The organism is Paraburkholderia sp. UCT70, assembly GCF_050434085.1.
Classification (GTDB): Bacteria; Pseudomonadota; Gammaproteobacteria; order Burkholderiales; family Burkholderiaceae; genus Paraburkholderia; species Paraburkholderia tuberum.
This window is the reverse complement of the sequence record NZ_JBNPVZ010000003.1, coordinates 1,263,377-1,494,062: the sequence shown is the minus strand read 5'-3', so window position 1 is coordinate 1,494,062 and position 230,686 is coordinate 1,263,377. Positions and strand designations below refer to the sequence as shown.

Sequence of the window (230,686 nt, the reverse complement as noted above, 5' to 3'; positions counted from 1 at the left end):
TCTAACAGGTTGGAGGTGAAACTCATGGTCAGACGATTGGCGATATTCGCTCTCGGGGCGGACATCGCAGGTAACTTTAGATAGCCCCACGGTAGACATTCGCCCACGGACCGGCCCGCTTTATTGCTGCGTCTGCAGCATCGAGGCAGGAAGAGGCATCGAACCACACGTATTGTGCGCCTCCAGTATTGGACCGATGGAGAGGACAATGACTCTGATCAGATGGACGCTGACGATTGGCCTGGTATGCGGATGCGGCCTGGCCGGTACGGGCAATGCAGCAACAAACGACCGGCTTTTAAAGCTACTGCAATTGCAAACCCTGAATCGTCTAGCATCGGAGAGCGCGCCGACGAAGAAGAACGCTTCGGGCGACAACAGTGCGCGCCAGGATCGTGGGGCAAACCGTCCGGGAGCCCAGTCACAGCCAGACAATCGAGGCGCGCCCGGCAACGTGCCGACGCGAACGCCATAACTTGCGATTAAACGTCAGACCCGGGACGGCTGGTCGCGACGCGCAGTTGTGGCTTGCAGGGTGATCCGCGATCGCCGTGGGGCGCCGTGGTGCCGGTTCGGGAATGGATCGGCCGGGTACACGGCTTGCTGTTTGTGCAAGGAGCTATCCCCGTCCCATCGCGAATGTTCATACAGTGCGGCCTGGCGTGAACGGCGGAAGCCTGAGGCTGTCGCGTTGCAATTCGTTCGCGTTACTGTGAATTTCCAAAAGGCAGCGGTTGGCTGCCAAGAATGTACGTTAGAGATGCTGTGCGTTTCCCCGTAGATCACGGATGCTTCCACGGTCGAATCTTATGGAAATCTGAAGAACGACAAATACTACCTGGGAAAACGATAAGGATCACTGTTTAACGAAATACCTAAGCTATAGCGGCGTCCATTATTTCTTTCGGCACGCGCTCGAGGTAGGTCTATTCCGACGACGATGAGGGGAGGTGTACGATGCCGAGACACATGTGGACGAATGCATTGGCGACATCTGCGGCTATCGCGATTGCAGGTTGTGGTGGTGGAGATCATCTCGACGTTAGCGGGCCGCATCATGTAGCGGACATCGCCGTCCCAAACATCACGGCAGGCGTCAACTTCTCATTCGATATCGGTATCGTTTCGGGTAGCCGATACTTTTTCACCGACAGGAATAACGCATCTCTGGATGAAATCGACATAGCGTCGAAGAGCTTCGTCAAGACCATCCAGGGAAGCGGTCCTCTCGCGTTCACGGGGCTTGGCCCCGGGCCGAATTCGCAGGCCGGTCCGGACGGCGCGACCCCTGTCGGCAACCTCATCTACGTGGGCGACGTGAACTCGGTGAAGGTGGTCGATCCCGCTGCTGGCGTCGTGACAAGCAAAATCACGGTCAGCACGACGGGCGTGCGCGCAGACGAAGGGTGTCTGGATCCCACACACGGCATCTTTATGATCTCGAGCCCCGAAGAGACGCCCCCGTTCGCCACATTCATCAACACGGCCACGCAGACCGTCGTCGCCAAAGTGACGTTCACCGACAGCGCAGGCAAGCCCACCGCGGGCCTCGAAGCCTGCCGGTACGATGCCGCCAGCGACAACTTCTATGTGAACGTCGACGGAAGCACGGCGAATCCTCATGGCGAACTAGTGAAATTGCCAGGGGCGTCCATTCGCGCGATACCGAACGCCGGCACGCAGAACTACACGACCCTTGCGGGCGTCGCGATGTACCCCGAAGGCAATTGCGATCCTACTGGGCTGGCACTCGGACCGGGAAACGATATCGCGGTTGGTTGCAGGGAAGGGACGACTGGCGCGCCCTTGCTCATACAGATTCTTGACCGTTCGAACGGCGCGCTTCTGGCGTCCCTGAACGCGGGCGGCGGCGATCAACTCGAATATGATCCGTCCACCAATCGCTATTACAACGCGGCGAGCCGTTGGACGTCTTCTGGCAATGCGTCGACGAACGGCGCCTGCTCGACGGCATCGCCATGCACACCCGTGTTGACTATCGTCGACGCCAGCAACCGCAGTGTCGTTACCCGCCTGAACACGGGGAATAACGCACATTCGGTTGCGATCGACCCCGGCGACCGGGCTCATCTTCGTTCCATACTCTTCGGCGACATCGCCGGCGGGGTGTCCGATTTGCGCGGCAAACGGGTTCGTCAACGGCGGGGTGTCGGTATTCGCCGCTAAGTGATCCGCAGATCCGCGTCGACCAGGACGCCACCGCGCGAAGCGTAACGACGCGAGGAATCAGGCGGGTTCGCTTGCCCTGAGAAGTTCGATTGCCCACTCGACGAATACGGACGATCGTATGACCTTGCACGAGGTCGGCGGGCTCGCGCGGCAGGCCGTGGCGCTGGATGTAGGCGGGCGACGCGCAGGTCAAGCGCGGCAGCGTACCGGCCGAGCGCGTGATCAGCGAGTCGCTGAGTAACGGCTCGAGACGCAGCACACAGTCGAGGTTCTCGGCAATCAAATCGACCGACCGGTTACCGACGCTCAACTCGACCTGGATGTCGGGATAACGCGCAAAAAAGTCTGGCATGGCCGGGACGAAAAATTAGGGTGAAGCTGCCCGGCTCCTCGCCGCGCCCGAATCCTCGAAGACCTCGAAGAGACCGAGACGGCAATTGCTGCGCGAAGCGCGACGCCGACTGGGACGCTGCGAATCAGCGTTCCCATTGCGCTCGGACGCCGGGCAGGTGCGGCCGCTTATCGAATCCTTTTTGGCCAGAGACGCCCCTCCTAGAAACTGATTGTCTCCTTCTCCGAGGACACGACCGAACAATGGCGTCTACGCCGAGCTCCTGGTTCGAAAGCACGCGGCATAGCCGAAGAAAGACTTTCCATATTCGTTTCTCTTGGTTCCGCCGCTTTTCAACGCCCTATAGATTGTGCGCTCAAGCATTCCAATAACTTACACACGCTCAACATGTTCAACCGACGTTTGATAGCCTTGGCCGCACTCCCATTCGTCCTGGATGCCTGCGGAGGAAGCAGTATTGCGGATAGCCCAAACCCTTTGGCGAGCACGGATCAGTTGGCAGCCGAAAAACTTGCAATCACTGTTGTTCAGTCGCCCGCTGTGATTGCGGCGAAAGCCACGCTTTAAGCAAAGTGGCTAGCGGCTGCGCAAACAACCGGTGGCGTACCGGATGAGGCGTTGGCAAATCTCGATGAGGCTGTAGATGAGAGTGTGTTCGCCTTCGCGCTATCGCTTGCTTCGGGCAATGCCAACGACCCGAAGGTGGTTTCGTTTCTAGCAGCCCCGCACAACTGGTACGGAATGAGCGTGCCCGGATCGCGGACAACATTTGATAACCCGGACACCCTATACCGCAGCATCCCGGTTGACCCTGCGTCGAGCTACGTCATCACCGGAAAAGTGCACGGGCAAAAGCCTGTCGATTTCAATTTCAGCCTCTATAGCAGCACCAACGCAACGCTCTCCAACCTCGCCGGCGATCAGCTCGGCACCAACGCGGACGGCAGTTTCTTCATTAACGCTAACTCGTCGCCAACCGGAGGCGGCAACCAGATCCAGCTCGTCTCGGGAGCCGCGTCTATCTTCGTGCGCGATACGATCAACGAATGGGGAGTCCAACAGTTCAACAGTCTGGCGATAAAGCGGACCCCGTCCGCCTCGACGCAATCCCAAACTGCTGACGCGCTCGCCACGACCCTGGCAGCGACACTACAAACTTCGGCTGCGGCTGCGCCCTTTATTGCCTACAACACCCTTGCGTACGCTCAGCCTGCCAATACGCTCCCCGCGCCATCGCTTGGCGGCACCGGGGGGCGCCTCGCCAACCAGGCGGCGTCATATGCTGCATTCCAGCTTGCCGATGACGAAGCGCTTGTTCTCAACGTCAACCTCGGCGGGGCAAAATACTTCATCGCGCCGGCCTATGGACGGTGGACGATCACGACCGACTACATCAACCACACTCAGACGTTGAACAACACCCAAGCGGTACCCAATCCGGATGGCACGTACAAGTTCGTGATATCCCCCAAAGACCCTGGCGTCTACAACTGGGTCGACACTGCAGGTCTGCACCAGGGCTTCCTCAACCCGCGCTGGCAGGGACTACCCGCGACACCCGCTTCGCAGGGACCATCGGCATCAGCCCAGCTTGTGAAGCTCAGTGACGTTCGGACTATTCTCCCCGCGACGACAAAGTACGTTACTGCGGCGGAACGACAAGCACAGTTGGCTGCGCGTGCTGCGAGCTACGCGTCGCGATACGCACCCTGAGCTTTTCTCGTCGACGTAAATGAATGCCTGACGGCGATGCTGGAACTCGCCGTCGGTTACATATCGCGTGCTGCCGATGGCAGCCTGGCGAGGTTGAAGCTGCGCACCGAAGCGCATGAGTCGGTTGCCGGCCAGAACCGTCGATCGGCTGACGGGCCTGGCGGATTCAACCGGTCGATGCAACACAATGAACGTCGCATGAGCGGCGGGACTGTTGCAAATGAAACAGAGGCGCCGGATCTATTACAGCGAAAGCCAGAAGGCATTGATGTGGGAACGCTGGCGCAAAGGCGAGTCGTTGCAGCACATCGCCCAGCTATTTGACCGCAATCACTCGTCAGTACAGGGAATTCTGGCGCAAACTGGAGGAATCCAGCCTGCACCCCGCCAGCGATCCAGGCTGGCGCTGACGCTTGCCGAACGCGAGGAGATTTCGCGAGGCCTCGTCGCGGGTGATTCGATTCAGTCAGTCGCCCGGCGACTGTCGCGATCACCGTCCACGGTCTGTCGCGAGATCAAGCGCAACAGTGGGCAGGGCGGCTATCGGGCCAGCCACGCCGACCAGCTGGCATGGGATCGGTCGCTGCGCCCGAAAGTCTGCAAACTGGTCGAGCACCGGACGCTGGCCCATATCGTGGCCAACAAGCTCCAGTTGCAGTGGTCGCCCCAGCAGATTGCTGGATGGCTCAAACGAGCCTGGCGGGGCAACGAGGACTACCGCGTGTCACACGAGACCATCTACCGCAGTCTTTTCATTCAGGCACGGGGTGCACTGAAGAAAGAACTGCTGGAGCATCTACGGCGCACCCGGGCCATGCGTCGCTCGCGCCATCACACGCAGAAAACGGACGACCACGGCAGAATCCGCGAAGCGGTATCAATCAGTGAACGCCTCGCCACCGTGGAAGATCGCGCGGTGCCGGGACACTGGGAAGGCGATCTCCTGTGTGGCAGTGGCGGTAGCCAGATTGCAACGCTTGTCGAGCGTCAGACGCGCTATGTGATGCTGGTGAAGATCGCCAGCAAGGACAGCGAAACAGTAGTCAATGCGCTCATCAGACATGCTGGAAAGCTGCCGAAGGAACTGTATAAATCGCTTACGTAGGATCGGGGATCAGAGATGGCGAACCATAAACGGTTCACCATTGCCACCGACATTGCCGTGTACTTCTGCGATCCGAAACACCCCTGGCACCGGGGCTCGAATGAAAACACCAATGGCCTGTTAAGACAATACTTCCCGAAAGGCATCGATCTGTCGGTCTACTCACAGGCCAAACTCAACGCCGTGGCTCGAAGGCTGAACGAGCGTCCACGAAAGACCCTGGATTACGAAACGCCGGCTGAACGGTTCCATCGAACTATTGCATCGACCGGTTGAATCCGCCGGGTGAATCGGACGTCTGAACGGCCGAACGATCATGTGGGCGAGTGACGCTTCCTGGCCGGGTACGGACGAACCCAATCGCCCCCGTCGGCGATCAAGTGACGCCAGTGCACCGTTGCCGAGCGGCCCGGTCAACGTAATTGTGCGGCGCGCTGACCGTGCCTTCGCAACCTATACGGAAGGGCGTAACCTCGTATGAACGGAGGAAGCCGCGCTATGCCGAGCGACGAGCGCAGATCTTCGTCGCTACGTAGCAACCTTCCCTTAAGGCTTAAAATGCGGAAGAGGTCGTCATGCCTGATACCGAGGTGTACAGATTTCAATACGCGCGTCGACAGGGACTGCAGCGTACCTATGATGTAGTTCTGAATATTTGTCGGCTCGAATCCGGCGTATGTTCTTACGCGGCATGGGTCCATTTCGCCGGCGCATTCAAAGGGAACGGACTGGTTTTCCCACTGATCGCAAAAACTACGGAGGAAGCGGCGGTTGAAGCGCGAGGACGGATTGAAAACGACATCGAAGACCTCGCCGGCATCGCTGAATAACATCGCATTTGTTGTCTGGAGTTGGCCATGGAAGAGCAACAGGTGCACCGAGGCTACATCATCACGGTCAGCGCGCGAGAGGACTGCGACGGCGGGTCGACCGTTACGTTGCCGATCGACGCGCAGCTACTCATCATTACCGTCAAACTCGCCACAACGCCGGCCGCAAGCATCGCATCAAGGCGGCGCTTCATTGCAGCGCACCCCAGCGTGCCGTGGCCGGTTCCGCCGAGGCCCATTTCCAGTCATCGCCATCACGGCACACCGCAGCGATGTAGAACGAACTGGTCGCGGGCTGATCCTTCTTCGCATCGGTATCGACGGAAAAGACAATCTCCTTGCAGTCGAGCATACCGGTACTAATCTCCCGGCTCACAGTCACGCGGCCTTTTTCGTCTGGCTCGATCGGTACGCTGTGCCTGGTGAACCAGGGTGCCACGGCGCCGACCGCGAGCGGTCCCGCCGCGGCCGCAATCTGCGCCTGCGTATACGCGTGCATCACGCGTTCCGAGTACTGCACGCCGGCTCGGGCAGCGGCCACTGCGCCGAGGCCGATGCCGGTGGCAACGGCCGCGTTGTTGGTCACCGTGCCGGCGATGGCCGCCCCGGCGATACCGGCACCCGCAGTGGCGCCTTCACTGTAAAGTGAACTGCAGCCAGTCAGACTCGTACTGACGGCTGCCAACGCGAGATAGGTCGCCAGCGCGACAACGTTCAGGCAATGCCGCCGAATCGCGCTCTGCATGATCCTTTTCCTCGCTCCGGATGGCTTGTCTCGATCGATGCAGTAGCCGATTGCGCGAAAGCTGGCAGACGCATCGCGAGAGCGGCGCATTCCACATTTTGACGCGAGTGGATTGGTGAAACCAGCGAAATTCGCAGGAGCGGCGCGCAGCGGTGATTTGCGGGATGGCGCGCGATGCCTGCTGGCTCACACCGCCTGACTGACCAAGCTCGATGTCCCTTTCCAGGGCGACAATCAAGATTGTCGAGTCCTCAGGCACAGCCGGTGCGTGCTGTCTGTCGAATCTCATTGAGGGTGCGCCACTTGATGAACACCATCCGGTATTTGCTGCCCCTCCCCTTGCGCGAAACAACGCCACCGGGAACTGGATCACTGCGACGCGTTCTTTTATTTGCGCCGACTGACTTTCAAGCAAGGCAACGCGCGCCTGGTCGATACGTTCCATAAGGTCGAGTTCCGGCCGGTTGACCGAAAGGGTGGACCGAAGATCGCGTATGTCGCGGCATCATCGCCGTGATCGATTCGATCGCTAAAACCACGTTGACACCCTGTCAGCGACGTCCCGGCCGTTGTATGCTTAGCCCGAATAGGAGGGGCCATGACTCAAAAGGCGCGAGAGCTTTACAGGAGCGCGAACGGAGACCGTTGGTCGCTCGTCCACGAATACGACTCTGGCCGGGTTTTCGTCCGACATGAGCCCAACTTCTCGTCAGGTGGCCGGCCGTCCGACATCTCAATTGGCGACTTCCTTGTTCGAGATGGCAAAGGGCCGGAGCATGCCGAACTGCTGCGCCTGATCGGGACATTGGTGGAGACGCCAGCCGATAACTAGCGCTTACCGAGGACGAGGCGCTCTCGAATGGCGATTCGCGGCGCATGCGTCAAGAAGTCGTCCATTAGGCAGTCTTCAGATCATGAGATAACCTCTGTGCGGAAGCTAACGCCGAATCTATGAACGTGGTTGCACGCCTCCCGCCATAGTCCAGCGCTTCACGCAGACATGAACGCCACCGGCTCCTGGAAGCTTGCGATGGTGTCTGCCCGCAGCGCCTCCGTTTGAATGGACCATCCCACTGTGCAACGGCGTTCTGCTCCGTTAAACGACGCACTCTCGACTTCGGCCACCGTGAGCAAAATGCCGAATCCGCATACGGCAAACAGAAGCAAAGCGGGTCAGCATAGTCTTCCTCTCTTGTGCACCAGTTGTAGAAACGCTGCCGAAACGGCCATTCCCGAAGCGCACATTGGCGCAGCGAGGAGCCCTCGCGCCTCACCTCCTTGGCGTCCCTGTCGTAGCGCATGCCCTGAAAGGTGGCCTGCCTTAGCTCACTCGCGCGCGCCCACTCGGGAAACGCCACCTCCGCGACCACCATATGGGCCGTCTGCGGGCTCGCGCGACGGCGGACGCGTCTCGGAAAGTCCGGGCGCCGGTGATCAGCAGCCTTTAACTGCATGAGTGAGGCGACAACTAGCTTGACGCTTGACGCGCCGCAACGCGACGAACACGATTGGCGCTCGAATGTCCGTTGCCAAGACGCAGCCGTTCGCGCAGCCGACGTTCGAATGTCCGCTGGAATGCGAGGACCAATGACTGGGCGGCCTCAAATCTGAAGTGCAACACCTGTTTCGTATAAGGTGTTGCGATGCACGAAAGAACTCAGTATCAACAACTTCAGCCTGAAGAGCGCCTGATCATTGCAAGTCTGCATCTGCAGGGTTCGAGTATCCGGGCCATGGCCCGGATACTCGGTCGCTCGCCAGCCACCGTTAGCCGTGAACTGGCGCGAAACAGCTTGCCTGCTGGCTACGCGTCCGTGTCGGCTGAAGCGCTCAGTGCCGCACGCCGCAGCGCGGGTCGCCGCCCCCCAAAGCTTTGCCTGCAAAGCGTCTGCTGGCGCATCGTTCTCACTCTGCTCGAGTGGAAATGGTCACCTCAGCAGATATCGGGCACACTGAAGCGTATGTATCCGACCGACCCGACCCAGCAGGTTTCGCACGAAACCATCTACACGGCTATCTACGCCCAGCCGCGCGGCGAACTGCGCCGTCAGCTCATTGCGTGCTTGCGCCATGGCCACAGCACGCGCATGCCGCGTACACGGGGCACAGACCGGCGCGGACAGATTCCCGACATGGTCAGTATTCATGTGCGGCCGCCCGAAATCGAAGACCGACTGCTGCCTGGGCACTGGGAAGGCGACTTCATCAAGGGTGCCGGCAACCAGTCCTCGGTAGGCGTGCTGGTCGAACGGACCAGCCGTCTGGTGCTGCTTGCCAGGATGGAAGATGCCACCGCCGCTTCAGCGCTGGCCGGCTTCTCCGCCAAACTCAATTCGATTGTCGCGCCATTACGGCAGAGCTTCACCTACGACCAGGGCAAAGAAATGTCGCGGCATCAAGAACTCACCGCCGCAACCGGCGTGAAGGTGTACTTCTGCGACCCGCACAGTCCCTGGCAACGCGGCACTTGCGAAAACACCAACGGGCTGCTGCGCCAGTATCTGCCCAAAGGCACGGACCTTTCGGTCTACAGTCAGGACGAACTTGACGCTATCGCCGACAGTCTGAACAGCCGACCTCGTGCAACTCATGCCTTCCATTCGCCGTTCGAGGTCTTCGCCGCGACCCTTGCTTCAGCAAGTCAACCTCAAGGCTCTAAACATTAAACCCGCTGTTGCGCTTCACTCTTGAAACCGCCCTGCATATGTCCGACAGTATGGGTTCAGTATCCAACCGCGTAAGCCGACGGTCGGATGCACTCGGTCGGGCAGTGGCTGCTTTGCGGCCTCGTAGCCCACCGAGTGCATCCGGCCATGTTGCGTCATTCGCGCGCACCGTTTCCGAGCGGCGAATCTCAAAGATTTAGCCAGCGAAATGGCGCTCTAAAAAGTCTGTAGTTGCTAGACCACTTTCTATAGGCCGGAATACCGGGTAGCAATTACCGCGATGAGAAGAAAACTTATCTTAGGAAACCGATCTTCTGGCATGTTTTCACATACCACAAAGGCTATGCATCCCGTTGAAAATGTCGGCGCAGCGCCGCCAGGGTTCTGTCGCGCTAAGCGGGTGGGATAGAATTGGGAGGCCAGAAATTAGCGAATGTATAGAGATGACGAGTCCAACGAGACGCCGCGCAAGACACTGCCTTCGGGCCTGGCCAGGGTGCTCAAGCGCCTGCATTATCCACTGGACGTGATTTTGCTGTGCGTACGGTGGTACGTGGTGTATTCGCTGAGCCTGCGTGATCTCGAAGAAATGATGGCGGAACGCGGTTTTGAGGTGGATCGTTCGACGGTGCACCGATGGGTGATCAAGCTCGTTCCCGTGTTCGAGAAGGCGTTTCACAAGCACAAGCGGCCGGTAGGCATGAGCTGGTGCGTTGATGAGACCTATGTCAAGGTCAGGGGCGACGCTTGAGGCGATCAACGCCGAACGCGAGAGCCCGATCAAGATCCGCCAGCCAAAGTATCTGAACAACATTGTCGAGCAGGACCACAGGGCCATCAAACGCATCATCAGGCCGATGCTGGGTTTCAAGGATTTCCGGTGTGCCCGCATCATCCTGTCCGGCATCGACGTGGTCCACATGATCAGGAAAGGGCAGGTGATAACGGCGGAAGGAACCCATCCGGGCGTCGCCGAGCAATTCTATTCCCTGGTTATCTAAGGTGTCCTTGTCATATCACCTTCCATCGTCATTCCCTCCGCAATGCGCCACGGGCGACCTTGTTGCGAATATCCCCATCCAGACGGGCACGCAGGATATGCAGTTCGGCCTCGCTCATGGTGCCCTTCAATCCGAGCAACAGCCGGTCGTTAAAGAGCCGTTGTATGTCCAGACGATGCTGACCACCGGGATATCGATGTTTGGGAAGATATCGGTCGGCGTGCGCAGTATCGCAAGCGGGCCGACGATAAGGATCAGTACGGCGAGGACCACGAAGGTATATGGGCGGCGCAGCGCGAGCCGGACAATCCACATGACGGGTTCCTGAAATGAGGCCATGAAGTCACGGCGTTGCTGCGCTGTCAGAGCGCGTGACGCGGGCTTCTCGACTCAGGAGTGTGATGTTGGAGCCCTTACGGGGCGCGGTCGGGCTGGATTACCGTTCCGTTACCTGGGCGTTGATGCGAACGTGCGGTGACGTGACGTTTCACGAGGCAATGCCTGGATAACAAAAAGGTAATCTGCGGGTCAGTGCTCCGAAAGGTGAAATGACGAGAATGGGAAGCGTGGTTCAGGCCACTCACTTCTTGCCACTACCCGGAGAGACATCATGAAACTGCTTACCGCGATTGCCGTTGCTGCACTTAGCTTGCCGTTCGGCGCAAACGCTTTTGCTCAAACCACGTCGTCGGGATTGACACGCGCCGAAGTCATTGCGCAGTTGAAGCAGGCACAGGCCGAAGGGCTGGTGCCGACGTCCAAAAGCGACTATCCGCCGACGGCCGCAGAGATCGCGCGCAATCGGGAGATCTATGCGATCCAGCATGGCACACACGGTACTGAGGCAATTCGCACGGCGGGCATGCCGGCGGCGCACCCGGCGTCGGAATAAAGTTGAGAATGGGGTCGCCGGGTGCGAGCCCTCTTGATGCGCGAAAACCTCATGTGACCTCTTGCGGCTGCTTCGGCAATTGCCTCTGTGTCACTAAAGTCGGTCTTGTTCGATTTGCGAAATGGTGCGGCAAACTGCGCCGGAGCGAGCCGTACTTCGTGACCGAGCATTTGCGGTTTGGTCGCCAGAAACTGCGTCCCGGCGCACGATTCCATCGCGATCAGGCAGTGCTCCTGCTGCACGACATAATCCAGAATTGCCTCGCGGTAGTCATCACGGCGGCAGTAGTAACGAGAGGAATGACGACAGCCCTATAGTAGAAGCCTGGTCAATGACCGAGGTGCTTGTTGAAGAACTCGGTAATTTCACCAAACGCTTCTTTTGTCTCGGGTATGCGGTCATCCATTTGGTACTGCGCGTGCGACATGCCGTCAAAGACCTCGAGTTGTGCATCGATACCCGCCTCCCGAAGCTTCCGATGCACGCGAATGGTGTTGCTGAGCAGCAGGTCCCGGGTTCCCGTGGTCAGGATAGCCGGCGGAAAACCGTGCATGTCTCCGTAGACTGGTGAGAGCAGTGGGTCTTTGAGATCATGGCCGTGCGCATAGACTACGGCCGCGGCATCGCAGAATCCATCGCGTGACACCAGGACGTTGTCGACCTTTTCATTGGTGTAGAACGAATCGCCAGTCTTCGTGAGGTCCGACATCGGCGTACCTGGCGCGATCGCGCCGGGCATTTGCAGGCCTTCCTGTTTCGCGCGCAGCATCAGCTCCAGCACCAAAGCACCACCCGCCGAGGTCCCAAAAACGCCCACGTTCTTCGCATCGTTCGCCCGCAGTACCGCCTTGTAGACCGTCTCGACATCGTCAAGCGCAGCGGGGAAGTAACCCTCAGGCGGCATTCGGTAGTCGACAGAAATCACCTTGTAATGCCCCAGGCCCGCCATGATGACGGCTTCGTTCGTGCCCGCCTCGCCCGGGTAAAGCTCATAGCAGCCGCCATGAATGTGAATTAGCACCTTGTCGTGGTGATCGGGCGGAATAACATCGGGCGTGACGACGTACACCCTCACACCGTTGATTGTATTGGGCAGCACCGTCACACCGAGGCGTTCGCGCATGGCCGGTTGGGTTTGCATGACCTTGGCAGCCTGCGCGTTGGCAGCCACTCTCCATTGCTCGCCCGTGGTCCACAATACATTCCATGCTGGGTTATAGGGCGCCGCGATGAGCTTTTGCAATTCGGGGCTAACATCTGCCGGCATTGGCAGGACCGTTGCGGGCACCTGCCGCGGGGCAAGCGCGTCGTCTCCGGCGAGCGCAACGCCCGAAACACCCACGAATGCAGCGCACGCGAGTACAAACAACTTCGTGAATTTCATGGATGACTTCCGTTTGCTTGCTTAAAGCGCGAGTTCATAAACGATCTCGAATGGTTTCAGGGCGCGAATCCGTCCGAATTCCTGATCGTCACCGACGCTCATGGTGTGATCTTTTTGTGCTCGATGTCCGCGTGGAAATATCACACCGTCAAGCCGCTTTCGTCAGCGTTGTGTTCGGCTCGGCGCGATCGGCACGGTCACCCCCAAAAAAAGCCCGCCAGAATGGGCGGGCCAACTGATTCTCGGAGAACGCTTCTCGGTGACAGGGACTACCGGCAACGTTATCAAGCGTCTCGCGCTCGAATAACGCAGTTGAGGTAGCTTGTCACCCCTTCAATACTCGGCTCTCTCCCGGGGAAGCGAATGTTCCGCTCCCACGAATCGGGCCTCAACGATACAAATATCAGTCACCGCCGGTTGAGAAACACGCCTGCCTGCCGCACGCGAATCGCCGCAAGCCCGGCGTTCCTCAACCGTTCGATCAGGCCTTAGAAGCGGGTGCGCAGACCAGCGCCCACGACCACCTGGTTCTTCGTTGCCGCAATCCCGCCGACATAGGAGCTTGCGCCTTCAAATGCAGTCAAGCTCGAATTACCCGGTGCCGCCGAGTTCAGACCGCCGCTCAGGTGTGACCAGTTGGCGACTGCGTACACGTCCGTGCGGTTCGACAGGGCGTAATCCGACAACAGGCTGAGCTGGTTCCACTTCGGCGATGCCGCGTTCCCAGCATTGTCGAACTTGCCATCGGTGAAAGTGTAAGCTGCGCCCAGGGTCAATGCCGAGGTCAGGCTGTAATGCGCGTTCACTTCATAGTTCGTGAAATGAACATAAGCGGCGTTTGCAGCCGTCAACGTACCGCCGCCGGGGAAAGCGGTTGCGTTGTTCAGCTTGGTGTCCGTAATCACAAAACCAACTTTGGCCGGGCCGAACGCGTAGTTCAAGCCGCCACCGAAGGTACGCTGACGCCCTGCGGTGAAGTTCTGGTCACCGGTGCCGCTGCCGTTGGCGCTGTTATCAACTGCGCCACTGTTGTTGAGGCTGCTGATGTTGTTGTTGATCTGCGTGTAACCCAACGTCGCAAGAATCGGCCCGTTGTTGTACATGGCACCAAAACTGTACGCACGGTTGTTCGCGAAGCCGCCGGCCTGGTTCGAGAGGCCATACAAGGCGCCGACGGTCAGGCCATAGTAATTCGGGCTCTGGTATTTCACCGCGTTGTTGACGCGGAACGTTCCGAGCATGTTGTCGTTGTCCATCACGTGCGCGAAGGTATTGCCACCTGCGCCGTTGAAGTTTTCCATCGATACATGGCTGACCCAGTCGTACATGAATTCGTTCTGACGACCCATGGTCAGGGTGCCGAACTGGCTGCTCGACAGGCCGACATAGGCGCTTCGGCCGAATTCGCGGCCACCCTGGCCAAGCTTGCCGTTGCTCAGCGTGAAGCCGTTTTCCAGCACGAACAGTGCCTTCAGGCCACCACCCAGATCTTCGGCGCCTCTCAGGCCCCAACGATTGCTTTGCATCATGGCGTCGGTCAACTTGACATTGCTGTGACCGCCGGTGTTGTTGCTATAACTAATGCCTTCATCCAGCAGGCCGTACAGGGTCACGCTGCTTTGCGCATATGCTGCGGTCGTGCCGAGTGCAGCAAGCAGCGTGGCGGACAATGCTTTGTACTTCATCAAGACTCTCCATAACTGAGTACTCCTCGCAAACAGGGCAGCGTTTGCGGGAGACGAAAGTCTAGCCTTGTATACATGGTGAATTTCTTGAAATATGGACACTGTGTGTTTTATACAAATATGTCAAACATGTAATTTTCACGTCACGGAGCTAACACCAGGAGTGGTGTGTGTACGGCTTGATAAGTAGGATCTTCACGCGGCGAATTTGACGAGCCCCGTGATCGTCCTTAACCGGCTCGCCGTCCCTGAAGGCAATGCCTTTCAGCAACCGCTTGAACTTTCTGGTGAGCGCGCACCGTGAATTGAAAGATCGCGCCGCGAGGCTCGTTCGCGTTCGCCCACAATTGGCCGCCGTGTGCCTCGACGATCGAACGGCAGATCGACAGCCCCATGCCCAAACCGGTGGGCTTCGTTGTGTAGAACGAGGCGAAAACATGCTCGGGGGTGCTGTCCGGGGCAAAGCCCGGCCCCGAATCGCGCACGGTCACAAGTACGCAGTCAGCGTGGGCGTTTCCCGTGCTGATCAGTACTTCCCGCGCGCCATCGCTGACGTCGCTCATGGCCTCGATTGCGTTGATGACCAGGTTCAGGAGGACCTGTTGCAATTCGACACGGTCTCCTTCGATGAAGGGCAAGCCGTCTGCAAGTCGCGTCTTCACCGAGGCGCCGTGCTTCACGATTTCGCCACGGGTGAGCTCGATCACCTCGCGAATCGCCTCGTTGATATCCACCGTTTCCTTGCGTGGTGGCGCCTTCCTGATCAGTTGACGGATCCGTCCGATCACGTCCCCCGCGCGATTACCGTCGTTGACGATACGGCGGAGCGCCTGCCGCACCTCCTCGACGTCAGGCGGCTGGGCGTCCAGCCAGCGCAGCGCGGCTGCGGCGTTGGTGACCGTCGCGGCGATCGGCTGGTTGACCTCATGCGCGATTGAGGACGCGAGCTGGCCCATGGTGGCTACGCGGTTCGCATGCGCCAGTTCCATCTGCACTTCACGATAGCGCCGCTCGCTCTCGCGGACTTTTCCCTCCGCCTGCTTGAGCTCGGTCAGATCGAGCACGAAAGCGACACCCGCGCTCCCGCCTTCCTCGAAGACCGCTGCCCCGGTCAGCACAGGCACACGCCTGCCGTCCTTGCGGAAATACTCTTTCTCGAACGGTTTTAGGGTCCCGGTATTCTTAAGTTCGGCCAGGGCATGTGCGGAGCGGTCGCGTGATTCCGGAGTTGTCAGCTCCGTCCACCGCACGCGACCCGCGACGAGATCTTCACGGTCGTATCCCACGATTCGTAGAAACGCGTCATTGGCCTCGAGAATTGCACCTTCATTGTTCCGGATCACGATCCCGATGATGTTGGCGTCGACCAAACGCCGGATCTGAGCCTCGCGCTCCGCGAGGTCGCGGTATAAGCGGGCATTTTCCAGCGCGATCGCCGCCTGCGAGGCGAGCAGCTTCAACACGGCGATGCGGGCCGGTGCGAAGACGTGGGTCATCAGATTGTTTTCGAGGTAAAGCGCGCCGGTTAGCCTGGCCTGATTCATCAGCGGCAGGCAGAGAATCGAACGGGCACGATGCTGATGGACGTAGGGGTCCGTCGCAAACGGGGGCTGGGCCGCAGCATCGTTGAGAATGACGCTCTCCCGGGTGCGTAGCACATGGTAGAGGACCGACTCCGGCAGCACCGCCGCAGTCACCGGCTTCTCGCGCAGCTGCACCTGGGTCGTGTCGCCGCCGGTCGTCGCCTCTGCTGCTATCCGTTGTTCGCCGCCGTCTGGAAGAATCAACAGACCCCGCTCGGCACCGGCCTGTTCAATCGCCGTGCGCATGAGCGTATCGATCAGCTTGTCGAGGACGATGTCGCCCGAGACGGCCTGCGATACCTTGATCACGGTCGCGAGATCGAGATGTTCGACCGGCGCGCCGATTGTGCTCGTCAGGCGGGGCGAGGGCTCTTCCACGCCAAGGTGCGGATACTTCTCCTCAAGTTGCCGCGCCTTCCCGTTGGCTCCCCAACGCAGGTAGCAGGAGTGAGCCTGCCGCAAATACAGGCGCCGAAACTGTTCGAAGCCGCGCGCGGCGTAAAAGCGTGCGGCCACTTCGTACGCGATCGCCTCGTTCTGGACGAAGCCATTGTCGCGCGCCGCGCGGATCGCCTGTTCGTAGAGGCGCATCGCGTCGGCATCGCGGCCTTCAAGGCGAGCGATCTCCGCACCGACCAGCGCCGCGCGGTCCTCGAAATTCTCCGGACAGTTGTCCGCCCAGGCCCGGAGCTGGTGATGGTGCGCAACGACAACGTCCAGGTGCTGCTGTCGCGCGCCGGCCGGTTCGCGCTCGCAACAGGCGGCATGGGCCAGCGCACAGTAAAAGCGATGATCCGCGGCTGTGAACAGCAATCGCAAGATGCCCGGATGGACCTGTTCCGCTCTGGACGCCGCCTGGATGGCAGCGGCAAAGTTGCCAGCATGGAAGTGGGCCTGCAGCTTTCGGGTATGGTAAAGGCAATCGATCCACGCGAACTGCGGGTCACTAGCCAGACGCGTCTCGATCTGGACTTCGTCGAACTGTTCGTCATTGAAAGAGCCGAATGTCGACGTCAAGCCGCGCAGCATCCGGACCAGCCCGAGGTACGATGCGATGAGCTCGACGTGGTGCCCCAATTGCATCTTTTGTGCAAATGCGAGACCGCCCTCGGCTTCGAGTTGGACCTCGATGAGAGGGGTGCCCGCTGCGAGTAGATTGTCGATCAGGTAGAGACCCCTGTACCACCCCATGAACAGCAGATCGCCGCTCCTGCTCGCGATCTCGAACCCACGGCGCAGCAGATCGCGTGCAGTCCCGACCTGCCTTGCGAATGGAATCAGGTGACTTCCCGCGGCCATATAGGTCCGGGCCTGAAAGCGCGTGAATCCGCGTCGCTCTGCCAGTTCGCAGCCGAGTTGCCCTAAGCGATAGGCCGACTCGTGGTCGCCGAAGTGCGCGCTGGCGACGCAGCCAAACCATGCGTAGGTCGCGCACGAAGCGTCGCTGTTGCCCCGCTCCAGGCTGAGATTGACCGCCCAGCACATGGCGAGGGGATAGAGATTCTTTTCCGTATGGAATGCAGGCGACACGAGCTTGGTCAGGACCTCCATCGTTGCCAGAGATGCTGGATCGGCCATCAACGGCAGTTCGATCAGATCCTCGATGCTGCGGCGCCCGAGCTGGGACCAGAACCGCTCGTATTCGCGTCGCACGTCCTCCTCTGTCGGCTGCGGCGACCAGTCGACCCCCAAATGCCGGAGATAGTCGAGGCCAACGGCAACGGCGCGGCCGCTCTGACCAAGCGCCGTGTAGAGGTCCAGAAGCAGGCAGGCAACCGACGCACGCTCGATGGTCGTTGCAGCCCGAGGCGAAAGCGCGTTCAACCGGTCTTCTGCGACTGTCCGGGCACCGCTGAGGAACTCGCATTCGGCCCGGTTCAGCTCCAGCGCAAACATCAGCTCGTGCCGGCGCTCCCAGCTATCCGTCAACCAACAGCGCCGCACCGGCATTGAGATAGGTGAGCGCCGAGGCGTAGGCGGTGGCCCCCTTGGCGCGCTTGCCCGCGATCAGGTTGAGCTCGGCGAGCTGGTCCCGCTCCTCTTGTTCGGTGATCAGCGCGGCGCCGCGGTTGAGCTGATTGACTATCTCGAAGATCGCCTCTTCCCGTTTCTCGGTGGGCGTCTGCGTCACCAGCAGCCTTCCGATCCGGAGATGGGCTTCAGCCCGCAACGTTTGCGGGATCAGTGAATAGGCGGCCTCCTGCACCCGGTCGTGGATGAATCTGTAAGAGCCTTCCAGACGCTCGACCAGTTCCTGCTGCACCGCCGGCCATAGCGCCGCGTTGACCTGCATCTTCGAGGCGCCGAGAACGATTGAAAGCATCGCGCTCGCGGCCACGTTGCCAAGGCAGGCGAGCTGCTGCAACGCCTGCTGCGCTCCGACCGGCAGGCGGATCAACCTGCCGGCCATGAGGTCCACCACATTCTCGGTATAACCCTTGGCGTGGATGCGATCGAAATCCCAGCACCAGCACGCCGCGTCATAGTCGAAGGCGAGTAGTGCCTCTTCGGCAAGCAAGTAAAGAAACTGAATCACGAAGAACGGATTGCCAGCGGTCTTCTCATGCACCAGCTGCGCGAGCGCCGCGGCATGCTTCGACTTGCAGTGAAGGGCATCCGCAATCAATTTCTCTATGTGCTCGTGGGCGAGCGGTACGAGCCTGATTTCCGCGATCGTGGCGCCTGTGTTCCTGATGGCCTGAAGTTTGACCATTAGCGGATGCGTGGCATCGACTTCGTTGTCCCGGTAAGCGCCGATCAGCATCAGGTATCGCAGTTCCGAGCGGGTGAGCAGATCCTCGAGCAGATCAAGCGTCGCCGCGTCGAGCCACTGCAGATCATCGAGAAACAGCGCGAGCGGATGTTCCGGGCGGGCAAACACGCCGATGAAGCGCTGGAACACCAGCTGGAATCGGCTTTGCGCCTGCTGCGGGTCGAGCTCCGGGACCACGATCGGCTCACCGATGATGAGCTTCAGTTCGGGGATGAGATCGGTCATGAGCCGTGCATTCGGGCCCAGCGCCTCCAGAAACGCGCCGCGCCAGCTCGCCAGTTCGGTGTCGCTCTTGCCGAGAAGCGGCCTCACCAGACTTTGAAAAGCCTGCGCCAGCGTCGAATAGGGAATGTCGCGTTTGTACTGGTCGAACTTGCCGGAGGCGAACAGCCCCCGCGGCGGCACCAGCACCTTGTGCAGTTCATTGACGACCGAGGACTTGCCGATGCCGGAATAGCCGGAGACCAGCAACAGTTCGGGCGTGCCGCGTTTGACGACCCGATCGAACGCGGCAACCAGGGTGTCGATCTCGCGCTCCCGTCCGTACAGCTTCTCGGGAATCAGCAGCCGGTCGGGGGTGTCGTGTTCGCCCAGCGGGAAGTCGTCGAGCTGGCCATCGCGCTCCCAACTGGCGAGGCAGCGTCGCAGATCCCGCTCGACGCCGACCGCGGTCTGATAGCGCTGCTCGGCGGTCTTGGCGAGCAGCTTCATGACGATCCGGGAGAGCGCAGCGGGGACCGTCTCCAACCGCTCGCCAGGCGGCACCGGCTTTCTGGCGATATGGCAGTGCACCCATTCCATCGGGTCGGCGGCCGTAAACGGCAGCTCGCCGGTGAGCATCTGATAGAGCGTGACGCCGAGCGAATAGAGGTCGCTGCGCGAATCGATCGAGCGATTCATCCGGCCGGTCTGCTCGGGCGCCATGTAGGCGAGCGTGCCGGCGATGGTCTCGGGCGGCTCGGGCGCCCGCCGTTCGCGCGGCAGCCGCGAGGCGATGCCGAATCCCGTGAGCCGCACCTGTCCATCCGCGCCGTTCACCAGGATATGGGCGGGCTTGAGATCCTTGTGGACAAGCCCGCGCTGGTGCAGCTTGCCCAGCGCCGCGGCGATGCCGACGGCGAGGCGCAACACGCTGCCCGCCTCCATGGGCGCGCCGAGCAGCCGCCCGAGCGGCTCACCGCCAGGATCCTCGAGCACCAGTAGCGTGCGGCCCTCTTCGCGAACCAGTTCCAATGGCCGCACCGCCCACGCGCCATCGAGTTCGTCTTTCAGTGCGAATTCATGAGCGAGACGATCGAGGCTGGCCGGTGGCGGAGGTTCGGCGGCGGGCCGCACCATCAGGACGTTGTCGCCGCCGACATCGCCCGGGCGCCGCCCTCTACAGAAGACGCGCTCGCCATCGTCCCACAAGATCTGGAGTCGGTTACTCATCGGGGCCGGAACCATGCATAGGAGGGTTACTTACCTGCCGCACTCTGCCGCGGGACTGCCGCCTGTCCCGTAAAGAAGACGGCAGCTTTCGTCCGCCTCATCCTGGCCGGGCATGTCGCCGAGCGTTGCGTGAGCGACCGTCAACACTTGCGCAGTGGTGCTAGCGCGCGGCGCCTTCATATGCATGCCGTGAAACGCGATCTCCGCAGCCACCAGCGCCAGGATCGCCATTGCCACTGTTGCGTGCCGGCGATGCCGATGCGTAATGAGGTTCGCGACAGGGGACGACTAACTTCGTTAAATTGCTGCATAGGGTAAGCACTCCGTTGCCGGCACGACAGCCAGGCCACGGAAGGTAAAGGGACGAATACCCCGGTTTCGGCGGTCTCGCTTGGGCTGTCGAAGGTCAGGCTGACCGTGGCGTGAGCACTGCTGTCGCAAGTGTCGTGGCCATACTCATGGCCGCTCCCTACTTCAATATGTACAGTATAGTCAAAATGACTTTATTGTACAAATGTTCGGTGTCCCTTAGAATCGGGGAACGATCTGTTGAGTGGTTCGCGGAGACGATGAAGAGTTCAGGCGAAAAGACAGGAATGGCGCCGGCGCAATTGGCCAGGCGAGCGCAGATTGGGCGCGAGCGTCGTGCCCGTACGCGGGCTTTGCTAATTGACGCCGGAATCAGGGTTCTCGCTGAAAAGGGCCCGGACAACGCGAGCATCGACGACTTCATGGCGAAGGCGGGGCTCGCGAAGGGCACCTTTTATAACCACTTTCAAACGCGCGAGGACATGTTGACGGCGGTCGCGACAGACCTGGCTGAGGAGCTCAATTTGCATATTGTCGAATTGACGGCCGCAATGCCCGATCCCGCGCAACGAATGGCATGCGCCGTTCGCTACTTCGTTCAGCGGGCAGCCAACGATGCAATCTGGGGATGGGTGGTCCTGCGCATCGGTCTCGGAGCCGGTCCTCTCGGGGACAGCATGGCGCGGGAATTGACCCGCGACGTTCGGGGGGGCGTAAAGTCGAAGCGGTTCTTGATCGATGCCGAACAGGTCGGCGCCGACGTCGTGCTGGGCTCGGGCTTGATGGGCATCCGGTCAGTATTGCTGGGGAAGGCAGGTCCTAAGCATGCGTCTGCGCTCGCGGCTTCCATTCTAAGAGCGCTGGGTGTGCCCGCAAGCGAGGCGGCGAAAATTGCGGCCATGAAGTTGCCCGCTCTCGATCCTTCAAAGTTACGTCGCCTTTCCTGAAGGCAACCTGCGTATTGAGTTTCTGGCGCCAGCGGCTTTTAGATAACGGGGATGGCAGCCGAGCCGGGGCGCTCGTACTCATACATGGGTATGATTTTCGTCCGCCGGTTTGTGCTCTACGCTTGGCTCCAATAGCGCATACGGGGGAGCCTGCATGTCCGCGCTCTGTCCGTTGCGCCCCATTTCCCGAGGATAGGGGTAGAGGTGAGCCAGTTACGTGTCCCTCGGATTGCTTCCATTGTCGACGACGACGAGGCGGTCCGCCTTGCCACCGCGAGTCTGATTCGTTCGCTAGGCTGGGACACGCGCGTCTTCGCGTCGGCTGAGGAGTTTTTGGCGTCCGCGAGCGTCGCAGAGACGGCATGTCTGATTTCCGACGTGATCATGTCGGGCATGTCCGGCGTCGATCTGCACGATCGCCTGCTGGAACTCGGGTGCGCTCCGCCCACCATCCTGATGACAGCCTTTCCGACCGCTGTCCTGCAGGCGAAAATCCAGGCAAAAATCGAGGCGACCAGTGTGCTGGCGTTCCTCGAGAAGCCCGTCGACACCGCCGCCCTGGCACAGTGCCTGACTCTCGCGTCCGGCGGGTCATAGCGTGTCAAGCGCTCGGGAGTGCACGGAGCAGCGAGTTGAATCATCTCAAATGAGAATGTACAGAGCAGAAGCGGGGCGGACAGCGCCCACACCGTCACGGAAGGCTCAGGATCAGGATCACTTCAGGTGATGCGGCTCGATCCCGAGGGCTTCCGCCTTTCGCACGAGATCTGCAACGGAACGCGCTGCCATTTTTTTCATCGCCTGTCCACGATGGATCTTCACGGTCATTTCGCTAAGATTCATCTCCGAGGCGATCTGTTTGTTCATCAGGCCGGCCACCACGAATCCCATTACCTCTCGCTCCCGCGATGTCAATGAGCCGTAGCAGGCCCGAAGCGCCGCGATGGATTGTTCGGCCGCGCGGCGCGCCGCATCGCGCGTCAACGCATTCGAGACTGAGTCGAGCATGTCCTGATCGCGAAAGGGCTTGGAAAAAAAGTCGAGCGCTCCCGCTTTCATGGCCTTGACGGACATTGCCACGTCGCCATGGCCTGTCATGAACAGAATCGGCATTTGCAGGCCGCTCTTCGCGACTTCTTCCTGAAACGTGAGGCCGCTTTCGCCGCGCAACCTGACGTCGAGAATCAGGCAACTGGGCGCGTCGTACTTCTCGAAGGCGAGAAACTCGTGCGACGATCCGAAAGTCTCGACGCGTAGCCCGACTGAGCGGAGCAGGGCGCCCAGCGCGAGCCGAACGGTCTCGTCATCGTCGACCACATAAACCACAGATGGCTTGCTGCCGCCGGCGCTGCGGGTCGACGTCGAATGCGACTCCAAAATCATCTCTTCCCCTTCCCAATCGACAAAGTGCGCGGTGACGTTGGACATCGCGTGAGCGGAAGCGCGCCGAGCGAAGACATGAACCACTTTCGGTAAATCGGCGCGTCCTGGAACGCACAGTACCGCACTCCGTTGTTTTTGGCGAGCTATACGCAGGTATGAGTTCTCACGTCTATGCGGCAGCGGCGCCAACCGTTCGTAGAATGGGTTTCCCAGTCAGGCGCGCCGTAACAGCGTTGATTTTCGCAATCTGTGGATGGTCGATTATTGAAGCGCCGTTTGAGTGCAGCGCATCGAGCGACGATACCTGGCTGTTGGCTCTTGTCGTGGCGAAACTGATCATCATCGCCGCGGGCGTTGCGGCCATTGCGGACGTTCGTTTCGCCCGCGGAATATTCGCCTTTATCTGCGGCACGAGCGTATTGGGCATCGCACCCGAACTCCCGTTTGAGTTCAAGCACTCCGTCGCGATTTCGCTGTTGTCGCTGATCGAATGCACCGGCAAGACTGCTTTCGTTATCGTGTTCTGCACTGGGCCGATGCGCGAACGCAAGTTATCCGTGTCATGTCGTCCTCGGTGCGCAGTATTGGCAGGCGCACGGAAACAACCTCGCGACTCGCAGGGCTAATGGGATGCAATCTCGACGAATGAAGCACTCGAGAGTGCCGATCTGCTAGGCGTCGATGCGGGATACGGGCTGGGCAGGTGCATCGACGCCGGCTCGAGCGCCGTTCAGGTTGAGGAAATAGAGACACCAAGCAAGTGGCCGGCGCCGAACGTAAATCCTGCGGCCAGAAGACCGATGAGCACCTGACGGAGACACGAAAAAAGGGCGCTACGTCCGTTAAAAAGTGACGTGAATACGCCGATGGAAGCCAAAGCCAAAGCGCTTAGCACGATGCACTGAACGATTGCGCTGAAGCCGTGAGTCCACAAGAACGGCATCGTTGGAAAGATAGCCCCGACCGAGAAGAGACCGAAGGACACCCCCGCTGCCGACCACGGATTACCGCCGAGATCCGCCGGGTCCAGACCTAGCTCCTCACGTGTCAATGTATCAAGCGCATGATCTTTGTCACGCATCATTTTTGTGATGCGACACGCTTTGCCTCATCCGCATCGAAACCTTTAGCGCGGTAAATGAGCACGAGCTCGTGCTCTTCCGCCTCAGGCGTTGTCTCGAGTTCCTCGGCCTCCCTGGCAATCTGGTTGCTAGCCAGTTCACGCGCGTTGATCACGGACAGCCATTCACCAAGCGCCATCGAGCACGCTCCGGCGATCAACCCGGCCAGCGCCGTAAAGAGGATCGTCCTATTGCCGGTTCCCGCACCAGCCATGCCCATAATGAGGCAGAAATTGGAAACCAGTCCGTCGTTCGCACCCAGTACGGCGGCGCGCAGATCGTTGCCCGACGATACGCCCTTGTGCCAGGGTTCTGCCGCTGCGATGCGTGCCCCTTGCGACATTTTCGGGTCGACACCGCTGGCGAGCTGCTGAACGACGGCCGCGTGGCGATGTTCGTCGGCCGACATGCTGCCAGCGTCTGGCTGGCCCCGGTACTTGTCGCGATCCGCATACTCGGCAGCAGCTAATGTGGGCAGCACGAAACCTGCGCCAATCAGCCGTACGAGCGCTTTCGTCAGGCGCGTTTTTACAGCAAGACCGGTCCCGTGATAACGGTCGCCATTGACCTTCAGCTTGTCGGCCCAAACCTGTGCGTGCTCACGCTCCGATTTTGCCAGCTCGCCGTAGATCTCTTTTCGCGTATGGTTGTCCTCAACCTTCGCCAGGGTCTCGTACAACTCAGCGCTATGAAGTTCGTCGGATAGGTTCGCGCGATATCGTTTCAATTCGTGTTTTGATGCCATGACATGTCCTTGAGCTCTGGCGGTCACTCGCGCGACGGCCGCCGGGGCGCGAGTTGAGGGGAATCGATGTAGACGGCGAGGATCATCGCGGATGCATTCGACGGCCTGCGGCGGCCTCGACCCGGTCGATAGATCGCATCGGTGCTTTGTATCGGCAAGCCACTCAGCGCGCAGACTCCCACCCGCCTCGCAACCCTCTTTTGCCACGTCTGATATCCATAATTGCAGCTCGTCGGGTCGCACCATGACAGCACCACCGATACGGCGCTCGGCCGATCGAGAATCTCGATCGTGGCATTGAGCCCGCAACCGACCTCCAGAGCAGGGGCCCGGGAGGGACCCGGACTGGACCGCGCGGGCTGCGCGGCCTCGTTACGATCGCCACTGCAAGCACCGAGCGAACAGGTAATGTGCAGCCAGCGCGACGCGTATTCGTTCGCCGGCGTGGCGACGTACCGCGAGCCAGACAAAGACGGATTACGGCCGCGTGCGAGTACCGACGGAGCAGCATCGGGGCGCGACGATACATACGTGTGTTTGCTCATTGCATTCTCCATCGGACTGGAAAAAGCCGCAAAAAAATTGGCGACGCCAGTACCCGCTTCGCTGTCACCGGAAAGATGCACGCTATCTCGGAAGGGCTTCAGGGCCGGCTGGATGTGGACTGACCCGATTGACTGTTACTGAAGACAAACGCGGCTCAACGCCACTGTTCTTCGATAGGCGTTTTTGTTGAGCCAAGAGACGAATCTGTACCCGTCGTAGGCGTTGCTGCCGACAGAAATCCAGGTGTGCAGGGCGTTCGACATGGCTGGCTCCAGAATGAAAGACCGCGCGGTTTATGGAATCAAGATAGGCGGGCGATTTCAAAAAAAATTCTACGAACGGTTGGCACGGTCCTCCGCGAGCGGTAGGGATCTCATACATTTGTATAAAGGACGATCTGTATGGGATCGATAGTGCGCATCCGGTTAGTGGTGGTCGTAAAGATTGAACTTCCCCGACCTGGCCAGCTGCTTTATCTTGCCCATGAATGATGCTTTCGGCGTTTTCTTGCATTCTTCAACGACTAAGGCGACAGGACGTGCGGTGTCCATTACGAGCTCATCCGTTTCTTTCACACCGAGCCGGTCGACGCCGGCGGCCCAAAAAACCAATGCGGGCTTGTAATTGTCGTCCAGCGCCACGAAGTCTTCGCATTTCATTCTGCCTGGTTGCACTTTCGTGACTGATTTCGCAAGCGCGATAGGTGATAGACCTAAGCCCATCATGAACGCTCCAATCAGGATTATTTTCATCATGTCTTTCTTCAGAGTCGAGTGATAAGGAAGGGAAAACGGCTGAGCAAGGAGAACGGCGTCAGTTGCAGACGTCGTGCAAATGCATCACCGCGAAATCAGATTAGACGTGCAAGACGAACAAGACAATTCCACGAACGGCAGGGATTGCCCCTCCTTATGAACGACTGCCTTGTACCTGCGTATGACGGGTTGATGGTAACTACTTGCGGGACACCTGCTAAGGCAGATCCTTCCCGTCACCACATCGATGATATACACACGTATAAGAGCACTATGCTCACGAAGCACACTGCCGCAACCGTTCGTGGAATGGTCTTCGTGGGACTGTGGGCTTATTCTGATTTCGTCGAGGTTGTGTTATCACAGTGATCCCCGCCGGTTCCATGCGCCTCAAGTGGGCAAATGGAACCACCTTTCGAGCCGGCTCAGGCCGGCTCTTTTTTTCACCGCGAAACCGGTGAGTGGCGGCAAGGATCTGCCAACGGCGCATCGACAAGGACGCGCTCGGTGTTTTCGCGTCGTGGTGGCGGACGTCCCGGTGCTGAGCTGATAGCGGCCGCCCGAGGTCTACCTCGTCCGTTGCCGTCCAATGTCCCTGATGGCGCACAATGATGGATTGGCGCGATGGCTATACGCTTCTTTACCCTTTTCGACTAACGTGAAAGCTAAATTTATCAGGCATTGGTTGCAGGATCCTATGTCTGTCGGCGCTATTGCTCCGTCTTCCCGATATCTCGCCGCTGCCATGGCTGAAGGGGCGGAGGATTTTGACGCAATTGTCGAAGTGGGTGGGGGAACAGGCGCCATCACCCAGGCACTCGCGAATCGTAATCCAGAGGCGCGTCTGGTTGTATTCGAACTGTCGGAGCAACTCGCTGACGGCCTGCATGCGCGGTTTCCTCATGCTCAGGTGGTCGCCGGCGCATTCCACGAAAATGTCTCCGTGCTGCACGACCTTCCTCCGAAAACGGTAGTCGTGTCGGGCTTGCCCTTCAGGTCATTACCGGCCAGGATTGTGCGCCCAACAGTGGAAGCACTTGCTGACGTTTTGCGTGCAGACAAGGCCCGCCGCCTCGTCCAGTTCTCATACCGGCTGCGCGCTCCATTTGCGGCGCCTGCGGATTTTGTCTGGCGTCGGGTTTGCACTGTCTGGCGAAACGCCCCGCCTGCCAACGTGTGGGAACTCCAGGGCAAACCGGTTTCAGCCTGATGCGATACTGAGGGGCAACAGTTCAAGTTTCGGCGAACGCCTCGGCGCGCATCGCGGACGCGGCGGAACTCTCTCCAACGCGACGTCCGTCCATTAGTGCATCGCGGCTGCGACGAGAAGACGGAATGGGAGCGCGGTCAGCATTGCAGCGGCAAACCCTACGCACCAGAGAATGACAAACCACATCATTCGGGTTCCGTATAGACGGCTCCGATGTTCAGTTTTTTCTGGCATCACATTCTCCGTTTATAAGATCATTAGTCATGCGTCGCGCGGTGAACTTTGCCGCGGTATACCCAGTAGCCAGCGGTCGTGTAAGCAAGAATGATGGGAATGGTGATCGCCGCACCTATCAGCGTAAAGGTCAGGCTTGAACGAGGTGCCGCGCCTTCCCAGAGCGTCATCGAGTTCGGGATGGCGAACGGCCAGATGCTCACAAGCAAAACCAGTCTTGAGGGACAACGTGGCCATTCTCAACGGTAATCCCTTGCGGGGTCTGCATCCAGCTGTTTGAAGCCAGAATCCAGAAGGTGGAGGTCAGTGTGCCGACTGCCAGCATCAGTGTCGCGAAGAAATGCGGCCCCTTTCCGACTTTCTCCGATCCGAACAATGCGATGCCCAGGAATCTTTCCTCAAGGAAAAAGGGCAGTCATGACTTCATAGGTCAACAAGGGTCCGATACCAGGGCCTGCGAACTTGGAAAAGCCTGCCCAGTTGGTTCCAAATTCGTACGCCATCAGGACGCCGGAGACAACGCCCATGCCAAATCCAACTGCGAAAATCCTCGACCAGTACTGGCATAGATCTTTGTAATGCTGCTTACCGGTTCTCAGCCAGGCGAACTCGAGCACTGCGAGGAAGCTTGCAAGGCCAATGCTGAGCGCTGGAAAGATGATGTGAAAGGAGACAGTGAAAGCGAACTGCAGTCTGGAAAGGTCCAACGCACTCGGGTCCATACACATCGCCTCGCAAGGAACGCGCCGTCGTCGCCGTGACGGGGCGGTGACTTGAGAATGGACCAGGTCTCAGCAGGCAGTCCGATGATTTGCCGCCGTGTGGTCCTCGCCAAGGCGCCCGTCAGCATTGTGCGAGAGGCATACGCTGTTGGAACCTCAGTGGGCAGCCCTTCTTTTCCTGACGATGACAAAAGCCAGGATCAGGAACACGATGACCACCCCTGCCGCGATGCCGATGCGGGAGAGCGCAAGAAGCGCAGACGTGGGCCCGCCGCGGCGCACTTCGGCAACGTCCTGGGCGGTGATAGAGGTGTTTGCTCGCCCGTAGTGCGTAAGGACATAGTTACCCGCAAGGGCGATCTCTTCATCGCTCAGTGCGGTGACGTCCGTTGGCTTGCCTCCGAACCCGGGCATGTATGCCTGTTCTTTGAACGTCGTACGATCCACACCGTAAAGGATCGTGGCGATAAGGTTGTTGGCATTCACCGATCCTGTTGCCGAGTTGTGAAACAGACTGGGATAGTAGCCATCCTTGCTGCCTTGACCTTGGGCCGAATGACAGGAAGCGCAATTGCCTTGAAATAATTCCGCGCCCGTAGGATGGGCATCGTTGTCGGACCGGATCCCATCCGTACCGCGCAAGGTGGCGAGCTCAGACGACATTTTTCCCGCGGTAAAGCGGGGCGCACTGTCTCGTGAATCATGAATCGGAGCGATACCCTTCACATAAGTCGCAATGGCGTCCACATCCGCCGCCGAGAGGTACTGGAAGCTGTGCTCGACCGCTTCACCCATATCTCCCGCAGCCTGTGCCTTACCGCGCAGCCGCCCGGTGCGCAGGTACTCCACAAGTTCTTCCCTGGTCCAACTGCCAATACCGCTTGCTGTGTCCGACGTGATGTTCGGCGCATACCAGGTTCCGACTTGCCCACCGGAGAGCTCCAGTCCGGCTTCTTCCTGCATCATGAAACCGCGCGGAGTGTGGCAAACGCTGCAGTGCGCGGCGCCCTGTACCAGATACCTGCCTCGGTTCCATTCCGCGGATTGGTGGGGATCTGTCTGATAGGTATCCTTGTTCAGGAACAGCAGGTTCCACACTTTCAACGACGCGCGTATGTTCATTGGGAACGGCAGCTTTGTGTCCGGCGCCCGTACGTCCACGGCCGTCACGCCGAACCTGAAATACGTGTAGAGCGCGTGCACGTCGTCATCGGTGAGGATCGAATACGACGTGTAGGGCATCGCGGGGTAGAGGTTTGCGCCATCTGCCCGGATCCCGTGCCGGATAGCTTGGGAGAACTGCTCTTCGGTATAGCGGCCAATGCCGAATTCGTTTGACGGCGTGATGTTGGTCGAGTAGATCGTGCCGAGCGGCGAAACAAGAGGAAGCCCGCCTGCAAAAGGCTTGCCCTGCGCGGTGGTGTGGCACGCCGCGCAGTCCGAAGCTTTGGCGACATACTCACCGCGTTTGATCAACGCAGCGGTCTCGGGGGGGCCATCAGCGGCGTAGGAAGAAGCATCCGCCATGCAGCCGGCAAATAGGACCAACACGCGGCATAAACGATGACTGAAATTGCGCATGATTAGCCGTGCTTGAGTTGATCAACAATACTGTCGGCCGCCTTCAGTGCCAAGGCCGCCATGGTGATGGTGCTATTTCCGCTGCCTCCAGTGGTCATCGCCGCGCCGCCCGGCAAGAACAGGTTATGGTGGTCATGAGAACGACAGTCGATATCCACCACCGACGTAGCGGGATCGGCCCCCATGATGCAGCCGCCCATGATGTGATCGCTGTTGAGAAACTCAGTGGAGAGCTGGAAGTCAGTGGCGCCAAGTTCGGCGGCCAGGCGCCTGAGCAGCGGCACGGTATATACGTTCGCGCTGCGACGCACATAGTCCCCGACGTCGTTGTAGATGTTTGGCTTATTGATGCCAAGCCAGTCTTTCTTGCTCGACAAGGTCACGCGGTTTTGTGCCTGTGGGAGCGGCTCATGTTCGATGGTCAACCTTGCGGTGCAGGCGGAGAGCCGTCGAATTTCGGCATCGAGGGCCTTGCCGACCAGCCCTTTCTTCAATGCAGCGGCGCCGCCAATGCCGCTGCGGGCGAAATTCTCCATGCGTATCATCGCGCCGCTGTAGCGGCTGCGGAAGTCGCCTTGCGATGTGTTCATGATGCTGCTGTTCTGGACCGGTCCAACCCCTGTCCACAGTGGTTCCGCAAGCGTCACTTCCGCGATCAGCTTGGGCTGATCCATCATGTTGCGACCCACCTGATCGGAGCTGTTGGCAACTCCGTTGGGGTTATGCTCGTCCTTCGAAAGCAGTAGAAGTTTCGGCGTCTCTATGCTGTTGCATGCGATCACAAAGACTCTGGCAGTGACTCTGTGCGAAGTCTTGTCCGGATCAAAATAGTGGACCGCCTGAACCGAATGCTTCGCGTCGGTCTCGATCCGGTAGACCACTGCATTGGCCAGAATCCTGCCGCCTTTCGCCTCTATTTTCGGCAAGGCCGATGCCGCATCGTACTTGGCCGCAATGGGGCAAACAGGAAAGCAGTTATTGTTGCCGCAACACGGTGGCCGTCCGTGGTATGAAACGCCGCTATTGCGCGCTTGAGGCGCGGGGAGGTTCTTCAGTCCGAGTCTGGCAGCGGCTTCTGTAAAACGCTGCTCTCCAGGTCCAAAGGGTAGCGGACCCATTGGATAAGGCCTGGAGCGTATCGGTGGCCATTGCAGCGCGGGGTCAGCCGGACCGCAGACGCCCATCGCGTATTCCGCGCGCGTGTAGTAGGGTTCGAGTACGTGGTAGTCAAAAGCCCAGTCACGTCCAACCCCGTACAGGGTATTCAGGCGGAAGTCGTCCGGTACCATGCGCCAGCAAATACCTGCCCAGTGCCAGGTGGCCCCTCCTGCATAGCGGACATAGCCTTGGCGGAAGGCCCGGGCATCCGGACCTTCCAGTTGGAGATATTCGGCCGCCTCTGCGTCGGTGGCCGATTCCAGATGGGGGGCCCACGGTTTCGGTGGGTAGGGGGCGTCGAAGTTGAGCCGAAGACTGGGCGGCAGATTGCGGTAGTTTTCCACGATTCGCCAGCGGTCAACCCGCGGGCCTGCTTCGAGCATTAGCACGGACAGGCCTGCGTCCAACATGCGTTCCGCGACCAGGCAACCCACCACACCCGTTCCCACCACAACGACGTCCGCGCTGTATTCATTTGCCATCTGGAAGCTCCTCTGGTTTTCGAATAACGCGCATTTAGAATTTCGGCATGTCGCTCAATGGGGGCGCAATTGCATTCCAACCGTTCGGCCCCGATTTCGCGTAGGTCGGAATAGTCATGACGTCGACCGTCGGCTGGTACATCAGCGCGAATTCGTACGCGAAGACTTCCGCGCCTGGAGCGTCGGTGAGTACACCCATGTACCACGCGCTGATGATCGAAAGAGCGGTCTCCTTCAAAGGGCCTTGCGGGATATCGGGGAAAAAGTCTTCGACGACGCGCGCCCTTTTCTTTCTTGCAATGGCGAGCAACTCGATGATGTGATCAGGAAGCGACGGAGTCGCCGCGGTCATGGCGATAGCGAGTCTCTTTCCGATACCTCTATCGAGTTGGTGCGGAATCAGCAGCGACGAGATATCCATGAATCGCGCAAGAGGTTCGCGCGCCAAAGTGACATTCGACGAGGTAGCCGATAGTGTCGGGAAGGCTGCCAACGAGCCCATAAGCAGTACGCCGCCCACGACTATCCTGCGTCGACAAAGACTGAATTCCATAGGGGCGTCGTCACGATAGTGATCAGGCATATGCTCCCACCATTATTAGCTGATACGGCTTGTCGGTTCTCAACGAGAAACCCAGTCTGAAGGTTATGCCTGCAAGATAAGCACGGCCATTCTACGAACGGACTGGACTTTTCCTGCTTGGGAATAGGTGTCCTATACCCGCGTATGATCGGCGGACGGTCGACGGCCACCGGAACCTTGTCGCGCTTGCTTCCAACACAACTGCGAGGTGTCCAAACCTGTCGGACCGTGCGTGTCGGATCAACTCCGGGCCGACGGCGAACACACGAAGGCGATGAGCTTGCTCACAACCAGTAGCGTGGCTTGCGCCCGGAGCGCTTCGCGCTTCCCATGCCGTGGTTCAGCTGCCGCACAAGCGCCTCCGGCGCCTGTTGCCGGCCGCCAATCACGTAAATAATGGCTTTGCCCATGCGCCGCTTCAGTGCGTCACCCGTTGGCCTTGGCAGATGATCCGCCTTGGGATCGATCCCTCGCGCCGCTAGATTCGTTCGAATGGCAAGAAAGGCGGACGCCGCAAAGAAGACCATTCTACGAACGGTTGCCGCAGTCCTCCGGGACCGCCGCGTTCTCATACGTGTGTATATCCCGAAGAGTCCAGCAACCGACTGGTCGTGGTTTGCTGCATGTTCCGAGAGCTGTTTTCCGTCACGCCGCCATACGCAGGTATAAGACAGCCGTTCCTCTATAGGCGCGGTCTATGTCGTTCGTAGGATGGTGTTGTTTGTCTCGCCCATCTAACCTGATCTTCAGCCGGGGCATTTGCGCGATGCATGTCGTCAAACGCAAACGCACCCTTCTGTCATCAATGGAGCGCTCATGTCGGAACCCTATAAAGTTGCTGTACTGATTGGCAGTCTTCGCCAGAAGTCCCTCAATCGCATGCTGGCCAACTCACTCGCGCAGATTGCACCGCCAAGGTTGTCGCTGCACATCGTGGAGATAGGCGCGCTGTCTTTATACAACCAGGACCTCGAGGACGACACGCCGGCAGCCTGGAAAGCTGTCAGAAACGACGTCTCAGCGATGGATGCGGTTCTGTTCGTTACCCCGGAATACAACCGCTCCATTCCAGCCGTGCTCAAGAATGCTGTCGATGTTCTCTCCCGGCCTCACGGAGCAAGCGCATTGTTAGGGAAACCTGCGGCCGTTGTCACCTCGTCGCAGGGAGCAATGGGCGGGTGCGGTGCGAACCATCACCTTCGGCAGTCGTTGGTTTGTATTGGCGTGAACGTGATGTCCACGCCTGAAGCATACGTAGGCGGCATGGCTAGTCTGTTTGACGAGCAAGGCGTCTTGACCAATTCCGGAACCAGTCGGTTTCTGGAGGAATTCATGGCCGCATTCTCGCGATGGATCGAGCGGTTTGCGAAGGGCTAGTCTTTACAGGAAGCACGCGCGAACGTGAATACGCGGTCTGGCGGTGACGTCAGTCGCAATCGGTCGCCTCTACTATGCCGGGGTTTAGCGCCGCGATGCGTTGCAGTCGTGCTCACGCTTTGCATCAGCGCGTGCGATCCTGTCGGCCGGATGATGAACGGGTAGTGTCCGTCCAGCTGATCAGACAGCTCGACCGCACCCGACGCCGCTTCGAGGACCCGCTCGCGTGGCAGGCGTACCGTGTGAGCCATGCAGATGCCGGGCACCGTTCCCAGCAACGTATAGGCTGCATCGCGCGTCGTGTGCGCGATACGTTCCGGCTGGTTCAGCACCTGGCAACGTGTGCCGCTGAATAGCGACGCAATTTGTGCAAGAACGCCGGCGTTTTCATCGGATGCGCACGCGGCCACGAAGATAACGTCATGTTCTGGCAGACTGATGTGCTGCTGTGGACGGGCGTCGACATACACGACGTCTATCTGCAGGTCGGCGTTCTCAAGCAGGCATTCGAAAGGCGTGTTCGCCATCAGATCGCCGGGAGCCTTGAGCACTAGTACCTTGACTGAACGCCCAGTTGTTTGGGCGTTCTTCAATCGATAGTGCCTGCACATCTGGATCGCCTGCGCCTGGACGGCGATCGCGGCTTCCTTCTGGTACTTCAATTGCAGTACGAGCGACAGATCGAGGAGCGCGTAGGGGTCGTCGCGGTGTGTGACGTGCTCGAGCAGGCCTTTGCCCGAACGGTGTCAGATCGTTTCCAGCCGTTGCCGCCCTGAGCAATACGGCCAGTCCCAACGGCTGATGCGTTGATGGATGCGTGGCATCATTGGTCAGATCCGTCTGAACAGTATTCATGGATGGAGCACTTCGATGGAATGATGCCCGCGCTGAACGGCCGCGTTTGCCGGCATTGTTTTTTCGTGACGCTCAGTCGCGCCGTTGCCCATGCATGCCCGCGCGGATACGAAGGGTCATTGGCGTTTCGCCGAGATAGCCGACCTGTTCGTCGAGCCATCCTTCTGGCGTCGACGCGATCGGCGTTGCGCTTGTTGTCGGCCGCCACAATGCCGACCTCGGCTTCTTGATCCACGCGGCGACGGTCATCGACAGCGAAGCTTCAATAGAAGTCTTCAGGATTAGGGAATGTCTATCGTCTGAGTGATGCTTGCATGAGATCTTGCCGTGGCGACCCTGTCGAAAACGTGGCGGGGAAATTACCGTCTTGTCATTTTGACTGCTCGCCGCGATGCGCATTTTTAGCGCCTCTGTGTCCTTCGCTGGCATCGTTCACGACCTCCAGCAACATTACCGGATCGTAATCACCCGCCCGGGTGCTTGACGGTATCATTTGATGGTCAACGCAAGCGGAGCAACCGATGCGAATCCTGGTGATCGAGGACGAGCCAAAAACAGCGGCCTATCTGAAGAAAGGTCTGGAGGAATCCGGCTACGCGGTCGACGTCGCGAACGATGGCCCGCAAGGGCTGATCCTCGCCCAGGAAGAAGAATACGACGTGATCGTGCTCGACGTGATGCTGCCCGGCATGGACGGCTGGACCGTCGTCAGGACGTTGCGCAGCACGCGCGCCACGCCGGTGCTGTTCCTCACCGCGCGCGACGAGATCGACGACCGCGTGCGCGGCCTGGAGCTCGGCGCGGACGATTACCTCGTCAAACCTTTTGCGTTCGTCGAACTGCTGGCGCGCGTGCGGACGCTGGCGCGCCGCGGGCCGCCGCGCGAAAGCGAACTGATCAAGGTGGGCGACCTGGAGATGGATGTGTACCGCCGCCGCGTCAAGCGGGGCGGCACGCGCATCGATCTCACGCCACGTGAATTCTCGCTGCTGCAACTGCTCGCGCGCCGTCAGGGAGAAGTGCTGAGCCGCACGCAGATCGCGTCGTACGTGTGGGACATGAATTTCGACAGCGACACCAATGTGGTCGAGGTGGCGATTCGCCGGCTGCGCACCAAGATCGACGACAACTTTCCCATCAAGCTGATTCACACGGTGCGCGGCGTCGGCTATGTGCTCGAACTGAAGGACACTGCCTGATGCGCGTGCGCTCGCTTGCCGCGACGCTCGCGCTTGCCTTCGGCGCCACGACGCTGGCGGTTTTCGTGCTGGTCGGCAGCTTTCTGTATCTCGCGCTCGAAAAGCAGATCAAGGCGCAGGACAATCTCGACATCGTGCTTGCCGCGCGCCACGCACGGCGGCTTGCCGAGGAGCTGGAGACGTCGAAGGGCATTCGCGAGCATGGCGACCGTTTGATCAGCATCGTGCTCGGCAATCAGGCCATGTCGATGGAAGTGTTCGATCCCGATGGCAACCGGGCAGTCGAACACAACATCGCCGGGACTTTTGCCGTGCCCAATGTCGCGAGCGGCGCGGCGACGCTCGCCGCATTGCCGCCGCTCGCGCGCGTTGCGGCTTCGGCGCGTATCACCGAGGCCGATATCGGCGAGTGGACCGGCCGCAACGGCGCGCCGATTCGCGGCATTCTCACCGACGCGCGTCTACGCGACGGCGAAACGGCGAGCGTGCTGGTGGCGCGCAATATGAGCGACCGCTGGCTGCTGCTGGACCGTTACCGCGACAGGCTTCACCTGGCGGGCGTAGCCGGCGTGATGCTGGCGATGCTGCTCGGTTATCTGCTGATCCGCGCCGTGCTGCGGCCGTTGCGCGATATCGCGGCTAGCGCGAGCCTGGTCACGGTGAATCGCCTCAATACGCGGATCGGGGTGGCGCGTGTGCCGAGCGAACTCGAGACGCTGGTGGCGTCGCTGAACGCCATGCTCGAGCGCGTCGATCACGGGTTTCAGCGTCTGTCGCGTTTCACCGCCGACCTCGCGCACGACATGCGCACGCCGCTCAGCAACATGCGCGGCGCCGCCGAAGTGGCGCTCGCCCGGCCGCGTTCCGTCGATGAATACGAGTCGCTGCTCGCCTCGAATCTGGAAGAGTGCGACCGGCTGTCGAGAATGATCGAGAACGTGCTGTTTCTGGCGCGCGCGGAACATCCGCAGTTCGTCAAGCACATGCGTGAGTTCGATGCGGCGCAAGAGTTGAGCCATATCGCCGAGTACTTCGAAGGGATTGCCGAAGAGGCGCTCGTGCGTGTGCGTGTCAGCGGCACTGCCAGCTTGACGGCGGATCTCGAACTGTTTCGCCGCGCCGTCAGTAATCTGCTCGCGAATGCGATCCGCTATACGCCGCAAGGCGGCGAGATCGTGCTGGACGCGAGCGCATCGGCCGACGCGGTGCGCGTGACCGTGTCGAATGAAGGGCAGCCTATTGCCGCCGAACATCTGGAGCGGATTTTCGACCGCTTCTATCGCATCGATCCGTCACGCAGTTCGCTGCCGTCATCGGGCTTGTCGCGAGGCTCGACGGGATCGACGGGGCTCGGGCTTGCGATCGTGCGCACGATCATGGAGTTGCACGGCGGCTCGGTGCATGCGCAGAGCGATGCACGGAGTACGCGCTTTGTGCTGAGGTTCCCGCGCGCCAGGTGAAGGCGTACAACCGGTTACACAGACCCCGCCGCGCTCTTGCTTTCGCCACCCCACGTCCCACCCAGCGCTTTCAGCAACAACACACTCGATTCCAACTGTCGCGCGGCAATCTGATCCGCGATTCGCTGGTTCGTCAGCGCAATCGTCTGCGCGGTCACCACGTCGAGGTAGCTGACCGCGCCCGCCTTGAAGCGGTTCGTCGTGAGCCGCAAGGAGAGATCCGCGGCCGTGGTGGCGCGCTGCTGACTGGCGGCTTCGTCGGCGAGGGAATGCAAGGCGGACAGGTTGTCCTCGACCTGCTGGAATGCCACCAGCACCGACTGACGATAGTCCGCGACCGCGCCGTCGTATTGCGCCGTGGCGCCCTGCAACCCGGCTTCGCGCCTGCCGCCGTCGAACAGCGTGCCGGCCAGTTGCGAACCGAGCGACCAGAACAGACTCGGCGCGCTCAGCCACGGCGCGAAAAACGTGCTTTCGAGGCCGGCGCTCGCGGACAGCACCAGATCCGGAAAAAACGCCGCGTGCGCCACGCCGATCTGTGCATTCGCGGACGCCACGCGCCGTTCGGCGGCGGCGATATCCGGGCGCCGCTCCAGCAGTTGCGACGGCAAGCCGACCGGAATCGCGGGCGGTGTGACAGCCGAGCCGTTCGGTGGCAGCGTGAAGCTCGAAGCCGGCTCGCCGGTCAGCGTGGCAATCGCGTGCTGCAGTTGTGCGCGCGTCACGTCGATGTCGGTGTCCTGCGTGCGCGTCGCTTCGAGTTGCGTCGTGGCCTGGGCGACCGCGGACGCATCGATCGCACCGTTTTTCAGTTGCTGCAGCAGCAGTTTCAACGCGGCCGCGTAGGCGCTCACGCTGTCGTCGAGCAGCTTCTTCTGCGTGTCGAGCGAGCGCAGGGAGAAATAGTCGGCGGCGAGATCCGCGCTCATCGACAGGCGCACGCCTTCGAGGTCGGCTGCGCTCGCCTGGGCGTCGGCCTGCGCGCCGTTCACGCTATCGCGCACGCGTCCGAACAGATCCGGCTCCCAGCTCGCCGACACGCCCGCCGAATAGTCCGGCACGGTCTTGCCCGCGAGCGATTTGCCTTCGACATTCTGTGAGGTCCGCGAGCGATCCTGCGCGACACCAGCGGTAATCGTCGGGAAAAAGCCGGCGCGCTGATAGTCCACCATCGACCGCGCCTGCTGGACCTGCGCGACCGCCTTGCGCACGGTCTGGTTCGACACGTCGATACGCGCTTCGAGTTGATTCAGCACCGGATCGTTGAAGATCGTCCACCATGGGCCGCGTGGCGTGGTGTCGGCTGGTGCAGCCTGCGTCCAGCCGGGTGCGGTGCCCGCATAGTGCGCGGGAATCCCGGCGCTCGGGCGCTGATAGGAGGGCAAGGTCGAGCACGCGCTGAGCAGCGCGCCGATCATCCCGGCCACGAGCGTGCGGCGCAGCACCGGCCGTGAAAGAGACAGGGAAACCATCGGCAAATCCTTTCTGTGACGGTGCGCCTAGCCAGGCATGGCCGGCGCGATCTGCACGATCTGGCCGGTGTTCAGCGAATCGCCGGGGTTGTCGATCACGCGGTCGGTGGCGGCGAGGCCTGTGGTGATTTCCACGTGCGTGCCGAAATCGCGGCCGATATGCACGGTCTTGAGCAGCGCCCGGCCGTTGCTATCGACCACGGCGACCGTCACGCCGTCCGGCCGGAACAGCAAGGCGCTGACCGGCAGGTCGAGCGCCGGCGTGGTCGATCGCAACTGCAGATGCACCTGCGTGTAAGCGCCGGGCATCAGCGCGCCATCCTTGTTATCGACGTCGATCTCGACGCGCAGCGTGCGGCTCGACGGATCGATCGAATCGGTGCTGCGCGCCACCTTCGCGGCGATACGACGGCCCGGATACTGCTGGGCGGTGAGATACACGCCGGTCGCCGGCGTGACGTAGGGCGCGTCGTTCTGCGGCACATCGACGAAGACACGTAGCACGCCGGTCTGCTGGATGTGGAACAGCTCGCCCGACATGCCCGCGGTGCCCGGCGTGCCGCCCGCCGTGACCAGTGCGCCGACGTCGACGTTGCGCGCAGTGATCACGCCGTCGAACGGCGCGGTGATCTTCTCGTATGAGACAAGCTCGGCCAGATGCGCGACGTTCGCCTGCGTCGACGCGAGCATCGCGCGGCGCGCTTCCATGTCGCTGACCTTGGTGTCGACTTCCTGCTGCGCGACCGATTGTGTCTTCAGCATCTCCTGCCAGCGCTGCGCGGTGGTCTTCGCGTAGTCGAAATTGGCCTGCGCGGTGGCTTCGTCGGCACGGGCCTGGCGCAGTTGCGCGTCGAGCTCGGGGGCTTCGATGGTCGCGAGCGTCTGACCGCTTTTCACCTGTGTACCGATGTCGGTGTTCCAGTGCGCGAGGTAGCCGCTCGTGCGCGCGTAGATCGATGCTTCCGCGAACGGCGTAACCGCGCCGGGCAGCAGCAGTTCGTGGACGGCCGGCGCGGCGCGCGGCGCGACGACCGACACGCTGAGCATGCTTTGCGCCTGCGTCTGTTGCGTCAGCGCGGCACTGGCGTGCAGACGCGGCACGATGCCGACGATCAGCAACGCCGCGGCAAGTCCGGTCAACGCAAGCGGCCAGAGGCGGCGGCGCGCGTTCATGCTGGCGGCCGCTGCCGGCGTGGCGCCGGCATGCCGGGTTTCCCTGGCGCTATGCAAACGCGCGGTGTCGGCGGTCTCGGCGGTCCCGGCGGACGCTTTGGACCGCTCGCCAAGCTCGGGCGGAAGGGATGAATCGTTCATGGGCAAGGTCTCGTCGGAATCAATGAGTGCGGGCGGGAACGCCGGATTCTTGCGTGTCGGTGCGTGCCGCGCGGCGTTTGTCGAGCCACGCATGCACCATCCCGTAGACGACCGGGACGAACAGTAGTGTCGACACCGTGCCGAGCGCGAGGCCGCCGATCACGGCGCGTCCGAGCGGCGCGTTCTGTTCGCCACCATCGCCGAGGCCGAGCGCCATCGGTAGCATCCCGATCAGCATGGCGAGCGCGGTCATCAGCACTGGACGGAAGCGGCTGAAACCGGCTTCGAGCGCGGCCCGCAGCGGCGGCTTGCCGCCGTGGTGAAATTCGCGCGCGGTGTTGATCACCAGAATGCTGTTGGCCGTGGCGATGCCGATGCACAGGATGGTGCCGGTGAGCGCCGGCACGCTCAGGCGAGTGCCGGTGCTGAACAGCATCCATGCGATGCCCGCGAGCGAGCCCGGCAAGCCGCTGATGATGATGAACGGGTCGAGCCACGACTGGAAATTGACGACCATCAGCAGGTAGACCAGGGCGATCGCAAACACGAGGCCACTCGCAAGACCGCTGAACGAGTCGTGCATTGCCTGCACCTGGCCGCGCATGACGATCGACGCGCCAGGCGGCAATTGCGGCCGGATCTGATCGACGAGCCGGGTCACGTCTGCTGCTACGCCGCCGAGGTCGCGTCCTTGCGCCGACGCGAAAATGTCGAGCACCGGCTGCACGTTGTAGTGCGAGACGACGGCTTGCTGGGTGACGCGTGTCAGTGTGCTCAATGCGCCGAGCAGGTTTTGCGGCGCCGGACCGCCCGTGTTTGCGGCCGTGGTCATCACGCCGGACCCGGTGCCTCCGGTTTGCGCGACCGGAATATTGGCGAGCGCCTGCAACGAGTTGATGTCGTACTGCGGCATCATCGCCATCAGCGGATAGCTCACGCCGTTGTGCGGATCGAGCCAGAAATTCGGCGTGGTCTGCGAACTGCCGGACAGCGCGATCAGCAGGTTCTGCGACACGTCGCGTTGCAGCAGGCCGGCCTGAATCGCCCGCGTGCGGTCCACATTGACGTTGATCGCAGGGGCATCGCCGGGCTGCTGGATACGCGCATCGACGAGACCGCGCACGCCGCGCAGTTGCGCGAGCAGGCGGTTCGCCACGGCGCGGTTGGCGTCGAGCTTGTTGCCGACGATCTGGATATCGATCGGCGCGGGCAGCCCGAAGTTGAGAATCTGGCTGACGATGTCGGCGGGCAGAAAGGCGAACGTGACGCCGGGGAAATCCCTGGCGAGCGTCGTGCGCAGTCTCGCCACATATTGAGCGGTCGGTTTGTGCTTCGCCGCGAGGGTGATCATCACGTCGGCGTCTTCCGGGCCGATCGGGTCCGATGAGTCGTAGGTCAGATTGATCCCGCTCACCGGCACGCCGATATTGTCGAGCATCGCCGAGAGTTCCTGCTTCGGAATCATGCTGCGCACACGGGCTTCGACTTCGTCGGTGAGGCGCGCGGTGTCTTCGATACGCGTGCCGGTCGGCGCACGCAGATGCAGGCGGATCTCGCCAGTATCGACGGCGGGGAAGAAGTCGCGGCCCGCAAACGGCACCAGTGCGAGCGAGCCGATGCAAAACAGCAGGAAGATCGCGATGAACCGCCGCGGACTCGCTATCGCCGCGCCGAGCACGCCGCGATAGCGTTCGCGCAGCCGCTCGAAGCGATGTTCGAAGGCGGCCTGAAAGCGGATCAGGCGCGCAATCGGTCCATTGCCCGCCACCAGCGCGTTGCTGCGTGCGCGCATCAGGTACATCGCGAGCGTCGGCACCAGGGTGCGCGAGAAAAAGTACGACGCGATCATGGCGAACACCACCGCCTCGGCGAGCGGCACGAACAGATAGCGCGCCACGCCTGAGAGCAGGAACATCGGCACGAACACGATGCAGATCGACAGCGTCGATACGAACGTCGGCACGGCGATTTCGCCGGAACCGTTCAGGATCGCGTCGTGCAGCGGCTCGCCGTTCTCCAGATGATGCGTGATGTTTTCGATGGCGACCGTGGCGTCGTCGACGAGAATCCCGACGGCGAGCGCGAGGCCGCCAAGCGTCATGATGTTGATGGTCTGGCCAAGCGCGGACAGCGCGATCAGCGAGGTCAGCACCGCGAGCGGAATCGACACCGCGATGATCAGCGTGGCGCGCCAGCTGCCGAGAAAGAGCAGGATCATCAAGGCGGTGAGGGCGGCGGCGATCAGCGCTTCGCGCGCCACGCCCACGACGGCCGACTTCACGAACACCGATTGATCCGACAGTGCGGTGACGTGCAGCGCGCTCGGCAAGCCGGCCACGATATGCGGCAGCATCGCCTTGACCTGCTGGATGATGGTGAGCGTCGACGCGCTGCCGGACTTTTCGATGGTAAGAAGCGCGGCGCGTTTGCCGTCGCTGCGCACGATGTTGGTTTGCGGCGCGTAGCCATCGCGCACATGGGCGACGTCGCGCACATACACCACGCCGCCCGCCACCGTCTTGATGGGCAGATCGTTGAGCGCGGCTACGGTGTCCGTGCTGCCGTTCATCTGCACGTTGTATTCCTTCGTGCCGATCTTCGCGGTGCCGCCCGGCAGGATCAGGTTCTGCGCGTTGACGGCATTGACCACGTCGAGCGGCGCGAGGCCTTTGGCCTGCAATGCGCGCGGGTCGATATCGACCATGATCTGCCGGACCTTGCCGCCGAACGGCAGCGGCACCGACGCGCCTTGTACCGTCGCCAGCTGCGTGCGGATCTGGCTGTTGCCGAGGTCGTAGAGTTGCTGTTCGGAGAGCGTGTCGCTGGAGAGGCCGAGTTGCAGGATCGGCACCGTCGAGGCGTTATAGGTAATGATGTTGGGCGGCAGCGTGCCGGGCGGCAGCACGCGCAGGATCGATGCGGAGTTCGACGCTGCCTCGGCGATCGCGCGATTGATGTCCGCGCCCGGATGGAAGAAGATCTTCACCACCGAGACGCCGTTCAGCGATTGCGACTCGATATGCTCGATGTCGTCGACGTCCGAGCTCAGCGCGCGCTCGTAATTCGAAGTGATGCGATTGGCCATGTCCTGGGCGGAAAAGCCGTTGTACGTCCAGACGATGCTGACCACCGGGATATCGATGTTCGGGAAGATATCGGTCGGCGTGCGCAGTATCGCAAGCGGGCCGACGATAAGGATCAGCACGGCGAGGACCACGAAGGTATAAGGGCGGCGCAGCGCGAGCCGGACAATCCACATGACGGGTTCCTGAAATGAGGCCATGAAGGCACGGCGTCCCTGCGCTGTCAGAGCGCGTGACGCGGGCTTCTCGACTCAGGAGTGTGATGGTGGAGCCCTTACGGGGCGCGGTCGGCTAGATTACCGTTCCGTTATCTGGGCATCGATTCGAGCTTGCGGTGACGTGAGGACTCACGCGCGATCTATCGATCGTGGCCGGCCTCGCGTCTCTCGAGACGGTTCAGGAAGACACCGGCGATCCGACCACCCATGGCAAGCGCGCTGCCAACGCGTTCGGCTATTCCAGGCGCGTTTCCGAGCCGGACTCCGCGTCCCGGTTCGAAGGCGCGCGATCGGTACGCTTTTCGCCGAGATCGAACTGCCGTCGCGCCGATTCCATTTCCGTCATATGCGCTTCCACCCAGTCCCAGATCCCACAGATCTTGTCGAGCAGACTGCGTCCTAGCGGCGTCAACTGATAGTCGACACGAGGCGGTATCACAGGATGCACATAGCGCGTGACGAGACCGTCGCGCTCGAGTTGCCGCAAGGTCTTCGTGAGCATCTTCTGACTGACGCCCCCCACCTCGTCGCGTAGTCGCGAGAAACGCATCTCGCCATGGGTGCCCAGCGCGTCGATCACGAGGATCGTCCACTTGTCGGCGATCTGCTCGATGACGTTGCGCGCGAGGTCATCGGTTTTCTTCTGTGGGTTCTCGGCGGCGTGAGGGCCGTCGTAGCAATTTGTTTCCATGGGGAAAGTATGGAACCTTCAGGTGCCTTCTTGTGATCGCCGGATGCGGCTGAAATAATCGACTCGCCTGCCCGTCCTTTGGGCACGTCGCATTTTCTCAACCCGCATTCGACATGGATGCGGCGCTTTAACGAGAGAGCATCGCATGACTATTGAAACAATTGAAATTGAGGGTTTATCGACACCCGTATCGCGTATCGGCCTGGGCACGTGGGCGATCGGCGGATGGATGTGGGGCGGCACGGATGAGAAGGACTCGATCGCGGTGATCCGCCGGGCGCTCGACAGCGGCGTGAACCTTATCGACACGGCGCCGGCGTACGGCTTCGGCACGTCGGAGGAAATCGTCGGCAAAGCGCTGGCCGATGGATATCGCCATAAGGCAGTCATCGCGACTAAAGTCGCTCTCGAATGGCAGGACGGCAAGGTATTTCGCAATGCTTCGCCGGAGCGCATTCGTCATGAAGTAGAGGATACACTTCGGCGCTTGCGGACAGATTACATCGATCTGTACCAGGTTCACTGGCCCGATCCGCTCGTGCCAATCGAAGAGACGGCCGCGGTGCTGGACGACCTGCGCAAGGAAGGCAAGGTTCGCGCGCTCGGCGTCAGCAATTTCTCTGCGGCGCAAATGGACGCGTTCCGCCGCGTAGCGCCGCTGTCCACCACGCAGCCGCCTTATAACCTGTTTGAACGCGACATCGACCGCGACGTGCTGCCTTATGTGAAACAGCATGGGCTGGTTGCACTCGCCTATGGCGCACTGTGCCGCGGATTGCTGGCAGGGCGCATCGGCGCCGAGACGCGTTTCGAGGGCGACGATCTGCGTCAACATGACCCGAAGTTCAGTGCGCCGCGTCGTCAGCAGTATGTCGACGCTGTGAAAGCACTGAACGTCTTCGCGCGCGATAACTTCGACAAGTCGGTGCTTGCGCTTGCGGTGCGCTGGGTGCTGGACCGCGGCCCGACGATCGCCCTGTGGGGTGCGCGCCGTCCGTCGCAACTGGACGGACTCGAAGCCGCGTTCGGCTGGCGACTCGACGACAAGGCCTTCGCGCAAATCGACGCGATCGTCTCGCAATTCGTCAAGGACCCGATAGGTCCGGAGTTTATGGCACCGCCGCAACGTGTTCTGGTGTCGTGAAAGGAGTGTATTGAACATGCGAACCAATCGACGAACTTTCATTGTGCATACCGTTGGCGCCGCGGCGCTGGCAATGACCGGCGGCACGGCGTGGGCCGCGCCCACGCAGCTTCAGGAAAGCGATCCGGCCGCGCAGGCGCTCGGCTACCGGACCGACGCATCGCGCGTCGATCACGCGAAATATCCGCGCTTCAGCGCCAACCAGCGCTGCTCGAATTGCCAGTTCTATCAGGGCAAGCCAGCCGACACGAGCGCGCTTTGCGCGCTGTTCGGTGCGAAACAGGTGAGCGGCGCGGGATGGTGCAACGCCTATCACGCGAGAGCCTGATAGGCTCGTGCGGGCAAAGCGATACGGCGCATGACGACTTCGTGCCGTTCGCGTCGACTACGAGGAATCAGTTGATGGAACTCATTGTGAACGGCGTGCATCACAACGTCGATGCGGACGCGAATATGCCGCTGCTGTGGGCTGTCCGCGATCTGCTGGGGCTGCACGGTACCAAGTTCGGTTGCGGGGTCGGTGCGTGCGGCGCATGCACGGTCCATCTGGACGGTGTCGCTGTGCGTTCGTGTGTGACCGCACTGGCGGATGTTCAGGGCAAGCCCATAACGACCATCGAGGGACTCGGCAAAGGGGGCGATCACCCGGTGCAGCGCGCGTGGAAAGCCGCCAATGTGCCGCAGTGCGGTTACTGCCAGCCGGGACAGATCATGCAGGCCGCGTCGCTGCTCAAGCAGACGCCGAAGCCGAGTGACGAGCAGATCGTCGAAGCGATGTCCGGCAATGTTTGCCGCTGTGGCACCTATCAACGCATCAAGGCCGCTATCAAGGCCGCAGCGTCGGAGGCGTGATGGGCGAAATCGTCAATCTGAGCCGGCGCGGGGTGTTGAGAGGGACCTTGGCGGGTGGGGTTGTACTGGGCTTGCAGATCGGCGGCGCGGGTACCGCGCTCGCGGCGAGCGTGCTGTCATCCGCGAATGGCGCTAAAGCGGCTTTCGCACCGAACGTGTACGTCTCGGTCGCGCCGTCCGGCGAGATCATTCTGGTCGTGCATCGTTCGGAGATGGGGACCGGTATCCGCACCAGTCTCGCGATGATTCTTGCCGACGAGCTCGATGCCGACTGGAACGCCGTCAAGGTCGTGCAGGCGCAAGGCGATGCGAAGTATGGCGACCAGAATACCGATGGCTCGCGCAGCATCCGCCAGTTCTTCCAGCCATTGCGCGAAGCAGGTGGCACGGCCCGGCAGATGCTCGTGGCGGCGGCCGCCGTGCAATGGCGCGTGGCGCCGGCGACCTGCCACACTGAGCCGGGTCATGTCGTGCATGCGGCGAGCGGGCGGCGCGTGGCCTACGGCGCGCTCGCAACGGCGGCGGCGCGTCAGCCGGTGCCGGGCCGTGACACGCTGCATCTGAAAGACGAGGGTACCTGGCGGTATATCGGCAAGTCGCTGCCGATCGTCGATCTCGACGACATCGTCCACGGCCGGGCGACGTACGGTATCGATGTCGTGTTGCCCCGAATGACGTACGCGTCGATCGAACGGTCGCCGGTCTATGGCGCGACGCTCAAGAGCGTCGATTCGACCGACACGATGAAAGTGCCCGGCGTGCTGCATGTGGTGCGCATTCCCGCTGCGCCGTTGCCCGCCGGTTTCCAGCCGCTGGGCGGCATCGCGGTGGTGGCAACCAGCACTTGGGCCGCGATGCAAGGGCGGCGGAAATTGAGGCTCGACTGGGACCTTGGGCCGAATGCATCGTATGACAGTCAGGCTTATCGCAAGGCGCTCGAGGACACCGCGCGACAGCCGGGCAAAATCGTTCGCAACAACGGCGACACAGCGGCTGCGCTGAAGAGCGCTGCCCACCATATCTCGGCGGACTACTACGTGCCGCACCTGGCGCATGCGGCGATGGAGCCGCTCGCCGCGACCGCGTCCTATGCGAACGGTGCGGTTGAAGTATGGACCGCGACGCAGAATCCGCAGCAGGCTCGCACGACCGTGGCACAGGTGCTCGGGGTGCAGGAGCCGGCCGTGACGATCAATGTCACGTTATTGGGCGGCGGCTTCGGCCGAAAGTCCAAGCCTGACTACGTGGCCGAGGCGGCGTTCCTGTCACGCGAGGTCGGCGCGCCCGTGAAGCTCACGTGGACTCGCGAAGACGATGTGCACAACGACTATTTCCATGCGGTGTGCGCCCAGCACATGGAAGGCGGGCTCGATGCGCAAGGCAAGACGGTCGCGTGGTTGCACCGCACGGTGTTTCCGTCGATCAGTTCGACATTCAAGGCCGATGTCCGCTATGGAGCGGCGGGGGAATTGGGGCAGGGCGTGACCGATATGCCCTACGACATCGCCAACGTGCGGTGTGAGAACGGCGCCGCCTCCGCGCACACGCGCATCGGCTGGTATCGATCGGTGTACAACATTCCCCACGGCTTCGCGTTAGGGTCGTTCGTCGATGAGCTTGCCGCGGCCGCGCGGCAGGATCCGGTGCAGCACCTGCTCACGCTGCTCGGCACGCCGCGGCATGTCGATCTGCATGCACTAGGCGTCGATTACCCGAACTACGGCGCGTCGATCGACGAGTATCCGATCGACACCGCCCGCTATGCGGCCGTGGTTCGCGCGGTCGCCGTGCGCTCCGGGTGGTCGACCGCATTGCCGGCGCGGCATGGGCGCGGGATTGCCGTACATCGGAGCTTCCTGAGCTATGTGGCCGCGGTCGCGCATGTGCAGGTGGCCGACGATGGTTCGGTGCGTGTGACACGCGTCGATCTGGCCGTCGACTGCGGGCGCATCGTCAATCCCGATCGGGTTGTTGCGCAGTTCGAGGGCGCGGTGGTGATGGCGCTCGGCAACACGTTATACAGTGAACTCACTTTCCGGAACGGCGCGTCGGAGCAATCGAACTTCACGGACTACCAGGTCGCCCGTATCGATTCCGTTCCCGAGACACACGTGTATATCGTGCCGAGCGATGCACCGCCTGGCGGCGTTGGCGAGCCGGGCGTGCCGCCGACTTCAGCGGCCATCTGCAACGCGATCTTCAACGCGACCGGCCAGCGGATTCGTGCGTTACCGGTGGATACGTCGCTGCTGAAACGGACGTAGCGGCAAAATGCAACGGAGTTCGAGCGGCTGCCTACCGTGAGAATGAAATCAGCGTTAAACGATAGAGCTGTCGCGTCAACGGAACGCTGTGCGCGGGCGGCGGTGTTCAGTGCACTTCGGTGCGCGCCAGTTCTTTCGAAATCGTTCTGCGAACCCGCCGTTGGGTCACCTGCCGCCTGGCAATGACGCAACGGCCGCCGGCTTGCCGTAAAGCCACCCTTGCGCAAGTTCGATGCCGCAGTTCTGCAATGCGTCGTGCTGGGCTGCCGTTTCGACACCTTCAGCAAGCACCTTGCAGCCGAGCTTACAGAGCTGTTCAGCCGACGCGCGAATAGCGGCTGCAAAGGGCGCACCCTTATCGGCATTCCGGATCACGGTAATGCACAGTTTGACGATTGCTGGCTTCAACAGACGGACGGTATCGAGGTCTGCGAACCCGCAGCCCGTGTCGTCCAGGGCCAAGCCAATGCCGATGGTACGCAGGCGTTCGACCGCGTCTCGCAAACCCTCGGCTTCGTTGAGCGGCAAGTGCTCGGTGAGTTCGAACATGACTTCCTGCCGGCCTGCCAACGGCAGTTTTTCCGCAGCAAGGGCCAAGGCATCCGGGCCCAGATTGATGGTCAAAAACTTCCCGGGCGGCAGCTTGCCTTTGGTGCGCTCGAGAGCCAATTCGGCACACAATAATTCCATCTCCACGGCACAGCCGGCCCCATGCGCCGCGTCGAACAGCACGTCCGGGCGTTCAAATGGCGTCCGTTGCGGACCTCTGGAAAGGGCTTCAAAACCCGTCACTGCACCGTCTTTAATGCGCACTATCGGCTGCAACACGGTCTGTATGGAGCGTTCGCGCAGAATTGCTCTCACTCTGGTCGATGAGTTGTCCCGGTCCTTATGTTGATGTTTCGGTTGGGACCTCGATCGATCTTTCGTCCATTGAAACCAACCTGTTTTGGCATCTCCTGAGACTGCTTCGGAAGGCAAAACGAACACCGACAGATCGCAGTTGATCCGGGCGCCTGTCCCGCCGCCAAAAAAATAGCAAGTAGCCGCTCGCGAATCAGATGACGCCCTGCCTTTTCTATGGCCTGCGCCGCTTCGCTGGCATCACGCGGCAAGCCTCCCGACAGCACGCGGAAACACGCAGAGCAATGTCCGTCGACATCAGAACGATATTGGTCAACTACCTGATGTTGAGCCAGCAACCGCTTTAGCAAAGCCGTTGCTTCCTCGCCGAACTGAGTGAGAGCCTGTTGAGTCGATTCCTCGCCGAATATGTGGGTCAGACGCGTGATATCTGCAATCCTGATGCTGACTACGGCCGTGATTTCCATCATTGAAGACAACCCCGTTGTATTCCTTCTTGCTTACGCGCGTCGAATAATCCACATAGACCTCTGAGCGACGTATCAACATACCGGCTCCTGCATGTCGCAAATCAGTCGGCAACATGACATTCGTGTCATCCAGACCCGCAGCGCGATTTTCCGCGCTTAGCAGCGGCAGCGAATTCAATTGGTGAGATCTGCGCAAAATCGGAAGACGTGCTAACGTCTGCGTCTTCAATAAAGGAAAGATCATGAACGTTACGCAAACCGCCGCAAGCGTGGCCATGCAAGTGATGCAGCAGTCCTCGCAGGGCGTTGCCGCGCATACGCCGCAAAGCGGCGCCCTGGCTCTCGTCGAAGCGGAAGCTGCGAGCGCGCCGCCTGTCAGTGCAAACGGCATGGTTGGAAGCATCATCAATACTTTCGCGTGAACGCAGAGCTGCGTAGCGCCTTACTGCGTAGCGCCGACCTGGCGCAGCGCATCGGCTGCGGCGGTATTGTGTTGCGAGATGGCCATTTGCAGCGCGGTGCCGCCGCGTGCGTCGACATGATTGACGTTCGCTCCGTGCGCCACCAGCACCGAGAGCATATCGAGCCGGCCGAACAGCGCAGCAAACGATAGCGCCGTTTCCCCTGCGTTGTTGGTTTGATCGATAGGGCAGCGTGCCCCGAGCAATATTTGCGCAATGTTCGTTTCGCCCTTGAACAGTGCGCCCATCAACGCGGTATTGCCGTGCTTGTCGGCGGCGCATGCGTTGGCGTGTGCGGCAAGAAGCGCCCTTAGCGTGTCCGGGTGATTATCGTAGGCGCTAAGAATGAGCGCGGTATATCCCTGAGGCGTTGCGGTTTCGATCGGATAGTGTGCGTCGATCAGCAATTGGACGATATCGGTTCGCCCTTCGCGCGCCGCCGCGAACCAGTCATCGGTGTATGCTCGCGTGTCAACCGTGCCGGAATACGTTGCTGGCCGATAAACGTGCTCCGCACAACTCGCGCTCACAAGTGCGGCTATCGCTGCCACGGCTGCGTTTCGAACTACTCGCCGCGCAGTAGAGAAACCTCGCATGACGTTCTCCGTCGGAAATCGTATTCAGGCAGATGGGGCCTGCTTGCGCAGGCTCCGTCTGGGTTGCCTACTGGCTTCAGTTATCGCCAAGGTGCGACGCCATATCCTGCACACGTGAGAGATCCGCGTGCGTGGCGCGTGCGAGGCGGGTACCGTAATCGGAATCAGCCTTGTAGAAGTACGACAGCATCGTGTACTTGTTCGCGTCGTTTGTTACACGGCCCAGATCGCCCGACAATGCCGTGACCAGATCCGCCTTGTTGGCTTCAGACAGCGTCCGGTAGAACTCGCCAGCCTGACGGAAGTCGAGCGTCTTGTGGATCGCCATCTGCTGCGTCGTTCCGCTGAGCGGCGTCTGCACGGACTTGTATTTGGCCTGCTGCGAGATCTCCGCGATGCTGGAGGGCTCGTAGTTCACCTCAGCCTTGCGATCGCCGGAATTCATCAAGCCATCCTGGTTATTGTTGTACACAGGCACAACAGGACGGTTGATCGGCAAATCGTTGTAGTTCGGTCCCAGGCGATACATCTGCGTGTCGGCGTACGCGAACAGACGACCCTGCAGCATCCGGTCCTCCGAAGGCTCGATGCCCGGCACGAGGCGGGACGGCGCGAATGCCGACTCTTCAGTGGACTGGAAGTAGTTATCCGGAACCCGGTTGAGCGTCATCGTCCCGACCTTCTGCTCAGGGATCGACGACGGCCACACCTTCGTGTCGTCAAGCGGATCGAAGTCGAACTTGTTCAGATCTTTCGGCGAAAGGATCTGAATGTACAGATCCCATTGCGGATATGAATGGGCCTTGACCGAGTTGTACAGGTCGTCGGTCATCAGATTCCAGTCGGCACCGATCGAATGAGGAATATCCTGCGGACGGATGCCCTCGATGCCCTGACGGCTCTTCCAGTGAAATTTTACGTAGTGAACTTCGCCTTTGGCATTGACGAACTTGAACGCATGCACGCCGTAGCCATCCATGTGGCGGTATGAGTCAGGCATTCCCTCGTCGGTGTAGAGGTGCGTCAGCATGCTGGTCGCTTCCGGCGTATGGGCGAAGAAGTCGAAGGCCAGATTCGGATCCTGCACGCCCGTCACGGCGGACGGCTTGTTTGCGTGCACGAAGTCCGGGAACTTGATGGCGTCCCGGATGAAGAAGATCGGCCAGTTGATGCCGACGACGTCCCAGTTGCCTTGCTGCGTATAGAACTTCACGGCAAAGCCGCGCGGGTCGCGCGCCTGCTCAGGCGATCCACGGTAGCCCATCACGGTCGAGAAGCGCACGAAGACCGGGGTCTTCGTGCCAGGCGTGAACACTTTGGCGGTGGTCAACGCGCTGATATCGGCGCTCGGCGCGAACTCGCCAAAGATACCCGTGCCGCGCGCATGGACGACGCGCTCCGGGATGCGCTCCCGGTCGAAGCGCTGCAGCTTCTCGATCAGATGCGAGTCCTGCAGCAGTACCGGACCTTCAGGACCGGCGGTCTGGGAGTTCTGGTTGTCGCCGACCGGCGAGCCACTATCGCGCGTCATATCTTCAGCGTACACGGGTTGCGCGGTGACGATTGCGGAGGCGATGGAAAGAATGCTTGCTGCGATTTGTGTCGTGCGTAATTTCACGTTGTGATCCCAGTTCAGGTCAGGAGGAAACCAGGCACATCCTATGATTGGGCTTTTCATAGCGCCAATCTATTTTCTCTATGCCTGCAATAGGAGGTCGGTTTCTTTCAAGACTAAAAAAGGATGATAAAAATGAAAGCAGCCAAGATTAAAATTATGTGGTATAGCTCAATTGGAATTAACAAGGAGTACTGCAAAAAGGCATGACAAAGAGCGGGTTGCAGGATCTCCAGGAAGGGAGCCTGAGCAAGTTCTCGACACTGCTCTTCTTCGAAAACAGTCCGTAAATAGTGGGCTAAAGTTCGGCGATAGATTGCGCAAGGCGGGACTGGATCGTCACGTTCGCCCGCAAAGAATGCGTCGTGAACGTCCAAAAATTGGAAAACTGTCTTGCTGAAATTGGCAGTAGAGCCCACTGCTCTAATTGGTAAAGTATCTTAAGCTAATGCGCTTGATCGGTAGAAGTTAGCTTGTGATTTTGTCAATTTTTATTGCCGTGGAAAAATCCATTGACTGAATTGACATGAATAAAGATTCAATGTCAAAGAGCCGGATCGGTAATGCGTCGGTCAGTATTCAGCCATGAGTCGTGGGTGAATCCTTACCTGTGGCTTCCTCCGTGGAAGCCTTCGCTGCGAAAACCCGCGTCTTCTCGAATGCAGCCGCGCGCGTCTCACCGGTCGGCGATCCCATCGCCTCCGGAAAGCGCCGGGCTGACATGGTCTGGGCTCGTCGCGGATGGTGTGCGGCCAAGGAACCCAAGCACCATGATCGCGGAGGCGAGCGTGATGGCCACCAGCATATGGAGCAGTACCCGGAACGCGCCGTCGTACGCATGCACGAGTACGGTCGGCCCGAGTGTGTGGAGAAGCACCGCAGCGTGTGCCAGATCGCCGGTGGCCACGCGCTGGGCGGCTTCTGTGACGGCACGAGCCGACGCGCCGGGAGATCCCGCGAGTGCGTCGGCTAGTCGCAAGCGTGTGAGCACCGCCAATATCGCGCTAGCCACCGCGAGGGTCATGCCTTCGCCCGCCACGCGCGTCGTGCTGAAGATGCCCGTCGCCATGCCGGCGCGTTCCTTTGGAACAACGCTGACTGACAAGCCGTCCATCAGTCCCCACGGCAGCCCCGCACCGACACCGATCACGAACAGCGGAATCGCAAGGACAGTGGCTGACGCATCAAGTCCGATCCCACTGAACCAGAGCATGCCGATGGCCGCAATGACGAGGCCGATCGCCGAGATGACGCCGGCCGACATCCAGCGCGTGAGATGCGCAGCGGTGAGCGGCACGATCAGCATCGGCGCCGAAAGCGAAACCATCATCAAGCCCGCGCCGATCGCGGTATGTCCTTCGATGCCGATGAATCGCGTCGGCAAGACAAGCAGCAACGTGACGTAGCAGAATGCGGTCGCAAGCGGGAGTACCTGCACACCGACGAAGCGCGGATAGCGAAACAACGACAGGTCGAGCATAGGCCGGGTAACACGACCTTCGATCCAGACGAAGGCGATCGCCATGACCGCGGCACCCACGAACAGTGCAACGATGAGGGGACTGGTCCAGCCGCTCTCCGGCCCTTGCAGCAGGCCGAAGGTGAACAGGGTCAGTGCCGCGGTAAAGCTGATGGCGCCAGGCCAATCGAGACCCTGCGCGTGCGGATCATAGGATTCCCTCAGCTTTGGAACGCCGAGCGCAAAGCCCGTCAAGCCGATAGCCGCATCCGCCAGGAAGAACGAGCGCCAGCCGAATGTTTGCGTAAGAAACCCGGCGAGAAGCGGACCCAGCGCCAGGCCCACGCCGAAGGTCGTGCCGAGCATGCTGAACGCGCGAGCGCGGCCATGCCCGTCGAACTCCTGGGCAAGCGCTGCCGATGATCCGGCCAGCACCAACGCGGCCGCAATGCCCTGCAGCGCGCGCAGAAAGTCGACCCACACGAGGCTCGGCGCGGCCGAGATCCCGAGTGATGTCGCTGCAAAGAGCGCTACCCCGACGGCGAATACACGTTTTCGTCCGAGCAGATCCGCGAGCGCTCCGGCGACCATCAGACTGCTGCCGAAGCTCAGCATGAACGCGTTCAGGATCCAGTTGATTGCCACTGGACTGCCTCCCAGCGCGGTGCCGATAGTCGGCGCCGACACCGCCGCACCGCCGAAATTCAGCGGCAGCACTAGTACAACATCCCTGAAATAGATTGAATAATCAACTGCCCCGGTTATCATGTCTGAATGAGCCGAGGCCGCCATGCAACGCCAGTGAAGCTGGCGAATAAAGAACGACAGGAACTGCTATCGCTGATTGAGCGGAAGACGGCTACGCAGCGAGATGTGATGCGGGCGCGTATCGGGTTGTGGGCCCACGAGGGTCACTCCAATACGGTGATTGCGCGGGAACTGGGTGTCTCGGTGCAAACGGTCTGCCTGTGGCGCAAGCGCATTGCGCGGCAAGGTGTCCAGGGTATTCGCGAGGGCGAGCGCAGTGGCCGTCCGCCACGCATCACGCACGAAGCGCGACTGCAGTTGATTGCGCTGGCGTGTGAAGCGCAGGAGCCTGAGGGACGGGTCACGCCGACACTCGACGAGATTGCGGCGCGTGCCGTGGAGCGCGGCGTCGTCGGGCAGATCAGCCGCAGTCACGTGCAGCGCATTCTGCAGGCCGGCGACGTACGCCCGCACCGGGTCCGGCAATGGCTGCACAGTCCAGACCCGGCCTTTCGCGAGAAGGTCAACGTGATTTGCAAGCTGTACCGCAAGGCGCCGCGAAACGCGGTCGTGCTCAGCATCGACGAGAAGACCGGCATTCAGGCCATTGAGCGCAAGCACCCGGGACGGGCACCCGCGCCAGGACGGCTGCGTCGCCGTGAATTCGAATATATCCGTCACGGCACCCAGGCGTTGATTGCTGCGCTCGATGTGCATACCGGAAAGGTGTTGGCAGAGTGCCGCGAGCGGCGCACCCAGGACGATCTGGTAGCCTTCATGGAACGCGTGGCGGCCGCGTACCCAGACAAACAGGTGCACGTGGTTTGGGACAATCTGAACACGCATCGCGCGCAGGCCGTCTGGCAGGCGTTCAATGCGCGGCATGGCAAGCGGTTTCACTTCCACTTCACGCCGTTGCACGCAAGCTGGGTCAATCAGATCGAACTCTGGTTTGCCCGTTATACGCGCCGGGTGCTGCGCCATGCCAGCCACACCAGCACCGCGCACCTGCGCGAGCGCACCGGGCAGTTCGTCGGCGAGCACAATCAGGCCGCACGCCCCTTCAAATGGAGTTTCCGGGGCTATCCGCTGCAAAGCGGTGCATCGTAATCGAGGAACGCAGATGCCAGCTGTACCTGCCAAACACCACGCTGCTGAACTGCAGCGTCGACTGCGCAGCCTGCTCGGTCATGAGCAGATCGTCACGCAAGCCTACGGGCGCCACTTGCTGATCAAACGTCTGGACGATGACGAGCCAACCGTCGTGGCGCGCCTCACCGAGCTCGGCCGCAATCGATATGGCGCCGCCTTTCGTAGCCATAGTGGGCGTTGGGAACCGCTGCCGGGCACGGGTTCGCTCGACGAAATGGCCGATGTGGTCGTCACGCTCCTACAGCCTTATTTGCAGCCTGATAATTATTAAACGTATTTAAAGGATGTTGTACTAGTACCGCGATACAAACGCCCGCGAGAATCAGCGCCTGTTGCGAGGCGCTGCGAGCGACTGAGCTGTCCGCTACTGGCGCCGCGTGGGGCGAGGCGGCTTGCGAAGTCGTTAATGGCGTACCCGGGTTATTCTGCACGGACTCTCTCTCTCTCTCTCTCTCTCTCTCTCTGTTTAATTTGGGCCAGTCGCCATTAACGCGCTCGATACAATTTCCGCACTACCGCGATGCGGCTCCGGTATGGCCGCTAACCTCGCAGCCGGCGTCCGGTTCGAGGCCGATAAAGTACAGCACGGAGATCAGTATCAGCACCGCGACAAGCAGAAACGCGACCCGGAAATCAGCAAGCGAAAGCTGCGCGTGGCCGCCATGTATCAGGACTGCAGCATGCAGCGCGATCGCACCGAATGCGATGCCGAGACCGATGGTCATCTGCTGGACCATGCTGAAAAACGTGCTCGCCGAACTCATCCGCGCCGGCGGTACGTCCGCGAATGCGAGCGTGTTGATGCTGGTGAACTGCATCGATCGGCATAGCCCGCCGACCAGCAGCACCAGCATGATCAGCGCGCGCGGCGTGTCCGGCGAGAGCAGGGCGCACAGCGCGATGGTGACGGCAGTGAGCAGGCCATTGACGATCATTACCTTGCGGAAACCAAAGCGCTTGAGGATGGGCGTGGTGACGGTCTTCATAGCCAGATTGCCGGCCGCGTAAGCGAGCACCAGCAGACCGGCGGCGAACGCGTTGAGCCCAAAACCGAGCTGGAAGAACAGCGGCAACAGGAAGGGCGAAACGCTGACCGAGACCACATACAACGAACCGCCATCGAGGGTTGCGCGAAAGGTCGGGATTCGCCACGGCGCGAGATCGATCAGCGGGTGTTCGGCACGCCGGAAATGCCGTACCGCGAAGGCAGCGGCGAGCACGCCACCGGTCAGCGCCGCGGCCGCGATGTGCCAGTCGCCATGCAGTTGCCCGACGAGTTCCATGCCGTACATGAGGCAGGTTAGCGCGACTCCGCCAAGCACGAATCCGGGCACATCGAACGGACGACGGCTGGATTCGCGGTGGTTCGGAATAAACGTGGCGGTCAGCGCCAGGCCCAGCAGGCCGATCGGTACGTTCAGCAGAAAGATCCAGCGCCAGCTGAAATAGGTCGAGATAAAGCCGCCCAACGCTGGACCCAGCACCGGTGCGGCCAACCCGGGCCAGGTAATGTAGGCGATCGAGCGCATCAGGTGACGCTTCTCCGTGCTGCGCAGCACTGCAAGCCGGCCGACCGGCACCATCATTGCGCCGCCGAGTCCCTGCAGGATCCGCGCGGCCGTGAATTCGACGAGACCGTTGCTGAGCCCGCAAAGTATCGACGCGCCGGTGAACACGACGATGGCGCTACCGAACACTGAGCGTTGCCCAAAGCGATCCGCCACCCAGCCGCTGATCGGGATGAAAACCGCGAGCGCGAGCAGGTAGGCGGTCATGCCGATACTCAGCCTCACGGGCGTGACGCCGAACGTGGCGGCCATGTGGGGCAGCGCTGTCGCAATCACCGTAGCGTCGAGGTTCTCCATGAAATAGGCACTGGCGACGATCAACGCGATGATGACCGATTGACGGCTTGACAAAGACATGAGCGGAGAACCGAAACGGGTTGAGTGAAAGACCCGCAAACGCCCTGGCGCGGGAAGTGCCAATGCCGGCAGTCATAGATGAGGCGCTCGCTTCGCGATGGCACTGAGATAGTGCACGGCTAAAACCGGGAGCATGGCGACACCGGTTCATGTCTGCGGACGATGTACTCTATCAAATCATAAGTCGTCATGCGAAGACATATTTGAAAAACAAACAAACCTCATAGTGGCACCAAAGAACGCACGGCCTGCACCATGAACCGACCACGATCCTCTCAATTTGAACTTTAGTCGTCAATTGACGATTTAATTTATCGGCGATATCCTCGTTTCCGAAGCGATGGCTGAAGCGGTAGCTATCCCACCGGGTGAACAGCGCCGCGCACGCGGCTGGAGCGAATCATGAGCAGCGTCAAGCGAATCGGGAATGGCCGTCGTCGAGTGCCTCGGTTATCGGCGGGCGGGGGCTGTCGCGGCTTGCTTGTCTTCGCCCGGGATCGCAGCCTGAGTGCACAGGCGCAACGCGCATGAAACCCACCGCATTTTCGTATCACCGGCCGAGCACGCTTGACGACGCGCTGTCGCTTCTTGCTCTTCACGGTTTTGACGCCAAGCTGATCGCCGGAGGACAAAGCCTCGCGCCGATGATGAATATGCGCTTCGCGCAACCGGCGCATCTGATCGATCTGAATGCGCTGCCTCAACTCAAGGGCGTCACGCTTGAACCCGATACGCTGGCGATCGGCGCAATGACGCGCCATCACGAGCTGGCCACCAGCAGCACGGTACGCGCGGCTTGCCCGCTACTGGCTGAAGCGGCGGCGACGATCGGACATTACGCGATCCGACAGCGCGGGACGCTCGGCGGCAGTCTCGCGCACGCGGACCCCGCGGCCCAATTGCCGCTCATTGCGAGCACGCTAGACGCTCGCATCGAGATTGTCGGGCCGGCCGGCAGCCGGCAGGTGTCGGCGGCACAGTTTCTGATCGCGGTGATGACCACCGATCTGGCGGTCGACGAAATTATTCGCACGGTGCGCTTTCCGACGGCGTTGCCCGGTGAGCGGCATGCCTTCGAAGCATTTAGCCGACGGCACGGCGATTTCGCGATCGCGGCTTGCGCTGTCACCGCGGTGCTCGCGGGCGACAGGTTCGCCTCGTTGCGGATCGGCGTAGGCGGCGTGGCAGATGTGCCGCTGGTGCTTGACGACCTCGCCGCGGGATTCGTCGGCGAAACGGCCGATCCACCGAGCGTCGGCACGATTGCCCAGGCAGTCGCAAACGCCGTCGAGGTGCACGATCAGCCAGGCATCAGCGCCGCGTATCGGCGCGATCTCGTCAAGGCGCTCATCGCGCGAGCATTGCAGCGGATAACCGCTGGCGTTACGCAACCCGATTAGGCCGTTCATGGAAAAGACAGCAATTTATCTGAGTGTGAACGGTGCGCGCCATGAAGTGCATTGCGAGCCTCGCAAGCTATTGTCCGATGTGCTGCGCGAAGATTGCCGGCTGACGGGCACGCATGTCGGATGCGAACACGGTGTGTGCGGCGCATGCACCGTGTTGATCGATGGCCGCCCGGCACGCTCATGTCTGGCTTACGCCGTGCAAATGGATGAAGCGCAGATCACGACCATCGAGGCGGTCGCGCAAGACGGTCGTCTATCGCCGCTCCAGCAGGCGCTGCATGAGTGCCACGGTCTGCAGTGCGGCTTCTGCACGCCCGGCATCGTCATGACATTTGAAGCCTACCTGCGCGAGAACCCGTGGCCATCCGAGGCCCAGGTGCGCGAGGTGCTGTCGGGCAATCTGTGCCGCTGCACCGGATATCAGAACATCGTGCGGGCGATCCTGCTCGCGGCCGAGCGGATGCGCGCGGAGACGGTCGATGTCTGAGCAGACGTTTCGTTACCTCAACAGAGCGACGCCTCGCACCGAAGACAATCGGCTGCTGACCGGCCACGGACGGTATCTCGACGACATCGAGATACCCGGTGCCCTTCACGTGTGCTTTGTTCGCTCGCCGCACGCGCATGCGCGGATCGTCTCCATCGATATTCACGGCGCCGCCGCGATGCCCGGCGTCGTATCCGTCATCACGGGCGTGGATCTCGCGCAGTGGACGACGCCGTTCCGTGTCGCACCACCCGTCGAAGGACTGAAGCCCGTCGAATTTGCGACGATGCCAGTGGACACAGTGCGTTTTCAGGGTGATCTGGTGGCTTGCGTCGTCGCGACGGACCGGTACCTCGCTGAAGACGCCGCCGAACAGGTGCTCGTGGAGTTCGAACCGCTGCCCGTGGTGACAGAGATGTGGCAGGCGCTGGACCCCAACGCCGCGCAAGTCGATCCGGCCGTGCCAGGCAACCTGGTCTCGCACCAGACCTACGTGCATGGCGATCATAAGCGCGCCAACAGCCGGGCCTTCCGGATAGTCGAGGCGACCTTCCAGCAGCAGCGCCAGACCCATGTGCCGATCGAAACCCGCGGCTGTGCAGCGGTCTGGGACGCCGGACGGGACCACCTGACGTTCCATATCGGAACGCAGGTGCCCCATCCTTTGCGCACTCAACTGGCGCAGCGCCTCAAGCTCGACGAGTCCCAGGTGACCGTGATTTCGCCCGATGTCGGCGGAGCGTTCGGACAGAAAATCGCCTTGTACCGCGAAGAGTTGACCGTTGCTGCGCTGGCTCGCCATTTGAAGCGGCCCGTGCGCTGGCGTGAGGATCGGCTCGAGAACCTGACGGCCGCCGCCAATTCGCGTGAGGACTTCTGCCGCACCCGCGCAGCGGTCGACGAGCGCGGCAGGCTGCTCGCTCTCGAACTCGAACTGCGCGAAGACTTTGGCGCCTATTGCTTCTTTCCTGCCAACTATCTGGCGCGCGTCGTTGCGATGGTCCTGAGCGGACCGTACCGGCTGCAGGACTATGCGTTCGATGTGAAGGTCGTGCTCAGCCATAAATGTGGCAATGCACCGATGCGCGCGCCGATGTCCATCACCAGTTGGGTGATGGACGGCACGCTGGATGCAATCGCGCGGGAACTGGCACTCGACCCGGTCGAGGTACGCCGTCGCAACCTGCTGAGTCCGGCAGAACTGCCGTACCGCACTGCTACGGGAGAATGTCTGGACGACATCACGCCGACCCAGACGTTCGAGGCCTTGCTGTCGGCGCTCGACTACGCGGGCTTTCGCGAGCGCCAGCAGGCGGCGCGCGCAACTGGCCATTACCTGGGGCTTGGCCTGTGCAACGTGGTGGAACCGACCACGTATGGTTCGCGCTTCTATAAGGCCGCGGGAATTCCCGGTTCGGGGCACGAGGCAAGCTGGATCCGTATCGAACCAGGCGGTGTCGTGAACGCGTCGGTCGGTCTAGGGCCCAGCGGCCAGGGCCACGAAAGCGCGATGGCCAATGCGGTGGCGGAGGGCCTTGGCGTGCCGCCGTCGAGCGTGCGCATTCATATGGGCCACACCGATATCGCACCATACGGTATGGGCAGTCGTGGCGCCCGCAGCGGCACGGCAGGCGGCGGCGCGCTTTACCTGTGCGCACTCGACGCACGCCGCAAGGTGCTCGCGATCGCCGCCGGTTGCCTTGGTTTGCCTGACGGGCAGTCGCTGCGCCTGATCGACGCGAGAATCGAGCGTCGTCGCGCGGATGAGTGGATCGACACGGGTTTGACGCTCGCCGACGTGGCCCGCCGTGCGTATCTGGATCCCACCGCGTTGCCGCAAGGTTTGACGCCGGGCCTCGAATTTCACCTGACTTACGACCCTCCGGCCATGACCTATTCGAATGCGGCTCATGGATGCGAGATCGAGGTGGACGTCTTGACCGGCGCAATTCGCATCGCGCGTTACGTCATCGCGGAAGACTGCGGCACGCTGCTCAATCCCACCGTGGTGGAAGGGCAGCAGCATGGCGCCGTGGCGATGGGACTGTCGGGCGCGCTGTTCGAGCATATGCGTTACGACGACTCAGGACAGAACGTGACCGGCTCTCTCGCCGACTACCTGATCGCCACTTCGACTGAACTGCCCAACCTCGAGATCATCCCGCTGCATACGCCCGGCAAGTCGACGGCGGCCGGCATCAAGGGGATGGCCGAAGGCGGGGTGATGGGAGCGATCGGCGCATTGACCAACGCGGTCAACGACGCGCTTGCGCCATTTGGCGTCGTCGCCGACCGTCATCCACTGACTCCCATGCTATTGCGCGACTTGCTGCGCGACAAACTCTGAACGGACCAACCATCATGAATCAATCCACAGGCAAACCCGCGATTGGCTTTATCGGCCTTGGCATCATGGGTTGCTCGATGGCCTCGCGGCTCGCCGCCGCCGGCTATCCGCTGCATGTCTATAACCGTACGCGTGCGAAGACTGAGCCGCTCATCGAAGCCGGCGCGAGCTGGCAAGCGACGCCGCGGGCGCTCGCCGAAGTAGCGGACGTCGTGTTCACGATTGTCGGCACACCCGAGGACGTCCGCGCACTCTATCTGGGCGACGACGGTCTGATCGTGCATGCGCGGCGCGATGCGGTGCTGGTCGACATGACGACGTCGAGTCCAAAACTGGCCGAAGAGTTGGCCGCGCACGCCGCTGAGCGCGGGGTGCACATGCTGGATGCGCCGGTATCGGGCGGCGACATCGGTGCGCGCGAAGGGCGCCTGTCGATCATGGTCGGCGGCGCAAGCGCTGTGCTCGCACGCGTGGAACCGATGTTGCGCTGCCTCGGCACCAACATCGTGCTGCAAGGCGGCCCGGGTGCGGGTCAGCATACGAAGCTGTGCAATCAGATCGTCATTGCGTCGACGATGATGGGCGTGTGCGAAGGGCTCGCCTATGCGCGCAGCGCCGGCCTCGATGCCGACACCGTATTGAGCGCGATTGGCGGGGGCGCGGCGGGTGGATTCCAGCTGAACAACCTGGGGCCGCGCATTGCCAAGGGCGATTTTGCACCCGGTTTCTTCATCGAGCATTTCATCAAGGACATGCGGATTGCGCACGAGGAAGCAGGGTGCATGGGACGTGAATTGCCGGGTCTGGAACTGGTGCGCGTGATGTATCACGAGATGGCCGAGCGGGGCTACGCGCGCAACGGCACGCAGGCGCTATTCAAACTCTACGAGCGCTGAGCCGCGGCGATGAAACTGACAGATCAAACCATCCTGCCCGTGCCCCCTGAAGCCGCATGGCGTGCATTGAACGACCCCGTCGTACTCGAAGCATGTCTGCCCGGCTGCAAAGCGCTGAAGAGGCTTGACGACCTGCATTTCGAATCGACCGTGCAGATTCGCGTCGGCCCGATGTCGGCGACCTTCAAAAGCAACGTCGAATTGTCGGATCTCGATCCGCCCCGTGCCTATACGATTGCCGGTATGGGCAGTGCGGGTGCGCTGGGTTTTGCCAAAGTCACGGCGCGCCTGCAACTTGAAGCGCAGGGCGATACGACCGTGCTGGCGTACGACGCTGACGTCGAAATTGGCGGGAAGCTGATGAGCGTGGGCTCGCGCCTGATCCAGTCCGCCGCGAGCAAGAATCTCGACGAGTTCTTTAGCGCGCTGAAGGCGCACGTCGAAAGCCACGCGGTCTGACGGCGCCGTGCTGTGACAGAGTACCGATCGAAACAGAGGGAATCATGCTGGTAGAAATGCGTACGTATCAGATAACGGCAGGAAAGGCAGGCGAGTTCCTGGACATCTACGAGCGCGAAGGGCTCGGCATCATCAGTCAGTACGCCCGCCTCAAGGGTTGCTGGACGAAGGACTCGGGCACGTTGAACTCGATCGTGTTCTGCTGGGGCTACGAGGACTACGCGCATCGGGCCGCGCAGCGCGCGAAACTCGCAGCCGATCCACGCTGGCAAGCTTTCACGCCGCGCATCCTGCCGTATCTCGTCCATCAGGAGTCCGTGTTTCTGTCGCCAGTGCCTTTTTGCCCAATGGACTGAGATGAGTGACGAATTTCCCGGCCGCGCGACCTATCGAGCACGTGCGGTTTGGCGGTCTGCTTGTGAGGTGGCGAGCCGACTTTTTTATGACGAATCAGAAAGGACTATTGATGACACACTTTACTTTCACTCCCGGAGCCGTCGCTGTCGTGACAGGCGGCGCTGCCGGCATTGGACTCGCTGCTGCGAAGCGGTTCGCGCAGCTTGGGCTTCGCGTGTGCATTGCGGATCTGGGTGAGGACCGCCTGGCGCACGCGAAGCAGGCGATTGCCAGCGTGGCTGCTGAAGGCGCGAAGGATGTACTGGCCGTCGAGACGGACGTCAGCCGCATCGAAGACCTGGTCCGGCTCGAAGCGGCGGTTCGGGATCGCTTCGGCGGCACGGATATCCTCATGAACAATGCGGGGATTCAACCGGGTAGCGCCATGTTCGGCGCGGCCGCTAACTGGGAGCGGGTGCTCGACGTCAACCTGTGGGGTGTCATCCGTGGAACTCAGACCTTCGTGCCCGCGATGATCGCGCGCGGACGCCCGGGCCTCGTCATTAACACCGGTTCGAAGCAGGGCATCACGACACCGCCCGGCGACCCGGCTTATAACGTCTCCAAGGCCGGCCTGAAGGCGTTTACCGAAGCGCTGCAGCACGAGTTGCGCAATACGCCAGGCTGCCGGATCAGCGCGCATTTGCTGATCCCAGGCTTTGTGTTCACGGAGCTTGCCGCTCGAGGTCGTACCGAGAAGCCGGCCGCTGCCTGGACGCCCGAGCAGACTGTCGATTTCATGCTTGAGCGACTGGATGCGAGCGATTTCTACATTCTGTGCCCCGACAACGATGTGCCTCGCTCCCTCGACGAGCGACGCATCCTTTGGGCTGCGGGAGACATTGTGGAGAATCGCCCGGCGCTGTCGCGCTGGCATCCGGATTACGCGCAGGCGTTCGCAGCGTATATCCGGAAGAACGACTGACTTGCCCGCCCCGCAAATCGTAAGTGGAAGATGGGAAATGGTAGAGATTCCAAGGTGGCGACAGAGCGAAACCTATCCCGATCCGTCGGTGGAGGTCCTCGATCCGCGCTTTCTGAAATATCGCATTACCAATGCCGCAGTGGAGCGCCTTGCGACTGGAATGCGCTTTGGTGAAGGGCCCGTGTGGTTCGGCGACGGTCGCTACCTTCTATGGAGCGATATTCCGAACAACCGCATCATGCGATGGGATGAAGAAACCGGTGCGGTTGCGGTGTTTCGCAGGCCGTCAGGTTTCGCCAACGGCAACACGCGTGACCGCCAGGGGCGGTTGATCACCTGCGAGCATGGCAACCGCCGGGTGACGCGCACCGAGTACAACGGCATCCTGACCATTCTCATGGACCGTTTCGACGGCAAGCGGCTCAACTCGCCCAATGACGTCGTCGTCAAGAGCGACGACAGCATCTGGTTCACTGACCCGACCTTTGGAATTCTGAGTGATTACGGGGGTGTCAGGGGGGAGGCCGAAGTGCCAACCCAGGTCTACCGCCTGGACCCGCGCTCCGGCGAAGCAGAGATCGTCGTTGGCGACATCGCCAATCCGAACGGCCTTTGTTTTTCACCGGATGAAAGCCGCCTCTACATTGTCGAGTCCGGATCCACGCCAAGACGCATCCGGGCGTACGACGTCGAGGATGGCCGACGCCTCGTCAACGGCCGCATCTTTGTCGACGGCGGCGAGCACGGCGCGCCGGATGGCTTCCGCTGCGACACCGACGGCAACCTGTGGGCCGGCTGGGGTACAGGACCGACGTTGAACGGCGTGATGGTGTTCGCACCGGACGGCGAGGCCATCGGCCGCATCGCGCTGCCTGAACGCTGTGCGAACCTGTGCTTTGGCGGCGCTGCGCACAACCGCCTGTTCATGGCCGCCGGCCAGTCGCTCTACGCGCTTTACGTGGATGCCAAGGCGGCCGCCCCAACATGAGCCAGTGTTGAGGCAGCCAGCTTCAGCATTGCGACTGCCCTCGATGCTCATCGACGACGAATGGCGTCCACTTGCGATGCCCGTGACCACCTCGTCAATCAAGAATCTGTTCGATCTGCCGCCCCATTACAACGTCTACTCGGCGCTCGATTGAAACGCTCGGTGTTTGTTGTCGGTCGCTGTCATGGTCTTGTCATTCCGGTCGGGTGAAATGAATTCGCAGTCGTGCATGGTAGAGCACGGGCCGTGATGAACCCATTACGGTCGTGCTCGCGGAATCGGCCGGTTGGATCTTTCCCTAAACATCTAGACGTTTAGACGAAGGCACCACTAGCCAGCGCTTTCTGGGCCGGCAGGAAACGCCCATGAAGCACGAGCGCCGAGATCGCAAACGCAACAGCACGACTCATCGCTTCGAATCACAACTAACGCTGCGTCGTACAGCAGCACGCTAAAGCGGACACACGTACGGAGCATGTCGATGCTGATCAGGAACGCTCGCGTCGTCACGCGAGACGAGGAATTTACGGGAACCTTGCGGATTGAAAACGGCGTCATTGTCGACCTTGAACGGGGCACGACGTCGGCGGCCGAAGCCGAAGACTGGAACGGTGACTATCTGTTGCCGGGCTTGGTCGAACTACACACAGACAATCTGGAGAAGCATCTGGCGCCGCGGCCGGGCGTGAGATGGAATATCGACGCGGCGTTTGTGATTCATGACGCACAGGTGGCCGCGGCGGGCATCACAACCGTATTCGATTCGCTCAGGATCGGCGCGCGTTCGGACGTCGACATGCACAGCCGGGATCTTCAGACGCAGTGCGTGGAGGCACTCGCGCGCCTGTCCGCGTGCGAGTTGCTGCGTGCCGAGCATTTCCTCCACCTGCGCTGCGAAATCGCCGCCCCCGACGTCGTGAATGTATTCGATTCACTGTGCACGCATCCATTGCTGCGGCTCGCTTCAGTGATGGATCACACGCCGGGCCAGCGCCAATGGCACGATCGGGATCAATGGCGTCGCTGGCAGGAACGGCACGGCAAATTGACCGACGAACACTTCGCCGCAGTGATTGCTGAGCTTTCAGACGGACAGGAACGTTTCGCCGACCGGCACCGTCGCGAGATCGTTGCGCGCTGCATGGAGCTCGGCGTGCCGGTGGCGAGCCACGACGACACCGTAATCGAGCATGTTGAACAGGCAGCGGCCGAAGGCATCGTCCTGGCGGAATTCCCAACCACCCGCATCGCCGCGCAAGCCGCACGCGAACACGGCATCGCAACGATTATGGGCGCGCCCAACGTCGTAAGAGGCGGATCGCACTCGGGCAACGTCTCGGCAATCGAACTTGCGGAAGCCGGACTGCTCGACATCCTGTCATCGGACTACGTGCCCTCGAGCCTGTTGACCGCCGCCTTCGAACTGGTCGGCAAGGCCGGCTGGACGCTGCCGCGCGCGATGGCAACGGTATCCGCGGAACCCGCGCGCGCAGTGGGGTTGGACGACCGCGGCGCCATCGCCCCCGGTTTGCGTGCCGACTTTGTGCGCGTGCGGATGCACGATGCGCTGCCTGTGCCTCGCGCGACATATCGGGCAGGCGAGCGCGTTGTCTGATGCCCGGAACAAAGCAATCCGTTGTTGAGTCGCCTGGTCTGTACGAAACATAAATTGAGGAAGATATGAAGGTCTCCAAAATTTTATCTGCCGCGGCTCTGGCCGTGAGTTTTGTCTCCGTTACGGCACATGCAGCTGGTACGTGTCCGAACAATGGCGTGGTTCGCTTTGGTGTCGAACCATACGAATCGGCCCAGCGCATGCTGCCGGTCTATACGGATCTCGCCAAGATGATTGGCGACAAGCTCGGCTGCACGGTGCAACTCTACGTCGCGACCAGCTATAACGCCGAGATCGAGGCAATGCGCAACAACAAGCTCGAATTCGGCGAATTCGGTCCCCTCGGCTACGTGCTCGCGCACCAGGTCGCGCACGCTGAAGCCGTCGCCACGTTCGCCGGCGAGCAGGGCAAGCCGGCCACTTACTACGCCTCCATCGTCACGTGGCCCGGCTCGGGCATCAAGACGCTGGGCGACACCAAGGGTCGCTCGTTCGCTTACGCCGATCCGGCGTCGACGTCCGGCCATCTGTTTCCCGCCTTCGGTCTGAGCAAGAACGGCATCGATCCGGACAAGGGCGTAAAAGCGGTCTACGCGGGCAGCCACACGGCGTCGTTCGAGGCGCTGCGCAACCACAAGGTCGAAGCGGGGGAGCTGAACAGCGAAGAAATCGCCAGCGCCAAGCTGCACAACGAATTCGATCCTGCGGCTTACGTGACGCTGTGGCGATCGGAACCGATTCCGCTCGACCCGCTGGCCGTGCGCGGCGACTTGCCGGCGGATTTCAAGGCCCGTCTGGCCAGTGTGCTGAGTTCGCTGGATCTACGCCAATTGCCGGAAGCCGATCAGAAGTTCCTGGCATCGAACCAGAATCCGGAGCTGAAGACGGTGCCGCAAACGGACACCGCTTATAACCAGATCCGCGATCTGGTTTCGACTCTTCACATCGACCTGGCAAAACTGTGAGCACTCTGTCCAGCACCTCGGGTGGCGTCCCGATAGATTCGGCGAGCCGGTTTTCAGCCGGCGCGTCGAGCCTACCCGGGACAGCACTGCATATGACGCGTGGGCCCGGCGTAAAGCTGGCTGTCCGTGATCTGACGATGCGTTACGCAAATGGCCACACTGCGCTGCGCGGCATGAATGTGTCGGTCCACGCCGGTGAGCTGGTCGTGGTGCTGGGCAGCAATGGCAGCGGCAAGTCGACCTTCATGAAGTGCGTGGTCGGGCTGAATCGGCCGACCGCCGGGTCGGTCGAGGTGGCTGGGCGCGATCTCGCCGCACTGTCCGGCAAAGCTTTGCGTGAGGCGCGTCTGCCGCTTGCGTTGATCTCGCAGAACGCCAATCTCGTGAAGCGGCGCAGCGTGCTGGCGAACGTCTGCTGCGGCGCGCTCGGCCGACACCGGACGCTGTCAACCGCGCTGGGCCAGGTGCCTCGCGAGGAGATCGATCCGGCGCTGTCCTATCTGGACGAGGTCGGCTTGCTGCATCTGGCGCGCCAGCGCGCCGGCACGCTTTCGGGCGGACAGGCGCAGCGCGTGGCGGTGGCCCGTGCGCTGGCCCAACGTCCTCACGTCTTGCTCGCCGACGAGCCGGTCGCCAGTCTGGACCCCGAAGCGGCTGACGAAGTCATGCGGCTGCTGCGCCGCCTCGCCGACGACGACGGTCTCGCGGTGGTGTGCGTACTGCACCAGCCCGAACTGGCGACGCGATATGCCGACCGACTGATCGGTCTGCGCGGCGGCCTGCTTGAATTCGATCGGACGGCGTCGGCCGTCTCCCGTCAACAGATCGCGAGCCTTTATTTGGCCGAGGCGTCATGAGCAAGGTTCTTGAAATGCGCGCATCGACGGGCTCGTCGGGTGGCCGGACCATCTGGTCGGTGTGTGCCGCCGTCGTGCTGTTCGCGCTGTTTGTGCAGGCGTGGATCGTCGTCCAGGCCCGTCCGCAGGATCTGGTTACCGGTGCCCACGGTATGGTCGACATTATTTCGCGCGCCGTGCCGCCGGCGTTCGATCAGTTCGTCCCGAACTTGTGGCCGGTTCTCGAAACGATTGACCTGGCGATTTTCGGCACGGTGTTCGGGGTGCTGCTCGCCTTTCCGCTGTCGATTCTGGCGGCCGCGAATGTCACACCGGCGCTGCCCCTGTACTACGCCGCGCGCGCGCTGATCGGCGTCACCCGGGCAGTGCCCGATCTGGTCTGGGCACTGTTGTTCGTCACGGCGGTCGGGCTGGGGCCGTTTCCGGGCGCACTTGCGCTTGCGGTCCATTCGGTCGGCATGCTTGGGCGGCTGTTCGCGGAAGTAATCGAAGACATGGATATGGGCCCCGTCGAAGCGTTGACGCTGACCGGTGCAGGGCGCCTGCAGGTGTTAAGCCATGCTGTCGTGCCGGGCGTGTTGCCCTCGCTGCTCGGCATTGGGCTGTTCCGCTTCGACGAAAACCTGCGCTCGTCGCTCGTGCTCGGCTTTGTCGGAGCAGGCGGAATCGGCTTCCAGTTGCTGACCGCAATGAACCTGTTCCAGTACCAGACGGTGTCGTTCCTGTTGATCGCCACCTTCGTCCTGGTCGTCTGTGCCGAACGCGTCTCCACTTACCTGCGCAGCCGTGTCACCTGAACGCGGGCCGCTCACCTGCGTCGGCGTCGCTCTTCATGCCCTGACGCGATCGTCACGGGAAGTGCGCAGCCGGCGGCCCAAGGCTCTCCTCATCATTGAAGCACGAGAATCGATATGTTGATCAATCATGGCGTCGGCGTCGATCCGTGGGCGCTCGGTCGCGTTCTGTCGGAGCATCCGGAAATCCATCCAACGGCGGTAGTTCGCGCCAGCGACTTTGGCCGTTACACCTATCTCGGTCCGCGCAGCCATGTCGCCGAATCCGTCATCGGCGACTACGGCTATGCGATGGGTGACAATCAGATCGCCCACGCACTCATTGGCAAGTTCGCCAATATCGCCACCGGCGTACGCATCAACCCGCCCAATCATCCTTCGTGGCGTGCGACCCACCATCACTTTACCTATCGCTCCCGATCGTACGGATTGTCTCTCGACGACGACGCTGACATCTTCCAGTGGCGGGCGCAGGAGCCAGTCGAGGTGGGTCACGACGTGTGGCTCGGCCACGATGCCATCATCATGCCCGGCGTGACGATCGGCACTGGCGCCGCGGTCGGCTCAGGAGCCGTTGTGACCAAGGACGTACCGCCGTTCGCCATCGTCGTCGGGGTGCCGGCGCGGGTGCTGCGTTTTCGCGTCGACGCGCGCACCTCGGAGCGCATGCAGCAGATAGCCTGGTGGGACTGGAGCGCCGAGCGCATTGACGCGGCATTGGCTGATTTTCGTGGGCTCACGGCGGCCGAGTTCGTGGAGAAGTACGACGGGTAAAAGTGCATGAATGGCCAAGCGGCCGTTTCTCCGCGACGGGCGGAGCCTTGCACGCCCCTAATGGTGCGTTGACCAGACGAGGGTGCCAACTGTCCTCGCTTCAATCACCTGGTCTCGACGTGCCCGTCTCTATGGATGTGTCACGTGGAATTCCTAGGTTAGATCCTTCAAATTAACGGAACAGTCTCATATGGAATTTCGCCAACTTGGCCGCTGCGGCCTCAAGGTTTCGACGCTGACGCTTGGGACGATGCTGTTCGGCGATCCGACCGACGAAGCAACCGCGGCACGCATCGTCGACCAGGCGCATGAACAAGGCGTCAACTCGATCGATACCGCCGACGTCTACGCTGGTGGTGAATCGGAGCGTGTCGTCGGGCGTTGCATTGCCGCCCGGCGCGATCGCTGGGTGCTGGCGACCAAATTTGCCAGTCCATTCGGCGATGGTGACGTTAATGCGCGCGGCGCGTCGCGCAAACACATGGTGCGAGCCGTTGAGGCCAGCCTCAAGCGCCTGAAGACGGACTATATCGATCTGCTTTACCTCCACGCTGAAGATCACGACACGCCGGTCGATGAAACGGTGCGCGCGCTAAATGATCTGGTCCAGGCCGGCAAATTGCGCTACTACGGCCTGTCGAACCATCGCGCATGGAAGATCGCCGAATTCAGTCATACCGCCCAGGCACTGGGTCTCGCTGCCCCGGTAGCCAGTCAGCCGCTCTACAACCTCGCGAATCGGCAGGCCGAGGCCGAGCAGCTGACAGCCGCGCACCGTTATGGCCTCGGCGTGATTTCGTACAGCCCGCTCGCCCGTGGCGTGCTGACCGGCAAGTATGAATTGGGCGTAACGCCCCCGGCGGATACGCGGGCAGGGCGCGGCGACCGCCGCTTGCAGCAGGCCGAATGGCGGCCCGAGTCATTGGAGCTGGCACGGCGCGTTCGCGAGCATGCAGAGGCGCGTGGATTGAGTGCGGGGCAATTCGCCCTCGCGTGGGTGCTCAACAGTAGCTATATCAGTTCGACCATCGCCGGACCACGCACCGTGGCGCAATGGGACGATTATCTACCGGCCCTGAGCTATCGCCTGAGCGCCGAAGACGAAGACTTCGTCGACTCGCTCGTCACGACGGGTCACCCTTCGACGCCCGGGTTCAATGATCCCAAGCATCTTTTCTTTGGGCGGATTCCCCGTCACGGTTCGTAAGCCGGACACGCGCAGGAGAATCTCCAGAGTCGCGGCATTCCGAAGCGGTTCCGCCACATCGGACTGCTACGCGTGCTATCGACAGCGCGCGCAACCGGGTCACCCTCCCGGTTGCGCCCTGTGCAGGCCTTCAATTTGCGCCGTGCGCCATCGTTGTCGCGACGAGTGCCGGCGTAGCAGCCACTTGGGCGAGTTCATCGCTCGACCATCCGCCGCCCAGTGCATGCAGCAGTTGCACGTTGGCACTTAGCTGGCGTGTCTGGATATCGAGCACGCTGCGTCGTGCTTCGAGTGCGACGGTCTGCGCCTGCACGACATCGAGATAACCTACAGTGCCTTGGCGATATTGGCGCAGCGCCAGATCGACCGAGTATTGCGCGGCATTCGCGGCATCCTTTTGCTCGCCAAGCGCGGTGCCGAGATACGACAGCAGCGAAAGGTTGTCCTCGACCTGCTGGAATGCCGACAGAACCACGCTGCGGTAGCGGTCTCCGGCTTCCTCGGTTGCCGCCTTCGCGGCGTCGAGCTGCGCACGACGGTAACCGCCGTCGAAGACGTATTGCACGAGCTGCGGGCCAATCGCCCAGAATAGATTGGGCGCGCTAACCAGTCCCAGCATAGGCGGCGCTTTGCACACCACCCTGCAAGCTCAGCGTGATGTCCGGGAAATAGGCCGCGCGCGCGACACCAATCTTTGCGTTGGCCTCGGCAACCCGGCGTTCCGCTGCTGCGACGTCGGGGCGACGTTGCAGCAGCGTCGAGGGCAGGCCGGTCGGAATCGCCGGCAACGCGATGGCGGCAGTCTGCTGCGGCAGGCTGAATTCGGACGCGGAAGTGCCGACCAGCACGGCAATCGCGTGTTCGATGAGCGCTCGTTGCGCGAGATTCTGCGACAACTGGGACTTCGCCGACGACAATTGCGTTTGAGCCCGCGAAACGTCGAGGCCCGCCACGATGCCGCTGTCATGCAGCGTCTGCGTGAGTTGCAGCGCTTTCGCATACGCCATGACCGTCTCGTTCAGCAGCTCGGTCTGCTGGTCGAGGCCCCGCAAACTGATGTAATTGTCCGCGAGTGCCACTTGCAGGCTCAGTTTCACCGAAGCCAGATCGGCTTTAGTCGCCTGAGCCTCATCCTTGCCGGCCACCACGGAGTCACGCACGCGACCCCACAGGTCGAGGTCGTAATTGACTTCGGCGCCGAGCGTGACGGAGTTGTAGTCGTTCGGGCCGCCCACGCGCAACGGCCGGTTGTCGGACTGGCGAACGCGCTGCGGCACCGCGCTTGCGCTGATGGTCGGATACAGTCCCGACGCGACCTGCGCGACGAAAGCCTGCGCTTGCGCATAGTGCGCGTAGGCGGCGCGCAGATCGGTGTTGTTGGCCAGCAGACGCGCTTCGAGATCGTCGAGTTGCGCGTCGCCATATATTTTCCACCAGCCGTTGCGATCTATCCGGTCGGCAGGCTGAGCGGCGGTCCAGGGACCAACGGTTTTGTATTGCGCCGCTATCGGCACCGAAGGCACCTGATATTGCGGCGCGAGCGAGCAGGCGGAGAGCGCCAGGACGCCCGTTAAAAGCGCGACCCGTCCAGGCTTAACCATGTGCGGCCGCCTTCCTGTCAGTGGCCGGCGCAACCTGCACGCTGTCGCCGTCGGCGAGTCCATCTGGCGGCGTATCGATCACGCGATCGCTGGCGGCGAGTCCCGAGCCGATCTCCACCGAGTCGCCCAGATCGCGGTCGATCTTCACCTGCTTGAACAGTACGTGGCCGTTCGCACCGAGCGTGGCGACCACGACGCCGCGGCTATCGAACACGAGCGCGCTAGCCGGCACCCGAAGTGAATCGGCGGACGCGGGCAACGTGAATTTCAGGCTGGCGAAACCGCCCGGCAGCAGCTTGCCGTTGGCATTGTCGACCAGCAACTGCACGAGCGTCGTCCCCGAACTCGAATTGACGGAGTCTGCCGCTGCAATCACGCGCGCGGTGAACTGCTGGTCGGCGTACTCGGGAACGGTCAAGGTCGCGGTCGTGCCATCGTGGATCGCCGGAGCGTAGTTCTGCGGTACCTGAACATACACACGCAACTGCTTGACCTCGGAGACCGCGAACAGCTCCTGGCCGACGCCGCCGCTACCGGCGTTCACCAGCGCGCCAACGTCGGTGTCGCGCGCGGTCACCACGCCGTCGAACGGCGCGACGATCCGCGCGAAGGCCTTTGTCGCGACGAGGCGATCGACGTTGGCCTTCGCGGCCGCCACGATCGCCTCCTTCGCGGTGTAATCAGCCGTGCGTTGGTCGACGTCCTGCTGGGCCACGGAATCGGTGCCTCTTAGCGCCTCCCAGCGCTTCGCCGTCGTACCCGCTACGACGGCATTCGCCTGCGCACTCTGCAGATCGGCGCGTGCCTGAAGGAGCTGCTGATCAAGCTCGGGTGTTTCGATTTCGGCGAGCACCTGACCCGCCTTGACCGGCGCGCCAATATCGACGTTCCATGATTTCAGGTAGCCGCTGACCTGCGCGAAAATCGGCGCCCGTGTAAACGCTTCGAGCCGGCCGGGCAGTTGCAGTGAAGGGCCGTTGGGATCGCGCATGGGCTGGATCAGATTGACTGTCGGTACGGCCTGAGCCTCCGTCCAGGTTTTCAGCTTGCGGGCGTCGACAGCCCGCAGCGCGACACCGCCAACGACGATGCCTAAGGCGATCAGCAGGCCGATCACGCCCGCGATCCGGAGCGGACGGCGCGGCGGCGTGTGAGTGGGAAAAGTGGATTCAGACGACATAGGTAGGAGCTCCCGGGACGGATGCTGGGGTCGCCGCGCGCCCGGGGCGCGCGTGAACGATACAGAAGATGACGGGGACCAGGAACAGCGAAGCCGTGGTGGCAAACATCAAACCGCCGATCACGGCGCGGCCGAGCGGCGCGTTTTGCTCACCGCCTTCGCCGAGGGCGAGTGCCATCGGCGCCATGCCGATGATCATGGACAGCGCGGTCATGAGCACCGGGCGAAAGCGCGTAAAGCCCGCTTCGAGTGCCGCCTTGAACGGATCGCCATGGACGGCAAGACGTTCGCGGCAGAAGCTGACGACCAGAATCGAATTGGCGGTCGCCACCCCCATGCACATGATCGCGCCAGTGAGTGCGGGTACGGAGAGCGTCGTGTGCGTCGCGAACAGCATCCAGACGATGCCCGCCAACGCCGCCGGCAATGCGCTCACAATCACGAACGGATCGGCCCACGACTGGAAATTGACGACGATCAGCAGATAGATCAGCACCACTGCGCCAAGCAGGCCGAACGACATGCCGGCAAAGGCGCTGTTCATCGTCTGCACCTGACCCAGCAGCGCGACGCTCGAGCCCTTCGGCAAGGTGCTGGCGTTCTGGTGCACGATGCGCTGGATATCGGCCGACACCGCGCCGAGATCGCGGTCCTGGGTGGTCGCGAAGATCTCGACCATGGGCTGGATGTTGTATTGGCTGACGACTTCGTTGCTGGTGGAGCGCTCGACCGTTGCCAGACCGCCGAGGATCTGGGCGGTGCCTCCGCCGCTGGCGGTGATCGGCAGATTTTGCAATGCTGCCAGTGAATCGAGACTGTATTGCGGCGTTTGCATCACGATCGGATACGACACGCCGTTCGCATTGTTCAGCCAGTACGTGGGCGCCACCTGGCTCGAACCCGCGAGGTTCACCACCATGCTGTTGGTCACGTCGCGCTCGGTGATGCCGAGCAGCTGTGCACGCGTGCGGTCGACATCGACGTTGAAGGTGGGATTGCCGTGCGACTGCGCGATCCGTGCATCGACCACGCCGGGCACGTCGCGGACCGCGCGCAGCAGACGGTCTGCATACGCGTAGTCGGCGTTCAGGTTGTTGCCGCGGATCTGCAGGTCGATCGGCGCCGGCGAGCCGAAGTTAAGGATCTGGCCGATGATATCCGCCGGTGGGAAAGAGAACGTGACCCCCGGGAATTCCCGCGGCAATCTTTCACGCATCATGCGGACATACTCGTCGGTCGGACGATGCCCTTCGTTCAGCGCAATCTGGATGTCGCCGTCCTGCGAACCGACCGTCCCGGTGTTGTTGTACGCGGTATTGATGCCGCTGACCGGCAGACCCATATTGTCGACCACCGTGCCGAGATCGGACGGCGGGATGATCTGGCGGATCGCGCCTTCGACATTCGCGAATATCTGCGCGGTCTTTTCGACGCGAACCCCGACTGGTGCGCGCACATGCATCAGGATCTGCCCGGCATCGACCGCCGGGAAGAAGTCGCGGCCGAGCAAGGGCGCGAGGGCGAACGAAAGCGCGACGAAGCCGAGGAAGCAACTGACGAACGGACGCCGATGGTTCAGCGCGAGTTCGAGTAACCCGCGATACACGCCACGCACCTTTTCAAAGCGCGCTTCGAAGCCGCGCTGGAAGCGTCCGAGCGGACCCGGACGCTGCGCCTCATCGGCATGCTCACCCTGCGCATGCGGTTTCAGCAGGTATTTGGCCATTGTCGGCACGAGGGTTCTCGAGAGGATGAACGACGAGATCATCGCGAAAATGACGGCCTCCGCCATCGGCACGAACAGGAAGCGCGCCACGCCGTTCAGGAAGAACATCGGCACGAACACGATGCAGATGCACAGCAGGGAAACGAACGCGGGCGTGACGATCTGCGCGGCGCCATCGAGGATAGCGGTCTCCACCTCCTTGCCGTGCTCGAGGTGCCAGTTGATGTTCTCGATCGTCACGGTCGCATCATCGACAAGAATCCCCACCGCTAACGCGAGACCGCCGAGCGTCATGATGTTCAAGGTTTCGCCTAGTGCGGAGAGCGTGGCGATCGAGCCGAGAATGGCCAGTGGGATCGAGGTTGCGATGATGATCGTCGAACGCCAGCTGCCGAGGAACAGCAGAATCATCAGGCTGGTGAGCACGGCCGCGATCACGCCTTCACGTGCCACACCGGTGATGGCTGCGCGCACGAAGATCGACTGGTCGCCGATCGGTTCGACATTCAGGTTATCGGGCCACGACGCTTTCCCGTTGGCGATTTGCTGCTTGATGCCGGAGATGATCCCTAGCGTCGAAACCGAGCCGTTCTTGAGTACCGACATCAGCACCGAGCGCCGGCCGTTCACATGGACGATATTGGTTTGCGGCGGACTGCCGTCGCGAACATTCGCAATGTCACGAATAGTGACCGTCGTGCCATTGGTGGCCTTGACCGGTAGATCGCCCAGGGCCTTGATTTCCGAGGGCGCATTGTTGAGTTGCAGCGTGTATTCGTAGTCGCCGATCTTTTCCGTGCCGACCGGCGTGATCAGGTTCTGACCCGCCAGCGCATTGGCGACGTCCTGCGCGGACAAACCGCGCGCCTGCAGTGCCGCAGGATCAATGTCGATCTGCACCTGGCGCGTCTTGCCGCCGAACGGGTAGGGAACCGACGCACCGGCGACAGTCGTTAGCATGGGACGCACCGCATTCAGACCGAGGTCGCCCAGCCTCTGCTCGGACAGCCCCTTGCCCGATAGCGCCAACTGGATGATCGGCACGGTGGACGCGTTGTAATTGAGGATCAGCGGCGGCGTAGTGCCCGCGGGCAACTGCCGCAACTGAGTTTGCGCGACCGCGGTTACTTGCGCGTTCGCCGTGCTGATATTCACGCCCGGCTGGAAGAAGATCTTGATGATCCCGAAACCGGCGACCGATTCCGCCTCGATGTGTTCGACATCGTTCACGGTGGTAGTCAGCGTGCGTTCGAATGGCGACGTGATCCGGCCGACCATCTGATCGGGCGGCAGCCCCGTGTATTGCCACACCACGCTGATCACCGGGATTCTGATATCGGGGAAAATGTCGGTGGGCGTCTTCATTGCCGACAGTGGCCCGATGATGAGGATGAAGATTGCCAGGACGACGAAAGTGTAGGGTCGTCGGAGCGCGATACGAACTAGACCGAGCATGAGAATTCCAGGGCTTGGGGGAAACGCAACAGCATCTTGCAGAGATCTGGCACAGGAAGATGTTCGCAACGAGGATGATTGCTTTGTGACCTATGTCGGGTGTTCCCAAACGCAACCAAAGTGCGAATGTACACAACGCTCTGGATTCCTGCAGACCGAGAAATAGCATCCCGGCAACGTTTGAATGCCAGGCGAGTCAATTTCTTTCTGCCTGCGCATATCGGGAAAACCTTGTCCATGCTGGATGCAATGATGCTCGGCAAGATTCAGACGAAGGCGAACTAGCGTAATTTCCAGCGAAGATTAAAGCGTTAGAGATTTTTATTACCAATTGTTTGAGAGGCCATCAAGGGTGCTCGTGCCTCCTTTCAGACGGCATTCAAAGGGTTGACTCCATTCTGAAGACGAGGTCTTCGCGTTATTACGCGCATCGTTCAGAATGATCGTCACTTACCTCCCGTGAAGATCGGCTTAAGGGGAGAGTCAAGCGACAATTCACGAATGACATGCGCATGAAGGTGTGAAGAGGAATGCTGACAGCGTGCCTTCAAAGCGTTGAGCCGCGGCAACGCGGGGTTCAAATCGGGCTTCGCTAAGGCCGTGACAAAACAGACGAGCGCGGTGCGTCCAACGACCGCTGGCAGCCGTTGCGCAAGTCACGCGATGCGGCCCCGGACCCGGGGCCGGATTCAGTGCCGATCGACACCATCAGTGACCAAAGTAGATTGAGTGAGTCCCTGCGGTCGTCGACGGCGCACCCGACTGCGAGGAGCCGTTCATCGACACTCCGCCGACTGCCGTGCTGCTCGGCGTCGTGGCATCCTGCGCATGAATACGTGCCTCCGCAGCCTGAACATCGGTGGGATAGTGCAAATCGTTGAGGCCCGGGCGATACCCGGCCTGTTCCATTTGCACCAGGTCGGCGCGCACTTCGGCACGCGTCAGCGGGGCAGTGGATTCCTGTGCAAAAGAGACCGCGGGGACGACGAGTGCGTTGGCAACCAACGCTGCATAGATCAGAGTCTTCATGGTGAATTACCTGTAAAGTTAAATATAGTCAGCTTCACACGCGATGAACGGAGCCTCGGGTGTCGCCGCGCCACCGCTGCAAGGGTGAGTAAACCTGTATTTTCCGCAGATGGCGTGACGCGAGGCTGACCTCTGCATTACGCCGCTGTCATGTTCAGATAGGCAGGAGCGCATGCGGCGATCGGCGCCAAAACAGGAAAGGAGAAATACCCAGATGATCCATGTCATTGCCACAATCACCGCCCAGCCCGGTCAACGCGAAGCCGTGTTGGCACTTTTCAACCAGAACCGTCCAGCGGTGTTGGCCGAAGAGGGGTGCATCAGCTACGAGGCCGTCATCGACGTACCGGAGTTCGGGACGCCTCAGACACCGCTCGGCAAAGATACGTTCGCTGTCATCGAGCGCTGGCAGAGCGCTGAAGCGTTGAGGGCGCATGGGGCCTCGACGCATATGGCCGAATATGGACGCAATACGCGCCCGTTGCTCGTGAGCCGCGTCATCAACGTGCTTCAGGCTTGCTAAAGAGAGCGTTCCTGGCGGCCCGCCATCGGCAGCGGGACTGCCGCCCACGCCCGGGGTGTATACTTTTATGAAAACATAAATCGTCATCTGATGACATCAGCGATAATCCGACAGCGCAGGGAGTTATGAAGAACAAAGGGACTATCGAGAAGCCGAACCGTGGAACCGGCGCCGAGCGCGTCGCGGTCAAGCGGCCGATGAAAAAAGCGCCGCAGCGTTTGCCGCGCGCGGAGCGTCAGGCGCGCGTGCTGGAGAAGGCCGCGGAGTATTTCGCGGAGCATGGTCTGGGCGCGCAGACCCGCTCCATCGCGGAAGCCTGCGGCGTATCGCAACGCTTGTTATATAGCCTGTTCCCGAGCAAGGCCGCTTTGATTGACGAAGTCTACAAGCGGGAAGTCGTCGGAATCTTCGACGCAATCTGGTTTGTTCAGTTGCAAGACCGAAGTGTGCCGATTGAAAGCCGACTCAACCGCTTTTACCGCGAATACTATGACACACTCCTGACGCGCCGCTGGCTGAGGCTTTTCCTTTACTCGTCGCTCGAGGGCCTGCACACGGCGCCGGCCTATACGAACGCGATCGTCAGCCATGCGCTCGAAATCATCGTCACTGAGACCGCGCATGAACTGGGTCTACGCATGCCTGTCGACCCGGCTCAACTGGGCGAAGTGGGGTGGTTGTTACATGGCGCCGTGTCTCATCTGGCGATTCGCCGCCGCATCTATTCGAACGAAAACAGCACGCCCGCCGAAGCGGTGATTGCCATGCACGTGCGCGCCTTCCTGACGAGCCTGCCGAGCCTGCTGCCTGCGCTATAACGCATTGCGAGTCGGCGCAGTGCGGTTCGCCGGTGTTATCGCTGCGACCGTCTGGGTCGTCTCCAGCGCAAATCGTCAAGCGACGATATAATCCTGCGAAATTGGGCTGCATTGCCGCGCAGGCGCCCTGGGGGCTGCTCATTGTGTCCGCGCCGTCTCCCGTTCGAGCTGTGTTTGGCTTGCGCATGGCGGCTGCGTCATAACCGTTCGCAATCGTCGCCATGAGGCAAACCAATTTCCCGAACGGCCTGCGCCTCGGCACAATGCCATCGCGCATCCTGGTGGCGTTTCGGGCGATATGTCAGGCCGCGAGTCATCGCACGCTGTCCGCGGCCGCCGTCTTTGAAACAGCCGAGACACGCGCAACAAATAATGCATCTCTCACGAAAAAGGTGAATCCATGAGGACTACGGCGGTTTTGCGTGTCCGCACCCAGTTGGTTGCCGGCTTCGGCATCGTCCTCTTCGCCCTCGTTGCGCTGACGGTCATCGCCATCACACGCGTCGAGTCCGTGCGGCAACGACTCGATCAGATCATCGACGTGAACGGCGTCAAAGAACGGTACGCTATCAACTTTCGCGGTAGCGTCCATGACCGGTCAATCGCCGTGCGCGATGTCACTCTCGTATCGCATGATGAGCTGCCGGCCGTCGTCGCGCATATCCGGCAACTCGCGGCGGATTATGACGAGGCGGCAAAGCCGCTTGCCGCCGTCTACGCGCAGCGCACCGACATCAGCCCAGCCGAGCGCGTTATCTATTCGCGCGTGATCGATGCGGGCAACAAGGCCACGCCGTTTATCGATGAGGTGATTGCACGGCAAATCTCCGGCGACACCGAAGGGGCGCGCACCGTGCTGCTTCAGCAAGCGCGCCCCGCGCTGGTCGAGTGGCTCGCGGCAATCAACCAGTTGATCGACTTTCAGGAAGCGCTGAACCGGCAGGGCGGTGCCGAGGCACGCCAGATAAGCGTCGATTTCCGCTGGATGATGCTTGCGCTAACCGGACTTGCGTGCGTGATCGGTGTTGGCGTTGCGGTGCTTGTCGTGCGCAACATTGGCCGGTCGCTCGGCGCGGAGCCGCGTGAGCTGATCGCGTTCGCCGATGCGATCCGGCGCGGCGATCTTTCCCAGCGCGGCGGGTTGCGCACCGGCGATACGGGTAGCGTGATGGCGACTGTCGTGCGGATGAGAGAAGCGCTCGCGGACATCGTGGGACAGGTGCGCGATGGCGCCGATGCAGTCGCCGGCATGAGTCACGCGATTGCCGCCGGCAATGCCGATCTTGGCGCGCGCACCGAGCTCCAGGCCAGCGCGCTCGAGCAGGCCACCGGCGCGCTCAAGGAGTTCGATGCTAGCGTGGCCACCAACACTGCGAACGCAGGACACGCGGACGAGCTTGCCAGGCACGCCTCGGAAACGGCTGGGCAAGGCGGCGTGGCGGTCGGCCGGGTGGTGGAGACGATGCATGGGATAAGGGCGTCGTCGGCGCGCATCGCGGAGATCATCTCGGTCATCGACGGGATCGCGTTCCAGACCAACATCCTCGCGCTGAATGCGGCGGTCGAGGCCGCGCGTGCCGGTAGCCAGGGACGCGGTTTTGCCGTGGTGGCCGGCGAGGTCAGGCTGCTCGCGCAACGTAGCGCAGAAGCGGCGAAGGAGGTCCGGCAACTGATCGTGGCGAGCGACGCTCGCGTGAAAGACGGCGCCACCCAGGTTGATGCCGCGGGCTCGACGATCTCCGCGGTCGTTGATTCGTCGGCGCGCGTCACGGGCATCATGAGCGAAATCCACGACGCGTGTCAGCAACAGACGCTTCATATCGGCGAAGTCCGGGAGATGATCGCGAGCCTGGAGCATGGCACGCAACAGAATGTTGCGCTGGTCCAGCAATCGGGTGCTGCCGCGGACGCTTTGAACAGGCAAGCGCAGACTCTGCTTAGCGCGGTCAATCTATTTTCCGTCGATGCCGAGCGCGGTTCGGAGCTGAAATCGGTGGGCCCACAGCAGCGCGATGCAACTGCGCGCAACCCGGCGCTTTCGCTCACCAGCAGCTACTCGTGAGCGCAGGGCGGCATAGCACGATTTTCAATTCAATCCAGGTCGTCCGCGCTGCAGGCGCGATGCGCCCGCCACTCTGAGGAGCAGCACATGATCGATTTGCGCAGCGATACCGTGACCCGTCCGGACCAGCCGATGCTCGCCGCGATGTCAACCGCCGAGTTGGGCGACGATGTGTGGGGCGACGATCCGACTGTCCTGCGTCTGCAGGCTGTGATCGCCGAACGTGCCGGCAAGCAAGCCGGCCTGTTCTTTCCGACTGGAACGCAATGCAATCTTGCGGCCTTGATGGCGCATTGCGCGCGTGGCGACGAATACATCGTCGGCCAACTGGCGCACACCTATAAATACGAAGGCGGCGGCGCGGCGGTGCTCGGCAGCATTCAGCCGCAGCCGCTGGAAAATGCCGTGGACGGCACCTTGCCGCTCGATAAGGTTGCGGCCGCCATCAAGCCGATCGATGATCATTTCGCACGCACGCGTCTGTTCGCGCTCGAGAACACGATTGGAGGCAAAGTACTGCCCGCGGACTATGTGGCGCGTGCGGTCGAATTGGTTCGTCAGCGCGGACTCGCGACGCACCTCGACGGGGCACGCCTGTTCAACGCCGCGGTGGCTTCGGGCCAATCGCTGGCGGCGCTGTGCGCGCCCTTCGATTCGGTGTCGATCTGCTTCTCCAAAGGACTGGGCGCGCCGGTCGGCTCGGTGCTGCTCGGCAGCCAGGCGCTGATCGGCGCCGCGCATCGCTGGCGCAAAGTGCTGGGCGGCGGCATGCGGCAGTCGGGCGTGCTGGCGGCGGCGTGTCTGTACGCGCTGGATCACAACGTCGAGCGGCTCGCGGACGATCACGCCAACGCCCAACTTCTTGCCGACGGTCTCGCGCGGATCGATCAGGTGACGGTACAGTCACACGCGACCAACATGGTGTTCGCGCAGTTTCCGCAAGAACATTGCGCTCCGCTCGAAGCGTGGCTCAAGGAACGGGGCATTCTCACGCAGATGCTGTACGCGTCCCGTTTTGCGACACATAAGGACGTCTCGCGCGCGGACGTCGATACGTTTCTGTCCGCTGTAAAGGCGTATTTCGCTCGCGGCTGATGTTTGCGCGATGCCGGATTTTTCATTGCGTGTTGACATGGCGCGTTCGGGTCGGACAATAATCTCAGCCCCGATACTCGCCAACTCAGGTTCCAAGCGTGAACGACGTCACCGGCATTTCCCCCTCGCGGGCTGATCATGTCTATGTCAGCGTACGCGAGGATATCTTCGATATGCGCCTGCTGCCCGGCGACCGCGTGACGGAAGGCAGCATCGCCGAGCGCTTCGGTGTGTCCCGCACGCCCGCGCGCGAGGCCTTGCAGCGCCTGCAAAGCGACGGCCTGATGCGCGGTTATGTGCGCGGCGGCTGGGAAGTCGTGCCGGTCGATTTCAAGCGCTTCGAAGACCTCTACGAAATGCGCAAGCTGATTGAAACCTTTGCGGTCGCGAAGCTTGCGGGTGCCGAAGGAGAGCTCTCCGAAGGCGTCGCACGGATGCTCGGTCAGCTCGAACAAATCTGGAAGATTCCACCTGCTCATCGTCGGCGTGACGGCCGCGAGATGGTCGCGCTCGACGAAGCATTTCATCACGCTCTCGTGCAGGCCGCCGATAACGCCGAGTTGACCAATGCGATGCAGCGCGTGACCGATCGGATCCGGGTCGTGCGGCGGCTCGATCTCGTGTATGGCGACTGCATCGACGAAACCTACGACGAACATGTGGCGATCCTCGATGCGATCCGTCGTCGCGAAACGGATCGTAGCGTTGCGTTGATCGCACGCCATATCGAGGGTAGCCGCGCTGAAGTGCGCACCTTGACCAAGGAGCGCCTGCAACGCGCACGCACTGCAATGGGGCCGAATGCGGTCCCCTATGCACCACCCAGGTTGCGCGGCACCAAGTAGCGACATCGCCGTGAGCACCGGGTCGCGCGAAACCCTGCTGTGGCGCGCATGAGCCGTCGCCCCGCGTGCTGGCATGCTTCTCGCATAAGTGACGGGTATGTATACAAGCAAAAGCCCCGTCAGGTATGTCATCTAGTTTTCTGAATCCAACCCGCGGCGCGCGCGGGATGGCCGTCGCGCCAAACGCGCTCGCGGCGCAGAGCGCGTTGGCCATCTTGCGGGACGGCGGCAACGCCGTCGAAGCCATGATTGCCGCTGCCGCGACTATCGCAGTCGTCTATCCGCACATGAACAGCATTGGCGGCGACGGCTTCTGGCTGATCTCGCGCCCCGGCGCGGAGCCGGTGGGCATCGAGGCCTGCGGCGCGGCCGCGCTCGCTGCGACGATCGACGCGTACCGCTCCCGCGGATATACGACGATCCCGACGCGCGGCCCGCTGGCCGCGAATACCGTCGCGGGCACCGTGTCCGGGTGGCAGCTCGCACACCGCTGGTCGAGGGACGCGCTCGGCGGCAAGCTGCCCGTCAAGCGTCTGCTCGAAGACGCCATTCACTACGCGAAGTCCGGCGTACCCGTCACGCGCAGCCAGGCTCAATGTGTCGACAGCCGGCGCGCGGAACTGAGCCCGATCGCCGGTTTCGCGGACACCTTTCTGCTTGACGGCCGCGCGCCGGCAGCGGGCGAGCGCTTCGTCGCGCCGCGTCTCGCCGCAACCTTGGAGCGCCTTGCCGAAGCAGGTCTCGACGACTTCTATCGCGGCGATCTCGCGCGCAGCATCGCGAGCGATCTTCAGTCCGCCGGCTCGCTGCTTGCACTTGCCGATCTCGAACGGCACGAGGCGCGCTGGCGCAAGCCGCTCGCACTGCAGCACTCGCTCGGCACGATCTACAACATGCCGCCGCCGACACAGGGTCTCGTGTCGCTGCTGATTCTCGGCATTCTCGACCGCGTGCTGACGAAGGACATGGATCCGCTCGGGCCCGAGTTCGTCCACGCGTGCGTCGAGGCAACCAAGCTGGCTTTCGCGATTCGCGACGCGCACGTCACCGATCCCGATCACATGACGGTCGATCCCGCCACGCTGCTCGAACCGGCCGCGCTCGACGCGATGGCCGCGCGCGTCTCGCCGACGCGAGCCGCGCTCTGGCCGGCCGGTCGCGGACCGGGCGACACCGTATGGCTAGGCGTGACGGATAGCGAAGGGGTGGCGGTCAGCTTCATCCAGAGCATTTATCACGAGTTCGGCAGCGGCATCGTCCTGCCGGGCTCCGGCATCAACTGGCAGAACCGCGGCTGCAGTTTTTCGCTCGACGAGCACGCGCTCAATCCGCTGATGCCGCGGCGCAGGCCATTTCATACCCTCAATCCGGCGCTGGCGCGCTTTGCCGACGGCCGCACGATGGTGTACGGCAACATGGGCGGAGACGGACAACCCCAATCGCAAAGCGCCGTGTTTTCACGCATCGCGAGTTTCGGCTGGAATCCGCAGGCGGCGATCGACGCGCCTCGCTGGCTGCTCGGCCGTACATGGGGCCAATCGACCGACACGCTCAAGCTCGAACCACGCTTCGCCGCACACACGGCAGCAACGCTCAGTGCGTTCGGGCACGAGGTCGAGATGATGGCGCCTTACGACGAAGCGATGGGGCATGCCGGCGCAATCGTCCGGCATCCTGATGGATTAATCGAAGCGGGCTACGATCCGCGCAGTGACGGGGTCGCTGCGGGCTGGTAGACACCGCGCGCTTTTACCCAAACGACTTGCAGTTCCGGCCGTTCAGGCCCGGAGGACTGCGCACGTCTCGCGCATGCCGGCTGGCATGCGCTCAGGAATCGGAGAACACCATGAGTACACGCTTGCAACCGATGTCGCCGCGTATCGAGAATGTCTCGACGCTCGCCACGCATAACCGCTGGATTCAACTCGGGCTGGGTCTCGTCTGCATGATGGCGATCTCGAGTCCGCAATACGTCTGGACGTTGATGACCAAACCGCTCGCCGCGAAACTGGGCATCGCATTGCCTGAACTGCAGGTGACGTTCTCGCTGCTGATCATTTTGCAGACGTTCTTTTCGCCGTTTCAAGGCAAGCTGATCGACCGCTTCGGTCCGCGCACGCTGATTTCGGTCGGCACGGCGATGTCCGGCCTGAGCTGGGTGTTCGCATCGCAGGCGCAGAGTGCGCCGATGCTCTATCTGACCTATGGCGTGATCGGCGGCCTTGGCACGGGCATCGTGTATGTCGGCGTCGTCGGGCTGATGGTGCGCTGGTTCCCCGCGCAGCGCGGCTTCGCGGCGGGCGCCGTCGCCGCCGGCTACGGCATGGGCGCGATCGTCACGACGTTTCCGATCGCGGCGTCGTTGCAGGCGCGCGGTGTCGACGCGACGCTGTGGATGTTCGGCATCGCGTTCGCGGTGGTAGGGCTGCTCGCATCGCAGGGCTTGCGTGTGCCGCCCGCGCATGATGCCGCCGGCGCGAATGTGAATGACGCCGGTTCGCCGGTGGCGAATCTGCGCCCGTCACAGACGCTCAGGACGCCGATCTTCTGGCTGATGTTCGCCATGATGGCGATGATGTCGACCTCCGGTCTAATGGTCACGTCGCAAATGGCCACCTTCGCCGCCGATTTCGGCGTGACCAAAGTGCTCGTGTTCGGCATGGCGGCGCTTCCGCTTGCGTTGACGATCGACCGCTTCACGAACGGGCTCACGCGGCCGCTGTTCGGCTGGGTGTCCGACAAAGTCGGCCGCGAAAACACGATGTTCTTTGCGTTCGCCCTGGAAGGCGTCGCCATGGCGCTGTGGCTGTTCACGCGTGACAACGCGGTGCTGTTCGTGTTGCTCTCGGGCGTGGTGTTCTTCGGCTGGGGCGAAATCTTCTCGCTGTTCCCGGCGACGCTGACGGACACGTTCGGCACGCGGCATGCCACGGAAAACTATGGCTGGCTCTACATTTCGCAGGGCATCGGCTCGATCCTGGGCGGCCCGCTGGCGGCGTTGATGCACCAGCACGCGGGTAGCTGGCTGCCGGTGTTCGGCGCGGCAATCACGCTTGACATCGTTACCGCATTGCTCGCGATTGCAGTGCTCAAGCCGATGCGCCGCCGTTTTCTTGCCGCACCACGCGGCGTTTGACGGCAACTGGCCGCTCGTTCGTTGTACGGCTAATTGCCAGGTGGCGCGCCTCTTTCATGGGCGTGCCGCGCAATTGGCCGCTCCGAAATGACTGAAACGTCATCCAGGAGCCATGTCGTGTTAACGACCGAATTCCGATAATGACAACCGGGATCATTCCAGTCCACTCGAGACTGACTCGGCGAGCAAACAGCAATTGATGCTGTACGCGAAGAGCAATTGGTGTTGTTGGCTCGAGTCTCCATGCTGGGCGGCTCGCGGCATGATTGTCGCCGGATATGCGCCCGGATCGCCGCCGTGATAGTCTCGACCTCACGTATTCAATCTTCACGCCGTCCCGGACCAACATGCACACACGGTGGACCACCGACGACATTGCACCGCAGACCGGCAAGCGAGTACTCATCACGGGAGCGAATAGCGGTATCGGCTATCACGCCGCATTGACGCTGGTGCGCAAAGGGGCACAGGTCATCCTGGCATGCCGCGATAAACGACGCGCAGAAAAAGCTCTCGCCCGTCTGAAAGCCGAAGTTCCCGGAGCACGCGCGGAACTGGCGATTCTCGATCTCGCTTGCCTCGCGTCCGTCCGCTCGTTCGCACAGAAAGAACTCGCGGAGCAACGCCGCATTGATATTCTGGTGAACAATGCCGGCGTCATGGCGCCGCCGAAACGTCTTGAGACCACCGACGGCTTCGAGTTGCAGTTCGGCACCAATATGCTTGGCCATTACGCACTCACGGCGCTGCTCATGCCCGCTCTTGAACTTGCCGCGGGTGAATCGCCTGACCGACCACGCATCGTGACGATTGCTTCCATCGCGCACAAGCAGGGGAGAATTGATTTCGACGATCTGCAGTCGGAGAACCATTATTCGCCGATGCAGTCATATCGCCAGTCGAAGCTGGCGAATTTGATGTTCGCCTTTGAGCTCGACCGTCGACTGCGCGCGGCGAATTCCCGAGTCATGTCTGTAGCCGCCCACCCCGGGGTCGCGAACACCAATCTGTTTCGTTCCGGCGATCGTTCCGCGCTCTCACGTGCTGCTCGCAGCCTCGCTGGCCGCGTTATCAGCGTCGCGCTGAACAGCGAATCCGCCGGCGCGCTGCCGACGCTCTACGCGGCGACGTCGCCTCACGTCGATGACGGCGGCTATTACGGGCCGCAAGGTTTGCTCGAGGCACGCGGGCGCAGGATCGGCGAAGCGAGTGTCGCGAGGCAGGCCATGGATGAATTGACCGCCCAGCGTTTGTGGCAGGTATGCGAATCGCTCACGCAGATTCGCTTTCATCTGCAGTCCGAGCGGACCGCGTGAGTTGGACGCACGATTCCGCCGGATCTTTTTTCGAATCGCGCTAATTGAACGACAGGTTGCAGCACCATGCGAATACTCATTATCGAGGACGAGCCGAAAATGGCTTCCTATCTCCGCAAGGGGCTCATGGAAGCGAGCTTCCAGGCGGATACCGCCCTTGATGGCAAGGAGGGCCTCTTCCTTGCGCTTAGTGAAGACTACGATCTGATTCTGCTTGACGTGATGCTGCCCGAACTCGACGGGCTCGAAGTCCTCAAGCGCATACGGGAGAAAAAACATACGCCGGTACTGCTGTTGACGGCTCGCGACACGGTCCAGGACAAAGTCGTCGGGCTTGAGTCCGGTGCGGACGACTACCTGTCCAAACCGTTCGCCTACGCCGAATTGCTGGCCCGGGTCCGTGCGCTGCTGCGAAGGCCGGCGCAGTCGTTGGTCACTATTTTGTGTGTGTCCGACATGGAGATCGATCTGGTCAGGCGGCGCGTGCGGCGCGGCAATGTGCGCATCGAATTGACGGCTCAGGAGTTTGCACTGTTGAAGTTGCTCGCCGAGCGCCAGGGCGAAGTGCTGACCCGGGCTTTCGTGACTTCCCACGTGTGGGATATCAACTTCGACAGCGACACCAATATCGTGGACGTCGCGGTCAAGCGTCTGCGCACGAAGATCGACAGCCCGTTCGAAAATAAGCTGCTGCATACGGTTCGCGGCATGGGCTACGTGCTGGAGGACAGGGCATGATTGGGGCCGGCGCGCCGTATTCACTGCTGAAGCGGCTCGCGCTCGCGTTTTCGATTCTTGCCATCCTGGTCCTTTCGCTCGCCGGTGGCCTTCTCTACCATACGCTCTCACTGGAACTGCGACGCCGCGACGACAGCGAAATTGCCGAGAAGCTTCAGGAGTTCATGGAGCAGGCTCGCACACTGGGCAGCGCGGTATCGGTCGCGCAAAACGGTGCGATATTTAAGGAGGCGCTGCTTTCACATCCCGCGGTGTCTTTCGCGATATCCGGCGGGGGTGGTGAACTGTTGGTGTACACCGGGGGACGCGGGCAGCGTCTGGCATCCGGGCTGGGCAAAGACGCCGAGTCTGGTCCGTTCACCTGCAATCCGCCGGTCGTCGGGCCTGCCCGCTGCGTTGTGGGGCGAGAAAAGCTGTCGTCCGGGGAAACGATCCAGATCGTTCTCGCGCACGCGGCTCATGTACGGCGCTCGGTGCTGCGCGCTTTTCAGGAGGACCTATTGCTCGTGCTCGTCGGCGGTTCGCTGCTGATGGGCTCACTCGGTTATGCGATCGCGAAACGGGGTCTCGCGCCTGTGAAAACGATCGGTGCTCGCATTTCCAGCATCGAGGCACACAATCTGGACAATCGTTTGCAGATCGGCGGCGGCCCCGTCGAGCTTCACGACATAGCTGTCCCGGTCAATCGCATGCTCGACCGGCTCGAGCGCGCCTTCACGCGCCTCTCGCAGTTCTCGTCGGATTTGGCGCACGACATGCGCACGCCGCTCGCGAATATCATCAGTTCCTCGCAAATCACGCTGTCCAGGCCGCGCACGATTGATGAGTACGAGACGCTCATCGATTCGAATATCGAGGAGTGCGAGCGACTGCAGCGCATGATCGAGACCATGCTGTTTCTCGCGAGGGCGGATCATGCCAGACAGCAACTCAAGCTAGGGTCGCTCGACTGTCAAAGCGAATTCGCCAAACTCACCGCATTTTTCGATGCCGTCGCGGAGAATAAGAGCATTCGGTTCTTCATCGATGGGCCCGTGCAAGTGCGAGCCGATCCGACGCTGTTCAGGCGTGCTGTCAGCAATCTGCTATCCAATGCACTGGAGCATGCCGGGGCCGCGTCCGAAGTCGCGCTACGAGCGTTCCGCTCGGGAGAGTATGTGGCCGTGCAGGTCATGAATAACGGTGAGAGCATTCCGCCCGAACATATCGATAAAATCTTCGAACGCTTTTATCGCGTCAATGCTGCCCGTGAGGGATCGGCGAAGAATACCGGCCTCGGTCTTGCGATCGTCAAAGCGATCATGGAATCGCACCGAGGCAAGGTCGAAGTGCTGAGCCGCGCAGGCAGCACGGTGTTCACGCTGTATTTTCCGGCTCTCGTCTAAAGCGCGGCGCGCCGCAGCCCGTTCTCCTCTTCTACCTCGCGCACGTCCCCAGCCTCAATGTCAAAAATGACATTTAGCCGCCATGTGTGTATCAGCCGCAGATTTCGATAATCGACACCAGGCGATCGAGGACGTGAAGTCCTCGCTCTTCGAGCGTGTCAGGTCAATTCGATTCTGCGAGGGACTCATTGAAAACCAAGTACCAGAGACGCCTGTATGCGTCCATCGCCGGGGCCGGCTTGATCGTTCTGTGCGGCGCCTTCGCGATTCATTCGCGGACCACGCAGGCAGCGGCCGAACCCGTAGCGGCCGAATCTGCCACGTCAGCGGCAGCGAGCAGTACGCCTACCGTTTCCGGCGCCGTCGACCTGGCGCCCGAGGCGCTCTCGAACCTGCATCTGCAGATCGCCGACGCGGCGCTTCGCCCGGGCGTGCGGACTATCACCGCGCCGGGCGTGATCGCCTTCAACGGCAAACAGCTGGCACAACTGAGTTCCCCATCCAGAGGCCGGATCGAGGCCGTCGACGTCGCGGTGGGCGACCACGTGCGTGCGGGGCAGCGACTTGCCGTGCTCGACGAGTTCGACCTCTCCGATGTGCGCAGCCAGCTCGCCAGCGCGCAAGCCGCGCTCGCCGATGCGACGGCCGCAGCCGACGCGGCACACGCCGCACTCGCGCGCGGCACTGAGTTGGTCGACGCCGGCGGCATTGCGCAAAGCGAACTCGAGCGCCGTCGCGCGATGGCGGCCAATGCCGATGCCACGCTGCGCTCACGGCAAGCGGATCTGCAGAAATGGCGCGGCATGACACAACGATTGATGCCGATCGATGCCGCCGCGAAGGCAAACGGCGACATGCGCACCCTTGCCGCATTGAGTCCGCGCGACTCGCTCGGCGCCGTGGTCGCGCCCTTCGATGGTGTCGTCACGGCTGTGAGTACGGCCGCCGGCAACATCGTCGATACGTCGCAGTCGCTCGTCACGGTGACGGATCTGTCGACCGTGTGGCTGCAAGTCAGCGTGCCGGAACGCGACGCCGCTGCCGTGCACGCGGGTCAGACAGTCGCGGTGAACGTCGATGCCTATCCGAATCAGCCGTTCAACGGACGCGTCATCGACGTCGCCGATCAGGCCGATCCGAATACGGGCACGGTCACGGTGCGTTGCCAGGTGCCGAACCCCGGCGGGCTGCTGCGCGCCAACCTGTTCGCCACGGCAAACATCGCGGCGCCGCTCGGCCACGATTCCGTGCTGGTGCCCGATTCCGCATTACAGGACGTGAACGGGCGGACGGTCGTATTCGTGCCTGCGGGTCAGGGTCACTTCCTGCCGCGCACGGTCCATACCGGCGTGGCCGAGAGCGGCATGACGGAGATCGTGAGCGGGGTCACGGCCGGAACGCCGGTGGTCGCCGACGGCAGCTACTGGCTGAAGGCCGCGCTGATGCAAACCACCATTCCCGACGAAGGCTGAACCGCGAGCGCAGGCCATGATTACGAAGATTGTCGATGCGGCGCTGAAGAATCGCGCCATGGTACTGATCCTGGTCGCCGTACTGATCGCCTTTGGGCTCGTCAGCATGCAGCGACTGCCATTCGATGCGCAGCCCGATATCTCGCCGGTCCAGGTGCTCGTGACGACGCAAGCGCCGGGGCTCGCTCCGGTCGATATCGAACGCTCGATTACCGCGCCCGTCGAACTCGCCCTGCAAGGGTTGCCCGGCATGCAGGCGCTGCGCTCCATTTCCCGCTATGGCCTGTCGGTCATCTACGTGCGCTTTGCCGACGGCTCGAACATCTATCAGGATCGCAATCTGATCGGCGAGCGCCTGCAGACGGTGCAGCTTCCGCCCGGAACAAATCCGCCTCAGATGGGACCGCTGTCGGATGGCCTGAGCGAGATCTATCAATTTCAGGTGCGTGGCCACGGGCAATCCCTGATGACGCTGCGAACGCTGCTCGACTGGCAGATCGCGCCGAAATTCCGCGAAGTGCCGGGCGTGGTCGACGTCAACGTCAACGGCGGCGAACTGAAGACCTACGAAGTGCAGGTGGCGGACGACGCGCTCACGCGCTACGGCCTTTCGACCGCCGACATCTTCAATGCCGTGCAGATGAACAACGGCGCAACCGGCGGCGCGACCATCGAGCACAACGGCGGGGAGGCCATCATTCGCGGCGAAGGGCTGCTTCGCAACGCGACCGACATCGGCAACATCGTGTTGCGCACCGAGCCGGATGGCACGCCGCTTTATGTTCGCAATGTTGCGCGCGTCGTCGAGGCGCCGATGCCCCGGCTGGGCGCAGTCACGCGCGACGGCCAAGGCGAAGCCGTTGTCGGCGTCGTTCTGATGGGACTCGGGCAAAACACGCGTATCGTCGCGCAGCGGGTTCAGGACGCCGTCAAGGAAATCAACACGACGCTGCCGCCCGGCGTCGAAATCGCACCGTACTACAACCGCGCCGACCTGATGAACCGCGTGCTGCATACGGTTGCTCACAACATGGTCGAAGGCGCCGTGCTCGTGATTGCCGTGCTGCTGCTGTTGCTCGGCAATGTGCGCGCCGGCCTGATCGTCGCGCTGGCGATTCCTTTGTCGATGCTGGCCGCGGCGATCGCCATGTACAGCGCGGGCATGTCCGGCAATCTCATGAGCCTGGGTGCCATCGATTTCGGGCTGCTCGTCGACGGCGCGGTGGTCATGATCGAGAACATCGTACGGCGGCGCGCGGAAGCACCGGCGCGGCCCATGCAGGCGGTCGTGCTCGAGGCATCCCGGGAAGTGGCGCGGCCCGTCACGTTTGCGGTCCTGATCATTACCGCCGTCTATCTGCCGATTCTCAGCCTCCAGGGCGTCGAGGGAAAGATGTTCCGCCCGATGGCGTTGACGGTCGTGTTCGCGCTCCTCGCGTCGCTCGTGATCACGTTGACCGTGATGCCCGTTCTCGCGAGCTTTCTGCTGCGCGGCAAGGTGGCCGAACGCGAGAGCCGCATCATCGATTGGATGCGGCGGCGCTACGAGCCGGTGCTCACGCGCGCGGCGCATCGTCCCGCGCTGACTATCGGGCTTGCCGTGCTGCTGCTCGCGCTCGCGGGCGTTCTCGGCTCGCGCCTTGGTGCGGAATTCCTGCCGCGTCTGGAAGAAGGGGCGCTCACGGTCACGACCACGAAGCTGCCGGGCATTTCCGTGCCGTCGGCGGTCGAGTCACAGACGATGGTCGAGCGAACGCTGAAGCGCTTTCCCGAAGTTCAGTCGGCGGTCACGCTCGGGGGCAGTTCCGAGATTCCCACCGATCCGATGGGTGTCGAGCAAAGCGACACCTTCATCATGCTCAAGCCGCAATCGGAGTGGAAGACCGCGCAAACTCAGGAGGGACTGGTCGAAGCGTATTCGGATGCGCTCAATCGCGCGGTTCCCGGCCTCACGCTCGATTGGGCCCAGCCGATCCAGATGCGCATGGACGACATGCTGGCGGGCGTGCAGGCGGATGTAGCCGTGATGATTCACGGCAACGACCTCGACGCGTTGCACGATACCGCGCAGCGTATCGCGAGCGTGATCGCTCGCGTGCCGGGAGCCGCCGACGTGCAAGCGCAACAGACGGTCGGCCAGCCGTACTTGCGCATCATCGTCAACCGGGATGCGGTGGCGCGCTATGGCCTCAATGCGAGCCAGGTGCTCGACGTGGTGCAGGCGCTCGGAGGCCGTACCGTTGGCTCGATGTCGAATAACGATGGCCGCTTCGACATACGCGTTCGTCTGACGCCGCAAGACCGCACTGATGTGGCGCGAATCGGCGCGCTACGCGTGAGCAACGGCGCGGGCAAGGCCGTGCCGCTCGCCGAAGTCGCCGACATCCGGATGGAGCCCGGTCCTTCGACGATCGAGCGCGAACAGGGGCAGCGCGTGATCATGGTGCAGGCCAACGTGCGCGGCCGCGATCTCGCCGGATTCGTGCTCGCTGCGCAACATGCCGTGGCCACGCAGGTCAAGCTTCCGCCCGGGTACAGCCTGTCCTGGAACGGCAGCTTCAAGAATTTGCAGGAGGCGATGTCGCGGCTCTACGTGGTCGTGCCCGTCGCCCTGGCGGTGATCTTCGTCCTGCTTTATCTGATGTTCGACAGCGTGAGCCTGGCGGCACTCATCTTCTTCAACGTGCCGTTTGCGGCAATCGGCGGGATCCTGGCGCTCTGGACACGCGGCCTGCCGTTCAGCATTTCGGCCGCCGTCGGCTTCATCGCGCTGTTCGGCATTGCGGTGTTGAACGGGGTCGTGCTGGTCAGCTACATCGTCGAGAAGCGGGCGAGCGGCCTTGGCGCTCTCGAGGCGGCGCGGCAGGCTGCCTTGACACGGCTGCGTCCCGTGCTGATGACGGCGACTGTCGCGAGTCTGGGCTTCCTGCCTATGGCCTTTTCCACGAGTTCCGGCGCGGAAGTTCAACGGCCGCTCGCCACGGTGGTGATCGGTGGACTGGTGTCGGCCACGCTGCTGACCTTGCTGGTGCTGCCGTCCCTGTACCCGTGGTTCGACCGCCGCAAGCGCACGATGCCGCAAGAGCAGACCGTACCGGAATACGCAGAATGACACAGGGTGCTACTCACATGATCACCTTCAAACGTTCGTCCAGCCTGTTGATACCGTTGCTGCTCGCGGGTTGCGCGGTCGGTCCCAACTTCACGCAGCCTGCCGCACCGGCTGGAGCCGGCTATACGCAAGCGCCGTTGCCTTCGAGGACCGCGGCGGCGGCCGGCGCGGGTGGGCCGACGCAGGACTTCGTCGTCGGCGGCGATATACCCGGGCAATGGTGGACGCTGTTCCAGTCCCCGCAGCTGAACCAGCTGATCGATCGCGCGTTCAGGCGCAGCCCGACGATCGACGCCGCACACGCTGCGCTCACTAGCGCGCGCGAAAACATGCTGGCGCAGGAGGGGTCGTTCTTCCCCAGCATCGGTCTCGATGCGTCGGGCAGCAGGAACGGGACGCCGACTGCGAGCCTCGCACCGGTCGCGGCGAACAACCAGCGCATCTATTCACTCTACACGGGCGAGCTGACCGTTTCATATTCGCTCGACGCATTCGGCTTGAATCGCCGGACCGTCGAATCGGCGGCCGCGCAAGCCGAGAATCAGCGCTTCGAACTCGAAGCGGCCTATCTGACGTTGAGCAGCAACGTGGTGCTCGCGGCGATCGACGAAGCGGCCTTGCGCGGTCAGATTGCCGCGCAAGAGGAGATGATCAAGGCCGATACCGAACTCGCGGACATCGTCCGCCGCGAATACACGCTCGGCGAGGCCGCACAGGCCGATCTGTTGCAACAGCAGGCTGTGCTCGCCCAGGCGCAAGCGGCGTTGCCGCCGCTCGAAAAGCAACGGGCGCTGCAGCGCGATGCGCTGACTGCTCTGGTGGGAGGCTTTCCGAATGAAGACCTGGCGGTGCACTTCGATCTGGCGGACCTGCACCTGCCCGACAATCTTCCGGTGAGCTTGCCGTCCAGGCTCGTCGAGCAACGCCCGGATATTCGCGCCGCTGCCGCTGCTTTGCACGCGGCCTCCGCGCAAGTCGGCGTCGCCATCGCCAACCGGCTGCCGCAGATCTCACTGAGCGCCGCACTGGGCACCTCACCGAATGCTCTCGCCAACGCGTTCACGCCGTACAACCAGTTCTTCAACGTGGTCGGCAAGGTCGCGCAGCCCATCTTCCAGGGCGGGGCGCTGCTGCACCGCCAGCGCGCCGCTCAGGCGGTCTACGAGCAGGCCGGGGCTCAGTACCGCCTGACGGTCATCAACGCGTTCCAGAACGTTGCCGATGTCTTGCAGAGTGTGCAAGCCGATGCGAAGACGCTGGAAGCGTCCGTGGCCGCCGAACAGGCTGCATCGCGCAGCCTCGATATCGCTCGCCGGAAGCTGCAGACGGGGGAGATCGCTTACCTGTCCGTGCTGACGGCACAGCAAAGCTATGAAACGGCGCACGTCGCCGCGATCCAGGCGAGAGCTGCGAGGCTCGCGGACACGGCGGCGCTCTTTCAGGCCGTCGGCGGCGGTTGGTGGAACAGGTCGGACGCGCTGGTCTCGAGCGCGGCGCTAAAAGAAGCTCATTGAGTCGGACCACGCGACACATTCCTCATGATACGAACTCTCATTGGCCTGATCTTCGTCGCTCTGCTGAACGGCTGCGCCTATTCGTCGGCACAGGCTCACCGTGCGCCGCTTGCGCAAACTGCGACAACCCGGACTGTCGACTATGCGGGCCTGCCCTGCGGGAATCAGTATGTGCACGTCAAATCGCCGGCGTGCTACTTCCCGCGCGAAGCGCAAATACCTGCCACCACGCTGCAGGCGGGGACGGCGTCATCGCATTGAGTACGACGCATTGCGCCCGGCAGTCGAAGCGTCCAGCTTGCCGGGTGCGCTGCCAACTCGACTGGCCGTGCGACAGCATCGACCCGCTCGCGGCGCTGATGAACTGCTTCGCGCCCGTGCAAGCATTTGGGCGCGCTGGAACAAGTCCACGGAATTTCGTTCACCTACCCTTGGTCTCGTGCGATGCAACGAGGCTTACATAGGGTGGGCCTTTGACATCTGCCGTTCAGGAGTGTGGGGATGAACACAAGTATTGTCGGTCATGGACGTGGCATGCCGCGCGCAGGCGGTTTTGGCCGCCGCTGGCGCGAGCTGCTTCTCGGCGCTGCCAGTCTGCTGGCGCTGCTGATGTCGGGTCACGCTCAAGCCGCCGCGCCGGTGCCCGCCGAGTGCGCCGCGTTGCAGGCGAAATACCCGCAATTCAAGGGCAAGACGCTGATCAACGCGATCAACCCGCACACGCCGGGTTACGAAGCGCTGGACCCGAACGATCCGACGAAATACATCGGCTTCGACATCGATCTCGGCGAGGCGATCGGCAATTGCCTCGGCTTCAAGATGGCGTACAAGCCTGTCGCGTTCTCGGCGCTGCTGGCGACGCTGCAAAGCGGTCAGGCCGACATCGTGATCTCCGATATCTATGCGACCGAGGAGCGCGCGAAGGCGGCGGACTTCATCACCTATTCGAAAGTGTTCGACGGCGTGCTGGTTGCGAAGGGCAATCCGAAGAAAATCAGCGGCATCAACCAGACGATGTGCGGCACGACCGCTGCGGAGAACACCGGTTACGTCGAAGTGCCGCTGATCCAGAAGCTCGCACCGGCTTGCAAGGCGGCGAACAAGCCGGAAGCCGCCGTGCAGCTGTACGACAACAACGCGAACGCAATCCAGGCGATTCTCTCAGGCCGCGCCGATACGTACATCAACGACGTCAATACGGTGGACCAGGCGGTCAAGGCGTATCCGGGCCAGCTCGAAAAGGCCAATGCGGTGACACTGCCGTATTCGATCGGTATCGGCGTACCCAAAACGAATCCGACAATGCGCGCGGCGGTAATGGCGGCGCTCGTCGCCATCCAGAAGTCCGGCACCCAGACCGAGCTGCTGAAGAAGTGGTCGCTTGGTGCTGAAAATCTCGAAACTCCCAAGCTGATTGCCTCGAACTGATGAATTTGTTCCTGCACTATGTCGGCCTGCCGTATCTGTTAAGCGGCATCGGCTTCACCATCGCAGTCACGCTCCTCGGGCTGGCAGGCGGTCTGATCGTAGGACTGATGCTCGCGAGCATGCAATTGAGCAAGGTGGGGCCGCTTGCCGCCATTGCACGCGGCTACACGGTGATTTTTCGCGGAACGCCGCTGATCCTGCAACTCGTGTTCGCATACGACGCGCTGCCGCACATCGGTTTGAAGCTGAGCGCGATGGGCGCCGCGGGTCTCGCGCTTGCGGCGAACGAGGGGCCGTTCATCGCGGAAATCCTGCGCTCCGGGGTGCTCGGCGTGGACCGTGGGCAAGTTCTTGCGGCGCAGGCGCTCGGCATGACGCCGACCGTGTTGCTGCGCCGTGTGATCGCGCCGCAGGCGATCCGCACCATGGTGCCGGCGCTCGGCAACGAATCGGTCAGCGCGTTGAAGAACTCGTCGCTGGCCTCCGTGATCGCGGTCGACGAACTGACCTTGCGCAGCACGCAACTCGCGTCGTCGACGTTTGATTTCTTCTCGATCTTCTTTGCGTCCGGGCTGATGTATCTCGTGCTGACCGGCTTGATTGCCGCGATCCAGCTATTCGCCGAAACCGCGCTCGATCTCGATCGCAGTCCGTCCGGACGCTTTGCGCGACTGCTGCCGTGGCGCCGGGCCGCGCTCGCCGCGGAGCCCTCCGCCGCAAGCGCGACGCTATCCGTCGGTGCGCAGCTCGACGCCCCGCCCCTGCCGGTTGCGCGCAAGGCCCATGCGGAGCGCGCAAGCCGCTACGAGCTATTGCAGACGCAGAAAGCGGCGGTGCAGGTGAAAGGGCTGAGCAAGCGTTACGGCAAGCAGACGGTGCTCGACGGCTTCGACCTCACTGTCCGCTTCGGCGAGGTCATTGCGCTGCTCGGGCCGAGCGGATCGGGCAAAAGCACGTTGCTGCGCTGTATCAATCACCTGGAGCAGTGGGATGCCGGCGAAATCCGGATCGGCGGCAAGCGCATCGGTTTTCGGGTCGACGGTCAGCCAATGACACAGGGCGACCTCGCCAACGAGCGAGCGAGTGCCGGCGTCGGTATGGTGTTCCAGCATTTCAATCTATTCAGCCATCTGACGGCGTGCGAGAACATCGCCGGGCCGCTGCGCTGGGTGCACGGGATGCCACCGGCCGACGCCGAGCGCCGCGCGCGCGAACTGCTCGAACGCGTCGGCCTCAGTCATCGCGCGGATGCGTTGCCGCGACATCTGTCGGGCGGCCAGCAGCAGCGCGTCGCGATTGCCCGCGCGCTGGCGCCGAATCCTCGCGTGCTGCTGCTCGACGAACCGACCTCCGCGCTCGACCCCGAACTCGTCGGCGAGGTACTCGACGTGATTCAGCGGCTCGTGGACGAAGGCGGCCTGACCATGATCATCTCCACGCACCAGTTGCGCTTTGCCGATCAGGTCGCCGATCGCGTCGTGTTCATGAGCGGCGGCGCGGTGGTCGAGCAGGGACCCACGCATGAAGTGCTCACCCAGCCGCGCCATCCATTGACAGCTCGATTCCTGAGCGTGATGGGCGCGGACGACCGGCTCGAAGTCGCGTCTTGACGGCGCGCGCCATTCAGCATCGCCCGGCCGTTCGTGCCGGGCGTCTTACAAGGTTCGAACAGACATGAAGCACCATACACTCCCGGTTTCGCCTGAAACGGTTCATTGGGGTTACTTCAGCAAGCAGGTCGCGCCCGCGTTGACGCTGCGTTCCGGCGACCGGGTCACCATCGAGACGCTGACCCACCATGCGAACGATGACCACGAACGGATGGTCGCGGGCGACCCAGGCGCCGAAAGCATCTTCCACTGGACTCGCGAGCACAAGGCCATGCCGCGCCGGGGCGCGGGGCCAACCGATGGACCGTTTACGCTCGGCTCGGGCGAAGGTGTCGGCGTGCATCTGCTGACCGGGCCGGTCGCGATTGAAGGGGCCGAGCCGGGTGACGTGCTCGAAGTGCGAATCCTCGACGTGCGCCCGCGGCCGAGCTGCAATGCGTGCTATCGCGGCCGTTGTTTCGGTTCGAATGTCGCCGCATCGTGGGGCTTTCATTACCACGATCTCATCGAGGAGCCGAAGCCCCGTGAAGTCGTGACGATCTTCGAGCTCGATACCTCGGGCGAGCCATTTGCGCGTGCGGTCTACAACTACGTGTGGACGCCGCAAACCGACCCGGACGGCGTGGTCCACGCGATGATCGATTACCCGGGCGTCAAGGTCGACCCTACGCTGGTGAACAAACGCGAGAACATCCTGCCGAACGTGAAGGTGCCGGCCAGGCTGCATTTCGGCACGATGGGGCTCGCGCCGGCGGAACTCGACTATGTCAGCTCGATTCCGCCCAGCTACACCGGCGGCAATATCGACGATTGGCGCGTCGGAAAAGGTGCGCGGATGTATTACCCGGTCGCGATCGAAGGCGCATTCTTTTCTGTCGGCGATCCTCATGCGGCGCAGGGTGACAGTGAACTTGGCGGTACGGCGATCGAAACCTCGCTCACCGGCGACTTCGAGTTCGTGCTGCACAAGAAGAATGACCTCGGCGGCACGATTCTCGAAGGCCTCACGCACCCGATGCTGGAAACCGACGATCAATGGTCGGTGTACGGATTCACTTTCGCCAACTACCTGGCGGAACTCGGCCCGGCCGGACAGACCGAGGTGGCACAGCACGCGAGCCTCGACAAGGCAATGCGCGACGCGTTCCGCAAGCTGCGCCGTTTCCTGATGACCGTGCACAGGCTAAGCGAGGATGAGGCCATTGCGCTGATGTCGGTCGCCGCGGATTTCGGCGTCACACAAGTGGTCGACGGCAATTGGGGTGTGCATGGATCAATTCGCAAGAACGTCTTTGTCGGCGGCGCTGGCCGCTGAGAGGTCCCGCTCGGGCCGCAAGGATTCGCCGCGCGTGTGCGCGGGCGTCCCGGATGCGTCAGGTCGGTGCACAGGGGCGTTGCTGGTGCCTGCGCGCGCAATCGTCGTGTCGGGCGTGCACCGGCGTTCGGGGCGCCGCGCCCTTGCGATGCCCCCGACCCGAGTTGGTGCGGTTATTGCTTTTTTGGGCGGCCCGTACCGCTCGTCGAATCTGTCCTCGGGTAGCGGGCATTGGGCTCGTGCGACGGGCGTCTGTTCTGGAGTCAACGTTGGATTTGCTGCGCTTTACTACCGAGTCCTATTCGGAGGCCGAACGGCTTCGCGCGTGGCTTAAAGCGCTTGACACGATGGGGTGGCGTAGCGGTGCGATTGCTTCTGTGCGGGCGTTGCGTGGCACGATCGTCACGCAGCGGTCGCCCGGCGGTTTCGATCTAGGCCTGCTGGCGTCGGTGGCGCAGACGCTCGAACCAAATGCTGCCGGTGGCGACGGCGTGCTGATTGTGCTGCACCTTGACGGTGTGGCGACGCTGCAGGCCAACAGCGGACGTCAGCCTCTGGCAGTGAACGACCTGGTCTTTCTGCCGTCGGGCGAAGGCGCCTCGCTGCTCTTCGCGACCGATTTCCGCGCTTTTGTCGCGCGTGTACCGCGCTCGGCGATCAGGGGGCGGCTGTTTGCATCGTCGATGAACGCCGGCCGGATCGCCGGAGATGTCGGTGTCGGGCATGTGTTTTCCGGTTTTCTTGCGTCGCTTGCGGAAGGCGTGGAGACGTTGTCCGCCAACGACCTGCGTCCGCTTGAGCTCGCACTGGTCGAGTTTCTGGTGGCGATTCTGTCCGTGCAACAGCGCGAAACGCCGATTAGCGGACTGACATCGTCACAGGCGGCCATCTTCTCGCGCGTGTGCCGCAGTATCGATGCGCAACTGGGCGACCCCAACATCAGTCTCACGCGTCTCGCCGCAGAGGAGCGCGTCTCGCAGCGCTACCTTCAAAAGCTGTTCGAAACTGCCGGCCAGAGCTTCTCCACGTATTTGCGGCTCAGCCGCCTTGAACGCTGCAGGGCCGAACTCGTCGATCCGCTCCACGAAAAGACGTCGATTTCGGATATCTGTTTTCGTTGGGGCTTCAACGATCCTGCGCATTTCAGCCGTGCGTTTCGCGAGCAGTACAAGACGTCGCCGCGCGCCTTCCGTCATGAAGCGAGCCTCGATTTGGCCCGACATGTGGTGCAGCGCATTTCGCGCGGATTGCCGCTCAACACGGATGCGCTGCTGGTTCCCGCGCAAACCGCGGCGCGGGACGCAACGCTCGACGCTGCCGGTGCGATCGTAGCCAGTCGCCCTGTCGACACGCGAACCGGCTCGAGGCAGGCAATCAGCAGCCGGTCCGGCAAGCCGCGCCACCATCTGTTGCGTGCAACGGCCAACACGGTACATTGGGGCTATTTCTCACACGACCTGAAGCCGGTGCTCGAAGTCGACAGCGGCGATAGCGTGACGATCGAGACACTGACGCAGCATGCGTCGGACGACTGGGCGCGTATGGTGGCCGGCGATCCAGGCGCTGAAAGCGTGTTCCACTGGACCGCCGAGCGCAAAAACGTGAACCGGCGCGGCGCCGGACCGATCGACGCATCGATCTACGGTCGAGGCGCAGGCGAAGGGTTTGGGGTGCATATCTGCACCGGCCCGATTGCGGTACGTGGCGCCGAGCCGGGCGACATATTGGAAGTCAGGATCCTCGAGGTGCATCCGCGGCGCTGCGCGAATCCGCAATTCAGCGGGCGGGCGTTCGGCAGCAATGCGGCCGCGTGGTGGGGTTTCCATTACCGTGAATTGTTGACCGAGCCTAAACCGCGCGAAGTCGTCACGATTTACGAACTCGACGCAGAGCCCCGGCCGGACCAGGGCACGCCCTTTGCGCGCGCGGTCTACAACTACCGCTGGACGCCGCAATGCGATCCGTTCGGTGTCGTGCATCCGACCATCGACTATCCGGGCGTTCCGGTCGATCATTCCACCGTTGAGGAAAATTATGGAATTCTCAATGGTGTCAAGATTCCGGTGCGCCCGCATTTCGGTCTGATCGCGGTCGCGCCGCAACAGGACGGTCTCATTGACTCGATTCCGCCGTCCGCGTTCGGCGGCAACCTGGACAACTGGCGCGTCGCACAGGGTGCGAGCGTCTATCTGCCGGTGGGTGTTCCCGGCGCATTGCTGTCGGTCGGGGATCCGCACGCATCGCAGGGCGATTCCGAGCTATGTGGGACGGCGATCGAATGCTCGCTGACGGGCGAGTTCCAACTGGTGTTGCACAAGAGAGCAACTCTGGCCGGCCAACCGTATGCGGATCTCACGTATCCGCTCGTCGAAACCGCCGACGAGTGGGTGCTGCATGGATTCAGTCATGCCAACTATCTGGCTGAATTCGGCACGCACGCGCAGAGCAAGGTCTACGAGAAGTCGACGCTGGATCTCGCGATGCGTGACGCGTTCATCAAGACACGCCGCTTTCTGATGACGACCAAGGGCCTTACCGAAGACGAAGCAATCTCGTTGATGTCGGTCGCAGTCGACTTTGGTGTGACACGGGTCGTCGACGGCAACTGGGGCGTGCACGCGATCATCCGCAAGGCCTTGTTCGCCGAATAAATCATCTTGTCGTGCGTGCCCGATCGGTCTGCCGAAGCGGTGCCCGCACGATGCTTTCCTTGTTTCCACGGAGTTGTCGCAGATGGATGTATCTACAAAATTCTGGATGGTCGAGGGCGGCCCGACACCGGTAGGCCCTTTCTCCCATGCAACCGAGCACGACGGCTGGGTGTTTCTCACCGGCCAGATGCCGACGTCGCCGGAGGACGACAACGCACCGCTTCCCGAAGGCGTGGCCGCCCAGACGACACGAGTGATGGACAATCTGATACTGGTGTTGAAAGGGATGGGTCTGGGCCTCGAACATGTCCTTTCGGCGCGGATTTTCCTGACCGAATTCAAACGGGATTACGCGACGATGAACGCGGTCTATGCAGCTTATTTTCCGGCCGGGAGATTGCCGGCGCGGACCTGTATCGGCGTAACCGGATTGGCGCGTGACGCGCTCGTCGAAATTGACTTCATTGCTCGCAGGCCGGGTTGAACAGCGACTCGATGCAGCCGTTATACCTGGTAGTCAATGTGCCCATGCTACCGAGCCGTCTCGACGGTCACCTCGCCGTGCAACAGGAATGAGGTCATCTCAGGTGCGTCGCGACGGGCATCGGTCACGAGCGTCCACTCGCGTTCGAGCGGTGTCCAGTGTTGCTGGCTTGCGCGGTCCAGTTTGTGCGAGGTGACCAGCACGAAAAGTTGGGCAGCCTGCCTGATGACGCATTCCTTAAGGTAGGCCTGCTCCGCTGACGCCTCGCAGAGGCCTCGGTCAGCCACCACGCCGTCCGCGCCGAGAAATGCCTTGTCGACCGACAGGCGGCTCAAGGCAAGCTGCGCAAGCGGGCCAAGCGTGCTCATGCTGGTGGGACGCAGATCGCCGCCGATCAGCGTGACGGGCACTTCGCTCGCAGCGAGCGTGTTGACGGCCAACAGATTGTTGGTCACAACGCGAACCTCGCGACGGCCGGCGAGCAAACGTGCCATTGCCGCGGTGGTGGTGCCGCCGTCGAGAAAGATGGCGTCGCCATCCTGCACATGGCTCACGGCCACGCGCGCGATGGCCTCCTTTTGCTCGCGAAAACTCTCGCGGCGGCTATCGAGCGATTCCTCGGGTTCGTGAATACCGAGCGAAGCGGCCGCGCCTCCGTAGGTGCGCACGATGCGCCGTTCGTCGGCGAGCGCGCGCAGGTCGCGGCGGACCGTCGCCTCGGACATGCCGAAGTGCTCGCACAACGCGCTGACATCGGTCATGCCGGAGAGGACGGCCTGCAGCATTGCCTCGCGGCGGTTCGTAACTTTCATGGTGATGATTTGCCTGGGTGGTGCGCCGTGTAAAGGCGTCGAATCGCGTAAGTGTAATCAAACGGGCTGGCGGGGCAATGGGGCGGGGGCAGGCAGGTGTGCGCCGCGCGAATGTGCCCCGCCCGCGGCTGCAGGCCTGCCGCGTCAAATTGACTGAATTGATTGAATCGATCAATTCAGCCGGGAAGCCGATCGCCCCATCATTTTCAAAATGCCGGCTGCAAAAAGGGCTATTCGAGAAATATTTGCGCGAAGCGGAGGGCGGGCGTACACTCATAAATGATTGAATCGATCATTAAAGTGATCATATCGATCACAAACAACCGTGAGACAACTATGGCCCAACTACCCATCAAGCGCGCAATCGAACGCGTACCCGGCGGAATGATGATCGTCCCGCTCCTGCTCGGCGCAGTCATCGCCACCTTTCTGCCGGGCATGCCGAAATTCTTCGGCTCCTTCACGAATGCGCTGTTTACGGGTGCGTTGCCTATCCTTGCTGTGTTCTACGTGTGCATGGGTTCGTCCATCGATATCAAGGCGACGCCCTATCTGCTGAAGAAGGGCGGCGCGCTGTTTGCCGCGAAGGTGGGGACGGCGATTGTCGTCGGTTTCGTGCTGGGCCATTTTCTTGGCGAGATGCCCGTCTCCTCCGGACTGTTCGCCGGCATGTCGACGCTCGCGGTGGTCGCCGCGATGAACGACACCAACGGCGGCCTCTACATGGCGTTGATGGGGCAATATGGCAAATCTGAAGACGTCGGCGCGTACACGATCATGTCGCTCGAATCCGGCCCGTTCCTCACCATGGTCACGCTCGGCGTGGCCGGGCTTTCGGCGTTTCCCTGGCAGACGCTGGTCGGCAGCGTCCTGCCGCTGGCGGCCGGCATGCTGCTGGGCAATCTCGACCGGGAAATGCGCGCCTTTCTTGGCCGCGCCGTGCCGGTCATGATTCCGTTCTTCGCGTTGGCGCTCGGTGCGAGCCTCGACCTGCACAAGGTATGGCAAGCGGGCCTGCTGGGCATCGGCCTCGGCATTGCCGTGGTGATCGTCACGGGCATTCCCCTTTACCTGACCGATCGGCTGACGGGCGGCACGGGTGTCGCTGGGGTGGCGGCCGCCAACACGGCGGGCAACGGCGCGGCGGTGCCGGCGCTGATCGCCGCGGCCAATCCGGTCTACGCTGAAGCCGCCAAAAGCGCGACGCTGCTGGTTGCCGCGTGCGTGGTCGTGACGGCCATCGTCTCGCCCATACTCACCGCGGCTGTCGCAAAGCGTGTCGCCACGCGCACGGAAGCGAGAGACTCGACCGTTGGAGCGACACGTTGAGCATGACTAAACTTGTAATCGTCGCCGACGACCTGTCCGGCGCCGCCGATTGCGCGATTGCCTTTGCCGCCGCTGGTCTGCGCACGGCGGTGAGCCTCACGGCGGCGCAGGCGACGCTGCACGCCGAAGTGATCGCGGTGGATACTGACACGCGCCGTATGTCGCCCGCTGACGCGGCACGTTGCACGGGCGCGGCGTGGCAGGTATACGGCGCGCCGGCCTGCCGGTTGTACAAAAAAATCGATTCCACCTTGCGCGGCAACTGGGCCGCCGAAGTCGCCGGCTTGCAGCCGCTCGCGGGGCTCGCCATTGTCGCGCCGGCTTACCCGGCAACCGGGCGTACTGTGTGTGACGGCCGGGTCTTCGTGCACGGCATTCCGCTCGAAGAGACCGAAACCTGGCAGCTCGAACACGCTGAACGTTCTGCCGATCTCGCGACGATGCTGGAGTCCGCGGGCCTCACCACGGCGCTGTTGAGGGTCGCGGCACTGCGCGGCGATCGGCAGGCATTGCGCGAGACCATCGGCACAATGATGCGCGGCGGCACGCAGGCGCTGGTCGTCGATGCGCAAACCGATGCGGACCTCAGGGCGCTCGCCGAGGCCACGGCGTCGCTGGACGGCGCGTTCTTCTGGGTCGGCTCCGGCGGACTGGCTCGCGAGCTGGCTTTGGTGAGCGGCCAGTCCGCGCCCGCGCCGGACCAAAACGCGGCGCCGTCGCAGATGTACCGGCAGGACGGCGCGGTGCTGATTCTGGTCGGCAGCCTCTCGGCGGTCTCGGAGCAGCAATGCGCGATGCTGCGCGAGCGTGCGGGCATCGCCGAGATCGTGGTGCCGCCCGTCTTGCTGCGAGACGCCGAGCAGCATCCGCAATGGCCGGGCTGGCAGGCCCGCGTGGCCGCTCACCTTGGCGAACGCACCGATCTGCTGCTGCGAATCGGGCGCGACGAAGCGTTCAATCCGGCCGAAGGTGCGCATCTGTCGAAGGCGCTGGCGGCGCTCGTTGCGCCATCGTTTGCGCATCTCAGCGGACTGATCGCCACCGGCGGCGAAACTGCGCGCGCGATGCTGAGCGCGGTCGGTATCGCCAGTTTGCAATTACTGTCGGAGATCGAGCCAGGCGTCGCGGTAGCGCGTCCGCATGGCCGCGAGCACCTCAGGATTGTCACCAAGGCTGGCGCATTCGGCAGCGCGCATGCGCTGTACGGCGCTTACCTTCATCTGAGGAGCGCGACCGACTCCGCGCGCGGCGGGCCAGAAGTCAGCAGCCCGGCCGGCCCCTCCACACCCTCAACGGCTAGCAACACGAGCCCACGGAATTCAGCCAAAACACTATGAGCAACTACCTTCCTGTCATCGGCATCACGATGGGCGACGCAGCCGGCGTGGGTCCCGAGATCGTGGTCAAGAGCCTGACGCACGAGTCGGTCTATCAGCAGTGCCGCCCGCTTGTCATCGGCGATGCGGCACGCCTCGAACGCGCGAATGAGATTCTCGGCGGTAGCGCCACGGTGCGTCGTATCGAGAACGCGTCGGAGGCCCGCTATGAGTCGGGGACCATCGAGTGTATCGACCTCGCGCTGATTCCCGTCGACCTGCCATTTGGCAAGCTGTCGGCACTCGCAGGCGACGCCGCCTACCGCTACATTGCGCGCGCGGTCGAGCTGGCAAAAGCCGGCGAGATCGACGCGATCTGCACGGCGCCCTTGAACAAGGAGGCGCTTCACGCAGGCGGTCACAAGTATCCTGGCCACACCGAGATGCTCGCATATCTCACCGGCATCGACGAAGTCTCGATGATGCTCGTCGCGCCTAAATTGCGCGTGATTCACGTGACCACGCACATTGGCATCATCGATGCGATTCGCAAGATCGAGCCGGGCCTCGTGCAGCGCACGATCGAACGCGGTCACGCGACGCTCGTGAAGGCCGGCATCGCCAATCCGCGCATCGCCGTGTGCGGCATCAATCCGCATGCGGGCGAGAACGGCCTGTTCGGTTACGGCGAGGAAGAAGAAAAGATCGTTCCCGCGGTGCAGCGTCTTCGCGAGCGAGGCTGGGACATTGAAGGTCCGTTGCCTGCCGACACGCTTTTCTTCCGCGCCGGACGCGGCGATTTCGACCTGGTGGTCGCGATGTATCACGATCAGGGTCACGGTCCGGTCAAAGTTCTTGGGCTGGAGGCGGGCGTCAATGTGACGGTCGGTCTGGATGTGATCCGCACCTCGGTCGATCACGGCACGGCGTTCGACATCGCCGGCAAGGGCATTGCCGATGAGCGCAGTCTCCTCGAAGCCTTGCGTCAGGGCGCCGAGCTCGCCACGCGGCGAGCCTGAAGCGCGGCGATGGGAGCACCTTTGCGCAGAACCGCGGACTTTCACCAGAAGCTGCTGGAGGCCGGCGTCGCGCTGTTTGCCGAAACCGGTTATCACGGCACCGGCGTGAAGGACATCGTTGCGCGCGCCGGCGTGCCCAAGGGTTCGTTCTACAACTACTTCGACAGCAAGGAAGCGTTTGGCGCGGCGATCCTGCGTCACTACGCGGACGAGCAGGCGGCAGAGTGGCAGCAGTATTCGATCGAAGTGGATGCGCCTGATCCGCTGCTCGCGCTACGCGGCATGTACGAGCGCATGGTGGCCGACTACGAGGCTTGTGAAGATCGTTGCGGATGCCTGTTAGGCAATTTTGCCGGCGAGATCGCGCAGTCGAGCGATCTGTGCCGTCGTGCGGCGCGCCTGACGGTCGACGAATGGCGCATGCGTTGTGCGGAGTACCTGCGCCGAGGACAGGAGTTCGGTTCGGTGCGCCGCGATCTTCCGGCTGAAGCAATGGCAGACCTTTTCTGGAACATGTGGGAAGGCAGCCTGTTGCGGATGAAGCTGGAGGACTCGGTCGAACCTTTGAAGGCCTGTGTGCATTCGATGTTCGATCTGTTTTTCAAGTCCCGGCAATAACAGTAAGCGAGGTCGGCGCGCCGGGCGGCGCGCAGTCGCTCTGCGGTGCGCGGTTTGTCCGCAGTTGAGACGACCGGTCATATCAATGCAGGAAAGCAAGGTCCCCATGCAAAACTTCATCTTCCACAATCCAACTCGCATTCTGTTCGGCGAAGGCCAGATCGCCGCACTCGACACCGAGGTCCCGACCAACGCGCGCGTGATGATCACGTGCGGCGGCGGCAGCATCAAGAGCAATGGCGTGCTCGCGCAAGTACAGGCAGCGCTCGGCGAGCGCCCCTATTTCGTGTTCAGCGGCATCGAGCCCAATCCCACCTATGAAACCTTGATGCAGGCGGTCGAGTTGGCACGTGAGCGCGACCTCGACTTTCTGCTCGCAGTCGGCGGCGGCTCGGTGATCGACGGCACGAAGTTCATCGCGGCCGCACTGAAGTTCGACGGCGAGCCGTGGGACATCCTCGCGAAACAGGTTGAAGTGCGCGACGCGATGCCGTTCGGCAGTGTGTTGACGTTGCCGGCCACGGGTTCCGAAATGAACAACGGCGGCGTGATCAGCCATCGCGCGAAAGGCGACAAGCTGCCGTTTCGCAGCGATGCAACCTATCCGCGATTTTCCGTGCTCGATCCGGTCACGACCTACTCGCTGCCGCCGCGGCAGATCGCCAACGGCGTCGTCGACGCATTCGTTCATGTCGTCGAGCAGTACCTGACCTACCCGGTCGATGCGAAAGTGCAGGACCGCTTTGCTGAAGGGCTGTTGATCACGTTGACCGAAGTGGGCCCGCAGGCGCTTGCCGAGCCGCACAACTATGCCGTGCGCGCCAACCTCATGTGGACCGCGACGCTCGCGCTCAACGGCCTGATCGGCGCAGGCGTGCCGCAGGACTGGGCGACTCACATGCTCGGCCACGAAATCACCGCGCTGCATGGGCTCGACCATGCGCAGACGCTCGCGATTGTGCTGCCGGCCATGCTGAGCGTGCGACGGCAACAGAAGCACGCCAAGCTGCTGCAATACGCGGAGCGCGTCTGGAACATTACCGAGGGTAGCGAGGACGAGCGCATCAGCGCGGCGATCACGGCAACCCGCGTGTTCTTCGAGCGCATGTCGCTCGGGACCCGGTTGCGCGACTATCAGATTGACGGCAGCTCCATCGGCACGTTGATCAATAAACTTGAAGAGCACGGGATGACGGCGTTGGGCGAGCACGGCAACGTGACGCTCGAAGTCAGCCGCCAGGTCTATCAACTTGCAGTCTGAGCGATCCCGTATCCGCTTGGCTGTTCAACTGGATTATCGCCATGAAGATTGGATTCGTAGGTCTTGGCTCGATGGGCGCCGCAATTGCGATGAACCTGATCGAGTCGGGGCATGAGGTGCATGTTTTCAACCGCACTGCCGCGAGGGCGGAGCCTTTGCGCGCCGCTGGCGCACGGGTCGCCGCAAGCCCGGCGCACGCCGCGGCGTCGGCTGACGTCGTGTTCACGATGGTCGCCGACGATGCCGCGCATGCCGCCGTCACGTTCGGCGAGGCCGGTATTGCTAACGCGCTGCGACCGGGCGCGCTGCATATCTCGATGAGCACGATTAGCGTGGCGGCCGCGCAGGATCACGCGGCGCGCTACCGCGAAGCGGAACTCCCTTTCGTGTCCGCGCCGGTATTCGGCCGGCCCGACGCCGCGGCGGCGCGCAAGCTCTTCATCATGGCCGCGGGCGAGGACGCGCATCTCACCGTCGCGGTCCCGCTTCTCGAGCAACTCGGACAGTCGGTCGGCATCGTCGGCACGGATCCTTCGCAGGCGAACCTTGTGAAGCTGATCGGCAATTTCATGCTGTCCGCGATCATCGAGACTTTGGGCGAGGCCTGTGCGGTGGCCGGCAAGGCTGGCATCGACCCGATGCGCCTCGTCGAATTGCTGACGAGCGCGAACTTCAACGCGCCGCCGTACAAGATCTACGGTCCGTTGATCGCGTCCCAGCAGTTCCAGCCGCCGGGTTTTTCGTTGCCGCTCGGCCAGAAGGACAACCGGCTGATGCTGGCGGCCGCCGAGGCGCTGGGTGTGCCGTTGCCGCTGGCGAGCCTCGTGCGTGACCGCTTCCTGACCTTGCGTTCGCAAGGGATGGGCGCCGCGCACGACTGGTCGGCGGTAGCGTTGTGTGCGTTGTCCGATGCGGGCATGAGCAAGCCGGTCCACTTTCCGACCTAGCCGCCTCGCGACTGATTCGGCGGTCTTCACGCTGAGCCACACGATGACGAGCGCTGCCGCGGCCAGCCGCGGCCGCAGTAAGCCGTCCAGGGGCTACCATCCGAATCTGGCTCTGGTGCAAATAGGTGGTGTAGACAAGATTTTCGTATAGAAAGGATACCTCATGAAACAGACAGGACGGCCTTCCAGAGTGCGGGTGCAGCGGTATCTTTGAGGCCGAGCTTCCCAAGACTGAATTGGCCTTTGCGAATACGGTGTACCAACTCAATACCTGAGAGAGTGATCGCTGCGTTCCTGAAACGTTTGAAGCCGAGCATGACTTTCGTCCGGGACTTGACACGAGGGTCCGATGCTCGAAATATCTCAATAATTCGGTCGAGCAGGACCACCGCAACCAGCGAACACACAGAATGATCACATCGCGGTCAAAGTGACGGCCTGCGAACAGTTCGTCAAGGCTCTTCGGCTTGCTCATCGTCGGCTCTCAATTCGTTCAGCCCGATACCTTGACCGATTTGCCCCCGCGCTGTTTGCACCAGAGCCCTTTTTCGGATGAAAGGCGCGTGGAGCGTGGGTTCCGGCAGCCGCACGCGGGCAGGAACTCAAAGAACATCTCTCTATTTAAGCAAGCGATCTTTAGGTCGAACGCCCTTTCGATGCGTCCGCAACAGAAAGGAGCACAGAAGCCGCCCTCCGACAGGGATACAGCATCAAGAAGTGGCTGATGTTACCTTTTCAGGCCGGTTTGGTAATGAAGAACGGCTTATACCGACCTATTATGTGCGCTAATTTGCCGCTCCCCCGGGCAGCCGATACGGGGGATTCTTTTCTGGAGCAGTGATGTACGCAGACAGTATTGATAAGTTCTCGAAAGCCGGTGCGTATAAAGTGTCGGTCGTTCTCCGCTCGCCGCTCACTTTCCTTATCGGCGCGGCAATGGCTGGCGCCTATATCGGGTTCGGCGACATTCTTATGTTTTCAGTTGGCTCGCATGTCGATCCAGCTTATGTGCACCTCATCATGGGGGGGGTTTTCGCGTGTGCCCTCACCATCGTGGTATTCGCTGGCTCCGATCTGTTCACCGGCACGGCGATGTATATGCCTCTTGCTGTATTTCGGGGTGAGACCGGCGTGGGTGGCATGCTCCTAGTGTGGGTGACATGCTGGATCGGCAACCTGATCGGCGCTGTCGTGCTCGCGGTGATACTGCACGCAGCCGGGGGGGGAGTACTGCTAACCGACGGTTCAGAGATTTTCTTCAAGACGGTCGAGACGAAGATGGCGACGCCTGGGGTCCCGCTGTTCGCGAAGGGCCTCCTGTGCAACTGGCTTGTCTGCCTGGCGATCTGGATGGCAGCTCGAACGAACAATGACGGTGCAAAGCTGGGACTGATCTTTTGGCCCGTGTTTGCGTTTGTTGCCTGCGGCTTCGAGCACAGCGTCGCAAACATGTTCGTGTTCGCGCTTGCACTAATCGGCCAGCACCCGACCAACATCACGTTTGCCGGTGCTTTGCATAACGAACTTTTTGTCACGCTAGGCAATCTGGCCGGTGGTGGAATCTTCGTCGGCCTTGGCTATTGGCTGCAAGAGAGCGGTCTTGGTCATCGTTCGAAAGCCCGCGCAGCCGTGTCCGCGAGCGGCGTTCGCACGAACTAACGCGGCGATTTTTCTCGGGACTTCGCTTTGCCCCGCAGATGTCCGCGGCGACAATTCGGTGCCGACAGAACCAGCGAGCGGTCCGCCTCCGGAAAGCGATTCGCAAAGGCGGCGGCAATCACGCGAACTGCCGACAATGGTAGCGATGCCGATGTCCAGTGCCCACATGAGGTCCGTGAGCGCGTCGGCATAGCCCTCAATCCCCGGTGTCGCAACCCGCAATGGTGCGCTCTGACCGTAACCCGGGGCGACCCACGCCACGACCCGAAAGCTCTCTTGGAGACCGGCCGGCTGGGCGCGATACCCCGCGGAACTCGAACCGATACCGTGAAGAAGAAGTGCGGCGCGTCTCCCAGACACGGCGCCCCGCTATTGACCGTTCTTGTTTCGGAGCAACGGCTCGGCATCCGTATTGTCCAGTTCTGTGCTGCCGCTGTGATATCGGGCGATTCGCTTTGAGCCTGGCAGTAGCGATGGCGACGGCGAGTACCGCTGCGATCGTCAGCAAGTCGGCCGATAGCGCCGCGGCAACCGCTTGCGTGCGTGTATGGAAGGCGGACGCCGCGACCTGCAGCGCGGTGTCGGCAACGATCGAAATGAGCGTTCCCCAGATAAAACAGGTCAGCCCCTGGCGACCGACCGTGACCACTGGCGGTAGCGCCGCGGCCAGCCGGTCGATCCAACCGAGCCGGCTCAACTGGGCGACCAGCCAGGCGATCGAGACGAAGCTGACAACTCTCAGGGAACTCAGGTGCTGTTTCAAATAGCCGGGTTCCGGCTGGTTGTCAATCAGCAACCTGTAAGTGGCAAAAGCCAGCGCGACGACAAGCGCGATCCAGGTCAGCCGCAGTCCGGCGCGCGAAGCCTGGAACACGGCGGACACCGGATGCAGTCGGCATAGCATGCCAAGCACAAACATCAACTGCCACGCGAACGGATCGAATGACCAGCCGATCGGGTCGGCGCTCGGCAGCAGATGCGCAAGCGAAGGTGCGCACAGCCACAACGCCAGGCTCGCCAGCAACGCGGTGGCCGGCTGGCGGCGAACGACCGGCGCGACCAGCGGCACACACAGCGCGAACCCGATATACATCGGCAGCACCGCAGCCAGATCAGGCTGGCGCCGTAGCGTGGCGATATCGAGTAGCGTTTGGAGCGGCCGGACCAAAAACAGTGGCGCATCGGTGTAGGTCAGTACGGCGGTGTGAATGTGCAACGCGATCATTGCCAGGCCGCACAGCAGCATCAGAGCGGCCGTCAGGAGATAGCCACGATAGATTTCCCAACTGCGTTTTAGAAAGCGGCGCTGCGCCTGCGCTGCGCCACCGCGCGCTGTCATCGCGCAATAAGCGGCGGCGCTCGCATAGCCGCCGAGAAAGACGAAGACTTCGGCCCCGTCGCAAAATGCATAGGTATGCAGTGTCAGATGCGAGAGAGCGCTGTGCGAGACGTGGTCGAGTGTAATCACGATCAACGCCAGGCCGCGCAGGAAATCGACGCTCGTTGAACGAGTGGAATCTCGACTCACGGTGGTTTTGTCGCAGTAAGGAATGCGGGGCGAAGGAGATCGATATGCACAGTACTGCTTATATTGCGAGGTCGTAAAATGGGCCGGCGGTGGACAGATGGGTCCGGCGAGCACACTTCATCTGTCCCTTGCCGATCATGTGCGTTACTTCGATGCCGCCAAGCAGGATCCGTGCGCAGCGGAATGTCTTGAATCCCAGCATGGATCGCGTGCGTCGCCTGATCGCCCGACGGTCCTGTTCGACGAGGTTGTCGAGGTATTTGGACTGGCAGATCTTGACGTATCACACGCACGGGCCTTGTCGACGGCGCGGTACAGATATTTCCATTGGCCCTTGACCTTGATGTAGGTTTCATCGACACGTCAGCTCTTGCCGACGGGAAGCTGCGATGGCGAAACGACTTCTCCACGGCACCGGCAACAGTTTTATCGCCCAGCGGTGCGCGGTGCGAATGATGCACCGAGATTCCACGCTCAGCCATCATTTCAGGATTACATCCAACCGATAGTGAAGGCGTTTGAGCAACTTGCTACGCCGGCGTTTGGCGACTTCATCGTCGGTTACATCGTTCGTTTCAAGGACGCTCACCATCGCAGATCGTCTTACTGCGACAGAGCCCGACCCTGTGCGTCGGGATAGGGTCCCAGTAACGACAGGTCAGGCGCCCCAAGGCGATCATGGGCCGTCTGTAGCTGATGCCAGTATGGATAGAGCAGGGGCGGCGCGCTCACCGTGTCGAGCCGCTCGCGCTGCTGGGCGGTCAACGTAAGATTCGCGGCGCCGAGGTTGTCGCGAAGTTGTGCTTCGTTACGTCCACCGATAATGACCGAGGTGACGGCGGGGCGTCCGAGCGTCCACGCAAGCGCGACCTGCGCGGCCGAGACATCGTGCTCGCCGGCAATCTCGACCAGTGTGTCGACAATCGACCACAGGCGCTCCGCGTCGCGGATCGGCGGCTCGGTCCAGCCGGCGAGCTGGCGCGTTCCCTCGGGCGACGTGTCGCGGCGGTGCTTGCCGGACAGCAGGCCACCTGCGAGCGGGCTCCAGACAAGAATGCCGAGCCCTTGATCGAGCGCGATCGGCGCGAGTTCGTATTCCGCTTCGCGTGCTTCGAGCGTGTAGTGAATCTGTTGGCTCACAAAACGCGGCAGACGATCGCGTTCGCTCACGTGCAACGCCTTCATCAAATGCCAGCCGGAGTAGTTCGAGCAACCGACATACCGGATCTTGCCGTGCCGAACCAGCAGATCGAGCGCTTCAAGCGTTTCTTCCAGCGGCGTGAGTCCGTCCCATTCGTGCACCTGATAGAGGTCGATCACGTCGGTCTTGAGGCGCCGCAGGCTCGCTTCGCAGGCCTCTATCAGATGATGCCGCGACAGACCCCGATCGTTCGGTCCGTCGCCCATCGGGAAGCGGGCCTTCGTGGCGATCAGCACGCCGCCTTTGCGTTTGCCGCCGAGCGCTTCGCCGACGATTTCCTCCGACGCGCCATTGGAATAGACATCTGCCGTATCGATCAGGTTGACGCCCGCGTCGATGCACATGTCGATCTGCCGGCGCGCATCGTCGAGGCCAACCTCGCCGACGCTCGCGAATTTGCCCTTGCCCCCCATCGTCATCGTGCCTAGCGTGATGGTGGACACCTTCAGGCCCGAACGGCCCAGTTGACGGTATTCCATGATGAAACAATCTCCATAAATGTTGCCCGGAATCCACGGCCGCGGTGCGGTCGTTAAGTCCCCACTGCGCGAGCACTTCGTGCCCGGTGGTCCTCTGACGCTCCGGAGCATCCGACAATATCGAAGATCGACTTAACATTCCAATAGAAAGATATGATCCAATTGTGCGGTTTTCGTGATTAATCGTCTGTGGTGAGAAGGGTGCTAACGTGGACTTGAAGCAGCTCGAACATTTCGTAGCGGTCGCAGAAGAGCGGCATTTCACGCGCGCGGCGCGTCGACTTAACCTCGTTCAGTCCGGCTTGTCGGCATCGATCCGCTTACTGGAGGACGAGCTGGGCGGACCGTTGTTCATCCGCAGCACGCGGCGAGTCGACTTCACGCCTGCCGGCGAAGTGCTGTTCACGCAAGCGCGGCGGGTGCTCGCGGCCGCGCGCGACGCGCGCCACGCCGTGACGCAAGTGCATGGGCTCGCACGCGGCCGGCTCAGCATTGGCGCCATTCACGGTCTCGCGCCTTATGTCGATCTGCCTGCTACCTTGGGACGGTTTCGGGCCGCGTTCGGCGGGATCGATATCCACCTGACACTCGATGGCTCGCGCGCGTTGATCGACGAGGTGCGGGAAGGACGTCTTGACCTCGCTTTTACCCAGCCCTCGGATTCGCCAGCGGACGGTCTCGGATCGCAAATGTTCGCGTGTGAGGGAATGGTCGTCGTCTGCGCGACGCATCATCGACTGGCGGGGGCTAACGGGCTAAAGCTCGCGGATCTTTGCGAAGAAACGTTCGCCGATCTGCGTCCAGAATGGAGCGTGCGACGGCTCGTCGATCGAAGCTTTGCCGCCGCGGGGCTGCAGCGCCAGATCAGCTTCGAGGTCAACGACATGCCGATGTTGCTTGAATTGGCGGCGCAGGGGCTTGCGATAACGATCGTGCCGGAATCTGTCGCCTCCGCCAGGGTGCGCGACACGCGTGGCGCGCCGATCGCCACGGCGACTCTGCGCGAAGCCGAGGAGCCGTGCTGGGAACTCGCGGCTGTTTTCAAGGGCAGCGCCGCAGAACCACTCGTGCCCGTCGCCCGTGCTTTTCTGGATTTGCTCAAATTACCCGCAGTGGCGACCTGACACTCCACTGCATCAGGGCAATTATTGGGAATGTTCGCAAGCAAAGCCAGGCAGCAACACCGTATCGGGCGAGGCGCAAGGCTTCGATGTGATGGGTTCGAAGGCGGTCCAGGATCGCATCGATCAAGCCGAGATTTAATCGGCTGCTCGTCGTATCGTAGCGAATCAGTTCGTCGGCCAACGCGAGATAGGCGGGGCGTTCGTTAGTATCCAGTGCTGGCTTATCAAACATGACGTGCGCCCTCGGGCTCTCCTGGCAACATCGAGCGATTGTCGGCGGACGAAATTCACAACATGCACGTGGTATTCGAGTCCAGCGGCGGGGAAGAAGGCCGTGGCCAAAGCGGGCGGGGCGAACCGATGCGTGGAGCGCACTATCAATCGTTCGGCGCGGAGCTACATTAAGAACTCCGACGCAGACCGGCAAACTTACGCTCGCAACTCGCGCCTGCCACATCGCACATCAGCGAGCTAGCTTCGCCGCACAGGTTTTCCAGTCCGCATGCAGCGTCTGGGCCCGCGCGTACACCTTTTCCATTTCGGCGCGCAGCGGCGCGACCGATTCATCGGCGAGATCAAACTCGGCGCTGAGCGCCCCGTAGGCTGCGCTGATTTCACGCAAAAGCGCCGGCTCGTCGACGCGGGTGAGCCTTCCGTTGCGCAATACGGCGTCGCTTGCGACGAAGACGCTGTCGATCGACGCGCCACGTTCGGCGTAGACCAATTGGCGCACCGGGTCCGTCAGCGGCGTGAAGCTGATCGTATCGGTGCGATACGCCACCAGGTCGGCACGATAACCCGGCGCAATCGCGCCGAGCTGGCCGCCGAGTCCGAGCGCGCTCGCTCCGCCCACCGTGCCCGCGCGCAGCGCTTCGGATGCCGATAACCAGCGCGAATGGTCGTTGCCGCGTATCTTCGAAAGCGCTGCGGCGCTGCCCAGCACGTTGAGCATATTGCCGGTGACGGTCGACGCGCAGCCGTCGGAACCCAGGCTCACGTTGACGCCTGCGTCGAGCAGCGCGCGCACCGGTTGCACGCCCGAGCCGAGCATCAGGTTGCTCCACGGGTTGCGCTGCACGCTGGCGCCCGGCTGAGCGAGGCACTCGATCTCGGCATCCGAGAGCCACACCGCGTGAATCAGCGAGGTGCCGGCCGCAGAAAGCCGAGTTCGACGAGACGCATCACCATGGGTTTGCCGTAAAAGGCCTGCGCCGTGACCACCTGCAGCCATGTTTCCTGCACATGGATAATCACCGGCAGCGCATGCGCATCGGCAAACGCGCGGCAACGCGCAAGATATTCAGGCGTGCAGCGCTGCGGCGCCGAAGGCGAAATCGCAATGCCAACCCGGTTGTGGTGCGGATGGTGTTGTGCGAGTCGGGTTTCCAGCAGAGCAAAGAACGCGTGTCGACGTCCGGGAAGTTGTCGACGATCGCACGGTCCATCATCGAAAAGCCGACCAACGCGCGAATGCCCGCGTCTTCATAGGCCTGGAAAATCGCTTCGACGGTGGCGGGGTCGATCGACTGGCCGAGGCTTACGTCATCCACCAGTGTGGTCGCGCCGCTGCGCAGCGCCTCGAGCGCGCCCACCATTGTGCGCAGATAGGCCTGGCGCGGCGTGAGCCTGGCCGGACGAGGCGCGCGGACATAGTGCATCCACAGTTCGAGCGGCAGGTTTTCGAGCCGTCCTTTATGAAAATGCTCGTGCGAATGCTGGTGGCCGTTCACGAGCCCCGGCACCAGCAGGCAGCCGTCGAGCGGCACGCGCTCGCCGTCGGTGGCGCTGCCGCCGGCCACGACCGCTGCGATCCGCTCGCCTTCAATCACAACGTCGACGGGACGCGGGACGTAACGCTGCTCGGCGCCGAGCACAGCCTTCACGTTGGAGAGCATCTTGCGCACGTTTTTCACCTGATTGGACAAAGACTCGTTGCAGCGGTTAGCGAAACTGCCGGGACAGTCCGGCGAGCCGCTCCATCAACAACATCGAAATCAAGGTCACGACGATCAGCACACCCGAGGCTGCGGCCACCCGCACGTCCAGGCTGTCCTCGATGATGTGCCACAGATGGATCGGCAACACTTCGGAGCGCGCATCGGAAAGGAACAGCGACAGCGCGACGTTATCGAACGAACTCATGAACGCGATGAATGCGCCCGACGCGATGCCGGGCACGAGCACCGGCAATACGACGAGCCGGAACGTGAACCAGCCGCTCGCCCCGAGGCACCTGGAGCTGGCGATCGAGGAAGAGCCGGGATTGGGCAATGGAGGTCTCGGGAGGCTTGCTGCCTGTTACCTGGATTCGCTTGCGACGCTCGAAATCCCTGCCATCGGGTACGGCATCCGCTATGAGTTCGGCATCTTCCACCAGGATATCCGTGACGGTTCACAAGTCGAGTTGACTGACAAGTGGCTCCACTGGGGAAATCCATGGGAATTCGTTCGCCCGGACGTGAGCTTCTATGTTGCCTTTGGCGGGCACACCAAAAACGAGATCGACGCGCAGGGCCGTTTTGTCGTTCGGTGGATACCGGCGCATCAGGTCAAAGGCGTGGCCTGCGACATGCCCATACTAGGTGACCGGGTCAACACGTGTAACGCGTTGCGTCTGTGGAAGAGCGAGGCGGTCGAATCATTCGACCTGCAGGATTTCAACGCCGGCGACTACTATGAGGCGGTACAGGAGAAGGTGATCTCCGAGACGCTCTCAAAGGTGCTGTATCCCAACGATGAGCCCGAGGCCGGCAAGCGATTGCGCCTGGCCCAGCAATATTTCTTCGTATCCTGCTCGCTGCAGGACATGCTGCGCCTGCTTGACCGCAGGCGGGAACCGGTGGAGCACTTCGCGAACATGTTCACCGCGCAGTTGAACGACACCCACCCGTCCATCGCGGTAGCCGAACTGATGCGCCTGCTGGTGGACGAACGTCTCGTGCCATGGGACGAGGCGTGGGACATCACCCGCCGCACGTTCGCCTATACCAATCACACACTGCTACCTGAGGCACTTGAGACGTGGGGAGTACCACTGTTTCAAAGCCTGCTGCCGCGGCCGCTCGAGATCATCTACGAGATCAACCGCCGGTTCCTCGACGAGGTTCGGCAAAGGCATCCCGGTGACGATGCCCGCGGCGCGCGAATGTCGCTGATCGACGAGAGAGGGGAGAAGAGGGTCCGCATGGCCCATCTGTCGACGATCGGCAGCCATGCTGTCAATAGTGTGGGCGAGCTTGCAGAGCGCGATTCGTCCGCGATTGCAACAGGAGTTGTAGGCGACCTCGATCTGTGCGTAGCCGGAACAGCGCAGCAAGTGTCCCCCCAGCGCCGCGCTGCGGCACAGTTCGATGGCCGACATGACCTTCAGCTGCCCCAGGCTCAGCGACACCGTGCGTCGCCATACTGGCCCTGGGCGCGGAAGATGTCCGCGACCTCCAGCATGGGGTACTACACTGCGCCCACGTTACTCGGAGGGCGGACGCTCCGGCGGACTGGTAACTTCGCGCAGCAGGTCGGTGGCCACCTGCACGTACTTGAAATGTGCTGCAGCGCATTTCATCTACCTGCACGGAGATGATGTCAAGGGGGCACGACAGATGGCTGGCATTCGGCACCAGAAAAAGAGGTTGCGGACGTTCGAGGGGCGAAGTCCACAGACGGATCATCGGCCAAACCCGCCATTCGGGTAACCATAAACTTGACGCGCGTGAGTGGCAGCTTACGCGAGGACCGTATGATCTGATCGCCGTTGCCCCACCTCCGACACTCGAGAGAATCGACAACTCGATGACGCAGAGCAGCCTTTGAGCGACCGCTTACAGGTGTCGGCATTGTCGTTGGCCCAACGCAGTCTGATCTATGACGCGCGCCAAAGCGTGTGACGGAACCCATTGGCCTCCCTGTGCAATGAATCGGGAAGTCGCGTCGACGACCGTTTGATAGATGTCTTCATCGAATACGTCAAAGACAGGTGCGACGACCGACTCCGCGAGGGCAAATTGCTGCTTTTCGAATCTGCTCGCGTCGATGCGACCTTCCGCATCGAAAGTGAGCATGGAAAACGTGCTCCGAACGACGCGCACCGGGTTTCTGGCCACGAGTTCGACTACGACGCTGGCCATTCGCGCTCGTTGCCCCGCAAAAACGGGCAGACTGTGGCTTGCCGGATCTCGCAGCATCCTGTTGAACCTGGTGCCTGAGAGCCGCGAGAGGGTATCGTCGCGAGCGATCACAAACGTTCGGCAAGAAAATCCCATGGTTCTGCCCCTTGCATTAACGGTGATGCTCACCACGCCCGGCGAGATTCCGCAACGCGCATCCGAGCAGGCTATTCGCCGCTGTACCTTACACCGCGCGCGTGACCAGGCTTCGGGGCGTCCCGGTCGATGCCCGGCTCCGGAGGTTCAAGGAGCAGCGTTGAACGTCCGCAGGTCCAACAGGACACTCTGCCATTTGGTCGTTTGTAACAAGCGCAACTGATTTTCGGCGGGCGGGTGGGAGCGCCATCGGCATCCCATCTCGTATGAGTCAGGTTTTGGTACCCTTTCATCGTGAGCCCTGTTTCCCTAGCCGGATTCGAAAATTCACGGGGACCGCCGTGAAGGTTGAAGGTCGGTCAGCCGGTGGCAGAGCGGGGGCGAGCTTCCGTGAGTTGATACGTAGCAATCAGGTTGTCCTACAGCAGATGAAAAGACAGTTCACAAGACATGCTCAACGCAGCGACCAGGCATACCCCGGACGCTTGGCCCACCCCACAATCCCGGCGAACCAGGCGCAGACGGAACTTCGCCCAGTTCGCACTGGGCCGGCGGGCCTGCCGGTTGTTTCCGAGGCCGCTTTCCGTGAAAACAGGCCGCTTCAGCGCTTGTTGCAACAGTGCCATGAGGACGGGCGTTTTTGACTGCTTCCGACATTCTCGCGCCACACCTGACGCCCGGTGGTCACCTGCTTGCAGTTCCAGAGGACGACGCGCCACTATTGGCGGATGAAATACGACCGCGGCTAGGCAGTTCTTTTGCGCTTGGCGCAGGACATGGCCTGCTGCATCTGGGAACGGCGGAAATCGGCCGCGTTTTGCCGCCCGCCTGGGCCTGGTGGCGAGATTTTGCCGCGCGCTATGTCGCCGCCTTGTGCGCCACACCCGAGGGCGGCGAGATTGCGGTCGTCACGCCCGCTGCCAAGGACTTCGATGCCCTGATTGCCGATGCGCCGCCGATGACGGGCGGGGAGTATCTAACGCCAGATGTGCTAACCACGCTGTGGGGCGAGATCGATACAGCCTTGCACCAGGAACTGGCGACCGCAATGGTCTCGCTTCAGGATTTCCTCAAGTTGCGCCACCCGGCCTGGAATCTGGTCGGCCGTGTGCATTTCAACCTCGCTGAGAACCGCAAGGACACGGAGTCACCGTTCGCCTTCCTTGCGACTTACACCTCGCGCCTGTCGGCCCATGGCAAAGCGCAACACCAGCCACTGTCGCAAGCCCTGGCGGAATTTTCGGGAGCCAGGAGCAAGGCGCAGCTCCTGTCATTACTGCTGCCGGTGCAGCGCGCCGCGGAACACTGTGATTGGCTTCGCGAAATGGTGGATACCGGCGAGATATACCATCCGCTGCGCTGGACGCCGCTTGACGCCCATCGCTTTCTCTCGGACCTGTCCCAACTGGAGGCCGCCGGGATTGTCGTACGCACGCCAAGCGTCTGGCAGGCGGGCCGCCCTGTTCGCCCCGTTGTGAAAGCCAGCGTCGGAGCAAGACCGCCTTCGCTCCTGGGCAAGGATGCGTTGCTCGATTTCAGCATGGAGGTCTCCCTCGACGGCGAGCGTCTCAGCGCCTCCGAGGTCAGGGATCTGCTCAAAGGCGCCGATGGCTTGCAACTCATCCGTGGTCGCTGGGTCGAGGTGGACAAGAAAAAGCTCAGTCGGCTCCTGAAGCGATTCGAGGCCATGGAAAAGGCGGCACAAACCGGTCTGCCTTTTAATGAGGCCCTACGCCTTCTGGCGGGTGTTTCGCTCGACGATAACGCCGACCCCGCTGACCTCGACTGGTCGCAGCTTGTTGCAGGGCCCTGGCTGGCCGACATGCTGCAGGAATTGCGTCAGCCGGAGGGGTTGGCGCAGATCAGTCCGGGACCGGAACTCAAGGCGAACCTGCGGCCCTACCAACGGGCCGGCGTGCGGTGGTTGTACCTGCTCACCCGGCTCGGACTGGGCGCTTGCCTGGCGGACGATATGGGCCTGGGCAAGACCATGCAGGTACTCTCGCTGCTGCTCGTGCTGAAGCGTGAAAGCACCGAGGTGCGGCCCAGCTTGCTGGTCGCCCCCGCATCGCTGCTGGCCAACTGGGCGGCAGAGGCCGAGCGCTTCGCCCCGGGCTTGCGCCTGCTGATCGCCCATCCGTCGGTCATGCCGGCGGCCGATTTGCGTGCGCTCGACGCCGCGCGGCTTGCGGACATCGATCTCGTCATCACCAGTTTTGGCTCGCTGCTTCGCCAGCCGGTACTGGGGACCATCCAATGGCGCCTTGCCATCGTTGATGAAGCACAGGCGATCAAGAATCCGGGCGCCAAGCAAACGCGACAGGTCAAGCAACTCCAGGCGCAATCGCGCATCGCGCTGACTGGCACCCCCGTGGAAAACCGCCTGTCGGACCTGTGGTCCATTTTCGATTTTACCCACCCCGGTTTGCTGGGCTCGGACAAGGTCTTTGCCAAATTTACCAGGCGGCTGGCGAAGGCCGAGCACTTCGGCCCGCTGCGAACGCTCGTACGGCCCTACATCCTGCGCCGCCTGAAGACCGACAAACGGGTAATCGACGACCTTCCGGACAAGACCGAGCTCAAGGCCTGGTGCCACCTGAGCCCGACCCAGGCGGCGCTTTACCAGCGTGCGGTGAAGGATCTGGCCGCCGCGCTTGAGGACGCCGAAGGCATCGGTCGCAAAGGTGTGGTGCTGAGCTTCCTCATGCGCTTCAAACAGATATGCAACCATCCGTCGCAGTGGTTGGGTGACGCGGCCTGGAAGGCGGAAGACAGCGGCAAGTTCGCCCGCCTGCGCCAACTGGCCGAAGTCATTGCCGCCAAGCAGGAAAAGGTGCTGGTATTCACCCAGTTCCGCGAGACCACTGAGCCGCTGGCGGCATTTCTGGGTTCGATCTTTGGCCGCGAAGGTCTGGTGCTCCATGGCGGCACCCCCGTGGCCCGGCGCCGGGAGCTGGTCAAGCGATTCCAGGACGATGAGTTGACGCCCTTCTTCGTGCTCTCGCTCAAGGCCGGTGGGGCGGGGTTGAATCTCACCGCTGCTTCGCATGTGATCCACTACGACCGCTGGTGGAACCCGGCCGTGGAAAATCAGGCGACTGACCGTGCGTTTCGTATCGGCCAGCAGAGGAACGTCCTGGTGCATAAGTTTATCTGCCGTGGCACGATCGAGGACCGTATCGACCAGTTGATCGAAGTGAAGCAGCAATTGGTGAAGGATGTGCTGGAGGGCGGCGCGGAACTGCTGCTCACCGAGATGAGCGATCGTGAATTGCTCGATCTCGTGAAGCTCGACGTTTATGCCGCGCAAGAAAACTGATCGTCAGGAGAGAGGAAGCGCAATGGGTTACGGTTACGGGGGATGGAAGCCCTATGTCTCGGTCGCCGAGCGCAGAAAAAAGGCTGAACGGGCCGCCGCGAAGGCTAGGAAGGCTGGTGCGGTCCTGTCGCCAATCGCGTCGTATCGAGGCGCCATCGCCAGGACCTTCTGGGGCAAGGCCTGGTGTGACAATCTGGAAGGCTATAGCGACTATGCCAACCGCCTGCCGCGCGGCCGTACCTATGTGCGCAACGGTTCCGTGATTGACCTCCAGATTACGGCAGGCGAAGTGCGAGCGCAGGTAATGGGTTCGAGCCTCTACACGGTCGGCGTGAGCGTGAGGGCGTGTCCGGCAAAGCAATGGCGAACAATTGGTGCCGACTGCTCGGGGTCGATCGATTCGATGGTAGAACTGCTGCAGGGCAAATTCTCGACTGCCGTGATGGAGCGCATCTGCAAACCCGGAACGGGTCTTTTCCCAGTGCCGAAGGAAATCAGGTTCAATTGCAGTTGCCCGGACTGGGCGTCGATGTGCAAGCACGTAGCTGCCGTACTCTACGGCGTCGGCGCGCGGCTCGACCAACAGCCGGAATTGCTCTTCGCCTTGCGCCGCGTCAATGCCAATGATCTCGTCAGGCAGGCCGGCGCTGGCCTGCCCAAATCCACAAAACGACCCGCTACCAGCAAGGTGCTCGACGACGCGCTGGTGGCCGATGTGTTTGGCATCGAGATGGCCGACGCCTACTCACCGCCGAAGCCTGTTGCCGGACGTAACAAGCCACCGGCAGGTAAGGTGACAGCAAGGAAGGCGACCAGGTCGGCTGTCTCGACAACCCGCAAGCCACCGGCGAACGCAAAGACCGCGGAGGACAATAAATCGATAACAAAGAAGTTACCAGTCAAGCCATCCGCTGGGCCACGTAAATCAACATCGGGCAACATCGTTGCAGGTAAAGCAAACGTGGCGAACTCGCCTGCAACCCCGAAAGAGGCTGCAACAAGGAAACGCGCCATTACTAGACCGGTGAAAGGTACGTCCCGCTAAACTCGGATTCCATCTCGCATGGCTACGCGCGAAGCGATTGACGTCGATGAATGAAATTCTTTTCATCGATGCATCTAGGACTGCGCATCGTCATCGCGTCAGCTGACCTGATCTCATAACTCGTTAGACGCCCAATAGCCGAATCCGACCATCATAGTTCATCTGGATGAGCACCTCTCGCATGGCCTTGACCTCTCGCTCGTCGACCTTTCGAATATCCAGATCATAGTTCCGCAGGCTGGTTGTCAGGCGCACTACGGCTGATTTTCTGTCAAGGTGGAGTTCCTCCAGCAATTCCTCCTCGTCTTCCACGTACCGTTCAAACGAAACTGTCACCCCTCGCTCCCAATCTCCCAGCAGGTGTTCGTATTTCGGCGTGCGCAGAAGGGTAAGGCTTTCGATCTCAGTCGCATCCGCGGGGGCGATGACCGCAAAGGACACAATCAAGTCGTCCCCGTACTCAGTCGAGATAAACGCGACAGTTTCCATAATCTTCGGTCCATGATTTCCGCAGTCACAACGCACAATCATCGCGCCGCGATGATCTTTTTCCGACGAGGAGGTCAAGCACCAGCAACGATAGCATGGCGCATGACAGCGGGCGGCCGTCTGACTCGATCGCCCCAGCTTCTTTGAGTTACCTCGGATTGACCGGCGCCCACCCCTCATCTGGGGCAGTAACCGGCCAGTAGGTGTCACTCAGACCGGACCTGCGGCCATCCCTTCTCACTCCGACATGGAACGGTCGCCGGGAATGCTCATTTGCACCCTTGATCCCGGCCGGCCAATCCCCTTAGCTGCTCGAAGGCGACGTGTGCCCGAGCACAGCGGCCAACATCAGCACAGCGACCATTGCAAGCGCTTCCACGGCCAGCAGCCGGTTGAAGCCTCGCTGTGCACGGCGAAAGGCTGCGATGTCGCCAGTCACCGCCGACTCCAGGCGTGGCAGATAGATCATCCGGTTGTGGCCCCCCAGCAGCACCGCCAGCGTGACGAACACGAGTTTGAGCGTCAGCATCTGGCCATACAGCACGCTAAACAACGGCGCGCCGAGGTGAGCCGTATTCCGCATCGCGTTATAGATGCCCGGTCACGATCACCACACCGAGCGCGACGGTCGCCAAGGCGTTGTCACATTACCGATCACCCGGCGAATCATGGGCAGGTGAGTCAATCACTCAGAAGACTGCAGACGGATTCTGGGCAGTCTCGGTGAATTCGCGCCATGCGACAAACCGCGCGGCGAGCCGCTTGCGATAAAACGAAGCGCGCAGCAAATGACGCTTGAGCGCAAAGTGTTGCCGGATTGGTCCGAAGCACGAGAGGAAGACCTGCGTGCGTTCGGGTAGCCGGAACCCTCTCATGCGTCGCTCGCGTTCGCGCGTCGGCTGATGGCTGTTCTCTGCACGGTTGTTGACGCGGGCAGCCGCCTTGACTGAAGTTGACGCAGAGAAACGGACATCTATCCTTTGGAGAAGGAGGTGCCGATTATGGGCAAGCATCGTACCCCGTACCCGGCGGAATTTCGGGCGCAAATAGTCGAGTTGGTGAAGGCCGGACGCAGGCCGGAGGAACTGGAAAAGGAGTTCGAGCCGACCGCACAGACCATCTACAACTGGGTAGCGCAGGCTGATCGCGACACAGGCGTGCGGCATGATGGTCTGACCACAGCCGAACGGCAGGAGCTCGCACGGTTGCGTCGTGAAGTCCGGCAACTGAAGATGGAGCGCGACATCCTCTCTCACGCGGCAGCCTGGTTCGCGAGGGAGACGGGATCCATTCCACCGAAGGGCGGTACGGGTTCATGAAAGCGAACCGGGCCCGCTGGCCCATTGCGATGATGGCGCGGCTGCTCGGCGTCTCGACGAGCGGCTATTACACGTGGCTGGTGCGTGAGCCCGCGATGCACACACGCAGCGATGCGCAACTGCTCTCGCGCATCCGCACGCTACATGCGAGCTCGCGCGGCACGTATGGGGCACCGCGTATCCATGCGCAGCTCGCGCGCGAAGGCGTACACGTGGGGCGCAAGCGGGTGGCGCGCCTCATGCGTATGGCGGGTCTGTGCGGGGCAAGCCGGCGGCGCTGGCCGCGCACCACACGGCCACGCGCAGGCGCCCGGCGTGCGCCTGATCTGGTGCGCCGGCACTTCAGTGCCGACGCGACAAACGTGCTGTGGGTCGCAGATGCGACCTATGTACCCACGGGCGAAGGATTCCTCTATCTGGCGGTCGTGCTGGATGTGTTCAGCCGTCGCATCATCGGCTGGGCGATGTCCAGCCATCTGGATACCGAACTGATGTTACGCGCGCTGGACATGGCGTTGCAGCAACGACGCCATGACGGTGTGATTCTACATTCCGATCAAGGCTGTCAATACACGTCCATTGCCTTTGGACGGCGCTGCCACGAAGCAGGCGTACAGCCGTCGATGGGCACGGCCGGCGATGCCTATGACAACGCGATGTGCGAGTCGTTCTTCGGCACACTCGAAGCCGAACTGCTCTGTCGCGAACACTTCGCGACTCACGAACAGGCACGGCGGCGTCTGTTCTCGTTTCTGGAGAGCTGGTACAACATACGCCGCCTGCACAGCAGCATCGGCTACTGTTCGCCGCTCGAGGTCGAAAACCTGCATGCGCAAGGTCAAAGCTTATCGACGCGCGGGTTGTCCACCGCCAGGCAGCGTCGTGGTCGTGACAGGCGACCCGCCGCCCGACCGTGGACAACCCGCATTTCAACCTTATCGGGAGGTGCCACACCGAATTAAAACTCAACTGCAAATCTATCCGTCGAACCGGGTCAACCTCAGACGAACACATGCTTTATGTTCGCGAGTTCCGGGATTTCGGCCTTTTCCGCAGGGTAGCTGCGCAACTGGTCGGTGACGATTTTCTTCGGCACCTTGTGACAGGCCGCCAGTACGCGTTTGAAGAAGCGTTTGGCCGCAGCCTTGTCGCGGCGCTTTTGCAGGAGGATGTCGAGTTCGATGCCGTGCTGGTCGACCGCGCGCGACAGCACATAAGGCTCGCCGCGTAATGTCACGAACACCTCGTCAAGATGCCAGGTGCTGCCCGGCTGGCGCCGCGCAGCCTTGACACGATGTGCGAAGCCGGCGCCGAACTTATCGGCCCACCTGCGGATCGATTCATGGCTGACGACCACGCCACGCTCGAACAGCAATTCCTCGATGTCGCGCAGGCTGAGCTGGAAGCGAAAGTACCACCGAACGGCGTGGCTGATGATTGACACCTGGAACCGGTGACCGTGATAGATGCTATGGGAGGGCTGCGGAAGTAGGCCCGCTGGAGTAAAAACGGGATTCGTGTCACGGATCGGCGTAATCGAGCCGGTGATGATCGGCATAATGAGGCCACCAGAAGTGGCCCCGAAACGCGATTTCGAAGGGACTCAAGAATGCGGTTTTTTGCCAGATTTTGCAACGGCGTTTTCGCTGTTTTCAGGCATTGGTTTGGGCTTGCGGAAGCTGTCGCCTTCGATCACCACGCGATAGGCGCCGTGGCGTAGCCGGTCAAGCGTGGCGGCGCCGAGGATACGGTTGTCGGGGAACGCGTCGCCCCATTCGCTGAAGTCGAGATTTGAAGTCAAGACTGACGCCGCGCGCTCGTACCTGGCGGCAATCAGATCGTGGAAGTCTTCGTCGTGGGGCGGATGCAGGGGTTTGAGCGCGAAGTCATCGACGATCAGCAGCGGCACGCGCACGAACTGCTGGAACTTGCGTTCGTACAGGCCGGTAGCGCGCGCGGCGTGCAACTTCTTGAGCAGGTCAGTCTGCGTGATGAACAGCACGTCGCGCCCCTGGCGGGCCGCGCAGTGGCCCAGGGCCTGAGCCAGATGCGACTTGCCGACGCCCGTTTGGCCGACCATCAGAATGCAGACCTTCTCGTCGATGTAGCGGCCCGTGGCCAGATCGTGAATGTGCGCCCGATTGAGCTTGGGCAGCAGGTCAAAGTTGAAGCTCTCGAGCGTCTTGCCCAGCGCGAAGCCGGCGCGGGCGAGCCGCGCGCCGAGTTTCTTCTGGTCGCGCCGCGCAACCTCGTCGTGCAACAGCATGGCGAGGAATTCGGTGTAGGCAAGCTGCCCGTCGATGGCCTGCCGGTTGCGCTGTTCGAGCGAGTCGAGGATGCCCGAGAGGCGCAGTTGCTTGAGGATGGAATTCAGTTCTGGACTCGGATTCATGATGTTCAATGCAGCAGGATAGATTGGAGGTCGCGGCCGAAGCGGCCGCCGTTCAGATAGGTGTCGGCGGGTGCCGGCGTTTGCGCCGGGGCCGCCGCAGGCTGGCTGTCCAGCCCCTTGTCGAGAATGGTCTTGATGGTGCGGTACTTCGGGCTGGCGAACGTGAGCGCGCGTTCGCAGGCGGCATTCAGTCGTGCATCGCCGTACTTCTCGCGCATACGCACGATGCCCTGCGCGCCGCGCAGGTTCACGAGCACCGTATCGTTGAACAGCGCGAGAATCACCGCGTGGCAGGCTGGCCCGATCTCCTTTGCCCGGGCCAGACACCACTGCGGGTCGTGCTCAAGCCAGGCCTGTGCTTCAGGTGGCTGGTGGTCCCGTACCGTCGAGCGATCGCCGGGCTTGCGCTTGCGCACGTGTGTTGCGACGAGTTCATGCCGGTGGAACACCTGCACCACTGTGTCGGTCGCCTTCAGCCACAATTGCTTGCCCACCAGCGTGAACGGCACGGAGTACAACACCTTCCTGTAGACGACGTGTCCGTCCGTATGCACCTTGACCTCGCTCCACACGGCGAGCACCGGCGGCACATCGGGCAGCGGCGTGAGCAGCGGGCGCTCGATCGTAAATCGCGTCAATGGCTGTTCACGTGTCGTGCCGTGATCGCGCACACCGGCCTGCTGCATCACCCAGTCGCGCAACTGCCGGTTGGCATCGGCGAGATCGCGGAACTCGCGCAGCGGCACGAAGGATCGTTTGACGTATTTGACGCCCGATTCAACGATTCCCTTTTTTTGCGGGTCACGTGGCGGACATGCGTCGATCCGGAAACCGTATGCTTCGGCAGCCGAAGCATACGAGCGCTGCACCTCGGGATCGTACGTGCAGGCCTTGATGATCGCGCACTTCGCGTTGTCGATGATGACGCGGCCTGGACAACCACCGAACCATTCGAACGCACGCCGGTGGCAGGCCAGCCATGTCTCGACCGTCTGGTCCAGTACGATCTCGGCGTACTGATGCCGCGACCAGCACAGGGTCATGACGAAGAACCACGTCTTGAGCGGGATGCCGGACTCGTGCGTGAGCGCTGGCCCCGAGCCGAAGTCCACCTGCACGGCGTCAGCTGGCGCCCACTCAAGAATCGTCGTTGCGGTGACGCCGCGCTCGGCCTTCAAGTGCAGCAGGAAGCGGCGCACTGCCGAATAGCTGCCGGTGTAACCGTGGTTGCGTTGCAGCGCACTGAAGATCGTAGTGCCTTGTACGTCGGCGTCGAACCAGCCGCGCAACAGATCGCGAAACGGCTCGAGTGTGGAGATGCGGCTACGCGGCACCTTCGGGTCACGGCCGAAGATGCCCGCGAGCTCGGCATCGTCTGGCAAGGGCCTGCCCGGGTCGAGCCAGCCGTGGGTGAGCGCGACCTGCCGTACGGTCTTCAGCTTGCTGCGCCCCATCAGGCGCGCGCCGGCAATGTCGCGGTCGGAATCGCCCTGACGCATACGCGCCAGAACCTGTCGATACTCAAACACTTCGAACCTCCTGTTACTCATCGGCCCTCCGGGCAAAGAATCCGAAGGTACCGGGTTACGGAAATTCGAAATGCGTTTCGGGCTGCAGCCCGACATAACAACGAGCCGGTCAAGTGGCCCGATTACGCCGATCCTGAGGTGGCTCCTATACGCCGATCATCGAGTGGCTCCAATACGCCGATCCTGCACTGGCTCGATTACGGCGATCATCTGGTGGCTCGATTACGCCGATCCCGAAATGGCCTCATTACGCCGATCCGTGACAATTCATACTCGTTTTCTCCAAAGGAGCACGCAAAATGGATGCGCCTGACACAGCCCTTCGAGGGCAGAATACGACGGTAGTTGGCCGGCTGTACATGGCTTTTGAACTGGGCGATAAGAGCTGGAAGCTCTCACTGGGTGATGGCCACCGCGCGCCGAGCCGGTGTACGGTCGCCGCAGGTGATACCTCGGCGGTCCTCACCGCCATCGCGAACGCCAGGGTGCGTTGCCACCTCAGCGCCGGCGCACCCGTCTACAGCTGTTATGAGGCTGGCCGTGACGGCTTCTGGCTGCACCGCTGGCTGGCTCAGCAGGGTATTGCCAATCTCGTGGTGGATTCGGCCAGTATCGAGGTGAACCGGCGCTCCCGTCGCGCGAAGACGGACCGCCTTGACAGCGACAAGCTCCTCTCGATGCTTATGCGTTATTACGCGGGCGAGCACCGGCTATGGGCCGTCGCGCGCATCCCGACGCCTGAGCAGGAAGACGACCGGCGCCTGCACCGGGAACTGGAGCGCCTGCGGCAGGAGCGTACCGCACACACCAACCGGATCCGCTCCTTGCTCGTGCTGCACAACCTTCGGGTCAGGTATGTCGGTGGCCGGATCTGGACTCACTGGTGGGCCCAGCAGCGCGAGCAACTGCCGCCCGGCCTGCGCGCCGAGATTGAACGCGAATGTGAGCGGCTCGCGCTTGTGCGCAAACAGATAAGCCTGCTGGAAGCACTGCAGGACCAGCAGGTGCGCAGCGGCTCGCACCCCGGCATGGCGTTGCTGGCACAGCTTGCGGGCATCGGCACAGGCAGCGCCTGGACCCTGATGAGGGAACTGTTTAGCTGGCGGCAGTTTCACAACCGTCGGGAAGTGGCCGGCTGCCTGGGCCTGACGCCCACGCCATATGCCAGCGGCACCAGTCAGGTCGAACTGGGTATCAGCAAGGCGGGCAACAAGCGATGCCGGTGGTTGATGGTCGAGCTCGCATGGAGCTGGTTACGCTTCCAGCCCAACAGCCAGCTTAGCCGCTGGTTCAACCAGCGGTTTGCCGGCACCGGCAAGCGACTGCGGCGCATCGGTATCGTGGCGCTCGCACGCCGTCTGGCGATTGCCCTGTGGCGCTATCTGGAACACGGTGAAATTCCCGACGGTGCGATACTCAAGCCACGTGATGTCAACATGGCGAACGCCTGAACGGCACAGGATGGCAGGCGGTGTTCAACGGTCAACGCGCCCGTAAATCGCTCGGGCTACCCATGCGGGTAGCCGTTTGGATTAGATGGGGCGCGTCGGTAACAGAGTGATCCAGCGCTTTGCGCATGCGGCATGAGGTGACCGGCCTGGTTGGCCGGCACGGATAGAAGATCGACCCGGCACTGGCCGGGTCCCCCAAGACACTCTGACCTGAATGACATGACATCGACATGTTAACTTGCAAAAGGGTATATGCCATCAGCCCAGCCTCTGTGCTCTCCGGTTATCTACTGGCCGGCCTGCGTCTGGTCGTAGCAGGCGACCCCGCAGGCCGGCCAGTAGATAACCGGCAGTCCCAGGAGATTTCCTTCACATAACAGAATTTTTCCATTCAGCAGGGCTTGACTTTCAATACCTCATAGAAGAGCGATTTCGTCTTCTTCATCACGACGTCTTAGCGACCGGCCCCGCGAACGTGACAACGCCGGGTGGCCGAGTACCAGCTGCTTCGGCAGGTGCCAGAATCATGGGGAACGAAGCTGCCGTCAATCGACCAGATTGAAGCCGAGCTTCGGCCAGATCTGCACTACGACGCGTAGCAGACACTGCCGATGGACGAGCCCATGCGAAAGCCAGGACGGTTAGCGTCACGCGTTACGCGATCCAGCTACCTGATGTATTTCTCCGCCCCTCATCAGGCGCCGCGCGATGTCGGCCGTTTGCAGCGTTGCGCGTTCGGTCGGTGAATGGGCCGCGAGATAGCGGGCGACCGCAATGAGAACGTGCCGTCCCTCGGCAGTATTGCCGCATGCAGCAAACTGGCGGACGCCGGCCTCCAGCATCTGATAGGCATGAAAGCCCGCATCTTCGCGCAGTACCGCAACCGCAAGTGTGGCGATCAGTGCCTGGGGCGGATGGCCACGCGTGAGATGGCGCGCCACGAGCCTTGCCGCAAGATCGACCTGTCGCTGCCGGTCGAAGGCGTCGAGCAGGGCGGTCCGGATCGTCTCCTCATCGGCAGGAAGGTCGTCGAGCGGATCGTTGCCGTCGCCCGGGATTCGGGCCGGTGGCACATTCAGATACCGCGCAAGGTAGAGCGCCATGGCGGCGTGCAAGATGCCGCGAGCGGGCGCGGCGTCACTGTCGATACCCGCGGTCCCAATGCGCCTGAGCATCTGGTGGAGCGCGTTGGCATGGGTAAAAACGTGATGCGCGGTCTCCCAGTCGGCGTGCTCGTTGGCATCGCCGAAGCGGGCCATGCGAAGCGCCGCTCCATACGCGAGGGATTGTCCCAGGTCAGCCGGAGCGGCGCCTGCGAGAATCGCCGCCTTCAGCGCGTCAATAATCTTCGCCGGATCGTCTCCAAGCAGTTCCCGGGCGAGCGCGGCGTGCTGCGACCAGCCTTGCAGAGCGCGCCCGGCAGCGAAAAGGCGTGACATCTGGCTGGCTGCTTCGTCGCACAGCGCGACAAGATCAGCGGGCTGGCGCCAGGCGGTCGACTCCTCGGCGCCACGGGCGCTCACCATCTGGGCGACAACAGTGGGCAGCAAGGCTGACGCGTGCTGCCAGCCGATCAGGTCGAGGCACTCGAACGCCTTGTTGATGAAGTCGAGCAGATGACCGGTGTCGGCAAAAGCCCGCTCGGTCCCGGCGGACAGCAGGGCATCGGCGAGCACGGCCGGTGAAAGACCGGCGGCAATCGCCGTCAACAGCGTGCGCTCGGCCGCCTCGCGATGGCGCACGCTGGTCCAGAGGCGCTGCCAGCGCCTGAGCACGGCGAGCTCCGGCCGACTTCCCAGTGGTGCGCGCTCCCGCCGCGGTGCTTCGCCGTTGCAGTCCGCCGCCACATGACGCGCGCCGTGAAATAGGGCGAGATAGGCATCGTCCGCTGGCAGTACGGACAACAGGTTGGCGAGCGTCGTCAATATCGTGAGACCGACGCCCCAGCCATCACGGTTCTGCGCGCCGAACAGCGCGACCTGTCGCACAATATCGGCCACGGGGACGCCGGCCGCGAGCTGACCCTGCACGGCTTTGGCGATGACTAGTCCGAGCTCGTGTGCGAGCCCGTCCGCAAGTCGCTGATGCCAGTGCGTTGCAGGATCGGAGTATCCAAACGTGGTCGCCACCCAAACGTCGCCATTGCGGACCTCGACCGCGCAGGCCGGTACGTCGTCTGCCCAGAGGTCGAACGTGCAGCCGCTTTCCAGATCGAAGCGGGCGTGGTGCCAGTGACAGGTCAGGATGCCGTCTTCAACAGTGCCCCGCTCGAGTGGGAAGCCCATATGGGGGCAACGATTGTCGATGGCGAAGACGCGCCCGCGCTCATGGATAACGAGGATGGGACCATGGCTGCCCTGCACAATGCGCCGCCCCTTCGCTCGCAGCTCTTCAAGGCTTCCCGCGAGCACGAATCCGTCATCGGGTGCATCCATATTCGGCCTCCGGCATTCCTCCTTGCACGGGCGTCACAGGTACGTGCGCTCGCGTGCAAACACAAGCATACTCCGGGCAAACGCCGAGACGTGCGTGAGACCGGAATGCGAACGCTCCGTTTCCAGAGCCGGAGCGAATGTAAGCTTATCGAGTACCGCGATACTGGCTTGAGTGCCTGGCGGCCAGCCGTTGGGTAGGGCGCGCGTCAACGGAAATCCCATTATTGGAGATTGGACAATGCTTGCCGTCCAGTAATTGCAGCCAAAGGAGTGCCGATGACCGATGTCACGTGTGCCCAGTGCGGAGCAGCCACGTCACCGCACGACGTTGTCAGCGTCGCGTCACCGGATGGCACCTTCCGGTTGCTCTGCAGCCGCTGTTTCAACACCGAAATGGCCCGTCTTGCGGATGTCGACGCATTCGAACATCCGGAATTCACGCCCGTGCGCCTGCCCGATGCAGATGGTGTCGCTCACGAGTTTCATTTCCGCAGCCTGCTATTCGGCGATCGGCTTTCACTGGAGGCGTTCGAACTGGCTTGCGGTGACGAAGACTGCGGGGGCTTCCGCTTCCAGCTTTTGGGCGATCCGCGGACGGACCCGTTCGCGCTGTTGGGCCACCTGGTGCAGAAGTGCTGGGAGTTAAATTGTCATTCGCTACTCTGTTCGCCACCGCGTCCGATCAAACATTTTTGCTATTCGGCCATAACTGACGTTGGACCGGGCCGGGTTCTATGTTAGCTATGCGGCGGCTTGCCGACGTTGGCGGCATCGAGCAGAGGGCCGATAGCTTCCTGCATCGGAAACTCACACTTTCGACCCAGTTCGGTCGGTCAACTTTCTACAAACCAGCCATTCAATTGCCGTAGCGAGAATCGTCGAATAGTGGGCACTCCAGATTGAGCCGGAAGGTAGTCGCTCAATGGACCCCTCGCCGGGGATCTCATTGGAGCGATCACGCTCCGATGCCCGATGATGCTCAAATGCTGACGCACTGCCGGGAAGGGGCCTATCGCGACACAAGGGCCAGCTTGACCCCGACTGCGACGAACGCCGCGGCGAAGCTCCGGCGCATCCACTTGAGAACTCGCGGTCGCGAAAGGATTCGGTCACGAACACTCGCCGCAAATACTCCATATGCCCCGAATACGACGAACGTCATCGTCATGAAGACGAGCGACAATTCCAGCATACGAAACCCGGGCCGGGTTTCGCCGCGATCAATGAATTGCGGCAGAAACGCAAAGAAGAAGATCGACAATTTTGGGTTGAGTATATTTGCCAGGATCGCGTGCGAGATCACTGCCCCATCAGAGTGCTCGGGGTCGTGCAACTCGATCTTCAATGGTCCATCTTCCTCGAGCGTCTTCCACGCCATATAGAGTAGGTACCCTACGCCCGCATACCTGATCGCTTCGAACGCGACGGCGCTCGCATGCAGGAGCGCAGCCAGACCGGTGATCGCCACCGCCATATGGGGCAGGATGCCCAGTGTGCAGCCCAATGCTGCGACAACCGAAGCACGCGCCCCACGCGACAAACCTGCGGCCAGAGTAATGAGAGTACCTGTTCCGGGCGAAGCTACGATGATCAGCGAAGTGAGCAGAAATCCGACGTTCATCCCGCACGCAGCTCCAACACAGATGCAGAAGGCCAAAGCTCAGAGACCGTCGCTCGAAGCGTCAAGATTAGCCGCGCGACGTCTGCGTGTGCGGTTTCGTGCGTGGCTTCGGCAATGACGAGCGCAGTCATGGTCCTTTCTCTCACCGCCGAAAAGCCGCTCTGACGGTTCGTCCATCGCCGCGCGTGGGCGCGATGACTATCGTCGGCGAAGATAACCTCGCCCACGTCCGGATACTCCAAATCACCCGCGAACGTCTCAAACGTCTCCGTACCTAGCGCGGGTCGCACCTGAAGATCGCCAGTCACCCTGTCGAGGTCTATGGCAGCTATCGGAATGGCGAAAGCCATCGACATGGCGTTGCACAGGTCGACCAGCGGATGAACCGAGGGCAGGTCTCCCGTTTGACGCAACCGGCGAAGCAGCGCCTCCGAGGCGCAGCGATATTGCGTTGGCTTCAGGCCCATCTTTGCGAAAGTTCGCCGCCACGCCCGGATTTCCGGCAAATCGCTTTCCATTGCAGGCGCAATGCGCTGCCTGGCGAGGGTGACGAGTTCAGTGACCGGATTTGATATTGGCGCGACAGGCCCCAACTCGTCCAGAAGAAGCAAGCCTGTTGCAAGTTCCGGGAAGTCGCGATGAATAGAAGGTGCATAGGAGAACTGCAAGATCGTACCTCGCGTCAGGAAAAGAGATTCTGTCTCGATTCTCAGCCTCCGTTTTCCGATCGTCTTGAATGAAATTGCACGCCTGCGCGGTCAGCCAACCACCTTCGCGTACGCACCCGGCGTCACGCCCAAACTGCGGACAAACAACCTCGTCATGTGACTTTGATCGGAGAAACCGCTCTGCGCGGCCGCATCGGCGAGCCGCGTGCCGCAACGGATCAGTTGCCGCGCTCGATGAATGCGGCGCTGCAGGATGTAGGCATGGGGCGTGAGGCCGGTCGCTCTCGCGAAACTTCGCAGAAACTGATAGCGGCTCAACCCGGCTTCGTCTGCCAGTGCGGTGAGCGTCAGAATCGCCAGGGGATCGTCATCGATCAAGGCACGCGCTGAAGCGATTCCAATCGGAACGGATCGCTGCCTGGGGGATCCGGGCTGCAGCAAGCTACCCAGCACGAGTAGCAAGGTCTCGTCCGCCTTGAGTCCGTGCGGGTCTACAATGCTGCTGGTCATTGCCCGGAAGAGCTGATCAAATTGGCCTGCAATGCGCTTGTCGCTGACTTTGGGTTGAGTGAACTCGCAAGCCATTCCTCCCCGTCCTTCGGTGATGTCAATGGCTAGTTCAGCAACGATCGGAGGGTCCAGGTACAGCATTCGCCATGAGCGCCCGCCGTCGCCGATCGGTGCCCCGTCATGCACTTCACCAGGGTTGACAGTGATCACGTCGCCCGCACCGGCTTCGACGAGACCACGGCCGCTCGCCGATTTCTGCGCGCCGCGCTCGATCAGACCCACACCGAATTGCTCATGGGTATGGCGCCCAAAGACGAGTGTCGTGTTCGCCTCCACGGCTTCGATGCCGCTTCGCCGGCAGTTCGACAGTCTGAATCCAGTGCCTTTCATTTCTTTCATGTCCTCCGGGGTGCCTATCGATTAAATGGTTCACATAGCCGTCGCTCGGACCGGACGCCGAAGCAGTAACCCACAATCAGCATGCGGATCATGAACTCAGGGTCGATCGATGGACGACCCATTGAGCTATAGAACGGTGCGAGGTGCTGGCGCAGATCTCGAAGGTCAAGGAAGCGATCGATGCCTCTCAACAGGTGCGATTGCGGGACGTGGTCGTCGAGGTTGAAAGAGTAGAAGAGCTTGTCCTGTCCGCTATCCAGTCGACCCATCATGACGATTCACCCCCGTCGCTTGATGTTTCCCAGGATACCCAACATTTCGCCTCTACAGCGACTTTTTCAACAGAATCGGCCGGTTGTACGCATTCAGCCCCCTTCATCGGAAGCCGCCGGCTCGGTCGATCTGCGAGAGCTGCAGGCGTTTCAGTTCATCTGCTGGCTGGCGTGGGGGCCGAGCATTCCGATTTGCACGCGCTCGCGGTGGCGAGGAAAAGTCGGGTTTCAGTTCGGTTACGGCGACGAGAATGACTCGATTCCGTTGTTCAAGTCAGAAAATGACGACGGCTCGTGGGCCGTTCAATATCTGAATCGGTCCGTCAACAAGCACTCGGAGAACGGTGCCAGCCCGCTGGCGTTCCAGGCCTCGGTGACCGGGCAGTTGCGGTGGGACTCGCACGACGCGATCCTGCCCGATGCCCAGCGTCACCATTCGAATGCCGACGGCAAGCGCGGGCGGCTGCTGCTCGAATGCCTGCATGGGCCCGTCCAGCCGCGACCGGACGGCGTGGCATCGACTCACCGCTATTTCTCGGCCTACGTGTGGGTCCTGTTCGTGATCTGCGACAAAAAAGGTGACGCGGTCTGGCCGCGCGCCCCGAGGGCGAGCCCGGTCCACGCGGGGAGCGAGGCGCAGGTTTGGCGTGGGCTGCTGCCGTTCTTCGGGCATGCGAATAGCGACAACGGCGACAACTACCCGCTACTCAAGAAACAGGTCGCAAGAAAGGCGCTGGCCGTGTCGCCGACGTTTGCGGCGACAAGCGGTGGGACGCCGTTGCGCTGAAGCGGCGTTCCTGGTGACTGTTGAACGTGCTCAGTTCGCGAATACGCACGGCGACGAAACCTCGCCGCTACTGACATTTATGACAGCGCGTCCGCTCCGTCTACCGCGACCGACTTGCGCCGGTAGCCCGTGGTCGCGAGCAGCAGGCTGCGCGTGTATTCGTGCTCGACCTGCTGCGCGCGAATGGATGCGATATCGCGTTGCTCGACAATCTCACCATTACGCATGACCGCGACGCGCGAGCAGAGAAAGCCCACCACCGCCAGATTGTGGCTCACCAGCATCATTGTCAAATTGCGTTCGCGATGAAGCCGTCGCAGCAGGTTGAGGAGTTTCGGCCTGCACGGACACATCGAGCGCGGACGTCGGCTCATCGAGCAGCAGCACGCGCGGTTCGACAATCAGCGCCCGTGCAATCGCGACGCGCTGCCGCTGCCCCCCCGACAACTGATGCGGATAGCGGAAACGATACGACGGACCCAAGCCGACTTCGCGCAGCGCATCGACAATGCGTTCTTCCTGCCCGCCGATGCCGTTGATGGTCAGCGGCTCGCGCAAGGTCTGATCGATCGTGAAGCGCGGATGCAGCGAGCCGTACGGGTCCTGAAACACCATCTGCACGTCGCGTCGGAAGGAGCGGTCGAGTTTTTCTCCCAGCACGTGCGAACCGATTTTCATACGGCCGCCGGCGACGGGCGCGAGACCGGTCAACGCGCGCAGGATCGTCGACTTGCCGGAACCGGATTCGCCGACCAGCCCGAACACCTCACCTTCGCCGACATGAAAGCTCGCTTCGCGCACTGCGTCGAAGTGACCGGTCCTGGTTTTAAAGCGTACCGTCAAAGCGTCGACATCGATCATGCTGATTCTCCTGCCGGTTGTGTGAGCCATGCCGCGTCCCGCTTCAGCACGGGCAGTTGCTCGGGCGGATCGATAAGCGGTGGATTCGCCGCGAGCAGGGCACGCGTATAGGGATGCTCGGCGTGGACGAGATCGCGCGCCGCGCAGGTTTCCACGACACGTCCCGCGAACATCACGACGACGCGGTCGCAGAACGACATGACGAGGGGCAGGTCGTGGCTGATAAAAATAAGGCCGGTGTCATGCTTTTCGATCATCTCGTCGAGAATCCCGAGCACCTGCATCGAGACGAGCACGTCGAGCGCGCTGGTGGGTTCATCGGCGATCAGCAGACGCGGCCCGGACGACACCATCATGGCGATCATCACGCGCTGCCCCATGCCACCCGACAACTCGTGCGGGTAGGAATCGGCGACACGCTCCGGATTGCGGATATGCACCGCTGCCAGCGCCTCGATGATCTTCTCGCGTATCTCGCGGCGGCCGAACTTCGGTCCGTGCAGTTCGAACGCTTCGCGCATTTGCTGCGCGACGGTCATCACCGGGTTCAGTGAGTATTTCGGATCTTGCAGGATCATGCCCATCTGCTGGCCGCACAGTTGCCGGCGCTTGCGCACCGGCATGGCAAGCAGATCCTGACCGTCGAACTTCATCGCCTTCGCATGACATTGCGCCTCGGGCGGCAGCAGGCCGAGCAGCGCACGCCCGGTCAGCGACTTGCCGGAACCGGATTCGCCGACGATGCCAAGCCGCTCGCCGCGCTGCAGCGTCAGCGAAAGGCCACGCACCGCCTCGGTCAATTCGCCGCCATGACCGCGAAAGCCGATTCGCAGGTCGTCGATTTCACACAAAGGATGGGCCATATAGACTGGCATGTCAGCCTCCATGGCGTGGATCGAAGACGTCCCGCAGACCGTCGCCGAGCAGGTTGAAGGCGAGACTCACCAGCAGAATGGCGAAGCCGGGAATAGTGGCCACCCACCACGAATCGAGCAGCACGTTGCGGCCCGACGCGACCATGAAACCCCACTCGGGGCTGGGCGGTTGCGCGCCGAGGCCAAGGAACCCGAGGCCCGCGACAGTGAGAATGATGCCGGCCATATCGAGGGTCGCGCGCACGATCACCGACGACGAGCAGAGCGGCATGATATAGAGCAGGAGGATGCGCTTCCGCGAGGCGCCCTGCAAGCGCGCGACGTGAATGAAATCGGCTTGCACGAGCCGCAGCGTTTCCGCCCGCGCGAGGCGGGCATAGGCCGGCCACGCCGTAATCGAAATGGCGATCACCGCGTTGATCACACCGGGCCCCAGCGCGGCCGCGAAAGCGAGCGCGAGCACGATCTTCGGAAAGGCGAGCGCCACGTCGGTGATCCGCATCAGCACGTTGTCCACCCAGCCGCCGAAGAAGCCGGCGGTGGTGCCGATCAAAAGCCCCACCGGAACCACGATCACCACGACGAGAATCGCAATCGAGAGCGTGAGGCGTGAGCCGTAGATCAGACGCGAGAGGATGTCCCGGCCAAGCTGGTCGGTGCCGCACCAGTGCGATGGCGAACCCGGCGGCAGCAGGCGGTCGGAGAGGACTTGCTGCAGCGGATCGTGCGGTGCGATCAGCGGCCCGATCGCCGCGATGATGATCAGCAAGGCCAGAATCACGAGGCCGAAGGACGACAGCGGATTGCCCGCGAAGCGTCGCCAGCGCCGGTAAGCGAGGCCGAGCGCGGCCTGCATGCGTGACGCGGGCGTGTCGCTCAGCAGCCAGTCTTTCCATCGTCGGGGCGCGGCATTCATCGGCCAGTCCTGTGTTTGCATAGATTCATCGGTAGGGGGAAGCACGAAAGAGACCTCTGCAGTGTCAGCGGGCGCGTGGATCGAACACGCGATAGAGCGCGTCGGTCAACAGGTTGAGCGCGATGAACGTGACGCCGATCACGAGCGTGCTGCCGAGCACGGCGTTCATATCGGCGTTCAGGAGGGCGCCCGTCAGATACGAACCGATACCGGGCCAGGCGAAGACGATTTCGGTCAGCACCGAGCCTTCGAGCAGATAGCTGTACGTGAGTGCGATCACGGTCAGAAGCGGCACGGCGATATTGCCGAACGCGTGGCGCCAGATCACCCGGCGCTCGGGCAAGCCTTTCGCGCGCGCCGTGGTGATGTACTCCTGGCTGAGTTGATCGAGCATGAACGAACGCGTCATGCGGCTCAGATAGGCGACCGAGTAGTAGCCGAGAATGGCCGCGGGCAGCGAGATATGCGAGAACGCATTGAAGAACACGTCCCATTCGCCGGCGATGAGCGAGTCGATCAGCAGGCTGCCCGTGCGCGTATCGACCATGCCGTCGAATACCGGATCGACGCGTCCCGGCCCCGCCACCCAATGCAGCTTCGCGTAGAACAGCAGGAGGCCCATCAGCCCGAGCCAGAACACCGGGACCGAACTGCCGACGAGGCCGACGAAGCGCGCGACGTGATCGATCCAACGGTTGTGGCGCACGGCGGCGATCACGCCCAGCGGCACGCCGATCAGCACGCCGATGATGGTCGACAGGGTTGCGAGTTCGAGCGTCGCGGGAAACACCCGCTGGATGTCTTCGATCACAGGATGCGCGGTCAGCAGCGACATGCCGAAATTGCCATGCAGCACATCGCGCACATAGATCAGGAACTGCACTGCGAGCGGCGCGTCGAGCCCGAGTTGAAGACGCGCCGCCGCGTAGGCTGCGGCTGACGCGCGATCGCCGAGAATCGCCAGCACCGGATCGATCGGTATTTTGCGGCCGATCACGAACGTGACCGCCAGCAACCCGGCGAAGGTGATCACGAGCGTGATGATCCAGCGCACGAGGCGCAAGGTCCAGCGCACGCTGGGGCTTTCAACCGAAAGCGCGCGCATGCGCTCGAAAGTCGTGAGGGGAGTGGACATGGTGAGTTCCTCGGTCGAAGGCGAAGCCCGGACAGTCTCGCCTTCGCCGCAAACGTTACTGCTTCTTCAGATCACGATACGACACGAGGTCGTTGATCGGACCCACCTCGAGACCCGTCACGCCCGGTCGCGCGGCCACCTGCGAGACCTGCTGGAACATGATCACGAAGGGGGAGTTCGCGAGCACCTGCTTCTGCATGGTCTGGTACAGCTCGGCGCGCTTCGCTGACGACGATTCGGCGAGCGCTGCGTTGGTTTCCTTCGTCAGGCCGGGGATGTCCCATGAATTGCGCCACGCGAGCATCTTATAGGCCGACTTGTCGGAATTGTCGGGATTCCAGGTGAATCCTTGGGCATTGCTGTGCGGGTCGATGTAATCGGCCGACCATTCGCCGATATAAATGTCGTGCGAGCGCGAGCGGTACTTAGCGAGCGTCTGCTTGTTGTCGCCGGGGATGATCTGAACCTTGATGCCGCCCTGGGCAAGATTGGCCTGCACTGCCTCGGCGATTTCGCTGTAGGGGTAGCCGTTACGCACGTCCATCGTCACGGAAAAGCCGTTCGGAAGCCCGGCTTTTGCCAGCAGTGCCTTGGCCTTGGCGACGTTCTGCTGGTAGGGGTCGGTGTTCAGCGCGCCGAGGAAACCTTCGGGGAGGAAGGTTTCGTGCACCTTGTAGGTGGTTTTCGCGACGTTGCTCTGAATACCGTTGTAGTCGATCAGCCACTTCATCGCTTGCTGGACTTCCGGTTTGGCCAGATTCGGATTCTTGACGTTCAGGCCGAGGTACAGAAGCGTCGCTTGCGGCACCGCGCTCACATGCGCCTTGCCGGACTTCGTCAGGGCGACGAGATCATCCGGACTCAGGTTGCGCGCCACATCGACGTCGCCGTTCTCGAGCAGCAGGCGCTGGCTCGATGCTTCCGGCACGTGACGCAACACGATACGCTTCATCGCGAGCGGTAAGCGATAACCGTCGAAGCGCTGCAGTACGATGCTGTCGTTGGCGGTCCATTTGACGAGCTTGTAGGCGCCGGAGCCGGCCTCGTTGGTGCGCAGCCAGTCGTTGCCGAAATCATTGCCTTTCTGGTGCGTGAGCAGCAACTGCTTGTCCACCACCGATGCAGGCCACGCGCCGAGTACGTTCAGGACGAACGTCGGCGCGTATTTCTGGTCAGTCGTCACACTGACGGTTGTGTCGTCAACCTTGTTCACGTTGGCCAGCACGTTGTCTTTGGTCAAACCGATGCCTTGCAGCACGGCCGCCGCGCCTTTGTCGAGCAGGACGGTGCGCTGGATCGACCACGCGACGTCGTCGGCGCTCAACGGGTTGCCCGAGTGGAACTTGAGACCCGGACGGATCTTGAACGTGAAGGTCAGGCCGTCGGGGCTCACGGTCCATGATTGCGCGACATCGCCGTTGAATTTCGACGGGTCTTTCAGATCGACCCGCACCAGCCGGTCATAGGTATTCGCCACATATTCTTCCGGCACCAGTTCGTAGACTTCGCCCGGATCGAGCGTGGTGAATTCGTCGAGGAACGTGGCCATGACGAACATGTCTTTCGGCGTCGCCGCCGCAGCGGGGCCGGCGGCTGTGAACGACAAGGTCAAGGCGGAGGCGATCGCCGCCGCCGTCAGTGCATTGCGCAATACCAGTTTCATTGCCGCTCCATAAGGAATGGGATAGAGCCTGTCAGGGAACAACGGATGGAGAAATCGAACGCCACTACATGAGACGCAACGGACCGCTTTCGCTGTTATCGATCAACGGCAGCGCGCGGGAGGCAGGCAACTCGTAATGCCACCATTCGCTCTTGATGTGGATGAAGCCGGCGGCGTGCATGATGCCGAGCAGTAACAGGCGGTTGCGCTGCACATGCGCGGGCAGGCCGGTATGGAAGTGTTCGGACTCGATCGTCATGGCGTCGAAGCCCGTGCCCATGTCGAGTTCGTTGCCGTCGGCGTCGAGCAGCGTCAGATCGATCGCCGTGCCGCGGCTATGGTTCGAACCACGGCCAAGCTCAGCGATGTAGGTGGGGTCGGGCAGAAAATCCCACAGCACCTGTTGCGCCTGGGGCGGACGGTACGCATCGAAAATCCGCACGGTCAGGCCGGCGTTGCGGGCAATCTCCACTGCCTTGCGCAAAGCGGCTTCGGCGGGTTCGAGCAGCAGGCAGTGAGCTTCCTTGTAGATGGGCTTGCCTGTCAGGTTGCGCTCGGTGGCATAGATGAGGTCGATGTCCACGCCATGCGTGGCGGCGGTGATTTCGATGAGTCGCGGTTGTGTCATGGCGGGCGCGTTGAGATGCCGGATGTGAGAGGTTTAGAGATCGAACTGGTTGAATTCGCCTTGCAGCTCGCGATTGCGTGCGACGCGTTCGTCGATCGTGGACCCCAGTTGTGCAACGATCGCGGTAATCAGCAGGTTGAACAGACAGCTGAGTGGCGCCAGCGAGTCCCAGAACTGGCCGACATCGGTTTTGACCTGCAACAGGTCGCAATCGAATTCACGAGCCCACGGGCAATAGATGTCGGTGACCAGTGAAAACGGCACGCCACGATGCGCCGCGGCTTCACAGTAGCGGCGCGCGATCATCGAGTAGGCGCGCGTGTCGGTAATGACGAGGTACGGTGCGGCAAACTCCGAGTTCAGCGAATCGACGTATGAGCCGGACATCCCGTCGGAGTAGAACACGCGCGCACGGATGTATTCGAGGTAGCTGTAGAACGCGTTGCTGATGCCGCGCGTCGACTGGATGCCGAGGATATACACGGCGTCCGCATAGGAGATGCGCTCCGCGATGCGGGCGAACATGGGCGATAGCGCCAACTGGTACACATGCTGGATCGCGTCGATTTCGAGTTGCAGCGAGCGGGTCAGGGCGCCGGTTTGGACGTTTTCGCCGTGGTGCGGGGTGTTGGCGAACTGCCCGAACACACGCCGGTATTCGTCGAGCCGGTCGGTAATCATCCACGGGCGCCCCTGCGCGCCGCGCAGTTCGCGCTTGAGGTCGTCGAGATTGCGATAGCCGACGCTGCGCAGGAAACGCCCCACGGAAATTCCGCTGGTGGCCGTTTGCTGCGCAATCTGATCAGCCGTTTCGAGGCCTAGTCGCTCGAGATTCGCCAGCATATAACTGGCAATGCGCTGGGACGTGGGAGTGAGGTCGGCAAAGTGGGCCTCGACGGTCTGTGCGAAAGCGGTCGGCATGTCAGCGCGTGTGGATTTAGTTAGTTACCTGTCATTTATTTCGTCAATGACATACATCTAACAAAGCCAATAAAGTCAGCGCCAGCTTAAAAAGTCAATTGGATGCCGCTGTCCGATAGTTTTGGGCGCGACTTCCGCTCACGGTGCTCCGCGCGCTGGTTTGATGCCGCTATTCGATGCAGTTCGCAAACACGCATACGCCAAGATTGCGCTGCCAGTGCGCGGTGGCTTCGTCGGCCGTCGTGGCCTGCGCTTGCGGCGGCAGCGGTTCCGCCGATGGGACGTCGAGCTTGCGATTCATCTTTGGGAGTTTCCAGGTTGACTAGAAGCCGGTCGAGCTATCGAAAGCATCGTAACGGCGTGCGGTGCCATCAGGCAGTCAACCCGTCATCCTGGTATCGCTAATACCTCCTCCATAACTAATGGCCCGCGCGCGACGTACTGTGCGACGTCTGCGGCGCGGCCGCCGTCGATGCCGCCGCATCCGATACCCCGACCGCACCGCCCGGCAGATCGGCCCGCTTCGTCGAACTCACCGCATCCGGATAGAGTTGCATCAGCACGCGCAGCACGCCATTGGTCCAGCCGAAACCGTCCTGTAACGGATACTCGCCGCCGCCCGCGGACTTGTCGCTCGCGTCGCCGCCGAAGCGGGTGTTTATTGCCCCCATTTCTTTAAAAGCGCTAGCGACTAGCGCTCTGGACGGGGTCGCCGGGTGTGCCGATCTGCTTCCAGCGAAATCGCGCATTCGGATGAAGCAGCCGAACGGTGTGTGAGCCTTGCATTACTCAATAGTGACAATTCTTTGTCCGCCAGATCGTAGTCCCTAGCGGACATTTCTTGCGCTTGATTTTTGATGGCCTAGGAGTAACCTCACGTTATGCTAATAGCAATATTTCCAAGAGGTGGCTACATGAATAACGCACACAACGTTATCGGTGCTTCTCGGCTCGTTGCAGCTTTGATCCTCGCCGGCATGGCGGCCTCGGGCGCACAAGCGCAAAGTTCGAACGCGGCACCGGCTGCGGCATCTGCGCCGGGTCTTGCAACAGCCGCTCAGGCGTCGTCAAACGCACTGAACCCATTCCCTCATGGCAGGCACCCGTCTGGCGTCGGACCGAAAGTGCCGCCAGCCTTCGCCCTCGATGGATCGGACGTAGACAAACAGAACGGCGGAGACAAGATCAATCCGAATAATTTCCGCGACGATACCGGGCCGGCGGTGGATACGCCGTACCAAGCTCCCGAACCAGCGACTAAAGCTACATTGAGCCGGACACCAGGGGCCGTCGCCGCGCCAACCTTTACGACGACCGACTGGCCGACGTTTGGCATGAACAGGCAGCGGACTGGGTATAACTCAGTCGAGACGGTGCTCACCCCGACCAACGTGACGGAGAGGACGTTGAAACTGCACTGGGAGTCACCTCCCCTGGACGGTGCCATCCTGACTCAGCCGGTACTGGCTACCGGGGTGATAATCAACGGGATGCCGACCGATATCGTCTATGTTGCGACAGAGGGGAACACTACATGGGCACTGAATGCCGCGAACGGGGCGGTCATTTGGAAAAGCGCCCCTATCCCTCAAGCTATCTTGACGTCGAACTGCACCGGGCTGTTCCAAGGCAAGATCGGGGTGCAGGGCACGCCCGTCATCGACCATGCCAACAACCGGATTTTCGTTGTGAGCGGGCGAGGCTACCTGCATGCGTACAACCTCCAGACCGGCGTGGATCTCCCGGGCTTCAACCTGCCACTTCTAGACGCAGCCAACGCTTCTCCAAGAACGATGGTCTATGGCGGCTTGACGCTCAGTCCCGATAGTTCGTCGATATACGTGGCGACAGCCGGCGACCCCTGCGATACGGAGCCGTACCATGGACAGGTCGTCCGCGCGTCCACCACCAACCCAGCTGCGATTCTGGCACGCTGGTACCCAGACGGCGCAAGCGGGCCAGACGGGGGCGGTATATGGGGTGCGGGAGGCGTATCGATTCCGCCTGATGGGACGGTCGTCTATGCACTCACGGGCAACGCATTCGCCAATCCGGAAAATGCCGCGTTCGCGGAGCACGTCGTGAAGCTCACGCCGGACAAGCTGGCGGTAGCCGCGTCGAACTCGCCGCTTTCTCCGCCCAGCACGGACTCCGACTTCGGCGCTACAGCATTGCTCTTCCAGCGTCCCACCTGCCCGACGATGCTCGCGGCCTACAACAAGTCCGGCAACCTCTTCATTTATAACCGAGCCACTATTCAGCAGCAGGGCCCCATTGAAAAGTTGACGATTTCCCTCAGTTCAGTCGAGGGCAGCAACATAGGCCTTCCTGTATTCGACCCGGTGCTAAATCGGCTTTACGTCGTGTCCCCTAGCGGTTCGGGGAGCAACAACTTATACCAACATGGGGTCATTGCACTGTCGATCGACAGCAACTGTACTGTGAACCCCAAACCCGTGTGGCAGGCGCAAGTCGGCTTGAACAGATCCTCGTTCAACCCGGCTATCCCGCCCGTCGCCGCAAATGGTGTGGTGTATTACGCAGACGGTTTGGGCAACGACTTTTACGCATTGGATGCAGCGACCGGGACCGTACTCTTCCACCGCCAATACACGCCAGTTCAAACCGGCGAGGGTAACTTCGCGTCGCCGATGGTCGTGAACGGGCAAGTCTTCGTCGCTGGTAGCGACCACGTGGTTCATGCCTATGGCCTCTGACTGCTAAATTCGTTAGGAATACGGTACCTTTTTCGCAAGAGTAACCACTCTGCCCTTATTGCGCGCAGTGATTCGCAGTATCGCGCCGCTGCGCGCGTCCTGCGGACACATCGCAATTCGATGTCGTCGACGCAGGCATTGCCGCGAGCGCTTCACGACATCGCGAATCTTTTTTAATAGTTGATAGCAGCGCGTTCCTTCGCGCTCGGGTCCTTTATTCACAGTGCCCTGACATCGAGTTCGACGAGCCTATCGTCTTAGCTCACTTTGTGGCTGCCATGAAAATGGAAGAAATATTTCGATGTACCAATAACAGCGTCGCAGATTTGACTGCACTCCTTAAAAATCAGATTGAAAAGATAATTTCTCCAACCGATACCGGTGGGACCAGCACGTTCGTTCCCCAGCCGACAGAAGGGATCAAGCTACTGAATTTCGTTTATCGAGAGCCCACGCTGGAAAACGTCAAACGCATGATGAATGTGTTTGTTTATGATCCTTCGGCACTGACCGATGACCTGCTGCAACAGCGTGTCAATAACTTGCAAGCCAACAAGCACCACGTCGAAAACTGGGTGGCGAGTATGGCAGCAAACCCCAGGCAGTTCACAGACTACCAACTGCGATTGTCGGAGATCAAGGCGCCGACACTGATCGTCTGGGGTAGAGAAGATCGATTTTTGCCCTTTGACATCGGGTTGCGTCTGCTATCCGGATTGCAGGAGGGGTCGCCGGCCCGAAGCGTGGGTAGCATCACGGGTAGGAGGCGGTCGGGAACGGTTGAGGTGGCACATGGCGACGCTTTCCGGGCGGCAGTCGGCGTTTGCTGCCATCCGCCATGATGGTTTGGCGGATTTTAGCGCACTGAAATGTCCGATAATTCATAAAACGTCCTCCCCGCAGTTGATTGGCTTAGAACAGCGACGCGCTATGGAATACGGCTTCACTTCATCTTCGCTTGTACTATGATGAACCGGTGTGTTCCGTCCTGTCTCTTGAGTAGTCGCGATCGGTGCTGCGACCGGAGGCGCGGTTATTAGCATCGGCACCGTTGGTGTTGGCATATTCGTGATGCACGTGATGCCAGGTTCGGTGCCTTCCGATATTCGCATGTATGTTCCTTGGGCAATGTGCTCGTCGCTACCTACGAAGGAGTAGCATGACTGCATCCGGTTCTAACGTGGCATCGAGGCGAGTCGCCATTCTGGTCCTGCTCTGTCGCGACTACGCAGCGCTCGAACTCACCCTCGCCAGTCACATGGCGTACCGGCCAACAGGCGTCGAGTTCATCCTGCTTCAGAACTGCCGGGGCGGCTATGACGCGGAGCGCACGCTTGCCGTCGCGCGGCGCTACGCAAGACTTTTTCCGGGCATCGTTCGGGTCGTCGACGACATTCCGCCTGGCCCACCCTATCGCACGATCAAAAAACTACTCTCGCAACCGGCGCTCGCCGAAATCGACTTGATCTGCAAGGTGGACGACGACGCGTTCCCGATCGCCGGCGACTGGCTCGACAAGATGCTCGCCACGTACGACGCGGCGGAAAATGAAAGCGCGAACGAGCTTGCCTACGTCACCCCGCTGATCAACAACAACAACTGGGGCTTCCCTGAGGTGATGCGTGTGATGAACCTGGAGCGCGAGTACTTCACGAGCCAGGCGCATCCCCATTTCGTCGGAGCCGACGGGGACAAGCGCTTTCCGATGCGAATCATCCCTGCGGAGCAGATCGAGATCGGCACCAATGGCACGATATGGGGCTATCCGCACATCGCGCGCTGGCTGCATGAACGGACCACGCTTCAGCCTGATGCTTTCATCGCTGCCACGCGGGACCTCGAACCTTGCGAAGTGCCGTCAGAATCGCGCTATTCGATCGGCTGCATTCTTTTTCGCAAGCGGTTATGGGACATGATCGACGACGGTGGGCAAGACGACGAGCACATGATGCATGTCTACTGTGCGCGGAACCGGTTGCGAATCGTCTGTGCGCGCAGCGTGCCATTCGTGCACATCGCGTACTTCTCCCAGCGCGAGGAGAACCGCGATATCGTCGATGCCGCTCGCGCGCTTTACGACGCGAGGCTTGGCCATCCCTTCCCGATTGCACTCTACGCGGACCGTGAACGCGATATCGAAGCACGGCTGCGCTGGCTCGAAGATCACCCGCCGCAGGCCACCAAGGGGACGCTTGAAGCGTCGAAGCGTGTGAGCCGCGCGATCTATCGGCGAGTGCGCGCGCTGTTGAAAAACGGTCGCCGAGCGTGGTATGTCGTGACTGGCAAGCGCGATGCGACGAGCGGCCGACGCTCTCCGTCGCCATGACGATGCGCAAGATCCATCCCCGGATCTTCTATTGCTTCGTGAGAAGCCTCGATAGCCGCTGACCCTGCGAAATGCGCCATCTGGCACATAACGCAGAGCGCGCTGCTATCTATCGAATCGAGTGCGCACTGCGCTTGTTCATGGCGGTGACTCTGGTGCCGTCAACTATCCGAAACGATCACGAATACACGAGGATTACGGAGTTCAAGTACCTCACCGGGCAGCAGCATCAGGGAACCTCGATCGTCAGGGAGTATCCGCGAGCCGAAGGCGAGTCGTACTATCCGATTCCACTCTGGCGGCTCAGGCGGTCAAGGTTTTCGACGATCAGCGTATCGCCGGGTACGACGTCACCGGCCTTGATACGCTCGATGAACGCGCCGAGCGCGCCGCCTTTCTTTACGTGCTCGCCCTTGTGAGCGGACTTGCCGCGGTCCTCCATGCGTAAAGAGCGATCGAGTATCAGGCCGTGCTGCTTGGCCCACGCTTCCGCGTAGGCATCCTGCCGCGCGATCGAGCTACCGTCTGCCTGCTGTGAACTCGAAAAACGGGCGCATGTATAGATTCGTGGCGTGTTGCTTATCGCGCTTTGCGCTTTCGTTGACATGGTTCATCTATCCTGTGGCGTATTAGGGTCTGTTTACATATGGAACGCACGTGCGTTGCCGCGAGAAGGGCCGCTCGCAAGGACTGCGACGCCGCGAATACTCGACGTATTCGCAAGGAGCATGACGCAGCGAGCGGCCCTTCTCGCGGCAACCCCATTGCCTGGATTTCATTCCAGGGGAATGCCCGCTATCGGCCGCATGGCGGCGTCGCGCGTCGCTCACGTGGCGCGGCCACGCAGCGCTCCTTACTCCTTGCCCTGCGCCCCGAAGGAAGTCCCCTTGGGGGACGGCCGATAGCGGGCATTCGCACGTGCGTTCCATATGTAAACAGACCCTAGCTATATTCAGCAAATCTATTCGCGGCAATCGAGCTTCGTCGAACTCATCGCGTCCGGATTTCCGAACTCCCTATGCGATGCTCCGAATCTTCCAGTCAGTCCCAGGAAAGCTCTCAGGTGCCCGCTAGCACTCGCTGATTGCTGCGCCCTGGATGAGCCCTTCCGCAGCTTTAAGCGCCGCACCAACGACCTGGTCCATGTTGTAGTAGCGATACTGCGCGAGCCTGCCCACAAAAGTAATATCGGCAACTGTCTCCGCAAGCGCGTTGTAGCGCAGGAACAATGCCTCGTTTTCCTTGCGTGGAATCGGGTAGTACGGCTCACCTTCGGCTCGCGGATACTCCCTGACGATCGAGGTGCCCGGATGCTGCTGCCCGCTGAGGTGCTTGAACTCCGTAATCCTCGTGTATTCGTGATCGTTCGGATAGTTGACGGTACCTGTCGTCTGAAAGCGCTCCACGCCGCTCAGATGCTGGTGCTGAAAATCCAGGCTGCGGTACGGCAGCTTGCCGAAGCGATAGCCGAAATACGCGTCAATCCGTCCTGTGTACACAAGGTGTCCGCATTCGATACTCGCTTTCACCTCGTTATAGTCGGTCGACAGACGTACCTCGATGTCCGGACTGCCAAGCATCCTTTCGAACATCGCGGTGTAGCCTTGCGCCGGCATGAATTGATACGTATCGGTGAAGTACCGCTCGTCGTCGTTCGAACGTGTCGGGATTCGCGCAGCGACACCCGCGGACAGTTCAGAAAGATCGAGTCCCCATTGCTTGCGCGTATAGCCACGGAAAAACTTCTCGCACAGATCGCGGCCAACGCTGCTGAGCACCGCGTCTTCGCTGGTGGAGACGGTTCCTCGCGCTTCACGTACCGACTCGAGAAACGCCACGGTGGCCTGCTCGTTCAGGTCGAGGCCATATAACGTGTTGATCGTCGTGCGATTAATCGGTATTGGATAGAGGCCCCCGTCTACATAGGCCTTTACGCGATGCTCGTAGAAGCGCCAATCGGTAAAAGCCGACAGGTATTCGAATATCCGCTTGCTGTTGGTATGAAAGATATGCGGACCGTACGGATGGATCAGCACGCCGTTCTCATCGTGCCGGTCGTAGGCGTTGCCGCCTATATGATTCCGTTTGTCGACGACGAGCACGCGTTTTCCGCTTGCCGCGAGGCGTTCGGCACAGACCGCGCCCGCAAAGCCGGCGCCTACGATAAGGAAGTCATATTTCATCTGTGCGCACCCTCGTTTGGAAAGCCGGAACCTTGCATTTGATCAGGTAAAGCGCCATCGAGGCCGTGACGAGAAACTCGGTGGCCAGCGCTGACATTGCCGCGCCCTGAGCGCCGTGAAACCATACAAGCGGCACGAGGATGGCAAGATTGAACAGGCCGGCGACGATCAGGATCTCGCTGACCTTCTTCTTCATGCCGAGCGGCAGCATCAGCTGAACGCCGAATACACCGCTCAGCCCGATGAGCAGTGGCATCGGCGCCATCCACTTCAGGACGATCACGGCCGGTTCGTACCCGGAGCCCATCGCGATACGAACGATCAACTCGGCGCCGCCCCACAGCGCGACCGAAGCCAGCAACATGGACGAGCCCGCCAGGTAAAACATCTTGCGCACCAGCGCAAACGCCTTGGCGGAGTCTTCGGAAAAGAGCGCCGTCACGCGCGGGTACACCGCGTTGGCGACCGGTCCGAGCGGCGCCTGGGCGAGGTTGCGGATCTTGTCGGCGACGCCAAAGAAGCCGACAGCGGTGTTTCCGGCAAGAAATCCAAGCACCACGCTATTGGTGGTGGTGTACAAACTGATCGCTGCCGTGGAAATGAACGTGTGCCAGCCGTCACGAAGCGTCTCCAGGATCTCCGCCTTGCCCGGCACCATCGCGACAATCATCCGGTCTTTTACGATCAGGAACGAGGCGACGAGTCCGGCAGCAACCACGCTCATCGAGCTGATCAGCGAGGCGATCCACGTGTCGGCCGGCGAGTGCACCAGGACGAACGTGAGCGGAAGCAGCAGCAGCCGCGCGCTCAGCATCGAAACGGTAGTCAGCGTCATCTGCTCCAGGCCCTGGAACAGCCACTGCGGAAACAGCACCGTTCCGATCACGACCGGATAGGTCGCCAGCAGAACCGGCAGCAATTCGCGCAGTCTTGCCACGAACAACGCCGCTAACAGCAGCATCGCGAGGCAGACCACCGCGATCAGCGCCTTGGCGCCTTGCGTCGCCCAGAAGATCTTCGACACCGCGTACCGGTCATTCTGGACCCGTGCGACGTGAGCAGTCGATGACCAGTTGAAACCGTAGTCGGTCAGCAGTACGAGGTAGCCAATGATGGCTTGTGCGAAGATGTATGCGCCAAAGTGTTCCGGGCGCAGCACGCGCAACAGGTAGGGAACGGTTGCAAGCGGCAGCAGCATGTTAGCCGCCTGCAGGATGGTCAGCGCGATGATGTTCTGTCGGAGTGGATTCGCCATGGTTAGACCGTTTTCAATACTTCGATGAAAGTTCAGGACAAGCGCGGCATAAGCATAAGTCCATCATATATGTCATACGCACAGGGTCACCAGATATCGTCGTCAGTAGGCGCGGCCCGTTGGGGTACGCAAACGCCGTGCCTTTCAGAGGTTAAACGGATACTTCCAACGCGCTCTGCGTTATGTGCCAGATGGCGCATTTCGCAGGATCAGTGATGATTGAAGCGTCTCACGAAGCAATAGAAGATCCACGGATGGATCTTGAGCATGGTCATGACGACGGACAACTTCGGCCGCCCGTCGGCATATATGCCGAGCAGGTGCTTCACGCGCAGTTTTCTTCGAAACGCTGTATAGAATCGGGCTCGCGAGTTGGTAGCTCGGCGCGGTGGTGGCCGCTTGAAACGCGATCGCGCGGTATCCGAAGACGTATTTGAGCCGGAAGAAGAGACGCTTGTAGTCGGGAATCGGGAGGGCCGCGGTACGCTTTTCAACACGGTCCATGATGACAAAAAGATCGACGACATGCGGGTTGAAGCGTCTCGAGATTGCCGATTCGCGGAACATGTATGAGTAAAGGCTGTCCGGAATGAGCCGCACGATTTTCGCGGTGGCGAGCGTCTGCACCGACACGCAAAGGTCCTCGTAGATGAGACCACACGGATGGTCGGCTGCGACGAAGATCGAACGGCGCACGAGTTTGTTCCAGCAAAAAGCTTGCAGCTTCAGTTCCATAATTTTCTGGACGGCTTCCACGCCGGTGATGATGCAGTCGCCGGAGTCGATGCGATCGTTGACGGCGCCATCGGGGCTGACGTGTTCGGCGGCGAAAATGACGACATCGGCGTCGTGCTGGTCGGCTTCGCGCAGCACGGTGCGAATGGGATCGCGATGGACGTGGTCGTCGCTGTCAACGCAGAGCACGTACTCGCCCCGCGCTTCCGATGCGGCGATTTTTCGCGTTTCAGCGAGCCCTTTATTGTCGGTGTTTCTGATCAACTTCCACGGAATGCGATCCTGTTGTGCGAGAAGGCGGGCGGCGATTTCACCTGAGCGATCGGGGCTGCTGTCGTCGACGGCGGTGATTTCGAAATCAGTGCAGGTTTGTGACAGCAGGGAATCCAGACAGTCTTCGATATAGTCCTCGACCTCGTAGACCGGCAGCAGAACGCTGATTCTCGGCGCGGACATGGACAGGCTCCTGGAAGCTTCGGTTTCTCCGGGCCAAGCGATGCCCGTTGTTTTGCTCTGCAACTCTGACCTCAATCTTCGTCACCATCGTTGCCGTCAAGGCCGTAGCGCCGTTTGTCCCGGCAATCCCAGCGGTGACGACCTGGGAGTCCGGTGATCTTGCGGATCCTGAAACCATCGGCGACATACAGCGCTCCGTCACGCCCGAACGCGAGCCCCCTTGGACCCGACAGCATCGCCTGAACCGCGAGACCGCCGTCACCTGCGTAGCCCGCCGCACCAACCATGCACGAATGGGACATCTCATGACACACACCCTTGGATCTGTCCTGACGCAAGTAGTCGACGGAATGATCCGTCGACGCCCGTAGCGGGCGATCAGCCGGAAGGCAAAGTTTGAATATAGTCCTTGGCGCGAGGGCATTTGAAACACTGACCCGAAGCGCTGAAGATCTGGCGCGTTTGTTCGAGTGTATGCGTCATCCAGTTCAATGAGCCATGCGAGAAAACTTCACATGTCCAGCGGGCGAAGCCCTACCGGGCGGTGACAAAGCTCCAAAGCGCTGCGCATTCTGTATCGCTGAACGTGTATTGCGGCATCGCTTTCTTCAGCACGATTCCTGTCGGATCGACGCCGACATTCAGGACACGGCAGAACGAGCCCAAATCGTCACGACTCGGCGGGCCGCCGCGTCGGCGGGTATCGCTGAGCAGATACTGGCTTGTCAACGGGGGCGCAAAAGACGCTGCGTTGTCCGCGTGGCCGTGGCAATTGATACACCCGACCGCATTGTCAGGCAGCGTACGATTGTCGTCGCGCAAGTGCGCGACCAGCGCGTGCTGCCCGCTAAAGATCTCACGTCCCAGTTCGATGGATCGGGACGAATCGACGCCATTTGCCGCGGGTTCGACCGCAACCAGAAATATGGCCGCCACCACGTATATCTTGAAGGCGGCCCGATTCGAGGCGCGCGTCATCAATGGATTCGAATCGTGGTCGAGACGCTCGGTACGCCGTTCGCGTCGAGCGCGAATAACATGTAATAGCCGGGCACGGCGACTCCGGAATCGCCCGGAATCTGCAGCTCATACTGGCCTGGCTTTTTGCTCGCGCCAAAGCTTAACGGAACACGTCGCTGCTCGTTGTTGAGCGAATGCGTTGCCGACGATAGGCGCATCATCGAAAAAGCGCCACGACGACTTCGCCGTCGGGTAAGGCAACGCTGTTGGCATACGCGCGCTGATAATTCATTGGCGCTACCGTGCGCGTGCTCGCCCCTCCGTTGCTGATATCGATCAATGTTGCGTTCGACGTCGCGTAGTCGTTTCCGTAGTTAGGCGCACCACCGACCGAGGATTCTGCGGACGTCATACATGACCGCGTTGCCGGTCATCGCGTCATTGTCAGCCCCTCGATTGACCGGCGCCGATATGCTGCCGGTGCCCGCGGTGTTAATCTCCGCCATAGCGAGCCCGGGAATCCCGAGTCTGGGAATGCCCGGGATGTATCCAGCACCATCCACCCCTGGCGGAAAAGGTCCTCCGAGGCCGAAAACCGGAAAGCCAGTCCCGTGCACCAACTGGAGCTTTTCGTCGGTGGTCATCTGGGAGACGAGTGCGGCGGCCCGCTGATCGGCGACCGTGTCAGAATCAGTTGGCGCGTTGATGTCGTCGCCGCTGTCGCATGCAGCGATCATAAGGGCGACAGCGCACGCGACTGCCGTCGCGACGCAGGGGAAAAGCAGCCTCTTCTTCATTGTCGTCTCACTCCAGTTTATGTCCGATTCCGAAATATATGGCCTGCATCCGTCCGGTCCTTTTCTCAATCGACACGACCGTTCACCCGCTGGCCGGCCGGATCATCCGGTCACGGCAGGATCGATTCAAACCGCCAGAATTTGCACGAAAAGTACGACAACCCCTTGATAAGGATTGCAAGGCTAGGTGGTCCAGGGCGTCGCTCGCCGAGGTGCACCCGACGAGCGTGCAGCACTGCTTGTCGTCGCCCTGGCGCAGCAATAATGTGCATCCGCTTGCCAGTCTGTCCGACTAATGGCGATCGGCTTTTCAATCATTGTGTCATCGCGTTCGCTTGCTGATTCCGAGCCATTCGTCGCGCAGTCTGTTTTTTAGTATTTTTCCTACTCCAGATAGCGGCAGTGGCTCGGTGCGGATGTCATATCCGCGTGGCACCTTGTAGCCTGCAATGTGGGCTCTGCAGTGGGCGTCCAGTTCGGCGGGGGTTGCAACGGAGCCGGGTTTGATGACGATAACGGCATGCACTCGCTCACCCCAACGCTCATCGGGCACCCCGATCACTGCGCATTGGCTGACCGCCGGGTGCATGCTCAAGGTCTTCTCGACTTCGGCGCTATAGATGTTCTCGCCGCCGCTAATGATCATGTCCTTAATGCGATCTGCAACAAAGAGAAACCCTTCTTCGTCCATGTACCCCGCGTCACCCGACCGCAACCAACCATCCTTGATCGTGTCCGACGTTCTCTCTGGGTCCCGCCAGTAGCCCCGCATGACGGCAGGGCCGCGGATCTGGATCTCGCCTACAGTCCCGGTCTCGCAGAGGCAGCCCTGCTCATCGACGATCCGTATCTCGAAGCTTGACGTCGGTTGTCCGACTGACGTCAATTTCCCTGCTTTCGGACCGCTCGTTGAATGCCACTCCGGTAACAGGCATGTGCATGCGCCGCTGCACTCTGTCATGCCGTAGAACTGTTGAATTCGCACGTTTCGAAAAGCATTGAGTACCCGACCTAGCAACTCTTGCGAAATGGGTGCTGTGCCATAAGAGATGGTTCGGACCCGCCTGAGCAAGCTATAGTCACGCTCCGGTGCGTCAAGAAGCATTGAAAGCATGGTCGGCACGAGCTGAAGGTGCGTTATGCCGTCAGTGCGCAAGCGCGAAAAGACCTCGGCAGCACTGAAATGCGACAGGAAACTGTGGGCCCCTGCAGCCAGGGTTACGCCAAGACCAATGCCAAAGTCGGCAAGGTGGAATAGCGGCGTCGTATGAAGGTAGACCGTCTCACTGTCATGGTGCAGGTCGCGCTGCATGTTTGATGCCGCGAATGCCAAGTTCGAATGAGTCAGTTCTACGCCTTTGGGAAGGCCCGTTGTGCCACCGGTATAGAAGATGCACGCGAGTTCATCTAAGGCCACCTGGGCGTCGTCAATCGGTGAGGCGGCAAGCATGTCGCTGCGGCGATCTTCGTCCACGACGATAACGCTGCGGAGCGATCCCACAGCCTCACGGGTGCGCTCAGCCGTCGCGCGAAAGCTATCGTCGGTAAGAAGAAAGCGAGCTTCGGAATGTTCGAGGATATAACGCAGTTCGTCGTAGGCGAGGCGGGTATTCAGCGGTACCAATACGCCGCCGCCCCACCACACCGCAAGCATCAATTCAAAGTAGAGCGGTGAATTCAACGCGAGCGTTGCTACGCGGTCGCCGGGCCGTAGTCCCGCAGCGTTAAGTGCGGAAGCGAGTGATGCGATTCTCCTGGGCATTTCGCGCCAGGTCGTTCTTTCGGTACCACTGATAATGGCCCATCCATCCGGCCGTACAGTTGCGGCACGGCGGATTGCGACAGTAAGCATGAGCGTGCCTCCGTAATGTCAAAAGTTCGTCGTCCATACGTTATATACAAGCCGGTTTACGTAGTAATATTTGTGCAATTCCTGATGAGCCGCGGCCATGTCCGACGTTCTGCCCAATGAAACCCGTCTCGCCGCTGAAATCGACCGCCTGAAGGCCGCATTCCCGAAGACCCGCGAGCTGTACCGCGAGGTCTGCGCGCTACTGTTCTTCCGCTTCGGGATCGCGCCGACCGCGAACCGGCTTTACCAGCTGGTGAAGCGGGGCAGCATGAGCACGCCGACCCAGGTGCTCGGTGAATTCTGGGCCGAACTGCGCGAAAAGAGCCGGGTGCGCATCGACCACCCCGACCTGCCCGCCGACCTGGGGCCGGCTGCCGGCGAACTGGTCGCGGCGCTCTGGACCCGCGCAACCGCCGCTGCCGAAGCCGCGCTCGACGCGCTGCGCGACGAGGTCGAGGCGCAACGCGTTGAGGCGCAACGGTCGGTCGTGGCTGCCCGCGACGAACTGGGTCGCGTCGAGACTGCGCTCGAACAGCGCACGGCGGCGCTCCTTGCCGCGCAGGTCGAGGGGCGCGAACGGGAAAAGGCGCAGGCCGAGGGCCACGCGGCGCGGCAGGCGTGCGAGGCCGAGGTCGTCCGGCTCAAGGCCGAGGCGCTCGCGCGCGACCGTGAACTGGACGAGGTGCGCGAAGGCTTCTCGCGGGATCTCGAGAAGCTGCGCGAGAGCGCAGAGCGCGCCGAAGAGCGCCTGCGAGCGTCGGAAAAGCGGGCGCTGCTGGAGATCGACCGCGAGCGGGGTGCGGCCGCGAAGCTGCAGAAGGAGCTCGATGAGGCGACGAAGCGCGCCGACCGACGCGAGGCGGATCACCGCAGCGTGGTCGAGGCGCTGCAGGCGCAGCTCGGGAACGTGCGTCACCAGGCGGGCGTCCTGCAGGGGCGGCTCGATGCCGTCGAGGCCGCGAACGTGACACTGCAGCATCAGCTCGCAGCAGCGCGTCAGACTGATGCCCGCCCGGCCAGGCCAGCCCGCGCGAAGGCCGCGCCTGCCCGCCCGACCGCGGCACGCCCTGCACTGACGCGCCCCTTGCGGCCGTCGGCCACGCCGGGCCCGTCGCGCAAGCCGTCGGCAACACCGGCGTCACCGGCGACGGCCAGCAAGCCCGTGGTGCGTCGCAAGCGGGGGTAGGCACGATGGAAGACAGGAAAAGCCGCCCGCGGAAAGGGCACAAAGCCCCGGCCTGTCCCCCGATCGGCGCGCTGATGCGTTATGGCGAGCGGACGGTGCGCGTCATCGCCGAAGCGAGCGGCCAGCGGGTGATCATCGGGTCGGTCAACGAGGACGGCCGCGCCTTCCGCAGCACCGTGAAATGGGCTAGTCTGACCGCTCTTCACGATCAACTTTTCTGAGCGCGATGATCCTACCGCAGACCATGCAGCAGCTCGACATCTTCGCCGACAGTCGTGACGTGATGTTGCGCAACGACGTGCTGGAGCCGTTGCAGCGGCGGGATGTGGCGGCCGCGCGAACGGCACTGGCGCAGCTCGCCGCCGAATACCCGGACGATGGCGCGCTGCCCGCGATGGCCGTGCTGGTTCGCGAACTCGGGCGCGAATCGACAGCACCGCTTGCTAACCATGCGGCGCTGGCCATCGCGCGCCGGCACCTGGAGGACGAGCTGGCGCCCGCCGCCTGGCGGGTGCTGCCCCCGCACACCGTTTCCGCATGGCTCGCACCGTGCTGGCGATCGCTCGCCCGGCAGGCCGCAACCCTTCCATTTCAGAGCGCCGATGCCGACAGCCACGCCGCGCCGCTGTGGCTGCTGGCGGCCGCCTGGGCCGCCGCCAGCGAAGCGGTCGAGGCCATTGAGTCCTGGTGGCGCATGCCGGCACCGCTCGCGTGGAGGACCGAGGCGCGCTACAGAATGGGTGGACTGGATGCCGCGTGGCCGTTGCTCGTGGAGCTGGCTGGCGTGGCTGGAGCCCGCGAGGTTCGCGGCATTACTGCCCGTACTGGGCGACGCTTCGCTTGACGCGCTACGCCGGCGCTTTGATGCAGAATTCCCCGGCACCGGCGAAGTGGACGATTACGCCTGGTTTCCAGCATGGCTGCTGGCGGTCAAGCCGGCGCTCACGGGCCGGCTGGGCGAGGCGCGTGTGCGGCGTGACCAGGCGGCGTCACGCGCGACGGCCCTGCTGGGGGAAATCCTGCGCCGGGAGCATGAAGGCGACCAGCACGAACTCGTCAGTCTGCGTCAGGCGTTCAGTCGCCTGCATGCGGGCCTGTTCGATGTGTACATGGCCACGCGGAAAGTGCAGCACCGATGAGTGCGCCTTCTTTGCCGCTGCCAGATTTACTTCCGAAACGCTGCTCATTTTCCTTCGTCGGACGCCTTTTAACCCGTAACCGGGGCATCCCTTGCGTTAGTTGTCATCAAATGATAACATGCAGGCCATGACAGATCGAGACTCAAGCCTAGACACCCTCCTCGAGCTGGATGGAGTGGTGTTCACCGTCGACGACACCGGGTGTTGTTGGGTGAAATTTGAAGTGGCGCAAATCGCAGCGTCACCGGAGCGCCCGCACGGGCTGCGGTATTCGCTGACCTTGCACGACGAAACGGGTGCTCGCCTGTTGGGATTCGATAACGCGCATCCGATTCGAGAGGGTTCGGGCCCCGGCGCACGGACGCGGATCGAGTACGACCACAAGCACGCCGGCGAGCGTATCCGGTTTTACGAGTATGCGGATGCCGCGAAGTTGCTTGAAGACTTCTGGACCGAAGTCGAAACAGTAATGAGGGAAAGGAGCGGGAGCGATGACTAACGAACACATCCTGAAGGTCGGGATTGCCCCGGTGGAGCAATTCAAGGCGCGGACCATGGCAATCGCGCGAGGCGAATACAAGCCCGCCCCCGACGAGCCGAAAATCTGGTTCTCGTCGCCCGAGTCGTTCGCGCAGGTGCTGTCGGGCAAGAATCAGGCATTGCTGGCACTGATCGCGAAAACGAATCCGTCATCGTTGACGGAGCTTGCAGCGACGTCCGGACGCGAGAAATCCAACCTGTCGCGCACGCTTAAGACGATGGAGCGGTACGGCCTGGTGCACTTCGAGAAAGGCGACGGCCGCGAGGTCGCACCACGGGTCAACTATGCCGGCATCAGCCTGGAGATGTCGTTCGCGTAACGCCACACTACGCAGCATTAAGCCCGCGACACGCCGACCGGTGTCGCGGGCTTCTTCATTCTGAGCACCAAAAAGCTACGCATGGAACGCGAATACCGGCTCGTGTTAGGGAAACACTGATTTAATCGACGAGTTTGTAGACGCTGTGACGTAGTGAAGCGTTGTTAGAGCTGGAACGACGACAAAGCGATGCGGATGCGACAAATCAGTTTTGCGAGTGCGGAACACGAAGACAAGAAGCGGCTTACGAGGCGCGAGAAATTCCTGGGAGAGATGGAGCAAGTCGTGCCGTGGGCGCCGCTTGCTGGCAGCATTGGAGCCCCACTACCCGAAGGGTACGAGGTGGCGTCCGCCGATTGGGCTGGAGCGCATGCTGCGACTGTACTTTGTGCAGCAATGGTACGCATTGTCCGACGAGGGGCTGGAAGATGCAGTGAGCGACAGCGCGGCCATCCGCAATTTTGTCGGTATCGACCTGAGGAAGCGCCGGACGCCACCACGGTGCTCAAGTTTCGCCGGCTGCTGGAAGAGCACAAGCTTACCGCCGTACTGTTTGAGGAAATCAACGCCCACCTGCGCGAGCGCGGCCTGATGATGCGCGAGGGCACGATGGTGGACGCCACCATCGTCAACGCGCCGACGTCGACGAAGAACCGCGACAAGGCGCGCGATCCTGAGATGCATCAAACGAAGAAGCGTAATCAGTGGTACCACGGGATGAAGGCGCACGTGGGCGTTGACGCTGAGTCGGGCCTGGTGCACAGCACGCACTACACGGCGGCCAACGAGTCTGATGTGGCACACACCCATGAGGTGCTGCATGGTCAAGAGGATCACGTGTTTCTCGATGCGGGTTACACGGGGGTGCAAAAGCGCGAAGAGATAGTGAAGGCGCAAGCCGACGGTGCCATCAAGACGGAAGTGCAATGGTCGGTGGCGATGAAGCGTGCAGGCTTAAGGGCATGGCCGAAGGGCCGCTGAAGCAGCTGACGCAGGCCCTGGAAAAGGTCAAAGCGCAAATCCGGGCGCGGGTTGAACATCCGTTTCATGTGGTGAAGAACCTGTTCAACCACAAGAAGACTCGCTACCAGTTGATAAAGGAGTTCAGAGCGGCGGCCCAAATCGTGCGCGACGCTGAAGATGCAAACGGCGAACTGCGCGTTGCGAACCGGTGGAGTCTGGCGATGCCGCTCAGAATGACGCGGGGCGCAGTTGAAACTCTGTCCACGCATCAGATCCCGGGTCAGTGGACGCTGAACACCTGAAGTCCGGCTTCCGCTGCCTGGGGACCCTTCGTGTGAACGACGTAGAACCTCTTTAGCGACGGAACATAGATCGAGGTCTTGCCACCGAGAGTGTCAATATGTTGCTCGATCGCATAATGGTTCTGATCGACTTGTTTGACGACATCGAGGCCTTCCGCGCCGGTTACGTACAGTCGATGATGCAGCGGGTCAAAAGTCATGTCGTCCGAAATATCGACGATATCGAGAGACTGTATGACCGAGCCGTTACTCGCGTCCAGGACGAACAGCTTGCCGGGGCCACGCGATCCGATGAACAGGCGCCGCCTCGTCGGATCGAACGCCATAGCCGAGTTTCGGCTTGGGCCGGGAACATGCCAGATGCTCGCTAACTTCCGGGTACCCAGATCGATAACGCCGATTTCGTTTTTATCGCGCATGTTGACGAACAGGCGGTGCGTACCGTGATCGATGACCATGGCCTTCAGTTGTCCCGCCGGAACATCGATTCTATCGAGGACGGAATCATCGGCAAGCGAGATCAGGCTGATGTAGGCATTGTCCCGATGTGCTTGAGCGCCTCCGTTGCCGACAAAAAAGATGCCGCTCTCTCTATCCGATACGCCAGAATCCGGCTGCGGATCGAGTGGAGTGACTTTCTTGACTTCGAAGGTTTTCGTGTCGACAACCTTGACGTTCGAGTCGCCCGCATCCGCTATAAGCAATTCCTTACCATCGTTTGCCAATAGTATCTTGTGAGGAGACTTTGCGACCGTCTTGACGCTTGCAAGATGCTCGCCGTTCGGCAATTGGAAAACCTCAATGGAGCCATACTTCTCGGCTGACACGTACAGACGGGAGCGCGACAGATCGACTGCAAAGTGGTCGAAGTCCCCACCGGTGACCTCTGGCAGCGGCGTGGTCGAAAGAACCGTCAGAGGCTCGGTCGATGGTTTTGCGGCAAAGGATGTCGATGCAAAGCAAAGGCAAGCAACGGCAAGTAGATGGGCGATGGTTTGCATGAGTGTCGTCGGGGTGGTTAGGGAGCAGGATCCAAACAGTCATCCTACCGTTCAACTCGCGACCACCCAATGACGAACGGATTACCGAATTGAAATTGACCGTGCATCGCTGGACCATCGAGTTGTGGTCTGTACTGGAGAAAGCATCCGGCCGTCGCAAGCGCCCGGTCGGCAAGAGCTGGCGCATGAATGAAACCTGCCTCAAGGTCGCACGATGCCCGGGTTATGGCGATTCCGCTATCGTCGCGACCGGCGTTCGGAAATGCTCGACCAGAAAATCGATGAACGCCCTCGCGCGCACGGTCTGGTTGCGCTGGCTCGGATAGTAGACGAACAGATCCGCCGACGGCAGCACGAATTCGGGCAGCACCACCCGCAGCCTGCCACTCTCCAGATACCTGGCCAGATCCCACTCGGGGTTATAAGCCGGACGCCTAGATTTGCTGGAAAGCGTTTTTTGTTCAATAGGTTAGCCGATGCTTGCCGGCGGCAAAGGCCTGATTCATCTTGCTCGCGCCATGGCTCGCGTGGGCATTCGGCATCAGTTCTAATGCCATCGCGGTATCCCGGCGCGCACGGGATGCCGGGCAATCCTGCGCCCATGCACGGGACAGTTCATGCATGGGCGTGCGGCCACCTTCATGTGCATCAATACGACGTTACGTTCGAGCCCGAGCCACTTGCGCTCGTGGAGGTGGATGTCAAGGCACTGGCCGGGTCACCGCTGTGCTGGATCGCGTACAACTCCTTGTTGCGGGCCACCATCGCAGCCGAAGGCGGATAGTCGTTCTTGCGCATCGGCAGGAACCCATCTGCCTCCGCCTGCACCAGTTGCGCACGTACGTCGGCGCGTGTGAGCCCGGAAGTGGAGGTTTGCGCGAAAGCGCTGGCGCCAAATGCCAGACTGAGTGCAGCGACTGCAAAAGAGGTAACGAGTTTCATGGTGTCTCTCCAAAAGAGTTAGTTAGAAGAAGTGGTTGGTTCCACGCACTCCATTCTGGTCATTTGAGCTGTGCCAGCAATGACCATCTCATTACGGTTCTGTTATTTTGCGCGGCTGTCGAACGGCGCAATTGACGTGCGGCTACCATCGACAGGCTGCTCGCCGACGTTCGTGAGCAAGCCTTCGGCGGTCAGCGCAAGCGCGCCGGAGGTGTCGGCAACGCGATTCGCCGCGCAGTTCCGATCCGAACCTTCGCCGACTGGAATGACCCACTGCCCGGCTATCTGGAGATCGACTTCGTCGAGCATTGCGGCGGCGTCAAGATCGACGGCGACTTTGTCCATAGCCTGGTGATGACCGACATTGCGACCGGCTGGACCGAATGTCTGGCGATGCCATTCCGTAACCATGCATTTGTCATTGAGTCCTTTGAACGCGTACGGGCCGCACTGCCATTTGCTCTGCGCGGTCTCGACAGCGATAACGACACCGCCTTCATGAACGAAGCCGTGTTCGACTTCTGCAAGGCGACGGGCATTGAACTGACGCGTTCGCGCGCCTACAAGAAGAACGATCAGGCATGGGTCGAGCAGAAGAACGGTTCGATCGTGCGGCGGCTGGTGGGGTACGGCAAACTGCGAGGGCTGGAAGATACGGAAGCGCTGGCATCGCTGTACCGGATCTCGCGCCTGTACATCAACTATTTCCAGCCGTCGTTCAAGCTGAAGTCAAAGACACGTCACGGGGCGCGCGTGACGAAGCGCTATGAGGCACCGCTGACGCCCCTCGAGCGCGTACTGCGTTCACCCTCTGTCTCTGAGGCCACCAAACTGGCGCTGCGTGAGCAGTTCCGCTCGCTCGATCCCGTCGACCTATTACGCCGCATGCGTGAGGCCCAGCGACGTGTTGCTGCATGCCCAGCCACGGACGTTGTCGGAACAGACGCCACACCGGAACAGAACGTGACGATAGGGGACTTCCTGGCGAGCCTGGGGACGGCCTGGCAGGCCGGCGACTTCGGACGCTGCAGCGACGCGTTAAAGCATGGCGATCAAACCGCGCCAGCGAGCTGGTCACCCGAATCCTCGGCGAGCCCGACGCGATGGTGGCTGGCGCCGCTACGCAGCGCCAGCCGCCATCGTTAAACAACCCCGGAGGTGACAATTACGCCGGAGTAACATCCTTCCGTGAGGCAACACGTATGGTCAGGAGCAGTTGCTCCGGCTGCGCTCGGTGGTGGCGCGGGCGCGCTTCCTCAAAGGCACACCCGTGCGCGCCGTCTGGTGCCAGTTCTTCGATACCAAAAAGCAGACGTGGACGAAGCGGTTCTGGTGCAAATAGGCTGTCTGGACGAGAAGGTCTCGATAAAAAGGATACCTTATCGATAAGACAGGACCGCATTCCATACGGTGGGTACAGTGGCATCTTTGAGGCCGAGCTTTGCGAGATTGAATTGGCCTTTGCTAATGCGATGCATCAACTCAATGCCGGCCAGAGTGATCGCGGCGTTCCTGAAACGCTTGAAGCCGAGCATGGCATTGGTCCGGGACTTGATATGGCGATGGTCCTGTTCGATCAGATTGTTGAGATATTTCGAAGATCGAACCTTCGTGCCCTCGGGCATCAGGCCGTCGGCCTTCATCTCGCGCACAGCACGGTGTGAGGGGGCATAGCCATCGAGTGTAATGGTTTGCGGCGGCCGCCCCTGATGTTTGATTGCCTTGTTGAAAAAGGCTTTGGCCGCGTTCACGTCGCGTTTCGCCCTGAGCAGGAAGTCAACCGTCTGACCCGCCCGATATACTGCCCGATAAAGATAGACCCATTTACCGCGGACTCTCAGGTACGTTTCGTCGACACGCCACGACGTTCCCGCAGGCGTGCCGAAACGGTTCCAGCGCTTGACAAACTCCGGCGTGTAACGCTTCACCCAACGAAGGATCGTTGTGTAAGCGAGCGACAGGCCGCGCTCGGCCATCATCTCGACGAGATCACGCAGGCTGAGCTTGTAGCGTAGATACCAGCGCACGCACTGAATGATCACATCGCGGTGGAAGTGACGGCCTGAGAACAGATCGCCCATGCTTTTAAGCTTGCTCATTATCGAATCATGAGATCGGGGAAGCAGCACTCTAACCGATCACATTCACTGTTTGCACCAGAACCATCTGGATAACGTGCTTCGCGCAGCAACGTTGTCGTCGGCATTTACTGGTTGATGCGTCCACGGAATGCTGCATCGCAAAAGCCCCGCAATCGTGAACCATAAAATCGGGGGCTCAATTTGACCCCACAGTCGCCGGTCGCGACTGTCCGAACGAGTGAGACTATCTCTCTTTCGAACGAGAGAAGGTGTACCGACGCATTGCCCGCACTCAATTAATCGTTGCAAAGGGTCACAGCTTACGGGCGACCATTCCGGTACTGCGATCTCAAAAAAACAATCAAGGGATTTTACTTCGACAGATGCAGCTTCTTCGATAGCACGATACCCCGCTGCGGGCTCACCAGCCAGATGGCGCGAATGTTCGTGTACAGCGTCGAGGTTCTTGTTGTGATGTCTGTGGGCTCGTCGTTGCTGGGATCGCTATGTTCGCGCCGGTCGGTCAGGTAAGGCGGCGCCATGCTACACATCAGCACAATCGCGAAGTCTCCATTCGCTTCGTCGAACGCCGCCTGCGAGAGTGTCACGCGTCCGTGAACCCTGGTTTTGCTCCGTTTGCCGGACTTGAGTTCAATCAGATCGATGTGTTGGATGTACCCCTTGGCCTTCGCCTCAGGCGCCACCACAAGCCCTCGACCGCGTGGTCCGGTTATGGTCTTCTTGAGCAGGATCACTCCCGGATTGTCGTCATCGGATAGATCTACGTCTACCGTCAACAGGTGCGTCTTTGACTGATATCGTATTCCGTAGGGCGCCGGTACGACGAAAGCCAGGTCGCGGTCGAGACTGGCTTTCGGCAAGTCTAGATCGCTTGGCGCCTTAAGGACAGGGACATGGATCAGGTTCCTGATGCGATCGCTCAACGAAGGCGAGTTGGCATTGAAGCTCTGGTCCGCCAAGGCGTCCCTGATGGCAACCGGGTCATCGCCCACGAAAGGCCGAGTCGACAGGACATTTGCAGAGGCAGAAATTTCAGGCTCAGTCGCATGGGTAACAGTGGCTGAGTCTGCCGACGTCCCGGCGTGCGCCAGCAGCGACATGCAAATCAGGGCGCAAGCGGCGTTCGAACGGACCAACATGGTTTTAAGATCAGCCACGACAAACCCCTCCAGGATCAGGGCAGTCTATCGCAAAGCCTTGCACGGTCAACTCGACCGCGCGACAGCGGCCGTAGGCACCGGCTTGATCCGTTCTTCGTCAGCTCAGCAAACCCAACGGCGGCAAAGGCCGAGAACTTCCCGGCCAGGACGGCTGCTCGAATGGCTGTTCCACTTTGGAAGCTGCCGCAACGATCGCGTCGGGTCGAAGGGCAGATGTGGGTCGCGTGCTGTCCCATAGCCGCGATGCAAGTCCGGGTGCGTATGCCCCTTGCATTAGGCAGTGACCGGCCATGAAGAGTCATTCGCTTGCACCGTCGCTCGGACGTTCAAGCGTCGGTTCCACTCAGGAATCGGCCATTCAATTCGCGACGGTGAAGTGCTGCATGTCGGCCAAAGCCGTCATTCGCAGATGCGCCATGAGCGGCGAAATGGAACACCCGCTTTGGGCTGCCTCGATCTTCAGAAAATGATCGCGGTTTCGTAAAGGAAAATTCAACCTCGCGAAGCGCGGCCAAAAGGATACCGCTGCGCCTGCCGTCGGGAATGCTGTCTTTGCAAAACGGCTCTGTCGATCTTGTAATTTTCGATTCACGACCGATTAATTTGCCAAGCTCATCATCCGTCCAACACGAACGCAACCGAAAAAGCTGACGAACTGCAACCCGTTCCTTGCGGTGGCGTTATGAACAGGAGTCAAGGGATGGATCTGGCATTGCCACTGCGCCGAGCTGGAAACGCCGCTGGATCGTTGTAGGCGTTTTCGAGACTCTTGGATGAGGTGAACTATGCTGACTCAAAAGTACTCCTTAGTGAGTTAAGCGAACTTCGTAACGTTCATTTTTTCAAGCATGAATGCGGATCGAAATGCCGCGACGTGGGGTGCCACGTTGTGATCCGCGACATAAAAATGCCGCGGCGGTCGACGATCCTGTCACCCGCTGCGCGGCCAGCAAATAGTTTGGGATTCTATAAAATGAAATTCAATCAGTTTCTCGGTAGCACCGCAATCGCAGTAACTTGCCTCATGGGTCCGGCAGTCCACGCCGCAGAACCCGCCGTACCGGTCCAATTGATCAAGACCATCCCGCTGCCTGACGTCACTGATGGCGATTTCGATCATTTCGCCGTCGACCTCAAGCGCGACCGCCTCTACGTCTCGGTTGAAAAGCACCATTCGATCGAGGTGTTCAACCTCAAGACCGGTGAGCATCTGGCGAGCGGCGGTCCGGTCACAACGCCGCATACGCTGGCACTCAACGTCGAAAAGAACGAGCTGTTCGTGGCCGATGGCGGCGACAACTCGGTCAAGGTCCTCGACGGCGCCGATCTGCACCTCATCAAGCGGATCGACCTGAAGGCCGTTCCGGATGCCGGCGTCTATGACCCGAAGACGGGTTACTTCTATGTCGGCAACAGCCTTGGCGAGAAGGCCGACTATTCGATGATCACCGCTATCTCGACCAGGGATGCCACTGTGAAAGGCGAGATCCGCGTCGAGGCAAACAACGTCGAATCGATGGAAATCGACCAGGCGACCAGGCGCATGTTCGTTAATCTCCGAGACAAGTCCACAGTCGGCGTCATCGATCTGAACAAGGACACCGTCGCGCGGGTCTGGTCGGTGCCGGATCTCAAGCTGAATACACCGATGGCGTTCGACGCCAAGGACCACCGGCTGTTTATCGCCGGTCGCAAGCCGGGCAAGCTGTTCGTCCTCAACTCTGACACCGGTGCGACGATCGCGACCTACGACTGCGCGGACATCGGTGACGACATGACCTATGACGCGCGAACAAAGCGCATCTATGTCAGCGCAGCCGAAGGCCTGATGGCCTATCAGCAGGACGACGCCGACCATTATCATGAAATCGCTCGGGTCGATACCCATGGCGGCAAGACCTCGGTCCTCGTGCCGAGCCTGGACCAGCTTTATGTTCCGCATACCCGCACCTCGGCTCCCGATGCAGGCCTTGAAATCTACAAAGTTCAGGGCTGATTCGCAGTAACCCCTCGTCGTGTTCTGAAAACATCATTGGGCCGTGTTCACGGCGCGTGCTGTCACGCCCGGCGTGGACACTACAACCCCGCATGGAGTAACGCTGTGTTCGCTGTTAGACGTAATGCTCGACCCGGCCCCGCACCGGAGGCCGCTTTGACAAGTCATCATCTGCAGGCCGTCTCCAGGAAACGCCGAGGCGCAGGAAACCATGGATGGAGCTGCCGGAAGTCCGTGCTGTTGGTTGGCGGAGTCACCACCTCTGTGGCGCTCTTCACGCCCACGATGTCCTTTGCCGCGGGCGACGCGACCGATATCGGCACCGTGAGTGCCAGTTCTGCGCCGAATAGTCTGCTTACGCCGCCGGACCCGAATGATACTCAGAGCGCGCCCTATCAGGCGCCGACCAAAACACCGCTGACCGCAATGCAACCGACCGCGGTTATCAGCAAGCAGTATCTGGACAACAACGTCGCGCCGTCGGCCAATTACGACACGGCCATACGCATTGCTCCTAGCGTAACCAGCACCGAGCCGAATGGTCCGGGCCTTTCCGAAGGCAAGGGGCTGACGATTCGGGGCTTCCAGGACGGCCAGTTCAACGTCACCTTCGACGGCATTCCCTTCGGTGACGGCACGAATTTCGCGCATAACAGCGCCGCATGGTTCATGACGAACGATCTGGGGCAGATCTCGGTTGATCGCGGCCCGGGCACGGCATCGACCATCGGTGATGCAACGTTCGGCGGAACAGTCTCGCTGCTTTCGAAAACGCCTGACTCGCAGTTCCAGGTCACGCCGTACGGCTCAGCGGGAAGCTACAATACCTTTATGGGGGGCCTTCAGGTCGATAGCGGCCGCGTGCAGTCGCTCAATGGCGGCAGCGGCTTCATAGATGCAGAACACATCAATTCTGACGGAGCCCAGAGCAATGCCAGCGTAAGGCGCACGAACGTTTTCGGAAAATGGGTGCAGCCCATCGGCAATGACACGCTGCTGACGTTTGCCGCGATGTACGACAACATCAGACTGCACACTCCGATCGGCGCGACCAAGGCGCAAATCAGTAAGTACGGCCCGAGTTACGCCTGGTCGAACGACCCGACGAAGCAGAACTACTACGGATTCAACTACGACAACCTCAATAACGACTTTGAGTATATCGGTATCGACTCGAACCTTGGGAGTGGGTGGTCGGTCCATAACAAGGTCTACACCTATGGCTATTATCGTGACAGCTTGAACGGCTCCGACCCAATGGGCACGAGCCCCAATGGCACTTTCTATAGCAAAACGAACGTCCCGGGGCAAACTTCGGCGAGCTACTATCGGGCGTTCGGTGACACGCTTAGTGTACAAAAAGATACATCGTTCGGAGCGCTCCGCGCAGGGTTCTGGGTAGAACGTCAGTCCAATGACCGGAATGCGTTCAATGTCGATCTTACCCTGAACAATGCGCCGAACCCACCCAACAACCCTAGCAAGCAAATCAGCCAGTTATATAACACCACGCTTACCACCATACAGCCGTTTTTCGAAACCGAATGGAACGTGACAGACCGACTGAAGGTTATTGGAGGTGTCAAGGAGAGCATCTTCATCCGCGGCATCGATGCTCAGGTGAACAAGAGCAGCAAGAACGCGCTTAACTTTTCCCAGACCTACAGCTCACCGCTTCCTTCCTTGATGGCGCGCTACACGATCAGCCCGGTCTGGTCGGCTTATGCGCAGGTTGCCCGCGGGTTCCTTGCACCGCAGTCAAGCTACTTCAACGTCGTGGATCCGTCGCAGAGCAAAATATCGCCGCAGACAACGTGGAACTATCAGGTCGGCACGACCTGGCAGGCGCAGCGTCTCTCCGCGTCGGTTGATGGATACTATATCGATTTCGGTAATCTCATCGGTAGCCGCACCTCCGGCAACAACACGGTCTTCTTCAACCAGGGTGGCGTGAACTATCTCGGTGTAGAGGCGGAAGCGACTTACTACCTTGGAGACGGACTAAGCCTATACGGAAACGGCAGCCTCAATAAAGCGAAGAACAAGCAAACCGGTCAATGGGTTCCGAATGCGCCCAAGGCCACTGCCGCCGGCGGACTCATCTACAACGCGCACAACGTCTATGCGTCGTTGCTCGACAAGTGGGTCGGTTCCAGCTATGGCGATGTCAACCAGACCCAAGGCATCAATCCGTATAACTCGCTCGATGCGGGTTTCTCATACACGTTCAGGGATACGGGGCTTGGCCTGAAGAATGTCAAGCTGACCGTCGACCTGAACAACATACTCAACAGTCGCAGCATCACGCAGTTCAGCGGCTACACGGCGAGTGGGGACGGATTGTTCTATACCCAGTCGGGACGGAGCGTGTTTGCAACGATCAAGGTGCCCTTGATCTAGGCAGCCTCGCTGCGGCGGGCACGTCGTTCCAGTTGCCCGAGCTGCATCAATTCCGTGTCGTGCTACGGCGGACAACGGTATCGCTGCCGGTCTCGATCGCTACAAGGTGAACGAGGCCCACTAACTTAAACGTCCGCAACTCTGCATTCTACTTTTTACATGAAAGGTTGTCACATGAAGAGAACACGTATTTCCACAAGCATCGCACTCGCCGCTACGCTTCTCGTTGCAGGGTTCTCTACCGCGCAGGCGCAGACAGAGCAGGCGCAAACACTCACCTTGAAGCGCAGTGTCGTCCTGCCCGAGATCACCAAAGGCGATTTCGACCACTTCGCCGTCGACATCCTTCACAACCGTCTCTACTCGAGCGCGCAGGGGACGCACACGATCGAAGTTTTCGATCTGTCCTCCGGAGAACATCTGCGCTCGGTGGGTGGCCTCGACAAGAACCACTCGATCTTCTTTGCGCCGAGCCAAAACGAAATCCTGATTGTCGACGGGGGAAGTGAGACTAACGCGCCGGCCGTCAAGGCGATCAATGCCGACACCATGCAGGTAGAGCGCACCTATTCTGTCGGTACGGGACCGGACGCGGCATATTTCGACGAGAAGAGCCACCGCCTCTATGTCAAGAGCGGCGGCAAGGCGAATAAGCCGCAGCCCATGGCTACGTCGGTCCTGCACGTCATCGACGTCGATGCGCACAAGGAAATCGCGCACGACACCATTGACTCGGACAATATCGAGGGCATGGTGGCGGACGACCGGACCGGCACGCTCTTCATGAACCTGCGCGACAAGAAGACCGTTGCTCTGTTCGACTTGAAGACGAACAAATTCATCAAGAGCTGGGAGATCCCCGGTCTCAACCAGAATACGCCGATCGGGTTGGACGCCAAGAACCACCGCCTGTTTGTGGTTGGCCGTGCGCCGGGCAAATTGTTCGTCATCAACAGTGACAACGGCCAGCTGCTCTCGACAGCGGATGTTGCCGACATCTCGGACGACATGACGTACGACCCCCAAGGGGATCGGATTTTCGTCTCCGCTGACAAGGGATTCACGGTTCTGGCACGGGTGGACAAAGATCACTTCGCGCCGGTTCAAACCAATGATCAGGTCGGCGGGAAGAGTTCGGTCTACGTTCCCAAGCTGAAGCAGTTTTACATCGGCCGCACGGCGGAAGAGGGTCATCCTACGTCGCTTGACGTCTACATGGTGTCGAGCAAGAACTGATTTCGGGCTGCCAAACAGGGGCCAATAAGAGGGGGTGGGCCCGGCCCACTCCCTTCCTGGAATGAACCGCAACACCCCGATGGATTTCGATGCCGCCGATCGCGAGCTGTTCGTGGCGGGTCGCGATCTCGGAAAGTTCTACACCGTCGAGAATGTCGCAGACCATCTGATTTGGGACGGCGCGTCCGGGCGAGTCTCCAAGTCTGGAGACGAAGGCATCATCGTCTATAAACGCCAGCCCGACGGGACGTTTATCAAGGTTACGGATTTCTCGAGTTCGGGCAGCAAGCACAGCCTCTATATGTCGTCTCAGCAGAAGCTGTATGCGCGCATGCCATGTGCGCCGGTTTTGTGAAGATAAGTTTCGCCTGGGCTGAATCTTGCCCACGCTGGAGAGTGAAATGAGACAGTTCCCGCAACGCAAGCAGAAACAGTCTCGCATCGAGATCATCCCTATGATCGATGTGATGATGTTTCTTTTGGCCTTCTTCGTATTGGTCAGTATGAATGTTCTGCCCGCGCTTGGATTGAAGGTCGCACTGCCACATTCCAAGCAGACCGAGAAAGTGGTCAACCAGAAGAAAATCACGCTGACCATCGCCGAGGATGGCAAAACCTATCTCGACGGACAACTGGTCGAGATAGCCGCTCTTGAGTCGCGGCTGCAGGGGCTGGCGGGGCAGGAGCAAAAGCCGACCGTGATTATCGCAGGTGACGGCGCGTCCAAGCTGCAGAACCTGGTTGATGTGCTCGACGCACTGAAGAAGGCCAATATTCCCGCGGCGTCGATCATTGCTAAGGGGCAGTGACTGTGAGTACGGTAAAGCCCTTTTCTCTACGTGCTGCAACTTTACGGCGTCGCGTTTCAGAGCGCGACCTTATGGAGTTCGTACCAACGGGCCTGGCTCTCGCAGCGACAGGCGTGCTGCTGCTGATGGTTGGCCTGCCACGCATGCCGAAACCGACCCCGCCGGCGCCGCCGCCCGCACCGGCCGTTACCGTCACGCTCGCCGATAACCCGCCAGAGGCTTCGCCTGCCCCTCCACCTCCGCCGCAAGCTCAACCAGTGCCGCCGCCAGAACCTGTGGAGCCGCCGCCACCGGCGACGAACGTGCCCACCATCCCCGTCCAGGCTCGGCCGCCGAAGATCGTTCGGCCGCGGCCGCACTATCACGAGGAGCCGAAGCACATCGTGGCACCTCAACCGCCGCAACCTGTGCAGCAGGCTCCAGCGCCGGCCGCGCCCCAGGTGAGCCCGCCCGCACCGCCGGCAACGTCCCAGGTCAGCCCGCCAGCACCGCCCGCCGGCTCTCCCAGCGTCGAGGGCGCGTATGTAGGCCGGCTGCGCAGCTACATACGGACTCTGACCCGCTATCCGACCTCGATGGAAGCTCGAATGGAGCATCTGCAAGGCAAGGTAATGGTGCAGTTCGTATTGAGCCGTGCCGGGGACATCAGCGACGTCACCGTGGTCGGCAGCAGCGGCTCTCCCGTACTGGACCAGACGGCGGTAAGCGAAGTTCGCGGTGGCGCCTATGGCGCGCTACCGATCCCTGCGGAGGCGTGGCCTGGTTCGCCTAGCCACACCTTCCAGGTTCAGATGACCTTTAGCGCGCCTGAATAACATGCGCTTTCTTGACCACGCGGTTACAACCGCCCAACCCGCGAGTAGAAAATGATGTTCGATAAAACTACCTTACACAATCTCAGCATCGACCTGCTCTATGCAGGGATCGTGCTTATTACCTTCGTGATCATGGAAAGGCTTCTTTACTACATCTATCTCAGCGTGCAGTCGAAGCGGATCGCTCGAGCAATCCGCTTGACGGAACGCGATACGGCGACCTCCATCCGCGGCATCACCTCCAAGGACGTGCTGGTGCGCTCGATGGTCGAATATATCGACGTTCAAGAAGCGCCTGGCGTGCAGCGTGCCCGGGTCGAGGATGTGTCCGCGGCACTGTTCCTGCGCGTCGATACCAAGGTGAATGCGCGTCTGTGGATGCTCGACACCATCGTGACGGCGGCGCCGCTGCTGGGTCTGCTCGGCACGATTCTTGGCATCATGGACACGTTCAACGCACTGTCCGCGGGTGGCATTTCCGATCCGGGGGCCGTCAGCCGGGGCATCGGCTCCGCGCTTTTTGCGACCGCCATCGGCATTGCAACCGCGCTATACGGACTGCTTGGTCACAACATCCTCCACCGTCGCGCTGAGGGGCTCACGGACGCCTTCAAGAGCTACCTGCTTGAGGCAACGTATTGAGAAATGTTCCAGCCGGCGAGCCCAGCCGCCAACCGGAAGGTGGCGGCCCGGGCTGTCAGGACAACTCCGGTCCCCCAAAAGCCCTACAGTCGACACCGTCAAGTTAACGTGTTGCCGGATAGTGCCTCAGTTTGAACTCGCCTCGGCTATTCTCGTTGTGCGAGCCTCATAGGGGTCACGCGCTTTCGGCGCCCCCGGTGACTATCCGTAAAAGAAGCACTCTCAAAACCAGGAGAGCCAATGAAGGGCATTCACGGAGGCGTAGCAAAAGCGGAGCTGTCGACTGAGGCCAGTCGCGCGACGCGACGTCGGGCCACGCGAGTCGAAGTAGATTCGAATCAAGCAGCCAGCGGCGTGAAGGACATGGAGGCGCCGCCTGTCACCTCGAACCGCAGGAAGCGGTCTGCGATCAAGGCTTCGCAACGCATATCCCGCGCCGAGCGCCAAGCGCGTGTGCTTGCGAAGGCGGCCGAGTACTTTTCCGAGCACGGCCTGGATGCCCAGACACGAGCGATTGCGAAGGCGTGCGGCGTCTCACAGCGACTGCTCTATAGCTTGTTTCCGAACAAGGCGGCGCTGATCGGAGAGGTCTACAACCGTGAAATCGCTGGCATATTCAAGGCGATATGGTTCGCCAATCTCAAGGATCGAAGCATACCGCTGGAGGCGCGTCTCCTCGCTTTCTACCGCGATTATTACGAGAGCTTGCTCACGCGCCACTGGTTGAGGTTATTTCTCTATTCGTCGCTGGCCGGCTTGAGAATGGCACCGAGCTACACGGATGCAATGGTGACGCACGCTCTCGAGATGGTCGTGACCGAGGCAGCGCACGACGCGGGACGGACCGTTCCGCCGACTATGGACGCACTCAAGGAGGTCGGCTGGCTCCTGCATGGCGCGGTATCGCACCTCGCGATCCGCCGGCGCGTCTATGCGAACGAAAACTCGACGCCAGCGGAAGAAGCGATCGCGATGACCGTTCGCGCCTTCCTCAACAGTATTTCGACACTACTCCCACCCTTGCGGTCGGCGTGACGCCGCCGCTTCTCGCCAGGCGGCGGCAACAATTGCGACAACCCCTCACCTTGTGCGGGGGCCGTTGATCTAATGGGTCACGCTTCTCGCATAGAGTGGCTCTCAAGACTCCGGGAGCAATCAGTTAAACGAAGCTGCCTCCATAACAATCACAAATGAGCCAGCGAACTTCGTAGCGCTCATTTGGTGCCTTCAGAGACGCGTTGCGCGTCATACCAGTGTCACGTCCAAGATGCATTCTCAAATTGATCTTGTTTCCTGCCGCATAAAAGAATTGCGATCTCGCAGATTCCTTCACAGCAACCCAAGCTTACGTGCATACCATCCGTGCGTTAAGACGGGGTTTCGTAAAGACTGTTTAGCTCTCTGTAAGTGGTTTCAGCAGATCAGGCAGCAGCCAAGATCGAAAAGCTTTATGAATGTCAGCGCGCAATATCCGAAACGAAGCTAATATCCTTCAATGGTTTTTTTGAAACGATCTCTAAGACGCACGACAGCCTTTCGTGTCGCAATTGCTTGTCTCTGCTTCTTCGGAATGGTCGCGGCTGGCCTCTTCAGCTATTTGTATTTTTCCATTGGAGGCTTTGCCGTCCATACGTTTGATAGAGAACTAGTTCGCGAGCAGGGCAGCGTAATGAAATTGGAGCCGGCGACGGTCAGCTCCTACTTCGACCACCACACTCGCATTGACGAGCTGGGCATGCGTCCATTTGGTCTGTTTGACAGGAGCGGGAGACTGTTAGCTGGATCATTTCCAGATGCTATGCCAGACGTGCCAGGATACGGCCGCGTCTTCGCGCTCCGTACGGGCACGTCGTCGAATCATCGGGAATTCCGATGCATCGCTTCGACACTAGCCCTCGGTCGTCTTGGCGTGCAATGCCAGGATGTTCGAGAACTTGATGACTTCCGGGAACAGTTGCTTGGCATCCTTGTGAGTGTGGGTAGCGCTACTGTGCTAATAGGCTTCCTCACGGCGGCCTTCGCGGGTGTGTCGTCGACACGCAGGATTCGCGAGGTAACTATTACTACTCAGGCAATCGTGCAAGGAGACTTAAGCCGCCGCCTGCCAGTACATGGTTCCTTTGACGACATCAATCAGCTCAACAGCATTGTAAATTCGATGCTTGACGATATGGAGCGGCTCGTCCACGAAGTCAAGGACGTATGCAACGCCATCGCCCATGACCTTCGTACGCCACTAATGCGTCTTCTCGGAGGGCTCGAAGGGTCGCTCGCCCGTGGCACATGCGCGAAGAGTTATCAGCAGGCGATCGAGGATGCGATCGAAAACACGGGTGACGTCCTTTCTCGCTTTAATGCGATCATGCGAATCGGCGAGCTTGAAGTTGCCCTACGTGAGGAAGGGTTCGAAGCAGTCGATTTGCGGGACGTGGTGCGAGAAGTCATGGAGTATTACGAGCCCGTTGCAGAGGAGCGACGGATTCGTATCACAACTTCTGATTGGAATGAGGTCCTGATTTTGGGAGACACCAGTCTTCTATTCGAAGCGATTGGGAATGTGATTGAAAATGCTATCAAGTACTCTTTTGAAGGTGGCGTCGTCACAGTGCGCGTATTGGATCGCGGCACAAATTTCTCGCTTGAAATTGCCGACCAGGGGCCAGGCATTCCTGTCCATGAACGAAGTCGTGTTTTCAAGCGCTTTTACCGCGCAACGCTCTCCAGGGGGGCGACAGGTACCGGGTTAGGTTTGAGCGTGACTGCCGCGATTGTCCGCATGCATAAGATGACGATCGGGATACCCGACACCGCGCAGGGATGCACTTTCGTCATCACCGGGCTCACTCTGGATTCAAAGGCTTCAAAGCAGAAAACTAACTCTTCAATACGGTCATGCACATGAGTGGTATCGAATCCGTAATAGTAAGGAATGAGGTGAGTGCTCGCGCACGCATTCTGCTGATCGAAGACGACATCAAGATCGCGGGCGAGACAACGAATGCACTGGAAAAACGTGGATTCAATGTCACTCATGCGGCTACTGGAAGTCAGGGGTTGACGCTGGCGACTACCGGAAGGTTTGACGTCATTGTCCTTGATCGGATGTTACCGGAAATCGACGGTCTCTCTCTGCTTGCGACCTTCCGCAACGTTGGCTTGGCGACACCAGTTCTGATCTTGAGCGCATTGGGCGCGATTGACGAGCGGGTAATGGGTCTTAGAACCGGCGCCGATGATTACCTGGTCAAGCCATTTCATTTTGTCGAACTGATCGCCCGACTCGATGTTTTGCTTCGAGCCAAGGCCCCGATCGTTTGGGACCTTCAATTATCTCATGGCGACCTTATACTGGATCCCGGATCGCCGCACATCATGCGCCGCGGGAAGACGATAGAACTTACCCAGCGTGAGAGAACTCTACTCGAGTTTCTGGTTCGATCGGCCGGGGAAGTCGTCACGCAACGCATGCTGCTTGAAGGCGTATGGAACCATAGGAATGACGCAACGCGCAACGTCATAGACATCCATATTGGCCGTCTACGTCGGAAGGTTACGCTAGATTCTACGCTGCCGCAGATCATCCATACAGCGCGTGGCGTGGGCTGGTTTTTTCGTCCAGAAGAAGAATTGTAAATACGCCGTATCGTAATGGCATGGTCCTCCCCACCCGACAGTGAGTTACGCTGGACGGGTTCATCAACCGGAGAATCAAGCGATGCAAGATGTGGCACTCGTTGGAATCGATCTCGGCAAACGTTCGTTTCCGCTCCACGGCCAGGACAAGTCTGGCATAGCGGCGTTTCGCAGGAAGGTATCGCGCCAGCAACTGATCGCAATTCGTACGGCCTTTCGTCAAGGCTAACAAGAACGATTTTGTCGACGCCGAAGCAATCTGCCAGGCCGCCTCACGACCAGCCATTCGATCTGTGACGCCAAACACGGAATCGCAGCACACGCTGTCCGCGCTACTCCGGGTACGTGATTCACTGATTGGCGATCGCGTAGGCACAACGAACCAGATGCACATCGCGGGGACATGGAGCGCGCGGCGCCGCCGACCGCCGATGAAGTAAGAGCGTGGTTAGAACGACACGGAGCCGAGAAGAAATATTTCACGTTATCTGAGGAAGATCGGTTCCCGCACCGGCGCATAGAAGGCTCACAAGCGTTGCAAGATCGAACTGTTGCAGCCGACGAGCGCAGTAGTTGGTACTAGGTGAAGATTTCGAGCGAGTCTTTGTCAGCCATCGATCAATCCGCTATCCGGTAGGTGTTGTAGAAAATCATGTCGTCCACGATGAAAGTGTCATCATCAAGGAAGCCCGCCAGAGTTCCGTGAGGGCTTGCTATCAAGCTCAGAGAACCTTGTTTGTCCTGTGGTTCATCCGGCCAGATGAGCTGTGCTCTGCGTTCCCCACCAGGGCCACTGGGATCGAAACTCACGCCGTTTGCTTGAACGCTTTTGATCGGGCGCGCAATCCCCTTGATTTCATCAGGAAGTAGCATGTCATTAGCCTTGAGTTGAGATGAGACCAGGGTGATTGTGACTCCGACCTTCGCCCGGCGCTTAATGCCAGCCAAAGTTTTTTCCTTCTTTTTGCAGTTATTGCCAAAAAGCCTCTTTAGGAGTGTCATTTTTGTGTCCCCGGAATCGGTCGGAATCGAAAATTACAAGATCGGCAGAGCAAGTTTGCAAAGACAGCATTGCCTGACGATTTTCGGTTGCGTTCACGTTGGACGGATGATGAACTTGGCAAATTAATCGGCCGTGAATCGGAAATTACAAGATCGACAGGCCCTTTTGCGAACGCCGCATTCCAGACGGCAGGCGCAGCGGGATTTCTGAGACCGAGCTTCGCGAGGTTGAATCGTCCTTTGCGAAACCGCGATCATTTGCTGGAGATTGAAGAGGCCCAAGCAGTCGTTTCATCTCGCTGCTTATGGCGCATCTGCGAGTGACGGCTTAGGCAGACCACCAGCCAGCTAATGCGACCGACCGAATGGCCGTTGTACCTGGCGGATTCAACCGGTCGATGCAATAGTTCGATGGAACCGTTCAGCCGGCGTTTCGTAATCCAACGTCTTCCTTGGACGCTCGTTCAGCCTTCGAGCCACGGCATTGAGTTTGGCCTGTGAGTAGACCGACAGATCGATGCCTTTCGGGAAGTATTGTCTTAACAGGCCATTGGTGTTTTCATTCGAGCCACGTTGCCAGGGGTGTTTCGGATCGCAGAAGTACACGGCAATGTCGGTGGCAATGGTGAACTGCTTGTGGTTCGCCATCTCTGATCCCCGATCCCAGGTAAGCGATTTATACAGTTCCTTCGGCAGCTTCCCAGCATGTCTGATCAGCGCATTGACTACTGTTTCGCTGTCCTTGCTGGCGATCTTCACCAGCATCACATAGCGCGTCTGACGCTCTACAAGCGTTGCAATCTGGCTACCGCCACTGCCACACAGGAGATCGCCTTCCCAGTGTCCCGGCACCGCGCGATCTTCCACGGTGGCGGGGCGTTCACTGATTGATACCGCTTCGCGGATCCTGCCGTGATCGTCCGTTTTCTGCGTGTAATGGCGCGAGCGACGCATGGCCCGGGTGCGCCGTAGATGCTCTAGCAGTTCTTTCTTCAGTGCACCCCGTGCTTGAATGAAAAGACTGCGGTAGATGGTCTCGTGTGACACGTGGTAGTCCTCGTTGCCTGGCCAGGCGCGTTTGAGCCATCCAGCAATCTGCTGGGGCGACCACTGCAACTGGAGCTTGTCGGCCACGATATGAGCCAGCTTCCGGTGCTCGACCAGTTTGCAGACTTTCGGGCGCAGCGACCGATCCCATGCCAGCTGGTCGGCGTGGCTGGCCCGATAGTCGGCCTGCCCACTGTTGCGCTTGATCTCGCGACAGACCGTGGACGGTGACCGCGACAGCCGCCGGGCGATTGCCTGAATCGAATCACCCGCGACGAGGCCTCGCGAAATCTCCTCGCGTTCGGCAAGCGTGAGCGCCAGCCTGGATCGCTGGCGGGGCGCAGGCTGGATTCCTCCAGTTTGCGCCAGAATTCCCTGTACTGACGAATGATTGCGGTCAAATAGCTGGGCGATGTGCTGCAACGACTCGCCTTTGCGCCAGCGTTCCCACATCAATGCCTTCTGGCTTTCGCTGTAATAGATCCGGCGCCTCTGTTTCATTTGCAACACTCCCGCCGCTCATGCGACGTTCATTGTGTTGCATCGACCGGTTGAATCCGCCCTTGGAAGCGGCCGCCAGAGCCGCGCTGGGTCGAAGGACGGCAACGGGTCGGCAAGCGTCCGTGGGGTTTGCTCGTTTGCGGTCATCCGCCCACGGGTGGCACTGCACTTGCGAGATGCTGAGCGCTTCTACGTTTCCGTCCTGCCAACCTAAACACTCCGAGCGACGCTGCTGCCAGCGGTCCCGCGCCGAGCCGACTAAGCTGGGTACCAGATCGATCCATGGGGCCGTTACTCTGCGCCGGGCGCGCGCGCGGGCGTCAGCGCAAATTTGACGCTGTATTCGTACACGGACACCTCCGCCACGGCGACCATCGCATATCGCAGGTACTCGCTCGTCTGGCGGGCGACGATCACGCCACGCACAGGGCGTCCATTGGCGAGGTGTATCCTGACCCAACCCATGTATCGGGCGAGCTGGCCCACAGCGCGATCCGGCGACGTCCCCCGCTTCAATTCGAACACGACAAGCGCGCCATCGCTTTCGTCGCATGCCAAGATGTCGATGTCGCCGACACCGGTTGGATATTCGATGCCGCTACCGCGTTCATCCGAATACAGCTTTAGGCGCTTGCCGCCTACGTCGATCGCGGCGAGATTGCCCGCGACAAACGCCTGCAACTCGCGCTCCAAAGCGAACCACGCGCCCTCAATATCTTCGTCTTCGAGAGTCGTTTCGTCGTGGCCGATAACCCCCAGCACTTCGGCGACGTGTTCTGCCGATTCCGGCGGCGTAATGCGGACCTGATTGCCGAGATCGGCGACGTCCCAGCCTTGCCTGCGGAAATCGTCGCGGATCTTGTGCGTGTTGGTATTCGGATCATCGAGGTCACACCGGCTGCTCCCCGGATGCGCCCGGACCCAAGCCCACATGGGGGTGAGCTTTACGCTGCCATCGCTTTGCGTTTCGGCGATTACGTGAGGTTTTGATGGTTTTCTCATGGTCTGATGGTCTCCTCAATTCGGCGTCGATCATACGGGGTCGCCGTCGTTGAAGTCACGTGAATTGTTTGATGCGCGCTGAGCGGCGCGCCCAACGCGGAGTCGACCATACATTGACATTCCAACGACCGGGGTCGGTTTTCTCCCCGAGCGTTACAATCGACGATTTCCAGCCGTAGTCAAAATTTCACATTTACTAAGAAAATGGATCAACTGAAGGCGGACGCCATAACAAGGCTTCAAAATTTACGAAGCAACGGTACCAGCCAGGACTTGCTCGACTGTTGCAAGGTATCCGAAACCTGGCAGAAGAGAAGTCTTTGGTTCGACCCAATAGGGTGAAGGCTGGTGACTGGACGAAACTTAAAGAGATTACGATTTCCAACTTTAAGACCATCGAAAAAGCTACGGTTCCGCTAGGCAACGTGACGATTCTGGTCGGGCCGAATGGTTCTGGAAAATCGTCTGTTCAGCAAGCTACCCATTGAGCAGCACGAGCCGCTAGTTACATCACTCCAAAGAATACGAAAGAGGTCATCTCCTTCGATCGAATTGACTATCTCCCGTCTAGCAAGCCGCTGTCGACCGGTCACTTCGGAGATCTCGGTTCAGGAGAAAAACAGCCCCACACCGCCGTGTCATTCGTACACCGCATGCCAACGGGTATGCAGCCTTTGGCAACGACCTTGTCACTCTTCATGTGCTTGTGGCCGCTGAAGCCAATGTTGTCGCCGCCTTTTTTCGCCGCCGTCGTGGTACCGTCGCCATGGATGATGCTGGTGTCCAGCAATTGGTCGTGGCTAAGCCGCACGACCGACGCGAGGAAGACAGCGTCAAAACATTCGCATGCCTGCCAGCGGCGAAAGGCCCGATAGATGCTCGTGTAGTGGATCTCCGGCCTGCCGTGCCGATCCATTGCAATCGGCAGTGCCTTCCATTGGCAACCCAGGTAAAGCAGTTTCAGGATGTAGTTGAAGATGGCGTGCGCGGTCAGTTTGGATGCCGGTCCCCGGCTTCTTGCCGTGAGGTGCGGCAAGACAAATTGTTCGAACTGCCCGAGGCTCAATTCCGTTGGAATCCATTGCCATTGCTGGCTTTGCGCCATTATCGACCACCAAAGATCGGCAATTCTAGCAAATCCGGCAGAACTCGGCGAAAGTCATACCCACAAAGGACTTCAGACAAATTCAGCAGCCTTGAGAAACCCGCAACCAGTTGTTAGGGTCCCTCAACTTGACCGATCGACAGACTCAACGAGCCGCAGCCGCGACCCGTCCCGACTTCAGCGAACGCGATTTGCGCTCGCTGCGGATCTTCTGCGCGGTCGCGCAGGCGAACGGTTTCGCCGCCGCCGAGAAACAGCTGAACATGTCGAAGGCATCGATCAGCCGCCATATCCGCGACGTCGAGGAAACGCTCGGCGCGCGGCTGTGCGAGCGAGGGCCGTCCGGCTTCGTGCTCACGCATGCTGGCAAGGTCGCACTCGATCTCGCGCGTGAGGCGCTGAAGTCGCTAGAGCGCATTCGTCCAGAGATCGACGCGGTACGCGGCGTGTTGTCCGGTACGCTATCGATCGGCATGGTCGAGCACATCGTCAGCGACGAGGGCTGTCATCTGCCCGAGGCGCTCGCCGCGCTGAAGGAGCACGCGCCGGACGTGAACGTCGAATTGCGCGTGATGACCTTCAACGAACTCGATCTCGCGATACGCGAGCGGCGCGTGCAGGTGGCGATTCGCGGGATGTATCGGCGCGAAGCGGGCTTTCACTATCTGCCGCTGTTCATCGAGCGTCAGCAGCTGTACGTGGCGCGCCGCCGTTTGCGGGATGCGGCGACGCTGCCGCTCGTCTATCGATCGCAACCATTCGTGCACGAGGCCCTCAACACGCTCGGTATGCAGCGCGGGCCGACGGCGTCGGGTCTTGAAGCGGTCGCGATGCTGACGCTGTCCGGGCACTATGTCGGTTTGTTGCCGCAATTCTATGCAGCCGCATTCGCAAAGCGGCACGCGCTCGTCAAGGTGCCCGAAGGTCCGCTCTTCGAGAACAGGATCAGCGCGATCACCGAGATATCGCGGCCGCGAACGCGTGGGCTCGACCTATTTCTCGATCTGCTGCAGCAATTTCATGGCAGTGAGTGACGCGAGCGTTCATACGCCGACGCGGTCGCGCACTCTTCGCGCTCCATATCTATCGCGTCCGCAAGCGCACCGTCAACCGGGCAGCTTCGCTGTATGAGGTTGCCAGTCGGCCTGCAGCAGCTGGGCGCGCGCGTAGACCTTCTCCATCTCCGCGCGCAGCGGCGCGACGGATTCATCCGCGAGGTCGAACTCCGCGCCCAGCGCATGGTAAGCGGCGTTGATCTCCCGAAGCAGCGCGCCTTCATCGACACACGTGAGTCGTCCTTTGCGCATGACTGCCTCGCCCGCAACAAACACGCTGTCGATAGCGGCGCCGCGCTCGGCATACACCAGTTGCCGCACCGGATCGGTTAACGGCGTGAAGCTGATCGCGTCAGTCCGGTAAGCGACCAGGTCGGCGCTATAACCCGGCTTGATTGCACCGAGCTTGCTGCCTAGTCCGAGCGCCGTCGCGCCGCCAATTGTCCCCGCATGCAGCGCTTCAGCCGCGGACAACCAGCGCGAATAATCGTCGCCGCGTATCTTCGACACCGCTGCGGCGCTGCCAAGCACGTTGAGCATATTGGCGGTGACCGTCGACGCGCAGCCGTCGGAGCCGAGACTCACGTTGACACCCGCATCGAGCAGCGCTCGCACTGGTTGAATGCCCGAACCGAGCATTAGATTGCTCCATGGATTGTGCTGAACGCTCGCACCCGATTGAGCCAGACTCGCGATCTCAGCATCCGACAACCAGACCGCGTGGATCAGCGACGTGCCTGGCCGCAGAAATTTCAGTTCGGCAAGGCGCATCACCATGGACTTGCCGTAGAAGGCTTGCGCCGTTACCACCTGCAGGCGCGTTTCCTGAACGTGGATGATGACCGGCAGATCATGCGTGTCGGCGAATTCGCGGCAACGCGCGAGAAATTCCGGCGTGCAGCGCTGCGGTGCGGAAGGGGCGATCAGCATGCCCACCCGATCATGCTGGGGATGGCGATGCGCCAACTCGCTTTCCAGCAGCGCGAAGAACGCATCGGGAGAGGGCCGCGGCTGCGCACGTAGTTGCGCAAGCAGCGCGGGCGGGAAAATGCTGTCGACCTCCGGGAAGTTATCGACGATCGCGCGATCCATCATCGAGAACCCCACGAGCGTGCGAATCCCCGCGTCCTCGTATGCCTGGAAGATGGCGTCGACGGCGGCGGGGTCAATGGCCTGACCGAGGCTCACGTCGTCGACGAGCGTGGTTGTGCCGCTGCGCAGCGATTCGAGCGCGCCAATCAACGTTCGCAAATAGATTTGGCGCGGCGTCAGCTTCACGGGGCGCGGCGCGCGCACGTAGTGCATCCACAACTCGAGCGGCAGGTTTTCGAGCCGTCCCTTGTGAAAATGCTCGTGCGAATGTTGATGGCCGTTGATGAGCCCCGGCACCAGCAGGCAGTCGTCGAGCGGTATGCATTCGCCGTCGGTCGCGCTGCCGCCCGGCACGATAGCGGCGATGCGCTCGCCTTCGATCACGACGTCGACGCGTCGCGGCTCATAACGCTGTTCGGTGCCGTGTAGTGCCCTGACGTTGGAGAGTATCTTGCGCACGGTTTCTGACTGATCGAAGGAAGGGGTTGACTGCGGCGGCTAGCGAAACTGCCGCGACAAGCCGGCGAGCCGCTCCATCAGCAGCATGGAAACCAAGGTGGCGATAATCAGCACACCCGAGGCGGCGGCCGCCCGCACGTCGAGGCTGTCCTCGATGATATGCCACAGGTGGATGGGCAACACTTCAGATCGCGCGTCCGACAGGAACAGCGACAGCGCGACGTTATCGAACGAATTCATGAACGCAATGAACGCCCCCGACGCAATGCCTGGCACCAACTCCGGCAGTACGACGCGGCGAAACGTGAACCAGCCGCCCGCGCCGAGGCATGTCGAGCTGTCGAGCAGCGCGGGATCGAGCTGCGCATAACTGGCCGACGTCGTGTAAAGCACATACGGTGCGCACAGCACGATATGTCCGGCGAGCAGACTGTAGAACGAGAGCCCCGCGCTTTCGAGGTTGAACAGGATCAGGATACCCAACCCCAGCGCCAGCGACGGAATGGTCAGCGGCGCCATGAAAAACGAATCGAGCAGTCGCGCAGAGAACGTGCGGCGGCGCGCGAGCGTCACCGCGGCGGCGACCGCCAGCACGGTCGCGCAGGCGGTCGCGGCGGCAGCGAGCTTCAGGCTCAACAGCAGGTCGTCGATGATCTCCGGCGAATCGAAGATCAGCGCCTGATACCAGCGCAATGACAGTCCCGGCGGCGGAAACTTCAGCGAGTAGCCCGACGTGAGCGACGTCGCCAGTACGATCAGCGTGGGCCCGATCAGCATCATCAGCCCGATGCCGCCCATCAGGCCCATCACTGCATTGAAAGACAGGCGACCCGGCTGGGTGCCGTGCGCCGGCATGACGCCCGGCGCGGCAAGCGTGGAATTAGCCATGGACAAACCCTCTGGTCTTGCGGCCGAAATAGTTGAGCAAGGTCACCACGAGCAGCACGCTCACCAGCAGAATCACGGCAAGCGTCGCCGCAAACGGATAGTTCTGCGTCTGGATGGCCTGTTCGTAGATGTAGAACGGCATGTACATCAGCTGCCCGCCCCCCACCAGGGTTTGAACCACGAACGCACTGACCGCGCCGGTAAACACCAGCAAGGTTCCGCTGAGCAGACCCGGCATCGCAAGTGGCACGGTGATCTTCCACCAGGTGCGCCAGCTGCTGGCGCCCAGCGCATGCGACGCCTCGGGCAAGCGCGTGTCGAGCGAAGTGAGCGTGGTGACGACCGGCAACACCATCAACGGCAATTCGATCTGCGCAAGCGAGAGGATCACCGCCAGCGGCGTGTACAGGAGCTTAACCGGCTGGCCCGAATGCCCGAGCGCCATCAGCAGCGCGTTGACCAGCCCTTCATTGCCGAGAATGACGACCCACGCAAACGTGCGCACCACCGAACTGGTCAGAAGCGGCAGCAGGATCAGCACGATCAGCACACGCCGCCAGTGCGGCGGGCTCACCACGTACAGATGCGCGACCGGATAGCCGAGCACGATCGTCACCAGCGTGGTCGCGACCCCAAGCCAGAGCGTTTGCCAGAGGATGCCGCGGTTATAGCTGTCGCCAAAGAAGACCATGTATTGGCGAAAGCCGAAATGCGTCATGGCAGTGTCGTTGTGCAGGCTGATCAGCGCGACGAGCAACAGCGGCACGCCCACAAACGCGATGAAGAACAGGCCCAGTGGCAGCACGAGCAGCCAGTCGCGCGGCATCCGGTGATTCGCGTTCATGATGCGTCAGGCCTTGACCAGACGGTTGAACCGGTCGATATATTCAGCGCGGCGCGGATTGATGCGTGCCCAGTCGACCTGCACGAACGACGTCATGTCATTGGCGTTATGAGCGACAGCGGCGAGCGCCGCACCAAACGGCACCTTCGTGTTGGTCGGCGCGACGTAGTAGGGCGCGCTCGTCATCTGCTGCTGCACTTCGACGCTCAACGCGGTGTTGATATACGCCGCGGCGAGATCTGCCGCCTGGGTGTTCTTCACGATATTCATCGTGCTGCGCACCATGCCCCAGTTGCTTGCGGGGCGCGCGAGCGCCACCGGCACGCCCTTGGCCTTCAGCGATTCCACATTGTTGATGTAGTGGCAGGCAATATCCACCTGACCTTGCTGGAACAGCGTGCCGAGTGCGCCCGGATTGGCGGCAACCGCGCCGACGTTCGGCATCAGCCGCTTGATGTAATCGAAGGCCGGGTCCATATGATCCTCGTCGCCGCCCAGCATCTTGGCGAGCGCCACCATCCATACCGTGCCCAAGGTGGAGTCGAGACTCACGAGGCCAACGCGGCCCTTGAATTCCGGCTTGAGCAGATCATTCCAGGATTTCGGCGCGGTCTTCACGCGCTCCGTGTTGTACGCGATGCCATAGACCTGCGCGGACACATAGACGCCCAGACCCTTCGGGTCGACGAAGCGCGCGGGCAGATTCGCCAGGTTCGGCACCCGGGCTGCCGGAATGGGTTCGAACACGCCCTGCGCGATGCCCTGCAGGTAGGGACCCTCGTCCATCATGACCACGTCGAACGGCGGGTTGTTGCGCGCGGCCACCAACTTGGTCAGCGTATCGACCGCTTGCGATGCGGTGAGCACGGCGCTCACGCCCGCAGCCTTGCGAAACGCGGGCAACAGGATCTTGCGTTGCGACTCTTCCCACGCACCGGGAAACGTGGTGGCGGCGAGGGATTGGGACGCGGCCATGGCAAGCGGGCTGCCTAGCGACAGGCCGACAGCCCCCGCTGTTCCCATCAGTTGCAGGAGCTTGCGACGTTGGTGATCGATCAGCGACATAGAACCTCTGGATGGATAGTTAAACAGGATGAACCGGCGATAACGAAGCGGGCGGCAGGTTGGACCAGGACGATCGTGACCATGCGCTAAACACCTGCGGTATTGGATTGCGCTGCCTTGAACGTGCGCACTCGCGCACCCGGGTTGAAATCGAGCGCGACGCGCATGCCAGGGCGCAAGTCGGCACCCTCTGCGCGTGGCACGGAAATCTTCACGGTCTGTCCGGCATCGGTCTGCAGATCGACCACCAGCGTGGGACCGATAGGCATCGCCAATTGCACTGTAGCCAGCAGCTGACGCGCGCTGTCGCCGGGCTGCGGCAACTGCCACGCCCATTGCTCGGGGCGAACCGCCAGCAGCGCCGCGCCGGTGTCGCGCCACGGGCCGGGCTGGGCAACGGTCAGCACCGTGCCATCGTCGAAGGTCGCCAGGCACTGGTTGCCGTGCACGCGCAAGGTGACCGGCAGCAGATTCGCCGTGCCGACGAAGGTGGCGACGAAGGGGGTTGCGGGCTGATCGTAGATCGCGACCGCCGGGTCGTATTGTTCGAGCCGCCCGCGATTGAGCACCGCGATCCGGTCGGCCATGCTCATGGCCTCCTCCTGATCGTGAGTCACCATCACGGTCGTGATGTTCAGTTCGCGCTGCAGACGGCGGATTTCGATCTGCATATCGAGCCGCAGGTTTTTGTCCAGCGCCGCAAACGGCTCGTCGAGCAGCAGGATGCGCGGCTCGACGGCAAGCGTGCGGGCCAGTGCGACGCGTTGCTGTTGACCGCCCGACAACTCGCGCGGATAGCGTTTCGCAAATGCCTCCATGCGCACCATCTCCAGCATCTGCATGGCCTTCTGAGCAGCATCCCGACGCGCGACGCCGTTGGCTTCGAGACCGTAGGCGACGTTGGCGGCGACCGTCATGTGCGGAAACAGCGCGTAGTTCTGGAAGACGATGCCCACGCCGCGCTGGCGTGGCGCGAGGCCGTCCACGCGTTGCCCGCCGATATGCACTTCGCCCTCGGACTGAACCTGCAGACCGGCAAGGATGCGCAACAGGGTGCTCTTGCCGCAGCCCGATGGGCCGAGCAACGCAACCAGTTCGCCTGCGGCGATTTCAAGCGTGACGTCTTCGATCACCGGCACGGCGGCGAAACGATGCTGGATGCCGCGCATCTGCACGGCGGCACCGGTTTGCAAGGTGCGTGCTTGCGAGGCTGCAAGGTAGGCGCCCGCTGCGGCGTGCTTCGACTGTGAAACGACAGTGTGCGGGGTGCTCATGCGCTGGCCCTTTTCCATAGTTGCGTGGCGGCGTGCTTTCCAGCCGCGATGACGGCATCGGCATCGCAACGGATGGGGGCGCCGCCGTCCACCACGATCTCCCCGTCCACGATGACCATCTCGACATCGCGCCCAAGTCCCGTGTGCACCAGCGTGCCCAACGGATTGGGGTGCGGAGTCAGATGGGCGCGCTGGAAATCGAATATGGCGAGGTCGGCGAGCCAGCCTGTCTTGAGGCAGCCGAGTTCGTCGCCAAGCCCCATGGCGTGCGCGCCGTTGTGCGTCGCCATGGTGAGCGCATCGGCGGGTTGCCAGTCCGCGGCGACTTCGCCCAACTGGATGCGCGCGATGGCCAGCGCCCAGCGCATGACCTCGGTCATATCCGCGTGCATGTTGTCGGTGCCTAATGCAATGCGCGCGCCGGCGGCGCGCAGACGCGGCGTGGGCGCCATCGTGCCGCCCGTCGCGTTGCCCTTGGGGATGTGCGCCACCGTGATGCCGGCCCGTCCGACGCGTGCGATGTCGTCGTCGTCCAGATACAGACAGTGCGCTGCCACGAGCCTTTCATGCAGCAGCCCGACCTCGTCTAGCAACTGCGCGGGGCTCTTGCCCGAACGCTTCTTCACCACGTTGACTTCGGTGCGGCTTTGCGCAAGGTGAGTCGTCACGCCGAGCTCATACGTACGTGCCGCCTCGGCGATCAGACGCAGAAAGTCGTCGGAGCAGGTGTCGGGCGCATGAACGGCGAGTTGGACGCCGGTGCGCCCGTTGCGCTTGCAATGCCAGCGCCCGGCCAGCGCCAGTGCTTCGTTGAGCGTGCGCTCGCCGGTCGCGGCATGGTATTCCCAGCGTCCGTCCGCGACGCCGGAGAAATCGACGTCGTGCAGGCGGCCGCATGAATACACCCGCAGGCCGAGGTCGGCCATGGCATCCATGGTCAGATCGGCGTGGACGTAGCTGTCGTTGATCAGCGTCGAGCCGAACAGCATCGCTTCGAGCGCGCCAAGACGCGCCAGCGCGATAGCCTCGTCTGGGCGCACGTCATGGCCGTGGGGAATCCCCGGCGTGTAGGCGGGCGCGAAGCCCAGGTCTTCGGCGACGCCGCGCACCATTGTCAGAATGGCGTGGGTATGGACGTTCACGTAGCCGGGCACGATGACGCGTCCGGCAAGCCGGCGCGTGGTCCGCGTGCGTGTGCGCACCGGGAGATCCTGCGCGCGGCCGACAAAGGCGAGCCGGTTGCCGCGAATGCCGATGGCCGCCTCGTGCAACAGCGGTTGGGCCGGGTCCATCGTCACGACGGTGGCGCCCAGTAGCAACAGGTCAAGGTCAAGCTCGATAGGTGGGGCAGTCATCAGCCAGTGGTCCGGTTCAGTTCAGGTGTGCAGGTGCTGCAGGAAACGCCGCGTGCGCTCTTCGCGCGGACGGCCGAAGACGTCGCCGGGCGTGCCTTGTTCGATGATGGCGCCGGCGTCCATGAACACCACCCGATGCGCCACGTTGCGCGCGAAGCTCATTTCGTGTGTCACCACCATCATCGTCATGCGGGCCGCGGCGAGATCGCGCATTACGTCGAGCACTTCGTTGACGAGTTCCGGGTCGAGCGCCGAGGTCGGCTCGTCGAACAGGATCATCTGCGGCTCCATCGCGAGTGCGCGGGCAATCGCCACGCGTTGCTGCTGGCCGCCCGAGAGTTGCGCTGGCCGCTTGTTGACATGCTGCGCGAGGTGGACTTTTTCCAGGGCAACTTGTGCGCGAGCGCGGGCCGCGTCGCGCGAGAGTCCCCGCACGCGCTGCGGGCCGGCGGCGACGTTATCCAGTGCGCTCAAATGCGCGAACAGGTTGAAGCGCTGAAACACGAAGCCGAAGCGGCTGCGCTGCCGCGCCAGTTCGGCTTCGGGCAGCGCGCGGCCTTGCTCCGACAACCCGATACGCTGGCCGCCAAGGCGGATCGTGCCGCCGTCCGGTCTTTCCAGGAAGTTGAGACAGCGCAGGAGCGTGGTCTTGCCCGAACCCGACGGCCCGATCAGCACCACGGTTTCGCCGTGCCCGACGTCCAGTGAGACGGAGGGCAGGATGACCTTGTCGCCGAAGCGCTTGTGCAGTCCTTCTATGGACAGCAGCGTTGCAGCCCCGCCTTCATGCACGCGCGCGGCGGCGTCCTTAGCGGACGCCGCGGACAGGTCAGAGACGGTAACGGTGGAAGACATGCGGGAACCCGAGCTCATGAAGTCAGTATTGCGGCAGTCGCCGTTCGAGGTAGCGCGACAGCCACGCCAGCGCCGAGATCAATGCGTAGTAGTAGAGGGCGATCAGCAGGAAAATCTCGAACGGCGAAAAATACGTTGCGATGATCTCCTGACCGGCGTGTGTGAGTTCATACACGGAGATCGCGGACAGCAGCGCCGAGCCCTTGATTAACGAGATCAGTTCGTTGGTGAGCGGAGGCAGGATGCGCCGCCACGCTTGCGGGAAGAGCACGTGCAGAGCGATCTGGCCGTGACGCATTCCGATCGATTGCGCGGCTTCAGTCTGGCCGCGATCGACCGACTGCATGCTGGCGCGCACGATCTCGCAGATGAAGCCGCCCGCGTTCAGACTGAGCGCGATGACGCCGGCCCAGTACTCGTTGAAGTTGATGCCGATGACGGGCAGCGCAAAATAGACGAGAAAGATCTGCACGAGCAGCGGTGTGCCGCGCACGAAATCTACATACGCCAGTATGGCGATGCGAACCGCCCTGAAGCGGCTGAGCGCACCGAAACCCAGCGCGAAGCCGAGCACGATGCCAATCGCGATGGCCGCGAGGCAAACCTTCAGCGTGGCGAGCAGGCCGACCGCGAGGATCGGCAACGCCATGACGATAATGCTCCAGTCCATGGACGCCGCGCTCTCAGGACAGCACCGGAATCGCATCCGGCAAGTTCATGTCGAAACCAAACCACTTCTGCTGCAGCGTATGCAACGTGCCGTCTGTTCTGAACTTGCGCAGCTGCTGGTCAATGAAGCCGATCAGCGCAGTGTCATCCGTACGTGCTGCGATGCCTGCCCAGTTATCCGCGCCGATGCCCTTGACGATAGCGTATTTGCCCGGCGCATTCTTCAGAACGAGCGAAAGCGTCGGCAATGTGTTGAGCACGCCGTCCACTTTGCCTTCTGCCAGCGCGATATAGGCGGCCGGATGGTCGTCAAAGGTTTTTACTTCCTTGAAACCCGCCCCGCCCGCTGCTTTCAGTTGCGCATCGAGCTTCGGTTCGAGTATCTGACCCGGCGAGCCGAGCTTGAGTCCGAGCACCTTGCCGTTCATGCCGCTGAGGCTGGCGACGCTCTTCAGATCCGCCGCGCGAATCAGCAGTGCCTGCGAGGCCTCGACGTAAGGCACGGAGAAGTCCACGTGTTTCTCGCGCTCGGCCGTGTAGCTCAGGCTGCTCATCACCAGATCGAACTTCTTCGTGTAAAGCGACGGAATCACACCCGACCAGACCGTGTCGATAAACTGCGCCTTGACGCCGAGATTGCGGCAAAACGCGTTGGCGAGATCCACGTCGTAGCCGATCATCGCGCCGCTCGCGTCGCGATAGGTCAGCGGCGGATAGGTCGCTTCGCAGCCGATGCGCAGCACGCCGGCCTTCTTGATGTCGTCAAGCGTGAGCCCGGCGGCCATCGCAAAGCGGGGCAGGCCAATCGACACCATGGCTGCAGCCGCGGCGGCACGATGGAGGAATTGGCGACGCGAAAATCGTTCGGACATCAGGCTCTCCAGAGAAAATAACAGTACGTACGTTATAAAGACAGCGTGTAAGACGGCGCGGAAGGTGCCGAATGCACTGCACGTTCCGCGCGAGCCCGCAAAGCCATTCCTACCTGCGATAGACGGCGGGAAAGTCAAAGCGCGGTAGCACCCGGTGCGCGTCAAGGCGTGGGTTCAACGGCCGATGCGGTTGCGCCTGTTGCGGGCGCAAGGCCGGCAGGAACTCGCCGCGGCCGCGTATGCCGCTGGGCTGCACGCCATCCCACACTACGTCGCCACGCGACAGCGTCAGCGCTGGCCACGCTTTCATCTGCCAACCCTCGTACGGCGTGTAGTCGACGTTGTGGTGCAGCGCATCGTTGGTGAGCGTGAAGGCACGATCCGTGTCCCAGATCACCAGATCGGCGTCGCCGCCGATAGCGATTGAACCCTTGCGCGGATAAAGGCCGTAGAGCTTCGCCGCATTGGTTGCGGTCAATGCGACGAAGGCGTGAATGTCGATGCGTCCGTTCATCACGCCTTCGGACATCAGCAAGGCCATGCGCGTCTCGAGACCTGGTATGCCGTTGGGCACCTGGTCGAAGCGCGGGTTTTCGCCGGCCACCTGCTTGCCGTGCGGACCGTCGAAGCGGAACGGCGCATGGTCGGAGGAGAGCACCTGAAACGTACCGTTCACGAGACCGTCCCAGACGGCCTGGCGGTTGCCTTCGTCGCGCGGCGGCGGACTGCAGATACATTGATAGCCGCGAGGGCCATCTTCGAGCATGTCTTCGGTCAGCAGCAGATAGTGCGGACATGTCTCGGCGTAGACGGCGAGGCCTTGTCCTTGCGCCCAGCGAATCTGCTCGATCGCCTCGCGGCCGGAGACGTGCACGATCAGCACAGGCGTGTCGACCAGCTGCGCGAGACTGATCGCGCGATGCGTCGCTTCGCGCTCAACCAGCATCGGACGGGACAGCGCATGCCCGATCGGCGCGGTGATGCCTTGCTCCAGCAGCGCTTCGGTGAGCCACGCAATGCAATCGGCGTTTTCGGCATGAATCATCACCATGGCGCCGTGGACGCGGGCCAATGCGAGCAGTTCGATTATCTGACGGTCGTTCAGCTTGAGCGCGTCATACGTCATGTAGATCTTGAACGACGTATAACCCTCTTCGATCAGTTGCGGCAGCTCCTGTTCGAGCACATGCGGCGTGGGATCGGTGACGATCAGATGGAAGGCGTAGTCGATCATCGCGCGGGCGTCGGCGCGTCGGTGGTACGTATCGATCGCCGCACGCAGCGTTTTTCCCTTCTGCTGGCACGCAAACGGAATCACCGTGGTGGTGCCGCCGCAGGCAGCGGAAACCGTGCCGCTCAGGAAGTCGTCGGCCATCACGCTGTCGTCGCCGGTGTCCTGATCCAGGTGGCAGTGGCTATCCACGCCGCCTGGAGTGACGAGGCGGCCGCCTGCATCGATCTCGTTGGCGCCCCGAGCCAGTCCGCTGCCCAGCGCGACGATGCGCCCATCGCGCACGCCGATGTCGGCGGTGAAGCGGTCGGCCGCCGTGGCGATATCCGCGTCGCGGATCACGAGGTCGAAGGCCGCCGCGTCACTCATGCGACCTCCCGGAACAGGCTGCCCCAGCCGGTGACGCGCGACGTATCGATGCCGCTCGTCCGCAGTGCTTTCCAGACCACCGTCGAGATGGTGTCGTACACCGGAATGCCGAGTTCGGCTTCGAGCTCTTCCGCGAGCGGCGCGCCGCGCAAATTGGTGCAGAAAATCGTAATCGCGTCGGGTTTGCTCTTTGCGACTTCACGTGCCATCTCACGCAACGTGTCGGCACTGACTTCCGAAAACGAAAAATTGTCCTGCTTGTTTAGATGACGTTCACCGACACATTCAAAGCCCGCGCCGCCATACGTCGAAATGACCTTTGCCTGCACGTCGTCGCGATACGGTGTGACCAGACCGAAGCGACGCACGCCCGTCATGGCGAAAACCTCGTTAAGCGCAAGCACCGAGGTGCAGGCGGCAATGCCGGTGCGTTCTGTGATGCTGCGGCACAGACGCTCGTCTGCCTCAAACCCGAGCCAGCCCGACGATGTCCCGTTCCAGCCGATTACGTCCAGCTTGGCATCGGCAAGCAACCCTGCCGCGCCGAGAATTTCCTCGTCGTCGAACTGGGCCAGCGCCTGTTCGGACAGTGCGATCTGGGTCACCCGGAAGCGGCCGAAATGCGCACTGACGTCGGGCAGGCCCGCGAGCATCGCCGAAGTGACCGGTTCGAGAACCGTGTTGGAAGACGGGGTCAACATGCCAATCAGAGTGCGTTGCGTCATGATTTCCATATCAAGGGTAGCTTCTGGCGGACCGCGCCAGAGAAAGATGCTTGCTGGATTCTTTTGACGCAAGCTTTGTGCCAACATAAATCTGTGCGTTTGTACGCAATAGAAGCGTGATTGTATGCAATGTTGGACGTGCGTTCGATAGCGGAAACGGCTGCTTCCTGAATACCTTCTCTGGAACGAGCGGCAATGGATCATGGCGGAAACTACGATAAAAGCGCATGCGGGAAGATGGTGCGCGTGTGCACCAAAATTGAATCATTGGCACCAAATGAGGGTTGTCGCACGGGCCAAAAGGCGCCTGCGAAAGAGGTCTCCAGGTTGTCAGGCCCCGACAAGCATCAATGAATGTGTGCATACAAAAAATTGCGATCTCGTCCGTTAGAGAATGGTTTCGATGAGAACGCACCATCGAATTTTTGTGTACAAAAGCGCTCGTGATTGCTCTATCATCGATTCATTTCCCAGTTGCGAGAAACCCTTTGAGCCGAGCCTCCTCCATGCCTGCCAGTAAAGTTGCCGCGCCCAGGGCGCCGTTTACGAACGAGGAAATCTACGGCCGCATCCAGAAGGCGGTGCTTGAGCATCGCCTTGCACCCGGGACAAAATTGATTGAGGAGCGGCTTGCGGAAGTCTCGGGCGTGAGCCGGACCAAGATTCGCGAAGTGCTCAACAAGCTTGCCCATGAGGGGCTGGTCGAACTGGTGCCGAATCGCGGAGCCTTTATCGCCAGCCCGAGCGTCCAGCAGGCGCGAGACGTATTTGTCACGCGACGCATGATCGAGCCGGAAATGGCCAGACTGTTGAGCCGCACTGCGACGTCGGCGCAAGTGCGTGCGTTACGCAAGCACGTGCGGCAGGAAGGCGACGCGCGCAAGCAGAATGACCGGCCCGCCATCATCCGGCTGTCAGGCGAGTTTCATGTGCTGATCGCGGAGATGATCGGCAACGAAATCCTCTTGCGGATGATGCGAGAACTCGCGCCGTTGACGTGCCTCGTCATCACGCTTTACGACAAGCCCAACGCCCCGGCGTGCCCGCATCACGAGCACAGTGATCTGATCGATGCAATCGAAGCGCATGACGAAGCAAAGGCTGCGGCGAGCATGCTGGAACACCTGCAGCATATCGAAGCGACACTGAACTTCGACGAGGTGAAAGACGCGTCGCCGGATATTGAAGCGATCTTCTCCTGAGATAGCCCAGCCTCACTCCGTCGCCCCCGTCTGGCGCAGTGCATCTGCCACCGCCGTATTGCGCTGTGCGATAGCCATTTGCAGCGCGGTGCCGCATTGCGCATCCAGATGGTTCGCGTTTGCGCCGTGCGCCACCAGCACTGGGTTCATATCGCGGCGGAGAAGCGGCGTCACCAAACGGGAACGCGGCTTCGCCGGCATCGTTGGTGATAGATATTGCGGGGCATGTCCAACAGCATCTTTTGCAACGTTCGTCTCTCTTTTGAGGAATCTGGTGCAAATAAAGGCGATCAAAAGGGCGCTGTCAATTTGGCGGTGGTGAGCCGGCGCAGTGCCAAAGAGGTAGATTGCTCAGAAAGCGATCGACGGATTTTGGCTGAGCTCGGTGAATGCATGCCACGCAGCGAATCGGGCGGCGAGTTGTTTGCGATAAAGAGAGGCGCGCAGCAGATGTCGTTTGAGAGCAAAGTGCTGCCGAATCAGACCGAAGCTCGACAGAAAATCTTGCGTTCGCTTCGGGTCGCGGAACCCGCGCATGCGTCGTTCGCGTTCACGGGTAGGTTGATGACTATTCTCAGCCCAGTTATTCACCCGTGCAGCAGCCTTGACGAACACGTGTTTGACGCCGGCCAACTCGGGGATCTCGGCCTTCGCGGCCGGATAGCTTCGTAATTGATCTGTGACGATCTTGCGCGGCACGGGGCATGACCGAAGCACGTGCTTGAAGAAGCGTTTGGCAGCGGCTTTGTCCCGCCGCTTCTGCAACAGAATGTCGAGTTCGGCACCATGCTCGTCAACCGCTCGCCACGGCAGATGAGGCTCACCGCGCAGCGTCACGAACATCTCATCGAGATGCCAGGTGCTGCCGGGCTTATAACGCGCGGCCTTGACGCGATGCGCGAAGCGAGCGCCAAACTTGTCGCACCAGCGTCGCACGGTTTCATGGCTCACCGCCACGTCGCGTTCGAACAACAACTCCTGAATGTCGCGCAGGCTCAGTTGAAAGCGGAAATGCCAACGCACCGCGCAACTTATGACTGCGGCCTGATTTTCGGCGTCTTGACAAGGAATTGGTGACCTTAGTCGATTCCCTGATACGGCGCTGAGAAACTTCAGTAGGGTATAGCGGATTTATCCATTACCAGACGAGTAAAACGAGCCAGCCGTGGGGAATTGCATTCGGCCAAGAGTGAAAGGCAGTTACAGAGCCGAAAGCGGGCATCGACGCATGACTAATACCTTTGGCCGCTTAGGGTCGGGTCGTGCCGCTCGCAGACACGCTATGACCGGCCCGGCTCGGCGATTAACGTTTGCTCCCGACTCGGCAATCGCGACCGGCGCATTTCGTATCAAAGCGACGGCCACTGCGGGCCCACATGTAGCGTACCCAACGTTGCCATCGACCCTGTTGCGCAGCGGTAGTATTACGCTTTACCTGCTCTTCGCGGTCGCACTCGACGCTCCTCTGTACCTGTTCGTGGATCTGGCGCAACGCCAAGCCACCGGTCCTTTCAGTTCGTCCGGATCGGGTTTGTCTGTCATGGCAATGGCTCATTCCTGAGAAGATCGATTTGATCTTGATACATATGGGGAGTCGCGGCAAGCACGCGACCGCTGCCTTCGAATCTGTAGGACTGGCACAATCGAGATGAACTTCTACCCGCTCGGGAATCCTCATGCCAGACGCTGTCCCGCCTTCGCCGCCTTCGCTGGCTATAGGCCCCCTGTTTGCCCTGTTTCCCTTCATGCGCCCGTATGCCGGGCGCTGGGCGCTCGCGTTCCTGGCGCTGGTGACGTCGGCGGGCGCCACACTGGCGTTGCCGGTGGCGTTCAAATACCTGATTGACCGTGGCTTTGCTGCGGGTGACCGTACGCATATCGATCGCTATTTCCTCGCGTTATTCGCCGTTTCGCTGGTACTGGCCGGCGCCACGGCACTGCGCTTCTACCTCGTGTCGTGGCTGGGCGAGCGGGTCACCGCCGATTTGCGAAGTGCGGTCTACGACCACGTGCTGGAGATGAGCCCGCAGTTCTTCGAAACCACGCAGACCGGAGAGGTGCTGTCGCGGCTCACCACCGACACCACCTTGATTCAGACGGTGGTGGGCACCAGCCTGTCGTTGGGGTTACGCAACTTCTTTCTGCTTACCGGTGGCGTGGCGATGCTGGCAGTGACCAGCCCTGTGCTGTCAGGCTACATCATCGCTACGCTGGTGGTGGTGGTCGCTCCCATCGTTGTCTTCGGTCGGCGCGTGCGCCGCCTCTCGCGCGCCAGCCAGGACAAGGTAGCGAACGCGAGCGCGCTGGCGGGCGAGGTCCTCAATGCCATGCCGACCGTCCAGTCGTACACGCAGGAGTCCTTTGAGGCGCGGCGGTTTGCCGGCGCGGTGGAGGTGGCCTTTGAGACCGCGCTCAAGCGCATTCGGGCGCGTGCCTGGTTGACCGCCGTGGTTATCGTGCTGGTATTCGCCGCCGTCGTGTTCGTCCTCTGGCTTGGGGCGCAGGCTGTGCTAGCCGGGCGGATGACGGCCGGCCAGTTGTCCCAGTTCATCCTCTACGCGGTGTTCACCGCCGGCGCTGTGGGAGCTGTCGCCGAAGTGTGGGGCGATCTGCAGCGGGCTGCCGGCGCCACCGAACGGTTGTTGCAACTGCTGGCGGCACGCTCGCCGGTGGTACAGGCCGAGGCGACGGTCGCGCTGCCGGCGCGCGGGGACGGCATCCGCTTCGACAATGTTAGCTTTTCGTATCCGTCCCGCCCCGGCATCGCTGCACTCGCCGGGCTCTCGCTCGACGTCCGCGCGGGCGAACATGTCGCGCTGGTTGGACCGTCCGGCGCCGGCAAAACCACGCTGTTCCAACTGCTGCTGCGATTTTACGACCCGCAGGCCGGCAACATTCTGATCAACGGCGTCCCGACGCGACAGGTGCCGCTCCTCGAGTTGCGCAAGGGAATCGGGGCAGTGCTGCAGGAATCGGTGATCTTTTCGGGCAGCGTGCTCGACAACATCCGCTACGGCGCGCACGAGGCCACACTCCCGCAAGTGCAGCGGGCTGCCGAAATGGCCGCTGCGGCCGGCTTTATCGAAGAACTGCCGCAAGGCTACGACACGTTTCTAGGCGAGCGCGGAGTACGACTGTCTGGCGGACAGCGCCAACGCATTGCGATCGCCCGCGCGATCCTGAAGAATCCGCCCGTCCTGCTGCTGGACGAGGCCACCAGCGCGCTCGACGCTGCCAGCGAACGCCTCGTACAGAAGGCGCTGGACAATGCCGCGCAGAACCGCACCACGCTGGTCATCGCGCACCGCCTCGCGACCGTACAGCAAGCGGACCGCATTGTCGTGCTGGAGCAAGGCCGCATCGTCGCGCAGGGCCGTCACGCCGACTTGCTTCTGAGCTCGCCGCTCTATGCCCAGCTTGCCGCCCTGCAGTTTGGCGAGCAGGTTGCGCATACGGGACAGAGCGACGCTGAGTGCGATCGCGGCGACTCGGCGTGAAGACACGATCCAGGTCGGCACGGGCAACCGCAGGGCTCCCAACGGATCGACATGACGCGGTAGCGTAAGGCAATAAGCGGCCATGAAGAGACACCTGCCTCTCGGCCATGAATGACCGCTGACACGACAAAACCGGCCCCTCGCTCCCGACTTCGGTGCGATCCCTCATGGACAGAATTGCCGGTTGTTGTCCTCGATGGGCGCTTTCGCCCAGATCATGCCAAATAGACGCATCTATAGACGCATCTAAAATGCGGAGGATGGCTCGTGGACGTCAACTTCGACATCAACGATTTGCAGGCGTTTCGAGCCGTCGTGGAGTTGGGTAGCTTCCGCAAAGCAGCGGAGGCGGTCAACATTTCGCAGCCGGCACTGAGCCGCCGCATCGAGAAGCTCGAAGAGGCGCTCGGTGTGCGGCTGTTCGCGTTCGAATTATTTAGTGAGAAGGAGAACTCGAACTCGACCAACGATAGCCTCGACTCCAAACCGTTTCGATCATTGTGTCAAATGGTCGAAGCGCATGGCGGAGGAACTTTATATGGGCATCGACCGCGCGTTCCCCAGCATCGGGTTGTTCCATCCAGATATCTTTGAGAATTGCGTCCCGGGAAAGTACCTCCCCCGGATGCGTCAAAAAAAGACGCAGGAGTTTGAATCCTGTCGGCGACAAAGTGACAGCAACTTCTCGGTCCCCGCGCCGTACGAATACTCGATGAGACGTGAGCGACATGGTGATCCCAGGGGCGCTCAACGTATCTTCGGCCTTCACGATTGGGCGCGGGCGCGATGCAGTTGCGCGAAGGTGTGCATCTGACGTCGAATGGCTGGGTCGCCGACGAGGTCTTCGTGCGCTGAACCGCAGTGCGCGGGGCGCGCGTTTAGCCGCCCCGCAAGCCGTTACGCCTGATCACGCGGCACGAAATGGCGAGTGCGGATCCATTTGGTGGCCACCCACTTCTCGCCTGCCCGCAAGGGCGTGCTTGCATGTAGGGAGCTCGGATCGGAGAGCCCGAAACGGTTGCCGTATTCGAAATAGAGCGCCTGGCCACGCTGCGGCACCACTGACCATCCGATCTGCGGGAACACGGTTTCGCCGCCGCCTTCCACATCGTTCAGATACATCAGCAGCGTGCCCACGCGCTGCCCGCTACGCGTGATCGACTCCTGATTCGCGGGGTTGCCCGGGATCAGATAATCGACGTGCGGCGTCGATTCGGCGCCCGCTTCGTAATGGAGGAGTTGCAGGCCCTCGCCGTTCTCGGCCGGCAGGCCGGTGAGTTCAGTGATCCGCGCTTCGAGGCGCGCAATCAGTGGCGTCTCGCCCAGACGAAAAAACATCCCTTCGCTGCTGCGGTGGCCGGCCACGACATTGCGGCCGGGTACCGGATCGACCACGGTCGAACGGTTCAAACGCGGCCGCGCGAGCGCGATCAGTTGCTCGCATTCGTTCGCACTCGGAAAGTCGGCGAGCAATACCGCGGCAGGCCGCTGCATACGTGAAATCACACGCGTCTTGCGCTCGCCGAGCCGGATCAGCGGTCCGTCCGGCACGCGCAGCGGCTCCGGTTCGTAAGTGACCGGTGCACCGCCGATTTCGAGCGTCTCGCCTGGCAACGGTGTGCCGTATAAAAAAGCCGAGGAGACCGCATCGACCATTGCCGACGCGAGCTCCACTGCATTATTTCGAACGACCAGCTCGCGCACGATCGCCTGTGGCGCAACGCCGCGTGTGAGATTGTGGGCAATCCAGTCCCGCACTTCGACGGGGAAGCTAACTGTTATGGACATCGGAATGGTAAACGACCGGCTGGAAGGGTACTGTTGTGTGCAGCGGAAAACTGCTGCCATGATATCGGTTCTCTAAACCATCAGAGAATCGATTCGAGTGGGCAGCGGTTCGTGTAAGTTACGGCAGACCAATTGAGCCGCTCCCGGACTGTCGATTCGGTAACTATTCACGGCCGAGTGGATTCGCCGGCGTCTTGGTCGTACCCGAGGGTTATAAATCTATGCGTCGAGGCGCTTCACGCACCTAGGACTTACGCAAATTTCATTCGAACGGTCGGATTTTTGAGCTGCTGACGGAGGAAGTCATCGAGCATCTGGTGTTTGACCTGATAGAGGGTACGGCAGGTTTGCCTGGCGATCTCAGCGAGACGAATCCATACCAGTACGGCGCAGGCGATGTGATTGCGCTGGATGCGCGCTTTGCGGCATTGGCAGCGCTCGATCCCGGTCAGTTGTTTGGCCTCGCGATGAAACTGCTCGATCTTCCAGCGCAGGCCGCGACTCGATGAACAGCATCAGATCGCGCGTGGCATACCAGGTATCCATCAGGACACGCCGGAACGGCAGGCCTTTATGATGAACCAGGTTGGTCAGCATGTCGCGCACGTGATCCAGTTTCGTCTTGCCGTCGCCGTCCGGGTCGTAGAGCCGGTAGTCGATAATCCAGTGCTCCTGCGCCAGCGGGTTCACATACACGCAGTTCACCATGCCGATCCCTTTGATCAGGCCGTGGGCGTTGCCGCTGTACTGGCGCCGGACCAGTTCGATCTTGTGCGAGAAATCCTTATCGATGATCGTGTCGTCGAACGCGATGCAACCTTCCTCGTGATCCGCGATCTGTTCACGCACGTTGTCCCATACGAGACGCGGCGTCATCTTCTCGTTACGCAAAAACCGGTTGATGGCATCGTGGCTCATATCTTCAACATGGTCGGCGAAGTTCGTGAGCGTGTGGTTGATCGGACTCACCAGCAGGTACTGGCAGTAATCCAGGCGGGTCGGGCGTTTCGTCATGCCCTCGACATTACGAACCTTGGCTTCGCTTTGGGTTTACGTCGCTTCGTAACAATTCGTTTCCGCGCTCAGGCGTGGCTTTTTGCGTAAGTCCTATTGAAGACTCAGCGTGAGGGCATATTCGAAGAGTGAAGTCATCGCAGGCCCCGCGTCGTGAAAAAACGCGGCGCGATTTTCATCGCGCCGCGTCTGGACTGCTCCGAAACCACGGATTCCCGGCTTCAGAACCTCAGAACGGCCACCATCCTTTGCCGCCGTTCTGGCCTTGCGCGTTGCTGGCGATGCTGCCGTTGCCATTGCCGCCTTGATCGCCGTGATTGCCGTTACCGCTCACGCCTTGGTCGAAATGGAACGCGCTGAACAGATCGCCGATCGCGGGTGCGTTGACCGGCACATATGGGTTCGAGCCGGTCTGTTTCGGATTCGGCAGATTGTCGCGGCTGCGGCCCGTGATCGGGGCGAGCTGCCAGTTGCGCTCGATGAACTTCACGATGGACGCGTGATCGTCGTACTCGTGCGCGACGCGTCCGCCTTGAGAGTAAGGCGAGACCACGATCAGCGGAATACGCGGACCGTCACCGAAGAAGTCGACCGGCTGGATATAACCCGAATCGTAGTAGCCACCGCCTTCATCGTTGGTGATGAGGATCGCGGTCGATGCCCACAGTTTCGGATTGCTCTGAACCGAATCGATGATCTTGCGCACGAATCCTTCGTATAGGTCATATTTCGACGAGGCGGGGTGACCATCGAGGCGTCCGCCCGGCTTAACGAAGGAGACCGCGGGCAGCGTGCCGTTTGCGATGTCGGCGTAGAGATCCGTCGAGTCCTGCAGGTGCGCCTTCACGGTCGCCGGGTTCGTCATGATCGACGTCTCGTAGAGGAACGGATTGCAGATGTTGCAATAGACGCTCTGAGACGGGTTTGTGACGAATGTGTTCCAGTCTTCGCCGTAGTACTTCCACGAGATCTTCCTGGCGAGCAGCGAGTCTGCAATTGTGCGAACCGGCGAAGGCGGGATCGTAAACGGGCTCGTATTGACCGTGCCGTTGCCGTTATAGCCCGGGTTGTAATTGTTTAGCAGGTAGTACGCACCTGCCGCACAGTTCGCGCTCGGATGGTAGGGCAGCGACCCCAGGTAGTTGCGAATCGGACCGACACCCGGTTGTGACGTGTCCGAGCAATTACTGTAAGAGCCGCCCGAGTAGCCGTCCTGCGCATACCAGTTGTTCGTGCCCGGCATCGGACGCGGGTCTTCGATCTGGTTCTTCGGGGGCGTGGACATATTTCCGTTGCCGTCCGTGTAGTAAAGCGCGTCGGCCGTGCCGACCATGATGCTGTTCGCGCCCGTGCCGCCCATCACCGGCTGGTGATAGTTGTCGCTAATCGTGTATTTCTGCGCAAGCTGCGTGAAGTAGGGCATATCGCCGGTGCTCGCGTTATAGAAACCGAGTGCCGTCGAGCCTTCGCCCGTTGTCTGATCGGTAAAGCCAGCCGGCCGGGGGCTGCCGTTGGACCCCGCTCCGATCGACGTCTCGACCCATGCGAAGAGATCCATCTTGCATCCGCTCGGATTGCTGGCAGTGGCATTGGCGAGACTGCAATCCGATTGCTGCCAGTTCTGATAAAAGCGATGCACTGGGCTCGCGGTGTACTGATCGTAATTCGGCCCGACACGCGAGATCTGATAGGGACCGCTCGGCAGGTTGTACGTATTCGAGCCAAAGCGCGTGTCGACAGCGCCTTTCGGAAGACCCGTCGCACCCGTTGTCAGATGAACGAGATCTTGCGGCTCGAGCGCGTTGCCCTCGGCGGCCTGTGCTTCAGCAAGCGTCGTAAAGGGCGCGCTCGTATCGCTGGTGGCGCTCGGAGCGGAACCGGTGTTCGGCGCGGGCAGCACGGAGTATGCCGTTTTCGAAGTGGGACTCATCAGGAAGGTGGTCGGATCCGTCGCTTGCGCCATGTTTTGCTGCGCAAGCGAGAAGTTCGGGCCCGGGCTGCCGTCGGCATTGATGATGCCCTTCGAGAGCAGATTCTCGATCGTTTGTCCGTGACCCGGCTGGTAGCCGCCGAAGACCTGGTCGAAAGTGCGGTTCTCGCCGACGATTACGATCACGTGCTTGATCGGCGTGACGGTGTCTAGAGATGGATCCGCGTTCGTTGGCGGATGCGACTGCGTTTGCGCGAGGGCTGGGAATATCGAGCAGGTTACCGTCAGTGCGGCTGCGGTGCCGATAAAACCGGCGCGCCGCACGAATTTTTGTGGGGCTTCTTGTTTTCGCTTCATTCACTACTCCGTTGCCATACGGCTCTTGTGGGGGTTGCAAGATCGAAGGGTAGGTGTGCAGGTGTGCGTCGGTTGACCGCGGGGACCTTGTTATAGGAGATTCGTTGAGGTGCGAAACATAAAGGGCACGCATGACGGAAGCGAGAACATCAGGTTTCAATGTCCCGACGCGCAGATAACAAACGTGGGCCAGGCTTCTTGCTGATTGTTTACGTTGCTTCGCGCATGCAACTGGCGAGACGAATCTTCGATTTTGTGTACCGATCGTCGCAGCCGCGCCGTACGGGGCTCGCGCCGCGAATACGATCAAAGACTCGCCCGACCGCAAGGGCAAAGGTGAATACCGGGCCGATGCTTCAGTCGGCTTTTCACTGCACGTGTAAGAAAAAGTAAAATTCGTAAGTCCCAGTAGATCTAGGCCGTGTGTCGCGGTGGCGGTGCAGAAAACACGGCCGGTGCGGGCGGCCTGCGCCGCCCGCACGCCGGATCAGTCGTCGCTCAGCAGTGCTGTGGCAAGACGACTGAACGAGCGTCCAAGAAAGACGCTGGACTAAGAGACGCCCGCCGAACGATTCCAGCAAGCTATCGCATCCACCGGTTGAAGCCGCCCTCCGACGCGGACGCTATCGAGGCGGTGCAGCGCTGGGCGATCCAGTGGTGCGACGAGAACTCGGCATAGGCCGAGCGATTTGACTCCTCGAATCAGGTCATTGCAGAAAGTTATGCAGCCTTGCAATGCCTGTCGCGAATTAGTTGGCAAGCCATCCAGCGTTCCCCCGCATGGCCATCTTGCCGCTGACGGCGGCAGTGCGATCGGGCCGCCGAGCCACATGACGAAAATCAGCAGCAACTGGAATTGCACGGTCTGCGCAAGCTGGCTGTACCAAAATACAGCTGATGGGACCCCTCCTAACGAGTGGGTGATGGGCGAGCATCAGCTCGATTGGCCCGAGAAGGTGTGAAAGGCGGTGCTTCGAAAATCACGATGGAGACTGGCATGCTGCGACGCAACGAGCTATATAGGGAATGTAAACTGGACGTCGCAGTTGATGGTGACGCACTTACCGGGTCCTATATCGCCGCGCAGACGATACAACTTGCGGCGATCGGCGGCGCACGCAACGTTCCGACGCCAATTGCTCGATTCCGTGACGCGTCGGCGGCATTCGCAGACGGGTTCAATCGGCTTCGCGCTGCGGTTGACGAACACGAAGGCAAGCCACGCTAGTCTTGCACATTGGTTCACGGAACCCTGCGGGAAGACACGCGCCACACGGGAACGGTTGGCTACAACGTGCAGGCTGCAGTTGACGTGAAACGATGGCTCATGTCGGGCCGGAAGCTGCCGCTCACGAGTCGTTTCTGAACGGCTCAAAGGGGTCGAACAGCGCCCGTAGACGGCGGTAGTGTGAAGCTGAGACTGCGGCAGTCTCGCTGCCGCACGCGATGCCGGCTAACATGATGCCTCGCATCCGGACTCGATCATCTGATCGACATTGGGGCGGGGCCGTGACCATCCGCAAGCTGAGGATTCGCGCACTCGCGTTCTGCGTAGCGGGCGCGTTACTGGGCAGCGGGGCCACCTTGGCAGACGAAGTCAAGGTGATGATTTCGGGCGGGTTTGCGTCGGCCTATCGCGAACTGGACCCGCAATTCGAGGAGGCGACAGGTCGCAAGCTAATCACTGTCTGGGGGCCCGCGGTGGGTACGGCCGCGAATGCGATCCCGGTGCGGCTTGCGCGTGGTGAGTGGGCCGACGTGCTGATCGTGGTTGAATATGCGCTCGACGCACAGATCAATGCCGGCAAGGTCCTGCCTGACAGCAAGGTGGACTTCGCACGCTCGGCAATCGGCATGGCGGTTCGCGAGGGGACGCCGAAGCCGGATATCAGCTCGGCCGACGCCTTGCGGCGAGCGCTGCTCTCAGCGAAGTCGATCGTCTATCCGGACAGCCCGAGTGGCGTCTATGTCGGCAGCGAACTGTTCCGGCGTCTCGGCATCGCGGGGCCGATGCAGAGCAAGAGCCGCATGATGCCGGTCGCGCAGGTCGCCGATGCCGTCGCGAATGGAGAAGCTGAGATCGGAATTCAGCAGGTCGTCGAACTGTTGCCGGTGAAGGGAGTGACCGTGGTCGGCAGTTTGCCCGCTGAAGTGCAGAGGGACACGGTGTTCTCCGGGGGCGTCGCCATCAATGCGAAAAATCCGGCCGGCGCTGAGGCGCTGATCCATTTTCTGTCGTCGCGGGACGCGGCGTCCGCGATTTCGCGGACCGGGCTCGAACCGCTTTCGGCGACGCCTGCGAAATGAGCGAAAACGGGTGTCCTATGCGCCGTTCGACCTGTGAGTGACCGGCGACTTTCCGGGAACGGCCACCAGCGCCCACAGGCAGCCCGACAATCTGAAGTTGGGCGTGCACAAGCCCGGCTTCTACGATCCGGACATCAATCCGACCTATCAGGAGATGGCTCCGCATTACTTCGTGGCGGTCATTCCAGCCGGAGTAAAAAAACGCGATAAGCCGAAAGCAGAGTTGTCGGTCCTTCTGGTGCAGAGATGGGTCATCGCCCGCCTGCGCAATCAGCGCTTCTTCAGCCTGGACGACGCGCTCGGTGACTATCTGCTCGATCTCCAGCGCCCCGTGCCTCCGCTCGATCCGACGATAGATTTTGAATTAAAATCAGTGGCTTAGGTCGAGATGCGAGATGCCAGATGCGGCGGATTTCATGCGAATCCCGGCCGACCCTCCGCCTCTCTCAAAATGCCGGAAGTCGAATCAGCGCGCTGAAAACCTGGCGCTCTTGTTACAACGTAATGGCGGAAACGTTCTATGACGCCGACTTTTGGTCCCTTCTACTCTCTACAGTGAGCTTCCCCTGAAATTTCGCCTTCCAACCGGTCGTGTATAAACTCGACGGAAAGGAAGGGAATCAGGGATGTTCAAGGTACCGAAGCAATCGTACACGGCGGAGTTCAAGGTGGCCGCCGTCCAGCGGGTCAAGGAAGACCAGGGCTTTGCCGTGGTGGCCCGGGAGCTGGGCATGTCGGAGCAGACGCTTCGCAACTGGGTGAAGGCCGAGGCGTCGGGCAAGCTGAATGGAGCCGGAGCGAAGCCGGTCACGCCGGAGCAGATGGAGCTTTCACGCCTGAGAGCGGAGAACAAGCGCCTGCAGATGGAGCTTGAGATCGCAAAAAAAGCGGCAGCATACTTCGCGAAGGACCTGCTGTGAGGTATGCCTGGATCGACCAGCAGGTCGGGCAGTATCCGCTGTCGTCGCTGTGCTGGGTGTTGTCGGTCAGCGTGAATGGCTACCGCGCGTGGAAGCGCGGCGGCACGCCAGGACGAACGCGACTGACGGACACGCAATTGCTGACGCTGATCCGGACGGTACATGCCGAGATCAAAGGGGTATACGGCTCGCCGCGCATGACCGAGGAAATCCGTGATCGAGGCTTTCCGGCCAGCAAGGACCGCGTGGAACGGCTGATGCGTGAGAACGGCATCCGAGCCCGGCACCAGCGCCGCTACCGGGTGACGACCGATTCGAAGCACAAGTTGCCGGTTGCGCCGAACCTGCTGAATCGCGAGTTCACGCCTGCCGAGCCGAATCAGGTGTTCAGCTCGGACATCACGTACATCTGGACCGACGAGGGCTGGCTGTACCTGGCCGTGGTGCTCGACCTGTTCAACCGGGAAGTGGTGGGCTGGTCGATCAAGCCGCGCATGACGGCGGATCTCGTGACAGACGCGCTGACGATGGCCTGGTTTCGCCGCCGCCCCGCGCCGGGTGCGCTGTGCCATTCGGATAGGGGCAGCCAGTACGCGAGTCACGAGTTCCAGCGCAAGCTGAGCGCCTACGGCATGCGCTGCTCGATGAGCCGAAAGGGAAATTGTTGGGACAACGCCCCGACGGAAAGCTTCTTCAACAGTTTGAAAAACGAACGGGTTCACGCCACGCGCTACCGCACGCATCAGGACGCGAAGGCCGATCTGTTCGAATATGTCGAAGTGTTTTACAACCGCAGCCGTCGTCATTCGTCGCTCGGCTTTGTTTCTCCGGAAAGGTTTCTTCAGGACTGGATCAAGGCTCAGCAGACCAAGGATGCGGCTGCATAACTCGGGACCGTTGGAAGGCGAAAAATCGAGGGAAGCTCAAAGATCCTTACTATTTGAACCACGATCGATCACGCATGTGGGTGATGCTTTCACGGCACGCTCACAGCAACTACGGGAGTATCGAATGTCTAAGGCACCGTCCCCTGAAGTCGATATTAAAACACTGCGCAAAGTCATCATGGCTGCCTCGATTGGTAACTTTGTTGAATGGTTCGATTTCGCAGCGTATGGTTTCCTCGCAACTATCCTCACTAGTGAGTTTTTTCCGAGCAGCGATCCAGCCGCAGGCCTCCTGAAGACTTTCGCGGTGTTTGCAGTGGCTTTCGCATTTCGTCCGGTCGGTGGCATAGTGTTTGGCGTAATTGGAGATAGGATTGGGCGCAAACGCACGCTGGCGCTGACCATCTTGATGATGGCCGGGGCGACCACACTGATCGGCTTGCTGCCGAACTACGCCGCCATCGGTGCTCTCGCGCCGTTGTTGCTAACCGTGATTCGCTGCGTGCAAGGCTTTTCGGCCGGTGGTGAGTATGCTGGCGCCTGTGCCTACGTAATGGAGCACGCGCCGCAAAACAAACGCGGCTGGTACGGCAGCTTTATTCCTGTGTCGACTTTTTCTTCATTTGCGATCGCGGCCGTCGTCGCTTACGCGCTTGATGCAACGCTTTCGGCTGATGCAATGAGCGCGTGGGGATGGCGCGTGCCGTTCCTCGCCTCCGCACCCATTGGGCTCATCGGGCTGTACCTGCGCATCAGTCTCAATGAAACACCCGCCTTCCGCGCTCTTGAAGGCGAGCACCAGGTGGCGCATGCGCCGTTGCGCGAAACGTTCCGTACGCAGGCGGGCGGCATTCTGAAGCTTGGTGCATTTATTTCAGTGACAGCATTGTCCTTCTATACCTTTACTACCTATTTCGCGACATATCTGCAGGTCGTAGGACACATGAGTCGCGCAACTTCGCTGCTGATCACCGTTGTGGCACTTTTGTTTGCTGCGGCCATTTGTCCGCTTGCCGGCCTGTATTCTGACTTCGCCGGGCGCCGCATGACATTATTAACCACGTGCGCGCTGTTGATTGTAATCGTCTATCCCTCGTTCTCGCTCGCCGGCTCGGGACAATTTCTGTCAGCACTGATCGGCGTGGCAATGCTCGCGACAGGCGCGGTGTTGTCGGGCGTGGTTACGGCTGCGTTGTTGTCGGAAGTGTTCCCAACCAGGATGCGCTATACCGGGTCGGCCATTACCTATAACCTCGCCTACACGATCTTCGGGGGCACCGCGCCGTTGGTCGCTACCTGGTTGATCGGCACGACCGGAAACAATATGTCGCCCGCTTTGTATCTGATCGCCGTATCTTTCATGGGCCTGATCGGCGGGATGATGCTTCCAGAAACTTCACGAATGTCCTTGCAAGATGTGGGCACTGACAGCGACCCAGTTGTAGGTGCGATGCTCGGAGCGCAGCGACCGGTCAGGTAGCCCGGATCGTTCGAAGCTTTCCCGAGACTAAGTCGACGATTTTTTGCAGATACCCCTGAACGCTTGCCGGCAGTTTTCGCCCATTGAGCGTTTCCTGCTTGTTACTCAGAAAGGTCGTCCGTTCCTGATAACCGCTGCGGGCGGGCCAGTCAACGCAGGACAACTTTAAGACCTATGTCGACAACGTGCTGGCCAACGCACAGGCGCTCGGCGAGGTGCTGAAGGCGGGCGGCGTCGATCTCGTCACGGGCGGCACGGACAACCGCCTGCTGCTGGTTGATCTGCGACCGAAGGGCCTGAAGGGCACACAGGTCGAGCAGGCACTGGAGCGCGCTGGCATCACCTGCAACAAGAACGGCATCCCGTTCGATACCGAGAAGCCGACCGTCACCTCTGGCATTCGCCTCGGCACACCGGCCGGCACGACGCGCGGCTTTGGCGTCGGCGAATTCCGCGAGGTTGGCCGCCTGATCCTCGAAGTGTTCGATGCGCTGGGCCACCATCCGGATGGGGATGCGGCCACTGAACAGCGCGTACGCCGTGAGATTTTCGCGCTGTGCGAACGCTTTCCGATTTACTGATTCGCCGAATCGCCGAACTTGCGCACAGCCATAGCGACCCCACACGCCAGAAGCCTATACGGAGCATCGAATGAGCAATCTGCATGAGAACAGCATCATCATCGACGGCCTGAACATCTCGAAATTCGACCGCTCGGTGTTCGAGGACATGCGGAAGGGCGGCATCACCGCAGCCAACTGTACGGTGTCGGTGTGGGAGAGCTTTACGAAGACCGTCGACAACATCGCGTTGATGAAGCAGCAGATCCGCGCAAACAGTGAGTTGCTGACGCTCGTGCGCACCACCGAAGACATCGCGCGTGCGAAGAAGGAAAACCGCACTGGGGTGATCCTGGGCTTCCAGAACGCGCATGCGTTCGAGGACAACCTCGGTTATATCGAAGCCTTCGCCGACATGGGCGTGCGCGTCGTGCAGCTTTGCTACAACACGCAGAACCTGGTCGGCACCGGTTGCTATGAGCGTGACGGTGGGCTGTCGGATTTCGGCCGCGAAGTGATTACCGAAATGAACCGCGTCGGGATCATGGTCGATCTGTCGCACGTTGGTGGCAATACGTCGTCGGAGGCCATTGCGTTCTCGAAGAAGCCGGTCTGCTATTCGCATTGCCTGCCGTCGGGTCTCAAGGAGCACCCGCGCAACAAGTCCGATGAACAGCTGAAGGAAATCGCCGAAGCCGGCGGCTTCATCGGCGTGACGATGTTCGCGCCGTTCCTCAAGCGCGGAATCGATGCGACGGTCGAGGACTACATCGAAGCCATCGACTATGTCGTCAACCTGGCCGGCGAAGATACGGTGGGCATCGGCACCGATTTCACGCAGGGCTACAGCGTCGACTTCTTCGACTGGCTGACGCACGACAAGGGCCGCTATCGCCGTCTGACGAACTTCGGCAAGGTCGTGAACCCGGAAGGCATCCGCACGATCGGCGAGTTCCCGAACCTCACCGCGGCCATGCAGCGCGCAGGCTGGAGCGAGACGCGCATCCGCAAGATCATGGGCGAAAACTGGGTGCGCGTGTTCCGCGATGTCTGGGGCGCATAAGCACCGAAACCCGATCCTCATTCATCGAAACGCGACGGGCGCCGTGATAAGCGCCCGCGCAAACCGAAACTCACCCCTCGGAGCACCCTCGCGATGCAACCGCAACTGCCGATCGACGTCGATCCGAACACTGGCGTCTGGACCTCTGACGCACTGCCGATGCTGTACGTCCCGCGCCATTTCTTCACGAACAATCACAAGGCTGTCGAAGAGGCACTCGGGCGTGATGCCTACGCGGAGATTCTCTACAAGGCGGGTTACAAGTCGGCCTATCACTGGTGCGACAAGGAAGCACAGCAGCACGGCATCAGTGGCATAGCCGTATTCGAGCATTACGTGAAGCGTCTTTCGCAACGAGGATGGGGCATCTTCACGATCGTCGAAGTCGATCCGGTGAGCGCGCGTGCGCGCGTCGAACTCCGTCACTCGTCCTTCGTGCTGGCGCAACCCGGGCAAGCACGGCAAGCTTTGCTACATGTTCGCGGGCTGGTTCGCCGGCGCTATGGACTGGGCGGTTTCAAGAGTGAAGCGCAACAGCGGGTTTAATGTTTAGAGCCTTGAGGTTGACTTGCTGAAGCAAGGGTCGCGGCGAAGACCTCGAACGGCGAATGGAAGGCATGAGTTGCACGAGGTCGGCTGTTCAGACTGTCGGCGATAGCGTCAAGTTCGTCCTGACTGTAGACCGAAAGGTCCGTGCCTTTGGGCAGATACTGGCGCAGCAGCCCGTTGGTGTTTTCGCAAGTGCCGCGTTGCCAGGGACTGTGCGGGTCGCAGAAGTACACCTTCACGCCGGTTGCGGCGGTGAGTTCTTGATGCCGCGACATTTCTTTGCCCTGGTCGTAGGTGAAGCTCTGCCGTAATGGCGCGACAATCGAATTGAGTTTGGCGGAGAAGCCGGCCAGCGCTGAAGCGGCGGTGGCATCTTCCATCCTGGCAAGCAGCACCAGACGCGCTGGTCCGTTCAACCAGCACGCCTACCGAGGACTGGTTGCCGGCACCCTTGATGAAGTCGCCTTCCCAGTGCCCAGGCAGCAGTCGGTCTTCGATTTCGGGCGGCCGCACATGAATACTGACCATGTCGGGAATCTGTCCGCGCCGGTCTGTGCCCCGTGTACGCGGCATGCGCGTGCTGTGGCCATGGCGCAAGCACGCAATGAGCTGACGGCGCAGTTCGCCGCGCGGCTGGGCGTAGATAGCCGTGTAGATGGTTTCGTGCGAAACCTGCTGGGTTGGGTCGGTCGGATACATACGCTTCAGTGTGCCCGATATCTGCTGAGGTGACCATTTCCACTCGAGCAGAGTGAGAACGATGCGCCAGCAGACGCTTTGCAGGCAAAGCTTTGGGGGGCGGCGACCCGCGCTGCGGCGTGCGGCACTGAGCGCTTCAGCCGACACGGACGCGTAGCCAGCAGGCAAGCTGTTTCGCGCCAGTTCACGGCTAACGGTGGCTGGCGAGCGACCGAGTATCCGGGCCATGGCCCGGATACTCGAACCCTGCAGATGCAGACTTGCAATGATCAGGCGCTCTTCAGGCTGAAGTTGTTGATACTGAGTTCTTTCGTGCATCGCAACACCTTATACGAAACAGGTGTTGCACTTCAGATTTGAGGCCGCCCTGGGTAAACGACACTACTGAAGCTGGCAAAAGCGCTCCGCGCTCGCAGTCGCAGGAAGTGCAATGCGCAGCGGAAGGCCATGACCACTGTGTGTTCGAAGTGTCTCCAGTCGCGCAATAAACAGTTTTCTCGCAATAAGCTGACCTGAGATGCTGGGAGACGGCGCCAGAGCGTAGGCCATTGCAGTACGCGAGAACGGACATCGAGTCCCTGACGCGACGTACAAGTGCGTATCCCACGGCAAGCCGAGCGCAGATTCCACGCTTGCCCGAGCGCGGATTCCACGACTGCCCGAGCATGAATTTTACGTGAAGTCGAGCGCTGGAATGGGAGGTAACCACGCGGGTAACCCATGGCACCCTCGACGTTTTTGCGTCGGGAGTGCGAATGCCGAACAACAGGTTATCCATGCGTCAGGGGTCTATTGGGGGGCCACGGTAGGCGCGATTTCCTATCATAAGCGCCGGGGTTATGTACCTTCGCGACTCCCCGCAAAATTGTCATAGCGTGAGATATAAAATCCGCTGTGCAAGTAGGGCCGACAGGGTCACGGAACGAACTCCTGCCCACGCAATTCGCCCCTACGGAGCGGTCCCGATTCAAAGCAGATATCCGCGAACCCAAGCGAGACTTGGTGGGCCATGTCGGATTCGAACCGAGGTCGTCCATTCGGAGGGGATTATGATCCGGATACTGCGAAAGCGGACGCTCGGGTCGTCGCTACTGGGCACATTGGGAACCTACCGCTTAGGCCGAACACTTGCCAATCAGCACCTAGGTACGGGTGACCGCCTCCAGTAAGCTGCCGTTGAGGTGGCGTAGGTCCCAACGTCAGCAATGGGTCGAGGCCATGTGAAAACGCAAAAGTACTCGGTTTTTGGGTGTCGCTTACCCTTCCCGAGTTGCCACTAGGCCAACACAGAGCGATCTGGAGGGTCAACTTTTTCGAGCACCGCATTCCGCATGCGTTTTCACACGGGTGCGCCGGGAGACCGGCAAGGAGTAAGTGGTGCAAGTCCACTGCGATGAAGGAATAGCGAACCACATCGGCCCCGAGCCGTGCGCAGGCATCCGTGAGGATGTCGACGAAGCGTCGGCAGGGGTACGTGCAGGCCAGCCATTGAGCCACGATAGAAAACTGATTCCGGGTGCCGACGCTGTCTGTGTAGCGGAAGGCAAAACGTCCGAGCGCGCAATCGCGAGCGCCCGGATGACCCGGCGTGGTCGTAGAACCTGGCATGTGCGCACGCTCCTTGTTCGGGAACCGGGAGATCTCCAGTCTGGCCTGTTGCAGGATGGACAGGTCCGCATCGGGAAGGCGAGGAGCCGTAGCCGATGATGAACGGACGGGAGAAGTCAGACTCCGCCGTAGTAGCGATGAAGCCTGCGAACAAGGCTGGGGAACCAGCTGCGGAGTGGGCGGAGCCAAGGGCGGGGACCGAGGGGAGCACGGGTCAGCCACACACGCACCGGGCGCAGAACCGGGCAAGCGTGCCACAGGGGCTGGAACGTGTACGGCAAGCTGCAAGACAGCGGAAGCAGGAACGGTTCACCGCGCTTCTGCATCACGTTACGGCCGACCGGCTCCGAGGGGCATTCTTTGCGCTTAAACGCAATGCGGCTCCCGGAGTGGATGGCCTGACGTGGCGGTACTACGAGGCGGGACTGGAAGAGAATCTCCAGCGCCTGTACGCGCAGGTACAGAGCGGAGCGTACCGGGCACTGCCTGTTCGGCGACAGTACATACCGAAGCCGGACGGCAAACAGCGCCCGTTGGGGATTGCCGCGCTGGAAGACAAGATCGTCCAGCGTGCGGTGGTGGAAGTGCTGAACGCGATATACGAGGAAGACTTTCTGGGTTTCTCGTACGGGTTCCGGCCCGGGCGTAGTCAACATGATGCGCTGGATGCGTTGGCGACGGCCATCACCCACACCCCGGTGAACTGGATTCTGGACGCGGATCTTCGGAGCTTCTTCGACTCGGTTAGCCAGGAATGGCTAGTCCGTTTCATGGAGCACCGGATCGGCGACCAGCGCATCATCCGTCTTGTGCGCAAGTGGCTCAAGGCGGGTGTTCTGGAAGACGGAGAGCTTAGCGTCAGTGAGACAGGGACACCACAGGGATCAGTGGCTTCACCGCTGTTCGCGAACGTGTACCTGCACTACGTCTTCGATCTCTGGGCCAACCGGTGGCGACGGCGGGAAGCCAAAGGCAACGTCATCATTCTGCGATACGCAGATGACATCGTTGTCGGTTTCGAGCACGAAGCTGACGCGCGGCGATTCTGGGACGCGATGCGTTTGAGGCTGGAGGAGTTCTCGCTTGTGCTTCACCCGGACAAGACGAGGCTGCTGGAGTTCGGCCGCTATGCAGCGGTCAACCGCCAGAGCCGGGGTCCTGGCCGACCGGAGACCTTCACCTTCCTGGGTTTCATCTTTATCTGCGGCAGGTCTCGTCGCGGGGCTTTCCAGTTGCAGCGGAAGACCCGAGGGGATCGCATGCGGGCGAGACTCAGGCAGATCAAGGAGGCGCTACGGACGCGCATGCACGAACCGATTCCAGTGCAAGGGCAATGGCTCAGGCAGGTAGTTCGCGGATACTTTGCGTATCACGCGGTGCCTACCAACTCGCGGGCACTCGGCGCATTTCGACATCACGTCACCGCTCTATGGCGGCGCACGCTCCGGCGGCGCAGTCAGAAGGACGCCATGACGTGGGAGCGAATGAGACGAATCGCCAATGCCTGGCTTCCGCCCCCTCGAATCCTTCATCCGTGGCCTGACCGGCGCTTCGCCGTCAAACACCCGAGGTAGGAGCCCGGTGCCCGAATTGGGCACGCCGGGATCTGTGCGGGGGGTGCTCAGTAATGGGCATCCCTACCGCAATCCTCGGTCGACTTGCGACGATCATCCGCTGCGCGCCGGCAAGCGATTCTCAATTCAGCTATCGGACCGGGTTCGGCCAAATTCGGTCATTCGCTAACAAGACCTAGATCGTCAACAATCGACGAGCCGAGACGATGGTCTTGACGCAGCTTCCTTTCCGCCAGGCAGAAGACGTCAATGATGAAATTGCTGACTGTTCGCGTTAAACCTCCCGTTCGGATTTGCGCATGTCCTTGGTCCGGGTACAGCACACATCAGAGGCAGTGAACCGGTTTGACCGCCGCAACTTAGGGACATCAGACAGATGTGAGCGTAAGCCCGGCAGCGTAGAAGGACGTCTAGCGCTGCCGGGTCATCCCCCTACGCGACAAAACGGCACTCCGACGCGGGTGTCCGCGTATCCATGTTCCTTCCGCGGTTCATATGGTCGTCGATTTCAGCCGCGCAACCGAGCATGCGGGGGTATAGAAATATAGTGAAGGCGGCCGTCTCCAAGGCGTTGCGGGAATAGGTTCCGTCACGATATGGCTGCCAGAGCATCTTGAGCAGCAACGCGGCAATCACCGCGTCGACGTTGACGCAGTAGACGTTTCGCGAAACCCCGGCGTCGAACAGACTTTGCACCAACGTCCGATAGAAGTCGTGGAAGATGTTATATTCGTCGCGCTCGGCGAACAACTGCCGAACGAACACTTCACGTAGATCGTGGTTGACCGGCTTGTCCTTAAACACCGGATGATTCACGCCGGGAATCTTCTGAATGTCCAGGCTGCCGCTCGTTTTCTTGCTCGATTTGTATTTGGCGTAACTTTCGACGTACGTCATCGCTAGTGCTTTCAAATCCAGCCCGTGCGCAGGATTGCCCGGGTCAGTCAGTCCGCTATCCGCGAACTGGTCTAGCAGAAACGCAATTCCCTCAAATCCATTGCCACCGTGTGTGTAACCACTGTGCGTAAGGAAGCCGATTAACGCCTTGTTGAGTTGGACGCGCTCGGGGTCTTCGGGACCATCGGCAGAGACCGCACCTTTTGCACCCTGCGCAGAAATCGTTCCGGGTCCATTTGACAGCAGCAGACCGACCAGCAATTGGAAGGAAAACAAGTCGCTCGTGCCTGGCGACAATCCAAACAACGCGCTGAAGGCGGTTTCACCAAGCGAACGCTCCTCCAGGACTGTCTTCGTTTCGACGCCGCAGAAGCTGTCCGGACCGTGCTGGTCCGCGGGCACCGAGGCGCCTATCAGGGAGCCGAACAGTTGAATCCACCACGGAAGGCTCTCTGCCGAGAGGCGTGAAATGCGTTTGCGCATGAGCGGTCCCCATGCGAGCGTCGCGCAAATCGCTGCCAGTACGCCATCGGTAGTTGGCTCGCCGGGCAGGCTTTCGATGTATCGCACAAACGTCGACTTCGCGTCACGAGCCTTGAGTCCAGCCAGGATTGCGCGGGCCCGCAAATCCGGTTCACTGGCGACAAACCGGTTGGGGTCGCTGACTTCGGCGCGCGAATAGTCGAAACTCTCGTCCGTCGCGTTCTCGAGCTTCACCGTGGCAAAAGCGTCGATGAGAGCGCGGACAGCCTGGCGAGGCGCGGATTGACCACGCGGCCCGATGATACTCGCCGCCGCTGCAAGGACGGTGTTAGGTGCGTTCCCAGCATCTCGTGCAGCCTGCGCAGCTACGAGTGCTGGATGTCCATACAGGTTCAGGAACGCACTCACAGCGACATTGATTAGCGCGCGGTCGTTCATCCCGCCGGGTTCGTGGAGCAGCGCAAGGCTCACGTTGGTCTCGAGGGGATACTGCGCTGCATCGAGCATCGAGACACCATACAGACTGGTGACCTGCGACCTCGGGTCCATCTGCGACGCGCCAGAGGCATCTTTCATCGACTGCCGCGGTGGTACTGCCCCAACCTGTTTGTCGAGCGCAGCAATCTGGGCATCGTATGGGGCAGCGGCCTGCACGACTGGCAAATCCAGCACCTTCGGCAGGCTCAATCCGCGGTGACTGCTGAACCACGGCTTCAAAGCAAGGTTGCCCTCAGGGTCGAAATCGGGCCGACAGGCGTTTTCACGCATCACAGCCGTCAGAGCGGCGGGTATGTGCGCGATGTTCGTGACAAGAGCGCCCTTTGCCGACACGACCGGATTGTCCGGTGTGAACACGCTCGATACCCCGAATTTATCGAGGAACCACTGTTCTTTTGATACAGCGTCGTCTGCACCACCAGACATGGCACCCGCGTGTCCCACTGCGCGGGTCAGCTTCGCCTTCCAGCGCCCCACGACGCACGCAACCACCGGTTTCGTGAAGTTGGCGTCGAGCTCATAGTAGCCGCCTGGTTCGACATAAAGAACGGCCGCCTTGCTTCGCGCGTCGTTTGCCAGGGCCGCAGCGAACTCGGGCGCCGCGAATTGAATGTAGACGTCTTTGCCACTTGAAATGGCTGTTGTCGTACCCCATCCGGCCATCCGCAGGTAGGTTGCAATGGTCGTTGTGAAGTTGCCCGAGTTCGAGAACAATGCAATTGAGCCGCGTCGCAATGCCTCTTGAGGATTGTCGCCGCCCAGCGCTCCGCCGATACGCACCTGGTTCCAGGCGTCAGCTACGCCGAGGCTGTTGCCGCCAAAAATGTCGATGCCGTTGGACTGACCCATCGCGCGGATTTCGCGGGAGTCACTGACGGCCAGCTTTTCGGTGACGATGAAAATCTTCTTCAGTTCCGGGTTGACGCGGATAAGCTCGGCCACGCCGTCCCGTGCAGCGGAAGGCGGCAGATAGATGACGCCGCAGTTGAACCGGTGACCATCGTTCAGGCCTTCAAGGACATTGTTGTAGACCGGCACGCTTCCAAGTGCCGTTTCCAGTACCTGTCCGCGCTTTCCTGGAGCTGTACCAAACACCACATTGCCGCCGGAATAGGCATGACCGACCGGGGTGACATCGCTCGACTCACCACCCAAGATGTTGAGCACGCAAACGCGGTCATCCTTTGTGGCAATTTGGGATAACGAACTAATTCCTACGAAGTATTTAAACTCGCCGATGCCCTGCTTGTACATAGTGATACTCCTCAGTCGATGAGACGTTCAGGCAGTCTGTTTGAACGAGATTCCCAGCTTCGCGGCAATCTGCTCACGGCCGCCTGCTTTCATCCATCGGTCCACCTCTTTCGCGTACAGGACCACGTCGCTCATGTCCGAGTCAAAGCCGAAGAAGGTGTACGGCAATCCCAGCGAATCGAGCGTGTCGCGCAATGCACTCATTCCACGAACCAGATTTGGGCCACCACGGCCGACCACAACATAGAGGGGCGTTGGGCCGTGCTGACTGAAGTGCTCACGCAGCGCGTCGGCCATTGCGCGAAACGTTTCAAAAATATCCGTGTTGTTCGACTTTCCACCAATGATGAACAGCACATTGCTCTGCTCAATCCAGTGCTTGAAGCAGATGCTGGCGACTTCCTTCATCTTTTCGTAGGGTGGGTTGCCGCCGAAATCTGACGAGATGATGGCGTCGTCTCCGAGCATTTGCGTGACAAGGGAATTCGCACCACCCCCGAACGTGGGAGCGAGAATGCTGCCCTTCGCGTTAATGACGTAGACGTCGCTCTGCCCCTGATACGTGCGAAGCTGGTTGATTTCCTGTTCGAAATCTGAATAATCGACCGCGAAGAGATGCGCGGGCAGGTTAAGGCGCTGCCAGCGCGGGTCGTCACGGTCGAAACCGCATTTGAAGTCGCAGGCGATGGGTGTCAGCCGTCCCTTGCTATCCTCACGCATCCGGATTGGATTGAGCTCGAGGGTCGTCATGCCGAATCCGTGATAGAGCTCCCACAACTTGGGGAGGTGCTGAACAAGCGGCGAGATAATCTGTTTGGGCGCGCCCAGGGTGGAAAGCGCGTTCGCCACGACGAACGCCTTGAGGCCAGTGAGCGGGTCGAACGGAATCTGCACAACTTGCGACTTGTCCAGTTCCTCGATGTCGACGCCACCGTGATGCGTAAGCGTCATGGTAGGCGCGCGGAAGTGTGTCGAGTCGGTAATCGAGAAATAGACCTCGTACTCGGCCGGCACACCCGCCTCAAAGGTCACACCGTTGGCTTTCGACACAGTATTGGCAACGTGATGTTCGACGAAGTAAAGACGCTCCTTCTCCTTCAAGACGGTCGTCAGGTCAGTCGCGCGGCCAATCAGACCGGCCTTGCCCTTCTTGCCAACACCGCCCTTGAAAACCGGCTTGATGAAAATCATGCCGTGCTTTTTCAGCATCGCTCGAATCTGTTCTTCGCTAGCGTCCGGACCCAGAATCTCGGGCGTCGGAAAGCCCACGAACTGCAGCAATCTGGCGCCGTGCAACATACCGGTGACTTGCATGATGACCTCAGGAAGTGAGTTGGGAAGTCGGTGTCGTCGGGACAATATCCCTCACGGGGTCCTTGTCGAACCCGTAAAACGAGTGCGGGGTTGAGCACAGGATTGCCTCGACAATCGCGGGCGCAAGATGTAAGTCCAGCAACGCGCCAAGCGTCTGGCTGTAGTTCGTCGCATGTTCAAACTGCGTGTGTGGCCAGTCGCTACCCCACATCAGACGTTCGGCGCCAAATGCGTCTATGAGTCGGTCCGTGGCATCGCGCATGAAACTCGAGTCCGGCTCCGAGCACCGATAGGCGCCCGAAATCTTGACCCACACGCGGCCAGATGGGCCAAACTCCAACAGGTCGTGAAACCCCGGGTCGCGTGTGCCGCTGTCCGGGTCAGGGCGGCCAAAATGGTCAACGACGACTGGCAAGCCCACATCCAGCAAAGTATTGACGAGCGGCGCCAGGTCCGACGCCTCCCTGTGCAACTCAACGTGCCAGCCTAGTTTTGATAACTGCCGCCAAAGCGTTACATGTGGCGCCGAGCCCAGCTTGGGGAGCGTCTGCCCGACAAGGTTCAGACGCACACCCGTCACACCCTGGCAGTTCAGCCGCTGCAGGTCGTCTTCTGAAATTTCGGGGGAGACGACTGCCACACCGCGCAGCCGGCTAATGTCGCTGGTCAGCGCCTTTAAAAGATGGCTGTTATCGGTGCCGAGAAAGCTGGGCTGGACAAGGACGGCATTGCCAATATCGTTCTCGTCCAGAAGCTTCAGGTAGGCGTCCAGGGTTGCGTCATAGTCGGGTGCGTAGCGCCGTCCGTCCGCGAGCGGCAGCGTCCGGGCAAACACGTGCGCGTGCGTGTCAACGCGCGGCAGCCGTGGCCGCGCGATGGATGGTGCCTGGGTCATCGCTGGCTCCGGGGATGGTGAAGCGCTAATTCGGCGTCGGCGACCGGTTGTGAAACCTGCTCGACGCCGGACGGCCGCAAGCGCTTGCCGCGCGTTTCGGGAAGCAGCAACACGGCAACCATCGCCAGCCCGTACGCAATTGCGGCATCGATACCAATCGCTGCTCCCAGCGACATCGAATGACTCATGTACCCGACCAGCACCGGGAAACCCGCCGAGGCGATGCGACCGAAGTTGTAGCAAAAGCCGACGCCTGTCCCGCGCATGTCCGCAGGATATAACTCGTTAAAGAGTGCGCCCAGACTGGCTGGGATGCCGGCAGCAAAGAAGCCTAGCGGGAAGCCCAGAACAAGCATTGCCGTGTTGCTCAAGGGAAGCATCACGTACGCAAGCACGGTGACGATGCAAGAAAATGCAAAAAATGCGATGTTGCGACGGCGTCCGATACGGTCGAGCAGGTAAGCGCTCGCCATACAGCCGCACCAGAAAGCCGCGATAACAACCGCCAGATACCCACCCGTGTTGAGGACCGACAGATGTCTTTCCTTGGAGAGGAAGGTCGGCAGCCAGGTCATGATGGCGTAGTACCCACCGTGTGCGCCTGTGCCCAGAATCGCCCCGATCACGGTGGTCTTGATGACGCGCGGCTGAAACACCTGCGCGATTTGCGCCCACCAAGAAACAGCTGGTTCAGCGCGAGACGGCTCAACGCGCACAGGTTCGCGGAGATTGCGGCGGACGTAAAGGACGAGAAGCGCGGGCAGCAGGCCAACACCGAACATGACACGCCACGCCGTGTCTGACGGCAACCACGAAAAAGCTGCGGCATACAACAGCACTGCGCCGGCCCAGCCGACAGCCCAGGCGCTCTGTACCGCGCCCATGGCCTTGCCGCGGTGTTCCGTCCGGATGGTCTCAGCCATCAACACGGCGCCTGCAGCCCACTCTCCCCCGAACCCGAACCCTTGCAGGGCCTTCAGGACCAGTAGTTGAGGAAAACTCTGGGCGAAGGCGCAGAGGAACGTGAAGCTGGCAAACCAGAGAATCGTAATTTGCAGCGTCCGGACACGACCAATCCTGTCGGATAAGGCACCTGCCAACCAGCCGCCCATCGCCGATGACACCAGTGTCACGCCACTGATTGCGCCCGCCTGCGTGTGGTCGATGCCGTAGGCTGCAATGATTGCGGGGATTGCCAGGGTGAACATCTGCACATCGAGAGCATCGAGGCCCCAACCCGCGAAACATCCCCAGAAGGTGCTGCGTTCGAGAGGTGTGCCTTGCTTGTACCAGGTGAACATCGCCGTCTCCAAGGTAAATTCATATATTCATGTATATGACTATATGTTTAGTTTAGGCGCCTCCGCCAAGAAGTCATTGGGGATTTACCCTTGTTCCTGGAGATGTTGTACAGTGACTATTCCTGTGAACAACTATATGAATCATGGATATGCAGTCGTTCTTGGCCAGGCCAGACGGTCGATTGCCGCGATACCAGCAGCTGCGCGATGACCTGGTGCGTCGCATCGCGGAGGGCGAGTGGGCGCCTGAAAAGGCAATCGCCACAGAGGCGGAACTTAGCCAGTTCTATAACGTGTCGACCGGAACCCTTCGGAAAGCCATTGATTTGCTGGTGGCTGACGGGGTACTCACACGCACCCAGGGAAAAGGGACGTTTGTCCGCCGCCCGCGCTTTGATTCGTCGTTGTTCCGCTTCTTCCGGTTCAAGTCAGCTGACGGCAAGCCGGTCCGACCGACGGCGAAGGTACTCAGCCGGGAGGTCGTCAAGCCGAACGAGACAATTCGCTCAACCTTGCGGATGAAGGCGACCGAGAAGGCTGTTCATCTCTCGCGGGTACGACTGATTGACGGACAACCGGTTTTGTCGGAAGAAATATGGCTACCTCGAAGCCGTTTCGAAGCGCTGGCGACTCTGCCCCTGGGTGGCTTCGAAGATTTGCTTTATCCGCTCTATGAGCGGCTTTGCCGCCAAATCGTCGCATCCGCAACCGAGATTCTGAACGTCGAACAGGCGACGGACGCTGATGCAGCGCTCTTGCATATCGACGTTGGCAGCCCGGTAATCCTTGTGCACCGTGTGGCATCCGATTTCGCCGGGACGCCTATTGAATGGCGCACCACGCGTGGTGCTGCTGCAGCGTTCCAGTATCAGGTCGATATTCGCTGACAACGCCACTCCCTCGCCGCGTTCGGTGGCGTCATAGGGACCGACAACGGGAACTGACTCTCCGTCACCCGGCAGGTCGCATTTTTCCCGCGACTTTCAGGCTCTACACCTCGTTCGCCGAATACATCACTGGTCGCCAGCTGCGGCCGCAGCTCGCTTGCGTGCGCTCGTCCGGGTTATACCTCATTGCGGCCCGACCTCAAACATACAAACATATACATGACTATATCAATCTGCTTGTTTTCGTCTGACTGACCGTTTTCGAAACGCCAGTCGAGCGGCAGCGGGCATGGACCTTGGAGCGAACATGTCTACGTCCGTAACACGTGAGCAGCAGGTAATGAAGAAAATGGCATGGCGGCTGATGCCGCTGCTGATTGTCATGTTTCTCATCGCATTCATCGACCGGCAGAACGTCGGCTTCGCGAAACTGGAAATGGTTCAGGCACTTGGCATGACGGAAGCCGCGTATGGCCTTGGAGCATCGCTGTTTTTCATTGGCTACCTGCTGTTTGAGGTGCCCAGCACACTGGCGCTTCATCGTTTTGGGGCTCGGACGTGGCTCGCTCGCATCATGATTACGTGGGGCGTCGTTACAGTGCTAATGGCGTTCACACGGTCCCTGCCAGTTTTTTACTCGTTTCGGTTTGCGCTGGGTATTGCTGAAGCCGGGTTTTATCCAGGCGTCATTTACTACCTGACGCAGTGGTTTCCTCAAAGCTACCGGACACGTGTGCTTGGCCTTTTTACCCTCGGCAGTTCGCTGGCAAACATGCTTGGCGCGCTAGTCGGAGGGCTGCTCCTTTCCTTGGGCGGAACACTGGGACTGGCGGGTTGGCAATGGGTCTTCCTTGCCACCGGTTTTCCGGCAATACTGATTGCCTTCGTAGCGCTTAAATATCTACCGAGCTCCGTCAAGGAAGCGAACTTCCTTTCTCAGGACGAGAAGGACACTGTGGTCGCAGCGCTTGCGCGCGAAGCGTCCCCGGAAGCAAAGGAGTCCCGGCCATGGGCGGCATTGGTTGACCCGAAGGTTCTCATGTTCGCAGCGACCTACATGCTGATGTCGACGTCGCTGTACGGTGTTACGTACTGGTTGCCTACGCTGGTCAAGAGCTGGGGCGTTTCGTCGAGCGTCAACGGTCTGCTCAACATGATTCCGTGGGCACTCGCGACACTTCTTTTGCTTTGGCTTCCCGGGAAGCTCAAACGTGAACAGGTGGTATTAAAAGCAATGGTCGTGGTCGCAGGCATCGGCGTTGTATGTTTTGCCTCCAGTCTCGTATTGCCGACAGTCTCGTTGCGCTTCATCGCCCTGTGTGTGGGTGGCGCCTGTATTCCTCTGCTGTACCCTTGTTTCTGGTCGCTTCCCCCGCGCTTCTTTTCCGGCGCTCGAGCCGCGGCAAGTGTCGCCGCCATCAACTGCATCGGCAATCTCGGAGGGTTCTTCGCACAGAACCTGATGCCGTACGTCGGCAAAGTTAGTAATAGCCATGTCGCACCAATGCTTGTTCCGACTGCATGCCTGTTAGCTCTCGCAATCGGGACCGCGATTGCGTGGACAGTCGGTGGGCATCGCAAGGCGGCGCTTGCGTCGTCAACGGTTCCGCTTTGACGAGAGCGCTGACACGCCTGAGCTCTATGCATGATGCAACGTGCACTAATTCGAGCCGCACTTTTCGACTGGTTGCAGGCTGAGTGCGGTTCAACATCGCGAACGGTTAAAGCCATCCGGGCAGGCTGGAGGCAGTTCCGTAGCAAGGCTCAAATCGGGCGAAGAACGGCGTAACGTTGCCAACGCTATTGCAAATCGAAGGCGCTAAGGGAGCGCGTGAAATTTCCCGAAGCGTCGGCTCCTCTTGCAATATTCACGGCTGAAAACGGCCAGTACTTCCCGGCGCCGCCTCGAAGGGTCAATACCCTTTCGTATAGAGCGTCAGATGGTTACTCACCGACGTTACACCCGGCACGCCCTTCGCCACTTCCGCGGCCTGCTGGATCTGAGGGCCGTCCGACATGCTGCCGGATAATGTCACGACACCGCCGCGCGTCTTGACGAATACGTTCGACACGTTGAAGTTGGGCGCTTTCGACAACGCCTTGCGTACATCCCGAGCCAGCTTCTTGTCCGCTGGCGTCGCCTTGCCTGAACTTGCAGCCGGACCCGAGCCCATCGGCATAGCGTTGCTGGCTTGCGCGTAGACGTTCGACGTCAACGTCACGCATCCCACGACGACGAGCAGATTCACGACGTTCCATGCTTTCATGATTGCCTCTCTCGTTCGGCCTGGCAGATGGTGAGTCAAAGATAGCCAACATTCCGCTTCTAACAAAGCTGCTTGCACGATTCAGGGAAAGTCCGTATCCAGACGCGCGGCCGCTGGCAGGCCGATCATCGGGCGAGTTCGCGAATGAGCAGCCGCAGTATCGCTGGCGAGGCTTCACCGCAGAGCCGAAGGAACCGAAAGTCTGTGCTCGAGTCGCTCGCTATCCGGACCGCACGCGGAGCATTGAAAAACCATTCCCGCAGGCGAACGCGACCTTGTTCGAACGTAAGGGGCTCCCTCAAGCAATGGCAGAACTTCCCTTTTGACGAAGTCTGAGCAATCTTCGATTTGCCACGTGTCCGAGAACTCAATATAAAACTCGCGGCTAGCGTCTTCGGCAACAATCCCCGGGCTGATCAGCCGGGGAGTCCGTTGCCCGAAGCCGGTGTACTCGGTATCGAGAAACAGCAGCACGATGAACTCCTAAAGTCGTAGTTTAACGATCAACTGCGACGCCGTTCCAAACCGATTGTGAATGTAAGGGAAAGCTGAGTGTTCTCGAAAATATAGCGGAAACCGATCTCCGATGTGACCCGAGCTGACCTGGGGGGGATCTGCCGCCAATGGTCGACGTTGAGTTCTTGCCAAATAACGTGAGCGTGGACCAGGCGGTCGCGTCGCTGCAGTTCTTCCTGTCGATCGTGGAGGAAGGTATCGGGAAGGCGCCGATCCATTTACACGTACCCGTCATTCTGGACGCACGGCATGGCGAACGCGAGCCTGTTCACGAAGCAGCACCTGTGGATCGCCAACTATGGGACAAAGCGCGTGGA

General features: G+C 61.1%; 187 protein-coding genes and 34 pseudogenes (1 of these 221 only partly in view). 115 read left to right on the top strand and 106 right to left on the bottom strand.

All coding sequences use genetic code 11. The annotated features are described in order from the left end of the window. The first annotated feature begins 208 nt into the window (after positions 1-208). Both OKW41_RS24845 and OKW41_RS24840 read left to right on the top strand, forming a co-directional pair. Positions 209-475: a hypothetical protein gene (locus tag OKW41_RS24845; RefSeq protein ID WP_429447454.1), complete on the top strand. Its 267-nt coding sequence runs from the start codon at positions 209-211 to the stop codon at positions 473-475. Between the two features lie 494 nt (positions 476-969). Next, positions 970-2,187, top strand: coding sequence for a hypothetical protein (locus OKW41_RS24840; protein WP_429574257.1), 1,218 nt, complete (start codon positions 970-972; stop codon positions 2,185-2,187). A 121-nt stretch (positions 2,188-2,308) separates the two neighbouring features. On the opposite strand, the pseudogene OKW41_RS24835 reads toward OKW41_RS24840, so the two are convergent. Further along, positions 2,309-2,545, bottom strand: a pseudogene (locus OKW41_RS24835) (LysR substrate-binding domain-containing protein); the annotation flags it as partial. Between the two features lie 615 nt (positions 2,546-3,160). On the opposite strand from OKW41_RS24835, the gene OKW41_RS24830 reads away from it, so the two are divergent. From OKW41_RS24830 to OKW41_RS24820, 3 genes and pseudogenes are all read left to right on the top strand, one after another. Continuing rightward, on the top strand, positions 3,161-4,255 hold the full coding sequence (locus OKW41_RS24830) for a hypothetical protein (RefSeq protein WP_429574256.1): 1,095 nt from the start codon (positions 3,161-3,163) through the stop codon (positions 4,253-4,255). A gap of 220 nt (positions 4,256-4,475) precedes the next feature. Continuing rightward, positions 4,476-5,636, top strand: a pseudogene (locus tag OKW41_RS24825) (IS30 family transposase). 299 nt (positions 5,637-5,935) lie between these two features. Then, complete coding sequence (locus tag OKW41_RS24820; RefSeq protein ID WP_429447458.1) at positions 5,936-6,190, top strand: hypothetical protein; 255 nt, start codon at positions 5,936-5,938, stop codon at positions 6,188-6,190. Between the two features lie 53 nt (positions 6,191-6,243). On the opposite strand, the gene OKW41_RS24815 is transcribed toward OKW41_RS24820, so the two are convergent. Continuing rightward, a complete protein-coding gene (locus tag OKW41_RS24815; RefSeq protein ID WP_429447460.1) occupies positions 6,244-6,384 on the bottom strand; it encodes a hypothetical protein in 141 nt (46 codons plus the stop codon). Then, complete coding sequence (locus OKW41_RS24810) at positions 6,381-6,935, bottom strand: hypothetical protein (RefSeq protein ID WP_429447462.1); 555 nt, start codon at positions 6,933-6,935, stop codon at positions 6,381-6,383. The genes OKW41_RS24815 and OKW41_RS24810 overlap by 4 nt, the downstream gene beginning before the upstream one ends. 598 nt (positions 6,936-7,533) lie before the next feature. Here OKW41_RS24810 and OKW41_RS24805 point away from each other — a divergent pair. The 3 genes and pseudogenes from OKW41_RS24805 (at position 7,534) to OKW41_RS24795 (ending at position 10,602) form a co-directional block, all read left to right on the top strand. Beyond that, positions 7,534-7,767 (top strand): hypothetical protein, encoded by a 234-nt coding sequence (locus OKW41_RS24805; RefSeq protein WP_429447464.1) that lies wholly within the window; start codon positions 7,534-7,536, stop codon positions 7,765-7,767. 811 nt (positions 7,768-8,578) lie between these two features. Then, positions 8,579-9,601 carry an IS30 family transposase gene (locus OKW41_RS24800; protein WP_429448106.1) on the top strand — a complete coding sequence of 341 codons (1,023 nt, stop codon included), beginning with the start codon at positions 8,579-8,581 and terminating at the stop codon, positions 9,599-9,601. Positions 9,602-10,034: 433 nt separating this feature from the next. Beyond that, positions 10,035-10,602, top strand: a pseudogene (locus tag OKW41_RS24795) (IS6 family transposase). A 156-nt stretch (positions 10,603-10,758) separates the two neighbouring features. On the opposite strand, the pseudogene OKW41_RS24790 reads toward OKW41_RS24795, so the two are convergent. Beyond that, positions 10,759-10,917: pseudogene (locus tag OKW41_RS24790) on the bottom strand (efflux RND transporter permease subunit); the annotation flags it as partial. A 295-nt stretch (positions 10,918-11,212) separates the two neighbouring features. On the opposite strand from OKW41_RS24790, the gene OKW41_RS24785 reads away from it, so the two are divergent. After that, a complete protein-coding gene (locus OKW41_RS24785) occupies positions 11,213-11,494 on the top strand; it encodes a DUF4148 domain-containing protein (RefSeq protein ID WP_429574255.1) in 282 nt (93 codons plus the stop codon). A gap of 328 nt (positions 11,495-11,822) precedes the next feature. On the opposite strand, the gene OKW41_RS24780 is transcribed toward OKW41_RS24785, so the two are convergent. The 4 genes and pseudogenes from OKW41_RS24780 to OKW41_RS24765 form a co-directional block, all read right to left on the bottom strand. Beyond that, on the bottom strand, positions 11,823-12,878 hold the full coding sequence (locus OKW41_RS24780; RefSeq protein WP_429574254.1) for an alpha/beta hydrolase: 1,056 nt from the start codon (positions 12,876-12,878) through the stop codon (positions 11,823-11,825). A gap of 488 nt (positions 12,879-13,366) precedes the next feature. Further along, complete coding sequence (locus tag OKW41_RS24775; RefSeq protein ID WP_429574253.1) at positions 13,367-14,563, bottom strand: porin; 1,197 nt, start codon at positions 14,561-14,563, stop codon at positions 13,367-13,369. Between the two features lie 230 nt (positions 14,564-14,793). Beyond that, positions 14,794-20,350, bottom strand: a pseudogene (locus OKW41_RS24770) (trifunctional serine/threonine-protein kinase/ATP-binding protein/sensor histidine kinase). Positions 20,351-20,380: 30 nt separating this feature from the next. Beyond that, positions 20,381-20,581, bottom strand: coding sequence for a hypothetical protein (locus OKW41_RS24765; RefSeq protein ID WP_429447476.1), 201 nt, complete (start codon positions 20,579-20,581; stop codon positions 20,381-20,383). Positions 20,582-20,919: 338 nt separating this feature from the next. On the opposite strand from OKW41_RS24765, the gene OKW41_RS24760 reads away from it, so the two are divergent. Together OKW41_RS24760 and OKW41_RS24755 are read left to right on the top strand one after the other, a co-directional pair. After that, positions 20,920-21,606, top strand: a complete 687-nt coding sequence (locus OKW41_RS24760) for a TetR/AcrR family transcriptional regulator (protein ID WP_429574252.1) — start codon at positions 20,920-20,922, stop codon at positions 21,604-21,606. 204 nt (positions 21,607-21,810) lie between these two features. Then, complete coding sequence (locus OKW41_RS24755; RefSeq protein WP_429447479.1) at positions 21,811-22,203, top strand: response regulator transcription factor; 393 nt, start codon at positions 21,811-21,813, stop codon at positions 22,201-22,203. A gap of 117 nt (positions 22,204-22,320) precedes the next feature. Here the strand turns inward: OKW41_RS24755 and OKW41_RS24750 are convergent, their stop codons facing one another. Then, positions 22,321-22,989: a response regulator transcription factor gene (locus OKW41_RS24750; RefSeq protein ID WP_429448746.1), complete on the bottom strand. Its 669-nt coding sequence runs from the start codon at positions 22,987-22,989 to the stop codon at positions 22,321-22,323. Positions 22,990-23,189: 200 nt separating this feature from the next. Between OKW41_RS24750 and OKW41_RS24745 the strand changes: the two genes are divergently transcribed. Continuing rightward, on the top strand, positions 23,190-23,615 hold the full coding sequence (locus OKW41_RS24745; RefSeq protein WP_429574251.1) for a hypothetical protein: 426 nt from the start codon (positions 23,190-23,192) through the stop codon (positions 23,613-23,615). A 104-nt stretch (positions 23,616-23,719) separates the two neighbouring features. On the opposite strand, the pseudogene OKW41_RS24740 reads toward OKW41_RS24745, so the two are convergent. The 3 genes and pseudogenes from OKW41_RS24740 to OKW41_RS24730 all read right to left on the bottom strand — a co-directional run bounded on the left by OKW41_RS24740 (position 23,720) and on the right by OKW41_RS24730 (position 26,156). Then, positions 23,720-24,855, bottom strand: a pseudogene (locus OKW41_RS24740) (VIT1/CCC1 transporter family protein). Between the two features lie 23 nt (positions 24,856-24,878). Beyond that, positions 24,879-25,400 carry a DUF3331 domain-containing protein gene (locus OKW41_RS24735; RefSeq protein WP_429574250.1) on the bottom strand — a complete coding sequence of 174 codons (522 nt, stop codon included), beginning with the start codon at positions 25,398-25,400 and terminating at the stop codon, positions 24,879-24,881. A 426-nt stretch (positions 25,401-25,826) separates the two neighbouring features. Then, positions 25,827-26,156, bottom strand: a complete 330-nt coding sequence (locus tag OKW41_RS24730) for an HdeA/HdeB family chaperone (RefSeq protein ID WP_429574249.1) — start codon at positions 26,154-26,156, stop codon at positions 25,827-25,829. Positions 26,157-26,745: 589 nt separating this feature from the next. On the opposite strand from OKW41_RS24730, the gene OKW41_RS24725 reads away from it, so the two are divergent. After that, a complete protein-coding gene (locus OKW41_RS24725) occupies positions 26,746-27,366 on the top strand; it encodes a class I SAM-dependent methyltransferase (RefSeq protein WP_429574248.1) in 621 nt (206 codons plus the stop codon). Positions 27,367-27,623: 257 nt separating this feature from the next. Here OKW41_RS24725 and OKW41_RS24720 read toward each other — a convergent pair. From OKW41_RS24720 to OKW41_RS24695, 6 genes and pseudogenes are all read right to left on the bottom strand, one after another. Further along, positions 27,624-27,809: pseudogene (locus OKW41_RS24720) on the bottom strand (cytochrome d ubiquinol oxidase subunit II); the annotation flags it as partial. Beyond that, positions 27,809-28,322: pseudogene (locus OKW41_RS24715) on the bottom strand (cytochrome ubiquinol oxidase subunit I); the annotation flags it as partial. The pseudogenes OKW41_RS24720 and OKW41_RS24715, both read right to left, overlap by 1 nt. Before the next feature lie 156 nt (positions 28,323-28,478). Next, complete coding sequence (locus OKW41_RS24710; protein WP_429574247.1) at positions 28,479-29,903, bottom strand: c-type cytochrome; 1,425 nt, start codon at positions 29,901-29,903, stop codon at positions 28,479-28,481. Positions 29,904-29,905: 2 nt separating this feature from the next. Then, positions 29,906-31,543: a GMC family oxidoreductase gene (locus tag OKW41_RS24705; RefSeq protein WP_429574246.1), complete on the bottom strand. Its 1,638-nt coding sequence runs from the start codon at positions 31,541-31,543 to the stop codon at positions 29,906-29,908. Between the two features lie 34 nt (positions 31,544-31,577). After that, entirely contained in the window at positions 31,578-32,126 is a 549-nt protein-coding gene (locus tag OKW41_RS24700) for a sorbitol dehydrogenase family protein (RefSeq protein WP_429574245.1), read from the bottom strand. Positions 32,127-32,410: 284 nt separating this feature from the next. Then, positions 32,411-32,653: a hypothetical protein gene (locus OKW41_RS24695; protein ID WP_429574244.1), complete on the bottom strand. Its 243-nt coding sequence runs from the start codon at positions 32,651-32,653 to the stop codon at positions 32,411-32,413. Positions 32,654-32,942: 289 nt separating this feature from the next. Here OKW41_RS24695 and OKW41_RS24690 point away from each other — a divergent pair, with 289 nt between their 5' ends. Then, positions 32,943-33,503, top strand: coding sequence for an NADPH-dependent FMN reductase (locus OKW41_RS24690; protein ID WP_429447495.1), 561 nt, complete (start codon positions 32,943-32,945; stop codon positions 33,501-33,503). Here the strand turns inward: OKW41_RS24690 and OKW41_RS24685 are convergent. Together OKW41_RS24685 and OKW41_RS24680 are read right to left on the bottom strand one after the other, a co-directional pair. Next, complete coding sequence (locus tag OKW41_RS24685) at positions 33,500-34,165, bottom strand: hypothetical protein (protein WP_429574243.1); 666 nt, start codon at positions 34,163-34,165, stop codon at positions 33,500-33,502. The genes OKW41_RS24690 and OKW41_RS24685 overlap by 4 nt on opposite strands. A 265-nt stretch (positions 34,166-34,430) precedes the next feature. Beyond that, positions 34,431-34,787, bottom strand: a complete 357-nt coding sequence (locus OKW41_RS24680; protein ID WP_429574242.1) for a hypothetical protein — start codon at positions 34,785-34,787, stop codon at positions 34,431-34,433. Between the two features lie 92 nt (positions 34,788-34,879). Between OKW41_RS24680 and OKW41_RS24675 the strand changes: the two genes are divergently transcribed. Both OKW41_RS24675 and OKW41_RS24670 read left to right on the top strand, forming a co-directional pair. Beyond that, positions 34,880-35,557 carry a heavy metal response regulator transcription factor gene (locus OKW41_RS24675; RefSeq protein WP_429447499.1) on the top strand — a complete coding sequence of 226 codons (678 nt, stop codon included), beginning with the start codon at positions 34,880-34,882 and terminating at the stop codon, positions 35,555-35,557. Beyond that, complete coding sequence (locus OKW41_RS24670) at positions 35,557-37,017, top strand: heavy metal sensor histidine kinase (protein ID WP_429574241.1); 1,461 nt, start codon at positions 35,557-35,559, stop codon at positions 37,015-37,017. The genes OKW41_RS24675 and OKW41_RS24670 overlap by 1 nt, the downstream gene beginning before the upstream one ends. 14 nt (positions 37,018-37,031) lie before the next feature. Here OKW41_RS24670 and OKW41_RS24665 read toward each other — a convergent pair whose 3' ends face one another. From OKW41_RS24665 to OKW41_RS24650, 4 genes are all read right to left on the bottom strand, one after another. Further along, positions 37,032-38,489 (bottom strand): efflux transporter outer membrane subunit, encoded by a 1,458-nt coding sequence (locus OKW41_RS24665; protein ID WP_429574240.1) that lies wholly within the window; start codon positions 38,487-38,489, stop codon positions 37,032-37,034. Between the two features lie 27 nt (positions 38,490-38,516). Next, the gene (locus OKW41_RS24660) at positions 38,517-39,803 is read right to left on the bottom strand and encodes an efflux RND transporter periplasmic adaptor subunit (RefSeq protein ID WP_429574239.1); all 1,287 of its coding nucleotides are present in this window, start codon (positions 39,801-39,803) and stop codon (positions 38,517-38,519) included. Between the two features lie 19 nt (positions 39,804-39,822). Continuing rightward, positions 39,823-43,062, bottom strand: coding sequence for an efflux RND transporter permease subunit (locus OKW41_RS24655; protein WP_429450024.1), 3,240 nt, complete (start codon positions 43,060-43,062; stop codon positions 39,823-39,825). Positions 43,063-43,339: 277 nt separating this feature from the next. Further along, positions 43,340-43,795, bottom strand: a complete 456-nt coding sequence (locus tag OKW41_RS24650; protein ID WP_184022521.1) for a winged helix-turn-helix transcriptional regulator — start codon at positions 43,793-43,795, stop codon at positions 43,340-43,342. 145 nt (positions 43,796-43,940) lie between these two features. Between OKW41_RS24650 and OKW41_RS24645 the strand changes: the two genes are divergently transcribed. From OKW41_RS24645 to OKW41_RS24630, 4 genes are all read left to right on the top strand, one after another. Beyond that, positions 43,941-44,939, top strand: a complete 999-nt coding sequence (locus OKW41_RS24645; protein WP_429574238.1) for an aldo/keto reductase — start codon at positions 43,941-43,943, stop codon at positions 44,937-44,939. Between the two features lie 16 nt (positions 44,940-44,955). Then, on the top strand, positions 44,956-45,267 hold the full coding sequence (locus OKW41_RS24640; protein WP_429574237.1) for a high-potential iron-sulfur protein: 312 nt from the start codon (positions 44,956-44,958) through the stop codon (positions 45,265-45,267). A 71-nt stretch (positions 45,268-45,338) separates the two neighbouring features. Continuing rightward, complete coding sequence (locus OKW41_RS24635; protein WP_429447511.1) at positions 45,339-45,791, top strand: (2Fe-2S)-binding protein; 453 nt, start codon at positions 45,339-45,341, stop codon at positions 45,789-45,791. Beyond that, the gene (locus OKW41_RS24630) at positions 45,791-48,055 is read left to right on the top strand and encodes a molybdopterin cofactor-binding domain-containing protein (RefSeq protein ID WP_429574236.1); all 2,265 of its coding nucleotides are present in this window, start codon (positions 45,791-45,793) and stop codon (positions 48,053-48,055) included. Before OKW41_RS24635 ends, OKW41_RS24630 begins: the two co-directional genes overlap by 1 nt. A gap of 165 nt (positions 48,056-48,220) precedes the next feature. Here OKW41_RS24630 and OKW41_RS24625 read toward each other — a convergent pair whose 3' ends face one another. Further along, positions 48,221-48,919 carry an EAL domain-containing protein gene (locus OKW41_RS24625; protein WP_429574235.1) on the bottom strand — a complete coding sequence of 233 codons (699 nt, stop codon included), beginning with the start codon at positions 48,917-48,919 and terminating at the stop codon, positions 48,221-48,223. Continuing rightward, positions 48,916-49,389 carry a hypothetical protein gene (locus OKW41_RS24620; protein ID WP_429574234.1) on the bottom strand — a complete coding sequence of 158 codons (474 nt, stop codon included), beginning with the start codon at positions 49,387-49,389 and terminating at the stop codon, positions 48,916-48,918. The genes OKW41_RS24625 and OKW41_RS24620 overlap by 4 nt, the downstream gene beginning before the upstream one ends. Positions 49,390-49,631: 242 nt before the next feature. Here OKW41_RS24620 and OKW41_RS24615 point away from each other — a divergent pair, with 242 nt between their 5' ends. After that, complete coding sequence (locus OKW41_RS24615; protein WP_027196133.1) at positions 49,632-49,811, top strand: hypothetical protein; 180 nt, start codon at positions 49,632-49,634, stop codon at positions 49,809-49,811. Between the two features lie 20 nt (positions 49,812-49,831). Here the strand turns inward: OKW41_RS24615 and OKW41_RS24610 are convergent, their stop codons facing one another. The 3 genes from OKW41_RS24610 to OKW41_RS24600 form a co-directional block, all read right to left on the bottom strand. After that, complete coding sequence (locus OKW41_RS24610) at positions 49,832-50,446, bottom strand: ankyrin repeat domain-containing protein (RefSeq protein ID WP_429574233.1); 615 nt, start codon at positions 50,444-50,446, stop codon at positions 49,832-49,834. Positions 50,447-50,522: 76 nt separating this feature from the next. Continuing rightward, the gene (locus tag OKW41_RS24605; RefSeq protein WP_429448749.1) at positions 50,523-51,977 is read right to left on the bottom strand and encodes a catalase; all 1,455 of its coding nucleotides are present in this window, start codon (positions 51,975-51,977) and stop codon (positions 50,523-50,525) included. 760 nt (positions 51,978-52,737) lie between these two features. Beyond that, positions 52,738-54,237, bottom strand: coding sequence for an MFS transporter (locus tag OKW41_RS24600; protein WP_429574232.1), 1,500 nt, complete (start codon positions 54,235-54,237; stop codon positions 52,738-52,740). A gap of 57 nt (positions 54,238-54,294) precedes the next feature. Here OKW41_RS24600 and OKW41_RS24595 point away from each other — a divergent pair, with 57 nt between their 5' ends. Continuing rightward, a complete protein-coding gene (locus OKW41_RS24595) occupies positions 54,295-55,377 on the top strand; it encodes an IS630 family transposase (RefSeq protein ID WP_429571245.1) in 1,083 nt (360 codons plus the stop codon). A gap of 13 nt (positions 55,378-55,390) precedes the next feature. Beyond that, entirely contained in the window at positions 55,391-55,690 is a 300-nt protein-coding gene (locus OKW41_RS24590; protein ID WP_429571246.1) for a hypothetical protein, read from the top strand. 241 nt (positions 55,691-55,931) lie between these two features. On the opposite strand, the gene OKW41_RS24585 is transcribed toward OKW41_RS24590, so the two are convergent. Continuing rightward, a complete protein-coding gene (locus OKW41_RS24585) occupies positions 55,932-57,344 on the bottom strand; it encodes a DHA2 family efflux MFS transporter permease subunit (protein ID WP_429574231.1) in 1,413 nt (470 codons plus the stop codon). A 527-nt stretch (positions 57,345-57,871) separates the two neighbouring features. Between OKW41_RS24585 and OKW41_RS24580 the strand changes: the two genes are divergently transcribed. The 14 genes from OKW41_RS24580 (at position 57,872) to OKW41_RS24515 (ending at position 71,463) form a co-directional block, all read left to right on the top strand. Then, complete coding sequence (locus OKW41_RS24580; RefSeq protein WP_429574230.1) at positions 57,872-58,744, top strand: FAD binding domain-containing protein; 873 nt, start codon at positions 57,872-57,874, stop codon at positions 58,742-58,744. Between the two features lie 7 nt (positions 58,745-58,751). Further along, positions 58,752-59,240 (top strand): (2Fe-2S)-binding protein, encoded by a 489-nt coding sequence (locus tag OKW41_RS24575; protein ID WP_018422844.1) that lies wholly within the window; start codon positions 58,752-58,754, stop codon positions 59,238-59,240. Continuing rightward, complete coding sequence (locus OKW41_RS24570) at positions 59,233-61,587, top strand: xanthine dehydrogenase family protein molybdopterin-binding subunit (protein ID WP_429574229.1); 2,355 nt, start codon at positions 59,233-59,235, stop codon at positions 61,585-61,587. The genes OKW41_RS24575 and OKW41_RS24570 overlap by 8 nt, the downstream gene beginning before the upstream one ends. A 14-nt stretch (positions 61,588-61,601) precedes the next feature. Continuing rightward, positions 61,602-62,483 carry an NAD(P)-dependent oxidoreductase gene (locus OKW41_RS24565; RefSeq protein WP_429574228.1) on the top strand — a complete coding sequence of 294 codons (882 nt, stop codon included), beginning with the start codon at positions 61,602-61,604 and terminating at the stop codon, positions 62,481-62,483. A 9-nt stretch (positions 62,484-62,492) separates the two neighbouring features. Continuing rightward, positions 62,493-62,942 (top strand): CoxG family protein, encoded by a 450-nt coding sequence (locus OKW41_RS24560; RefSeq protein WP_429574227.1) that lies wholly within the window; start codon positions 62,493-62,495, stop codon positions 62,940-62,942. A gap of 44 nt (positions 62,943-62,986) precedes the next feature. Further along, positions 62,987-63,298 (top strand): NIPSNAP family protein, encoded by a 312-nt coding sequence (locus tag OKW41_RS24555; RefSeq protein ID WP_026226227.1) that lies wholly within the window; start codon positions 62,987-62,989, stop codon positions 63,296-63,298. Between the two features lie 86 nt (positions 63,299-63,384). Next, complete coding sequence (locus OKW41_RS24550; protein ID WP_429574226.1) at positions 63,385-64,263, top strand: SDR family NAD(P)-dependent oxidoreductase; 879 nt, start codon at positions 63,385-63,387, stop codon at positions 64,261-64,263. Positions 64,264-64,300: 37 nt separating this feature from the next. Continuing rightward, entirely contained in the window at positions 64,301-65,251 is a 951-nt protein-coding gene (locus tag OKW41_RS24545) for an SMP-30/gluconolactonase/LRE family protein (RefSeq protein ID WP_429574225.1), read from the top strand. 481 nt (positions 65,252-65,732) lie between these two features. Beyond that, entirely contained in the window at positions 65,733-66,866 is a 1,134-nt protein-coding gene (locus OKW41_RS24540) for an alpha-D-ribose 1-methylphosphonate 5-triphosphate diphosphatase (RefSeq protein WP_429574224.1), read from the top strand. A 65-nt stretch (positions 66,867-66,931) separates the two neighbouring features. Continuing rightward, positions 66,932-67,831 (top strand): phosphate/phosphite/phosphonate ABC transporter substrate-binding protein, encoded by a 900-nt coding sequence (locus tag OKW41_RS24535; protein ID WP_429574223.1) that lies wholly within the window; start codon positions 66,932-66,934, stop codon positions 67,829-67,831. 173 nt (positions 67,832-68,004) lie between these two features. Beyond that, a complete protein-coding gene (locus tag OKW41_RS24530) occupies positions 68,005-68,688 on the top strand; it encodes a phosphonate ABC transporter ATP-binding protein (protein ID WP_429574222.1) in 684 nt (227 codons plus the stop codon). After that, the gene (gene phnE / locus OKW41_RS24525) at positions 68,685-69,485 is read left to right on the top strand and encodes a phosphonate ABC transporter, permease protein PhnE (RefSeq protein ID WP_429574221.1); all 801 of its coding nucleotides are present in this window, start codon (positions 68,685-68,687) and stop codon (positions 69,483-69,485) included. Before OKW41_RS24530 ends, phnE begins: the two co-directional genes overlap by 4 nt. A gap of 114 nt (positions 69,486-69,599) precedes the next feature. Beyond that, a complete protein-coding gene (locus OKW41_RS24520; RefSeq protein ID WP_429447543.1) occupies positions 69,600-70,256 on the top strand; it encodes a DapH/DapD/GlmU-related protein in 657 nt (218 codons plus the stop codon). A gap of 190 nt (positions 70,257-70,446) precedes the next feature. Continuing rightward, complete coding sequence (locus OKW41_RS24515; protein ID WP_429448752.1) at positions 70,447-71,463, top strand: aldo/keto reductase; 1,017 nt, start codon at positions 70,447-70,449, stop codon at positions 71,461-71,463. A 130-nt stretch (positions 71,464-71,593) separates the two neighbouring features. Here the strand turns inward: OKW41_RS24515 and OKW41_RS24510 are convergent. From OKW41_RS24510 to OKW41_RS24495, 4 genes and pseudogenes are all read right to left on the bottom strand, one after another. Next, positions 71,594-73,064, bottom strand: a pseudogene (locus OKW41_RS24510) (efflux transporter outer membrane subunit). Next, the gene (locus OKW41_RS24505; protein WP_429574220.1) at positions 73,057-74,244 is read right to left on the bottom strand and encodes an efflux RND transporter periplasmic adaptor subunit; all 1,188 of its coding nucleotides are present in this window, start codon (positions 74,242-74,244) and stop codon (positions 73,057-73,059) included. Before OKW41_RS24505 ends, OKW41_RS24510 begins: the two are co-directional and overlap by 8 nt. Further along, positions 74,234-77,425 carry an efflux RND transporter permease subunit gene (locus OKW41_RS24500; protein WP_429574219.1) on the bottom strand — a complete coding sequence of 1,064 codons (3,192 nt, stop codon included), beginning with the start codon at positions 77,423-77,425 and terminating at the stop codon, positions 74,234-74,236. The genes OKW41_RS24505 and OKW41_RS24500 overlap by 11 nt, the downstream gene beginning before the upstream one ends. A 708-nt stretch (positions 77,426-78,133) precedes the next feature. After that, positions 78,134-78,454 carry a DUF4148 domain-containing protein gene (locus OKW41_RS24495; RefSeq protein WP_429447550.1) on the bottom strand — a complete coding sequence of 107 codons (321 nt, stop codon included), beginning with the start codon at positions 78,452-78,454 and terminating at the stop codon, positions 78,134-78,136. 214 nt (positions 78,455-78,668) lie between these two features. Between OKW41_RS24495 and OKW41_RS24490 the strand changes: the two genes are divergently transcribed. Continuing rightward, positions 78,669-78,977 carry a putative quinol monooxygenase gene (locus OKW41_RS24490; RefSeq protein ID WP_187632938.1) on the top strand — a complete coding sequence of 103 codons (309 nt, stop codon included), beginning with the start codon at positions 78,669-78,671 and terminating at the stop codon, positions 78,975-78,977. Between the two features lie 245 nt (positions 78,978-79,222). Next, a complete protein-coding gene (locus tag OKW41_RS24485; protein WP_429574218.1) occupies positions 79,223-79,795 on the top strand; it encodes a TetR/AcrR family transcriptional regulator in 573 nt (190 codons plus the stop codon). A gap of 313 nt (positions 79,796-80,108) precedes the next feature. On the opposite strand, the gene OKW41_RS24480 is transcribed toward OKW41_RS24485, so the two are convergent. Then, positions 80,109-80,387 carry a hypothetical protein gene (locus OKW41_RS24480; protein WP_429574398.1) on the bottom strand — a complete coding sequence of 93 codons (279 nt, stop codon included), beginning with the start codon at positions 80,385-80,387 and terminating at the stop codon, positions 80,109-80,111. On the opposite strand from OKW41_RS24480, the gene OKW41_RS24475 reads away from it, so the two are divergent. The 16 genes from OKW41_RS24475 to OKW41_RS24400 all read left to right on the top strand — a co-directional run bounded on the left by OKW41_RS24475 (position 80,274) and on the right by OKW41_RS24400 (position 103,958). After that, positions 80,274-81,857 carry a methyl-accepting chemotaxis protein gene (locus OKW41_RS24475; RefSeq protein WP_429574380.1) on the top strand — a complete coding sequence of 528 codons (1,584 nt, stop codon included), beginning with the start codon at positions 80,274-80,276 and terminating at the stop codon, positions 81,855-81,857. The two genes, OKW41_RS24480 and OKW41_RS24475, sit on opposite strands and share 114 nt — an antisense overlap. An 87-nt stretch (positions 81,858-81,944) precedes the next feature. Further along, positions 81,945-82,952, top strand: coding sequence for a low-specificity L-threonine aldolase (gene ltaE / locus OKW41_RS24470; RefSeq protein WP_429574217.1), 1,008 nt, complete (start codon positions 81,945-81,947; stop codon positions 82,950-82,952). A gap of 98 nt (positions 82,953-83,050) precedes the next feature. Continuing rightward, positions 83,051-83,797 carry a GntR family transcriptional regulator gene (locus OKW41_RS24465; RefSeq protein ID WP_429447557.1) on the top strand — a complete coding sequence of 249 codons (747 nt, stop codon included), beginning with the start codon at positions 83,051-83,053 and terminating at the stop codon, positions 83,795-83,797. 167 nt (positions 83,798-83,964) lie between these two features. Further along, on the top strand, positions 83,965-85,533 hold the full coding sequence (locus tag OKW41_RS24460) for a gamma-glutamyltransferase family protein (protein ID WP_429574216.1): 1,569 nt from the start codon (positions 83,965-83,967) through the stop codon (positions 85,531-85,533). A gap of 110 nt (positions 85,534-85,643) precedes the next feature. Continuing rightward, entirely contained in the window at positions 85,644-86,933 is a 1,290-nt protein-coding gene (gene oxlT / locus OKW41_RS24455; protein WP_429447560.1) for an oxalate/formate MFS antiporter, read from the top strand. 347 nt (positions 86,934-87,280) lie between these two features. Continuing rightward, on the top strand, positions 87,281-88,249 hold the full coding sequence (locus OKW41_RS24450; protein ID WP_429447562.1) for an oxidoreductase: 969 nt from the start codon (positions 87,281-87,283) through the stop codon (positions 88,247-88,249). A gap of 66 nt (positions 88,250-88,315) precedes the next feature. After that, on the top strand, positions 88,316-88,987 hold the full coding sequence (locus tag OKW41_RS24445; protein WP_429447564.1) for a heavy metal response regulator transcription factor: 672 nt from the start codon (positions 88,316-88,318) through the stop codon (positions 88,985-88,987). After that, positions 88,984-90,372: a heavy metal sensor histidine kinase gene (locus tag OKW41_RS24440; RefSeq protein WP_429574215.1), complete on the top strand. Its 1,389-nt coding sequence runs from the start codon at positions 88,984-88,986 to the stop codon at positions 90,370-90,372. Before OKW41_RS24445 ends, OKW41_RS24440 begins: the two co-directional genes overlap by 4 nt. Before the next feature lie 188 nt (positions 90,373-90,560). Next, entirely contained in the window at positions 90,561-91,844 is a 1,284-nt protein-coding gene (locus tag OKW41_RS24435) for an efflux RND transporter periplasmic adaptor subunit (RefSeq protein WP_429574214.1), read from the top strand. Positions 91,845-91,860: 16 nt separating this feature from the next. Then, positions 91,861-94,956, top strand: coding sequence for an efflux RND transporter permease subunit (locus OKW41_RS24430; protein WP_429574213.1), 3,096 nt, complete (start codon positions 91,861-91,863; stop codon positions 94,954-94,956). 17 nt (positions 94,957-94,973) lie between these two features. Continuing rightward, positions 94,974-96,470: an efflux transporter outer membrane subunit gene (locus OKW41_RS24425; RefSeq protein ID WP_429574212.1), complete on the top strand. Its 1,497-nt coding sequence runs from the start codon at positions 94,974-94,976 to the stop codon at positions 96,468-96,470. A gap of 501 nt (positions 96,471-96,971) precedes the next feature. After that, positions 96,972-97,898, top strand: a complete 927-nt coding sequence (locus OKW41_RS24420; RefSeq protein WP_429574211.1) for an ABC transporter substrate-binding protein — start codon at positions 96,972-96,974, stop codon at positions 97,896-97,898. Then, positions 97,898-99,508 (top strand): amino acid ABC transporter permease/ATP-binding protein, encoded by a 1,611-nt coding sequence (locus OKW41_RS24415; protein ID WP_429574210.1) that lies wholly within the window; start codon positions 97,898-97,900, stop codon positions 99,506-99,508. The genes OKW41_RS24420 and OKW41_RS24415 overlap by 1 nt, the downstream gene beginning before the upstream one ends. A gap of 64 nt (positions 99,509-99,572) precedes the next feature. After that, entirely contained in the window at positions 99,573-100,823 is a 1,251-nt protein-coding gene (locus OKW41_RS24410; RefSeq protein ID WP_429447574.1) for an acetamidase/formamidase family protein, read from the top strand. A 269-nt stretch (positions 100,824-101,092) separates the two neighbouring features. Further along, a complete protein-coding gene (locus OKW41_RS24405; protein ID WP_429574209.1) occupies positions 101,093-103,474 on the top strand; it encodes an acetamidase/formamidase family protein in 2,382 nt (793 codons plus the stop codon). An 82-nt stretch (positions 103,475-103,556) separates the two neighbouring features. Next, on the top strand, positions 103,557-103,958 hold the full coding sequence (locus OKW41_RS24400; RefSeq protein WP_429574208.1) for a RidA family protein: 402 nt from the start codon (positions 103,557-103,559) through the stop codon (positions 103,956-103,958). A gap of 47 nt (positions 103,959-104,005) precedes the next feature. Here the strand turns inward: OKW41_RS24400 and OKW41_RS24395 are convergent, their stop codons facing one another. Continuing rightward, on the bottom strand, positions 104,006-104,770 hold the full coding sequence (locus OKW41_RS24395; RefSeq protein ID WP_187632708.1) for a DeoR/GlpR family DNA-binding transcription regulator: 765 nt from the start codon (positions 104,768-104,770) through the stop codon (positions 104,006-104,008). A 336-nt stretch (positions 104,771-105,106) separates the two neighbouring features. Here OKW41_RS24395 and OKW41_RS24390 point away from each other — a divergent pair, with 336 nt between their 5' ends. From OKW41_RS24390 to OKW41_RS24365, 6 genes are all read left to right on the top strand, one after another. After that, positions 105,107-106,099, top strand: a complete 993-nt coding sequence (locus OKW41_RS24390; RefSeq protein WP_026226515.1) for a 2-keto-3-deoxygluconate permease — start codon at positions 105,107-105,109, stop codon at positions 106,097-106,099. A 2-nt stretch (positions 106,100-106,101) separates the two neighbouring features. Further along, positions 106,102-107,436, top strand: a complete 1,335-nt coding sequence (locus OKW41_RS24385; RefSeq protein ID WP_429574207.1) for a four-carbon acid sugar kinase family protein — start codon at positions 106,102-106,104, stop codon at positions 107,434-107,436. Next, a complete protein-coding gene (gene pdxA, locus OKW41_RS24380) occupies positions 107,433-108,434 on the top strand; it encodes a 4-hydroxythreonine-4-phosphate dehydrogenase PdxA (protein ID WP_429447580.1) in 1,002 nt (333 codons plus the stop codon). The genes OKW41_RS24385 and pdxA overlap by 4 nt, the downstream gene beginning before the upstream one ends. A 21-nt stretch (positions 108,435-108,455) precedes the next feature. Further along, complete coding sequence (locus tag OKW41_RS24375) at positions 108,456-109,052, top strand: TetR/AcrR family transcriptional regulator (RefSeq protein ID WP_429574206.1); 597 nt, start codon at positions 108,456-108,458, stop codon at positions 109,050-109,052. Between the two features lie 106 nt (positions 109,053-109,158). Further along, entirely contained in the window at positions 109,159-110,313 is a 1,155-nt protein-coding gene (gene yqhD / locus OKW41_RS24370; RefSeq protein ID WP_429447582.1) for an alcohol dehydrogenase, read from the top strand. A gap of 41 nt (positions 110,314-110,354) precedes the next feature. Continuing rightward, a complete protein-coding gene (locus OKW41_RS24365; RefSeq protein WP_429447583.1) occupies positions 110,355-111,260 on the top strand; it encodes an NAD(P)-dependent oxidoreductase in 906 nt (301 codons plus the stop codon). A gap of 161 nt (positions 111,261-111,421) precedes the next feature. Here the strand turns inward: OKW41_RS24365 and OKW41_RS24360 are convergent. Then, a pseudogene (locus tag OKW41_RS24360) lies at positions 111,422-111,589 on the bottom strand (IS6 family transposase); the annotation flags it as partial. Positions 111,590-112,100: 511 nt separating this feature from the next. Here OKW41_RS24360 and OKW41_RS24355 point away from each other — a divergent pair. Beyond that, the gene (locus OKW41_RS24355) at positions 112,101-112,919 is read left to right on the top strand and encodes a formate/nitrite transporter family protein (protein WP_429574205.1); all 819 of its coding nucleotides are present in this window, start codon (positions 112,101-112,103) and stop codon (positions 112,917-112,919) included. Positions 112,920-113,115: 196 nt separating this feature from the next. Here OKW41_RS24355 and OKW41_RS24350 read toward each other — a convergent pair whose 3' ends face one another. The 3 genes and pseudogenes from OKW41_RS24350 to OKW41_RS24340 form a co-directional block, all read right to left on the bottom strand. Next, on the bottom strand, positions 113,116-114,447 hold the full coding sequence (locus OKW41_RS24350; protein WP_429574204.1) for an OpgC domain-containing protein: 1,332 nt from the start codon (positions 114,445-114,447) through the stop codon (positions 113,116-113,118). A 58-nt stretch (positions 114,448-114,505) separates the two neighbouring features. Continuing rightward, positions 114,506-114,935 (bottom strand): annotated as a pseudogene (locus tag OKW41_RS24345) (DDE-type integrase/transposase/recombinase); the annotation flags it as partial. A 115-nt stretch (positions 114,936-115,050) separates the two neighbouring features. Next, positions 115,051-116,127 carry an aldo/keto reductase gene (locus OKW41_RS24340; protein WP_429574203.1) on the bottom strand — a complete coding sequence of 359 codons (1,077 nt, stop codon included), beginning with the start codon at positions 116,125-116,127 and terminating at the stop codon, positions 115,051-115,053. Between the two features lie 209 nt (positions 116,128-116,336). Here OKW41_RS24340 and OKW41_RS24335 point away from each other — a divergent pair, with 209 nt between their 5' ends. Then, complete coding sequence (locus tag OKW41_RS24335) at positions 116,337-117,251, top strand: LysR family transcriptional regulator (protein ID WP_429574202.1); 915 nt, start codon at positions 116,337-116,339, stop codon at positions 117,249-117,251. Here the strand turns inward: OKW41_RS24335 and OKW41_RS24330 are convergent. The 4 genes from OKW41_RS24330 to OKW41_RS24315 form a co-directional block, all read right to left on the bottom strand. Then, positions 117,226-117,483 (bottom strand): hypothetical protein, encoded by a 258-nt coding sequence (locus OKW41_RS24330; RefSeq protein ID WP_429447590.1) that lies wholly within the window; start codon positions 117,481-117,483, stop codon positions 117,226-117,228. The two genes, OKW41_RS24335 and OKW41_RS24330, sit on opposite strands and share 26 nt — an antisense overlap. 231 nt (positions 117,484-117,714) lie before the next feature. Next, positions 117,715-118,482 carry an amidohydrolase family protein gene (locus tag OKW41_RS24325; RefSeq protein WP_429574201.1) on the bottom strand — a complete coding sequence of 256 codons (768 nt, stop codon included), beginning with the start codon at positions 118,480-118,482 and terminating at the stop codon, positions 117,715-117,717. Positions 118,483-118,501: 19 nt separating this feature from the next. Beyond that, positions 118,502-119,146, bottom strand: coding sequence for an amidohydrolase family protein (locus tag OKW41_RS24320; protein WP_429574379.1), 645 nt, complete (start codon positions 119,144-119,146; stop codon positions 118,502-118,504). 46 nt (positions 119,147-119,192) lie between these two features. After that, the gene (locus tag OKW41_RS24315) at positions 119,193-119,435 is read right to left on the bottom strand and encodes a hypothetical protein (protein ID WP_429448760.1); all 243 of its coding nucleotides are present in this window, start codon (positions 119,433-119,435) and stop codon (positions 119,193-119,195) included. Positions 119,436-119,490: 55 nt separating this feature from the next. Between OKW41_RS24315 and OKW41_RS24310 the strand changes: the two are divergent. Then, positions 119,491-120,489 (top strand): annotated as a pseudogene (locus tag OKW41_RS24310) (glycogen/starch/alpha-glucan phosphorylase); the annotation flags it as partial. Positions 120,490-120,507: 18 nt separating this feature from the next. Here OKW41_RS24310 and OKW41_RS24305 read toward each other — a convergent pair. Further along, positions 120,508-120,695 (bottom strand): annotated as a pseudogene (locus OKW41_RS24305) (transposase zinc-binding domain-containing protein); the annotation flags it as partial. A 449-nt stretch (positions 120,696-121,144) separates the two neighbouring features. Here OKW41_RS24305 and OKW41_RS24300 point away from each other — a divergent pair. The 3 genes from OKW41_RS24300 (at position 121,145) to OKW41_RS24290 (ending at position 125,874) form a co-directional block, all read left to right on the top strand. Next, a complete protein-coding gene (locus OKW41_RS24300) occupies positions 121,145-121,453 on the top strand; it encodes a hypothetical protein (protein WP_429574200.1) in 309 nt (102 codons plus the stop codon). 697 nt (positions 121,454-122,150) lie between these two features. Next, the gene (locus OKW41_RS24295; protein ID WP_429574199.1) at positions 122,151-124,829 is read left to right on the top strand and encodes a DEAD/DEAH box helicase; all 2,679 of its coding nucleotides are present in this window, start codon (positions 122,151-122,153) and stop codon (positions 124,827-124,829) included. A 22-nt stretch (positions 124,830-124,851) separates the two neighbouring features. After that, positions 124,852-125,874 carry a hypothetical protein gene (locus tag OKW41_RS24290; protein WP_429447595.1) on the top strand — a complete coding sequence of 341 codons (1,023 nt, stop codon included), beginning with the start codon at positions 124,852-124,854 and terminating at the stop codon, positions 125,872-125,874. A 123-nt stretch (positions 125,875-125,997) separates the two neighbouring features. On the opposite strand, the gene OKW41_RS24285 is transcribed toward OKW41_RS24290, so the two are convergent. From OKW41_RS24285 to OKW41_RS24275, 3 genes and pseudogenes are all read right to left on the bottom strand, one after another. After that, on the bottom strand, positions 125,998-126,363 hold the full coding sequence (locus OKW41_RS24285; RefSeq protein ID WP_429447596.1) for a hypothetical protein: 366 nt from the start codon (positions 126,361-126,363) through the stop codon (positions 125,998-126,000). A 304-nt stretch (positions 126,364-126,667) separates the two neighbouring features. After that, a complete protein-coding gene (locus OKW41_RS24280; RefSeq protein ID WP_429574378.1) occupies positions 126,668-126,958 on the bottom strand; it encodes a CopD family protein in 291 nt (96 codons plus the stop codon). Between the two features lie 94 nt (positions 126,959-127,052). Next, positions 127,053-127,310 (bottom strand): annotated as a pseudogene (locus OKW41_RS24275) (IS6 family transposase); the annotation flags it as partial. A 54-nt stretch (positions 127,311-127,364) separates the two neighbouring features. On the opposite strand from OKW41_RS24275, the pseudogene OKW41_RS24270 reads away from it, so the two are divergent. After that, a pseudogene (locus OKW41_RS24270) lies at positions 127,365-128,512 on the top strand (IS3 family transposase); the annotation flags it as partial. A gap of 173 nt (positions 128,513-128,685) precedes the next feature. Here the strand turns inward: OKW41_RS24270 and OKW41_RS24265 are convergent. From OKW41_RS24265 to istA, 3 genes and pseudogenes are all read right to left on the bottom strand, one after another. Then, a pseudogene (locus OKW41_RS24265) lies at positions 128,686-129,210 on the bottom strand (IS6 family transposase); the annotation flags it as partial. 75 nt (positions 129,211-129,285) lie between these two features. Then, positions 129,286-130,074 (bottom strand): IS21-like element helper ATPase IstB, encoded by a 789-nt coding sequence (gene istB, locus OKW41_RS24260; protein ID WP_429571136.1) that lies wholly within the window; start codon positions 130,072-130,074, stop codon positions 129,286-129,288. 5 nt (positions 130,075-130,079) lie between these two features. After that, positions 130,080-131,603, bottom strand: coding sequence for an IS21 family transposase (gene istA, locus OKW41_RS24255; protein ID WP_312893031.1), 1,524 nt, complete (start codon positions 131,601-131,603; stop codon positions 130,080-130,082). Between the two features lie 299 nt (positions 131,604-131,902). Here istA and OKW41_RS24250 point away from each other — a divergent pair, with 299 nt between their 5' ends. Together OKW41_RS24250 and OKW41_RS24245 are read left to right on the top strand one after the other, a co-directional pair. Next, positions 131,903-133,054 (top strand): IS110 family transposase, encoded by a 1,152-nt coding sequence (locus tag OKW41_RS24250; RefSeq protein ID WP_429572848.1) that lies wholly within the window; start codon positions 131,903-131,905, stop codon positions 133,052-133,054. Between the two features lie 488 nt (positions 133,055-133,542). Beyond that, a pseudogene (locus tag OKW41_RS24245) lies at positions 133,543-133,653 on the top strand (PDDEXK nuclease domain-containing protein); the annotation flags it as partial. 48 nt (positions 133,654-133,701) lie between these two features. Here OKW41_RS24245 and OKW41_RS24240 read toward each other — a convergent pair. Next, entirely contained in the window at positions 133,702-135,489 is a 1,788-nt protein-coding gene (locus tag OKW41_RS24240; protein ID WP_429447598.1) for a Rieske (2Fe-2S) protein, read from the bottom strand. 276 nt (positions 135,490-135,765) lie between these two features. Between OKW41_RS24240 and OKW41_RS24235 the strand changes: the two genes are divergently transcribed. Further along, complete coding sequence (locus OKW41_RS24235) at positions 135,766-136,230, top strand: DUF7686 domain-containing protein (protein ID WP_429574198.1); 465 nt, start codon at positions 135,766-135,768, stop codon at positions 136,228-136,230. Positions 136,231-136,498: 268 nt separating this feature from the next. Here the strand turns inward: OKW41_RS24235 and OKW41_RS24230 are convergent, their stop codons facing one another. From OKW41_RS24230 to OKW41_RS24215, 4 genes and pseudogenes are all read right to left on the bottom strand, one after another. Continuing rightward, on the bottom strand, positions 136,499-137,110 hold the full coding sequence (locus tag OKW41_RS24230) for a LysE family translocator (protein WP_429574197.1): 612 nt from the start codon (positions 137,108-137,110) through the stop codon (positions 136,499-136,501). Next, positions 137,107-137,778 carry a B3/B4 domain-containing protein gene (locus tag OKW41_RS24225; RefSeq protein WP_429447603.1) on the bottom strand — a complete coding sequence of 224 codons (672 nt, stop codon included), beginning with the start codon at positions 137,776-137,778 and terminating at the stop codon, positions 137,107-137,109. Before OKW41_RS24225 ends, OKW41_RS24230 begins: the two co-directional genes overlap by 4 nt. 90 nt (positions 137,779-137,868) lie before the next feature. Continuing rightward, complete coding sequence (locus tag OKW41_RS24220; RefSeq protein ID WP_429574377.1) at positions 137,869-138,678, bottom strand: AraC family transcriptional regulator; 810 nt, start codon at positions 138,676-138,678, stop codon at positions 137,869-137,871. Between the two features lie 38 nt (positions 138,679-138,716). Beyond that, a pseudogene (locus OKW41_RS24215) lies at positions 138,717-138,947 on the bottom strand (transposase); the annotation flags it as partial. A 277-nt stretch (positions 138,948-139,224) separates the two neighbouring features. Between OKW41_RS24215 and OKW41_RS24210 the strand changes: the two are divergent. Beyond that, positions 139,225-139,746 (top strand): hypothetical protein, encoded by a 522-nt coding sequence (locus OKW41_RS24210; RefSeq protein ID WP_429574196.1) that lies wholly within the window; start codon positions 139,225-139,227, stop codon positions 139,744-139,746. A 77-nt stretch (positions 139,747-139,823) separates the two neighbouring features. On the opposite strand, the pseudogene OKW41_RS24205 reads toward OKW41_RS24210, so the two are convergent. The 9 genes and pseudogenes from OKW41_RS24205 to OKW41_RS24165 all read right to left on the bottom strand — a co-directional run bounded on the left by OKW41_RS24205 (position 139,824) and on the right by OKW41_RS24165 (position 147,494). Beyond that, positions 139,824-140,607, bottom strand: a pseudogene (locus OKW41_RS24205) (ABC transporter ATP-binding protein). Beyond that, complete coding sequence (locus OKW41_RS24200) at positions 140,604-141,482, bottom strand: ABC transporter ATP-binding protein (protein ID WP_429574195.1); 879 nt, start codon at positions 141,480-141,482, stop codon at positions 140,604-140,606. Before OKW41_RS24200 ends, OKW41_RS24205 begins: the two are co-directional and overlap by 4 nt. A gap of 1 nt (position 141,483) precedes the next feature. Next, complete coding sequence (gene nikC / locus OKW41_RS24195; RefSeq protein WP_429574194.1) at positions 141,484-142,398, bottom strand: nickel transporter permease; 915 nt, start codon at positions 142,396-142,398, stop codon at positions 141,484-141,486. A 64-nt stretch (positions 142,399-142,462) separates the two neighbouring features. Continuing rightward, a complete protein-coding gene (locus OKW41_RS24190) occupies positions 142,463-143,533 on the bottom strand; it encodes an ABC transporter permease (protein WP_429447614.1) in 1,071 nt (356 codons plus the stop codon). Between the two features lie 55 nt (positions 143,534-143,588). Beyond that, on the bottom strand, positions 143,589-145,196 hold the full coding sequence (locus OKW41_RS24185; RefSeq protein WP_429447616.1) for an ABC transporter substrate-binding protein: 1,608 nt from the start codon (positions 145,194-145,196) through the stop codon (positions 143,589-143,591). A gap of 64 nt (positions 145,197-145,260) precedes the next feature. After that, positions 145,261-145,824 carry a D-alanyl-D-alanine dipeptidase gene (ddpX, locus tag OKW41_RS24180; RefSeq protein ID WP_429574193.1) on the bottom strand — a complete coding sequence of 188 codons (564 nt, stop codon included), beginning with the start codon at positions 145,822-145,824 and terminating at the stop codon, positions 145,261-145,263. Between the two features lie 33 nt (positions 145,825-145,857). After that, on the bottom strand, positions 145,858-146,745 hold the full coding sequence (gene sapR / locus OKW41_RS24175) for a sap1 transcriptional regulator SapR (protein ID WP_429447619.1): 888 nt from the start codon (positions 146,743-146,745) through the stop codon (positions 145,858-145,860). 169 nt (positions 146,746-146,914) lie between these two features. After that, entirely contained in the window at positions 146,915-147,046 is a 132-nt protein-coding gene (locus OKW41_RS24170; protein WP_429574192.1) for a hypothetical protein, read from the bottom strand. Between the two features lie 118 nt (positions 147,047-147,164). After that, positions 147,165-147,494, bottom strand: a complete 330-nt coding sequence (locus OKW41_RS24165) for a trehalase family glycosidase (RefSeq protein ID WP_429574191.1) — start codon at positions 147,492-147,494, stop codon at positions 147,165-147,167. A gap of 165 nt (positions 147,495-147,659) precedes the next feature. Here OKW41_RS24165 and OKW41_RS24160 point away from each other — a divergent pair, with 165 nt between their 5' ends. The 4 genes and pseudogenes from OKW41_RS24160 to OKW41_RS24145 all read left to right on the top strand — a co-directional run. Then, positions 147,660-149,462, top strand: coding sequence for a PQQ-binding-like beta-propeller repeat protein (locus OKW41_RS24160; RefSeq protein WP_429574190.1), 1,803 nt, complete (start codon positions 147,660-147,662; stop codon positions 149,460-149,462). 377 nt (positions 149,463-149,839) lie between these two features. Next, a pseudogene (locus tag OKW41_RS24155) lies at positions 149,840-150,181 on the top strand (alpha/beta fold hydrolase); the annotation flags it as partial. A 440-nt stretch (positions 150,182-150,621) separates the two neighbouring features. Beyond that, positions 150,622-151,788, top strand: a complete 1,167-nt coding sequence (locus OKW41_RS24150; RefSeq protein ID WP_429574189.1) for a hypothetical protein — start codon at positions 150,622-150,624, stop codon at positions 151,786-151,788. Between the two features lie 151 nt (positions 151,789-151,939). Next, a pseudogene (locus OKW41_RS24145) lies at positions 151,940-152,081 on the top strand (UDP-galactopyranose mutase); the annotation flags it as partial. On the opposite strand, the gene OKW41_RS24140 reads toward OKW41_RS24145, so the two are convergent. From OKW41_RS24140 to OKW41_RS24120, 5 genes and pseudogenes are all read right to left on the bottom strand, one after another. Beyond that, positions 152,069-152,395 (bottom strand): recombinase family protein, encoded by a 327-nt coding sequence (locus OKW41_RS24140; protein ID WP_187633510.1) that lies wholly within the window; start codon positions 152,393-152,395, stop codon positions 152,069-152,071. The pseudogene OKW41_RS24145 and the gene OKW41_RS24140 overlap by 13 nt on opposite strands. Positions 152,396-152,858: 463 nt before the next feature. Then, a complete protein-coding gene (gene glf / locus OKW41_RS24135; RefSeq protein WP_429574188.1) occupies positions 152,859-153,971 on the bottom strand; it encodes a UDP-galactopyranose mutase in 1,113 nt (370 codons plus the stop codon). Continuing rightward, positions 153,961-155,226 (bottom strand): flippase, encoded by a 1,266-nt coding sequence (locus OKW41_RS24130; protein ID WP_429574187.1) that lies wholly within the window; start codon positions 155,224-155,226, stop codon positions 153,961-153,963. The genes glf and OKW41_RS24130 overlap by 11 nt, the downstream gene beginning before the upstream one ends. A gap of 209 nt (positions 155,227-155,435) precedes the next feature. After that, a pseudogene (locus OKW41_RS24125) lies at positions 155,436-156,417 on the bottom strand (glycosyltransferase family 2 protein). A gap of 71 nt (positions 156,418-156,488) precedes the next feature. Beyond that, a complete protein-coding gene (locus OKW41_RS24120) occupies positions 156,489-156,719 on the bottom strand; it encodes a hypothetical protein (RefSeq protein WP_246530000.1) in 231 nt (76 codons plus the stop codon). A 196-nt stretch (positions 156,720-156,915) separates the two neighbouring features. Here OKW41_RS24120 and OKW41_RS24115 point away from each other — a divergent pair, with 196 nt between their 5' ends. Then, positions 156,916-157,461 carry a hypothetical protein gene (locus OKW41_RS24115; RefSeq protein ID WP_429574397.1) on the top strand — a complete coding sequence of 182 codons (546 nt, stop codon included), beginning with the start codon at positions 156,916-156,918 and terminating at the stop codon, positions 157,459-157,461. On the opposite strand, the pseudogene OKW41_RS24110 reads toward OKW41_RS24115, so the two are convergent. Further along, positions 157,395-158,114, bottom strand: a pseudogene (locus OKW41_RS24110) (galactose oxidase early set domain-containing protein). The gene OKW41_RS24115 and the pseudogene OKW41_RS24110 sit on opposite strands and share 67 nt — an antisense overlap. 382 nt (positions 158,115-158,496) lie before the next feature. Beyond that, entirely contained in the window at positions 158,497-160,026 is a 1,530-nt protein-coding gene (locus tag OKW41_RS24105) for a class I adenylate-forming enzyme family protein (protein WP_429574186.1), read from the bottom strand. Positions 160,027-160,123: 97 nt separating this feature from the next. Between OKW41_RS24105 and OKW41_RS24100 the strand changes: the two genes are divergently transcribed. The 7 genes and pseudogenes from OKW41_RS24100 (at position 160,124) to OKW41_RS24070 (ending at position 164,476) form a co-directional block, all read left to right on the top strand. Further along, a complete protein-coding gene (locus OKW41_RS24100; RefSeq protein WP_429574185.1) occupies positions 160,124-161,212 on the top strand; it encodes a DNA-binding protein in 1,089 nt (362 codons plus the stop codon). A 5-nt stretch (positions 161,213-161,217) separates the two neighbouring features. Next, positions 161,218-161,433 (top strand): hypothetical protein, encoded by a 216-nt coding sequence (locus OKW41_RS24095; RefSeq protein WP_429447677.1) that lies wholly within the window; start codon positions 161,218-161,220, stop codon positions 161,431-161,433. A gap of 23 nt (positions 161,434-161,456) precedes the next feature. After that, positions 161,457-162,056, top strand: a complete 600-nt coding sequence (locus OKW41_RS24090; RefSeq protein WP_429574184.1) for a hypothetical protein — start codon at positions 161,457-161,459, stop codon at positions 162,054-162,056. A 46-nt stretch (positions 162,057-162,102) separates the two neighbouring features. After that, on the top strand, positions 162,103-162,351 hold the full coding sequence (locus tag OKW41_RS24085) for a hypothetical protein (RefSeq protein ID WP_429447680.1): 249 nt from the start codon (positions 162,103-162,105) through the stop codon (positions 162,349-162,351). A gap of 178 nt (positions 162,352-162,529) precedes the next feature. Further along, the gene (locus tag OKW41_RS24080; protein ID WP_429447682.1) at positions 162,530-162,850 is read left to right on the top strand and encodes a toxin-antitoxin system TumE family protein; all 321 of its coding nucleotides are present in this window, start codon (positions 162,530-162,532) and stop codon (positions 162,848-162,850) included. Further along, positions 162,843-163,211 (top strand): MarR family transcriptional regulator, encoded by a 369-nt coding sequence (locus OKW41_RS24075; protein WP_429447683.1) that lies wholly within the window; start codon positions 162,843-162,845, stop codon positions 163,209-163,211. Before OKW41_RS24080 ends, OKW41_RS24075 begins: the two co-directional genes overlap by 8 nt. A gap of 195 nt (positions 163,212-163,406) precedes the next feature. Continuing rightward, positions 163,407-164,476 (top strand): annotated as a pseudogene (locus tag OKW41_RS24070) (IS5 family transposase). Here the strand turns inward: OKW41_RS24070 and OKW41_RS24065 are convergent. Continuing rightward, entirely contained in the window at positions 164,455-165,477 is a 1,023-nt protein-coding gene (locus tag OKW41_RS24065; protein ID WP_429574183.1) for a YncE family protein, read from the bottom strand. The pseudogene OKW41_RS24070 and the gene OKW41_RS24065 overlap by 22 nt on opposite strands. A gap of 98 nt (positions 165,478-165,575) precedes the next feature. On the opposite strand from OKW41_RS24065, the pseudogene OKW41_RS24060 reads away from it, so the two are divergent. After that, positions 165,576-165,686: pseudogene (locus tag OKW41_RS24060) on the top strand (IS6 family transposase); the annotation flags it as partial. A 14-nt stretch (positions 165,687-165,700) separates the two neighbouring features. On the opposite strand, the pseudogene OKW41_RS24055 reads toward OKW41_RS24060, so the two are convergent. From OKW41_RS24055 to OKW41_RS24040, 4 genes and pseudogenes are all read right to left on the bottom strand, one after another. Then, a pseudogene (locus OKW41_RS24055) lies at positions 165,701-165,892 on the bottom strand (LysR substrate-binding domain-containing protein); the annotation flags it as partial. A gap of 46 nt (positions 165,893-165,938) precedes the next feature. Beyond that, positions 165,939-166,100 (bottom strand): hypothetical protein, encoded by a 162-nt coding sequence (locus OKW41_RS24050; protein ID WP_429574182.1) that lies wholly within the window; start codon positions 166,098-166,100, stop codon positions 165,939-165,941. A 25-nt stretch (positions 166,101-166,125) separates the two neighbouring features. Then, positions 166,126-166,419 carry a DUF4148 domain-containing protein gene (locus OKW41_RS24045; protein ID WP_429447686.1) on the bottom strand — a complete coding sequence of 98 codons (294 nt, stop codon included), beginning with the start codon at positions 166,417-166,419 and terminating at the stop codon, positions 166,126-166,128. 102 nt (positions 166,420-166,521) lie between these two features. Next, positions 166,522-166,764: a hypothetical protein gene (locus tag OKW41_RS24040; protein WP_429574181.1), complete on the bottom strand. Its 243-nt coding sequence runs from the start codon at positions 166,762-166,764 to the stop codon at positions 166,522-166,524. Between the two features lie 9 nt (positions 166,765-166,773). Here OKW41_RS24040 and OKW41_RS24035 point away from each other — a divergent pair, with 9 nt between their 5' ends. Further along, the gene (locus OKW41_RS24035) at positions 166,774-167,565 is read left to right on the top strand and encodes a hypothetical protein (RefSeq protein WP_429574180.1); all 792 of its coding nucleotides are present in this window, start codon (positions 166,774-166,776) and stop codon (positions 167,563-167,565) included. A 233-nt stretch (positions 167,566-167,798) separates the two neighbouring features. Here the strand turns inward: OKW41_RS24035 and OKW41_RS24030 are convergent, their stop codons facing one another. Further along, on the bottom strand, positions 167,799-168,518 hold the full coding sequence (locus tag OKW41_RS24030) for an IS6 family transposase (protein ID WP_429574179.1): 720 nt from the start codon (positions 168,516-168,518) through the stop codon (positions 167,799-167,801). 353 nt (positions 168,519-168,871) lie between these two features. Beyond that, positions 168,872-169,660 (bottom strand): hypothetical protein, encoded by a 789-nt coding sequence (locus OKW41_RS24025; RefSeq protein WP_429448771.1) that lies wholly within the window; start codon positions 169,658-169,660, stop codon positions 168,872-168,874. Positions 169,661-170,654: 994 nt separating this feature from the next. On the opposite strand from OKW41_RS24025, the gene OKW41_RS24020 reads away from it, so the two are divergent. The 11 genes and pseudogenes from OKW41_RS24020 to OKW41_RS23970 form a co-directional block, all read left to right on the top strand. Next, positions 170,655-171,677, top strand: coding sequence for a hypothetical protein (locus OKW41_RS24020; RefSeq protein WP_429574178.1), 1,023 nt, complete (start codon positions 170,655-170,657; stop codon positions 171,675-171,677). A gap of 234 nt (positions 171,678-171,911) precedes the next feature. Beyond that, positions 171,912-174,077, top strand: a complete 2,166-nt coding sequence (locus tag OKW41_RS24015; RefSeq protein WP_429574177.1) for a TonB-dependent receptor — start codon at positions 171,912-171,914, stop codon at positions 174,075-174,077. A 174-nt stretch (positions 174,078-174,251) separates the two neighbouring features. After that, positions 174,252-175,313 (top strand): YncE family protein, encoded by a 1,062-nt coding sequence (locus OKW41_RS24010; RefSeq protein WP_429574176.1) that lies wholly within the window; start codon positions 174,252-174,254, stop codon positions 175,311-175,313. 61 nt (positions 175,314-175,374) lie between these two features. Next, positions 175,375-175,668 (top strand): hypothetical protein, encoded by a 294-nt coding sequence (locus OKW41_RS24005; RefSeq protein ID WP_429574175.1) that lies wholly within the window; start codon positions 175,375-175,377, stop codon positions 175,666-175,668. Between the two features lie 46 nt (positions 175,669-175,714). Continuing rightward, a complete protein-coding gene (locus OKW41_RS24000; RefSeq protein ID WP_429574174.1) occupies positions 175,715-176,122 on the top strand; it encodes an ExbD/TolR family protein in 408 nt (135 codons plus the stop codon). A 71-nt stretch (positions 176,123-176,193) separates the two neighbouring features. Then, a complete protein-coding gene (locus OKW41_RS23995; RefSeq protein WP_429574173.1) occupies positions 176,194-176,937 on the top strand; it encodes an energy transducer TonB in 744 nt (247 codons plus the stop codon). 51 nt (positions 176,938-176,988) lie between these two features. After that, positions 176,989-177,579, top strand: a complete 591-nt coding sequence (locus OKW41_RS23990) for a MotA/TolQ/ExbB proton channel family protein (RefSeq protein ID WP_429447703.1) — start codon at positions 176,989-176,991, stop codon at positions 177,577-177,579. 240 nt (positions 177,580-177,819) lie between these two features. Continuing rightward, positions 177,820-178,614, top strand: coding sequence for a TetR/AcrR family transcriptional regulator (locus tag OKW41_RS23985; RefSeq protein WP_429574172.1), 795 nt, complete (start codon positions 177,820-177,822; stop codon positions 178,612-178,614). Positions 178,615-179,074: 460 nt separating this feature from the next. Then, positions 179,075-180,481, top strand: coding sequence for a sensor histidine kinase (locus OKW41_RS23980; RefSeq protein WP_429447707.1), 1,407 nt, complete (start codon positions 179,075-179,077; stop codon positions 180,479-180,481). Further along, complete coding sequence (locus tag OKW41_RS23975) at positions 180,478-181,212, top strand: response regulator transcription factor (protein ID WP_429574171.1); 735 nt, start codon at positions 180,478-180,480, stop codon at positions 181,210-181,212. Before OKW41_RS23980 ends, OKW41_RS23975 begins: the two co-directional genes overlap by 4 nt. Positions 181,213-181,294: 82 nt before the next feature. Next, positions 181,295-181,604, top strand: a pseudogene (locus OKW41_RS23970) (IS110 family transposase); the annotation flags it as partial. 226 nt (positions 181,605-181,830) lie between these two features. Here OKW41_RS23970 and OKW41_RS23965 read toward each other — a convergent pair. From OKW41_RS23965 to OKW41_RS23955, 3 genes are all read right to left on the bottom strand, one after another. Then, positions 181,831-182,214, bottom strand: coding sequence for a hypothetical protein (locus OKW41_RS23965; RefSeq protein WP_429447710.1), 384 nt, complete (start codon positions 182,212-182,214; stop codon positions 181,831-181,833). A gap of 387 nt (positions 182,215-182,601) precedes the next feature. After that, complete coding sequence (locus tag OKW41_RS23960) at positions 182,602-183,762, bottom strand: IS30 family transposase (protein ID WP_429574170.1); 1,161 nt, start codon at positions 183,760-183,762, stop codon at positions 182,602-182,604. A 291-nt stretch (positions 183,763-184,053) separates the two neighbouring features. Beyond that, a complete protein-coding gene (locus OKW41_RS23955; protein ID WP_429447712.1) occupies positions 184,054-184,764 on the bottom strand; it encodes an endonuclease NucS domain-containing protein in 711 nt (236 codons plus the stop codon). Positions 184,765-185,102: 338 nt separating this feature from the next. Here OKW41_RS23955 and OKW41_RS23950 point away from each other — a divergent pair, with 338 nt between their 5' ends. Next, positions 185,103-185,252: an AAA family ATPase gene (locus OKW41_RS23950; protein WP_429574376.1), complete on the top strand. Its 150-nt coding sequence runs from the start codon at positions 185,103-185,105 to the stop codon at positions 185,250-185,252. A 101-nt stretch (positions 185,253-185,353) separates the two neighbouring features. Here the strand turns inward: OKW41_RS23950 and OKW41_RS23945 are convergent, their stop codons facing one another. Then, positions 185,354-185,869 (bottom strand): transposase, encoded by a 516-nt coding sequence (locus tag OKW41_RS23945; protein WP_429574169.1) that lies wholly within the window; start codon positions 185,867-185,869, stop codon positions 185,354-185,356. Between the two features lie 128 nt (positions 185,870-185,997). On the opposite strand from OKW41_RS23945, the gene OKW41_RS23940 reads away from it, so the two are divergent. Then, positions 185,998-186,903 (top strand): LysR family transcriptional regulator, encoded by a 906-nt coding sequence (locus OKW41_RS23940; RefSeq protein WP_429574168.1) that lies wholly within the window; start codon positions 185,998-186,000, stop codon positions 186,901-186,903. A 72-nt stretch (positions 186,904-186,975) separates the two neighbouring features. Here the strand turns inward: OKW41_RS23940 and OKW41_RS23935 are convergent, their stop codons facing one another. From OKW41_RS23935 to OKW41_RS23885, 11 genes are all read right to left on the bottom strand, one after another. Then, positions 186,976-188,475, bottom strand: a complete 1,500-nt coding sequence (locus OKW41_RS23935; RefSeq protein WP_429574167.1) for an amidohydrolase family protein — start codon at positions 188,473-188,475, stop codon at positions 186,976-186,978. Positions 188,476-188,514: 39 nt separating this feature from the next. Continuing rightward, positions 188,515-189,363, bottom strand: a complete 849-nt coding sequence (locus OKW41_RS23930; protein ID WP_429574166.1) for an ABC transporter permease — start codon at positions 189,361-189,363, stop codon at positions 188,515-188,517. Next, positions 189,356-190,207 carry an ABC transporter permease gene (locus tag OKW41_RS23925; RefSeq protein WP_429574165.1) on the bottom strand — a complete coding sequence of 284 codons (852 nt, stop codon included), beginning with the start codon at positions 190,205-190,207 and terminating at the stop codon, positions 189,356-189,358. The genes OKW41_RS23930 and OKW41_RS23925 overlap by 8 nt, the downstream gene beginning before the upstream one ends. Positions 190,208-190,213: 6 nt before the next feature. Beyond that, complete coding sequence (locus OKW41_RS23920; protein ID WP_429574164.1) at positions 190,214-191,272, bottom strand: ABC transporter substrate-binding protein; 1,059 nt, start codon at positions 191,270-191,272, stop codon at positions 190,214-190,216. An 86-nt stretch (positions 191,273-191,358) separates the two neighbouring features. Then, positions 191,359-192,546, bottom strand: coding sequence for an ABC transporter ATP-binding protein (locus OKW41_RS23915; protein WP_429574163.1), 1,188 nt, complete (start codon positions 192,544-192,546; stop codon positions 191,359-191,361). Then, positions 192,543-193,901 carry an amidohydrolase family protein gene (locus tag OKW41_RS23910; RefSeq protein ID WP_429574162.1) on the bottom strand — a complete coding sequence of 453 codons (1,359 nt, stop codon included), beginning with the start codon at positions 193,899-193,901 and terminating at the stop codon, positions 192,543-192,545. The genes OKW41_RS23915 and OKW41_RS23910 overlap by 4 nt, the downstream gene beginning before the upstream one ends. A gap of 21 nt (positions 193,902-193,922) precedes the next feature. Beyond that, positions 193,923-194,756, bottom strand: a complete 834-nt coding sequence (locus tag OKW41_RS23905) for an amino acid ABC transporter ATP-binding protein (RefSeq protein WP_429447728.1) — start codon at positions 194,754-194,756, stop codon at positions 193,923-193,925. A gap of 22 nt (positions 194,757-194,778) precedes the next feature. Beyond that, entirely contained in the window at positions 194,779-195,426 is a 648-nt protein-coding gene (locus OKW41_RS23900) for an amino acid ABC transporter permease (RefSeq protein ID WP_018421907.1), read from the bottom strand. Positions 195,427-195,439: 13 nt separating this feature from the next. Continuing rightward, complete coding sequence (locus tag OKW41_RS23895; protein ID WP_429447730.1) at positions 195,440-196,297, bottom strand: transporter substrate-binding domain-containing protein; 858 nt, start codon at positions 196,295-196,297, stop codon at positions 195,440-195,442. A gap of 109 nt (positions 196,298-196,406) precedes the next feature. Next, the gene (gene hydA / locus OKW41_RS23890) at positions 196,407-197,897 is read right to left on the bottom strand and encodes a dihydropyrimidinase (RefSeq protein WP_429574161.1); all 1,491 of its coding nucleotides are present in this window, start codon (positions 197,895-197,897) and stop codon (positions 196,407-196,409) included. Next, entirely contained in the window at positions 197,894-198,622 is a 729-nt protein-coding gene (locus OKW41_RS23885) for a maleate cis-trans isomerase family protein (protein ID WP_429448773.1), read from the bottom strand. The genes hydA and OKW41_RS23885 overlap by 4 nt, the downstream gene beginning before the upstream one ends. Positions 198,623-199,128: 506 nt before the next feature. Here OKW41_RS23885 and OKW41_RS23880 point away from each other — a divergent pair. Next, complete coding sequence (locus OKW41_RS23880; protein ID WP_051103809.1) at positions 199,129-199,824, top strand: GntR family transcriptional regulator; 696 nt, start codon at positions 199,129-199,131, stop codon at positions 199,822-199,824. A gap of 12 nt (positions 199,825-199,836) precedes the next feature. On the opposite strand, the gene OKW41_RS23875 is transcribed toward OKW41_RS23880, so the two are convergent. Then, entirely contained in the window at positions 199,837-200,118 is a 282-nt protein-coding gene (locus tag OKW41_RS23875) for a hypothetical protein (protein ID WP_429574160.1), read from the bottom strand. A 57-nt stretch (positions 200,119-200,175) separates the two neighbouring features. Then, positions 200,176-200,895 carry an IS6 family transposase gene (locus OKW41_RS23870; protein WP_429574375.1) on the bottom strand — a complete coding sequence of 240 codons (720 nt, stop codon included), beginning with the start codon at positions 200,893-200,895 and terminating at the stop codon, positions 200,176-200,178. Between the two features lie 605 nt (positions 200,896-201,500). On the opposite strand from OKW41_RS23870, the gene OKW41_RS23865 reads away from it, so the two are divergent. Both OKW41_RS23865 and OKW41_RS23860 read left to right on the top strand, forming a co-directional pair. Continuing rightward, complete coding sequence (locus OKW41_RS23865) at positions 201,501-203,321, top strand: ABC transporter transmembrane domain-containing protein (RefSeq protein WP_429574159.1); 1,821 nt, start codon at positions 201,501-201,503, stop codon at positions 203,319-203,321. Between the two features lie 267 nt (positions 203,322-203,588). Continuing rightward, positions 203,589-203,744: pseudogene (locus OKW41_RS23860) on the top strand (helix-turn-helix domain-containing protein); the annotation flags it as partial. 13 nt (positions 203,745-203,757) lie between these two features. On the opposite strand, the gene OKW41_RS23855 reads toward OKW41_RS23860, so the two are convergent. The 4 genes from OKW41_RS23855 to OKW41_RS23840 form a co-directional block, all read right to left on the bottom strand. After that, positions 203,758-204,051 carry a winged helix-turn-helix domain-containing protein gene (locus OKW41_RS23855; protein WP_429448777.1) on the bottom strand — a complete coding sequence of 98 codons (294 nt, stop codon included), beginning with the start codon at positions 204,049-204,051 and terminating at the stop codon, positions 203,758-203,760. A gap of 167 nt (positions 204,052-204,218) precedes the next feature. Further along, positions 204,219-205,109, bottom strand: coding sequence for a 2OG-Fe(II) oxygenase (locus tag OKW41_RS23850; RefSeq protein ID WP_429574158.1), 891 nt, complete (start codon positions 205,107-205,109; stop codon positions 204,219-204,221). A gap of 360 nt (positions 205,110-205,469) precedes the next feature. After that, positions 205,470-206,123, bottom strand: coding sequence for a transposase (locus OKW41_RS23845; RefSeq protein ID WP_429574157.1), 654 nt, complete (start codon positions 206,121-206,123; stop codon positions 205,470-205,472). Positions 206,124-206,352: 229 nt separating this feature from the next. After that, on the bottom strand, positions 206,353-208,410 hold the full coding sequence (locus OKW41_RS23840; RefSeq protein ID WP_429574156.1) for an alkaline phosphatase family protein: 2,058 nt from the start codon (positions 208,408-208,410) through the stop codon (positions 206,353-206,355). A gap of 997 nt (positions 208,411-209,407) precedes the next feature. Here OKW41_RS23840 and OKW41_RS23835 point away from each other — a divergent pair. The 8 genes and pseudogenes from OKW41_RS23835 to OKW41_RS23800 form a co-directional block, all read left to right on the top strand. Then, positions 209,408-209,638, top strand: coding sequence for a hypothetical protein (locus OKW41_RS23835; RefSeq protein WP_429574155.1), 231 nt, complete (start codon positions 209,408-209,410; stop codon positions 209,636-209,638). Between the two features lie 281 nt (positions 209,639-209,919). Next, on the top strand, positions 209,920-210,717 hold the full coding sequence (locus tag OKW41_RS23830; RefSeq protein ID WP_429574154.1) for a substrate-binding domain-containing protein: 798 nt from the start codon (positions 209,920-209,922) through the stop codon (positions 210,715-210,717). A gap of 82 nt (positions 210,718-210,799) precedes the next feature. Beyond that, positions 210,800-211,039, top strand: a pseudogene (locus OKW41_RS23825) (IS21 family transposase); the annotation flags it as partial. A gap of 304 nt (positions 211,040-211,343) precedes the next feature. Beyond that, positions 211,344-212,524, top strand: a protein-coding gene (locus OKW41_RS23820) for an IS3 family transposase (RefSeq protein WP_429574153.1) whose coding sequence is annotated in 2 segments (ribosomal slippage) — positions 211,344-211,596 and positions 211,596-212,524 — 1,182 coding nt in all. Because the reading frame shifts where the segments join, the coding sequence is not laid out codon by codon here. Between the two features lie 124 nt (positions 212,525-212,648). Beyond that, positions 212,649-214,004 carry an MFS transporter gene (locus OKW41_RS23815; RefSeq protein ID WP_429574152.1) on the top strand — a complete coding sequence of 452 codons (1,356 nt, stop codon included), beginning with the start codon at positions 212,649-212,651 and terminating at the stop codon, positions 214,002-214,004. 155 nt (positions 214,005-214,159) lie between these two features. Beyond that, a pseudogene (gene glyA / locus OKW41_RS23810) lies at positions 214,160-214,585 on the top strand (serine hydroxymethyltransferase); the annotation flags it as partial. A gap of 70 nt (positions 214,586-214,655) precedes the next feature. Next, entirely contained in the window at positions 214,656-215,627 is a 972-nt protein-coding gene (locus tag OKW41_RS23805; RefSeq protein WP_429574151.1) for a dipeptidase, read from the top strand. A 93-nt stretch (positions 215,628-215,720) separates the two neighbouring features. Further along, positions 215,721-216,138: pseudogene (locus tag OKW41_RS23800) on the top strand (DUF5943 domain-containing protein); the annotation flags it as partial. Between the two features lie 31 nt (positions 216,139-216,169). On the opposite strand, the pseudogene OKW41_RS23795 reads toward OKW41_RS23800, so the two are convergent. Beyond that, positions 216,170-217,193, bottom strand: a pseudogene (locus tag OKW41_RS23795) (IS30 family transposase). 50 nt (positions 217,194-217,243) lie between these two features. Between OKW41_RS23795 and OKW41_RS23790 the strand changes: the two are divergent. Beyond that, positions 217,244-217,363: pseudogene (locus OKW41_RS23790) on the top strand (4-vinyl reductase); the annotation flags it as partial. Between the two features lie 1,215 nt (positions 217,364-218,578). After that, complete coding sequence (ltrA, locus tag OKW41_RS23785) at positions 218,579-220,057, top strand: group II intron reverse transcriptase/maturase (RefSeq protein WP_429574150.1); 1,479 nt, start codon at positions 218,579-218,581, stop codon at positions 220,055-220,057. Between the two features lie 432 nt (positions 220,058-220,489). On the opposite strand, the gene OKW41_RS23780 is transcribed toward ltrA, so the two are convergent. The 4 genes from OKW41_RS23780 to OKW41_RS23765 are packed head-to-tail and all read right to left on the bottom strand — an operon-like array spanning position 220,490 to position 226,699. After that, positions 220,490-223,189 carry a CoA-binding protein gene (locus tag OKW41_RS23780; RefSeq protein WP_429574149.1) on the bottom strand — a complete coding sequence of 900 codons (2,700 nt, stop codon included), beginning with the start codon at positions 223,187-223,189 and terminating at the stop codon, positions 220,490-220,492. A 27-nt stretch (positions 223,190-223,216) separates the two neighbouring features. Further along, positions 223,217-224,503, bottom strand: a complete 1,287-nt coding sequence (locus OKW41_RS23775; protein ID WP_429574148.1) for an ATP citrate lyase citrate-binding domain-containing protein — start codon at positions 224,501-224,503, stop codon at positions 223,217-223,219. Between the two features lie 7 nt (positions 224,504-224,510). Further along, positions 224,511-225,398 (bottom strand): amidohydrolase family protein, encoded by an 888-nt coding sequence (locus OKW41_RS23770; protein ID WP_429574147.1) that lies wholly within the window; start codon positions 225,396-225,398, stop codon positions 224,511-224,513. Further along, positions 225,395-226,699 (bottom strand): MFS transporter, encoded by a 1,305-nt coding sequence (locus OKW41_RS23765; RefSeq protein ID WP_429574146.1) that lies wholly within the window; start codon positions 226,697-226,699, stop codon positions 225,395-225,397. Before OKW41_RS23765 ends, OKW41_RS23770 begins: the two co-directional genes overlap by 4 nt. A gap of 143 nt (positions 226,700-226,842) precedes the next feature. Here OKW41_RS23765 and OKW41_RS23760 point away from each other — a divergent pair, with 143 nt between their 5' ends. Beyond that, positions 226,843-227,586 carry a GntR family transcriptional regulator gene (locus OKW41_RS23760; protein ID WP_429574145.1) on the top strand — a complete coding sequence of 248 codons (744 nt, stop codon included), beginning with the start codon at positions 226,843-226,845 and terminating at the stop codon, positions 227,584-227,586. A gap of 307 nt (positions 227,587-227,893) precedes the next feature. Then, positions 227,894-229,201: an MFS transporter gene (locus OKW41_RS23755; protein WP_429574144.1), complete on the top strand. Its 1,308-nt coding sequence runs from the start codon at positions 227,894-227,896 to the stop codon at positions 229,199-229,201. A 298-nt stretch (positions 229,202-229,499) separates the two neighbouring features. On the opposite strand, the gene OKW41_RS23750 is transcribed toward OKW41_RS23755, so the two are convergent. Next, complete coding sequence (locus OKW41_RS23750) at positions 229,500-229,853, bottom strand: BON domain-containing protein (RefSeq protein ID WP_429574143.1); 354 nt, start codon at positions 229,851-229,853, stop codon at positions 229,500-229,502. A gap of 693 nt (positions 229,854-230,546) precedes the next feature. On the opposite strand from OKW41_RS23750, the pseudogene OKW41_RS23745 reads away from it, so the two are divergent. Then, a pseudogene (locus tag OKW41_RS23745) lies at positions 230,547-230,686 on the top strand (GH25 family lysozyme) (its annotated part continues 196 nt past the right edge of the window); the annotation flags it as partial.

What these genes read in the sequence shown, in the direction of transcription:
- OKW41_RS24240 (WP_429447598.1), bottom strand. Translation starts at nt 135,489, where the DNA reads ATGGATGCACCCGATGACGGATTCGTGCTCGCGGGAAGCCTTGAAGAG.
- OKW41_RS24450 (WP_429447562.1), top strand. Translation starts at nt 87,281, where the DNA reads ATGCACACACGGTGGACCACCGACGACATTGCACCGCAGACCGGCAAG.
- OKW41_RS24010 (WP_429574176.1), top strand. Translation starts at nt 174,252, where the DNA reads ATGAAGAGAACACGTATTTCCACAAGCATCGCACTCGCCGCTACGCTT.
- OKW41_RS23980 (WP_429447707.1), top strand. Translation starts at nt 179,075, where the DNA reads ATGGTTTTTTTGAAACGATCTCTAAGACGCACGACAGCCTTTCGTGTC.
- OKW41_RS24805 (WP_429447464.1), top strand. Translation starts at nt 7,534, where the DNA reads ATGACTCAAAAGGCGCGAGAGCTTTACAGGAGCGCGAACGGAGACCGT.
- OKW41_RS24710 (WP_429574247.1), bottom strand. Translation starts at nt 29,903, where the DNA reads ATGCGCAATTTCAGTCATCGTTTATGCCGCGTGTTGGTCCTATTTGCC.
- OKW41_RS24115 (WP_429574397.1), top strand. Translation starts at nt 156,916, where the DNA reads ATGCGAGAAAACTTCACATGTCCAGCGGGCGAAGCCCTACCGGGCGGT.
- OKW41_RS24250 (WP_429572848.1), top strand. Translation starts at nt 131,903, where the DNA reads ATGGATGCGCCTGACACAGCCCTTCGAGGGCAGAATACGACGGTAGTT.
- OKW41_RS24090 (WP_429574184.1), top strand. Translation starts at nt 161,457, where the DNA reads ATGCAGCAGCTCGACATCTTCGCCGACAGTCGTGACGTGATGTTGCGC.
- OKW41_RS24705 (WP_429574246.1), bottom strand. Translation starts at nt 31,543, where the DNA reads ATGGCAAATGAATACAGCGCGGACGTCGTTGTGGTGGGAACGGGTGTG.
- OKW41_RS24615 (WP_027196133.1), top strand. Translation starts at nt 49,632, where the DNA reads ATGAACGTTACGCAAACCGCCGCAAGCGTGGCCATGCAAGTGATGCAG.
- OKW41_RS23900 (WP_018421907.1), bottom strand. Translation starts at nt 195,426, where the DNA reads ATGGACTGGAGCATTATCGTCATGGCGTTGCCGATCCTCGCGGTCGGC.
- OKW41_RS24645 (WP_429574238.1), top strand. Translation starts at nt 43,941, where the DNA reads ATGACTATTGAAACAATTGAAATTGAGGGTTTATCGACACCCGTATCG.
- OKW41_RS24695 (WP_429574244.1), bottom strand. Translation starts at nt 32,653, where the DNA reads ATGGTCTTCTTTGCGGCGTCCGCCTTTCTTGCCATTCGAACGAATCTA.
- OKW41_RS24480 (WP_429574398.1), bottom strand. Translation starts at nt 80,387, where the DNA reads ATGGACGCTACCGCGAAAGTTGATAGCGTACCGTTCTTTGACGCCGTT.
- OKW41_RS24800 (WP_429448106.1), top strand. Translation starts at nt 8,579, where the DNA reads ATGCACGAAAGAACTCAGTATCAACAACTTCAGCCTGAAGAGCGCCTG.
- OKW41_RS23880 (WP_051103809.1), top strand. Translation starts at nt 199,129, where the DNA reads ATGCCTGCCAGTAAAGTTGCCGCGCCCAGGGCGCCGTTTACGAACGAG.
- phnE (WP_429574221.1), top strand. Translation starts at nt 68,685, where the DNA reads ATGAGCAAGGTTCTTGAAATGCGCGCATCGACGGGCTCGTCGGGTGGC.
- OKW41_RS24605 (WP_429448749.1), bottom strand. Translation starts at nt 51,977, where the DNA reads ATGACGCGCGATAGTGGCTCGCCGGTCGGCGACAACCAGAACTCCCAG.
- OKW41_RS24340 (WP_429574203.1), bottom strand. Translation starts at nt 116,127, where the DNA reads ATGGAATACCGTCAACTGGGCCGTTCGGGCCTGAAGGTGTCCACCATC.
- OKW41_RS24220 (WP_429574377.1), bottom strand. Translation starts at nt 138,678, where the DNA reads ATGAAAGGCACTGGATTCAGACTGTCGAACTGCCGGCGAAGCGGCATC.
- OKW41_RS24460 (WP_429574216.1), top strand. Translation starts at nt 83,965, where the DNA reads ATGGCCGTCGCGCCAAACGCGCTCGCGGCGCAGAGCGCGTTGGCCATC.
- OKW41_RS24035 (WP_429574180.1), top strand. Translation starts at nt 166,774, where the DNA reads ATGACCGACATTGCGACCGGCTGGACCGAATGTCTGGCGATGCCATTC.
- OKW41_RS24290 (WP_429447595.1), top strand. Translation starts at nt 124,852, where the DNA reads ATGGGTTACGGTTACGGGGGATGGAAGCCCTATGTCTCGGTCGCCGAG.
- OKW41_RS24680 (WP_429574242.1), bottom strand. Translation starts at nt 34,787, where the DNA reads ATGCCAGCGAAGGACACAGAGGCGCTAAAAATGCGCATCGCGGCGAGC.
- OKW41_RS24670 (WP_429574241.1), top strand. Translation starts at nt 35,557, where the DNA reads ATGCGCGTGCGCTCGCTTGCCGCGACGCTCGCGCTTGCCTTCGGCGCC.
- OKW41_RS23840 (WP_429574156.1), bottom strand. Translation starts at nt 208,410, where the DNA reads ATGAAGCGAAAACAAGAAGCCCCACAAAAATTCGTGCGGCGCGCCGGT.
- OKW41_RS24560 (WP_429574227.1), top strand. Translation starts at nt 62,493, where the DNA reads ATGAAACTGACAGATCAAACCATCCTGCCCGTGCCCCCTGAAGCCGCA.
- OKW41_RS24355 (WP_429574205.1), top strand. Translation starts at nt 112,101, where the DNA reads ATGTACGCAGACAGTATTGATAAGTTCTCGAAAGCCGGTGCGTATAAA.
- OKW41_RS24440 (WP_429574215.1), top strand. Translation starts at nt 88,984, where the DNA reads ATGATTGGGGCCGGCGCGCCGTATTCACTGCTGAAGCGGCTCGCGCTC.
- OKW41_RS24065 (WP_429574183.1), bottom strand. Translation starts at nt 165,477, where the DNA reads ATGCAAACCATCGCCCATCTACTTGCCGTTGCTTGCCTTTGCTTTGCA.
- OKW41_RS24165 (WP_429574191.1), bottom strand. Translation starts at nt 147,494, where the DNA reads ATGCGCGATTTCGCTGGAAGCAGATCGGCACACCCGGCGACCCCGTCC.
- OKW41_RS24515 (WP_429448752.1), top strand. Translation starts at nt 70,447, where the DNA reads ATGGAATTTCGCCAACTTGGCCGCTGCGGCCTCAAGGTTTCGACGCTG.
- OKW41_RS24100 (WP_429574185.1), top strand. Translation starts at nt 160,124, where the DNA reads ATGTCCGACGTTCTGCCCAATGAAACCCGTCTCGCCGCTGAAATCGAC.
- OKW41_RS24420 (WP_429574211.1), top strand. Translation starts at nt 96,972, where the DNA reads ATGAACACAAGTATTGTCGGTCATGGACGTGGCATGCCGCGCGCAGGC.
- OKW41_RS23770 (WP_429574147.1), bottom strand. Translation starts at nt 225,398, where the DNA reads ATGACCCAGGCACCATCCATCGCGCGGCCACGGCTGCCGCGCGTTGAC.
- OKW41_RS23915 (WP_429574163.1), bottom strand. Translation starts at nt 192,546, where the DNA reads ATGAGCACCCCGCACACTGTCGTTTCACAGTCGAAGCACGCCGCAGCG.
- OKW41_RS23765 (WP_429574146.1), bottom strand. Translation starts at nt 226,699, where the DNA reads ATGTTCACCTGGTACAAGCAAGGCACACCTCTCGAACGCAGCACCTTC.
- OKW41_RS24150 (WP_429574189.1), top strand. Translation starts at nt 150,622, where the DNA reads ATGACTGCATCCGGTTCTAACGTGGCATCGAGGCGAGTCGCCATTCTG.
- OKW41_RS24730 (WP_429574249.1), bottom strand. Translation starts at nt 26,156, where the DNA reads ATGATGAAAATAATCCTGATTGGAGCGTTCATGATGGGCTTAGGTCTA.
- OKW41_RS24120 (WP_246530000.1), bottom strand. Translation starts at nt 156,719, where the DNA reads ATGTCCCATTCGTGCATGGTTGGTGCGGCGGGCTACGCAGGTGACGGC.
- istB (WP_429571136.1), bottom strand. Translation starts at nt 130,074, where the DNA reads ATGAATCCGAGTCCAGAACTGAATTCCATCCTCAAGCAACTGCGCCTC.
- OKW41_RS24190 (WP_429447614.1), bottom strand. Translation starts at nt 143,533, where the DNA reads ATGTCCACTCCCCTCACGACTTTCGAGCGCATGCGCGCGCTTTCGGTT.
- OKW41_RS23960 (WP_429574170.1), bottom strand. Translation starts at nt 183,762, where the DNA reads ATGAAACAGAGGCGCCGGATCTATTACAGCGAAAGCCAGAAGGCATTG.
- OKW41_RS24735 (WP_429574250.1), bottom strand. Translation starts at nt 25,400, where the DNA reads ATGAGCAAACACACGTATGTATCGTCGCGCCCCGATGCTGCTCCGTCG.
- OKW41_RS24385 (WP_429574207.1), top strand. Translation starts at nt 106,102, where the DNA reads ATGACTAAACTTGTAATCGTCGCCGACGACCTGTCCGGCGCCGCCGAT.
- OKW41_RS24425 (WP_429574212.1), top strand. Translation starts at nt 94,974, where the DNA reads ATGATCACCTTCAAACGTTCGTCCAGCCTGTTGATACCGTTGCTGCTC.
- OKW41_RS24235 (WP_429574198.1), top strand. Translation starts at nt 135,766, where the DNA reads ATGACCGATGTCACGTGTGCCCAGTGCGGAGCAGCCACGTCACCGCAC.
- OKW41_RS23845 (WP_429574157.1), bottom strand. Translation starts at nt 206,123, where the DNA reads ATGACGAAACGCCCGACCCGCCTGGATTACTGCCAGTACCTGCTGGTG.
- OKW41_RS24840 (WP_429574257.1), top strand. Translation starts at nt 970, where the DNA reads ATGTGGACGAATGCATTGGCGACATCTGCGGCTATCGCGATTGCAGGT.
- OKW41_RS24580 (WP_429574230.1), top strand. Translation starts at nt 57,872, where the DNA reads ATGAAACCCACCGCATTTTCGTATCACCGGCCGAGCACGCTTGACGAC.
- OKW41_RS24760 (WP_429574252.1), top strand. Translation starts at nt 20,920, where the DNA reads ATGAAGAGTTCAGGCGAAAAGACAGGAATGGCGCCGGCGCAATTGGCC.
- OKW41_RS24655 (WP_429450024.1), bottom strand. Translation starts at nt 43,062, where the DNA reads ATGTGGATTGTCCGGCTCGCGCTGCGCCGCCCTTATACCTTCGTGGTC.
- OKW41_RS24535 (WP_429574223.1), top strand. Translation starts at nt 66,932, where the DNA reads ATGAAGGTCTCCAAAATTTTATCTGCCGCGGCTCTGGCCGTGAGTTTT.
- OKW41_RS23990 (WP_429447703.1), top strand. Translation starts at nt 176,989, where the DNA reads ATGATGTTCGATAAAACTACCTTACACAATCTCAGCATCGACCTGCTC.
- OKW41_RS24555 (WP_026226227.1), top strand. Translation starts at nt 62,987, where the DNA reads ATGCTGGTAGAAATGCGTACGTATCAGATAACGGCAGGAAAGGCAGGC.
- OKW41_RS24005 (WP_429574175.1), top strand. Translation starts at nt 175,375, where the DNA reads ATGAACCGCAACACCCCGATGGATTTCGATGCCGCCGATCGCGAGCTG.
- OKW41_RS24630 (WP_429574236.1), top strand. Translation starts at nt 45,791, where the DNA reads ATGGGCGAAATCGTCAATCTGAGCCGGCGCGGGGTGTTGAGAGGGACC.
- OKW41_RS24495 (WP_429447550.1), bottom strand. Translation starts at nt 78,454, where the DNA reads ATGAAGACTCTGATCTATGCAGCGTTGGTTGCCAACGCACTCGTCGTC.
- OKW41_RS23955 (WP_429447712.1), bottom strand. Translation starts at nt 184,764, where the DNA reads ATGAGAAAACCATCAAAACCTCACGTAATCGCCGAAACGCAAAGCGAT.
- OKW41_RS23850 (WP_429574158.1), bottom strand. Translation starts at nt 205,109, where the DNA reads ATGTCCATAACAGTTAGCTTCCCCGTCGAAGTGCGGGACTGGATTGCC.
- OKW41_RS24725 (WP_429574248.1), top strand. Translation starts at nt 26,746, where the DNA reads ATGTCCCTGATGGCGCACAATGATGGATTGGCGCGATGGCTATACGCT.
- OKW41_RS23855 (WP_429448777.1), bottom strand. Translation starts at nt 204,051, where the DNA reads ATGTCGCTCACGTCTCATCGAGTATTCGTACGGCGCGGGGACCGAGAA.
- OKW41_RS23885 (WP_429448773.1), bottom strand. Translation starts at nt 198,622, where the DNA reads ATGACGCAACGCACTCTGATTGGCATGTTGACCCCGTCTTCCAACACG.
- OKW41_RS24230 (WP_429574197.1), bottom strand. Translation starts at nt 137,110, where the DNA reads ATGAACGTCGGATTTCTGCTCACTTCGCTGATCATCGTAGCTTCGCCC.
- oxlT (WP_429447560.1), top strand. Translation starts at nt 85,644, where the DNA reads ATGAGTACACGCTTGCAACCGATGTCGCCGCGTATCGAGAATGTCTCG.
- OKW41_RS23985 (WP_429574172.1), top strand. Translation starts at nt 177,820, where the DNA reads ATGAAGGGCATTCACGGAGGCGTAGCAAAAGCGGAGCTGTCGACTGAG.
- OKW41_RS23925 (WP_429574165.1), bottom strand. Translation starts at nt 190,207, where the DNA reads ATGAACGCGAATCACCGGATGCCGCGCGACTGGCTGCTCGTGCTGCCA.
- OKW41_RS24105 (WP_429574186.1), bottom strand. Translation starts at nt 160,026, where the DNA reads ATGCTTACTGTCGCAATCCGCCGTGCCGCAACTGTACGGCCGGATGGA.
- OKW41_RS24000 (WP_429574174.1), top strand. Translation starts at nt 175,715, where the DNA reads ATGAGACAGTTCCCGCAACGCAAGCAGAAACAGTCTCGCATCGAGATC.
- OKW41_RS23975 (WP_429574171.1), top strand. Translation starts at nt 180,478, where the DNA reads ATGAGTGGTATCGAATCCGTAATAGTAAGGAATGAGGTGAGTGCTCGC.
- OKW41_RS24550 (WP_429574226.1), top strand. Translation starts at nt 63,385, where the DNA reads ATGACGAATCAGAAAGGACTATTGATGACACACTTTACTTTCACTCCC.
- pdxA (WP_429447580.1), top strand. Translation starts at nt 107,433, where the DNA reads ATGAGCAACTACCTTCCTGTCATCGGCATCACGATGGGCGACGCAGCC.
- OKW41_RS23805 (WP_429574151.1), top strand. Translation starts at nt 214,656, where the DNA reads ATGAGCAATCTGCATGAGAACAGCATCATCATCGACGGCCTGAACATC.
- OKW41_RS23775 (WP_429574148.1), bottom strand. Translation starts at nt 224,503, where the DNA reads ATGCAAGTCACCGGTATGTTGCACGGCGCCAGATTGCTGCAGTTCGTG.
- OKW41_RS24690 (WP_429447495.1), top strand. Translation starts at nt 32,943, where the DNA reads ATGTCGGAACCCTATAAAGTTGCTGTACTGATTGGCAGTCTTCGCCAG.
- OKW41_RS24500 (WP_429574219.1), bottom strand. Translation starts at nt 77,425, where the DNA reads ATGCTCGGTCTAGTTCGTATCGCGCTCCGACGACCCTACACTTTCGTC.
- OKW41_RS24075 (WP_429447683.1), top strand. Translation starts at nt 162,843, where the DNA reads ATGACTAACGAACACATCCTGAAGGTCGGGATTGCCCCGGTGGAGCAA.
- OKW41_RS23910 (WP_429574162.1), bottom strand. Translation starts at nt 193,901, where the DNA reads ATGACTGCCCCACCTATCGAGCTTGACCTTGACCTGTTGCTACTGGGC.
- OKW41_RS24540 (WP_429574224.1), top strand. Translation starts at nt 65,733, where the DNA reads ATGCTGATCAGGAACGCTCGCGTCGTCACGCGAGACGAGGAATTTACG.
- OKW41_RS23815 (WP_429574152.1), top strand. Translation starts at nt 212,649, where the DNA reads ATGTCTAAGGCACCGTCCCCTGAAGTCGATATTAAAACACTGCGCAAA.
- OKW41_RS24565 (WP_429574228.1), top strand. Translation starts at nt 61,602, where the DNA reads ATGAATCAATCCACAGGCAAACCCGCGATTGGCTTTATCGGCCTTGGC.
- ddpX (WP_429574193.1), bottom strand. Translation starts at nt 145,824, where the DNA reads ATGACACAACCGCGACTCATCGAAATCACCGCCGCCACGCATGGCGTG.
- OKW41_RS24160 (WP_429574190.1), top strand. Translation starts at nt 147,660, where the DNA reads ATGAATAACGCACACAACGTTATCGGTGCTTCTCGGCTCGTTGCAGCT.
- OKW41_RS24445 (WP_429447564.1), top strand. Translation starts at nt 88,316, where the DNA reads ATGCGAATACTCATTATCGAGGACGAGCCGAAAATGGCTTCCTATCTC.
- OKW41_RS23945 (WP_429574169.1), bottom strand. Translation starts at nt 185,869, where the DNA reads ATGGCGCAAAGCCAGCAATGGCAATGGATTCCAACGGAATTGAGCCTC.
- OKW41_RS24590 (WP_429571246.1), top strand. Translation starts at nt 55,391, where the DNA reads ATGCCAGCTGTACCTGCCAAACACCACGCTGCTGAACTGCAGCGTCGA.
- OKW41_RS24545 (WP_429574225.1), top strand. Translation starts at nt 64,301, where the DNA reads ATGGTAGAGATTCCAAGGTGGCGACAGAGCGAAACCTATCCCGATCCG.
- OKW41_RS24775 (WP_429574253.1), bottom strand. Translation starts at nt 14,563, where the DNA reads ATGAAGTACAAAGCATTGTCCGCCACGCTGCTTGCTGCACTCGGCACG.
- OKW41_RS24390 (WP_026226515.1), top strand. Translation starts at nt 105,107, where the DNA reads ATGGCCCAACTACCCATCAAGCGCGCAATCGAACGCGTACCCGGCGGA.
- OKW41_RS24170 (WP_429574192.1), bottom strand. Translation starts at nt 147,046, where the DNA reads ATGAATCGCAAGCTCGACGTCCCATCGGCGGAACCGCTGCCGCCGCAA.
- OKW41_RS24140 (WP_187633510.1), bottom strand. Translation starts at nt 152,395, where the DNA reads ATGTCAACGAAAGCGCAAAGCGCGATAAGCAACACGCCACGAATCTAT.
- OKW41_RS23905 (WP_429447728.1), bottom strand. Translation starts at nt 194,756, where the DNA reads ATGTCTTCCACCGTTACCGTCTCTGACCTGTCCGCGGCGTCCGCTAAG.
- OKW41_RS24320 (WP_429574379.1), bottom strand. Translation starts at nt 119,146, where the DNA reads ATGCTCTCCAACGTGAAGGCTGTGCTCGGCGCCGAGCAGCGTTACGTC.
- OKW41_RS23780 (WP_429574149.1), bottom strand. Translation starts at nt 223,189, where the DNA reads ATGTACAAGCAGGGCATCGGCGAGTTTAAATACTTCGTAGGAATTAGT.
- OKW41_RS24365 (WP_429447583.1), top strand. Translation starts at nt 110,355, where the DNA reads ATGAAGATTGGATTCGTAGGTCTTGGCTCGATGGGCGCCGCAATTGCG.
- OKW41_RS24130 (WP_429574187.1), bottom strand. Translation starts at nt 155,226, where the DNA reads ATGGCGAATCCACTCCGACAGAACATCATCGCGCTGACCATCCTGCAG.
- OKW41_RS24040 (WP_429574181.1), bottom strand. Translation starts at nt 166,764, where the DNA reads ATGGACAAAGTCGCCGTCGATCTTGACGCCGCCGCAATGCTCGACGAA.
- OKW41_RS24845 (WP_429447454.1), top strand. Translation starts at nt 209, where the DNA reads ATGACTCTGATCAGATGGACGCTGACGATTGGCCTGGTATGCGGATGC.
- OKW41_RS23750 (WP_429574143.1), bottom strand. Translation starts at nt 229,853, where the DNA reads ATGAAAGCATGGAACGTCGTGAATCTGCTCGTCGTCGTGGGATGCGTG.
- ltaE (WP_429574217.1), top strand. Translation starts at nt 81,945, where the DNA reads ATGATCGATTTGCGCAGCGATACCGTGACCCGTCCGGACCAGCCGATG.
- OKW41_RS23920 (WP_429574164.1), bottom strand. Translation starts at nt 191,272, where the DNA reads ATGTCGCTGATCGATCACCAACGTCGCAAGCTCCTGCAACTGATGGGA.
- OKW41_RS24675 (WP_429447499.1), top strand. Translation starts at nt 34,880, where the DNA reads ATGCGAATCCTGGTGATCGAGGACGAGCCAAAAACAGCGGCCTATCTG.
- OKW41_RS24050 (WP_429574182.1), bottom strand. Translation starts at nt 166,100, where the DNA reads ATGCATGAACTGTCCCGTGCATGGGCGCAGGATTGCCCGGCATCCCGT.
- OKW41_RS24490 (WP_187632938.1), top strand. Translation starts at nt 78,669, where the DNA reads ATGATCCATGTCATTGCCACAATCACCGCCCAGCCCGGTCAACGCGAA.
- OKW41_RS24595 (WP_429571245.1), top strand. Translation starts at nt 54,295, where the DNA reads ATGAGCCGAGGCCGCCATGCAACGCCAGTGAAGCTGGCGAATAAAGAA.
- OKW41_RS24520 (WP_429447543.1), top strand. Translation starts at nt 69,600, where the DNA reads ATGTTGATCAATCATGGCGTCGGCGTCGATCCGTGGGCGCTCGGTCGC.
- OKW41_RS24025 (WP_429448771.1), bottom strand. Translation starts at nt 169,660, where the DNA reads ATGTTGGTCCGTTCGAACGCCGCTTGCGCCCTGATTTGCATGTCGCTG.
- yqhD (WP_429447582.1), top strand. Translation starts at nt 109,159, where the DNA reads ATGCAAAACTTCATCTTCCACAATCCAACTCGCATTCTGTTCGGCGAA.
- glf (WP_429574188.1), bottom strand. Translation starts at nt 153,971, where the DNA reads ATGAAATATGACTTCCTTATCGTAGGCGCCGGCTTTGCGGGCGCGGTC.
- OKW41_RS24570 (WP_429574229.1), top strand. Translation starts at nt 59,233, where the DNA reads ATGTCTGAGCAGACGTTTCGTTACCTCAACAGAGCGACGCCTCGCACC.
- OKW41_RS24325 (WP_429574201.1), bottom strand. Translation starts at nt 118,482, where the DNA reads ATGGCTGCAGGTGGTCACGGCGCAGGCCTTTTACGGCAAACCCATGGT.
- ltrA (WP_429574150.1), top strand. Translation starts at nt 218,579, where the DNA reads ATGATGAACGGACGGGAGAAGTCAGACTCCGCCGTAGTAGCGATGAAG.
- OKW41_RS24640 (WP_429574237.1), top strand. Translation starts at nt 44,956, where the DNA reads ATGCGAACCAATCGACGAACTTTCATTGTGCATACCGTTGGCGCCGCG.
- OKW41_RS24400 (WP_429574208.1), top strand. Translation starts at nt 103,557, where the DNA reads ATGGATGTATCTACAAAATTCTGGATGGTCGAGGGCGGCCCGACACCG.
- OKW41_RS24810 (WP_429447462.1), bottom strand. Translation starts at nt 6,935, where the DNA reads ATGCAGAGCGCGATTCGGCGGCATTGCCTGAACGTTGTCGCGCTGGCG.
- OKW41_RS24610 (WP_429574233.1), bottom strand. Translation starts at nt 50,446, where the DNA reads ATGCGAGGTTTCTCTACTGCGCGGCGAGTAGTTCGAAACGCAGCCGTG.
- OKW41_RS23760 (WP_429574145.1), top strand. Translation starts at nt 226,843, where the DNA reads ATGGATATGCAGTCGTTCTTGGCCAGGCCAGACGGTCGATTGCCGCGA.
- OKW41_RS23755 (WP_429574144.1), top strand. Translation starts at nt 227,894, where the DNA reads ATGTCTACGTCCGTAACACGTGAGCAGCAGGTAATGAAGAAAATGGCA.
- OKW41_RS24285 (WP_429447596.1), bottom strand. Translation starts at nt 126,363, where the DNA reads ATGGAAACTGTCGCGTTTATCTCGACTGAGTACGGGGACGACTTGATT.
- OKW41_RS23965 (WP_429447710.1), bottom strand. Translation starts at nt 182,214, where the DNA reads ATGACACTCCTAAAGAGGCTTTTTGGCAATAACTGCAAAAAGAAGGAA.
- OKW41_RS24410 (WP_429447574.1), top strand. Translation starts at nt 99,573, where the DNA reads ATGAAGCACCATACACTCCCGGTTTCGCCTGAAACGGTTCATTGGGGT.
- OKW41_RS24820 (WP_429447458.1), top strand. Translation starts at nt 5,936, where the DNA reads ATGCCTGATACCGAGGTGTACAGATTTCAATACGCGCGTCGACAGGGA.
- OKW41_RS24780 (WP_429574254.1), bottom strand. Translation starts at nt 12,878, where the DNA reads ATGAAATTCACGAAGTTGTTTGTACTCGCGTGCGCTGCATTCGTGGGT.
- sapR (WP_429447619.1), bottom strand. Translation starts at nt 146,745, where the DNA reads ATGCCGACCGCTTTCGCACAGACCGTCGAGGCCCACTTTGCCGACCTC.
- OKW41_RS24815 (WP_429447460.1), bottom strand. Translation starts at nt 6,384, where the DNA reads ATGAAGCGCCGCCTTGATGCGATGCTTGCGGCCGGCGTTGTGGCGAGT.
- OKW41_RS24200 (WP_429574195.1), bottom strand. Translation starts at nt 141,482, where the DNA reads ATGCCAGTCTATATGGCCCATCCTTTGTGTGAAATCGACGACCTGCGA.
- OKW41_RS24585 (WP_429574231.1), bottom strand. Translation starts at nt 57,344, where the DNA reads ATGTCTTTGTCAAGCCGTCAATCGGTCATCATCGCGTTGATCGTCGCC.
- OKW41_RS24415 (WP_429574210.1), top strand. Translation starts at nt 97,898, where the DNA reads ATGAATTTGTTCCTGCACTATGTCGGCCTGCCGTATCTGTTAAGCGGC.
- OKW41_RS24185 (WP_429447616.1), bottom strand. Translation starts at nt 145,196, where the DNA reads ATGAAACTGGTATTGCGCAATGCACTGACGGCGGCGGCGATCGCCTCC.
- OKW41_RS24660 (WP_429574239.1), bottom strand. Translation starts at nt 39,803, where the DNA reads ATGAACGATTCATCCCTTCCGCCCGAGCTTGGCGAGCGGTCCAAAGCG.
- OKW41_RS24045 (WP_429447686.1), bottom strand. Translation starts at nt 166,419, where the DNA reads ATGAAACTCGTTACCTCTTTTGCAGTCGCTGCACTCAGTCTGGCATTT.
- OKW41_RS24530 (WP_429574222.1), top strand. Translation starts at nt 68,005, where the DNA reads ATGAATGTGTCGGTCCACGCCGGTGAGCTGGTCGTGGTGCTGGGCAGC.
- OKW41_RS23995 (WP_429574173.1), top strand. Translation starts at nt 176,194, where the DNA reads ATGGAGTTCGTACCAACGGGCCTGGCTCTCGCAGCGACAGGCGTGCTG.
- OKW41_RS23895 (WP_429447730.1), bottom strand. Translation starts at nt 196,297, where the DNA reads ATGTCCGAACGATTTTCGCGTCGCCAATTCCTCCATCGTGCCGCCGCG.
- OKW41_RS24620 (WP_429574234.1), bottom strand. Translation starts at nt 49,389, where the DNA reads ATGATGGAAATCACGGCCGTAGTCAGCATCAGGATTGCAGATATCACG.
- OKW41_RS23865 (WP_429574159.1), top strand. Translation starts at nt 201,501, where the DNA reads ATGCCAGACGCTGTCCCGCCTTCGCCGCCTTCGCTGGCTATAGGCCCC.
- OKW41_RS24395 (WP_187632708.1), bottom strand. Translation starts at nt 104,770, where the DNA reads ATGAAAGTTACGAACCGCCGCGAGGCAATGCTGCAGGCCGTCCTCTCC.
- OKW41_RS23930 (WP_429574166.1), bottom strand. Translation starts at nt 189,363, where the DNA reads ATGGCTAATTCCACGCTTGCCGCGCCGGGCGTCATGCCGGCGCACGGC.
- OKW41_RS24665 (WP_429574240.1), bottom strand. Translation starts at nt 38,489, where the DNA reads ATGGTTTCCCTGTCTCTTTCACGGCCGGTGCTGCGCCGCACGCTCGTG.
- OKW41_RS24430 (WP_429574213.1), top strand. Translation starts at nt 91,861, where the DNA reads ATGATTACGAAGATTGTCGATGCGGCGCTGAAGAATCGCGCCATGGTA.
- nikC (WP_429574194.1), bottom strand. Translation starts at nt 142,398, where the DNA reads ATGAATGCCGCGCCCCGACGATGGAAAGACTGGCTGCTGAGCGACACG.
- OKW41_RS23835 (WP_429574155.1), top strand. Translation starts at nt 209,408, where the DNA reads ATGCTGCGACGCAACGAGCTATATAGGGAATGTAAACTGGACGTCGCA.
- OKW41_RS24575 (WP_018422844.1), top strand. Translation starts at nt 58,752, where the DNA reads ATGGAAAAGACAGCAATTTATCTGAGTGTGAACGGTGCGCGCCATGAA.
- OKW41_RS24505 (WP_429574220.1), bottom strand. Translation starts at nt 74,244, where the DNA reads ATGTCGTCTGAATCCACTTTTCCCACTCACACGCCGCCGCGCCGTCCG.
- OKW41_RS24020 (WP_429574178.1), top strand. Translation starts at nt 170,655, where the DNA reads ATGAAATTCAATCAGTTTCTCGGTAGCACCGCAATCGCAGTAACTTGC.
- OKW41_RS24095 (WP_429447677.1), top strand. Translation starts at nt 161,218, where the DNA reads ATGGAAGACAGGAAAAGCCGCCCGCGGAAAGGGCACAAAGCCCCGGCC.
- OKW41_RS24030 (WP_429574179.1), bottom strand. Translation starts at nt 168,518, where the DNA reads ATGAGCAAGCTTAAAAGCATGGGCGATCTGTTCTCAGGCCGTCACTTC.
- OKW41_RS24700 (WP_429574245.1), bottom strand. Translation starts at nt 32,126, where the DNA reads ATGCCTGATCACTATCGTGACGACGCCCCTATGGAATTCAGTCTTTGT.
- OKW41_RS24785 (WP_429574255.1), top strand. Translation starts at nt 11,213, where the DNA reads ATGAAACTGCTTACCGCGATTGCCGTTGCTGCACTTAGCTTGCCGTTC.
- hydA (WP_429574161.1), bottom strand. Translation starts at nt 197,897, where the DNA reads ATGAGTGACGCGGCGGCCTTCGACCTCGTGATCCGCGACGCGGATATC.
- OKW41_RS24765 (WP_429447476.1), bottom strand. Translation starts at nt 20,581, where the DNA reads ATGGCGATCCTGGCGCTGGTGGCTGCGGAGATCGCGTTTCACGGCATG.
- OKW41_RS24650 (WP_184022521.1), bottom strand. Translation starts at nt 43,795, where the DNA reads ATGGAAACAAATTGCTACGACGGCCCTCACGCCGCCGAGAACCCACAG.
- OKW41_RS24750 (WP_429448746.1), bottom strand. Translation starts at nt 22,989, where the DNA reads ATGATTTTGGAGTCGCATTCGACGTCGACCCGCAGCGCCGGCGGCAGC.
- OKW41_RS24330 (WP_429447590.1), bottom strand. Translation starts at nt 117,483, where the DNA reads ATGTTTGATAAGCCAGCACTGGATACTAACGAACGCCCCGCCTATCTC.
- OKW41_RS24745 (WP_429574251.1), top strand. Translation starts at nt 23,190, where the DNA reads ATGGGTTTCCCAGTCAGGCGCGCCGTAACAGCGTTGATTTTCGCAATC.